The sequence below is a fragment of the Hymenobacter plasmatis genome (genome assembly GCF_020711255.1).
In the GTDB taxonomy this organism is placed as follows: Bacteria; Bacteroidota; Bacteroidia; order Cytophagales; family Hymenobacteraceae; genus Hymenobacter.
The window spans coordinates 1-180,238 of record NZ_JAJFAW010000009.1; the positions used below are offsets into that span (position 1 = coordinate 1).

A 180,238-nucleotide genomic window follows, 5' to 3' on the forward strand; every position below is an offset into this window, starting at 1 on the left:
TACCAATCGCCCAACCACTTCGAAACCCACCTTCAAACAACGTCCCATTTCTGTCCGGCTTAGCTAGACCACCTCAGGATGACCGCCTGTATTAAATAAAACAAGGGGCAAGTCAATGGTCGCGAACTATTAACCCCAAGCAGCAGTCCGACAGTTTCAGGCTTTGCCTTGTTTCGCCGTAACATAAATACCTGATACAACCCGCGCCCCCAGCGCGGGTTTCGTATTTTTAGCCCCACAATCACCTCACCAACTTCTCCCCTTCTGATGAGCAAGCATTTGCTGAATCTTCCCATTGCCTTGGCCACCGCAGTTACGCTGCTGGCGGCTTCTTCTGCCCAAGCTCAAATCACGACGCCGCAGGCCAGCCCCAAAAGCACCGTTACGCAGCGCGTGGGCCTCACCGACATTACCATTGTGTACTCACGCCCCAGCCTGAAAGGTCGGGCCGTGTTTGGCGACAAAACCCCGTTGGCTCCCCTGGGCCAGCGCTGGCGCACGGGCGCCAATGCCACCACTAGCATCAAGTTCTCGGACGATGTGACCATTGACGGCAAAAAAGTACCCGCCGGCGAGTACGGCATCTACACCATTCCTCGCGCCAATGAGTGGACGGTGGTGCTGAACAAAAGCCTAAAGCAGGGCGCCGACGTGGAAGGCTTTAAAGAAGACCAGGACGTGGCCCGCCTCACCGTGAAGCCCTACAAAGTGGCCAGCAAAGTGGAGACCTTCACTATCAACTTCACGGACATCACGCCCGGTACCGCCAACGTGGCCATGGAATGGGCCAACACCGGCGTCAAATTCAAAATCATGGCTGACGTAGACAGCAAGGTGATGGCGCAGATTGACGAGAAAATCACCAAAAACGCCAACCCCTCGGCCAACGACCTCGCGGCGGCCGCCGTGTATTACCTCGACAACAACAAGGACCTGAAGCAAGCCCTGGCCTGGATGGAGAAAGCCAACGCCACCGATGCCAAGTACTGGAACCTGAACACCGAAGCTAAAATCCGGCTCAAGATGAAGGATTACGCTGGTGCTACGAAGGCTGCGGAAGCCTCGAAGAAAGCTGCGTTGGCTGCCACGCCGCCAAACGGCGAGTACGTGAAATTGAACGAAGAGCTGATGGCAGAAGCCAAGAAGGCTGGTAAGTAAAATCGGGAAGTTATTCCCAGCCAAGTTTCCACTTCAAGGAAACCCACGTTTAAATACCTAAAAAGGCCGCAGCACAAGTGCTGCGGCCTTTTTTGTGGCGGGTTGGGCTAAGGTTGGGCCAACCCCGATGAACTTACCGCTGCGCGGGGTGCAGTTGGTTGTTCATGATGGTCGCCAGCATGGAGTCGGGAAGCACCAGGCTGGAGAAGAAGTTGACCTTGGCGGCCATGGTGGGCAGGCTGCGAGCGCCGCCTTCCATGAGTACATCGTACCCTTCTTCGGCTACTGCCCGGGCCGATACGGTGTGCCTGGCGGCGCGGGTGTTATCGGCGTGGGCCACGTGGAAGAAGTTGGTATCGGTGTTGGGCGGGCACAGCAGCGTCATGGTAACGGCCGTTTTTTGCTGCTTGAGCTCGTGCTGCACGGCTTCGGTAAAGCTGAGTACGAAGGCTTTGGTAGCGGCGTACACGGCCTGGCAGGGGCTGGGCGTGAAAGAAGATATGGCCCCGAGCTGGAGGATTCGGCCGGCGTTGCGGGCCAGCATGTCGCGCAGGTAGAGCTTGGTGAGGTGCACCAGCGCAGCCACGTTCACTTGAATCATGGAGAGTTCGGTGGCCATGTCGGTATCGGAGAAGTAGCCGGTTTCGCCAAAGCCGGCATCGTTGACCAGGGCGTCTATCTGCAGGCCGCGCGCCGTGGTTTCGGCGTACAGCTTGGTTGGTGAATCGGGTAGGCTCAGGTCGAAAGGCAGGAGCACAATATCAACGCCCTCGAACTCCTGGTGCAGCAGGCGGGCCGCTTCCTTGAGCTCGTCGAGATGGCGGGCCACTAGCACTACCCGAAAATCGTCGCGGGCGAAGCACCGGGCTAGTTCGAAGCCGATGCCACTTGATGCGCCGGTAATTAATGCGGTTTGGTCGTTCATGGCTTTAAGGGGTTAGGTGTAACATTTCATACCGAGAAGCAAGCAGTTAATCGTTTTGCTAGCCAAGGGAGTGGGTTCCCTTGGCTGCCCGAAGCGAAAAGTGCGGTCTTTTAAACAGCAGTTGCGCTTGTATAATTTACATAATTTTTGTTCATTATTCGCGCTAAACATTTCCAAGTAACAGCGTCATACTGCATTGCTCCTCATCCTCGCAAACCTATTCTAAAGACCCACACCCCCAGAATTGGCTGCAACGCACTTTTCCAACCCAGTACAATGCCCAGGAAAGCAAAGAGGCGGCCTTTCGGTCGCCTCTTTGCTTTTTCATACTGTTGACTTAAGCCTTTGCTGGTTGGCGTTACAGCACTTTTACTGTGAGCTTGGAAGCGTGCACGGGAGAATGGTATAGCCGGTGCGTGGCGGGCTGGAAGTCGCTTTCCTCAGCTTGGTAGATGTTGTCGACGTACTTCTGCGGGTTGCGGTCGACGAGCGGAAACCAGGTGCTTTGCACCTGCACCATGAGGCGGTGGCCTTTGCGGAAGGTGTGCATGAGGTCCTGCACGGTGAAGGGCACGGCCGTCACCTGGCCGGGCACAAAGGGCTCGGGCTTGGCGAAGCTGTTGCGGAAACGGCCGCGCATCACCTCGGAACGCACCATTTGCTGGTAGCCACCGAGGTGCACGTTGGGCAGGGTACGCGGGTCGTCGGGCGTGTTGCCGGGGTACACGTCGATGATTTTCACTACCCAGTCGGCGTCGGAGCCGGTGGTGGCCACTTGCAGCAGCGCCTGAATGGGGCCGGCCAGGGTCAGGTCCTCGGTGAGCACGTCGGTCTGGTAGGTGAGCACATCGGGGCGGCGGCTGGCAAAGCGCTGGTCGTCGGTCATGTACTCCTTGGTCATGCCGGTGGCGGTGGCTTCGGTGAAGGGCACGGGGTGGGCCGGGTCGCTGAGGAACTGGTCAAACTCGGTACCGGTGGTGGGCTGTTCGAAGCTGATTTTGCCGTTGGGCTGGAAATAGATGGTGCGGTCCTGAGCAGCTTTGGGTGGCCATGCATCGAAGGTGCGCCACTGGTTGGTGCCGCTTTCAAATACGTAGGCCTCGGCGAGTTTAGCGGGCTTGCCGTCTTTCAGATAAGATTTGAAGAACGGAGCCTCTACGTTTTGCTGGTACCAATAAGAGGGCGACGGGCCGTAGTTCACGTTGCCTAGCATCTCGCCGGTGCCGCGGGCCCAGCCGCCGTGTATCCAGGGGCCCATCACGAGGCGGTTGGCGGTGCCGGGGTTTTGTTTTTCGATGCTTTGGTAGGTGTTCAGGGCGCCAAACAAATCCTCGGCATCGTTGAGGCCGCCCACGGTGAGCACGGCGGTTTTGATGTTGTGCAGGTGGGGCCGCAGGTTGCGGGCCTCCCAGAAGGCGTCGTAGTTGGGGTGCTGCATCAGGTCGTTCCAGAAGCCCACCTGGCCCTTGTAATAGCGGGCATCGGCGTTTTTGAGCGGGCCCATGCGCAGAAAGAAGTCGTAGCCATCGGGGGTGCCGTGCTGGAAGGCCGGGTTCTTAACGGCCGTGGGCGCGGGCCGGGGCAGGCCGAAGCTGGCCAGAAAGTTGAAGGCGTGGGGCAGGAAAAACGCGCCATTGTGGTGGAAGTCATCCCAAAACCAGTCGGCGATGGGGGCCTGCGGCGAGGCGGCCTTTAGGGCCTTGTGGCGGCTGAGCAGGCCGGTGGAGGTGTAGAAGCCCGGGTACGAAATGCCCCACTGGCCCACGCGGCCGTTGTTCTTCGGGCCCTTCTTGAGCAGGTATTCGATGGTGTCGAAGGTATCGGTGCTCTCGTCGGTGTCGGTTTTGCCGGTGTGCTTCTCCTTCTGCGGGCGCATATCCAGAAACTGGCCCTCCGACATGTAGCGCCCGCGCACGTCCTGAAACGCGAAAATATAGCCCTCGTGCAGCATGGTGCTGCTGGGACTGATGTTGGTTTTGTAGCGCCCCGGCCCGTACGGCCCCACCGAGTAGGGCGTGCGGTTGAGCATGATGGGGTAGCGCACCTGGTCGGCGTCTTTGGGCGCGTACACCACGGTATAGAGCTTCACCCCATCGCGCACCGGAATCTGGTATTCCGTCTTGGTGTAATGCTCGTGGATGTACAGCGTATCGGCGGCGGCCCGGGCGGCGGCCTCGGCATCGGTGACGGCCACGGGCTGGGGCAAGGCTTGAGCTGCGGCTCGGGTAGCCAGCAACAAGCCCAGCAAGGCATATGCAGCAGAGCGGTAAATGGTTTTTTTCATAGAAAAGCAGCTGGCTGGCCCCCACGCGGCGGCCGGAGCGAAGGTAGTAGCCGCGCTGCTAATCTGTTAGGCCAATGGGCCGTCTTACAGTGGGCCAACCCCGGCGGCCGCTAGTGCTTCTTGCCCCTCCCCTGCAGTATCAGCAGGCGCTTCACGTTGTCGACCTCTATCTCATTGGGCTGGGTGGCCAGCACCCGCCGGATATCCTTGGCTGAGCGCCCGCCAAAAACCACCACCGACAAGCCCGCCGCGCGGGCCTGGGCTGTTTGGTCGGGCGTTACCCGGTCGGCATCCAGCACAATGGTGTGCACTTTTTCCGCCTTGGCCAGGCGAAGCCCGGTGCCGAAGTCGTCGGACGCTATTTCCAGGCCGATGCGCACCTTGGGCATGGCGGCGCGCACCAGCGGGATGGTACCGGCCTCCTGGGTTACCAGCAGCACCTGCTGCGGCGGCACATGGTAGCGGCTCAGGCTCCGGGCAATCTGGCGGATAAAGGCCGGCGTGCGGTCGTGCTGGTGGCCGGCGGGGAGGCAGAGGTCGTCTTCGTGCAGGTCGAGGTGCAGGCGCGGAAAGCTGGGGCGCCGGCTCAGGCGGGCCAGCAGCGTATCGAAGGTGACGGGCCGCTCGTGCTGGAACCAGTCGTAGGGCCAGCCGCCGCGGTAGCGCAGTTGCACCAGTTCGGCGGCCGGGTGCTGGCTCACGCAGCCCTGGCCGGTGCTGCTGTTTTCGAGTTTCTGGTCGTGGTAGAGCATCACCACGCTATCCTGGCTCAGCTGCAGGTCGATTTCGGAGCCGTCGGCCCCCAGCTGCAGGGCGTGGCGCACGCCGCGCCAGCTGCTCGGGGGTCGGAAGTTGAAGGGGCTGATGGGGGTAAAAAAGCCTGAGCCCGCGTGGCCCAGCACCACCAGCTTGGGGTTGGCAACTGGCTTAGTGGCCGTGCAGGCGGCCAGTAGCACGACAAAAAGCGCCCGGACGGCCCCGAAAAGAGCGGAATAGTTTCTCATCAAAAGGGAATGCTGGCACGCGCCAGTGGCCCTCTGAACGGCAAATAGCAGTCGAAGTTGGCAGGGCCAACTAATATGGGGCAGCTACACCGCCAGCTCGGCGGGGCGGGTGGCCTGGTCCAGGCGGCCAAACAGGAACGTGAGTGCCACCACCAGCCACAGGCTGGCCCACACGTCGCTGAGGTAGTGCGCGCCCAGCACCAGCCGCCCCAGCCCAATGAGCCCGGGCAGCACCAGCAGCGGCACCCGCCAGCGCGGAAAAGCCACGGCCAACGGCAGAAACAAGCTGAAATAAACGGCCGTGTGGTACGACGGAAACGAGTCGTTGTGCGGCCCAACTGCCCACAGGCCCGTGCCTGGGTAGCCGCCCGCAAACTGTACTTCGGGCCGCAGGCGGTGCACGGCCCCTTTCAGCACATTGGCCAGCACCATGCTGAACTCGTGGGTGAGCAGCAGGATGAGAAACAGCGTCGCGCCGCGCCGCTTCAGCGCATACCGCCCGATGGCGAAGGCCAGCCCCAGCGCCAGAAAAATAATGGGAATGCCCACCACGTGCACCATCAGCGCATTGTGCACGGCATCGGCCGCAGCCGTAATTGAGCTAAAAAACGGCGCGGCCCAGCTCAACTGCTGCTGCACAAACAGCGCCAGCGGCTGGTCGAGAAACAGGATAAGCAACGCACAAAACGGCAGCGTAAGGGTCGAGAAAGCAAGGAATTGGCGCAGCGTCATGCTAAATAAGTAGCGTGGACTCGGCGAGTCCGCGCGTGGCGGAACGTTCTTCTACCCGCACGGACTCGCCGAGTCCAGGCTACGGCTTATCCAATGGCCTGGTTCAGGGCGACAATAGCTGCCTTGTATTCGTCCCGGCCCACTATGAATTGAATATTTACTTTGCGCAGGGCAAAGCCCGCGCTGCGGATATTGATTCCCGCGTCGGCTAGGGCGCCGGCGGCGCGGGCCAGCAGGCCGGGCTCGTCGATGTTGGAGCCAATGAGGCAAACCAGGGCCGCGTCTTCGATGGTTACCTTCTCGTACTTGGCGTTTAGCTCGTCGAGCAGCGCCGCCTGCAGGTCTTTCTGCCAGATAAGCAGCGTGATACTGTTGGCGCTGGTCGCCTTGAAAATGTAGCTGACGTTGAGGTCGAAGAACACCTGCATGAGGTGCAGGTCGAAGCCGGCCGTGCCCACCATCAGCGGGTCGTGAATGTCGATTATCACCACCTTATCGGTGCCGGTGATGACTTCGATGTGCTTGCGCGGGCTCACGTAGTCGCGCGTGATGAGCGTGCCGGGATGCTCGGGCTCGAAGGTGTTTTTGATGCGCAAATCGATGGCATTGATTTCGAGCGGCTTCGATGCTTTCGGGTGAATAGCTTCCATGCCCACGTCGGCGAGCTGGTCGGCCACGTCGTAGTTGGTGAAGCCCACCGGGTGGCAGCGCTCAATGCCGACCAGGTTGGGGTCGGCGGAGCAGAGGTGGTATTCTTTGTGAATGATGGCCTCCTGCGGCCGCACGGCCACGGCTATCTTGCTGAACGTCACCTCAGAATAACCGCGGTCGAACTCGCGCATGATGCCCTCGGTGCCCTTGGTGTAGCCGGTGGCAATGCATATGGTATTGGCGAAATCGATGCCCGCGAAGGTCTGTTTGATGCGCTCGTCGATGGTGAGCGGGTGCGCGTCGTCGAAGCCGCTGAGGTCGACGAGGGTGGCGTTGACGCCCCGGCTTTGCAGGATATTCACGGAGTTGAACGCCGAATGCGACTCGCCGATGGATGCCAGGATTTCGCGGGCGGCCTGCAGGATGTTGGTGCTGTTCACGTAGCCCGACGCCAGCACGTTGGTGAGGCTTTCGAGGTAGGTCTGGGCCTGGTCGATGCGCTGCTGAATGAAGGCGTCGGCCGCGGCCAGGTCGAGGCCCAGGGGCTCGTAGTGCGTGTTCAGGTCCTTGAGCTTGGTGGCCACGTCCTGCAGCGACTGCCGAAACTCCTGGTTCTGGGTGATGTGGTGGTACACGCCGGGAGCGCCGGTTTTCTTGTTCTCCAGCAGCCAGTTGGTGACGTTGGCATAGGCCGACACCACAAAAATGCGGTTGTACAACTCCGCCCCCTGGCGGCCGTGGAAGATGATGTTTTCTAAGACATCGGAGAAGGCGGTCATCGAGGTGCCGCCGATTTTTTCTACTGTGAGCACGGGATATTTCGCGAAAGGCGCAGGAGCCTGAGGATGATTATTAAGACACAAAAGAACGTCATGCTGAGCTTGCCGAAGCATCTCTACCGCAATACTAAATTGAATTAGTTGCGCGGTAGAGATGCTTCGGCAAGCTCAGCATGACGTTTTAAAGTAAGTCAGCCGTGACGGTAGCGCTACTACTGTGCCGGCTCCTTGCCGTAGGAAATCATGTTGGTGATAATGCGGTACGCACCGGGCACACCGGCGGGCAGTTCCCGAAACAGCGACAGGCCCGTGTAGATGTAGTGCCCCTTGCCGTAGTCCGTCACCAGGATGGCGCTTTCCTTGGGCGTTTCGCCGGGGTCGTGGCTGCTGATGACGGTCTGGTACTTGGGGTCCCACTGCGAGGGGTAGTACAGGCCCTGCTCCTGCACCCAGCCGTTGAAATCCTGGGTGGTGATTTTGTTGGGCGCGTTCAGCAACGGGTGCTTCGTCAGGGTCACGGGGGCGTCTTCTACCGTTACCCGGTCGCTGCTCATGGTCATGGGGTACGGGCCAATTTGGGGCAGCACGGTGCCGCGGTTCACGGTGTACTGCACCACTACGTTGCCGCCCTGCTCCATGTATTTAAGGATTTCGGGCTGCTGCGTTTTGAGGCGGTCCACGGTGTTATAGGCCCGGATGCCCACTACCAGGGCATCATATTTCTTCAGGTTGGCGGCGGTGAGTTCCTCGGGCTTGAGCAGGGTCACGTTGTAGCCGATTTGGCGCAGGGCGTCGGGCACTTCGTCGCCGGCGCCCATGAGGTAGGCCACGTTCTGGCCGCGGCGGCGCAGCTCCAGCTTCACCAGCGGGGCCACGGCTTCGGGGAAGAGGAACTGCGTGGGGATGTGCGGGTACTCAATCTTCTGCAAGCCGCGGGAGTAAGCTTGGCCAGCCACGGTGGCGGTGGCACGCAACTCGGCGCGGCCGGGCGCGGCACTGGCGCTGGGCTGCACCTGGAAATCAACGGTCAGCTCCTGGTCTTTGGCGGCCAGGGTGAAGGGGACGGTGGCGGGCTCGCACTTCCAGCCGGCGGGCAGGGCCAGGGCCAGAGTGCCGCTTACCCCAGCGCGCCCGGCCCGCAGCGTGACGGGCACGGTCTTGGGCTGGTTGTCGGCGAAGACGTAGGAATGCGCGGGCGGCAGGTTCACCAGCACGGGCGGCACCACGGCCAGCGGCTGGTACAGTTCGCCGAGCACGGGGTCGGTGTGCTTGTACTGGACGGGGACGACAATAAAAGTCCTCACTCCATTGATAGTGTAAAAGAAAGTAGCCGAAGCAACAGGAGTGTTTTCAGGAGTACCTACCACCTGTATGGCTGGCAGCGATTTTGGAATCGAATACATTCCAATTGAGCCCGGCTCACGAAGCCAATAAGGTTGCGAAATCAAGCTGTTATTACGCCCCCCAACTACCAGTTTTCCGGTTACCCGCTTGTTTAATTTCAGTTCAGAAGCCTGTTGGGAGTCTTCTTCCGGCCCATCCCCTGACATCACCATTGGGTCACCCGGGAAGAAGATTTTGCCAATCGTAACCTTCTGCAGCTTTATGGGCAACCCCGAACGGTTTACGGCCTCGTAATCTACCGAAACCTCTCCTCCGCTTACTACAGTTGGTTCGCTGGCAATAGCTTCTACGTACAGCCCGGAGCAGGCTTGTATTAATGCAGAAATAGCCGTTATCTTTTCACTTTGCCAGAATTGGTCTTTGGAATTCACGGTTATGTGCCGAAGGTTATCACGCACCTTCTCTAACCCCGCCACGCTCGCGCTCGGGTTGCTCGCATCATACTTCCGAATTACCTCCTGAATCAGCTTGCCCACGGCCGCGCCGCCGGGCACCCGGCTCCAGGTCTGGTCCACGCCTTCGAACAGGTCTTTGGTGGCCTTGTCGCCTTTCACGGGCTGGAAATACTCCAGGGCCTCGCCCCGCTGCGCGGCCGAGCCGAAGCCCTGGCTGCGGTGGTTGGAGCGCGAACGGGCCGCGATTTCGCCGTAGCTCTGGCCCAGCAGCGGGTTGTAGCCGCCGGCATCGAGCTTGAGGTAGCCGCTCATGTCTTCGCCGGGCTTCACGAAGAAGCTGCCGGTGTTCCAGAGCAGGCGCTTGGGCTGCCAGGCTTGCACGTACTTAAGCTGTTCGGGGAAGCGCTTGGGGTCGCCGGCGGCGTCGAAGGCTTCGGCGGCGAGGATGGCGCTGGCGGCGTGGTGGCCGTGGCCGGCGCGGGCATCGGGCGGGAAGCGGGTGATGAGCACATCGGGCCGGCGCTGGCGGATAACCCACACCATGTCGGAGAGTACCTGCTCCTTGTCCCAGATGCGGAAGGTTTCGTCCGAGGTTTTGGAGAAGCCGAAGTCGTTGGCGCGGGTGAAGAACTGCCGGCCGCCGTCGAGGCGCCGGGCCGCGAGCAGCTCCTGCGTGCGAATCACGCCGAGGCCTTCGCGCAGCTCGGGGCCGATGAGGTTCTGGCCGCCGTCGCCGCGGGTGCAGCTCAGGTAGCTGGTTTCGAGCAGGCGCTCGTTGGCCATGTAGGCGATGAGGCGCGTGTTTTCATCGTCGGGATGGGCGGCGATGTACATCACCGAGCCCAGCACGTTGAGCTTTTTCAGGCCCAGCAGGATATCCGAGGAGGAGTAGGTTTTGGGCGTTTGGGCCAGGGCCGCCAGGGGCAGCAACAGCGCCGCAAGCAGCGGGCGAAGGTGACGGAACATGTGCAGAGAAACCAGAATGAGGCCGTGAAGTTAAGGGCAAGCCCTCCCCTACGGCTAATTGGCTGGCCCGGCTGTAGCTGAGTCAGCTCAACTTGCTGAGACTAGCGGTACGTAGCCAAGTATCTTACCAATCGGCTGTCATGCAGAGCGCAGCGAAGCATCTTATCAAGTCAGAACCAATCGTTGAGGCGTGAGAAGATGCTTCGCTGCGCTCTGCATGACAGCCGATTTAGTAGTTAGCTCAACTTTCATAAGCCTGGCAATAATGGCAACTCGACGGTATCGTTGCGCTAGGCAATCCAGCCACAATAGCAAAGACCCAAGTAAATAAACGCGCGGTGGCCGTGCAGGCGCAACAATGCCCGTACCGGGCACGTCTTTAGGGCCGCTAGTGTTTCTCAGCCCTGAAACCGGTTCCTTTGCTACTCTGTCGTCTCACGCGGCTTTTTCTTACTCTATGACACTATCCCTTTCCCGCGTATCAATGCCAGTGCTGCTGGCGGTTACGCTGCTATCGTCTTGTGCCCGCCGGCCCCAGGCCAGCTCTCCCGTGGCGTCTACTGCCGTTAGTGCACCCGCCGCGGCACCGGAGGTGCTCACCGCCCCCGAAACCAAGCCCGCCCCCGCGCCTACCCCAGCTCCCATTGGCGACCTGAGCAGTGCGCAGTGGTATTTGAAAGACCCCACGCTGGATAAAGTACCCGGTGTAGGCGCCACCCGGGTGTATAATGAGATACTGAAAACGCTGACGCCCCAGCCCGTGGTAGTGGCCGTGATTGACTCGGGCATCGACACGGCCCACGTCGACCTGAAGACCGTGCTGTGGACCAACCCCAAGGAAATTCCCAACAACGGCATCGACGATGACAAGAACGGCTACGTCGACGACGTGCACGGCTGGAACTTCCTGGGCGGCCCCGACGGCCGCAACGTCAACGCCGAAACCCTGGAGATGACCCGCATAGTGGCCGCCGGCCGGAAGCGCTTCAAGGGCAAGACGGCCGCCACCGTGAAGCCCACCGAGCGGACCGACTTTGCCTTGTATACCAAAGCTGAGAAAGCCTACTCCGCCCGCCTCAAAGAAGAAACTGAGCGCAGCGAGCAGGTAGAAAGCATGACCGGCCCGCTCACCATGATGGTCGACAACCTGAAGCAGGCCCTGGGCGTGACCACCCTCGACACCACGGCGCTACGCACCATCAAGACCGACGACCCCAACCTCCGCCGCGCCACGGCCGGCATGCTCGAGATGATGCGCCAGACCGGTGCCGCCGATACCGATGCCTTGCTCAAGGAACTGAGCGAAGGCGCCAAGCAGGAGCGCAGTATGCTGGATAACTCGCTCAACCTGAAGTTCAACCCCCGCGCCGACATCGTGAAGGACAACCCCAACGATGTGACCGAGCGCTACTACGGCAACAACGACCTCCACGGCCCCGACCCCATGCACGGGACCCACGTGTCGGGCATCATCGCGGCCGTTCGCGACAACCAGTTGGGCGTACAGGGCATTGCGCCCAACCCCGTGCGCATCATGGTGGTGCGGGCCGTGCCCGACGGCGACGAGCGCGACAAGGACGTGGCCAATGCCATCCGCTACGCCGTGGACAACGGCGCCCAGATTATCAACATGAGCTTCGGCAAGGAATTCTCGCCCCAGCGCCAGGCCGTGGAAGCCGCCTTTAAGTACGCCGCCAGCAAAAACGTGCTGCTGGTGCACGCCGCCGGCAACGAGAACGCCAACCTCGACGTGACGAGCAACTACCCGGCCTCGTTCTACATCAACAAAACCACGGTGCCCAACCTGCTCACCGTGGGCGCCTCCGGCCCGCGTGACAACGCCCAGTTGCCGGCCAATTTCTCGAACTACAGCAAGCGCGCCGTCGATGTGTTTGCCCCCGGCATGAGCATCTTCAGCACCTTGCCCGGCAGCAAGTTTGGCAACGAAAGCGGCACCAGCATGGCCTCGCCCGTCACGGCCGGCGTGGCCGCGGTACTCAAATCGTATTTCCCCAAGCTCACCGCTGCCGATTTGAAGCGCATCATCATGCAATCGGCCCGCGTGCACCACACCAAAGTGCAGGTGCCCGGCACCGATAAAATGGTCGACTTCTCCACGCTTTCCGTCACGGGCGGGGTGGTGGATTTGTACGAGGCCGTCCGGTTGGCGCAGAAGGCGTCGCTGTAGCCTCGCCTACGGAACCTCACCCCCGGCCCCTCTCCAAAAGAGAGGGGTGCCAGACGCAAACCAATCAACAGAAAGCCCCAGCTCAATATTGAGCTGGGGCTTTTGTTTTAAACTTGAGCTAATACTTGCGCCGTGGCTCCTCTCTCTTTTGGAGAGGGGCCGGGGGTGAGGTTCTCGCCATGAGGCTATAACACAACTCCTACCCCACCACAACCCCTTTTTCTTCCTTCCGGAAGTGGTTGAGCACAAGCTTATCCGTTAAGCCCGGCAGCCACTTGTTGAGGAAGACAGTGAGCTTACCTTGGCTGGTGAGCACGAGGGAGCGGCGGCGTTGCTGCACGGCTTTTAGGATTTCATCGGCCACGGCTTCGCTGCTCATCATGGCGCCTTCGTCGCGCGGCGATTCGCCCTGGGCAGAGCCGTCGGCCGCTAGTGCCACCTGCCGGATGTTGGACGCCGTGAAGCCCGGCGCGGCCGTGAGCACGTTCACGCCCTGGTCGAGCAGTTCGGTGCGCAAGGCTTCGAGGAAGCCGTTCATAGCAAACTTGGAAGCCGAGTAGCCCGTGCGGCCCGGCAGGCCCCGGTAGCCCGCTATGCTACTGATGCCCACAATGGTACCTTTGCTGGCCAGCAGGCTGGGCAGGGCAAACTTGGTGGTGAAGACGGTGCCGAAGAAGTTGGTTTGCATCAGCCGCTTGATGACCTCCAGGTCGGCGTCCTGGAAGCGGGCGCGCATGGAAATGCCCGCGTTATTAATCAGCACGTCGAGGCCGCCGAATTGAGCTACGGTTTCACGCACGGCTCGTTCGGCGGCGGCTTCGTCGCCCACGTCGGCGCGCACGGCCAGGTGGGCAATGCCGGCCGCGGTCAGGACCTGGGCGGTATCGGCGAGCTTGGCTTCGTCGCGGCCCGTAAACGCCACCTGGTAGCCGGCGCGACCAAAGGCCAGGGCACAAGCCCGGCCGATGCCCGAAGTACCACCCGTGATAAGAACTGTAGGAGAAGGCATAGCAGTGGAAATAATGGCACCGCAGCGCCACTGAAAAGCTTGAGACCAGTTATTGAGGGCACAAACTTACGGCCGGGCTCATCGACTTCTGCGCGCCCTTTCTCGCCGGGCCGGCAGGCACAAGGCGGGCTCTCGTGGGCTCAACCGTGCGGGCCGGAACCACGGGTTGAGCTGAACGCTCTGGTAACTGGCCGATTGCTACGCGAAAGTGGGCTATTTTGGCGGTGTCGTGCCTTTTCCTGCTTACATTTATCCACTGAATTCTATGGTTTTCACTTAGCATACCCTATGACTCCACTCTTACGTTCTTGGTCCCGCATTGCCCCGGCAATTGTGGCCGTTTTGTTGGCGCTGGGCACGTCTCAGGTTCTGGCTCAAAGCACCACCTGTCCCATTGCGGCCACCTGCACGCCGGGCCGGGCCAGCAGCCCCCAAGCAGCCACCTTCAACATGGGCGTCCTCAACGTAACGCTGGGGAACAACCTGATTAACAATACCACCGCTGGGCAACTTGATGGCTACAAGGACTACAGCTGCACGCAGAATGCGGCCCTGGTAGTGGGCCAGAGCTACGCCATCAGCGTGCGGACGGGCGCCAACGCGGCCGAAAACGTGCGGGTTTGGATTGACTACAACAACGACGGGGCCTTCACCGGCAACAACGAGCTGGTATTCAGCTCCAACACTGGCACGCTGCACACGGGCACCATCACGCCGCCCGCCGTGGCCACCTTGGGCACCCGCCTACGGATGCGCGTAGCAGCCGACTACGCCAACGGCACCATCCCCACCCCCTGCTCCACCCCCGAATACTCGCAGGATGAAGACTATAGCGTGACCCTGACCGGGAACGTGAGCGCGCCGGTAGCCAGCTTCAGCGCCAGCAGCACCATCACGTGCTCGGGCTGCGTGCAGTTCACCGATGCCAGCCAGAACCTGCCCACTTCTTGGTTGTGGACCTTCGGCGATGGCACCACCAGCACCGCCCAAAACCCCAGCCACTGCTACGCCGCGGCCGGCACCTACGCCGTGACGCTGCAGGCCACCAATTCGGCGGGCGCCAACACCAGCGCGGCCACCAGCATCGAGTACAACACCCAGATACCGCTCCCGGCCAGCTGCTCGCCCCAAACCATTAATTACTTCGCCAAATACGGCATCACCCGCTTCCAGCTCGGCACCATCGACAATGCCTCGGCCGATGGCAGCGCCGGCTACCAAGATTTCACCTGCCCCAAGCGTACGGAGCTCACGGTCAACTTTAATAACCCGATGACCATCACCACGGGCGGCGTGAATGCGCACGACATCCGGGTATACCTCGACTCCAACAATGACGGCATCCTGACTACCGCCGAGCAAGTATTTCAGAGCCTGAACACGCCCACTCCCGGCGTGACGGCCCGGCTCAACCTGCCCGCCAGCACCACCCTCAACCAGCCGCTACGCCTGCGCGTGGTGGCCGACGCCGTGGGCAACAACCCAGGGCCCTGCACCAGCCCCGTAAGCGGCCAGGTGGAAGACTATACGGTGATAGCCCGGGCCAACACCCTGCCACCCATCATCGACTTCACGAGCAACTACGTGCCTGGGGGCTGCGTGAACCCCATTCAGTTCACGGATGCCAGCCAGAACGTGCCCACGTCCTGGCTCTGGGATTTCGGTGATGGCAGCACCAGCACCGCCCAAAACCCCTCGCACCAGTACGCCGCCACCGGCTCCTACAACGTTTCCCTCACGGCCACCAACGGCTTCGGCACGGCCAGCATTACGCGGCCCGGCGCTGTATCAGTGTCGGTGCCCTGCTTAAACTATTGCGCCTCCAATGGCACGGGCGGTATCGGGCCCATCGGTATGGTGGCCAGCCCTTTCTGGATTTCGTCGGTAAGCGTGCCCAACGCGCAGCCGGCTTTTAATAATATTACGGGCAATGCCAGCGGTGGCTACGCCAACTACACGGCCCAGCCCATCATTGTGAACTCCGGCAGCCAGGTCAACATCACCGTAGTAATGAACACGGCGGTGGTGCACCGCACGGCAGTGTGGGTAGACTTTAATACCAATGGCGTTTTTGATTCTTTTGAACTGGTGGTAAGTGGCGTAACAGTGAGCGGCCCGAATTCGAACACGTTCTCAGCCAGTTTCGCCGCTCCTACCCGCACCACGGCCCTCAACGCCCGCATGCGGATACTGGCCGTGGCCAACACCAACGCCCCTTCACCGTGCTCAGTGAACCTGCTGAACGCGGAAGTGGAAGACTACCAGCTGCGTGTAATGCCCCTGGCCACCCGCGACGCCCTGGCCCTGCCCTCCCTCAACCTCTATCCCAACCCCACCATCGACGGCCAGATGCGCCTGCGCCTAACCGACGCCAGCGCGGCCGGCACCTACGCCGCCGAGGTGCAGAACCTGCTGGGTGCCACCGTGCTTACCACGGCCCTGCGCCTGAGCGCAACCGCCGACGCGGCCCTGAACCTGAGCAGCCTGGCCCCGGGTGTGTACGTGCTGCGCCTGCGCGATGCTCACGGCCAAACCGCCCTGCGCCGCGTGGTGCGTCAGTAAGCTGCCGCGCAGCAGTCAGCCGCCTCCCTGCCCCTTAACCAAACCGGGGCCCGCCAGCGGGCGCGGGCCCTGGTTCTTCCCTTTTGCTTCCCTTTACTTTTTTATATGTCCACAACCTTACTACAGCGTTTTCTTGGGTCGATACTACTGCTGATGCTGCTTGTGCTGGGGGCGCGCCCGGCACAAGCGTCGCACTTGCTGGGCGGTGAGATGAACTACCGCTACCTCGACGCCAACGGCCCGGCGGGGGCTCCCTTTCGCTACGAAATAACGGTGACGCTGTACAGCAACGGCCTATACCCCACCGACCCAAGCGTGGCCCAGTACCCCAACAACGTCACGATTGAGCTATATAACCAGACCAACGGCGCGCGCATTACCGCCGTTTCGGCTCCCCGGCAGGGCGTTTTCAACCCGCAGCCCATCCGGCCATCGGTGCCGCAGGGCTGCACGGTGGTGGGCCCCAACCAGCCGTTTTACCTGTTGAAATACGTGCAGACGGTGAACCTGCCGGTGTCGTTCGATGGGTACTACGCCGTGTTCTCGCTGGCGGCCCGCAACTATACCCTCAGCAACCTCAACGCGCCGGCCAGCAACGGCCAGCCGCTGACGCTGTACGTAAGCATGGCCCCGCCGCTGATCCCCAACCGCTCGCCGGTATTTTCCGACACAGCCGTGGCCATTGTGTGCCAGAACGATACCACCATCACGCTGAACAATGCCTTCGATGCCGACGGCGACCGCCTGGTGTACTCCTTCGGCAGCCCCTACGGTCAGCGCACCACTACAGCCACTTTTCCGCCCCTGCCCCAGGCCGTGCCCTACTTCTCCGGCTACAGCGCCACCAACCCGTTTGGCCAGGGGGCCGGCAACTTTGCCACCATCAACGCCAGCACCGGCGTGGCGAAATACGGCGCCAAAACCAATGGCCTGTATGTAATTGCGGTCGACGTATCGGAATACCGCACCATCAACGGCCGGGAGGTGCTCATTGGCACCACGCGGCGCGACCTGCAGCTGGTGGTGTCTACCTGCCCGCCCACACCGCCGCCCGTGCTGCCGCCCACGCTCACCACCCCGCGCAACTACACCATCGAGGAAGGCCAGTCCCTAAGCATCCCGATTACGGCCACTCAGGCCAGCAACCACCCGCTGGTGCTCACCGTGAACAGCGCCCTGCTCGACGGCAACGGCCCCTTCAACACCACCTTCAATGGCAGCACCGGCACGGTGCAGCCCGGCAACCTGACCGGCACGGCCACGGCCTCGGGCACGGGCTCGGTGAGTGGCACGTTTGTCTTCAACTCGGCTTGCGGAACTGCGCGGGCCACGGCCTACGACCTGGGCGTGACCGTGAAAGACAACGGCTGTGGCGGCCGCCTGGCTTCCGATATTTTCCGCATCACCGTGACCCGCGCCGCCGGCCCCAATGCCATCAACGGCCCCACCACCGTGTGCGACCCGGCCACGGTGCGCACCTACACGGCCAGCGGCCCCGTACCGGCTTCCTACAAATGGCGCGCGGTGGGCGGCACCATCACCGGGGGCCAGGGCACTAGTGCCGTGCAAGTGGTGTGGGGCAATGCCAACACCACGGGCACCCTCGTGCTCAAGGGCCTTTCGGCCCAGGGCTGCCCCACCGACTCGGTGGTGAAAACGGTGGACATCCGGCCCCTGGCTCCGCTTACCGTTACGGCCAGCGCGGCCAGCATTTGCTTGGGCAGCTCCACTACCCTCACCGTAAACGGCCCTGCCGGCCTCACCTACGCCTGGTCAGGCGGCGGCCAAACCTCCACCAGCACCAGCCTGACGGTGGCGCCCACCGCTACCACCACCTATACCGTGGTGGGCACCGATGGCACCTGCACCATCTCGGCCACCTCTACCGTGACGGTGACGCCCCCGCCCACCGCCCTTACCGGCGCCGACCGCAGCGTCTGCTCCGGCACCACCACTGTACTGGGCGCCCCAGCCCAGCCCGGCTACACCTACAGCTGGAGCCCGGCCACCGGCCTGAGCAGTGCCACCGTGGCGCAGCCCACCGTCACACTCACGAATACTACCGGCGCCCCCATTATCCAGACCTATGTGCTCACCGTGGTCTCGGGCGCCAGCTGTTCCAGCGTGGGTTCCGTGCGGGTAACGGTTAACCCAGAAGCCATTGCCAACGCGGGCCCTGCCCGGGCCGCGTGCGCGGGCCAGCCCACCACGCTGGGCGCGCCGGCCCAAGCCGGCTATACCTACAGCTGGAGCCCGGCCACCGGCCTGAGCAGCAGCACGGTGGCCCAACCCGTACTGAGAGGCGTGAACACTACCGCGCTGCCCCTCACCGTCACCTACACCCTGACGGCTACTTCGGCCGAAGGCTGCGTGAAAACCGATGCCGTGACCGTGACCGTAAACCCACGGCCGGCTGCCGAAGGCATTGTCGGCCCGGTGTCGGTGTGCCCCACCGTTACGGGCATTGCCTACTCCGTGCCCACTCCGGCCGCCACGGCTTATACCTGGCTGGTTAGCGGCGGCACCATAGCCAGCGGCCAGGGCACGCCGGCCGTTACCGTCGACTGGGGCGGGGCAAGCAGCGGCGCCTACCTCAAGGTATTCCGCCTGAATGCCCAGGGCTGCTCTTCCGACACCACCACACTGCCCGTCATCATCAACCCGCGCCTGCAAACGGTGCGTCCCACCGGCCCCGGCGACATCTTGGCAGCCGCGCCCCTGCCGCGCGCCGTGTGCCAGGCCGATGGTCCTTTCACCTACAGCAGCGGGGTATTTGCCAATGGCTCTAGCTACTCCTGGCAGATAATCGGCGGCACGCAGGTGAGCACCGCGCAAAACACGGTAACCGTGAACTGGGCGCCCGTCTCGGTGCCCACCATCGGCAAAATCGTAGCCACGGAAACCAGCAACCCCGCTGGCGGCATCTGCCGTGGCGTTTCGGATACGCTGAAGGTGCTTATTAATCCCTCGCCGCGCACGCTGGCTATTGTGAGCCCGGTACGGGTGTGCCAGAACAGCGGCCCCGTCACGTTCTCAGTGCCCGGCGGTTTCACCGGCTCCACTTATGTGTTTCAGCTCAGCGGCGTTGCCCTGGCAGGCACCGGCAGCTCCCGCGTGCTGAACACCTTGCCCGCGCCTGGCACCTACTCCCTTACGGTGCAGGAAACCACAGCCAGCGGCTGTGTTGGCCCACTGCTCACCACCCCGTTCACGGTGAATCCCCTTCCGGTAGCGCCCACTATTTCGGGCTCGGCTTTCGTGTGCAATACGGCCACGCCGCAGCAATACACCATTGCCAATCCCACTACTGGCGCCTCGTTCCAGTGGACAGTGGTGGGCGGCACCATCACGGCCGGCGGCAACAGCAGCCAGGTTACGGTATTCTTCAATGCCACCGGCCCGTACAGTGTAAGTGCCGTGGAAACCAGCGCCAGCCCGGCCTCCTGCGCCGGCCCCGCCGCCACCCGCACCATCACGTTCGATAACCCAGGCCTGACGCTGACTGCCGCCTCGGTGGACGCCACCAGCAACAACCGCGTTATCCTGACTTTCACCTCCCCTAACAGCACCAATACCCCCAACCCGGTGCGCATTCTGCGGCGGGTGGCGGGCTCGGGCACCTTTGCCCAGGTGGGCACGGTGGCGTCATCGGCCATCACCTACACCGATAACACCGCGCTGGACGCCTCGGCCAATTCGTATGAGTACCAGTTGAGCCTCACCAATGGCTGCGGCACGCCCGTGCTCAGCACCGTGGCGCAAACCATCCGCCTGGTGGCGAGTAACTCGGCCACTCCCGGCACGGGTGGCCGCAACCAGGGCAGCACCGCCCTCACCTGGAACGCCTACGTGGGCTTCCCGGTAACGGAATACCGCATCTACCGCCGCGCCGATGCTGGCGCCCCGGTGCTCCTCACCACGGTACCGGGCAGCACGCTGCAGGCCACGGTGCCCAATGCGGATGCCGGCTCCGTGACCGGGGCGGGCTTTACCCAGAACTTCCGAGTGGTGGCCGTGAGCCCGGGCTCTATTCTCTCCAACTCGAATGAGGCCAGCGTAAACTTTGCCAATGCCCTCCAGACTTACAACATCATCACCCCCAACCGCGACGGCCAGAACGACGTGCTAGTGATTGACAACATTCAGCTTTACCCCGGCAATACGTTCACCGTTTTCAACCGCTGGGGCCGCGAAGTGTACAGCACCACCAACTACCAGAACAACTGGGGCGGCGACGCCAACACGGCGGCCGGCACCTACTTCTACCTGCTGAAACTGCCCAACGGCAGCAGCCTCAAAAACTGGTTTGAAGTGGTAAAATAGACCACGGGTTGCCCGGCTTTTGCAGTCGATTCGCTTTCAAAAGAAAAAGGCTTGCCACTTGGTAGGCCTTTTTCTTTTTCCCAAACACGCCGGTTGCCACCTACTACAAAATCCGGACAATCCGCTTAAATCCGGGCCCATCCGTGGTCTACCTTTGCGGCTACTTATGAGCAGAGCTAAAAATATCCCCGCGGAACTACTTCGCAACGTCAAAATTCAGGACATGGTGGCCGAGGGCAAGTGCCTCGTCCGCGTCGAGAACCTGGTCATCTTCGTGTCGCAGGTCGCCCCCGGCGACGTGGTGGACCTCAAAGTGACCAAGGCCAAGAAGAGCTTCCTCGAGGCCGTTCCGGTTAAGTTTCACGAGTATTCGGAGCTGCGCACCACGCCGTTTTGCCAGCACTTCGGCGTGTGCGGCGGCTGCAAGTGGCAGCACCTCACCTACGACTCGCAGCTGCACTACAAGCAGCAGCAGGTGGTCGACCAGCTCACCCGCATCGGCAAAGTTGAGCTGCCCGAGATTCCCTTCATCCTCTCCTCGCCGCAGCGCACTTACTACCGCAACAAGCTCGAATACACCTTCAGCGACAACGGCTGGCTCACCACCGAGCAGATAAATGACGACTCGCGCACCTACAACCGCGAGGTACTGGGCTTCCACACCCCCACCCGCTTCGACAAGATTATCGACGTGGAGCACTGCTGGCTGCAGCCCGAGCCGAGCAACGAAATCCGACTGTTTGTACGCGACTACGCCCACCAGCACGGCCTGGCTTTCAACAACCTCGTGCGCCAGACCGGCCTGCTGCGCAACCTCATCATCCGCATTGCCCAAAGCACCGGCGAGCTGATGGTGATTCTGCAGTGCTACCACGCCGACGAGGCCATTGTGCCGCTGCTCGACGCCTTGTATGCCAAGTTCCCCGGCATCACCTCCCTCAACTACGTGCTCAACAGCAAGGGCAACGAAACCTTCCACGACCTGGAAGTGGTGACCTATAAGGGCAAGCCCTACATCGAGGAAGAAATGGAAGGCCTGCGCTTCCGCATCGGCCCCAAGTCGTTCTACCAAACGAACTCCGAAGGCGCCCACCAGCTCTACAAAGTAGCCCGCGACTTCGCTGAGCTGAAAGGCGATGAGCTGGTGTACGACCTCTACACGGGCGCCGGCACCATCGCCAGCTTCGTGGCCCACCAGGCCCGCAAAGTCATCGGCGTGGAGTACGTGGAGCAGGCCGTGGCCGACGCTCACGTGAACGCCGAAATCAACAATATCACCAACACGGAGTTCTACGCCGGTGACATGAAGGACATCCTCACCGCCGAGTTCACCGCCCGCCACGGCCGCCCCGACGTCCTCATCACCGACCCGCCCCGCGCCGGCATGCATCCCGACGTAGTAGCCCGCCTACTGGAGCTGCGCGCCCCCCGAATCGTGTACATCAGCTGCAACCCCGCCACCCAGGCCCGCGACTTGGAGCTGCTCGACGCCGCTTACAAAGTCACTCGCGTGCAGCCCGTGGATATGTTCCCGCACACGCATCACGTAGAGAATGTGGTGGCGCTGGAGTTGAAGTAAGCCGTCTGGTCTTTTGTCATCCTGAGCGCAGCGAAGGACCTTATCGCGCTAGGGAGAGCCGTTCGTATGCCTTATTACGTGTACATCACCACCAATCCAAGCAAGTCGGTCCTTTATATAGGTGTTACCAACAATCTTGCAGAGCGCATGGCAGAGCATTTTGCGAATCGGGGCACTGCACAGACCTTCGCAGGCCGCTACTTCTGCTATAACTTGGTGCATTTTGAAGAATACAACGACATCAACGCCGCTATATCGCGTGAGAAAGAATTAAAAGGCTGGACACGGGCTAAGAAGGATACATTGATTGCTATTGATAATCCGCAATTGCTTTTTTTACAAACTTGAAAGCTGCAGCGGCGCAAACCTGATAAGGTCCTTCGCTGCGCTCAGGATGACACGATAAACAACGAGTTCAACCACCTTTATGGACTACTTCAACGACCCCGAACTCAACGGCAAATACCTTGGCACCATCACCAAGGACTTCGTCGTGGTGTCCGACACCCTGCTCGAAGCCTCTTCCCAGATTCGCAAGGGCGACTTCAGCAAATACCCCATTTTCGTGTTTGCCAAGCAGGAAGTGCCCCTCGGTGGCCTCCTCGTGAATGCCGACGAACTGAACCTGGAGTGGCACGTTTTTGCCAGCTACCTCGAGTTGTTCGTGCAACAAGGCATCATTGATGTGGGTGGCGTCGAAGCCTTCCAAGCCACCTACAAAGACCCCGACGAATTCTGCTGCCTCTTCGTGCTCGATGAGGAGTTCACGAACTTCGTTTTCGTGCCGTATCCGGAAGATTAATATTTCCGGGTTGCCAAAAACGAAATTGGGCCACGACTAATGCAATCGTGGCCCAATTTCGTTTTTGGCAGTTGGCTGATTCTAATTCCGGCGCTGCACCGGCAAGTCTTCCAACTGGGCGTAGCTCAATTTCCAGGTCTTATCAGGGCCTTTTTTCCAGAGGAAAATGTAATTGCCTTCGCCAAAGCCATGGGGCTGGTTGGGGCCGGCCGGCAGCACGTCTACCGAGAACGTGCCGGCTTCGTAGGCGGTATTAACATCGGTGGATGAGCTCACCACGCTGGTCTTCAAATCGCTGATGGTGGGCAGGGTTTCGCTTACCCATTTCTGGGAGACTTCCCCTTTGCCTTTCCAGCGGGCATTGCCCTGCACGAAGCTCACGTCGTCGGCCAGGAAACCGGTAATCTTGCCCGAGTCCTTGTTATTCCAAGCGCTGATAAATTCTTGGTTCAGGCTTTGGATGTTTACCGCTTCGTCCGTTTTGGTGCAAGAGGTAAGCGTTGCCGCCAGGAGCAAACTACACAGGATGGCTTTCATAAAGTGAAAGAGGAATTGGTGAAGAAAAAGCAAATGTAACAGCCACAATGACCCCTCACTACAACGGGCTATAATGGCTAAACCCCAGGCATGTACGCCCGGGGTTTAGAAATCAAATAAGTTGGGCTATTACCAGCTCTTACGACGGTACTCCGAGGTCGAATAAGGGTTCGACGGGTTGCCGTAAGCATCGTTGGGCAAGTAGTTAACACTCGTAGCAGTAGGCTGTGCGTTGAGCTGCATGGCGGGCGTCATGCTCACGGTCGAAGCCGTCAGGCTGTTAACCGGTACAGCGGTGGTCTGCGTGCGGGAAGCCACCAGCGTTTCGCGGCGGGACTCCGAGCGACGCAAGGAGTTGCGGTATTCCTGTTCGCGAATGGCCGCAGCGCGGTTGACAGCGGCGATGCGGGCCCGCTCTTTCCGCTTGTTGTCGATGTGCTTGCCCACACCGTAGCCGATGGCACCGCCGGCCACGCCGCCTACCACCCCACCTACAGCACGGTTGCGCTTGTTGATAATGGCACCAGCAGCGGCACCACCCAGGCCACCAATAACGGCGCCTTTGGCTTGCGGGCTCCACTGAGCCTGGGCCGAACGGGAGCCAAATACGGTGCTAAGCAGCACAATCAGAGCGAAGAAATAGGGAAGCTTGTTCATGACCAGAGATTTTAAATGGAAGGGGAAATGCTCACGTTTGAGAGGAGGAAGACAATTAGCGTGCCACTCGAGCTTTCCCAATGGCGGTTTTAACGGCCGAAAGACCGTCAAGTTGGCGATTGCACGATGAATTGGGCTAAAAACTCGTCCAACCCTGTGCCTGGAGCGGCACAGCCTGTCCGGCTTTGGTTACGAGGTTGGCGCCGTCTTCTTTCGCGGTAAGGTGCCCGATAATGGTGATATCGGGGTGGTTTTTGAGTTTTTCGTGGTCGGTTACGGGCACCGTGAACAGCAGCTCGTAGTCCTCGCCTCCGTTCAGGGCGCAGGTAATGGGGTCGAGGTTGAACTCGGCTGCGGCTTCCAGCGTGGGGTTGGCGATGGGCAGGAACTCGGTGAAGATGCGGGCGCCCGTGCCGCTGGCCTCACACAGGTGCAGCACCTCCGAGGCCAGCCCGTCGGAAATATCAATCATGCTGGTGGGCCGCACGCCTAGCTCGCGCAGCTCGTGAATGATGTCGAGCCGCGCTTCGGGCCGCAGCTGGCGCTGCACCACGTACTCGTAGTTGGCCAGCTCGGGCTGCGTTTCCGGGTCGGCCAGGAAGGCTTGCTTTTCGCGCTCCAGCACCTGCAGGCCCAGAAAGGCCGCGCCCAGGTCGCCGCTCACGCACAGCAAATCGGTGGGCTTGCCGCCGCTGCGGCGCACCACATCGCCGACGGGGGCTTCGCCCAGGGCCGTCACGGCCAGCGTGAGGCCGCCCCGGCTGGCGGTGGTGTCGCCGCCCACCAGGTCCACGTTGTAGGCCTCGCAGGCCAGGCGCATGCCGGCGTACAGCTCCTCAATGGCTTCCACGGTGAAGCGCGGACCCGCCGACACGCCCACCACCAGCTGCGTGGGGAGGGCATTCATGGCGGCTACGTCGGATACGTTCACCGCAATGGCCTTATAGCCCAGGTGCCGCAACGGGCAAAACGCCAAATCAAAATGAATGCCCTCCACCAACAGGTCGGTGGTCATCACCAGCTCGGTGCCCGGGGTGGGCGCAATGATGGCCGCATCGTCGCCGATGCCCAGCACCGTGCCGGGCTGGCTCGTGCTAATGCCTTGCTGTAAGCGGCGGATGAGGGCAAATTCGCCAATGGCGGTGAGGGGCGTCAGTTCGGACATAACTTCGAAATCAGGAAAACAAAGCCGCCGGGCAGCGCCCGGCGGGGCCACAAAAGTACACCCACAAAAAAAGGAGGGAATTGCTTCCCTCCTTTTCCTATTGAAACCGATGCGTGCTTATTGCACCACCAGCTCCTTATAGATTTTGGTCTGGCCGTCGGTGCTCACAACCTGCACGAAGTACAGGCCGGCTTTCAGGCGCGAAATGTCGAGGATAAGTTTCTCCTGGCCCTGGCCTTTGGCCTGGGCGCTGATGCGCTGGCCCAGGTTGTTCATCACCGTTACGCTGGCCACCTTGGCGTCCTTGATTTCGACCGTGGCGGTGCCATGGGCCGGGTTGGGGTACACGCTGATGTTGGCGTCGAACTTAGCCAGCGTGCCGGTAATGGTGGCTTGGTAAGCCCCAAAAGGACCGGTGTAGTCGATGTGCTGGCCGAGCTGCTTATACGACTGGCCGCCGGGGTTGCTGCTGGGCGTAGTAGCCGGCGCAATGATGGGGCCGTTGAAAGCGGTGGAGTACATCATCCACTCATCGGCGATGTTGTAGCCGCCGGCCTGGCGCACAGGCGGGCAGGAACCCACCGTATTCTGAAACTGCGGGTTGTAGCGCACGCCGCCCGAAACAGTAGGACGACGAACCAACGACTGGTTGGCCGACGACACGTAAATAGCGTTGGCGCCAGTGCCGTCGAGCGGATTGGTGCCGCTCCAGTTGCCGCTGCTGGTGGTGCTGCACGATTGCAGTAGGGGGTCTTCCCCGATTACGCCAATCAGGTCAACAATGACGCCCGGGCCCACGCCGGCGGTGCCGCTGGGGTAGCGCACCAGGGCCATGGCATCGTTGCCGTTGAAGTACACCGTGCCGCCGCCGGTGATTACCGTGGGGCCGCTCACGGGCGAGTGGCCTACGCTGAACTGGTTGGCCGCATTGCGGATATCGGGCAGGGTGGCTTCGCCGCTGGCAATCACGAACGTGGTGTGGGCGTTCATGCTGTTTGCGCCCACAGGCTGCTGCGACGCATCACTGCGCAACAGGCGCTCCTCTTCGGCCACGGAGGTGCCCCCATTGGAGTACCGGCGTATAGAATAAGGATTGAGGCTCACCACGTTATTGGTCGGGTTGAAGATTTCGATGGCGCGCTCGCTGCCCGTCGAAGTGGTAGCGCCGCCGTAGTTCACGCCCGTCTGGTGGGCGCCTTCGTCGTATTCGGAAAAGAATAGCTCGGTACCCTGTTGTGCGTGAGCAGCACCGCAAAACAGCAATGCGGCCGAAAGCAGATAGTAATGTTTTTTCATAAAAAGTTGTGGTGAAAAGGTCTCAGCATCGGCAAAGATACACGCGTTAAGGATGATTGCCGAGCTTAAATCCTGCTTACCAGCAACAGATTATTTAAGCTCAATATAATGACATTCAGTCCTCCAGGGCAGTGTAAAAGAGCGCGATAAACGCAACTTTCGTTTGCTAACGAGCGTTAGCAAGTATACCTTTGTAATTGCAGATGTCGACTACCGCTCCCACTCGTTCGCGCAAAGCCCAGATAGACCGCACTGCCACGGCCCTGTTCCGGGCGCGCGGCTTTGCGGCCACCAGCATGCGCGAGCTGGCCACGGAGCTGGGCCTGGAGGCGGGCAGCTTGTATTCGCACATCAAGTCGAAGGAGGAAATCCTTCACCGCGTGTGCTTTGGGCTGGCCGATGAATTCTTCGCTGGCTTCGCCGCAGCTACTCTCGATTCGGCGGCGCCCATTGCGACGCAGCTGCGGCTGGCCATCGAAGCCCACGTGCGGGTGCTTACCCGCGACAGCGCAGCCTCGGCGGTGTTTTTGCACGAGTGGCGCCACCTGAGCGAGCCCGCGCGCACCGAATTCCTGGCCTTGCGCGACCGGTACGAAGCCGCTTTCCGTGGGCTGATTCAGCAGGGCATTGCCGCCGGCGAGCTGCATGCCCCCGATGCGGCTTTTGCGGCGCTTACCCTGCTGGCCAGCCTCAACTGGCTCCCGGCCTGGTACCGGCCCGACGGGAAATTGTCGCCCGATGAAATAGCCCACCGCCTGGCCGAGCAGTTGCTCAATGGAATGAGGAATTATGAATGAAGAGTGAGGAATTACTCTCGATTTCACCCTTCATTTTCTTCTCTTTCCTGTTCTCATAATTCTTCCTTCCTCATTCTTAATTATTCATTAAAAATGTACGGTTCCGCCAGCACCCACGACCAGCCAACTACCGCCACCACCGGCCTGGAAAACGAAGACCCCATCCTGCTGGCCGAGTTTGAGGCCCGCATTGCGCGGGGCGAGAAAATTGAGCCAAGCGACTGGATGCCGGCCCTCTACCGCAAGCAGCTCACCCGCATGATTGAGCAGCACGCGCACTCCGAAATCATCGGCTCGCTGCCCGAAGGCACCTGGATTACGCGGGCGCCCGGCTTCCGCCGCAAAATGGCCCAGATGGCCAAGGTGCAGGACGAAGTGGGCCACGCGCAGCTGCTGTATTCGGCCGCCGAAACACTGGGCAAAACGCGCGAGCAAATGCTCATAGACCTGATTAACGGCAAGAGCAAGTACTCCAACGTGTTCAACTACCCCACGCCGACCTGGGCTGACTCCAACGTTATTTCCTGGCTGATTGATGCCGGCGCCATCGTAAACCAACTCGCCAACGCCAAGGGCAGCTACGGCCCCTACTGCCGCGCCCTCGACCGGATTTGCGCCGAAGAAGCCTTCCACCTGAAGTACGGGCACGACGCTGTGGTGCACCTGGCCACCGGCACACCCATTCAGCGCAAGATGATACAGGAGGCCCTCAACCGCTGGTGGCCCGCCATCATGACCTTCTTCGGGCCCTCGGATAAGATGAGCGTGCACACCGAAATCCTGATGCGCTGGAAGGTGAAAATGGCCTCTAACGACGAATGCCGTAACCAATTCCTGGACATGTACGTGCCCAAAATCTGGGAAATTGGGCTGACTCTGCCCGACCCCAACCTGCGCAAAAACGAGGAAACCGGCCAGTGGGAATTCACCGAGCCCGACTGGGAAGACTTCAAGCGCGTGATTAACGGTGACGGCCCCTGCAACGCCGAGCGCATTGCCGTGCGCCGCGCCGCCGAGGAAAACGGCGCCTGGGTGCGCCGCGCCCTGCTCACGCCCAAAATGCAGTACGTGCGGCCGCTGGCTTAATTATCAATCGGCTGTCATGCTGAGCCCGCGAAGCATCTTATCTCGTTCGAACAATTCGTTCATCGGTGATAAGATGCTTCGCGGGCTCAGCATGACAGATGGCATGACACCCCAAATACAATGATACACTCCCTCGACCCGCGCATGAACCGGCTGGGGCTGCCCGATGCGCCAGCCACGGCCGCTGCAAAAGAGGCCCTCGACCAGTTTGGCACCTATGAGGTGTTTCACCAGAAGAAGGAAGGCACGCCGTATGTATACGTGGGGCCAGTGCACGCGCCCTCTGCCGACGTGGCCTTTCTGTTTGCGAAGGAGCAGTACAGCCGGCGTTTTGCCTGCACTGGCCTGTGGGTAGTTCCCACCTCGGCCATCACCGTGACGGCTTATGTCGGCGACCAAGAATCAGCGTATGACACGCTGCCGCTGCTGCCCACCAGCCAGGCGCCCACCCCTCCCCCCATCGACGACACCGCCGAAGAGGAAGCTGCCTACGCCGCCGGCGAGGAAGACTACGACGTGTTCCACCTCAAGAAGCGCGGCAAGGCCCACCAGCACGTGGGCAAGGTGCGCGCCAGTTCCCCAGCCGACGCACTGCAAGTAGCGAAGGCGGTATTTGGAGAGCAGCGCCCCGTGGTGAACGTCTGGGTGGCGCGCTCCGCCGACTTCCTGCGTTCCGATGATGAGGACCGCGACATCTGGGCCACCACTCCGGAAAAAAAGTACCGCGACGCCATTTCGTACAAGGTGCAGGACCGCATCGAAAAGTTTAAGCAAGAAGGGCTTGGGCAGACGGAAGCATAAGCAACTCGCAAAAACTGCTTGTTGCCCCATCCAACTTCCTTCTCCTCCCCGATTTATTAGTTAATCTCTATGCCGCTGACTTCCCAAGACCCAAGAATCGACCTGATGTATCGCCTTGCCGACGACCAGCTTATTCTGGGCCATCGCAACTCGGAATGGAATGGTCTGGGCCCCATTCTGGAGGAAGACATTGCTTTTTCGAGCATGGCCCAGGACAAGCTCGGCCACAGCCTGCAGATGTATTCCATGCTGCACGCGCTGGGCGAAGCCGAGCCCGACACGGTGGCTTTCACACGCAACGCGCCGCAATTTCACTGCTGCCAGCTGGTGGAGTTGCCCATTGGCGAGTACGATTTCAGCCTCACCCGCCATTTTCTGTTCGACCACGCCGAGTTGCTGCGGTTTGAGGCGCTGGCCAGCAGCAGCTACGAGCCGCTGGCCCAGGTGGCCCGCAAGCTGCGCGGCGAGCTCAAGTACCACGCCCTGCACGCCAACACGTGGATGAAACGCCTGGGCACCGCCACGGAAGAGGCCATTGAGCGCATGCAACACTCGCTGAATTTTACGCTGCCCTATGCCCTGGGCATTTTTGAAAAGACGGATGCCGAGCCGGAAATTATTAGCTCCGGCCTGTTTGTTGGGGAGGATGAGCTGAAAAGCCGCTGGCTGGAAAGCATCACCAAAGTACTGGCCCAAACGGCGCTCGAAATGCCCGAAGTAACTACCCTGACGCCCGTGTTTGGTGGGCGCCACGGTCAGCACACCGAGTTCCTGCAGCCGCTGCTGGATGAAATGGCCGAGGTGTTTCGGCTGGACCCCACTGCCGATTGGTAAACCCTGATTTCATGCCAGTTACCATTCCCGATAAGGCCCAAATTCTCGACTGGCTGCAAGCCGTGAAAGACCCGGAAATTCCGACGATTTCACTGATTGACCTGGGCGTGGTGCGGGGCGTAGAAGTAGACGAAGCCACGGGCAAGGTATCGGTGCACCTCACGCCCACGTTTGCGGGCTGCCCGGCCATGGACTACATGAAGCGCGACGTGGAGCGCATGCTGCTGGCGCACGGCGTGCCCGCGGTGGAAGTCGACATCAGCATGCGCGAGGCCTGGACTTCGGACATGCTCACGGAGGCCGGCCGGCAGGCCCTGCGCCAGCACAAGCTGTCGCCTCCGCCGGTGCTCGGCAACCAGGTGCTGGACCTGGATTTTCTGGAGTATGCGGAGTGCCCCAACTGCCACGGCAACAATACCGAGCTGCGTACGCCGTTTGGGGCTACGCTGTGCCGCGCCGTGCATTACTGCCACGACTGCCGCCAGCTGTTTGAGCAATTTAAGCCGGTGTAGATTTGCCCAGCCGGCTGTTTATCCCATTCTGTTTTTGCAATGCCTACTCCCCTAGTTTCTCCTGTGAAATCAGCAATTTTTTGCATCCTGATACTCACGGGCTGCGCGGCTTCGTGCAAGCGGGCCAGCTCCGAAGCCGTGGTGCTCAACCCCGCCTCAGCCGCTGCCGTGAAGTCGCAGTTTGACGTGCTGCGCGACTCCGTGAATGTGAAGTGGAACACCATGACGGCCAGCGACGACCAGCGCATTGGCGTCACGCGCATGCTGCTGCACGAGCTAAAAGGCCGCCCTGGGATGGACGCCGCCAAATTGAAAGGCCTAGAGAGTGCCAACGCCAAACTCAAAACCCGCCGCTACAGCCAGCAAACCATGGCCAGTTCGGACCTGATTGACCAGTACGACACCGCTCAGGATTCCCTAATGCGGGCCCTGATGCCCGTGGCCGCGCCCAACGGCACCGCCCCCACCGAGGCCGCCCGCAACTACGTGGAAGGCCTGCAGCAGCTCGACGCCGGCGTGATTGGCTACCGGGTGAAGTACGACCAGGCCGCCCGCCAATACAACGACTACCTCAAGCTCCATCAGGCCGAGTTGCAGTCGCTGGGCGGCAAATACGCGGAGCTGAAGCCGCTGCCGCTGTTCGAGCTGCAGCACTAAGTAGCTGTTTGCGTTAATTATCAGGATACAAGACGGGTGTAGAGACGCGACACTTCGCGTCTCCTCGCGAGCGCGCCGTTTGGGTATCGTTCAACGAAGAGACGCGAAGTGTCGCGTCTCTACACCCGTTCTGCTAACTGTAGGTTTTACTCCAATAGCTTCTAGACCATTGTGCGCTAGCGAGCCCGCGTTTAGGTATTTTGGATGAGCGATTTTAAAAATTGAGCTGAATAATAACGAGATGCAACTATTACGTATCTTTCATTATCAACTACTCAATAATCAATCACATAACCTCAAGCACCATGCCCACTGCTACTCTTTACCGTCGGCTGCTGCCCGCACTGCTGCTGGCCGGCCTTGCCCTCAGTTCCTGCGAGCACCGCAAAGACTGCGACCCCAAGCCCAAGGGCAAGTGCGGCACCACCGCGCCCTCCACTACGCCCCCAACCGGAAATTCGTAATTGAGCTGGATTTCAGCAGTCTCGTTTTACCAATTAGCCCGACAACAAGAAGGCCAGCAAATTTGCCGGCCTTCTTGTTGTCGGGCTAAAAATATTGCTTACAGCGCTGCCATTTCCTCGCGCACGAAGTCGGCCAGGGTGCGCAGGTAATCGGTGCTGAAATCGAAGCGAATGCCGGCGGCCGCGTAAATCTGGCCGATGGGGGCGGTGTAGCCCAGGGCCAGGGCACGCTTGTATGCGGCCAGGCCTTCGGCCGGGTTCTGGCGGTAGTTGCGCCAAACGGCAATGGCCCCCAGCTGCGCCATGGCGTACTCTATGTAGTAGAACGGCACTTCGTAGAGGTGCAGCTGCTTCTGCCAGAGGTAGGGCTTGAAGTCTTCCAGGCCCGTCCAATCCACGGTGCGCTGGTTGAACTCGTCGAACACTTCCACCCAGCGGTTGTGGCGCTCGGTCTCGGTGTGCTCGGGGTTTTCATAAATCCAGTGCTGGAATTTGTCGATGGTGGCCACCCAGGGGAAGGTTTCGAGCACGCTTTCGAGGTGGGTTTTCTTGGCCCGGCGCAGGTCCTCGGCATCGGGGAAAAACACGTGCCACTGGTCCATGCTCATCAGCTCCATACTCATCGAGGCCAGCTCGGCTACTTCAGACGGCGGGTGCTTGTCGGCGCCCAGCGGCAGGCCGCGGGTGAGGAAGGAGTGCACGGCATGGCCGCCTTCGTGCAGCATGGTCACCACGTCGCGCAAGGAGCTGGTGGCGTTCATGAATATGAAGGGAACACCGGTTTCGTCCAGCGGGTAGTTGTAACCGCCAGGGGCCTTGCCCTTGCGGCTTTCCAGGTCGAGGTGGCCCATGTGGCGCATGGTGCGCAGGCAGTCGCCGAGGTAAGAATCAAGGTTTTGGAAGACTGTGATGGTTTTTTCCAGCAGCTCCTCGCCGGTGCCGAAGGGGCGCAGCGGCGGCTGGCCGCTGGGGTCCACGTCGAGGTCCCAAGGCCGGAGCGCCGGCAGGTTCAGGTCCTGCCGCCGCTCGAGGTCAAAGTCGTCGATGAGCGGCACCACCGTCTCGCGGATGGCCCGGTGGAAATCAAAACAGTCCTGCGGCGTGTAGTCGAACCGGCCGAGGGCGGCAAACATATAGTCCCGGAAGTTGGCAAAACCCGCGTTCAGGGCTACCTGGTGGCGAAGGGCCACCAGCTCGGTAAAGAGCTTGTCGAGGGGCTCGGCATCCTGCACGCGGCGGGCCTGAATGGCGCGCCAGGCGGTTTCGCGCACGGCGCGGTCGGGGCTTTTCAAGCGGTCGGCGGCCTGGGGCAACGTGAGTTCTTCGCCATCCAGCGTCACGTTCATGGCGCCCACCGTGGCCGCGTACTGCTGCTGCTTGGTGCTGATTTCGGTTTTGAGCGGAATGTTCTCGACCCGGTAAATTTCCGACGCCCGGCGCACCGAGCGCAGAAACACGCCGTAGCGGCGCTCGTCGAGCCCGGCCAGGTGCGGCGAGGCCAGCATCTTCTCGTTCAGGGCGTGGTCAAAGGGCGCCACTTGCGGCTCCACTTCGTTCACAAAATACTGGAATGCTTCGGCCCGGGTGGCGTCCTGCGTGTCGCAGGTCATGCGGATGTAGCGCCAAGCCAGGTCTTCGCTGAGCACCGATTCCAGCTCCGAGCGGTCGAGCAGCCAGCGCTCCAGCTCCGCCGGAGTGTGTATCGGCCGGTCCTGCAGCTCCTGGAAAAATGGCTCAATTGCGGCCCAGTCGGTTACCAGGAAATCCTCGGGCAAGTATTGGCGCGGCGGCCGGCTCGTGTCAGTAGCCGACGCGGCGGTAGGTTCAGCAAGTAGCATCATGGTACAATGGAAGTAGAATGAACCCGGGCGGTGAGTGCCGAGGCCATAGCCTTTAACTTACGAAACAATTAACGCACCGGACGAGAATTTCCCCGTTTCTGTTGGGGCGCGGGCTTAAAAACAGCCCGCCCGGGCGAGCTTATCAACCCCTGTGAATTAACCGATTTCTATCACAACGTCGTCCGTCATGGGGTGGCCCACGCAGGTCAGCACGTAGCCCTGCTTCATCTCCGAATCGGACAGGCCTTCGCGCTCATCCAAATGCACCTTGCCGCTCAGGCACTTGCCACGGCAGGCCGTGCACAGGCCAGCCTGGCAGGAATACGGCAGGTCGATGTCCTGGTCGAGGGCGGTTTCGAGGATGGTTTTGCCAGCGGGTACCTCGATAACGTACTCGCTGCCTTCGTACTGAATCGTGACGGAGCGAGTGCTCTTGGTGTCGTCGCCGGGGTTGTCGGACACGTCGCCGTGGCCGTTGGGCTGGCCGGCCGCGGCTTCGGCGGTATCGGCACTGGCCACAAAGCTTTCGCGGCGAATGCGGGCCTCGGGCACGTTGAGCAGGTCGAGGGCGGCGCGGGCTTCGGCCATCAGGCCTTCGGGGCCACACATAAAGTATTCGGCCTGCTCGGCCGGAAACTGGTGGCGCTGCTCCAGGATGCGCAGTATCATGGTGCGGTTGAGCCGGCCGGTGTGGCGGTGGGCGCCGCCGGGCTTCAGGGGCTGGCTGTACACGTGCTCCACTTGCACGCGGCCGTTGGTGCTGGCTTCCAGGTCATCGAGCTGCTTCTGAAAAATCACCGATTCTTCGTTGCGGTTGCCGTAGATGAGCAGCACGTGGCTGTTGGGCTCGGCGTTCACCACCGCCTTCAGAATAGACATGAGCGGCGTGATGCCCGAGCCCGCCCCGATGAGCACCAGCGAGCGGGCCGCTTTGGGGCTGGGGCTGAGGGTGAAGTTGCCCAGCGGCTCCATCACTTCGATTTGCTGGCCCACCTCCACAGTATCAAGCAAATAGTTGCTGACCAAGCCGCCCGGTACGCGCTTCACCGTGACCGACAGGCGCGGCGCCTCGTGCGGCGTGCTGCTCAGGGAGTAGGCGCGGCGCTCTTTTTTACCACCGGCACCGCAGGGTACAATCAGCGTCAGAAATTGGCCCGGCCGGCTGGCAATGGGCTGGCGGTCGGGCCGCTCCAAGTGAATGGTGATAGAATCGGCGGTTTCCTGGGTCAGCGCAACTACAGTCAGGGTTTGGTAACTCATGCGGGGGAAGAGATGGGGTATTGAGGAGTCTACGTATGTACGCAGCCTGCAGACTCCCGAACTTTGGAAATGACAAAAAACAAGCGCAGGCCACGACAATGGCAGCCCAACTTCGGCCGCAAAGGTAACTTGCCACGCGGCTGCCGTTTAACAGTCATCTCCCGGAAACTGTTGATGGGCTTCCGCAACGTTTCCACTCACTCTGCTCATTGCCCTTGTCCCTCGCCTCCCTCCTGCTGCGCCATCAGGCCAGCTTCGGTCCCGTACTGCCCGTCGACCTCAGCGGTCCGGCCGTTACCCACCTCGATTTCACGGATAACAACCCGCTTTTAGCCCAAGCCGACCTACGCGACACGGCCGCCTTCGAACAGTTGGTAAACACCATGCTGGCCCAAGCTGGCGCCACCATCGGCATCGGCGGCTACCTCGAAAACCGCGTCATTTATCGGCGCAGCCAGCACTTTGGCCCCGGCCAAGCCGACGAAGCCCGCTCCCTGCACCTGGGCGTCGATGTATGGATTCCAGCGGGCACGCCCTTGCTGGCGCCCTTGCCGGCCCAAGTCCACAGCCTGGCCGACAACGCCGGCTTCGGCGATTACGGCATCACCGTTATCCTCCAGCACAAACTGGAAGGCACTACTTTCTATACCCTCTACGGCCACCTCAGCCGCCTGGAATGGACGGCGCTGCGCGTGGGCCAGCGCCTTGAGCAAGGCCAGGCCTTCGCCTCCGTTGGCCCCTATCCCGAAAATGGGGACTGGCCCCCGCACCTCCACTTCCAGATTATTGCCGACCTGCAGGGCCGCGTAGGCGACTTTCCGGGCGTGGCCCGGCCCTCGGAGCGGGAGGCGTGGGCCACGCTGTGCCCCGACCCGAATCTGGTGCTGCGGAGTAATGTGTTGGCTCAGTAATATTGAGCTAAAGCATATTATCAAGCCGGTCATGCAGAGCACAGCGAAGCGTCTTTACCGCTTCGTTGAATCGTCTGTCATGCAGAGCGCAGCGAAGCATCTTCTCCCGGCTCAACGATTGGTTCCACGGGGATAAGATGCTTCGCTGCGCTCTGCATGACAGACGAGCATGTTAAAGTCCTTAGTCGAACTTAATAGCCACTACCGGCTTAATCCGCGAAATCAAATAAGTCGGAATCAACACGGCCAGCAGCGAGGCGACGAAGGTGGCCAGGTTCATCAGCAGCAGCATGCGCGGGTCCCAGGAGATGGGCACCCGGTCCATGTAGTAATTCTCGGGGTCGAGGGGAATGACGTGGAAGTAGTACTGCAGGGCGCAGAAGCCGATGGCAATAATATTGCCGATGAGCATGCCGCGCACCGTGAGCGACAGCCCGCGGTAGAAGAACATCCGGCGTATCTGGTTATCGGTCGCGCCCAGGGCCTTGAGGACGCCAATCATGTTGGTGCGCTCCAGAATCATGATAAAAATGGTGGCCACCATGTTGAACGTAGCCACGAAAATTATCAGAATCAGGAAGATAATCACGTTGCGGTTGAGCAGCTGCAGCCAGTCGAAAAGCTGGGCGTACTGGTCCGTTATTTTATCGATTTTAAGGTCGTAAGGCAGCCGCTCGTAGAATTTATCAGCGGTCTTGTCCAAGGTTTTAAAGTCCTTCAACACCACTTCCATGCCGCCCACCAGCGAATCGGGCCAAGCGGGAGAATTGAGCTCCCGAATCTGGCGGATGTCGCCAATCACATACACCTCATCAAACTCGTCGAGGCCGGTAGAATAAATGCCACTGACCCGGAATTGCCGAATTCGGGGCGGGTTCTGAATGAAATAAAACAAGGCCTTGTCGCCGACCGCCAGACGCAGCTTATCGGCTACTTTGCGCGAAATCAGCACGTCGTCGCTGGCCGCCGAATCGGGAAAGCTGAGAAACTTGCCCGCCATCAGGTTGGCGCGCATCGGCGACTTTCCGTCGCTTTCCGAAATGCCTTTCAGCACCACGCCCAGCACCTCTTCCTTGGTTTTGATGATGGCCGTCTTCACGGCGAAGGCCTGCGTGGCCTTCACCTCCGGAAACTCATGCAGCTCGGCCACCAGCCGCGGCCCGGCAATGGGCGCCACTTCCAGGGAGTTGTTGGTGTCGTAGCGCGTGATTTGCAGGTGCGCCCCAAACGAGAAAATCTTGTTCTGAATCTCGTTGCGAAACCCCTGCAGGATGGCAAACGACACCACCATCACCGCCAAGCCCATGGCAATGCTGATGATGGCTATTTTTGTGACCGATGACGTGAACGAACCGGAATCGGCTCCTCCGTCAATCTTGTGCGAAATGTAGCGGGCGACGTTCATTATTCGACTGTAAAGCTACGTTTTGAACGCGTACCGGCCACGCTACTGTCCTGCTAGCCCGGCGCGGCGCCAAGCTGCGCCGTATTTTTAGCCCTTCCCACCCCATATATGCTCAGTATTTCAGTTAAAATCACCCTGTCGTTACTGCTGGCGCTGCCGGCTTGTGGCACCACGCGGCCCGCTGCTACAGCAGCCGTTTCTCCAGAAGCGCCTGCTGCTCAGCCGGCAGGCACTCCCGGGAGCACGCCGCCCGCTGCCTCTCGCATCGTAGTGGGAGCTGAGCGCCTGGAGAAATACCTGCCCCAGCTAAAAAACAAGCGAGTTGGGCTGGTTATCAACCAGACTTCGCGGGTGGGCAATGCGTTTTTGGTGGATACGCTGCGGGCGCGGGGCATCAACGTGACGGCCATTTTCGCCCCTGAGCACGGCTTCCGTGGCGAGGAAGCCGACGGGGCCACTATCAAGGATGGGCGCGATTCCCGCAGCGGCGTGCCCGTGCGCTCGGTGTATGGCAAAACCAAGAAGCCCACCCCCGAGATGCTGGCCGATGTGGATGTGCTGGTATTTGATATTCAGGACGTGGGCGCCCGGTTTTACACCTTCATCAGCACGCTGCATTATGTGATGGAGGCCGCGGCCGAGCAAAACAAGCCGGTGCTGGTGCTCGACCGGCCCAACCCCAACGGCGACCTGGTGGATGGCCCCATTCTGGAACCAGCGCACAAATCCTTCGTCGGCCTCGACCCGTTGCCCATTGCTCACGGCCTGACAGTGGGCGAGCTGGCCACCATGATAAACGGCGAAAAATGGCTGGCCGGCGGCAAGCGCTGCCGCCTCACGGTAGTGCCCGTAGCCACTGGCTACACGCATGCCACGGTTTACCACTTGCCCGTGCGCCCCTCCCCCAACCTGCCTACTTACCAATCGATACGGCTTTACCCCAGCATTTGCCTGTTTGAGGGCACCAACGTGAGCGTGGGCCGGGGCACCAGCACGCCGTTTGAAGTCATCGGCAGCCCGTCGCAGCCGGCTACGCGGCCGTTCTCATTCACCCCCAAGCCCAACGCCGGCTCTCCCACGCCGCCTCTTAACGGCCAGCTGTGCTACGGCCTGAATCTGGTGGATGCGCCCGCGCGGGAGTCGTCGGGCCTGGTACTTAAATACCTGCTCGACTTCTATCAGCAGAGCACCGACAAGGCAAATTTCTTCGGCAAGTACTTCGAACAGCTTACGGGCACGCCGGCGCTGCGCCAGCAAATAATTGCCGGCAAAAGCGAATCGGAAATCCGCAGTTCCTGGCAGCCGGGCCTAGACAAATTCAAAACCCTGCGCCGCAAGTACCTGCTGTATCCGGAGCGGTAGCATAGCTCCGCTTGTCGTGCTATTTAACCGTTGTCATGCAGAGCGCAGCGAAGCATCTTATCGCCGTAGAACGAATCGTGCTGACCTGACAAGATGCTTCGCTGCGCTCTGCATGACAGATGGCGCGGAGGAGCTAATTAGGCTTCGCGCTGCATGCTGCCCCTTTATTTATAAGCCAAAATCCCCCTGACTTCCCCTTCATGCTGAACATCGTCTTCATGGGTACGCCCGATTTTGCAGTGCCCACCCTGGAAAGCTTACTGGCTTGGCCGGGTGGCCGCGTGGTCGCCGTGGTGACTGCGCCCGACCGGCCCGCAGGGCGGGGGCGCCAGCTGCAAGCTTCGGCCGTGAAGGTGGCGGCCGAGGCCCACGGCTTGCCCGTGCTGCAGCCCACCAACCTAAAGTCGCTGGAGTTTCAGGCAGAGCTGAAAGCCTACGGGGCAGATTTGCAGGTGGTGGTGGCTTTCCGTATGCTGCCCGAAGCGGTGTGGAGTATGCCACGCCTGGGCTCTATCAATATCCACGCGTCGCTACTGCCGCAGTACCGGGGTGCGGCGCCCATTAACTGGGCCCTGATGCACGGCGACACCGAAACGGGGGTCACCTCCTTCTTCCTGCGCCATGAGATTGATACCGGCGACCTCATTTTGCAGGACCGGGTAGCTATTGCGGCCGAGGACGATTTCGGCAGCTTATACAACAAGCTGAAAGTTGCCGGTGCGGCTCTGGCGCGGCGTTCCGTAGAGGCCATTGCCGCTGGCACGGCGCCCAGCACGCCCCAGGAGCAACGCGACGATTTACGAGCCGCTCCCAAAATTCAAAAGGAAACCGGCCGGCTTGATTTCACCCGGCCCGCCGCCGAACTGGTCAATTGGGTGCGGGGCCTCTCGCCCGTTCCTACCGCCTTCGCCACCCTGCCCGACGACCGCACCATCAAGATTTTCCAGGCCCAGGCCGTAGCCCCCGACCCGGTGGCTCAACCGCTGGCCGCGCCCGGCACCTGGGCCTCGGATGGCCGGCACTACCTGCGCGTAGCCGCCGCCGATGCCTGGCTCGACCTGCTGGATGTGCAACTCGAAGGCAAAAAAAGGCTGCCCGTAAAAGAGCTACTGCTCGGCTTTAAGCTGCCCTAGAAACTTAGGCCGGGACTTCTGCGCCGGTCACTTGTTTCGTAAAGCAACTGGCAGCGGAGCCTTTTGTCGCCGTCTATTTTAGCTCAATTTTCAAGTATTCGTATGGTTTCTTTCGTTGTGGCCGTGGCCGAAAATGGCGCAATCGGGCTGAAAGGCGAGCTGCCCTGGGGCCGCCTACCGGCCGACCTGCAGCACTTCAAGCGCCTCACCCTGGGCCACCCCGTGGTGATGGGCCGCCGCACCTACGACAGCCTGGGCCGCGCGCTCCCCAAGCGCCCCAACATTGTGGTGACGCGTCAGCCCAACTGGACCGCGCCCGGCTGCGAAACCGCTCCCTCGGTAAGCACCGCCCTGGACCGGGCCCGCGAGCTAGACGAGGAAGTGTGCGTTATCGGCGGCGGCGAAATCTACCGCGAAGCCCTGCCCTACGCCGACGTCATTTACCTCACCGAAGTGCACCACCCCTTCGAAGGCGATGCCTTCTTCCCCGCCCTCGACCCCGCCGAGTGGCGTGAAGAAAGCCGTGAGCGCCACGAAGCCGACGAGCAGCACGCCTACCCCTTCAGCTTCGTAACGCTGCGCCGCCGCTAAGCCGCGGTTAAAAAGCTAGTTGGGTTATTTATCGCGGTGCCAGCACGCTGTAGAGACGCGACACTTCGCGTCTCGGCGTCCGCGCCAGTAGGCCATTCAATCTTTATCGTTCAACGCCGAGACGCGAAGTGTCGCGTCTCTACAGCGTGCCCGAGGCTGCTGCCAGTTCCAACTGCTTTTTAAGGCAGCAGCAGGATTTTGCCCGTGCTCTTGCGGCTTTCGAGCAGGCGGTGCGCCTCCGCTCCTTCGGCCAGCGGGAAGGCAGCACCGATGCTGGCCGTGAGCTGGCCATTGCGCAATAAATCGAACAGCACGTTGGCCCGGGCAGTGCGCTCCTCGCGGGAAGTGAGGTAGTTCCACAGGTCGCCACCGGTCAGTGTCTTGGAGGTATCCATAAGGTAGCGCGGGTCTACCGGAGCAGGGTCGCCGCCGGCCATGCCGAAGAACACCACCGTGCCGCCCACGCGGGTGGCGGCCAAGCTCTGGGGCAAGGTGCTGCCCACTGATTCGTACACCACATCGGCCCCCGGCCGCTCGGGCCGGTACTCCAGCACCAGCCGTTCCCAGGGCTCCGTGTACAGAAACACGGCCTCGGCCCCGGCGCGCAGGGCTTCCTGCCGCTTGGCTTCGCTCGAGGTCAGGCCGATGACGCGCCCGCCTTTGGCCCGGATTAGCTGCGTGAGCAGCAGCCCCACCCCACCAGCCACGGCGTGCACCACGGCCAGGTCGTTGGGCTGGAGGCGGTAGCTGTCGGCGGTCAGGTATTGGGCGGTGAGGCCCTGCAGCAGCACGGCCGCGGCCTGCTCAAAGCTCACGTCATCGGGCAGGGGAATGAGGTGCTCCTGGGGCACTCGCACAAACTCGGCGTTGGCGTGCGGTACGTCGGCAAAGGCGGCGCGCTGGCCTACGTGGGCGCCGGTCACGCCGGGCCCCACGGCTACTACTTCGCCGGCGGCCTCATAGCCCAGCAGGTAGGGCGGCTGGCCCACCAAGTGGTAGTTGCCGCGGCGCCGGTATACGTCGGCGTAGTTCAGGCCAATGGCGCGGGTGCGCAGCAGGACCGTGCCAGGCAGCACTTCGGGCAGCGGCAAGGTGCCGTATTGCAGCACTTCCGGGCCTCCGAATTCGGAGAAATAGAGGGCGTGCATGGTATCGGGAGCGGCATTAATAGGCATAGTAAAGCTGGAAAAGAAGGTGTACCGCCCTAGGGTATCGTGCAAAATAAACGCGGCCATCGTTGCCGATGGCCGCGTTTGCGAAAACGGGTTCTGAGCCCAGGGCGCTAGCGCATCAGCACCAGCTTGCCCCAATCGTTCTTGAAGGCCTGGTCGCCGGCGGTTTCGCGGCGGCCAAACTGCCCGGCCGGGTCGTCCAGCGACACGCGGTAGAGGTAGGTGCCGTTGGCCAACCGGTCGCCGTAGGTGTCGGTGCCATCCCAGGCAAAGTCGGTGATGTTGTTGCCGATGTGCAGGGGGCCCAATTCTTCTTTGTAAATCTCGCGCACCACCCGGCCCGTCAGGGTCATTATTTGAATCTTCATGTTGCGCGGCAGCTCATTGCCGGTCACGGTAAACACGAAGCGGGCCTTGCTGATAACCGGGTTGGGATACGGGTAAACGTTGGTGATTTTCGACGCCTTCACCACCTCAAACTTAACCTGAAAATCCTGCGAGCCGGCGTTGGCATTGCGGGGGTCGCGGCCCTGCACGCGCAGCGTGTACATGCCGTCATCGAGCGGCTTGCCGGCGCCGGGGCGGTACTCCAGCTTGGCCACACTGCCTTGGGTGGCATCCACGCTGAAGTTAATTTCCGGGCCATTCAGGTCCACCACCACGGGGGTACTGGAGCCGGGCTTGAGCAGCGTGACGGTAAACACGGTGCGGTCGGTGAACGGGTTCAGCTTGTCTTCGTCGTTGAGCTGAATATTGATGACCGGGGTCGAAGAAACCAGCTCGCCGTTGAGGATGTGGCGGCCGTCAAACGCCACGTCCAGGGTGGGCGGCACGTTGTTGTCGTCCACCGTGAAGGGGTCCAGTATCAGCTCGTTGTTGGTATACAGCTGCTCGGGCTGAGTGCGCGGGTTCACAAATACCTCGATAACGAAGGTGCCATACTGTTTTTTCACGTCCAGGCTCACGGGAATGGTAGCAGTGGCGCCGGCCGCCAGCACACCCGGGAAGGTTATGTCGAAGGTTTTCACTACGGCTCCGGTGGTGGTGTTGCGCAGATTTACCTGAGCCTTGAGTGGAGCCAGGAAATCTACATCAGACACGTTCTGGAACTTGGCATTGAAGGTGATGATGCCCGTGTCGACAGCTTGTTTGGCCAGGGTGGCGGGGGCGTAGCTTATGGCCGGCTCCAGGTCGCGGCGCACGATGCCTTCAGGCAGGCCCCGGTAGGTTACCAGCCACTGGCGCAGCTGCGGCGGGATGCGCGTCACAGAGTCGCCGAGGGCCAGCTCAAGCCGCAGATACGGATACTGAGCGGCCGAAACCGCCAGCGGCTGGGCCGACGACGTGACATTGGGCAACACCACCGTTTCGCGGCCGAGCGGGTCAATGGCCACCACGCTCAGGGTGTGGTAGCCACTGGGCGTGGCGTTGCGAATGGTGGAGTACAGATTCAGCCAGTCTTTGGCCGGCCCAATGCGGGGCGACACGATACGGCCAGCGGTGGCAGGCTGCTGCAGCAAACCGCGCAGCTCAATAAGTTGATTGTAGGTCGGCGTGGCCAGGCTGCGGTCCGGCCCCACTTCACTGATGAGGCGGCCCGACGTAGCAGTAAGCTTCTGGCCCACCAAGGCCAGCGGCTCGCCATCGGCCAGCTGGGTAATCAGCCGCGAGCCCAGCAGAGTTTGCAGGGTAGATTTCAGCGAAGCCGGCAGCAGCGAATAGCGCAGGCGGTTAGCCGATACCAGGGCTACGTACGAGCCGGCCGGCACTGCCGCCAGGAAGCTGGCCAGCTGCTGCTGGCGCGTGGCGCTGTAGTTCAGGTTGTCCAGCGTATCAAGCGGCGTGGTACCGGTGGGGTCGCTGGCGGAGAAATAGTAGAAGTAATTGGGCGCCTGCCCGCAGCGCTGGTACGTGCTGGGCATTGTCACGGAGCGCAAGCTGCCCGCCTCGTACACCGCCAGCAGCAGGTTGGGCGAGTTTACGCCGCATCCTGCTACCGACGGCATGGCTGCCCCCGCCGTTTGCAGGTAGATGCCGGTGGCATTCTGCGAAGTGTTTTGGGCCGTAAACGTGGGTGCACTGCGGGGCACGCCCCCGCCCCGGGTGCGCATCAGGATGGGTATCTGGTTGGGAACAAAAGTCCAGGCGCCCGAGGGAACGGTCACGTCGACCCCGGTGCGGGTGGTGCGCTGAAACTGGCCGTAGTGGCTCTGCGACCAGCCGCCTGGGCTGCTGGGAATAACGCGGAACGAGGAAGTAACCCAACTGCCGTCTTCGCCAGGGGCCGGTGTATGAAAGCGGGCGCGCCAGTACCACACCACGCTGTCGCGTGGGGCCACCGAGGGAAGGGTGGGCTGCCATTCGGCCACCACGCCCGCCGTGATGAGGGGGGCGCGCTGCACAAGGCCGCTGTTGAAAGTAGGCACAGTATCCAGCTCAAAATCGTAGCCGCGCTGCGGGCCGTTGCGGTCGTTGGTCTGCACCACCAGCTTGGGCAGATTGGTGGTCACAATCGCAAATTCATAGGGCTTAAGCACCGTGAGGCCCCCTTGCAGGAAGGTAAAGTTAATCTGCGCCGAGTTGTTGGTTTCGCTGATTTCGGCTACCCGGTTGTTGGGGTCCAACTCCACCAGGAAGGTGCTGTTACCCGCGTAGGCCGGCGTGTTGGGCAGCGTGAGGGCATACGTGGTATCGCGAACCCAGGCTTGCCGAAGCGAAAACGAGTAAACCAGCGGCGAGGATTGGCCGGCTATTCTCCGGGTCACCTTAATCTCAACCGGGTCGTAAGTAATCTTACCGGGATTCGACACCCCTACATTCAAGATAAAGTCGGTGGAGGAGCCCTTGACGGGCCCCTGCCCCAGCGAAGGTGTGATGGACAGCGTGGCGGCACTGGTAATAAAGTCGGGCCGCTCGGGCGCAAATAGCGCCAGTGCCGGGTCGCCTTGCCAGCCGGTGGCCAGCAACTGCTCTATGCCGATTTCATCGCTAAAATACGGGGTATTCTGCAGGCGTCGCACCGCCTCGTTGTGTACCGCCGTAATGGGCTTGCCGTACCACTGCGGGTTGTTGAAGAGCAGCGTGTACATGGTATCCACGGCAATTTCGAGCCGGTCGGGGTAGCTGAATCCGTACTCGCCCAACGAGCCCAACGCTCCCTTTCGGTCCGCAAACAGCCAGTCTTCTATGATAGTGGGCGCCGCGGTAAAGGTGTGGTTGGCGGCACAGCCATTCATGAAGAAGAAGGGGTACTTGCCTGGGTTATTATAAGAAGGGTCTGCCGGCGTGCCGAAATTCAGCGCGAAGGTGTTGTTGGAGCCGTGGCCGAAATAGGTCATCAGGGAGATGCCGGCGTTCAGTTCGTTAGAAATATTAACGCTTACCGGCAGGGCCGATTGCCGGGAGATGGTGGTCACCTTCCCCCCGAAATAGGGGCGTTCAACACGCATCTTATTCCGGTCCATGATGCCCGTGAAATAGACGGCCTCGCTCGCGTCTTTCCCGCCTATCAGGTGTAGCACGTTTTTGCGCCAGGGCTCCGGACCCAGGGCTTCGTGGGTACGCAGCTTACCCAGGTAGTTCATTATCTGCTGGGGCGTGGTAACGGTAAGGCGGCCGGTGCGCAGCTTGGGCACAAAATCGTTCGCCTGGAAGTTGGCCGTAATCAGGTTATCAGACACCGCCCGCGAGCTGGTGGGCACCAGGTCCAAGCCCCGCTCGCCGGTGCCGCGGGCCGTGGTGCGGGTATACGTTTCAAAGCGGTTGCTGCCGCCAATCAGCGGCTCCGACGGCACAATGCCTTTGCCCAACAGCAACAGGTAGCGGTTGGCATTGGAGGGGGCGCCGGCAGCCAGCCAGAGGCCAAAGTGGCGCATGGCCAGCCACGACCGTTCGCCATAGTGAAACTGGTCGTAGAGCTGTGCGGTGGTTATCAGCAGGGTGTCGTAGCCCCCTCCGGCCGTGGAGGCGCGGTATTTGGCGTACTCTTTGGCCGCGTTGGCCACGCTGGTGCCGCCGTCGGTAGCCGGGCCGTAGAGCTGGCGGTGCGATACAATGGCGAAGTTGACCGTGGCCTGGTTGATAACCCGAAACCGCACCTTGGTAGCGGCTGGGGGCACAAACGGGCGCTGCGCATCGGCCAGCAGCAGCCGGCGCGACTGGGCCTGCGTGGCACTCGGAAACACAAACCGACGGCCCAGCGGCCCAAGGGTCTGGGCGGCGGTGGGCGCAATGCGCTGCACGTTCCAGGGGTCCTGAATGTCGTAGCCCACCACCGAGGCGGGAATGCTGTCGACCTCAAACGTGGCCGGGCCGCCCAGTAGCGAGTCGTTGGCGAATGCCAGCTGGCGGCGGGGCCCCAGCCAGCGGTTGGCCTGGGGCGCCACCACCCGAATGAAGGCGCGGCGATAGTTATCGGCCGAGGTGCCCGTACCCGCAGTGCTGCCCGAAAGCCGGACGGTGACCAGGCCATTCGGCCCAATTTCGGCGCGTTGGAGCGCGTACTTGCCGCCGGCGTGGGCATAGCTGTTAAACACCAAGCGGGCCAATGACCGGTAGGTATTCGTGGCGGTGTTGAGCACCAGCACTTCCACGTTGTGCGGCGCGTTGGTGGCGCCCACTAGCCGCAGCTCCAGGCTGGGCGCGGGGGCGGGGCCCGTGGCGGGCACGGCCCGCAGAACGGTGTCGGTGGCAGTGGTGGCCACCCCGTTGAGCTGGCTCGAGAAATAGCCTTCGCCGGACTCCACCCACGGCAGGAACGTCACGTCGCGCGGAGCGTCGCCGAAGGCTTCGGTTTCCAACTTCAGGCTGCTGGCCAGGCGCCAGGCGTGCGGGGTGCCGCCGGCGGTCACCGGCTCGGCCATGCGCTTGGCGGCGGGGGCGTTGGGCCCGGGGTAGGTCAGAAAGTAAGCGGCGGTATCGGTATAAAAGCTATAGAGCTTGTGGGGCTGGTCGGAGGCGTTCTTGTACAGGTCGCGGTCGAGCTGGCCGTCATTGCGCTGGCCGTAAAACTCCAGGTAAGTATTGGCATCGAACACATTGCGCGTTCCGCCCTGGTACACGGCCACTTCGCGGCCCCGGCGCCAGAGCTGCAGGCGGCTGGGGTCGATGTCGCTCAGGCCGGCCTGGGTCAGGTACTGGTAGCTCAGGCGGTGAATGCCGTCCTGCGTTACGCGCACCTTGTAGTACTGCTGGCTGGGCACTATCCATTCGTTGCCGTAGGGCCCCGACTGCGCCAGCGCCGCCGGGCCGCTCAGGGCCAACACCAGTAACCAAATCAACCACCCAAACCCCTTCTTTTTAGTAGTAGGTATGTTTTCCATTCTTAACTATATAGTCTTTTTTAGAGCGCACATCAACCAGCTTCGCACCAATGGGCGAGCAGGCCAGGTCGGGTAATTATTATTTGAGGCCGTAGCCCAACGACACGATAAGCGAGTTGGTTTGGGAGGCGCTGCCAAGCTTTTCGACCGCCAGGCGCGACAACGCCAAGTCGATGCGCAAGCCGCTTACGGCTACCCCCGCGCCGAGGCTGTACTGGCCCTTCCAGCTGCTGCCATAGGTGCCGCCGGCATTGGCGGTGAAATCCTGAATCTTCTGGTAGTTGCCGGCCCCGCCGCGCAAAAACACCAGGTCTTTGTAGCCCAATTCCATACCGATGCGGGGGTCCACGCTCACGGCACGGGTCGAGATGGGCGTGTTGCGCTGGCCGTCGGTGGTGGCTTCCAGGTCGACGGCTACCAGGGCCGAGAACTCCTTGGGCAGCACAAAGCGGCGGCCCGCCCCGAGCACAAAGCGCGGCAGCGTGATTTCAGCGCTGTTCTTGGGGGTGGGGTCATTGCCGTTGGCAATAGTGCTGCTCACGCCCTTCTGGTATTCGTCGGCGTTGATGTTCCACTGGGTGAAGGTGGTGGTGATGTCGCGGGCCATCAGGCCCAGGTTCCAGCCCTTGTAGTTGTACTGCAGGCCGGCGTCGATGCCAAAGCCGTAGCCGTGGGCGAACTTGCCGATGTTGCGGTAGATGATTTTGCCGTTGGCCCCCAGGCTCAGGCCTTCCACGTTGCCCAGCTTGCGGGAATACGAGAGCAGCAAGGCGTAGTCGGCCACCGAGAAGAACTCAATCTTGCTGTAATCGACGTAGCCGTACTCGTTGATGAGGTTGCGGGTGTCGGCAATGTTGTCGACGCCGAGGCGCATCACGCTCGCGCCGATGGCGCTTTTGTCGTCGAGCGGCATGGAAAACGCGGCGTAGTCGTTTTTCACCACGCCCGAAAACAGCTCGGAGTGCATCAGTACGCCGTCGTACTTGTGGGTTTGGTTGACCAGGCCGGCGGGGTTCCAGTAGCCGGCGGTGGCATTATCGGCCAGGCTCACCTGCACTTTGCCCATGCCCAGGGCCCGGGCCCCCACCCCAATGTTCAGAAATTCATTGCTGTACTTGGGCGTTTTGGTGGATTGCGCGGCGGCCGGGACTGCCAGCGCGGCCGTAGCGCCCATAAAAAGCAGCCTACGGGCGGTAGAGGAAAGTTGGAGCATAAGCAAGACGGCGGGTTAGAGTAGCGCCGACGGAACGCAAGTTACTTCATTATAGTGCGGCACTAAAGTGCCTGCACCCGCAAATACCGGGCCCGGCCCCAAACCGGCGGTGCCGGCCAGCGTTCGGGTAGCGGCAGCCGGGCTTAGCGCGGGCCGTAGCCCGGACCAGGTTGGGCCAATAGCCTTCTGTTGCCGGGCCTCTTCTCGGATGAAATCGACCGACCAAAGCGTGGCTCAATAAAATTTCAGAGGGCAATAAGAGATATTCAGCTTTTTCTATCTGAAAATTTTCTTGCTGATTATCAATTATTAACGAAATTTATTCGCGATTATGCAGGAATTATTCATCCAGTACCTTGCTTTACAAAGTACCTACCATACATTTGTACTGTTTCTCACCCACTAGCTAATCGCAACGCCCATGAAACTCGAGAACACCCAGGTTCAGATGCGCAAGGGAATCCTTGAATTCTGCATCCTGGAAATTATCGCCCGCGGCGAAGCCTACGCCTCCGACATGCTGGAGGAGTTGACTTCGGCCCGCATGATAGTGGTGGAGGGTACGCTCTACCCGCTGCTTACCCGCCTCAAAAATGCTTCGCTGCTGGACTATGTCTGGAAGGAAAGCACCAGCGGCCCACCCCGCAAATACTACACCCTCACGGACACCGGCCGCCAGTTTCTGGCTGAGCTGCGCGATACCTGGGAGGAAATGGCCACCTCGGTGGGCATCATCCGGCACAGCGCTCCGCCGAAGCCCGTTGCTTGATTATCGCCTTCTTTTTCCTTCTTCACTCACCAAGATTTAAACGGCTTTTTTTCAGCCTTTTACCATGAAAAAGAACATCAGTATTAACCTGCAAGGGATTATCTTTCACATCGAGGAAGATGGCTACGAGGTGCTTAGCCGCTACCTAGCCGAGGTGAAAGCGCACTTCGCCAACTACCGAGGCCACGAAGACATTGTGGCCGACATCGAAGGGCGGATTGCAGAGATTTTTTCGGCGCGCCTCTCTCCTACCCAACAGGTTATCGGCCTGGAAGACGTGGAGGCCATGACCGCCAAAATGGGCCGAGTGAGCGACTTTGCTCCCGACGCCGACGAGGACGACGAAGCCACTGAAACAACCACCAGCAGCCCCCTAGGCGCAGGCGGCTACACCACCGGCAGCACGTATGGCCAGACCGGCGCCTACGGCACCGCCACCGCCGCACCGGCTTCTACCGAGCCCAAGCGCTTGTACCGCGACATGGCCCACCGCAAAATCGCGGGGGTGTGCGCAGGCATCGCCCAGTATTTCCTCATCAACCCCCTGTGGGTGCGCTTGGGCTTCCTGGCCTTGCTGCTCTTCCGCCCGGTGGTGAGCACCATTAGCTTCGGCACCGTGCACATGAGCCACAACGACGGCTTGTCGGGCTTTGCCTTCCTGACCTACATCGTGCTGTGGATTGCGCTGCCCAAGCGCTACGATGCTCCCACGCCGACTGACACCATGGTGAACAGCGGCCCGCTGGCCGGCCGCCGGTTGTTTCGCGACACCAGCACGGCAAAAATTGCCGGCGTGGCCAGTGGCCTGGCCGCCTACTTCAACATTGACGTGACCCTGGTGCGGGTGATTCTCCTGGCCGGCCTGTTTGCGGGCGGCTTCACCTTCCTGCTCTATATCATCATGTGGATTGTCTTGCCCGAAGCCAAAACGGTTTCGGACAAGATGCGCATGCGCGGCGACGCCGTGACCCTGGAAGGCTACGACAGCAGCCTGCGCAATAACGCCCTGGCCGCCGATGGCCCCGTCACCACCAACCGCCCCGTGGGGGCTTTTGTGGAAGATGCGGCCCGCAGCCTGCGCCCGTTGGTTGACTTTATTGGCTCGGCCATTCGCATTGTTGCCGGCGTGCTCCTCACCATTGGCGGCTTCTCGCTGCTGCTCGCGCTGGCCATCATGCTGGGCGCCGGCATTGGGCTGATTCCAAACTCCGAGAACATTGTGGCCGGGGACGTACCCGCCCACGTGCTGCTGAACGGCGTGCCCACCTGGGGCCTGCTGGCCGGATTCTTTGCTGCCGCCATTCCCGCCCTGGCGCTGCTGCTCGCCGGCCTGAACCTGCTGCTGCGCCGCTCCCTGATGTCCCGTACCGTGAGCTTGTCGCTGCTTGGGCTGTGGCTGCTCAGCGTGGTGGGCGTCACGATGGCCATTGCCCAGCAAAGCCGCCAGTTTCAGTACGATGCCGAAGTAGAGCAGCTGGAGCGCTACCCCGCCATCAGCACCCCAGTGGTGATGCTGGACGCCCGCAACGTGGACCGCGAGTGGGAACAGCACGTGGACGTACGCCTCGCCGCCGCCGATAGCGGCCGCGCCGTGGAAGTTCTCCGCACGCTGAGCGCCAAAGGCCCCAACGAAGAAACGGCCCGCCGCAACGCCCTCTCGTCCATCGACTACACGGTGCGCGCAAGCGGCGACTCCTCGCTGGTATTTGACGACCATTTTTCCTTCCTGCCCGGGGCCAAGTACCGCAAGCAGGAGCTGGCCCTCACCATCCGCCTGCCCCGCGACCGCACGTTCCGCATCAGCTCCCGTTTTGCCCACAACATGCTCAACGACGAGAACTTTGTGAACGACCGCCGGCCCAACGACCCCGAAAACTACCAGTACCGCCTGCGCGGCAACCGCCTGGAGTGCATTGGCTGCACCGAAAAGGACTTGGGCCGCATGGATAACGAGGAAGATTCCAACGTCAACATCAACATTGACTCCGATGATGATGACGACAATGACAACGACGGCGACTCCGACGCCAACAACAGCGGCACCACACTCAACTACGGCGGTGCGCCCTCCTTCGACACCGACCTGAACAGCTACGGCAGCGGCCGCCGCACGTTCTCAGAAGCCGGCTTCACGCGAGTGGATGTGGCCGGCGGCTACCGGGTGGTGGTGCGCCACAGCAATGGCTTCAAAGTAGAAGCCGGCGGCGACGAAGGCGTGCTCAACGACATGCGGGTGGAGCGCGACGGCAACACCATAAAAATCAAGCCCCGCACCAGCGTTTCCTTTTTTGGCCGCAACTGGAACCGGCGCGAACAAAAGGTGCTCATCCGCATCGACATGCCCAACGTGGAAGACCTGGAGCTAAACGGTGGTGTGGAAGCTGACCTCGGCGGCTTCGACCGGCAAGACCGCCTGCATGTGCAGCAAGCTGGCGCCAGCCACCTGCGCCTCAACGGCAACTACGGCACCCTGAAAATTGAGCAGGCCGGGGCCTGCCGCACCACCGCCACCGGCCGGGCCGATGTGCTCGACCTCGACGCCGCCGGCGCCTGCGAATTGGCCGGCGCCAACCTGCAAACCCGCACCGCCACCGTGGACCTGGCCGGCGTGTGCAAAGCCCGCCTCAACGTGAGCGAAAGCCTGCGCGGCGACGCCGTGGGTGCCAGCGAAATTGCCTACAGCGGCAAGCCCAACAGCGTGAAAGTAGACGCCACCGGCCCCTCCAGCATCAAGCGACTGTAGAGCGTGGCAACCCCCTGACCGGCCAGCTGCTACCAGTGGGCTGGCTGGCCCAATCCGGGAGGCGCATCACTAATTTTCAGGTATTTAACCAGCCTTCACGCAACTTTCGCCGTATGATTACCTCTATATCCTGAATAAAGAAGTTAGGCTTGGTTTGGTGAGTGAATCACGCCTCCTTCCGGAGCCAGTCCCATGGTCGCCCCCTGCTGCAACAGGAAGGCCAGGGCTGGCTCCATTTCGTTTTTAATGGTGCCTTCGAGAATGGCTTCCATCACGGCTTCCTTCAGCTCGCCCACTTGCCGCGAAGGCTTCAGGCCAAAGGTTTCCATGATGATTTCGCCGGTGATAACCGGGCGGAAACTGCGCAGGTGGTCCTTCTCTTCTACCTCCTTCAGCTTCTCCTCCACCTGCCCGAAATTGCGCAGGTACCGCTCCTTGCGCGTGTGGTCCTTGCTGGTGATGTCGGCCCGGCAGAGCAGCATCAGCCGGTCGATGTCCTCGCCGGCTTCGAACAGCAGGCGGCGCACGGCCGAGTCAGTCACGGTTTCCTTCACCAGCGCAATGGGGCGCAGGTGCAGCCGCACCAGCTTTTGCACCATGCGCATCTCCTCGCCCTGGGGCAGCTTGAGTTCGGCGAAGATGCCGGGCACCCAGCGGGCGCCTTTGTCCTCGTGGCCGTGGAAGGTCCAGCCCACGCGCTGGTCGTAGCGCTTGGTGGCGGGCTTGGCGATGTCGTGCAGCACGGCGGCCCAGCGCAGCCACAGGTCGCCGCCGGCCGCGGCCACGTTATCCAGCACCTGCAGGGTGTGGTAAAAATTGTCTTTGTGGGCATGGGTGCCCACTTTTTCCACGCCGTGCAGCAGCGCCATCTTCGGGAAGATGAGCTGCAGCAGCCCCGTCTGGAACAGCAGCTTGAAGCCGTAGCTCGGCGTGGGCGACTCGATTATCTTGTTCAGCTCCACCGTAATCCGCTCCTGCGACACAATCTTTATCCGGTCCTTATTCCGGATAATGGCGTCGAACGTATCCGGCTCAATATCAAAATTGAGCTGGCTGGCGAAGCGAATGGCACGCATCATGCGCAGCGGGTCGTCGGAAAACGTCACGTCGGGCCCCAACGGCGTGCGGATGGTTTTGCTGGCCAGGTCCTTCATGCCCTCGTAGCGGTCCACCAGCGCACCAAAGTCCTCGGGGTTTAAACTCAGGCCCAGGGCATTGATGGTAAAGTCGCGGCGGGCAAGGTCTTCTTCCAGCGTGCCGGCTTCCACCTCCGGCTTGCGGCTTTCGGAACGGTAGCTTTCCTTGCGAGCCCCCACAAATTCGATTTCGCCGGCCTCTTTGGTGGGCAGCATGGCCGTGCCGAAGTTCTTGAACACAGTAACCCGGCCGCGGCCCGGCAGCTTGGCACCCACGGCCTGGGCCAGCGCAATGCCGTCGCCCACCGTCACCACGTCAATGTCCTTGCTCTCACGGCCCAACGCCAAATCCCGCACGTAGCCACCTATCACGTAGGCCGGCTGCTTGAGCTCGGCCGCTGCTTCGGCAATGGTGCGAAATATGGGCAATTCGGGCAGTTGGGGCGTCTTCATGGCCGCAAAGTTCGGTGCTGTGCGTTTTACAGCAAGCCCAAGCCGGTAACCTCCTGTCATTGCGAGGCCGTAGGCCGTCGCAATCCATCCTCCGGATGTGCAAAGCTCTGAGATGTGACGCCCTATGGAACTTCACGTGACCCCTACGGGGCGGCTCCCTCTCCCAAAAAGAGGGGGAGACACAGCGCTGGGTTTAGCTCAATTTCAAATAGAAAAGCCCCGACTCTGAGCAGAACCGGGGCTTTTCACATTATTGGGCTAGTCGCTGAGACCAGGACGGATTGCCGCGCTGCGCTCGCAATGACAGAAGCAGCTGTTCTACTCCCGCACCACTTCCATCTTGCCGCCCTCCCCTAGCCGCACCACCCGCGAAGGTGCTACGCGGGTTTCATCATCCTGCCGCCAGTTCACCACGTGGTCGGCCCCGCGCAGGATTTTGGCGTCGATTTCGGAGTACACGGCCGGGGCCGGCTCTCCCGCTTTATTGGCCGACGTGGACACCAGCCCGTGCCCCAGCCGCCGCACCACCTTATGGCAAAATTCGTCTTTCGTGATGCGCAGGCCCACCGTGCCATCTGGTCCTACCAGCTCGGGCGCCACTGCGCGGCTGGCTGGCAGGATGTAGGTAGTGGGCCGGGTATCGGCAGCCAGCAGCTGTTCCAGCCCTTCCGGCACCTGAGCGGCGTAGCGCTGCAACATGGCCATATCGGCCACCAGCACGATACTGGGCTTTCCCTCGGGCCGGCCCTTCAGCTTGTAGAGCTGCTTCACAGCCGGGGGCGACTCGGCGTCGCAGCCTAGGCCCCACACGGTATCGGTGGGGTAGAGAATGACTTGCTGGAGCAGCAGGGCATCGACGGCCGCATCTACTTCTTGCTGGAAATATTTCATGGGTGAATGGTTTGGCATAGTTCGACCAATACGCCGGCGGCGCTCTTCGGGTGCACAAAGCAAACAAGCTTATTGTCAGCGCCGCGCTTGGGCTCCTCATTCAGGAGCACGAAGCCCTCCTCTTTCAGGCGCGCCATCTCGGCCCTGATGTCGTCTACCTCGAAGGCTACGTGGTGAATGCCCTCCGGTTTCTTCGCCAGAAACTTCGTGATGGCGCTATCCGGCGAGGTGCCGGCCAGCAGCTCAATTTTGGAGCCGCCCACCTTAAAGAAAACCGTGTCCACTGACTCGCTGGCCACGTGCTCCATCTTATAAGGCCCCACGCCGAGCAGCGTGGTGTAGAGGTCGGTGGCTGCCTCCAGGTTGGTTACGGCCAGGCCGAGGTGTTCGAGGTTGGTAATCATAGAAGAAAGTGGAAACGGAAATGCTGGGGCAAAAGCCGCTGGCCAGTGAAAAAACGCGGTTTTACCGAGCTTTTTGCTCCACGGGCAAAAGTCCGCGCAATTCCTTATTTAGATTGTATCTACTTTTGTAGGGCCAAAGAAAACTGATTGCCTTGTAACCATGTTCTACAAGGGTCCAGTTATTCGCTGGCTTAACACACTGCTTTACCGCTGCGCGCAATGCTTAAGCTCCCTATTTACCTCGATAACAACGCCACCACGCCCCTCGACCCACGGGTACTGGAGGCCATGATGCCTTACCTGACCGAAGTATTCGGCAACGCGGCTTCGCGCAACCACCCCTTCGGTTGGGCTGCTGAAGAAGCTGTTGACTACTCGCGCGAGCAGATTGCCAAGCTCATCAACTGCGACCCCAAGGAGATTATCTTCACGTCGGGCGCTACTGAGTCGGACAACCTGGGTATCAAGGGCGTGTTTGAGATGTATAGCCAGAAAGGCAACCACATTATCACGGCCACTACCGAGCACAAAGCCGTACTCGACACCTGCAAGCACATCGAGAAGCTGGGCGGCCGCGTGACCTACCTGCCCGTTAACGAGCAGGGACTCATCAGCCTCGAAGAGCTCGAAGCCGCCATGACGCCGGAGACCATCCTGGTCACCATCATGTACGGCAACAACGAGACGGGCACCATTCAGCCCATCCGCGAAATTGCCAAGATTGCCCACAAGCACGGCGCCCTGTTCATGACGGACGGCACTCAGGCAGTAGGCAAGATTCCGGTCGACGTGATGGCCGATGGCATCGACATCATGGCCTTCACGGCCCACAAAATGTACGGCCCAAAGGGTGTGGGCGCACTTTACGTGCGTCGTAAGAACCCCCGGGTGAAAGTGACCGCCCAGATGGACGGCGGCGGGCACGAGCGCGGCATGCGTTCGGGCACGCTCAACGTACCCGGCATCGTGGGCTTGGGCAAGGCTTGTGAGCTGGCCATGCACGAAATGGCAGCCGACACCGCTCGCCTGAGCGCCATGCGCGACCGCCTCGAAAAGGAACTGACCACGCTGGAAGAAAGCTACGTGAACGGCTCAATTGAGCACCGCCTCCCCCACGTTACCAATATCAGCTTCAAGTACGTGGAAGGCGAAGGCCTGATGATGGGCGTGAAAGACCTGGCTGTATCTTCGGGTTCGGCCTGTACTTCAGCTTCCCTGGAGCCCAGCTACGTGCTCAAGGCCCTGGGCCTGAGCGACGACCTAGCGCACTCCTCGCTGCGCTTCGGCCTAAGCCGCTTCACTACCGACGAGCAAATCGATTACGCCATTGGCCACGTAAAAGAAGCCGTGACCAAGCTCCGCGAGATGTCGCCCCTGTGGGAGATGTTCAAGGAAGGTGTCGACTTGAGCAAAATCGAGTGGGCTGAACACTAGAATAGTTATGAGTTAAAAGTTATGAGTCATGAGGTTTCTATATTGCCCTCATGGCTCAGCTTTTCAACTCCTAACTCATAACTTTTAACTTATAATTTCAAAAAAGCCATGGCTTACTCCGATAAAGTAATTGACCACTACAGCAACCCCCGCAACGTGGGCACGCTGGACAAAAGCAAAAAGAACGTAGGCACCGGCCTCGTGGGTGCTCCTGAGTGCGGCGACGTAATGCGCCTGCAGATTGAGGTAGACGAAGCCACCAACACCATCACCGACGCCAAGTTTAAGACCTTCGGTTGCGGCTCGGCTATTGCTTCGTCGTCGCTCGCTACGGAGTGGCTGAAAGGCAAATCCATCGACGAGGCCCTGGCCATCGACAACATGGAGATAGTGGAAGAACTGGCGCTGCCGCCTGTAAAAATTCACTGCTCGGTACTGGCTGAAGATGCCATTAAGTCGGCTATCTCGGACTACCGCGTGAAAAACGGCCTGCCCGCGCTGGAGCTCGCCCACCACTAGTCTTTAGTGAGGAATGAAGAATGAGGAGGGAGGAATTGGTCGTTGGGCCAATTCCTCCCTCCTCATTCTTCATTCCTCATTCTTTTTTACATGACCGACGAATTCGAAGTTGCCCGCCTGCAGCGTGAAATAGAACAGCACCTGGGCATGGAGCCCGGCAACTTGCGGTTTGAGTTCCGGGAAGTAGACGGGCAAACGCGCCTCGACCTGATTACCGTGAACCCCCGGCACCACCAAAGCTTTCTGTTTCGCTACGAAACCGGGCGCGACGCGGTGGAATGCCTTCAAAAGATGCAGGACTACGTGCGCAGCTTTCGCGATAATGAAAGCTCCTACACGCTGCAGTGGCGAGCCCGCGGCGACAAAGAGTTGCACACTTCCTACTTCCGGGCCCACAATGCCTACGAAGCGCTGGACAAGCTGTATTTCGGCCGCGACCTGAACACCATCACCGTATTCAGCGTGGTTCTGAACCCGAGTTCCTGAGCGCCGGAACCACTTCTTTGACGGGCCGGTGAACAAAGAAATGCAGCGGCTTGTTTATAATGTGTCTAAATTGCGCCTCCTTTCGACTTACCAGTGAGTCGAACCATGCGCTACTGCTACTACGATGATTACCGTATCCGATAAAGCTAAAGAAAAAGTGACGCGCTTGATTCAAGACGCGAACCTGGACGAAACATACCGCCTGCGCGCCTCTGTGGCCGGCGGTGGCTGCTCGGGCCTAAGCTACAAGCTGGACTTCGACAACGAAGTGCGGCCCATGGACCAGGAGTTTGAAGACAAAGGTGTGCGCGTGGTAGTGGACATGAAGAGCTTCCTCTACCTGGCAGGCACCGAGTTAGACTTCTCCGACGGCCTTAACGGCAAAGGCTTCCAGTTCAACAACCCCAACGCTTCGCGCGAGTGCGGCTGCGGCGAGAGCTTCTCGGTTTAATAGCTCAACTTTCAGGATTTTGAATACCGTATCTGGCCCTGGCCACTACGGCACCCGATAAAATAAAAAGGCCACCCAATTGGGTGGCCTTTTTGCATTAACAATTCCCCTTTATGTCGAACATTACTCTTTTTCGAATTTTTGCACGATGCGGCCGTTGGGAGTTTTAAGCTCCAGCAAATACAGGCCGGGAATCAGTGTATCAATTCCCACGCTCGACAGGCCGGCTTCCGATGTACCAGTCAGGATGGTTTGGCCCAATTGGTTGAGCACGCGGTAAGGTGTAGCTGCTTCGGCCATAAAGCTAATCGTGCTGCGGGCCGGATTGGGGTACGGAAGAGCTTTTGTAGTAACTGTGCCAGCGGTGGCCACTGTTACCACCGGCGAGTAGCTCGTCTTGCTATCGGTATCGACTTGGCGCAGGCGGTAATAGAGCGTACCGGCTGGCGCTGCTCGGTCGAGGAAGGCATAAGGAGTTGACTGAGTGCTGTTGCCTTGAGCCGATTGATTGGCCACGGTGATAAACTCCCGGCCATCGAAGCTGAGTTGCACTTCGAAGTAAGCGCTGTTCTTTTCGCTTGCCGTGGCCCATTTCAAGGCTACTGATTTGTCGGCTTGGCGCTGGGCCGTGAAGCTGGTGAGGACCACGGGCAGCGGGTTGAGGGCCGCCCCGAATGTGGTATTTTCGTTTGTGGCACCCAAGGCAAACGTAGCGACATTGGCCAGGGAACTGATGTTTGCCGAGGTAATGGTGCCGGGCACCCACGCGGCGCCGGCCCCATTACTAGTACCGGTGCTGGCCGAATGGCCAAAGCTCTGCCAGTCAAGGCCGGTAGTGCTCGCGGCCACCACCAGGCCGGCATCGGCAGGGTCATTCACGCCATCATCGGCCCCGAAGCTGAGAGTGACCGTTCCACTTGCGTTACCCAGGGTAGTATTAGAGGAGTTGAGGGAATATGAGCGGATATGCGACACCCGTTTGAGGGGTGCTCCGCCCAGCAGGTTGGTCGGTGCCAAGTTTTGGGCTGGGTTGCCTTGCAACTGCTCGGCCGTATAGGTGGTGGCAGCAGTTTGGCTGGTGATATTCAGCGTTAAAGAGCGTAGGGTAGCGCCCTTACCCACGGGAAAAGTGACGGTTGAGGCACCCGGACCAGTCACTCGCGCGAGCGGGCCATCGATAAAGCTATTGTCGTTGGCGGTACTTATAGTAGCGTTGGCACCCAATGTCAGCAGGTTCGTTGCCGTCGTGGTAATCTTGCCGCTGGTGAGCGTGAGAGCGTTATTCAGCGTGACGGGACGGCGAAGCGAGACGCCCATTGGGTTGGCTACCGTCACCTTTACATTGTCTCCAAACGTGACAGCTCTGGCCCCGGCCGTGCCACCGATTACCTGCGCCGAACTGCCGTTAAACTGCAGGGTGGTTGGGCTGGCTGGGGTGAAGGCAAGCGTACTGCCGCTGTTAACCAGCAGGCTGCCTTTTAAGTTGACTCCACCGGTTGCATTGATAGCAATGGCCCCTTTCGTAATAATCAGGTCGCCGCCAAATGTGACCGGGAAGCTTGCTGTGCCGGTGTTGGTAAAGGTGATGCTGTATTCAAAAGTGCCATAGGTGCGGCCGCTGAATGGCACCTGCGTGTACCCGGTGGGAGCAAACAAGTAATAGCTAGCCGGCTCGAATACCGTGACGCTGTTGGGCTGATTTAACCCAAAAGGCGCCGAGCCGGCATATTGCTCATAGCGGGACCCATTGCGAAATACCACGGAGTTGAGCAACGCGGTGGCCGCACCAAATGCAGAACCAGAAAAGTTCTGCCCACCGGTGAATACACTGCCGCTTACAAATTCGATGCTGGTAGTGCCACTGCCCAGCAGGCGATGAGTAGCATTAGCGCTAAAGGTGCCTTCAAAAACTAGTTTACCCGCAACTGTAGCCGTGGCGCCAGCTTTCAACTGCATAATGACGCCTGCCGCCGCAGGGCTAGGGTTAGTTACAGTCACCGTGGAGCCAGCAGTAATAATAAAATCAGCTCCAGCGGCCAGGTTATCAATATTTAGCGTGCGGTCGCTGATATTGCTGAGAGTAGCATTCACGTTGCCGGCAAATTGCAATTGCCCAATAGTTTCACCCGTGGGAAAGTCCAGGTTAACCGTTACGGTGGGTGTCACGCTTCCGTCAAACTTCAGGATATCGGTTGCCAGCGGCGATACACGAATAGGCTGCCAGTTTTCGGGCGTGGCCCAGTTGTTATTAGTCCCGGCACCAGTCCAGATATAAGTGGCGGGAAGTGGAGCAAAGGCCAGCCCATTTGCTTCGTGCACCGAAGGAATAGATGCTGACCAAGCGAATAGTGGAAATAAGAAACCGAAGAAGAGCGCAGTGCGACGGAGGCGAATGGTAGATAAAACGGTTGAGGTATTCTGCATAGAAAGCGTTTTAGGGTTTAGATTTCAATATCAGGTGGCACTCAATCAGCTGGTGAATGGCTAATTTTCGATAGCCCAAATAATTATCTCTCTATTAAAAGTTCCGAGGTATAGCATATACACATAAGTCTTTGGTTACTTCTCGGCCCGTATCAGCAATGCAGCAGGAACCCATGTTCTTAGCAAGCTCAGCTGTAAGATGAAGCTTGTAAATCTGAAAGGCAGCGCATTGACTACTTGAGTATTCAGGGCAAAAAAGAAAAGCCCACGCTAAGCGTGGGCTTTTCTTTTTTAGCATCATTTTTTTGCTAGCGAGATAGCAACAGCGGCTTGCAGGGGCTCAGTTGAGCAGGATGCTGAATTGAGCTGACCTTGCGGGCCTCCGGAAAATTAGTGCCTGCCATTCCGCATCGGCAGCGGGGCTGGTTGCTGCTACCAGCGGGCGAACCCTGCTGGGTGGATGGCCACAACCAGTTAGCTTAAACCGGGTAAGAATGACAGGACTTAAATCGATATGGCGTTAGATAGAAGCCGTTGAGCTACCACGCAGCCGCTTTACTAAAGGCCGCATTGATGGCCACTGGCAGCTTCAGCCGGCGCAGAGCGGGGGCTGCCGCGGCGCGGACGGGGCTGAGCGTCCGGATGATATCCTCGGTAAGGGCACACTGGCGGTGATGCGAGTACCGCCAACGCTCGAGTTGAGCTAGCTCTACGCGGGCGCGGCTGGTAGCTGGCTCGTCGCTGCACCGGCGCACGGCGCGGGCGCAGGCAGCCACGTCGCCGCGCAGGTAGAGCAGGCCGGTTTTGCCGTGCTGGACCAGCTCCACGGTGCCGCCGGTGGCGGTGGCTACTACTGGCACGCCGGCGGCCATGGCTTCGAGGGTGACCATGCCGTAGGTTTCGTTTTCGGAGGCCAGCACGAACACTTCAATGGCTTGATAGAACACGCTGGGGTTGGCGCGGAAGCCCCGGAAATGCACCCGGTCTTGCAGCCCCAACCGGACCACCTGCTGCTTGAGCTGCTCGAAGTAGGCTTCGCCCTCATTGCGCGTGGATTCTCCCATGATGAGCAGGCTCGCGTCGTGGTTGAGCTGGGTGCGCAAATGGTGCAGCACCTCAATCACAAAGTCTTGCCCCTTGCCGGCGTCGAAGCGGCCTAGAATGCCCAGCAGTCGACCGTGCTCGGGCAGGTCCAGTTCTTTGCGGGCCTGGGCGGTGGTGCGGGCGGGCGGGGCAAACTGCTCGAGCGGCAGCCCGAGTGGCACAATGTGCAAGCGCTTGGTATCGAAACGGGTGAGGCGGGCTACTTCCTGCGCCAGGCCCGGCAAAGGCGTCAGCCAGGCATCAACCAGGCGAAAGCGCAGGGTGTGCACCAGGCTGCGCTTGGGCCGCCCCAACTGCATGTGCTGCTGGTATATCACGCGCAGCCGGCCGCCCATCAGGGTCTTGACCATGGTGGCGAGCGCCAGGTCCTTGTTCTGCGTCACGACCAGCACTTCGATGTGCAGGCGCTCGAACTGCTCCTTTAGGGCCCAGGCCGTGAGCGGCAGCGCCAGGCCGCGGCGCACCGCCAAGGTTTCCATCGGCACAAACCATTCTTCGGCCAGCTTGGCCAAGGGCGTAGCGGGCGGCGCGAAAAAGGTGATGCGCCAGCCGCGCTCCTGCATCCAACCCGCAAATTTTAAGCTATTCAGTTCCAGCCCACCCAGACTGCCGGAGAGGCAGAGCACGGCCAGCTGCGGCGTGGCTTCGGGCTCGGAATGCTGGCCGAGTAAGCTTTCGAATTCCGTTTGGTATTTCATAGGAAAGGCAGGAGAGAACGAGTAGAACGCGGGTGCCGGGCAGGTAGAACCCGGTAGAATTGGGCAAGGCAGTGCCCCATTGTGGCCCAAACGGGCCGCACCAAAGCGTGGCAGGCACGCGGTAACAGTAGCTCAGGAAATCAGCTCCAGCGGCTTAGGAACTGCAGAAACGCGTCTTTGTATTGGTCTCCCACCGGAATGGTGACCGCTCCAATCTGGACGGTGAGGCGCCGCACGGCCTCTATTTTGTCCAGGGCGACGATGAACGAGCGGTGGATGCGCATGAAGCGCCGGGCGGGCAGTTTCTCTTCCATGGCCTTGAGGCTCATTAGGGAGAGCAGGGCGCGTGGGGTGCTTTTGAGGTGCACTTTGACGTAGTCCTTTAGGCCTTCCACGTAGAGAATGTCGCTCAGGGCCACCCGCACTAGCTGGTATTCGGCTTTGAGAAAGAGGTATTCTTCTTCCTCAGGGTCGGCCGTAGGGGCGCCGGTGGCGTGCTGGGCCGTGAGCTCGGCGTAGGCGCGGGCTTTGCCAGCGGCCCGCAGAAATTCCTCGTAGTTGAATGGCTTCACGAGGTAGTCGAGGGCGTCGACGCGGTAGCCGTCGAGGGCGTACTGGCTGTAGGCGGTGGTGAAGATGACGCGCGGGCCAGTAGGGCCCAGCACGCGGGCCAGCTCCAGGCCGTTGAGCTCCTGCATTTGGATGTCGAGAAACGCCAGCTCCACCACGCCGGGGTTTTCGTGCAGGTACTTCAGGGCTTCTACTGCGCTGCCAAACCGCCCAACCAAGTGCAAAAAAGGCGTTTTTTCGATAAACGACGCGACCAGGCCCAGGGCCAGCGGTTCGTCGTCGACGGCGATGCATTTGAGGGGCGGCAGGCTGCTCATGCGACGTGTAAGGTTAAGTGAACCCGAAACTCGTTGGTGGGCGTGTGGTCGTCAACCAGCAGGTTGAACTGGCCGGGATATAATAAATCGAGGCGGCGGCGGGTGTTGGCCAGCCCAATTCCGTTGCTGCCCGACAAGTCGGTGGAGGGCAGCGTGAGGCGGGTGTTGCGCACTTCCAGCTCCACTACGTCGGGCGCGGGCTGGCGCAGGGCAATGTAAATGGAGCTGGATTGCGTAGCGGCCACGCCGTGCTTGAAGGCGTTCTCGAGGAATGGCAGCAGCAGCATGGGCGCCACGGGCACGTCGCGCACGGGCTCGGGGCGCTCGAAGGTGACGGTCACCCGGTCGTCGAGCCGTAGCTGCATCAGCGTGATGTAGTCCTGCACAAAAGCAATTTCCTGGCTCAACAAGGTGAAGCCGCCGGCGGTGTCGTAGAGCACGTAGCGCATCATGCGCGAGAGCCGGTGAATGGCCGTGCGGGCCTGTTCGCCATCTAGCAGCGTGAGGGCGTAGATGTTGTTGAGGGTATTGAAGAAGAAGTGCGGGTTGATTTGCGCCTTCAGCACCGACAGCTCGGAGCTAACCCGCTGCTGCTCCAGCATCTGGCGGATTTGAGCATCTTTCTGCCACTTCTGCACCACCGTAGTGCTGGTGCTGATGCCCAGCACAAACATGGTGGTGAGCAGGCCCATGGTGTCGATGCGGGGGCCGTTGCGGCCCAGCCGGGGCCGGCCCGCGGCGGCCCGAAACGCCTTGTCCATCAGCTCGGGCAGGTTTAGGGCCGACTCCAGAAACTTGCTAAAAAACAGCACCGCAACCGTGGTGCCCACCAGCGTCAGCACAAATAATTCGGTGCGCCCCTGAAACAGAAACCTGGGCACGCTCACCTTGGCGGTGAAGTAGAACGTAGCAATCCAGACGCAAAACATCAACCCCTGCTTCAGCCAGAACTGCGGAGGCATGGTGAGCCGGCCCGTAAGGGGCTGAAACAACAAAAACGTGAGCCCGAACAGCCCCCACACCAGCACGTGAATCAGCGGGGTGAGGAAACGTCGGGGAGTGAGAACGGCCATAGGAAAGGAAAGAATCGAAGCAAACATACCAAAGGCCCGAATCCAACGCCCGGCCAAACCGACCGCAAGCGGTATTGTATCGACCGCGGGCAAGGTTTTACCGTTCAGCTCAACCCGCCACTCCCCTCCTTACCAAGGAGGGGACGTTGCCGCGCCAGCGGCAACTGGGGTGGTTATGGGCGTTGAACATAAACTGAACACTGGGAAATAGCTTGGGACGGAAACCGCAGGCGCCTCGTTCGGGCATCGTTCAACGATTCAACCACCCCCGTCCGAACCTTCGGCTCGAACATCCCCTCCTTGCTAAGGAGGGGAGTCCTACCGAGAAACCCCGAACTTGCGGCCATGATTCGCCCGCTCCTGCTGCTTGTGCTACTTTTTGCCGCTCCCACCGCCCCGGCCCAGTCCCTCCCCGACTACGCGAAGTACCCTACCTACAATGGCCCCGACCTGGGCCTGACCTGGCGAGCCGGCCAGGCCACCCTCCGCGTGTGGGCCCCCACCGCCGAGGCCCTGCACCTGCGCCTCTACGCCGCGGGCACGGGCGGCGCGCCCCTCGCCGAGCATCTCATGCGCAAGGCCGAAGGCGGCACCTGGACCTGCACCCTGCCCGCCGGCACCATTGGCTTCTACTCGGTGCAGGCCACCATTAAGGGAAAGGCCATGGCCGAAGTGGCCGACCCCTACGCCCACGCTGTGGGCCTGAACGGGCAGCGCGGCGCCGTGCTCAATCCCGCCACCGCGCAGCCTCCGGGTTGGGCCGACGACCTGCGCCCGGCCCTGAAGCAGCCCACCGACATTGTGATTGGCGAAGTGCACGTGCGCGATTTGAGCATGCACCCGCAGTCGGGCATCCGGGAGAAGGGGAAGTTTCTGGGCGTGGCCCAACTCGGCACCCGCGGCCCGAATGGCGTAACCACCGGCCTCGACCACCTCGTGGAGCTGGGCCTGACCCACGTGCACCTGCTGCCCACCAACGACTTTGCCTCCATCGACGAAGCCGCGCCCGCCAGCGCCAACCGCTACAACTGGGGCTACGACCCGCTGAACTACACCGTGCCCGAAGGCACCTACGCCACCGATGCCGCCGACCCGGCCGTGCGCATCCGCGAGCTGAAGCAGCTGGTGGGGAACCTCCACAGCCAGGGCTTGCGCGTGGTGCTCGATGTGGTATACAACCACACGTCCAACGCCGCCCGCAGCGCCTTCGAGCAGCTGGTACCCGGCTACTACTACCGCCACAACCCCGACGGCACCCTGAGCAACGCCACCGCCTGCGGTAACGAAGTGGCTTCGGAACGGCCCATGGTGCGCAAGCTCATCGTGGAATCGGTAGCGTACTGGGCCCGCGAATACCACGCCGACGGCTTCCGCTTCGATCTGATGGGCGTGCTCGATATTGAAACCATGCGCGCCGTGCGCGTGGCCCTCGACCTGCAGGACCACAGCATTTTCGTGTACGGCGAGGGCTGGACCGCCGGCCCCTCGCCCCTGCCCGAAGCCCGCCGCGCCGTGAAAGCCAACATGCCAAAGCTGCCCCGCATCGCAGCCTTCGGCGACGAGCTGCGCGACGGCGTGAAAGGCCACTACGCCCGCCAATCGGAGCCGGGCTTTGCCAGCGGCCAGCCTGGGCTGGAGGAAAGCGTGAAGTTCGGCATCGTGGCCGCCACCCAGCACCCCCAGCTCAATTATGCCAAGGTGAACTACTCGAAAGCGCCTTGGGCCACCTCCCCGGCCCAGGCCATCAACTACGTGGCCTGCCACGACGACCGGGTACTCTGGGACAAGCTCACCGTATCGAACCCCGGCGCTTCTGAAGCCGAGCTCATTAAGATGGATTTACTGAGCAACACCATTGTATTCACCTCACAGGGCGTGCCGTTTTTGCCGGTGGGCGATGAGTTCTTACGCACCAAAGGCGGCTCACACAATTCTTATAATCAGCCAGATAGCGTCAACCAGCTCGACTGGGGCCGCAAGGCCAAGTACCAGGCGGTGTTTGAGTTCTACCGCCGCCTCATTGCCTTGCGCAGCGCCCACCCGGCCTTCCGCCTGCCCACCACAGAGCTCATTCAGGAGCACCTGGAATTTCTGCCCAACCTGCCCGCTGGCACCATTGCCTACCGCCTGAAAGACCACGCTGGCGGCGATAAATGGCAGAATATTGTGGTGCTGTTTAATGGCAACCGCACGGCAGTGAACATGCCCATTCCGGATGGAAAATACACGGTGGTGCTGCGCGGCGACCAGCTCAATGAAAAGGGCTTGGGCAAAGTGGAGCAAGCCGGCGCCGCCCTGCAGTTGCCCGCCAGCTCGGCAATGATTCTGGTGCAATAAAGCTGCGACGCGAAGGAGCCGACAGCAGCGTGAGTAGCCGGTGAGCTGGAAAATTCTCCGGCACTCCGCGTCGTTCCAGATTGTTTGTGAGTGGAGCTTTCCAACGGTTTGCAGCTTGACCTTGATAACGATACCAGCACTGGACGAGGCCGGGGAAATGCGAATCGGCTGACCTGGTCGCGGATTCACAGCCTGGATGCGGGAAAAGACGGAAAAGCACATCAAATAACTCACGCCCTGCGTTATACCCAAAGCCTTATTATCAGCCTTCGCCATGAAACATGTTGTCACCCTTACGCTCAGCCCGGCCATCGACAAGAGCACCTCGGTGCCCCAGCTGGTGCCCGAGCAAAAGCTGCGCTGCGAGCAGCCCAAAGTAGAGCCCGGCGGCGGCGGCATCAACGTGGCCCGGGCCCTAAAGCGGCTTGGGCTTGATTCCCAGGCCGTGTTTGTGGCCGGTGGCCCTCCCGGCGAAGTCCTGAAGCAGCTGGTGGCGCGCGAAGGCATCGAGCAGCACCCCGTACCCACCGAGGCCTGGACCCGCGAAAACTTCACCGTGGTGGATGCGTCGAACAACCAGCAGTACCGCTTCGGCATGCCCGGCACCGAGCTCATTGCTTCGGAGCAGGCGCAGGTGCTGGCCACCCTGGCCGGCCTTAGCCCGGTGCCTGATGTGCTGGTGGCCAGCGGCAGCCTGCCGCCCGGCGTAGCCCCCGAATTTATGGGCGAAATTGCCCGGTGGGCCAGCAGCGTCGGGGCCAAGCTTATCGTCGACACGTCGGGCGAAGCCCTGCGGTGCGCGGTGCACGAAGGCGTGTTCCTGCTCAAGCCCAACCTGGGCGAGCTGGCCATGCTAGCCGGCACCGATGCGCTCGACAGTGAGTCGGCCGCGGCGGCGGCCCGGTCCATCGTGGAAGCCGGCAAGTGCGAAATCGTCGTGGTTTCGCTGGGCGCGGCGGGGGCCTGCTTCGTCACCCGCGAGGTAGAAGAGCACATTGCGGCCCCGGCCGTAAGGAAACGCAGCACTGTGGGTGCCGGCGACAGCATGGTGGCAGGCATGGTCTACGCGCTGTGCCAGGGCCGCCCGGTGCGCGAGGCCGTGCGCATGGGCGTGGCCTGCGGCTCGGCCGCAACTATGAACTCCGGCACGGAGCTGTTTCACGCCAGGGATGCCGCGCGCCTCTACGAGTGGCTGCTCCAGACCATGCCGCGGCTCGTGCCCGTGCATTGAGCTAAAACCAATAGTTAACCAAATGAAAAAGAGCCTCATGCAGTGCGCTGCATGAGGCTCTTAGTGAAGCGACTTGAATGAATTGGGCTGGAATTAAACGAGGCAAGCTGTCGGTTTCTTTTCCGCTTTGCCTGGCGCAGCTCAACCTTTCCCTAATCCATAAAATCCATGTTGGGCATGCCGATGGGAGCCCCGGGCGGCATGTTCACGGCTGGCGGAGTCGTGAATTTACTCGGGTCGGCCTTGAAGCGGTCAATCTGCGACAAGCCAAACAACAGGTTGGCTTTTTGTGTCGGCTGGGCCCGTTTGGCTTGCGTTTGCATCCATTTCTGCAAGCCGTCCACTTCCAGCAGCGCCTGGCCGCGCACACTGGCCGCAGCGCGATTATCGGCGGCTAGCTGCAGCAGGTATTTCAGGGTGAGGTTATTCACCACGGTTTGCAGGGCCCCGGCATAGCCGGTTTCGGGCCGGGCGCGCCAGGTATGCGCCAGCAGCTGCTCCACTACCGGTCCGAAGCCGGGCTGCTTGCTGTCGCGGGCCTGGTACTCTATTAAGCGGGCGGCGCGCTCCGGATTCAGGATGGATGCAATGGTGGGGCCGGCTGCCGCCTCGGCCGCGGCCAGTGGGTCAAACGTGGGCCCGGTAAAGCCGGAGAAGGTTTCCAGCGACCCCGGATACCCCGAGGGGCGGGGCGGAATCTTGGCAATCAATGCCTCCGGCAATTGCAGGGCGGCCGGGGTGATGGTGGCGAGCAGCGCATCCAAGGCCTGCTGCTGTGCGGCGGGCTCCACCATCTTGGTGGGTGCCTGGCCGTCGTTTTTGAGGGCGTGGGTGAAATACTGCCCGCCGATGGATTTGGCCACGGCTTCAATCTGGTAGCGCTGGAGCAGATAGATGGGCACCAGCACTTCCTCCAGGGTAGCCATGGGCGCGTTTGCCCGAATGGCTTTCTCCGAGAAGCCATCGAGCACGTGCCGCCGCACGGCCATCAGCTTGGTGAGCTGGGCCACGGGGTCGGCGCCTTCGTCCCACTGGTTGGCGGCCGGGTGCACGTAGCCGCCAATGTCGGGGATGAAGCGGAAGCCCTGCTGCAGGGTTTCCTTCATGATATTGTCGAGGGCCGTGTTTTCGTCGGTGCCCTTGGCAAATTCGGAGTAGCCCCACAGGATGGCGCGCTTGTCCCAGGAACCGATGCCGGTGGCGTAGGCATCCGACACATCGATGCGGCCATCGGGGTGCAGGCTGAACCGCGGAAACGGGTAGTCCATCACCGACGCCCGCTCCTTGGTGCTGGCCGTGAAGTTGTGATACAAGCCCAGGGTGTGGCCAATTTCGTGGGCCGACAGCTGCCGAATGCGCGCCAGGGCCAGCTGCTCCATTTGGTCGGTCACGGGTTTACCGTCTTCGTAGGGCTGCAGCAGGCCTTCGGCAATGAGGTAGTCCTGGCGGTGCCGGTCGGCACCGAGCGACACCACCCCTTTCAGGATTTCGCCCGTGCGCGGGTCGACGTAGGAGGCACCGTACGAGAAGGCCCGGGGGCTGCCCGAGCGGTTTATCCAGTTCACCACGTTGTACCGGATGTCCATGGGGTCGGCCCCTTCCGGCAGCTCTTTCACCTGAAAGGCATTGGTGTAGCCGGCAGCCTCAAACGCCTGGTTCCACCACGAGCCGCCTTCAATCAGCGCCTTTTTGATAGCCGCCGGCGCGCCCCGGTCCACGTAGTACACAATGGGCTTCACGGCCTCGCTGGTGGCGGCTGTGGGGTCTTTCTTCTCCAGCCGGTGGCGAACGGTAAAGCGCTGCGCGAGGGGCTGATTGATAGGCGCGGAAAAATCGACGAAGCTGAACTGATTGAAACCCGAACGGGGGTCGAATTTGCGGGCCCGAAACTTGTTGTCGGGCAGCTCAATAAACGCCTGGTGCATCTGCACCGTCACCGCGCTGGGGTCCGGCGCCAAGGACTCGTCGTAGCCCCCACCGCTGGCCCCACCGGCGAAGGTTATCATGGCCTCGAACTCAGTGTTCTTGGGAAAGTTCCGGGTGTTTTCCAGGTACACGGCCGAGCGGGATTCGTCGAACCGGTAGCTCACCGACGGCTTGGCTCCGCCCGGGCTCATCAGGCCCGCGCCGGGGCCTTGGAACCCGCTGCTGCTCAGGCGCTCGCCAATTTTCTGGCTGTCGCGCACCAGAAACGGGGTCAGGTCCAGCAGCACTTTGCTGCCCTCCGTGGCCACCGGCACAAAGCCCCAAATCACCGACTTGGCAAAGGCATTGTCGACGGCCCGCTGCTCATCGGTGTTGCCCGACGAGGCCCGGTAATCGAGGTTTGGCTCAATCAGCAGCACCTTGCCGCCCACCCGCACAAACTTGGCAATGGCCGAGGAGCTTTGCCCCCGCTCAATGCCATTGCCCACTCCGCTGGACAACGACCCGAAATACAAAAACTCCTCATTCAAGCGGCTTACTTCCAGCAGCACCTTGCCCGTCTTCGGGTCATAGTAAAAGGGGAAGTAGCCATCGAACTTCTGGAGGCCTTTGGTCATCGAGGCCAGCGAGGAGGCCGGTTGGGCCGCCGCTCCGGCCTTGGCAGCAGGCTTGGCCGCCTGGCCATAGCAGTCTGCACGCGAGGCCAGTACGCCGACCAATAAAAGGGTATAAATCTTCATATTACTTGGGCTATGCTGAGAATTGAGCAAAGCAAGGTTACGCCGCTTTCCCGGATAAAAGCAACGAACTGTCGAGCATATTATATAGTGCCGCTTGAAAGGTCAGAAAGCGCTTCTCGCCATTTCACCACGAGGCGGGACCGGGAGGCAGCTTTTCGGAAGCTGCGCTATGAATCAAGTGGCGCAGCAGAAATGCTTTAGACCGCTATTTCAGCAGCCGCTGGTTCCATAATTGGTCGGAGCCCCGTCATTAAAACTACCGACTTCCCACGCTGCCCTTGCCCGGAGCAGGCGCCGCACTGCGGGGGCTTTCGGGCGGGCCGAGGTAGCTGGCGGGCAGCTCGCCGCGGTGCACCACCAGCTTTTCGAGCACCACGCCGGGGTCGACGCGCCAGAACTTGAGCACGTGCGGGCCTGCTGCCGCGAGGTTGTGCTGCGAGGTTTTGATGATGATGTTATCGGCCACGGCCTGCTCCCAGGGGCGGTTGCCATTATCGGGTTTCAGACCAGTGTGCAAATTGATGATTTGCGGGGCTTCATCGTCGATGGAAACGGCATAGCGCAGGCCTTGGGTATTGGTGAAATCCAGGGTTGGCGCGAAGTAGGCGCGCACGGTGATGGGCCCGGCCTGCTTCAAGGTTACCTGGTATTCGAGGTGGGGCGAGGCGCCACTAGGTGTGGTTTGCGGCGCGGCCGTGACGGGGAAAGTGGTTACCCCACCCAGCGTTCGGCCCAAGTCCGGTAGGTGCTGCCAGGTTACGGGGCCAGCACCTACGGCTTTGGTGTAATGCTCCGCTTCGATGGATACGTAGCCATCATTCTCCACAAAGCCAGTGCCGGGACTAGCCGAAACGGACGGCTTGGCGGTGGTGGCTGGAGCTACCGGCGCTGCGGAAGCTGCGGCCGTGGCGGGCCCGGCCAGCGTTTGCACCTCGGGCATTTTGTCTACCGGGGGCTGCTGCCAGTTGGTGTAGCCAATGTGGGTCTGGTCCATCATGTGGTTCCACTTACCACCGGCCACGGCATGGTAGCGGCGCGTGATTTCGGCATCTTTCGCAAACAGCGCTTTGACTTTTTCGGCCAGCTCGTTGGTGTTGGGCTGGCTTTTTTGGGCGGCCTGGCGGTTCAGGGCTACGGTGTAATAGAGCTCGTTGAGATTGGCACAGGCCTGCACCGGGTGCAGCACCAGCTCATAGTAAGCATCGCGGCTGCCGGCTGGTATTTTCTGGTTGACGGCCTCGGCGCGGGCCAGCAGCTGGTTGTAGTCGCTCACCACGGTGACCCACTCGCCGGTAGCTAGGTTATAGGTTTCGGGCGTAAGCAGCTCGGGCTTGCGGCGGGCATTGTACTTGGCGTATTTGGCCAGGATGTCGCCTATTTCGGTGGCCTGCGTGGGGCCAAACTGTTGGGCGGCCCAGCGCTGGGTGTAGGCCGCCACGCCGGTGGCGGGAATGCGGTCGGGGTTCCAGGCATAGTCGAGGAAGAAGCTGATGGGCAGTTCCATGGGCTTGAGGTCGCCCACGTTCACAATCCAAATTTGGTCGGCGCCATAGGCTTTGGCCAGGTGCATTTGCTCCCAAATGCGGGGCAGCGGGTTAGTGTTTACCCACTTGTAATTGCGCGGGCCGCCCACGTAGTCGAAGTGGTAGTAGATGCCGTAGCCGCCCTGGCGGGGCTTCTCGCCCGGCTTGGGCAGCTTGCGGATGTTGCCCCAGTTGTCGTCGCAGAGCAGCAGGGTCACGTCGTCGGGCACGCGCATGCCCTTGTCGTAGTAGTCCTGCACTTCCTTGTAGAGGGCCCAGAGCTGGGGCGTTTGGGCGGCGGGCTTGTGGGTTTCTTGAGCCAGAATTTTGCGCTGGTCGGCCACTATTTTTTCGAGCAGGGCAATGTTGCTGCCCTCGCTCATGGGCTCGTCGCCGTCGCCGCGCATGCCCACGGTCACGATGCTTTCGTGGGTGCCCATATTTTTGATGCCCTGGCGCCAGAATTCGCGCAGGGTGCTGTCGTTGGTTTGGTAATTCCAGGCGCCTTTGCCGTAGCGCTTCCACTCCTGCTGGGCGCGCAGCATGGGCTCGTGGTGCGAGGTGCCCATCACGATGCCGTATTCATCGGCAAGCACGGGGCTTTGCTTGTCGTCGTCGTTGAAGGCGTTGCCCCACATGGCGGGCCACAGGTAGTTGCCCTTGAGCCGCAAAATCAGCTCAAACACGTGGACGTACATCTTGGAGTTGATGCCGCCGAACTTCTCCTTGGCCCAACCCGAAAGCGCGGGCGCTTCGTCGTTGAGGAAAATGCCGCGGTACTTCACCGCCGGCTCGCCCAGCGTGTACCGGGCCGGGCTCACGTACAGCGCGTTTTGCGGCTTCACGGGCACATCGGCCCACCAGTACCAGGGCGATACCCCAATTTGCTGCGACAAATCATAAATCCCGAAAATGGTGCCGCGCTTGTCACTACCGGCAATCACCAACGCGCGCTCCACGCCGGGCATGGGGTTCTCCACCACTTGCCGTACGAAGGTTTCCCAGCGCCCGGCCACCGCCTTCACATCGAGCTTTTTTTGCTGCACGAGTTGGTCGATGAGCGGGCTTTTGCCGATGGTGCCAATGAGCACTACCTCCGCTCCCGTCGGCTTGGCCGTACCAAAGCGCGGCTCAATTTTCGTCACACGCTGCACGTCGGCCTGTAAGTCCTTTGCGGCGCGCAGCACGCCCGGCCAGTCACTGGCGCTGGCATAGATGGCGGCGGCTTTGCCGCCCGCCGCCAGCGTGAAAGCGCCTTTGCCTTTCGTAGCTGATACGGTTGAAGCACCCAAGGGCAGCGTCTGGGCCAGCGCATTGCTGGCGGCAAACAGCACAGCCAACAGCAGCAATAAAAGGCGAAATTTGAGGGATAGTGTCTTCATAGTTTCACCAACGATTAATGCAGTTAACAAAGGCTGTCATGCTGAGCCTGTCGAAGCATCTCGCGTGCATCGTTGAGCTATCTTGATTACTACTGCACGCGAGATGCTTCGACAGGCTCAGCATGACGGTCTATTAAGATTCACGGAGTACTGGCTTCCAGCGCCTTTTGCTTGCTAAAACTTCACCACCTCATAGAAAGCCTTCTTGGGCTTCTGATTCTGGTCGAAGAGCAGCGGGTAGTTTTTGCGGCCGGCCACGGGGTAGGTATCCAGCCAGGTGTATTTGTCGGAGATGTTCCAGAAGGTGACGCCGGTGATGACGTTCTTGTAGTCGCGGAACACCTTGAAAAACATCTTGTACTGGTCCGCCTGCTTCTGCTCCAGCTCGGGCGTGTAAGCGTCCGACTCGCCGGGGCGCTTTTCGCGGCGGTTCTTTTCCCAGGGATAAATCGACACGTCGAGCTCGGTTATCTGGATTTTCAACCCCAGGGACTTATACCGGTCCAGGGCCGTGCGCAGCTCCTTTTCGGTGGGCTCCTGCAGCGACCAGTGCCCCTGCAGGCCCACGCCATCAATCGGTATTTTGGCGTCCTTCAGCTTCTTGAGCAGCTTGTAGATTCGCTCGCGCTTCTCGGGCCGCTCGGTGTTGTAGTCGTTGTAGAATAGCTGGGCCTTGGGGTCGGCCGCGTGGGCGTATTCGAAGGCTTTGGGAATGAAGTCCTCGCCGCAGATTTTGTACCACTCCGAGTTGCGCAGAAACTGCGTGCTGTCGTCGGCAATGGCTTCGTTCACCACGTCCCAGGCGTAGATTTTGCCCTTGTAGCGCTTTACCACGGTATCGATGTGGCTCTTGAGCCGCTTGAGCAGCACTTCTTTGCTCACGGTCGTGCCGTCGGCGTTCTTGAACAGCCACTTCGGCGTCTGCTCGTGCCAGAGCAGGTTGTGGCCCCGTACGCGCAGCTTGTTGGTCTGGGCAAACTGCACGATTTCGTCGGCATCCTTCCAGAAGTAGCGGTTTTCCTCCGGGTGAATCGGACCCATTTTCATGGCATTCTCCGGCGTGATGCTGTTGAACTGCTGCTTAATCAGCTCGCCTTCCGCCCCTTTCAGGCCCTGGGGCGAAACGGCCACCCCGATGGGGAAATAGTCTTTGTAATAGTCCTTGAGGCCTTTCATAGCGGGAGCCTGCGTGGGCACCGACTGCGCATGGGCCAGTGAGGCCACATCGTAGCGGCTGTTCAGCGCCCCCAGACCGCCCATTATCAGGCTACCGAGAATCAAGCGACGCAGCGGGGTAGCAAGAAGTGTGTTTTTCATAAAGGTTTCGCAAAAAAGGAACGTCATGCTGAGCGCAGCCGAAGCATCTCGCTCGCATCGTCCTCACGGATGGATTACTACCACACGCGAGATGCTTCGGCTGCGCTCAGCATGACTTACTGATGAGTGTTTACCGCAGCTCCAGCATCACTACCGACTTGGGCGGCAGTTCCACGGCCAGCTTATCACCGCGCTTTTTGGCGCCTGCGAAGCTGGCCAGCTTCACCGCATTGGGCTTGTCAAAGGTGTTGTAATCGTTGATTTTGGCAGAGGTCAGAATGCGGCCGGTCACATTTTTCCAGTTCACACCCGCCAGCGCCGTTTCCAATTTGAGCGTCTTATGAGGGTCAAGGTTCACGAGTGAAATATGTACGGCGCCTTTAGCATCTTTAGAGGCTGAAGCATTCAAGGCCGGGATTTTCTGGTCCCCCATTACATAATCGGGACTAGTAAACTGCAGTGGTAGATACTGCGCGTCCTGGTGCACCTGGTACAGGTCAAACACGTGGTAGGTGGGCGTGAGCAGCATCTTCTCCTTGTCGGTGAGAATGACAGCCTGTAGCACATTCACAGCCTGGGCTAGGTTGGCGCCACGCACCCGGTCGCAGTGGTTGTTGAAAATGTTGAGCGTGGTGCCGGCTACCAGCGCGTCGCGCAGGGAATTTTGCTGGTACAGGAAACCAGGGTTGGTGCCGGGCTCCACGTCGGTCCACACGCCCCACTCGTCTACCAGCAGCGCTACCTTTTTGTCCTTGTCGTACTTGTCCATGATGACGGCGTGCTTGGTCACGACGGCCTCCATTTTCAGGCAGTTTTTCAGGGTGTTGAAGTATTGGGCTTCGTCGAAATTGGTGGCCGAGCCCTTGCTGCCGGTCCAGCTGCCGGTGGGCAACGTGTACTGGTGCAGGGTGAGGCCCCACATCTGGTTGAGCGGGATGTTTTTCATGCACGTCTCCGTCCAGTTGGCGTCGTCGCCGTTGGCGCCACTCACGATTTTCTTGAGCGGCGGCGAGGCCGGGTAGTTGTGAGCGAAGGTGGCGTAGCGCTTATACACGTCGGTGTAGTACTGGGCTGTCATGTTGCCGCCGCAGCCCCAGCTCTCGTTGCCGATGCCCCACCAGCTCACTTTGTAAGGTTCGGGGTGGCCGTTTTTGCGGCGCTCCAGTACCAGTGGGGTGTCGTCGTTGGAGTTGAGGTACTCCATCCAGCCGGCCATTTCCTGCACCGTGCCGCTGCCCACGTTGGCGGCCAGGTAAGGCTCGGTGCCGAGCAGGCTGCACAGTTCCAGAAATTCGTGGGTGCCGAAGCTGTTATCCTCCAGGTTATTGCCCCACCACATGTTCAGCATTTTGGGGCGCTGGGCCGTGGGGCCTATGCCATCGTGCCAGTGGTAGGTATCGGCAAAGCAGCCGCCGGGCCAGCGCAGGTTGGGCACCTTGATTTTCTTGAGGGCCTCGACCACGTCCATCCGGATGCGGCCTTGCTTGGGCACGTTCAGCTTTTCGTCGACCCAAAAACCACCGTAAATGCAGCGGCCTAAATGCTCGGCAAAGTGCCCGTAGATGTGCTTGCTGATTTGCAGCTTGGGGTCTCCGGCCTGCACGGCCATTTGAATGGTTTGGCCCGCCGCTCCAGTAGAAGCAGCGAGGCCCAGGGTGGTGGCAAAAGCGGCCAGGCGCTTGGAGAAGGTCATAAAAAGAAGAAATGCACCAAATGTCAATGAATGGCCCAAAAGAAGCCTCAAACGAACCAGCCGGCAAAGCGGCGTTCCGGCCTGCAAACCCCTGGGGCCTGCGTGAAGCCCAGACCCGCTCACCAACGGGCCTGTGCTTCGTGCCGGAACGCCGAAGCCGCCTACTGGCCGGCGAGCTATTGCAGGCCCGCTACAGTCGGCACCAACTTCCCCAGCTAGTCGCGTTGCTGTTCCCACCACGCGGCGGCTGGCCGGTTCAGTTTTTGCAGATGAACGTCATGCTGAGCGCAGCCGAAGCATCTCTACCGCGAGAGTAATTAATTACTGCTGCACGCGAGATGCTTCGGCTTCGCTCAGCATGACAGTCTTTTTCTAAAACTTAGATGTATTGGTTGATAATGGCTTCCAGCCACTCCTGCTTGCCGCTTTTCGGCGTGGGTTCGCCGCTCTTCATGGCGATGGTGCGCAGGTCTTCCAGGCTCAATTCGCCGCGCTCATACGCTGCGCCTTCACCCGAATCGAACGAGGCGTATCGCTCCTTGCGGAACTTGCGGTAGGGCGACTTTTCGAGGATGTCGTTGGCCACGACCAGGGCGCGGGCGAAGGTGTCCATGCCCGAGATATGGGCGATGAAGATGTCCTCCAGGTCGGTGGAGTTGCGGCGGGTTTTGGCGTCGAAGTTGATGCCACCGGGCTTGATGCCGCCGTGCTCCAGAATGATGAGCATGGACTCGGTCAGCTCGTTGAGGTTGTTGGGAAACTGGTCGGTGTCCCAGCCATTCTGGTAGTCGCCGCGGTTGGCATCCATGCTGCCCAGCATGTTGGCGTCGGCCGCTACCTGCAGCTCGTGCTGGAAGGTGTGGCCGGCCAGCGTGGCGTGGTTCACTTCCAGGTTCAGCATGAAGTCGTTTTCCAGGCCGTGCTCCTTCAAAAAGCCGATGACGGTGGCCGCGTCGAAGTCGTACTGGTGCTTGGTGGGCTCGGCCGGCTTGGGCTCGATGAAGAATTTGCCCTTGAAGCCTTGCTTACGGGCGTAGTCGCGGGCCATGGTCAGGAAGCGGCCCATGTGGGCCTGCTCGCGCTTCATGTCCGTGTTGAGCAGGGTCATGTAGCCTTCGCGGCCGCCCCAGAACACGTAGTTCTCGCCGTTCAGGGCAATGGTCGCGTCGATGGCATTCTTGACCTGCGTGGCCGCATGGGCCACCACCTGGAAGTCGGGGTTGGTGCTGGCGCCGTTCATGTAGCGCGGGTTCGAAAACACGTTGGCCGTGCCCCAGAGCAGCTTCACGCCCGAGGCGGTCTGATGCTCCTTGGCGTAGTCCACGATGGTTTGCAGGTTGCGCTCGTACTCGTCGAGCGAGTCCCCTTCCTCCACCAAGTCAATGTCGTGGAAGCAGTAGTAGGGCGTGCCGAGCTTGGTGAAAAACTCAAACGCGGCGTCCATCTTGTCCTTGGCGCGGCCGATGATTTCGTGGTGCGTATCCCAGGCAAACTGCTTGGTGCCAGGCCCGAACGGGTCTCCGCCGGTGCCGGTGAAGGTGTGCCAGTACGACACGGCGAAGCGCAGATGCTCCTTCATGGTCTTGCCGGCTACCATGCGGTTTTCGTCGTACCACTTAAAGGCCAGTGGATTGTCCGACTCGCGCCCTTCGAAGCGGATGGTGTCGATGCCCGTAAAAAATTCGGTTTTAGAAAGCGTGCTGCTTGACATGGGAAGGAGTGGTTGGGTTAGGAATAAGTTGAGATAAAGCGTTTTGCCAGCGGCCGTAAGCGGCTTGGTATTGTTCGCGCAGCCGGTCGGTGGGCTCCACGGTCAGAATGCGTTCGAGGCCGGTAAAGGCTTCGGTGGGGCTGGCGTACACGCCGGCGCCGACGCCCGCGCCGCGCGCCGCACCCTGGGCCGCGTCGGTGTTGTAGAGCTCCAGCTCCACGTTGCCGCTATTCACGAAGGCTTCGCGGAACACCGGGCTCAGGAACATGTTGGCGTTGCCGGCGCGCACTTTACGCACCTGCACCCCCGAGGCCCGCATGATGTCCATGCCGTAGTTCAAGGCGAACACAATGCCCTCCTGGGCGGCGCGCAGCACGTGCGGCTGGTGGTGAATGTTGAAGTTGAGCCCGCGCAGTTCGGCGTCGGCCGGGCGATTTTCGAGGATGCGCTCCACGCCGTTGCCGAAGGGCAGAAACACGAGGCCCTCCGCTCCTATCGGCGCCTGGGCGGCCAGCTGGTTCATCTGGTCGTAGGGCAGCTCGCCCACGATTTTGCGCAGCCAGCTGTTGAGGATGCCCGTGCCGTTCAGGCACATGAGCACGCCGTTGCGGGGCTGCTCGGGCGTGCTGTTTACGTGCACGAAGGAATTCACGCGGGAGCGCGGGTCGGGCGTATTGGTCTCGTTGATGCCGTAGACCACGCCGCTCGTGCCGCCCGTGGCCGCCACCTCGCCGGGGTGCAGCACATTCAGCGAAAAGGCGTTGTTGGGCTGGTCGCCGGCCCGGTAGCTGATGGGCGTACCGGCCGTGAGGCCCAGCTCCTGCGCCGCCTCATGGCTCAGGTGTCCCTGCACCGAAAAGGTGTCCACCACCTCGGGCAGCAAGTCGGCGCTGATGCCGTAGTAGTCGAGCAAATCCTGGGCGATGGCCTGCTTCTTGAAGTTCCAGAACACGCCCTCCGACAAGCCCGACACCGTGGTTTGCAGCTCGCCCGTCAGTTTGAAGGCGATGTAGTCGCCGGGCAGCTGAATCTTGTGAATCTGGGCGTAAATCTCGGGCTCGTTTTCCCGCACCCACTTCAATTTGGAAGCGGTAAAATTACCCGGCGAGTTTAGGAAGTTGGTCAGGCAATACTCCTCCCCCAACGCCTCAAAAGCCTTATCACCGTATTCCACGGCCCGGCTATCGCACCAGATAATGGCGGGGCGCAGCACCTTGCCGTCCTTGTCAATCAGGACCAGCCCGTGCATCTGGTAGGTGATGCCGATGCCGGCCACCAGGTCCGTATCGAAGCCGTAGTCGGCCTTGAGTTGGGCGGTGGCATTCACACACTCCTGCCACCAGCGCTCGGGGCGCTGCTCAGCCCAGTTGGGCTGGGGCACGGTGATTTCCATCTCCTTTTTGGGCGATATGGCCGCGGCCACGCACTTGCCGGTGTGAATGTCGAGCAGGGAAGCTTTGATGGAAGAGCTACCGATGTCGTAGCCGAGGAGGTATTTCATAGTTAATACAGATTGATAGAAGTCGTCATGTTAAATAAGGCAGTCATGCTGAGCGCAGTCGAAGCATCTAGCGGGCTTCGTTGCAATGGCATTGATTAGTTGCGCGAGCGAGATGCTTCGACTGCGCTCAGCATGACGGGCTTTTTAAGCGTTTTTTAATGACGTACTAGAATTTTACTTAACGGTAAGGACGGCCGAGGCGGCCGGGCTGGCCCCCAGCGCCACGCTGCGGGCGCTGGGCAGCGAGCCGCCTACCCACACCGTGACCGGGCCGCTGGCCGCCACTGACTGCCCTTTGTCGTTCACCAAAGCCAGCATGTCGGGCGTGAGCGTGAACTTGACGGTGGTACTGGCACCCGGCGCCAGCTTCACGCGACGGAAGTTTTTCAGCGAATACAGCGGCGTCTGGGCGCCCTTCTTGGCGGCGTGCGTCACGTAGAGCTGCACCACTTCTTCGCCTTCCGTTTTGCCAGTGTTGGTGACGGTGGCCGTCACGTCGACGGGCTTGTTTTTAGCCACACTCTTGCTGGCTAGCTTCACCGAGGGGTACGTGAATTTGGCGTAGCTCAGGCCGTAGCCGAAGGGGTACATCGGCTCGGCGGCCAGGTAGCGGTAGGTGCGGCCGGCCATGTGGTAGTCCTCGTAGGCGGGCAGCTGGTCCAGCGATTTCGGGAAGGTGATGGGCAGCTTGCCCGAGGGCGAAACCTTGCCAAACACCACGTCGGCCACGGCGTTGCCGCCTTCCTCGCCCGGGTACCAGGCCAGCACTACGGCATCGCAGAGCTCGTGCACTTCGGCCAGGTTCATGGGGCTGCCGCCGGTGATGATGGCGATGAGGGGCTGCTTGTTGTTTTCGCGCAGCTTTTTCAGGAAGTCAATCTGGTTCTTGGGCAGGTTGTAGTCGAGCCGGTCGCCGAAGGTGGGCGAGGCGATGGACTCGCCCTCCTCCCCTTCCAGCAGGCCGGTGATGCCCAGCACCACGAAGGTGGCGTCGACGGTGCGGGCCGTGGCGCTCACCCAGTCGATGGTGTTGGCGTTGGGCCGGTCGAGCATGGCACCCTGGCGGTACTGCATCTGGCTGCCGGGCTGCACGCCGCCCACGAGGCCCTCCAGGATGGTTTTCATCTCCGGGTTCACGCCGTAGTAGTTGCCCAGCAGCGCGTCGAGGTTGGCGGCGTTGGGGCCGCACACGAAGTACTTGGGCAGGTCGTTGCGCAGGGGCAGCACGCCGTTGTTTTTCAGTAGCACGATGGACTTCTGGGCCGCCTCGCGGGCCAGGGCCCGGTGCGAAGCGCTGTTGATGATTTCGGGGCCGAGCTTGTCGTAGGGGCTGCTGCCCTGCGGGTCGAGCAAGCCCAGCTTGAACTTGGTGCGCAGCAGAATGGCCAGCGAGCTGTCCATCTTGGCCTCCGTGGTGAGGCCTTTTTTCACGGCCTCGGGCAAGGACGGGTATACGCTGCCGCAGTTCAGGTTCACGCCGCGGTCCAGGGCCAGGGCGGCGGCTTCGGCGGGGGTTTTCACCACTTTGTGGCCCTGGTAGAAGTCCACCAGCGCCCAGCAGTCGCTCACGATGTGGCCCTTAAAGCCCCACTGCTTGCGCAGCACGTCCTGCAGCAGGTAGGTGTTGGCGCAGCAGGGCTCGCCGTTGGTGGCGTTGTAGGCGCACATCACGGCTTCCACTTTGGCATCCACCAGCTTATGAAAGGCCGGCAGGTAGGTTTCCTGCAAGTCCTGGGGCGTGGCCACGGCGTTGAACTCGTGGCGCAGGCGCTCGGGGCCGCTGTGCACGGCGAAGTGCTTGGCGCAGGCAGCAGTCTTGAGGTGCTGGGGGTCGTCGCCCTGCAGGCCCTGTACGAAGGCCACCCCCATGCGGCCGGTCAGCGTGGGGTCTTCGCCGTAGGTCTCCTGCCCCCGGCCCCAGCGCGGGTCACGGAAGATATTGATGTTGGGCGTCCAGAACGTAAGGCCGCTGTACTGCTGGCGGTAGCCCTTGGCCACGGCCGCGTTGTAGGAGGCGCGGGCTTCATCGGAAATGGCGGTGGCCACGCGCTTGGCCAGGTCGTCGTCGAAGGTGGCGCCCAGCCCAATGGCCTGCGGAAACACCGTGGCCGCGCCGGCCCGGCCCACGCCGTGCAGGGCCTCGTTCCACCAGTTGTAGGCCGGGATGCCCAGCCGCTCGATGGCCTTGCTGTTGTACATCATCTGGTCGGCCTTCTCCTCCAGCGTCAGCTTCGAAATCAGGTCCTTGATACGGGCATTAATAGGCTGCTTGGGGTCGAGAAACACCGCCGAGGTAGCCGTGGCCTGCGCGTGGGCAACTCCCTGCAGCCCCAGCAAAAGGGCGGCACTCAACAGGCTTTGGCGGCGCAGGCGGGCGAAGGAGCGTAACATGGGAAGAGGGCGGCTAGGGTTGCTGGAGTTGAGCTGAATTTAGAGGCGGCCGGTGGGCATCGACAGTTGGGGCTCAGTGGTAAAAGGCGAAGCCGGCAGGCCTTCCTTGTTGTAGAGATTGGCGCCTTCGGGGTTATCGGCCCAGGCGTAGCGCACCACGGTCGGGTTCGGCACCTGGTCGTTCCACACCACCACTTTCTTGCCTTCAATCCGAGCCTGGGCCCACACGAATTTCTTGTCCGGTCCGGCTACGGCGAAGCCCTTCAACGGCCCGCCGCCTTTCGCCACCAAGCCGCCGCCTACGCTGGCGAAGCTGAGCGTGACCTTGTTGCCCGCCACTTGCATGGTCTGGTACAGCGGGCCGGAGGCAACCACCTTGGCATCACCGTAGGCTACTTTTTGGGCAGCCAGGGCCAGGCGGTGGCCGGGCGTTTGCTTGTCGAGCGGGTGGATGTCGTTCCATTCGCCCGCGTCTATAAGCACGGCCATGCCGGTATGAGGTACGGCCAGCAGGCGGCGCTGGGCATCGCGCAGGGCCGCCCAGTCGCTTTCGCTGGGCTCCGGCTTGACGGCCATGAAGTTGGGCAGCTGCGCGTAGAGGAACGGCAGGTTGGGCTGCTGAAAGTGCTTGCGCCAATCGGTTATCAGGCCGGTTATCAGGGCCTGGTAGTCCTGCGAGTGGCCTGTGTTGCTTTCGCCCTGGTACCACAGCACGCCCTTGATGGCGTAGGGCAACACCGGCGCAATCATGCCATTAAACAGGCCCCCGGGCTGGTACTGAAACGTGGTAGTGCCCGGCGTGGGCGGCATAGTAGCGCCCAGCTTGTACTGCCATGGCCCGCGCAGGTCGAGGGTCTGGCCCGCGGCCGTAAGCTGGTACTTCTTGCCGGGCGTGAAGCCGCCGCGCCCGGTATTGTTGATGAGGCGCACCACCACCACGTTTTTACCGGCCTTGAGCACACCGGCCTTCACGTCGTATTTGCGCGGCGGGTACTGGTAGCCGGTGGTGCCCACCAGCTGGCCGTTGAGGTACGTGGAGTCGGCATCGACCAGTGTGCCCAGCTCCAGGCGGGCCGGCTGGCCCACCATGCTGGCGGGCACCTCTACTTCTTTGCGAAACCACACCACGCCATTCACCGGCCCCAGGGGGCTGTCCTTGTCCCAGTAGCCGGGCACGTTCATGGTGGCCCAGGTGCTGGCGTCGTAGTCGGGAGCCGACCACTTCTGCTGGCCCCGCGCTTCGCCTTGGTCAGCCTGGTGCAGGCTTTGGTACCAGCTGGCTACCGCGGCGCCCTCGCGCTGCCGGATGCCAGCCACCAAGGCACTGTCTTTGTACTTGGCTGCTTGCTGCTCGTAGGTGGGGAACTGTCGCAACGCATCAGCACTCAGCCAAGATTCGGCCGGCGAGCCGCCCACAGCGTCTTTGATGATGCCAACCGGCACGTTATACTTGGCGTTGATTTCCTTGGCGAAGAAGTAGGCTACGCCCGAAAACTGGAGCACCGTTTGGGGGTTGGCTTCCGTCCATTTGCCGCCCGTGAGGTCGGTGCGCGGCTTGTCGAAAGCATAGGTCAGGGGCACGTCAAACTGCCGGATGCGTGGGTTGGTAGCTTGGGCAATCACGTCGGGGTACTTGTCGCGCAGGCGGCTCATGGGGGTTTCCATGTTCGACTGGCCCGAGCACAGCCACACGTCGCCCACCAAAATATCCTTAATACTGAGAGCATTGCTGGCCGTCAGGCTCATTTCATAGGGTCCGCCAGCTTTCATCGCCGGCAGTGTCACGCGCCACTGGCCATTGGGGCCGGTAGTAGCGCGGTAGGTTTTGCCCAAAAAAGCTACGGACACCGATTCGCCGGGCTTTGCCCAGCCCCAGATGCGCACCGGCGCCTCGCGCTGCAGTACCATTCCGTTGCTCACCAGGCGCGGCAGGCGCACTTGGGCAGCGGCCGTGGCCGGCACCAGCAGGGCGCAGCCCACCAAGGCCAGCCCAAGGCTGAGTTGGCTAAGCTGCGAGGTCCTTCGCCGGAGCACACGGATGGACAATAGTTGAATCATGGGCCTGCTAGATTAGTAAGTGTAGAGTTTGACCCGCTGGATGCTGTATTCGTCGCCGGCCACGCGCACGTGGCGGCCCTGGTGGTCCTGGTCGCCGTTCATGCGGCGGCCGGGCACCCACTTCTCGTCTTCAAAATGGCCTTCGTCCACACTCACGTAGCCGGCGCGTTTGCCTTTGGCGGTGGGCTCCCAGGTGAGGACCAAGCCGGTGCCCACCACGTAAAACTCGTCGGGCGCCACCGCAATGACGAGGCCGCCGCCCGGCGACCACTCGGCCTTTTTCGCGCCCAAGGACCAGCCCAACGTGTACTCGTGCTTGGCCGTGAAGCGGTAGTTGCCGAGCGTGGCGGTACGGGCGGCCGAGTCCTTTTGCAGCAGGAAGCCGCGCACCTGGCCCGCGGGCTGGTGCTTGCCCAGCAAGAAGCTAACTTGCTGCAGCAGCTCATAGGCCTTGCCGATGGGCGCAGCCTTGAGCGTGTCGCTGCCTTCGATGGCGAAGGGCGAAAACGAGAGGCAGTTGTAGTTGCCGAAAGCGAAAAACGCCTTGGCATCCACGCCCTCTTCAAACCGGTGTTCGGGGATAAACAGCGGGTTGCCGCCGCGGGTGTACAAGTTGCACCAGTGTTCAAAATTGGGGTTGTAGAAGTCGGGCGCCAGGATGTCGATGGCCGGCGCGCCGGCTAGCCAGATGTCCATGACGTGCGGCAGCGGGCCGGCGCTGGGGTACTTGCCGGGTGCCACGTTGGGCCGGTTCAGGGCCGCGTTCACGTACATGGGCAAGGGGTAAGCGTCTTTGCCGGCCACGGCCAGCGCATTGGTGAAGGTGGCGTAGTACCAGGCCATAAACATCTCGTCGGTGGCCAGGCTTTTGCCGAACACCTCTTCCCAGTTGCCTTTGGTCTTGGCGCCCTGGCGCTGCCAGATGGCCGCAAACTCGGGCTTCAGGTTTTTGCGCTCGCGCTGCAGGTAGGTGAGCAGCGGGGCGGGCACGGGTTGCTTGAAAGCAGCATTGGCGCGGTCGTCGTAGCTGCGGGCGGTGGGCAGCATGCCGATTTCGTTTTCGACCTGCACCGTGATTACGGTGTGCTGCTTGTCGTCGGTAGCTTTCAGGTGCTGCATGAGCTGCACAAAAGCCTTTCGGTCGGCCTCCAGGTTGGTGGGGCTGAACGGGGTCATGATTTCCTGCGGCACGCCCTTGTCGTCTTCCACGCGGGGGAAGCGTTTCAGGTCGGTTTTCACCCAGGCCGGGGCGTAGCACGACATGCTGTTTTTCCAGGCGCCGAACCAGAGCAATACCAGCTTCATCTGGTGCTTGCGGGCGTCGCGCAGCAGGTCGTCCACCAGCGTGAAGTCGAACTTGCCTTCGGTGGGCTCCATCAGCTCCCAGTACACCGGCGCAATCACCGTATTCAGGTGCATGGCCTTGAGCTTGGGCCACACGGGCTGCATGTACGCCGTGCTGGAGGCGGTGGAGTTACCCAGTTCGCCGCCCAGCACGAAGTAGGGCTTGCCATCTACCAGAAGTTGGGTGCTTTGGCCGGTTTTCACCAGGCGCGGCATGCCGCTGGCCGTTCCTTGGGCTTGCGCTGAGAAAGCCGCTGCTGCGAGCAGGAAAAACAGGATAATTCTGTGTAACAAAAGGTTCGGTTGGATATGGTGGAAATGGTGGCAGGAAGAAGGGCGACAGAATAAAAAGAACGTCATGCTGAGCGCAGCCGAAGCATCTCTACCTCGTGAGTAATCAATGCTCTAGCTCAACGAAGCAGGAGAGATGCTTCGGCTGCGCTCAGCATGACGTTCTTTGGGTTTTTTCCGGATTATCTATCAACTACTAGTACCCAGGGTTCTGCGTGATTTTGCCGCTGGTGCGGTCGATTTCCGTTTGTGGAATGGGGCGCAGCACGTGGTAGGGCTGGATGTTGATGGCCGCGTTGGAACCGTAGATGCCGGTGGAGAGGCGCGTCAGCGGCGGGTTGTAGGCTTTCACGCGGTCCAGGAGCTTCCCGGTGCGCTTGAGGTCGTACCAGCGCGTGAATTCACCGGCCAGCTCGCGGGCCCTCTCGTCCAGGATGAAGTCGATGTTTACCTGGCTGGCCGTAATGTCCATCTGCGTGGTTTTGCCGGCAGCAGCGGCGCGCTCCCGCACCACGTTGATGTATTTGGCAGCCTGTGCGGCATCGCCCAGGTAGAAGTAGGCCTCGGCCGCAATCAGGTAGGTTTCGGCCAGACGGTACACGATGTTGGGCCGGGTCGAGAAGCCGTTTACCGACGTGCGGTTGCGCGAGTCAAACTTGTTGAGCGTGGGGAAGTACTCGGTGGTGTACTGGCTGGGCTGAATCACGCGGTAGGCCACCGGCTGGCGGTTGGCAATGCGGGCCAGCTCGCCCGCCGACAGCTCGCGGCCGGGGTACCAGACAGCCGTGTCGCCGATTACGGCTTTGGCGCTGCCGCTGTTGTTGCCCGGCGCGTTCACCCGGTACACCGTCGTAAACCACTTGTTGTAGCGCGTGTCGGTGGTGCGCAGCGACTTGCCCGATTCCTGCGGCGCGCCGCTGGCATTGCGCAGGATGTAGGTGTCTTCCAGGTAGTGCGTCACCGAGTGGCGGGCAAAGGGCCGGCCGTTATTGATGTCACGCACCATGTTGGGCAGCAGGTCATAGCGGCTGCGGAAGTTGAAGCCCGCCACGTTCTCGCCGCCAAAGGTGAAGCCGTCGACGCGGGAGAAGGTGGCGTCGCCGTTGAACTGCGCGTTCATGATAACCTCTTTGCCGTTTTCGTTGCCTTCTTCAAATACCTTGGCGGGGTCGGCTTCCAGGCCCAGGCCGTAGCGGCTCTGGTTGTCGATGAGCTCCTTGGCATACTTGGCGGCGTTGGCGTAGTCGCTGGCGTCCTTGGCCGTGGAGGTGGCGCGGGTTAGGTATACCTTGGCCAGCAGGTGCAGGGCCGTGGCCCGCGTCACGCGGCCGGGCTGGGCGGGCTTGTCGGCAATGGTGTTCATGGCGTCGGTCAGGTCGGCGATGATGGCCTTGTACACGTCGGCCACGGGAGCCCGGGTAATGTCCTTGGTGGGCAAATCCACGAAACTTTGCATCAGGGGCACGTCGCCGAAGTGCTGCACCAGCACAAAGTAATATTGGGCCCGCAGCAGCTTGGTCTCGGCAATCAGCTGCTTAATGCGGTCGGCGCTCAGGCCTTGCACGGTGGGGGCGTACTTCAGCACGCCGTTGGCAGTGTTGATGTACTGGTAGCTCAGGCTCCAGATAAAGGAAGTTGAGCTGGCGTTGACCGGGGTCAGGTCCGAGGTGTTGTAATCGTTGAGGCCACTGCTCGAGGTAATGCCGTTGGTCCACAGGTCGGTACCGGCTTCGGTGGTGAAGAAGCCGGAGTCGTTGCCGTAGAGCTGGCGCAGGCCCGAGTACACACCCGTTACGCCGGCCTCCACGCCCTGCGGCGTGGCCAGGAAGCCCGGCGTGAGGATGGAGCGCGGGTTTTCGTCCAGAATGTCCTTGCTGCAGCTGCCGGCACCCAGAAGCACGGCAGTTCCTAACGTGACTAATACTATCTTTTTCATATTTGCGTAGCGCGATGCGCTGGAAAGTTGAGGTTGATTGGGAGAGAGACTGAGTGGCCGAGTAACTGAGTGAATGTGGGTTCTTTTAGCCTTGGGCTGAACTTGCTCCACTCAATCACTCAGCTACTCAGTCGCTAAGTCACTCAGTGAGATTAGAAGCCCACGTTGATGCCGGCGATGAAGGCCCGCGTGACGGGGTAGTTGACGCCCACGCCGGCCAGGCCGGCGCTGGAGCTGTTGGGGTTTCCGCCCGTGAACTCGATGCCGCCGGGGTTGCCGGCGTTGAAGCGGCTGGAGTACGACAAGGCATCGGGGTCGATGGCTTTGTTATCCTTGAAATACTGCGCCTTGGACCAGATGAGGGGGTTTTGCACCTGCAAATAAATGCGGGCCGAGCTCATGAAGGCTTTGGTAGCCCAGGCCGCGGGGATGGTGTAGCCCAGGTCGATGCTGCGCACTTTAATGAACGTGCCGCTGAGGTAGGCCAAGGTCTGGCCGTAGGTGGGCCACTCGGTGGCGCGGGCGCTCTGGTCGGGCTGCGGGTAGTCGTTGGTGGGGTTGCTGGCCGTCCAGTAGTTGAGGTTTACCTGATTGCGGCGGCCAGTGTTGGTGGCGAAGTAGGCCGGGCCGAACAGCGTGGGGTCTACCACGGTAGCGCCGACACGGGTCAGGGCCACCACGTTCAGGTCGAAGCCTTTGAAGCGGAAGCGGTTGGTGAGGCCAGCTTCAAACTTGGGCTGGCGCGAACCGATAATCTGGCGGTCGTTGGCGTTGATGACGCCGTTGTTGTCCACGTCTTCCACCTTGATTTGGCCGGGCTTCGAGCCGTACTTCTTGGCCAGGTCGGCCTCCGAGGTCTGCCAGATGCCGAGTTTCTTGTAGTCGTAGATAACGTAGAGCGGCTGGCCGATAAAGCGCTGGTTGCCCACGTCGCTTAGCTCGTTGCCGTTGGCATCTTTGCCCCGGGCCAGCGAAATCACTTTCTCGCGGTTCACGGTGAAGTTCCAGTCGGTGCTCCACTCAAAGCCACCCTCCTGTTTGGAGCGCACGTTAGCCGTGCTGAGCGAAACTTCCAAGCCGCGGTTCTGGGTCTCGCCGGCGTTGCGCACAAACGAGCTGTAGCCGCTGGAGGTGGGCAGGGCATCGGGCAGCAGCAGGTCCTTGGTGCGCTGCTGGTACACTTCGACACTACCCGATACGCGGTTTTCCAGGAAGCCGAAGTCGATGCCAAAGTTGGTGGTGGCGGTGTATTCCCAGCCCAGGCTGGGGTTGGGGATGCTGGACGGCACCACGCCCACGGCGCCGGTGGGGCCGAAGTTGTAGTAGCCCGCGCCGATGCCCGACTGCAGCGAGCCAATGGTCTGGTAAGGGTTGACGGCGGTGCTGCCCACGCGGCCGTAGCTGGCCCGCAGCTTCAGGGTGTTCACCCAGGAGTAGTCTTTCAGGAAATCCTCGTTGGCAATGTTCCAGGCCACGGCGGCCGAGGGGAAGGATTTGTACTTGTTGCCGGGCGCCAGGCGCGACGAGCCGTCGGTGCGCAGCGTCAGCGTGGCCGAGTACTTATTGGCAAAGGCGTAGTTGACGCGGCCCATGAAGGAAACGATGTCCCACTGCTGCTGCCCGCTGAAGGCGTTGGTGGGCGAACCGGCGCCGAGGTTGTTGTCGAGCTGGTAGTTGGTGGGCAGGTTGCGCACGCCGGTGCCGAAGTTGTCGGTGCGGAACTCCTGGGCGCTGTACAAGCCCGTGAAGTTCAGGTCGTGCTGGCCAAAGGTGCGATTATACGTCAGGATGTTTTCAGCCAGCAGGTTGAAGGCCAGGCTGGTCGAGCGGCCGGCCGTGGCCGGGCCACCGCCGTTCTGCGGCGTCTGCGAAGCGAAGAAGTTGCCGTTGTTTTCCGAGCGCACGTCCAGGCCCAGGTTGAGCCGGTAGTCCAGGCCTTTCAGGATGTTCACCTGCCCGTAGATGCTGTTGAAGGTGCGCACCCGGCGGTTCTGGTCTTTGTGGGCGTCGGTGGTGTACAGCGTCAGCGGGTTCGACATCCCGGTGTCGGTGTTGGGGTAGAGAATCGGGATGCCGTTGGCGTCGTAGGGCGAGGCCAGCGGGCTGGTTGTGATGATGCTGTACAGGATGTTGATGTTGGGGTCGTCGGACTGGTTGAAGGTATTGAGCGAGTTTAGCCCAACTTTCACCCGTTCGCCGATTTTCTGGTCGAGGGTGCCACGTAGCGAATAGCGCTTGAAGCGCTGCACCGGCACAATGCCGGTTTCGTCGTAGTAGCCCAACGAGGCCGAGTACTGCGTCTGTTCGGTGCCCCCGCTCAATCCCAGCACATGGTTCTGAATGTGGCCGTTCTGGTACATCAGGTCCTGGTAATCAGTCGATTTTCCGGCGGCGTAGTTGGCCCGCTCGTCGGCCGTGAGGAACGACGTGGCCGTGTTGGGGTCGTAGCCCGGGTTCTGGGCGCGGTAGGCTTCGAGGCGGTAGTTGTAGTACTGCTGCCCGTTTTGTACGTCGTAGAGGCCGTAGGCTTTTTTCAGGCCATAGTAGCCGCTGTAGGTGGCTTTGGGTGCGCCGGCTTTGCCGCGCCGGGTGGTGATAAGGATAACGCCGTTGGCGCCGCGGGCACCGTAGATGGCGGTCGAGGAAGCGTCTTTCAGCACTTCCACCGACGTCAGGTCGTCGGGGTTCAGGTCGTTGAGGCTGCCATCAAATGGCACGCCGTCCACCACCAGCAGCGGGTCGTTGCTGCCCGAAAACGAGCGGTTGCCCCGGATGCGAATCACCGGCGCCTGGCCCGGCGTGGTGCTGGAGCTGGCGATGGTTACGCCGGCGGCGCGGCCTTGCAGGGCCTGGCCCACGTTGGCCACCGGCACGTCGCGCAGCTGCTCCTCGCTCACCGACGAGATGGCGCCCGTCACCTGGCTTTTCTTCTGCACGCCGTAGCCCACCACCTGCACTTCGTTCAGGGCCTGGGCCTCGGCAGTGAGGCGCACATCCGTGGGGCCGGAGGCGCCAATGGGTACCTCTTTGCGCTCAAAGCCAATTGAGCTGATAACGAGCGTGTTTTGGCCTTCCGGCACGGTCAGGGTATACACCCCTTCCGCGTTGGTGGTGGCCCCGTTGGTGGTACCCTTCACCAGCACCGTTACGCCGGGCAGGGCCTCGCCTTTGTCCGACATAATCTTGCCCGTCACCGTGCGCCCGACCTGGGCCCACGCACTGGTGGGCATCAGCCCCCCCGCCAGCAGGAAGCCGGCCCCCATGAGTTGCGCACAGAGCCGGACCTGGCACAGTGCGGATTTCAATAAATGTACTCGCATGATATTCAGTGGGTTTTTTGTGGTTTGGTGAGAGTGTTGTTTTAAAAAGCAGGGACTAAAAGCCAATGGAATTGCCGCCGTCGACGGGCAGCGACACGCCGGTGATGTAGCGCGCGGCCGGCGAGGCCAGGAACACGGCCGCGTGGCCGATGTCGGCGGGCTGGCCGAAGACGCCCATGGGCGTGCGCCGCATGGCCCGGTCGCGGCGGTCGGGGTCCGAGTTCATGGCCTTGCGGCTCATCTCGGTCTCGATAAAGCCCGGCGCAATGGCGTTCACGCGCACGCCCTGGGCCGAGAACTCGGAGGCCAGCACCTTCACCATGCCCTCCACCGCCGATTTGGAGGCCGCGTAAGCCACCACGCGGTCGATGCCGTAGTAGGCGGCCATCGACGAAATCATGAGAATAACGCCCTTTTTGCGGGCCACCATGCCCCGGGCGCACTCCCTAGTGAGGGCAAACACGGAGTGCAGGTTGGTGTGCAGAATCCGGTCGAACTCCTCATCGGTGACTTCCAGCGCGGGCTTCTTCATGTTGATGCCAGCGTTGTTTACCAGGATATCCAGGGGGCCGTAGCTGGCTTCAATCTGAGCCACCAGACCTTCGATGGACGAGAGGTCGTTGATGTCGTTGACGATGTATTGGGCCGACCGGCCCAGGCCTTCCACGGCGTCGCGCAGCACTTCTTCGCGCCGGCCCGTGATGACCACCGTGGCGCCGGCCGCGGCCATGCAGCGCGCGATTTCGAGCCCAATGCCCGTACCGCCGCCGGTGATGAGCGCCAGCTTGCCATCCAGCGAAAACACGTTTTCCGGCTGGGCCACGGCTACCCCGGCAGGTTCGGGCTGGCCGTTGGGAGCGAGATTAATAGAAATCGGCATAGTGTTGATTTCGATGATATTGGCAGGAAAAGAATTACTTGAGCTGATAGAGGTCCACCAGGCTTTTGACTTCGGCCAGCGTGCGGGTGGGCGGGGTGAACGGCGCCGGAATGGGCTGCTTCGAGTAGGTCTGGAAGTAGAGCACGCAGGCATCGCGCCACCACAGGGCCTCCTGCCGCTGGATTTGCAGGCGGGCCGTCACGTCGGCGTGCACGGCGGGGTCCACGGCGGGCTTCACGCTGGCCCAGCGCTGCTGCATCCACGTCACGGAGTCGGCCCCGGTGTAGTAGCGGGTCACCAGCTCGTTCCAGAGGGTGCGGCCCGTGGGCAGTGGCTGCTTCCAGCCCACGTGGTGGAACCAGAGCAGGTAGTTGAGCGGGCAGGTTTTGGGGTCGCCCCACTGTTTCTGCACGCCCGGCGAGTACAGCGCCAGAGCGTTGGAGCCGGTAGCGGTGCGGTTGAAGCCCAGCCCCACGGAGTCGGCTTTGTGGTAGTACACGGCCGTCCAGTCGGGGCGGCCGGCCTTGGCCAGCCAGGGCTGGGGGCCGTAGTGAATGCTCTCGCCCATGATGTGGTGCAGGCCCAGCGGCGTGGTGTAGCGCACGTAGATGTCGCGCGACTTGCCCATCATATCCACGATGGTGGCCACGGCCTTGGGCTCGCGGGTGAGGGTCATCTTGGCCCACTCGGTGGCAATGGCGGCCGAGGTCAGGTTGTAGTCCCAGGCCAGGCGGCCGAAGGCGTACCAGTTGGCCTGGCCCATGGGGTGGCCGGTCCAGTTGCGGTCGGCGCCGATGTTGGCCACGCCCGCAATGCCGCTGATGCGGTGCTGGTCAAGGCTGCCGTCCACCACCTTCGCCACCGTGGAGCCGGGCCCCTTGGTTTGGGTGTCCGAATCGAGGCACTCCTTGAACAGCGGCGCCAGATACACGAGGTGCGTGGCAAAGCCCAGGTATTCCTGCGTAATCTGCACTTCGAGCACCAGTGGCGTCTTGGGCATGGCCCCAAACAGCGGGTGGAACGGCTCGCGGGCCTGGAAGTCAATCGGCCCGTTTTTCACCTGCACCAGCACCTTGGGCAAGAACTTGCCATCGAGCGGCTTAAACTCCTCGTAGGCTTCCTTAAATCGGTCGCCGTTGCTGTTGGCCTTGTACACAAAGGCGCGCCACATCACGATGCCGTCGTGCGTGCCCAGGGCGTCGGCCAGCATGTTGGCGCCGTCGGCGTGGTTGCGGCCGTAGTCCTGGGGGCCGGGCTCTCCCTCGGAGTTGGCTTTCACCAGAAAGCCGCCGAAGTCGGGAATTACCTTATAAATCTCCTCGGTCTTGGCGGCCCACCACTGCTTCACTTGCGGGTCGAGCGGGTCGGAGGTTTTCAGGCCGCCTATCACCTTGGGCGCGGCCCAAAACACCGACAAATATACCCGGATGCCGTAGGGCCGAAACACGCCGGCCAGGGCCTTCACTTTCTGCAGGTACTCGGGCGTGAGGTAGCGCGCGCTGGCGTTCACGTTGTTAATGGCCACGCCGTTGATGCCAATCGAGGCGTTGGCGCGGGCGTAGTCGGTGTAGCGGGGGTCGAGCCGCTCGGGCAGCTCGTACCATTTCCAGATAGACGAGCCGGCATAGCCCCGCTCCACCGTGCCGTTGGGGTTGTCCCAGTGGTTGAGCAGGCGGTATTGAATGCGCGGGCTGCTGGCTTGGGCCAGGTTGGATACCGGCTGTCCGGTCTGTAGCTCCCGCAGCAGAGCAAACACACCGTAGAGCACGCCGGCCCCGCTCCTACCCGTCACCACCAGGTTGCGGCCCTGGGCTAAAATGCGGTAGCCGTCCTGGCTGTGCCCGGTTACGGAAACGTTTGCGGTCGGGCTTACCAGTAAAAGAATCCCGCGTTTGGTACTGCCCGCCTCCGCCTTTGCCACCACCGGCACCGGCTGGCCCAACAGCCCTTGCAGGCCGCGCTGTAGTTCCTTCGCGGCCGTATTTAGCACGACGGAGCTGCCATCAGCGGCTATGTATTGGGCTGCTTGCCGGTAGGCGTTGCGTTGGGCCACATCCGTAATCGGGTCATACTTGAGCCACAGCCGATAGCCGTCGTCGGCCACGCTGCGGTGCGCGGCGGCCACGAATACCAACAGAAGCAATAGGGACCGGAGCAACATGTGGGTGGGATTTGGGGAGAGGGTTAGGAGTATTGCTTGGCTTCGGCACCCACGGCGGGTGGCGCGGCCTCGGCTTCCAGACTGCGGCGGATGCCGTATTCCAGGCCGCGCAGCTCGGCCAGCCCGCGCAGGCGGCCGATGGCCGAGTAGCCGGGATAGGTCTTCTTCTTGAGGTCGTCGAGCATCTGGTGGCCGTGGTCGGGGCGCATGGGGATGGCGCGGCCGCCGTGCTCGGCGCGGCGCAGCTCCTCCAGCACCAGCTCGCGCACCACGGCGTACATGTCCACGTCGCCCGCCAGGTGGTCGGCTTCGTGGAAGTTGCGCGGGTTGGCTTCGCGCTTGGTGGTGCGCAGGTGGATGAAATGGATGCGGGGCCCAAAACGGCGCGCAATGGCCGCGGGGTCGTTGTCGGGCCGCACGCCCAAGGAGCCGGTGCAAAACGTGAGGCCATTAGCCGGCACGTCGCAGGCCGCCATCAGCTGGGCGATGTCGGCCTCGGTGCTCATCACGCGCGGCAGGCCCAGCAGCGGAAAGGGCGGGTCGTCGGGGTGAATGCAGAGGCCGATGCCAAGCTCCTGAGCCACCGGCGCTACTTCTTGGATGAAGTAGTGCAGGTTTTCGCGCAAGGCCTGCGCATCGATAGCAGCGTACTCATCGAGCAAGCTCTGAAAGCCGGCCAACTCAAACGCTTCTTCGGAACCGGGCAGGCCCAGCAGTACAGTGTTGGTGAGGCGGGCAATGGCCTCGGGGCGCATGGCGGCGAACTGCTGGCGGGCGGCCTGGGCTACGGCGGGTTCGTAATCGTTTGCGGCGCCGGGCCGCTTAAGAATAAAGAGGTCGAATACGGCGAAATCCTGCCACACAAACCGCAGGGCGCGCGAGCCGTCGGGCATTTCGTAGCTCAAGTCGGTGCGCGACCAGTCCAGCACCGGCATGAAGTTGTAGCACACCGTGCGGATGCCGCAGGCTGCCAGGTTGCGCAGCGACTCCTGGTAGTTGGCTATATACAGTTCGCGCGAGGGGCGGCCTTTCTTAATGTCTTCGTGCACCGGCAGGCTCTCCACCACTTCCCAATGCAGGGGCGCGTAGGTGGCATTGTCGGCTTCAATGAGTTGCTGGCGGGCCTGAATTTCTTCCACAGACCATACCGCGCCCACGGGCAGTTGGTGCAGCGCGGTTACCACGCCCGCGCACCCAGCCTGCCGAATATCAAAAAGCGAAACCGGGTCGTGCGGACCGAACCAACGCATGGTGTGTAGCATAAGACTCTTCTTCAGAATACAATTTACCTATACACTAATCCCGCGGGTCACACTCGAGCCTCAAAAAGCTACCGGAAACCTGTTTGCTGGACTACTTACCGAAAGTACATCATGATTGCCTATAGTCAATACCCGGAAAACGGCTTAAACAACTTGTTTTCGCAGAAAAACTATCGGTAACGATTCCGGAATCGTTACCGATAGCTATCTTAGCTGCGCGGTAGCAAAAAAATTTTTTTGTGTCTTACCTTTGAATAACTAGACAAAGCAGGGGCAGCCGGCAGTATCTAAACCCGTCCTTTTCCACAAAAAGTACAAATCAAGATGATAACCTGCGTCAAATGCAAGCAGAGTAGCTCCGTCCTGAAAGCCGGCTTTGTGCGGGGCCGCCAGCGCTTTTTGTGCAAGGCCTGCGACTACCACTTCACGGAGGAGAAACCGGCCGGCCAGCTCACCGAGCGCCGCCGCAGCCAAACCACTATCGGCGACGTGGCCAAGGCCGTTGGCGTGGCCTCCTCCACGGTTTCGCGGGCGCTGAACGGGCATACTGATATCAGCCCAACCACCCGCCAGGCCATCCTCGACGCGGCCCGGCAGATGGACTACCACCCCAACTTGCTGGCGCAAAGCCTGAAAAGTCGCGAAACCCACACCCTCGGCGTCATCATTCCGGACATCGAGCGACCATTTTTTGCTACGGTAGTTAGCGGCATTCAGGACGTAGCGTCCGAGGCCGGCTACCGGGTAATGATTTGCCAATCAAAGGAATCGTACCAAACGGAGGTGAGCAATGTGCAGGCCCTGGTGGCGAGCCGCGTAGATGGCCTGCTCATCTGCCACTCCCGCGAGACCAAGAACTTCGACCACGTCAAGCCCATCGCCTGCCGGGGCGTGCCCGTGGTGCATTTCGACCGCGTGAGCGACGAAGTCGACAGCGCCAAAGTGATTCTCGACGACTGGAACGGCGCCTTCAACGTCACCGAGCACCTCATCCAGCAGGGCGCGCGCCGCATCGCCATTCTGGCCGGGCCCGAGTCGTTGCTCATCAGCCGCAACCGCCTGGCGGGCTACCAGCATGCCCTAAAGCGCTACAACCTCGACCTGCGTAGCGAGTACGAGGTTCACATTGAATTCCAGACCGAAGAAGCCGTGGCCGCGCTCGACAACTGGTTGGCCCTGCCCGAGCCGCCCGATGCCATTTTCGCCATCAACTACACCAACGCCTTCGACCTGTTGGTGGCCCTGAAAAAGCGCCACCTGCGCGTCCCCGACGACATTGCCGTGGTGGGCTTCGGCGACGAGTTCATGGCCTCCATGATTGAGCCGGGCCTCACCACCGTCAACCTCCACCCGTACCGCATCGGCCAGCAGGCCGCCCGGCTTTTCCTGGAGCAGGTGCGCGAGAAGGAGGATTTCCAGCCCCGCACCTTCGTCATTTCCGGCGATTTGGTCATCCGCGGCTCCTCATTGAAAGGCAAGGGCGACTCGTTTAGTCTGAGTATTTAATCCAGGCTTTGCTGACTTGAATGGACGTCATGCTGAGCTTGTCGAAGCATCTCGCGTGGGATAGTAATTCATTCGTTTGTCATGCTGACGAAGGAAGCATCTTCTCACGTTCGAACGAGTCGTTCAGCGGGGATAAGATGCTTCGTCAGCATGACAAACGGCGCGGGCGAGATGCTTCGACAAGCTCAGCATGACGCTCCTCTTCGCCGTTTCGTTAGGTTAGGCCATTGCTGATTTGAAAAAATAGCCTTTCCATTTTGGAAAAATATCTCCCCGTTGAGCTAAATGCTTAGCGGGGATTTTTTATTTAATCAGCTCAATATCAATCAATCATCAGCAATACCAAAAATCCCTTTCCGAAACGGCACTGGTATTGGCATATGGTGGAAGTCACCAAACGCAAGCAGCCATGGCCATTCTTGATAACCTTACCAAAGCCGCCAAGGGCTTTTTCATCGAAGAAGATGAAACGGCTCCGGCCCAAGCCTCGGCGCCCCGGACGCTTCCAGCCCAACCTGCTGCCGGAACCCCGTCCGCTGGCCCGGCGCCGCTCGTCACCCAAGCCGAGCAGCGCCACCTCGACCACATCGCCAGCTTGCTGGTAGGCGACGGCAAAGACTTCGGCGCCTACACCAAGATGGTGAGCAGCATGGCCAGCAGTGGCCTCACCGGCCCCTTGCTCTACCAAACGGCCTTCAACGCCTTCTCCGCCCTCACCGGCGTGAACCAGGCTACGCTGCTGGCCTCGGCCGAACAGCTGACTACCAAGCTGGCCGACGACCGCGCCCGGGTGCTGCAGCGCCACCGCGAAAAGATGGGCGAAGCCACCTCGAAAGCCGCCCCCGGCCCCCTGGCCCTGCTGCAACAGCGCGAAGCTCAGCTGCAAGCCGATGTAGCGTCCCTCACCCAGCAGCTCACCGAAAAGAGCCAGCAGCTGCGCGATATCCAGCAGCAGGCGCAGGCAGAAAAGCAGAAAACGCAGGCCGCCCTGGCCTCCTACGAGCTGGCCAACGCCGCCGCGGCTGCCGAGCTGCAGGCCCATCGCCAGGCCGCGCAAAATTTCCTCAACCCCACAGCCACCCCTTCAAATACCTAATGCCATGAACACGCTACTCACAACTTCCTCTGACACCGATACCGGCCTGCCCAAGTGGCAAAAGCCGGAGAAGATGGCCGGCCGCGTCGTGCTCCTCGGGCTGGTGGGCGCAGCCGTGTACTACTGGGGCGTGATTCTGCCCTTCTTGGTCGATATGGTCTTCAACAGCGTGAAGCTGGGAATTGGGTTGGGCGTGCTGTTCGTGCTGTTTTTGCTGGTCACGAACAAGCGCATTCACGCCGGGCTGTGGTACGCCGGGCAGCGGGTGCTCCGCACCATGGCGGGGATTTTCGTCAACACCGACCCCATCGGCATCATGCAGGACTACATCAAGAACACCGAGCAGGAAGCCCGGAAGATGGACGCCGAAGTAACCAACATTGAAGGTGCCCACGAGCTGGTGAAGCGCAAGCTGGCCACTAACACCAACCAGATGAAGGAGTACCTGGCCCTGGCCAATTCCGCCACCCGCCAGGGCGAAAAGGACATGGCCGAGAGCTACGCCAGCCGAGCCGCCCAGCTGGAAGACTACAACCGCCGCCTGCAGCCCATGGCCACTACCACGGCCAACGTCTCAGTGGTGATGCGCCAGATTCTGAAAGCCGCCCTGCGCCAAATCGATGGCAGCAAGTTCAAGGTCAACCTCTTGAAAGACGAATACGAGCTAGTGAAACGCACCAGCTCCGGCATGCGCGCCGCCATGAACATCCTGCGCGGCGACCCCGACAAGAAGTACTTCTTCGACCTGGCCACCGACCGCGTGGCCCAGGACATGGCCCAGCAGCTCGGCCAAATTAAGCAGGCCATGCGCTACTCGCAGGAGTTCGTGAAGGAGATGGACATCCAGAACGGCGTGATGAGCGAGAAGGGCCAGCGCTTGCTCACCAAGTACCAAAACGGCGATTTCAACGCCGTGCTCAACGAAAAGCCGCAAGCTCAACAATCCTTCGCCACCACCAAAAAAGCCTCCGATGATGCCTATTCTAGCCTGCTTGATTAGCTTTTTGCTGGCCTGCTGCCTGGTGAGTTTGCTGGGTGCGCCGAAGCTGGTGGCGCAACACCACACCGAAGCCCGCCACTCTGTTTCTCTAGGTCGTCATGCTGAGCGCAGCCGAAGCATCTCTACCTCGGAAGTAATCAATGGCCTTGTAACGAAGCGGTAGAGATGCTTCGACTGCGCTCAGCATGACAGTTCTGGGCCGTGTCGGAAGTTTCAATCCAGAGGCACCAGCCGCTATTCAACCCCACCAAACCCTCAAAAATCAATGCGCCCAAAAGGGCGCCCCACCCCTCTTTTGCCTTTACTAAAATGACAACACGTGGTAAAATCGTAATCGGCCTGCTCCTGGTAGCGGCCCTTTACTTCGGCATCAACAAGCTGGTATCCAGCGGTGCCGTGTTCAAGAAAGCCGAAACGCAGTCGGTGCTGCTCAACTCGATTGAGCTGCCGGCTGCCACCGGTGGCAGCCGCGCCACCATCGTGGTGCCGTTGGCCCCCATGCCCGGCACCGCTCCCGCCGAAAAGGGCACTCCTGTCGTGTGGGAGGTGATGGCCTGGAACAGCCAGATGGCCGGCATGCTGGCCAACGGCGGCCCCCGCACCACCATGGGCTCGGCCCTGGCCGCCAATGGCATTGACCTGCAGATTGTGCGCCAGGACGACGTGAGCAAAATGCAGGCAGACCTGGTGAAAAACGCCCTCGACTTGCAAAACAACCCCGCCACGCCTGGCCTGATTGTGAGCATCATGGGCGACGGCCTGCCCGCTTTCTCGGCCGTGCAAGCTGAGCTGAAAAAGACCGGCACGCAGCTGCAAATCATTCCCTATTCGGTGGGCAAGAGCTTTGGCGAAGACAAGCTGATGGGCCCGAAAGAATGGCTCGACAACCCAAAATCGGCGCTGGGCAAAACCATAGCCTGCTACCTGCGCGACGGCGACCAGAACATCGCCCTGAAATGGTGCGCCGACAACGGCCTGAAAGTGAACCCCGACGAAACCACCTACGACCCCGAAGCCGTGAACTTCATGGCCGCCAGCGACTTCCTGGTAGCCGCCGAAAAGTACATCCTCGGCAAGCCCGAAAGCCGCACCAAAGTGGTGAGCGGCAAAAACACCGGCGTGAAAGTAGACGTGGTAGCCGACGGCGTAGCCACCTGGACTCCCGGCGACGTGAACATTGCCAAGCAGCGCGGCGGCCTCGTCAACATTGTGTCGACCAAAGACTACTCCAACCAGATGCCTAACATCATGGTCACCACCAAGCGCTGGTACGATGCCCACCCCAAGGAAGTAATTGGGCTGATGACCGGCTTTGCCGTGGCCGGCGACCAGGTGAAAGCTCACCCCGAAGCCTTGGCCCGCGCCGCCGACATTTCGGCCACCGTGTACGGCGACCAGGACAAGCCGGGCGCCTACTGGCTGAAGTACTACAAAGGCGTGAGCGAAGCCGACCGCAACGGCGAAGTGGTGGAGCTGGGCGGCAGCAAGGCCTTCAATTTCAGCGACAACCTGAGCTTGTTTGGCTTGGATGAGGGCGGCACCAACGTTTACGCCGCCGTGTACAAAACCTTCGGCGACGTGCAAAGCAAGCTCTACCCCAAAGAGCTGCCCAGCTACGTGCCCCTGACCGAAATGCTGGACCTGACGCCCCTCAAGACGCTGCAGGCCCAATACAAAGGCAAAACCGTGGCCCCGGCCGAAACCCAGCAGTTTGCCGCCGATGACGAAATCCGCCAAAGCGTGAGCAAGCGCGCCTGGAACATCGCCTTCAACTCGGGCCAGAGCACCTTCACCCCCGCTGCCGAGCGCGACCTGAACCAGCTCTTCAACGACCTCGTGGTGGCCGGCCGCCTGAAAGTGGCCGTGCACGGCCACACCGACAACACCGGCGACCCGCAGAAGAACCAGCAGCTTAGCGAAGACCGCGCCATGGCCGTGCAGCACTGGCTGGAAACCAAAAGCCGCAGCGCCTTCCCCGAAGGCCGCGTGCAGGTGTACGCCCACGGCGCCACCGAGCCAGTGGCCAGCAACTCGACGGTGGAAGGCAAGGCCAAGAACCGCCGCGTGGAGATTGTGCTGGGTAATTAACCCAAAAGCAGCGGTCAAACTCCCCTCCTTAGTAAGGAGGGGATGTTTCCGCGAAGCGGAAACGGGGGTGGTTGTGGGCGTTGAACGAAGCGGAAGCTCACCTCCATCCACTACCTACTCATACGCCACAACCACCCCAGTTGAGCCTGTGGCTCAACGTCCCCTCCTTGGTAAGGAGGGGAGCTTAACCACGATTCTACTACTGCCATGAAAACCCTATTTGCCCCCAACGCCCAGCCACGCCGCCTTGTGTTTACCAGTATGGTGGTAGCTCAAGTAGCGCTGCTGCTGCTGCTGTGGCTGTTCTACCCCATGCAGCTGTTCCCCAGCCTGGGCGAAGTGGTCCACTCGCTGGGCGACCTCATCACCACGCAGGGCCTTATTCAGGAGCTGTGGGCTAGCATGACCACGGCCCTGCAAGCCCTGGCCGTGGCCACGGTGCTGGCGCTGGGCATCTCCTACCTCACGGCACTGCCCTTCTTCCGGCCCATTGCCTACGCGGCCTCCAAGATGCGCTACCTCACCCTCACCGGCCTCACCTTCTTCATGGCCCTGATGGTGAGTTCCGGCCACCAAGTGAAGCTCTCGGTGCTCATTTTCGGCGCCACAGTGTACCTGGTCACGGGCATGACGAGCGTGATTCTGACCACCACGCAGGAGGAAATGGACCACGCCCGCACCCTGGGAATGGGCGAGTGGCGCAGCTTCTGGGAAGTGGTGGTGCTGGGCAAGCTCGATGAGATGCTGGAAGTGGTGCGCCAGAACTTCGCCATCATCTGGACCATGATTACGCTGGTCGAGACGCTCTACCAGAGCGAGGGCGGCATCGGGCTGCTGCTGTACAAGCAAAACCGCTACCTGCACCTGGATGGCGTGCTGGCCATTCAGCTGGTGATTCTGGCTACGGGCGCGGCCCAGGACTATGTGTTTGTGCTGCTGAGAAGGGTGTTTTTCCCTTACTCGAGGCTGGGAAGTAGCGCGGACTTTTAGTCCGCGAGTGCGCAACGCTCCCGCCTCAATTAACCCAACTAAACTTACTCGCGGACTAAAAGTCCACGCTACTGTTTCGCAATGAAAGTGTATGGCCACTTTTCCCAATCATCCACTAGGCCAGCTTTAACCGGGTTCTCCACCACATAGTTAATAATCCGCTCCAGCTCACCTGGCCGCACCACATGGTCGTAGCTCTCGGCCTGCCAAAAAGTGCCACTCAATCCCAATAATCGATTGGCCTGCCGGCTGGAATAGCCTTTCAGCAATTGCAGCGTTTTCGCCAGCGGTGGCGCTTCCACCGGCAGCTCCACTACCAGATGGACATGGTTGGGCATGATGCAATAGCACCGCAGGTTATATCCTTTCCCATCCGGGTAATGCAATGATTGGGCTACGATGGCGGCAACTTCTGGCTGCCGCAGCCAAGTGGGGCCATGGTCAGTACCATCCAGCAACGCATCAAAGCGCCCGAAATACTTTTTCTGCTCGGCATACTGCGCGGCCGGGTCGAGGCCACAGCCTTGCTGCAGTAACCTGGCTTCGTCTTGCAAGCGCTCCAACACTTCCTGCGGCAAACTACCCGATAGCCGGAAAGTAATGAAAATGAGTTCGCCCGGCGGCAGCCAGTGCGGCAGGTTACGCTCATAATAAATCAGGTCAGACACCACGCAATGTAGCGCGGACTTTTAGTCCGCGACCCATCACAACCACGGGACTTTATTCTTCAAACCTTTTCACTCGCGGACTAAAAGTCCGCGCTACACCCATGACTGCGCACACCTACTCCTACAAAGACCCCATCCTCACCCTGAATGGCGTCTCCATCTCCTTCAACGGAGAAAAAGTCCTGCGCGACATCAACGCCCAGGTCCTCGACGTGACGCGCCCCGGCATGAACCAGGGCCAGGTGGTGGGCTTCTACGGCCGCTCGGGCATCGGCAAGTCGGTGCTGTGCCGCATCATGGCCGGCCTGATAGCGCCCACCGCCGGCACTGTGGAAGTGGGCCAGGCCCAACAGCCCGTGACGCCCGGCATGGTAGGCTTCGTGCAGCAGCGCTACCCGCTGTTCGACCACCGCACGCTGTTCGACAACCTGCTGGTGGCCGCCGAGCGCAAGCACGCCCCTGCCGAAGCCCGCCAGCACGTCGAAACCTACCTGGAGCGGTTCTGCCTCGCGCCACACCGCAAAAAGTACCCAGCCCACCTCTCCGGCGGGCAGCGCCAGCGGGCGGCCATCGCCCAGCAGCTGCTCTGCTCCGACCACCTCATCCTGCTCGATGAGCCCTTCTCCGGCCTCGACGTGGCCATGATTGACGAGGTAAAACGCATCATCGTCGAAGTGACAACCATGGACGAGCTGAACACCGTCATCATCGTTTCGCACGACATCGTGACCACCACCGCCCTGGCCGACCGCCTCTGGCTCCTCGGCTACGAGCACGACGCGGCCGGGACTCTCGTGCCGGGCGCCACCATCAGCCCCGAGCACCAATACAACCTAGCCGAAATGGGTCTCGCCTGGCATGAAAACGTGGAAGCCGAACCCGAATTCGCCCAGTTCGTGGAGCACATCAAGAATGAGATTCGAGTTAGTGCTTGATGATTTTATAGAACACGTTTTGTTTGTAAAGTCACCAATTCTCCTTTTGAAATCCTGCCAATTAACGTGCGTGAAAAATCACTCTCAAAGGTGGCTTCTTGCAGCTTTTCATAATGGTCAAAGTATGATGATGGGCTACCAGTTTCCAGAAGTAAAAGCCACACTTCATCACAGCCACTCAAGTAACCGCTAACGTTTTTGTTTTTGCGGTTTATGATTTCCTGAATCTTCTCAACTGGGGCTTCAGGCACCCAAAAAGTTGTAATTGGCGACCAGCAGGGTTGAGTTAAAGTATCAAGGTAGAATACACTGATGTGCTGAATGTGGGAGTGGATGAAAGTGTCTATCCGAACGTCAAATTGAGCTAGGTATTGAGGCATTTCTTTCACTTCCAATACGCAAGTTCCAACAGCGTCGGCAACAAGTGCCGCAACCGACTTTCGGTCTATATTTCTCCAGTTGACTGCTTCGACAAAATCTACTGTGACTTGAAGTGGCAACCGGAATTGTTCCTCAAAAAGTCTTTGTGCTTCAGTCAGAATTGCATCTTGATTTGCTTCTCTTTCTCTAGCCTGTTCATTCAAAATGAGCGCCGTCATTTCAATTCCAATTTTTCTTCCATTTACCTGAATTAACGCATCGGGTAATGGTGGTGCAGGCTGCGACAAGGAGTAAGAGTTTCCCTCAAATAGCTGAGGGAGGAATCTTTCCAACAGATACAATTCACGGCTCTCTTTGGTGGACATAGCAGAAAGGTAAATGGGACATCGCAATGCTACTTCTTATCCAAGCCGATACTTTTGATGCTGCAGGGCCGAGCGCTCTAATTACACATTAAGAATTCAGCCTTTTCACGTTCTACCATGCCCACCGGTACTCTGCTCATCATCGACGACGAAGCGCGCTTGCGCCAGCTGCTGGCCCAGGTACTGGAGCTGGAAGGCTACACCGTGCTGCAAGCGCCCGACGCCCACCGCGGCCTGGAGCTGCTGCAGCAACACGCCGACGACGTGCTCCTGGTGATATCCGACGTGAAGCTGCCCGACGGCCACGGCGTGGACCTGCTGCCCCGCTACAAAGCCGCCGCCCCCGATGCCGAAGTGGTGCTGCTCACCGCCTTCGGTACCATCCCCGATGGTGTTAAGGCCATGAAGCTCGGCGCATTCGACTACCTCACCAAGGGCGATTTTGAGCAGCAGCTGGTGGTGGTGGTGGACCGCGCCGCCGAAAAAGCTCGCCTCCGCAAGCGCGTGGCCGAGCTGGAGCGCCGCGTAGGCGAGCAGTACCGCTTCGAGTCCATGATAGGCGACTCCGTGGAGCTGAAGCGGGTGCAGAAACTGGCCCAACAAGTAGCGCCCACCGACAGCACCGTGCTGCTGGAAGGCCCCACCGGCAGCGGCAAGGAGCTTTTTGCCCAGGCCATCCACCAGGCCAGCGGGCGCAAGGGCAAGGCCTTCGTGGCCGTCAACTGCAGCGCCTTCCCCAAGGATTTGCTCGAATCGGAGCTGTTTGGCTACAAGAAAGGCGCCTTCACCGGCGCCCTCACCGACAAGAAAGGCCTGCTGGAGGAAGCCAATGGCGGCACCTTGTTCCTGGACGAAATCGGCGAGCTAGAGCTGAATGTGCAGGCCAAGTTCCTGCGGGTGCTCGAGATGCAGCAGTTCACCAAGCTCGGCGACACAAAGCCCACCAAGGTGAACGTGCGCCTGGTGGCCGCTACCAACCGCAACCTCAAGCAGGAAGCTGACGAAGGCCGGTTTCGCCCCGATTTGTACTACCGCCTCTCGGTGTTCATCATCCACGTGCCGCCCCTCAAAGACCGGCCCGCCGATGTGCCGCCCCTGGCCCACCACTTCCTGCAGTACTTCGCAGCCAAGCTCAGCAAGCGCCTCCCCGGCCTCGAGCCCGAGTGCTTGGCCCTGCTGCAACGCTACCCCTGGCCCGGCAATGTGCGCGAGCTCAAGAACGTGCTCGAGCGCGCCGCCATCCTGGCCCCCGCCGGCGAGCCCCTAGCCGCCGACTTCCTGCCCGATGAATTTCACGCCCAGGGCCGCCCACCCCGCCCCGGCGCCGATGCCACCGACGAAAGCCTCCGCGCGATGGAAGCCCGCCACATCGGCAAGCTCATGACCGAGCTGGAAGGCAACAAGCCCGACGTAGCCAAGCGCCTGGGAATTGGGCTAACCACGCTCTACCGCAAGCTGCAGGAGTACGGCCTGGAGGCGTAGTCAACTTCCCTGAACGTCATGCTGAGCGCAGCCGAAGCATCTCGCGTGCTGTCACTAAATCAATCGTTAGCTGCGCTGACCTTCAGTTCAACGATGCGAGCGAGATGCTTCGGCTGCGCTCAGCATGACGGCCTTTTTAAGCCCTGACAACGGACAACCAGCAACTGCCAACTCAACATGTCCCTCAAACTTAAAATCCGCCTCAGCATCTTCCTGCTGCTGCTGTTGCTGCTGGGGCTGGGCGGGTACGCCTTCTTCACCATCAGCTACCTGGAGCACGGCGCCCACGGCATCGAGCAGGCCGATTTCAACGCGGCGCGGCTGGCGGTGCTGGCCTTTCTGGCGGCCGGCACGGTGGTGGGCATCACCATGATGGTGCGCCTGCCGCGCATGGTGGTGCGCCCCCTGCACCGCCTCGCCGTGGACATGGAGCGGGTGGCCGGCCCCGGTCCCGCCACCCGCGTGGCCGTGGGCCGGCACGACGAAGTAGGCAGCGTGGCCGCCGCCGTCAACCGCGTGTTGAGCCAGGCCCAGGACCAGCGCCGCGCCACCCTGGCCGAGCTCTTCACCGAGCGCAACCGCATGGACAGCCTGGTACGCAGCCTGGACGAAGGCCTGCTTCTGCTCGACGAGCAAAACACCATTGTGCTGGCCAACCCCGTAGCCTGCGACCTACTGGGCCTCGCCCCCACCGACCTGCTCGGAAAATCGGCCGACGCCGTGGCGGCCAGAAATGGCTTGCTGCGCGAGATGCTGGTGCCCCTGGCCGAAGCCAACCTGGCCGGCGACGCCGTGCCCGACCCCGTGTTCACCTTCCCGCACAAAGGCGAGGCGCCGCACTACCAGCTCAGCATCAGCCCAATTTCGGCCTTCGACCGTACCAATGCCAAGACTGGCGGGCACATCTTCTGCCTGCGCAACGTGTCCGATTTCAAGAAGCTCGATGAAGTAAAGTCGGGCTTCCTGGCCACCATTTCGCACGAGCTCAAAACGCCCCTGGCCAGCATCAAGCTGAGTCTCATGCTGCTGCAGCACGAGCGCACCGACGCTGCCGAGCGCCAGCGCTTGGCCACCGGTATCGGCGAAGAAACCCAGCGCCTGCTCAACATGGTGGGCCAGCTCATCGACGTGGCCCGCCTCGACGCCGGCGCCGGCATCAAGCTCAACGCCCAGCCCATGAAGCTGGCCGAGGTCATCTGCTTCGCCACCCAAACCGTGCGCCCGCAGCTCAACGACAAGCAGCTGCAGCTCGAAGTGCACATATCCGACACCCTGCCCGACGTGCACGGCGACGTGGAAAAAACCACCTGGGTGCTCATCAACCTGCTTTCCAACGCCATCCGCTACTCGCCGGTGGCCGCCCCGCTCACCATCCTGGTAGTGCAGTGGGGCGAAATGGTGCGCGTGAGCGTGGAAGACCACGGTCCGGGCATCCCCGCCGCCTACCACAAGCGCATCTTCGAACGGTTTGCGGGCGTGCCGGGCCAAACCGCCCAGAAGGCCGGCAGCTCGGGCCTGGGACTCAGCATCTCGCGGGAGTTTATCGGTGCGCAGGGCGGCCAGCTTTGGGTAGAAAGCCAGCCGGAAATGGGCAGCCGCTTTCTGTTCACACTGCCCATAGCGGGGTAGGAAAGCAGTTTTGAAACAACCCGTCCGCGCCGCTTGTCATGCTGACGAACGAAGCATCTCTACCTCGGGACTAAACCAATCGACTGTCATGTCGCCTGTCATCCAGAGCGCAGCGAAGCATCTTATCAGGTTAGCTCAAGTCGTTCCGCGGTGATAAGATGCTTCGCTGCGCTCTGCTTGACAAGAGGCGTGGGTAGGTTACTGCGCTCCCCATAACAGGCTGTTTAATTTCAGAAAGCCATACTTTCCGGTTGTTTACAAGCTTTGCGCGTAAACACGACTACCGCCGATGCTTTCACCCAGCAAATCAGCGCATTCCCCTAGATATTTCCATTACTCAATACCATGTCGAAATTCACCGTTGAGCGTTTATCCTTTACCTCCCTTACCGAGCTGCCCAACTCCTGGCAGAACGCGGATTACAAAGAGCTTCTGAAGAAGATGAACTATGATAATCCAGATGAAATAAAGGAAGCCGAATTAAAAGACATGTGCCTCATGTCCTTCACCGATATGGAGCCGCGCGAAGCCGCCGAAATCGTGTTGGGCTATTTATTCCCTGAGGAATTAAACGCCGGCCAAATTGAGAACCTGGGCCACCAGATGCTCACCGAAAAACTCTGGGAAGAGAACCCCGAGCTGCCGCTGCACAAAGGCTTCTATAAAGCCACCGAATTGCTGCATACGGCTTACAACGGCACTTTTCCGCGCGCCCAGGCCGTGCAGTTTCAAGTAAAATGCACCGCTGAAAACCCCGAAGACCTTGCCATTCTCACCGATTCGCCGGCGGCCCCGCTCATGCGACTCCTGGCACCGGGGCTGTCCGATAAAGCCTTAATTAATCGACTGTTCTCAACGCAATTGGAAGGGCCGAAATTTGAAGAAGCCGAGTCCATGCTCTGGGAATTAAAGACGGTAAAGACCGAAGCTAATTCGGTGACATTTGACGTGGTGAGCTCCGCCTACTGGCTCGACGATTTCAAATACGCCGATACCTACGAAGCCACCACGCACGCCGATGCCGTGAGTGAAGTAGAGGAATAAAGACTTGCTGGTATTGGGGGCGCAAGCCTTCCTAAAACAAAACGGCCCCGTGGTGTTTAGCACCGCGGGGCCGTTCTGTTTGCGCTCAACTTCCAAGGAACTGCAAACCAAATTCCTATAAAATGTTAGATATGTTCATTACGCTCATACCTTAGCCCAAGAATGGCAAATGCCCTACTATTTGAAATAACCCTTACCTAACCGCTTCTTGCTGATGCTTGCTTACGCGTTTTCCGCTCCTACTCGGAGGGGATGGTTAACACCTGTTTTGGCAGGTGGGCTGCTGGCCACCATTGGGCTGCCGGCTGCGGCCCTGGCGGCCCCGGTGCCCGTGCCCTACTTCTCGGAACCAGCCATCTCGCCCAACCGCACCGAGCTGGCCTTTGTGTCGGGCGGCGACATCTGGACCAGTCCCGTGGCCGGCGGCGAGGCCCGCTTGCTGGTGGCCCACCCCGCCACCGAAAGCCGCCCGCTGTACTCCCCCGATGGCCGCTCCCTGGCCTTCGTCTCGACCCGCACCGGCAACGGCGACGTGTACGTGCTGGCCCTGGAAACCGGCGAGCTGCGCCGCATCACCTTCGACGATGCCTTGGACCAGCTCGACAGCTGGTCGGCCGATGGGAAATGGCTGTACTTCTCGTCTACCAGCCGCGACATCGCGGGCATGAACGACATCTACCGGGTGCCGGCCACCGGGGGCACGCCCACCGCCGTCAGCGCCGACCGCTACGCCAACGAATTCTTTGCCGCGCCCAGCCCCGACGGCAAAACCCTGGCCTTTAGCGCCCGGGGCATTGCCAACAACCAGTGGTGGCGCCACGGCCACAGCCACCTCGACGAATCGGAAATCACCCTGCGCCGAGTGGGGGCCAACGGCGTGCCTACTTACACGGCCCTCACAGCCGGGGGCAGCAAGGCCCTGTGGCCCATGTGGGGGCAGGGCGGCCAGCGCCTATTCTACGTGTCGGACCAAAATGGCCAGGAAAACATCTGGGTGCTGGGGGTAAACGGGGATAAATCGGCACCCAAGGCCGTGACCTCCTTCACGGACGGGCGCGTGCTCTGGCCCAGCATTTCCTACGACGGCAAGCTGATTGCCTTCGAGCGCAACTTCAAGCTCTGGACCCTGGACACCGACAACGGGCAGGTGCGCGAAATAGCGGTGCAGCGGCGCGGCGCCCCCGCCGGCCCGGCCATGGAGCGGCTGCGCTTCACCGACCGCCTGCAGGAACTGGCGCTGTCGCCCGATGGCACCAAAATGGCCTTTGTGGTGCACGGCGAAGTGTTCGCGGCATCGGCGGCCGATGGCGGCGAGGCCACCCGCATTTCGCAAACGCCCACGGCCGAGTCCGACATTGCGTGGTCGCCGGACAGCCGCCGCCTGGTGTACGTTTCGGAACGCGACGGGCCTTCACACGTCTACAGCTACGCCTTTGCCACCGGCCAGGAAACCCGCCTAACCAACAGCCCGCTCAACGACGCCGCCCCTACGTTTTCGCCTGATGGCAAACAGCTGGCCTTTGAACGCGATGCCGCCGAGCTGCGCGTGCTGGACGTAGCCCAACAGCAGGAAAAAGTACTGGCCAAGGGCGTTTTTGGCCGGGCGCCCATCCGGGCGCGGCGCAGCTTCGTGTGGTCGCCCGATGGGCGCTGGGTGGCCTTCACGCCCCGCGGCGCCCGCGGCTTCACCAACGTGAACGTGGTGCCCGCAGCCAGTGGGCCAGCGCGGGCGGTGAGCTTCGTGGCCAACACCACCACCAATTCCGTTTCGTGGAGTCCCGATGGTAAGTTTCTGCTTTTTGATACCGGCCAGCGCACCGAAGACGCCCAATTGGCCCGCATCGACCTGCTGCCCCGCACGCCGCGCTTCCGCGAAGACCAGTTCCGCGACTTGTTTAAGGAGCAGCCGGCGCCCAGCCCCACCACGCTGGATAAGAATACGGCCCCGCCTGTGAAGCCCGCCACCACGGCCCGACCCGCGGTGCTGCCCGGCGGCCCCACCGATTCGCTGGGCACCCGGGCAGCGCAAAACGGCAAATCTGCCCCGGCCGGCACCGCACCTGCTAAAGCCGGCAAGCCGCCCGTCAATATCGTGTTTGAAGACATTCGCCGCCGCCTGAGTTTGCTGCCGGTGGGTGTGAACGTGGGTCCGCACAGCATCAGCCCCGATGGGAAATGGCTACTGCTGACTGCCTATTCAGCCAACCAATCGAACCTGTACGTGTACCCGCTCGACGAATTGAGCAAGGAGCCGGCCGTGGTGCGGCAGCTCACGTCTACCGTGGGCGCCAAGCGCGACGCGCAGTTCTCGCGCGACAGCAAGGAAATCTACTACCTCGACCAGGGCGTCATTAAGGTGGTGCCGGTGGAAGCGGGCAAGGGTGCGGCGCGTAGCGTGGCCGTATCGGCTGAGATGGACGTAGATTTTGAGAAAGAAAAGGTGGCCGTGTTTGAGCAGTCGTGGAGCCTGCTGCGCGACTTTTTCAACGACCCCACTTATAATGGCGTGAACTGGGCGGCCCAGCACGATATCTACGCCCCGCTTATTGCCGGCGCCCGCACCGTGGACGAAGCCCGCCGCCTCATCAACCTGATGATTGGCGAGCTCAACGCCTCGCACTCCGGCCTGAACCCGGCCCTGGCCGCCGGTACGGTGGTGCCCGCGGCCACCGGCCGCCTGGGCCTGCGCTTCGACGCCCCCGAATACGAGCAAAACGGGCGCCTGCGCGTGAGCACCGTGCTGCCGCTGAGCGCTGCCGCCCTGGCCGGCATTCGCCCCGGCGATGTAATCCGGGCAGTGGACGGCCAGGCTCTTACCCCGGCCACCAACCTCGACGAGCTGCTGCAATACAAGGTGGGCCGCCGCGTGACGCTGCGCATTGCCAGCGCGGTCCCGGCCAGCCCAACGGCAACGGCCGCGACCGGCAAACGGAAATCCAAAACCAAACCGGTGGCCTCTGCTCCCGCTGTAGCTGAGCGCGACGTGGTGGTGCGCCCCCTGAGCCGCGACACCGAGAAAGGCCTCGATTACCAGCAGTGGGTGGAAGAACGGCGGGCTTACGTGGCCAAAGCCAGCGGCGGCCGCTTGGGCTACGTGCACATGTTCGACATGTCGGCCGGGGCACTGTCCCAACTGCACCTCGACCTCGACGCCGAAAACATGGGCCGCGAAGGCGTGGTGGTGGACGTGCGCAACAACAACGGCGGTTTCGTGAACGTGTACGCCATTGATGTGCTGGCCCGCCGCAGCTACCTCACCTTTGCCAACCGCAGCCAGCCCACTTTCCAGCCCATCCGCTCCTACCTGGGCCAGCGCTCCCTGGAGCTGCCCACAGTACTCGTGACCAACCAGCACTCCCTTTCCGATGCTGAGGATTTCAGCGAGGGCTACCGGGCCGAAAAGCTGGGCAAAATAGTGGGCGAGCCCACCGGGGGTTGGATAATCTTCACCGCCAACGTCTCGCTCCTCGATGGCTCGAGCCTGCGCCTGCCGTTCGTCACCATTCGGTCGGCCCGCGATGGCAAGGTAATGGAAATGAATCCCCGCCCGGTAGACGTAGCCGTGACCCGGCCCATCGGCGAGAGCTATACTGGCCGCGACGTGCAGCTGGATACCGCCGTGCAGGAGCTCCTCGGCCAACTCAAGACCCAAACCACTGGCGCTAGCGGTGGGAAGTAGCCCGACTGGCTCCGGCAGTATGCACCAAGGCCAAGCGGCTTCGGCCGGCTCATGCTAGCAGGTACCGCAACTGTAGTTGGAGCCCCCGTCAGTTCGCCGACTCTAAATTGCCCATTTCCAAAGCCCTGAGTAGCCCAACTCAGGGCTTTTGCGTAGGGGAACTTCGCCAACGGCTGAGATTATTGTAGGGGCGTTGGCGTTAGTACGGCTACCTTCATTTGTTTTGGTGTTGCTGGTGCGTACTGGTATCTTGCCCTGCAACTTCTTTCTATGAAATCATTCCCCGTCCGTCGGCTCCTGGCTTCGCTGCTGCTGCTTGGCGTGCTGGGGACGGGGGTAGCAGTTTGGCTGCTGGGTAGCGAGTACGGGCGCAAGCGCATAGCCCAGGCCGTGCGGCGCGGGCTCACGCACAATTCGGAGCTATTGCTGGCCCCTTTCGAAGTGGAGCTGTCGCCGTGGCGCGACTTCCCGCACCTGACGGCGTCCATCCACCACATCGCCCTGATTGACACCTCTTTTAATCAGCGGGTGCCGGTGCTGCGCATCGCGCGGGCCGACCTGCGCCTGGAGCTGGCCAGCCTGCTGCGCGGCCGAACCCGAGTAACGCGGCTGGTGGTTACCGACGTGGACTTTCGGGAGCGAGTCGATTCATTGGGCCGGTCGTGGGGCCTGCGCGGCAAGCGCCGCAAAGGCACCGGCGCCCCGCCCACCCTCAACCTACAGCTGGACGAGCTGCTCGTCAACAACTTCCGCTTTAGCTCGCATAATGGGTATTCGCGCAGTGCGTTTGGGGCCCGGGTGCAGCAGGCGCGGCTCACGGCGCGGCTGCAGCGCGGGGTGCTGCGCGTGGCCGGTACCCTGGATGGGCAGTTGAGCTACCTACGCACCCGCGCCGGCACCCTCTTCGAGCGGGAGCCGGTGCACGCCCGGGTACACTACAAGTACACGTTTCAAAACCGCCAGGGCCTGCTCTGGAACACCCGCGCCACCCTTCACGGCGACACCATCCGCGTGAGCGGCACCCACACCGTGGACCCGCGGCAGCCGGTGGGCACCATGCTCAAGCTGCATTTTGTGGGCAACCAACCCCTCACCGAAACGCTGCGCGCCGCCCTGCCCCCGCGCCTGGAGCCCTACCTGGCCGGTGCCACTAGCCCCAGCAAAGCCCACATTCACTACAGCATCAGGGGCCTGAGCGGGCCCACCGTGAGCCCGCGCAACATACTGACGTTTAGCCTGCGCGGGGCCAGCCTGCAGTGGCCCGAGGCCAACCGCCACATCAGCCGCTGGGACCTGCAGGGCACCTACGACAACGGCCCGGCGCACAGCATCAAATCGACCCGGCTCACGCTGCGGCGCTGCCACATCTACTCCGCCGCCGGCCGGCTCGACGTGGCCCTGACCCTGAATGATTTCAGCCGTCCCTACCTGAATGCCAACCTGCGGGGCAGTACCCAACTGCCCGAGCTGGCTGAGCTGGTAGCCCCCGGGCGGTGGCGCGCCCGCCAGGGCATTGCCGACCTCGACGTGCAGGTGCGTGGCCTGTTGCACTCCCCCGGCGGCTCCGCCCGCCCCAAAGAGCTGCCCAAAGGCCTCTCGCTGCGGGGCACCATGGCGCTGCGCAATGCCACCCTGGGCCTGCCGGGGCGCGAGGCCGACATATCGAAACTCAACGTGCTGGTGGGCTTGCAAGACAGCCTCTGGCGCCTCTCCAATGCCACGGGGGTGCTGAATGGCATGCGGTTTCAGGCCACGGCCCGCACCATCTACCTATACGACTACCTCATTGGCGAGCACGCCACCGCAAGCATCAGCGGCAATTTTGCGGTGGATGAGCTGCGCATCGACCGGCTGCGGGCCCTGATGCGGCCCGTGCCCCGCACCGCCGAGGCGGCGCCGGCGCCCGGCCGCCGGCACCGGCAGCGCCGGACACCCCGCGACAAGGCCCAGCTCGCCGCCACGCTGGGCAGCGAGCTGATTCCGCCGGGCCTGCTGCTGGATGTGGGCCTGCGCTGCCAGCGCCTACTGCTGGCCAGCGACACCCTCAACGACCTGGCCGTGACCGTGCGGCACGACGGCCAGCGGGTGCAGCTGCGCAACCTGGCAGGCCAGGTGTGGGGCGGCGCTGTGCGCGGCAACGTGGAATGGCCCACCGACCCCCAAAACGAGGTGGCACCCGTGCAGTACCAGCTGGGCGTGCGTTTTGGCACCATAAACTACCGCCAGTTTATGGCCCACCTCACCCGCCCCCTACCCGATACGCCCAGGCCTGCCAAGGGCAAAGGCGCCGCCATGCCGGCCCTGCGCGACTTGCTGCTGACCGCCAATGGCCGGCTGAACGTCGACATCGACCACGTGCAGCTGCCCGCCGGCGAAATCCTAAGCCAGGTTCAGTTGCGCCTGCAGAAAACCGGCCCCCTCCTCCAGGTGCCCTTCCTGCGCTTCACGACGCCAGCGGGCGGCCAAGGCGAAGCCACCGGCACCGCTCAGGTAGCGAACATGCGCCTGCAGGCGGCCGATGCCGAAATAAAGCTGCGCTACGCCACTCTCGACGTGCAGCGCCTACTGGCCTGGATTGCCAGCATGACCACGCCGGCCGACACCGTGCCCACGGCCCGCAGCATTGCCCGCGCCACGCGCCGGGCCCTGCGGCTGCAGTCGCCCAATAACCACTCCATGGTATCGAGCGGCGTGCTGAGCGCGGTCTTGCGCGTGGAAGCCGATGAGGTGCGCTACGCCGCCATCACGGGCACCCGTTTCCGGCTGGTGTCGCACTTGCTGGAGGGCGAGGCCCGCCTCGACGATTGTTCGCTCGACGCGCTGCAGGGCCACATCAGCCTGCGCGGCCTCATGCTGAGCACCGGTGACCGCGAGCACCACCCCGCCCAGGCGCAGCTGCGGCTGGAAGACGTGCAGCTGCCCGCCCTGTTCAGCACCGCTACGGCCATGGGCCTCAACGTGCTGGGCGGCGACAACATCCGCGGGAGCCTGCGCGGCCTGGTAGACCTGCGCACCGACCTTGGCAGCACCTTCCTGCCCAGTCTGCCCCAAACGGTGGGCTACCTGAAAGCCGATTTCCGGGACCTGGAGCTGCTGAATGTGGAAGCTCTGATGGAGGCGCTCAAGTTCATGAAGGCCGAGCGCACCAGCCACCTGTATTTTGAGCCGGTGAGCAGCGAGTTTATCCTGGCCAATGGGCAGCTGCTCATCCCCAGCCTGCGCCTGAACAGCAACCTGAGCAGCCTGCAGGTAAGCGGCCGCTACGGTCTCGACGGCCGCAGCAACCTCTTCATTGGCCTCAAGCCCTTGCAGGCCCTGTTTGGCAACAACGACAAGCGCATCGAGCGCATCCAGGAAGGCGAGCCCAAGCGCAACGCCGACCGCAAGCTCACCTACATCAACCTGCGGCGCACCGAACCCAAGGAGAAGTACAAGGTGCGCCTGTTTCAGAAGGAAGAGCAGCGCCGCGAGGAAGCCAACCTCCGCCAGCAGTACCGCGACTTCCTGCTCACCCAGCGCCTGGACACCACCGTGCGCCTGCTGCGCTGATTTCGGAATGTGAAGTTTAGTGGCCGACCGTCATGGTTGACTGTCATGGTCGACCGTCATGCAGGGCGTTGCAAATCGTCTGTCATGCAGAGCGCAGCGAAGCATCTTATCACGTTCGAACGAGTCGTCCAGACGTGATAAGATGCTTCCTTCGTCAGCATGACAGACGATTAAAGACGGGCGATTGGGATTACTCTCGTAGTAGAGATGCTTCGCTGCGCTCTGCAGGACCAGCTATCAGCATTGCATTGCTCCTAAAAATTCTGCCATACATCCTGCCGTTCTTTGCTGGCTGCCTTCCCGTACCTCTTCTGCTTATTCCGTTCCCTGCATGCTTCGCACCGTACTCACCACCACTTTACTGGCCGCAGGCTTAGCTGCTTCAGCTCAGGCCCAGGCCCCTACCCGCGCCCAGGATTCCGCCTTCGTGCGGCAGAACTACACCAAGCTCGACCGCCAGATTGTTATGCGCGACGGCGTGAAGCTCTACACGGTGATTTATGTACCCAAGGATGCATCGGCCAGCACACCCTATCCGTTTTTGATGACGCGCACGCCCTACTCGGCCGGGCCGTACGGGGAGCAGAAGTACCGCTTGCGCGGCCCCGGTCCCAGCCGGGAATTATCGCAGGAAAAGTACATTTTCGTGTACCAGGACGTGCGCGGGCGCTACCTGAGCGAGGGCCAGTTTGAGGAGATGACGCCGGCGCTGAAAGGTATAAAAACAGCGGTGGTACTAGGCCCCGCCACCCCGCACGACGAAAGCACCGACACCTTCGACACCATCGAATGGCTGCTGAAGAATGTGCCTGGCAACAACGGCCGCGTGGGCATGGTGGGCATTTCCTACCCCGGCTTCTACGCCTCGGCGGCCCTGCCCAACGCCCACCCGGCTCTGAAAGCAGTGTCGCCGCAGGCCCCGGTTACGGATGAATTTATGGGCGACGACGCCCGCCACAAGGGGGCGTTTTTCCTGCTCGACAACTTCGACTTTACCAACTCCTTCGATGTGCCGCGGCCTAAGCCGGTGGCCAAATACGAGGAGCTGTTCAAGTTTGAGCCCAAGGACGCGTACAAGTTTTACCTCAACCTCGGGCCCCTCAAAAACGCCAACAGTAGCAAGTACTTTAACAACCGCGCCCGCATCTGGAACGAGTACCTGCAGCACGAAAACTACGACGCCTACTGGCAGGCCCGCAACATCCGCACCGCCCTCACCGGCGTGAAGCCCGCCGTGCTGGTCGTGGGCGGCTGGTTTGATGCCGAGGACCTGTTCGGCGCCCTCAACACCTACAAGGCCATCGAAAAGCAAAACCCCGGCGCCACCAACCGCCTCGTAATGGGCCCCTGGACCCACGGCGCCTGGGCCCGGCCCGACTGGAGCACCTTCGGCCCGCTGAGCTTCGGCAGCAACGTTTCCCAAACCTTCCGCGAAACGCTGGAAACGCCGTTTTTCAACTTCTACCTCAAGGATAAAGGCAGCTTCAATCCGGCCGAGGCCACGGTGTTCAACACCGGCACCAACGAGTGGAAAACGTACGCTGCCTGGCCCCCCGCCCCCACCCAGGCGCGCACGCTGTACTTTCAGGAAGCCGGCCGCCTCGGGTTTACGGCGCCTCCTGCGGCCTCTAAACCAGCTCAATATGTCAGCGACCCGGCCAACCCCGTGCCTTACACCGACGGCGTGCACGCCGAGCGCAACAACGAGTACATGATTGAAGACCAGCGTTTCGCCGCCAAGCGCCCCGACGTGCTCACCTTCCAAACCGAGCCGCTCACCGAAGACCTCACCCTGGCCGGCCCGCTTACCGCCGACCTGTTTGTGAGCACCTCCGGCACCGATGCCGACTTCATTGTGAAGGTCATCGACGTGCTGCCCGCCGATGCCACCGGTTTTGCGCCCGGCAAAAAGCCCACGGCCGGCTACCAGCGCCTGGTGCGCGCCGAAGTGATGCGCGGCCGCTACCGCAACAGCTTCACCCAGCCCGAAGCCTTCCGGCCCAACCAGCCCACCGAAGTGAAATACGAGCTTCCCGACGTGCTCCACACCTTCCAGAAAGGCCACCGCCTCATGGTGCAAGTACAGAGCACCTGGTTCCCGCTCGTCGACCGCAACCCGCAGAAATTTGTGCCCATCGCCAAGGCCGAGGCCAAGGACTTCCAGAAGGCCACTATCCGGCTCTACCACGATGCCAAGCAGGCTTCGGCGGTGCGGGTGCAGGTGGTGGCGCCCTAGCTCCACGCCCCCGGAGCGGGTTGGGCTAAAACATGCCGCGGACTTCCGCCGTTATGGGCTCTCCCTTTTCCAGCTCAATGCCCAGCTCCAAACCCAGCGTCCTCATTACCGGCGCCACCGGCCAGATTGGCGGCGACACGCTCCGCCGTCTCCTCACCGACGATACCATTACGCTGGTAGCAGCCGTGCGCTCTCCGGCCCAGGCCGCGGCCTTCGAGGCGCAGGGCGTTCGAAGCGTGCTGCTCGATTTTGACCGCGAGGAAACCCTGGCCCCCGCTTTGGCCGGCATCGACCGCGCCCTGCTCGTGACCGGCTACACCGTAGACATGCTGCGCCAGAGCAAGGCTTTTCTCGACCAGGCCCACCTGGCGGGCGTGCGCCACGTGGTGCACCTGGGCGCCTGCGGCCCCGACGACACCACCGTGGCCCACTGGGCCTGGCACCAGCTGGTGGAGCGCTACATCGAGTGGCGCGGCTTCTCCTTCACCCACCTGCGCCCCGAAACCTTCATGCAAAATCTGCTGAGCTACGGCGGCACCCAGGTGGTGCAGGCGGGCCTCATCCGGCAGTTTGTGGGCGATGCCCGCCTGAGCTGGGTCGATGCCGAAGACGTGGCCCTGGCCGCCGCGCAGGCCCTGCTGCACCCCGAGCGCCACGCCGGCCACACCTACCGCCTGGGCTACGACGCCAAATCCTACCACGAAATTGCGTCCCTCATGGCCGAGGTGCTAGGCAAGCCCTTCCGCTACGAGCCTGTGGCGCCGGAGGTATTTCTGGAAAACATGCGGGCCGCCGGCGCCGAAATGGCCTACATGCACTGCGTGTACGACCACTACAAGCGCTACGCCGCCCACACCCTACCGGGCGCCGACGACGTGTTCGACAACTTCCCCAGCATTGCGGGCCAGGAACCGGTGCGGTGGCGGCAGTTCATCGAAAAGCACCGCGCTGCCTTCGACTATTAAAATCAGTTTCGGAGTCTGTGTACAGAAGCGCGGACTAAAAGTCCGCGCTACCGCTATACACTCACTCAGAAACCGCTCTAGCGCTGGTCGCCCGAACCAGACCATGCTAGACCAGGGCATGCATAAACTCGTCGGTAAAATCCGGCGCAAAATGCAGCACATTGGGCAGGTGGGCAAACTCAGCTTCCTCGTGCGTAGTGGTGAGCACCACGGCTTGCATGCCGGCGTTGTGGGCAGCTTCGGCGCCTTTGGGCACGTCTTCGAACACGATGCAGCCAGCCGGCTCAACTCCCAGCTGGGCGGCGGCCTTGAGGAAAGTTTCGGGGTTGGGCTTGCTCAATACCACGTCATCGGCGCTGACGATGGTCTGGAAGTAGTGCCGGATGTTCAGGTTATCGAGCACGAAGTCGATGTTGAACGGGATAGCCGCCGAGCCGATGGCCATGGGAATGCCCCGCTGGTGGGCGCTTTCCAGAAACTCCGGCAGGCCCGGCAGCAACTGCAGGTGCGGCAGAAACTCCTGCTGGTAGCGCCGCTCCTTTTCGAGTGAAAGACGGTCCATTTCGGCCGCGCTAAACCGGTCGGGGCCGAACATGCGCACCAGCACTTCCTGGTTTTTGCCGTACATCTGCGGCTTCACCTCGTCCCAGGTAAACTGGCCGCCCAGGTCGTTATTAAACAGGTATTGCCAGGCGCGGGTGTGGTATTCCATGTCGTGAATCATGGTACCGTTGAGGTCAAAAATAAAGGCCTTCATAGGAGCGTAGGGTAAAGTGAAGCCAAGGCAATCCGGGCTCTGGCGCCTCGCAAAGCTCGGGCTTTTCCGTGGCCGCGGGCTCCGATTAGGCGCAAGGCCAGCTCAATTTCTACTCCGCCCCTTAGCTTTCGCTATGAAACCGAGAATCGAGCAACTGGCCGAAAAGAAATTAATCGGCAAGCGCATTACCATGTCTTTGGCGCAGAATAAAACGCGCGAGCTGTGGCAAAGCGTTATGCCCCGGCGCCGGGAGATTCTAAATCCACTGGGCCCCGAGTTCTACTCTATGCAGCTTTATGGCTCGGGTTATTTCCAGGATTTTAGCCCAACTACCGAATTCGAGAAATGGGCCACGGTGGCGGTAACGGACTTTGACAGCGTGCCGCAAGGCATGGAAACCTTCACGCTACCCGGCGGCCTCTACGCCGTGTTCCTACACCGCGCCGACGACAGCACCGCCGACCAAACGTTTCGGCACATCTTCGAAAACTGGCTGCCCGCCTCGGGCTATCTATTAGATGACCGGCCCCATTTTGAGCTGCTGGGAGAAAAGTATAAGAACAACGGCCCCGGCTCAGAAGAGGAAATCTGGATACCAATTAAGGCCAGGACTTAGCCTTTAGCAGGGAAATAGGCTGAAATCGCCTGTCATGTCGCGCCTCTTGTCATGCAGAGCGCAGCGAAGCATCTTATCACCGCTGCAGAACTTGCTCAGGCGTGATAGGATGCTTCGCTGCGCTCTGCATGACAGACGATTGGATTGCGACTGGGGTAAAGATGCTTCGTACGCTCTGCATGACAGACGGCGCTAGGCATGACGTACCGTTTTAGCCCAACCAGGCATTACAAATACACCCGAAACGTGGTGCCCTCCCCTACTTCGCTCTCTACCTCCACATGGCCACCGTTGCTCTGCACGATGCGGTTGACGAGGTAGAGGCCTACTCCTGTGCCCTCGGTGTGGTCGTGGAAGCGGCGGAAGAGGTGGAACAGCTCGCCGCGATGCCGCTGCACGTCGAAGCCCAGGCCGTTGTCTTCCACCATCAGCACGGGCCGGTCCTCTTGCACCCACATGGAGAGGTGTATGCGGCAGCGCCGGGCAGGGTTGGCGTATTTCAGCGAGTTGCTCAGCAGGTTGAGCACGATGGTGCGCAGGTTGGCGCGGGCGTAGGACAGCGTGGGCCGGGCCGAGAAGTCGGTGGTGATGCGGGCCCGGGCCGCTTGCACCTGGGGCTGCAGGGTTTGCAGCACCTCCTGGGTCAGCTCGTCCATGAGCACGGTTTCGGCGGCTAGCTCCGGGAGGCGCTGCACCTGCCCCACCACGGCCAGGTCGTTGATGGTAGTGCCCAGCTGGCGCAGGGCATCTTCTACCATGGGTTCGAGCAGGTCCTTTTCCTCGGGGTCTTGGAACACGGTGGACCGCCGCAGTTCCTCAAACAGACCCGCCAGGTTGTTGACGGGCTGCTTGAGGTCGTGGCTGGCGGCGTACACGAAGTTGTCCAGGTCCTGGTTGGTGCGCGTGAGCTGCAGGTTGGCCTGGGCCAGCTCTTGGTTGCGGGTGCTCACGGCCAGGTGGGCGGCCGTCATTTCCTCATTGGCCTGGGCCAGCAGCTGCCGCGCGGTCACTTGCTCGCTCACGTCGGTGGCCACCGCGGCCACGCCCGTAATCTGGCCGTTGCTGTCGCGCAGGGGCTGGTACACAAAGTTCACGTACAGGGTTTCGAGCTGGCCGTGGCGCATTAGCTCCACTGCCTGCCCTTGGGCCACATACGCCTCGCCCGTGGACATCACGCCTTCCAGCAGCTGCTCAAAGCCCTGGCCGCGCACCTCGGGCATGCCGTCCAGCAGGGCCTTGCCCAGCACTTCTTCGCGCGTATGGCCCCACAGCGCGCACATGCCCGGGTTGGCCAGCTCCACCACCAGCGCGGGCCCGCGGAGCACTGCAATGGCCACGGGAGCCTGCTCAAACAGCGTTTGCAGCTGGGCATCGCGCTGCTGCATTTCTTCCTGTAGCACGGCGGTTTGCTGGCGGGCTTTCACCTGCTCGGTCACATCGAAGGCAAAGATGGACACCCCCACCGCTGCGCCGCCGTCGTGGTACGCCTGGTAGGTGAAGGTGAAGTAGGCCTCGGGCAGCAGGTTGCCGGCGGTATCGCGCATCTGCAGGGGCAGCTCGGCCCCAAAAAACGCCTCGCCGGTGGTATACACCTGGTCGAGCAGGGCCAGGAAGCCAAACTCCACCGTCTCGGGCAGGGCCTCGGCCAGTGGCTGGCCCAGCAGCTGCCGGCCCGGAAACAGGGCCTGGTAGCCGGGGTTCACGTAATCGAACCGGTGCTCGGGCCCGCGCAGAATGGCCACGCTGGCCGGCGTTTGCTCAAACACCTGGTAGAGGGTTTCGCGCTGATGCACCAGCTGTTCCGACGCTTCGAGGGCGGCGGCCTGCAGGGCATCGGCGCGCTGGCGGGCCTGCACCTGCTCCGTTACCTCATAGGCAAACACGAGCACCCCGTCGATGCGCCCGGCTTCGTCGTAGCGGGCCTGCTGAATGTAGTTGAAGTACCGGTCTTCCAACACCTCGTCTTCGGGCCGGGCAATGGGAATGAGAATGCCGTTTTCTTCGTTGGTGATGCCCGTTTCGAAAACGCGCTGAAAGGTGAGGTGCGCCTCGTGGCCCTCAATTTCGGGCAGGGCCTCGGCCAGCGGCTGGCCCAGCAGCTGCCGGCCCGGAAACAGGGCCTGGTAGCCAGGGTTCACCAGCTCAAATACCAGGTCGGGGCCGTCGAGAATGCAGATGGCGGCCGGCGCCTGCATGAAGAACCGCTCCAGGCGCGCGCGCTGGCGCTCGGCTTCGGTCTGAGCGCGTTGCAGGCGGGCGGTGCGGTCGGCCACTCGAACCTCCAGCTCCTGGTTTAGCTCGTTGAGCCGGAGCTGAGCCCGAAACAGGTCATCGTTGCTGGAGCGGATTTCCTCGTTGGCCGCCAGCAGCTCTTCGTTGGCGGCGGCCAGCTCCTCGTTTAGCTGGGCGCTTTGCCGCTCGTTGGCGGCCAGCTGCTGCCGGGCCTGTACCTGCGCCGTCACCTCAAAGGCAAACACAATAATGCCGTCGATGGCGCCGCTGGTGTCGTACCGGGCCTGGTAGCTGAAATTGTAATAACGCTTTTCCAGCCTCGCCCCGCCCACATTGGCATGGTCGAGCTGGATGAGCATTTCGTTGGCCCGGAAGGTTTCGCCGGTTCGGTACACTTCGTCGAGCAGGCCGAAAATGGGCTGCCCCGCCAGTTCGGGCATGGCCTCGCGAATGGTCCTGCCCAGCAGCGGCCGGCCGCCCACCAACTGCTGATAGAGTGGGTTGGCCAGCTCAAACACGTGCTCGGGGCCCGCGAAGATGCAAATCATGGCCGGCGCCTGCATGAAGGTCTCGTGCAGGGCGGCGCGCTCGCGCTCGGCTTCGGCCAGCGCGGCGCGTTCGCGGGCCTGGCTTTCGCGCAGGGCCACTTCCACGGCCGTGCGGGCATGGTGAGCCGTGTCACTGAAGCTTACTAGCAGCCCCCGCCCCACCCGCCGGGCCGACAGCCGGAAGTAGTTGTCGAGGCCATCGCCCTGATAGTTGATGTCCATCCGCGCGGGCTCACCCGATTCGAAGGCCTCGCGGTGAAAGGCAAATACGCCGGTCTCAATGGTGTGCGGGAAGTGCTCCAGGTAGGTGCCGGCCGGCTGGGCCGGCTGCTGCACCATGCGCTGGGCAGTGGGGTTAAAGTAATCGATGGTGAAATCAACGATTTCGCCGCTGGCCGCCCGCACGGGCGAGTAGAGCGCCACGCCCTGCAGCGAGGTGTCCAGCAAGCCCAGCAGCAAGTCATCGAGCGGAAATGCGTCGCGGAGTTCGGCGAGGATAGACGCGGAGGCAGCGGCAGAATCAGGCATGTGGCGAAGGTAAACACAACCGGAATGTTGAGCTGATTCATACGCAGAACTGGCGGCTTCGATGGCGGGAACCTGCTGAAAGCAAGTCTGCTTCAATTTTACCCCAGGCCCCCTTCCGGCGCTGCGTCCAGAGAGCGGCCCGCCCGGAACGCACACGCCCCCGCTGCGGGCCGCAACGGGGGCGTGGGTATCCAGGTTGAGCTAAAACCGACGGCTTACTTCAGCTCGTCGCCAATTACGGCGACGGCTTCGGCCAGAGCCGCGTCTTTGCGCAGGGGCTTGAGGAAGCGGGCCGCCCGCTTGGTAGCCGCCGAGTCGGAGCCGGCTACGCTGGCATCGGCGGTCAGTTGGGCTACTTCCAGGGAAGGCAGGGCATTTTGCGCGGCCGTCTGCTGCTTGTTGGCGTCGCGCACCTGCTGCTGGGCGGCGCGGTAGGCGGCCAGGTTCAGCGAGAGGTTGGTTTGCTTGCGGCGAACGGTGGCGCGCTGGGTGGCATCGGTAATCAGGCGGAAGCCGGGGCTGGCCGCTACCCGGGCGGCACTGGCGGCGCGCAGCTTGTCGATGGCCGGCACCGTGTTGCTGGGCTGGAACGCAGCGGGCGAAATTTCATCCCACAGCAACGGGTACTCCGACTCCTGCTCACCTTTGGCAAACGAGGTGAGGGCATCGGGCAGGGTAATGTCCGGCACCACGCCTTTGAACTGCGTAGAGCCACCGTTCACGCGGTAAAACTTCTGGATGGTGAGCTTGAGCGAGCCCAGGGGCTTCAGGGCCTTGGCCTCGGGCGACACCGCGTTGTCGAGGTCAATAATCTGCTGCACAGTACCCTTGCCATAGGTGGTGCTGCCCACGATGATGGCGCGGCGGTAGTCCTGCATGGCGGCGGCCAGAATCTCCGACGCCGAGGCACTGTACTTGTTCACCATCACCACCAGCGGGCCGGCGTACTGCACCTGGGGGTCTTTGTCGTCGAGGGCGGTGGGGCGGCCGCGGCCGGCTTTTACCTGCACCATGGGGCCGCTGGGCACGAAAAGGCCACCCATTTCCACGGCGTCCTGCAGCGAGCCGCCGCCGTTGTAGCGCAGGTCGAGAATCACGCCCGCCACGTTTTCCTTGCTCAGCTTGGCCAGCTCGGTTTTCACGTCGGCGGCGCTGCTGCGGCCCCCTTTGCCGCCAAAGTCGGCGTAGAAGCCCGGCAGGTGAATGTAGCCGTAGTTTTTGCCGCCCTGCTTGATAATGGCCGACTGCGCGTAGGTTTCCTCAATCACCACCACGTCGCGGATGATGGGGATGACCACAACGGCGCCGTCGGGCTTGCGCACCGTCAGGCGTACTTCGGTGCCCTTGGGGCCGCGAATCAGCTTCACGGCTTTCTCAAAGCGCATGCCTTCCACGCTCACGGGCTCGGCCGCGCCCTGGGCCACGCGCAGGATAATGTCGCCCACCTTCAGCTCGCCCTGCCGGAACGAGGCCGACCCGGCCACAATGTCGGTTACCTTGAGGTGGCCTTCGTCTTCCTGCAGCTGCGCGCCGGTGCCCTCCAACCGGCCCGACATCGCAATGTCGAAGTTGTCGCGGGCAATGGGCGCAAAGTATTCGGTGTGGGGGTCGTAGGTGTTGGCAATGACGTTGGCAAACTCGGCCAGGTGGTCGTTGTCGTCGTTTTGCAGCTGGTCGGCGAAGTATTCGTCATAGTACTTCAGCACGCGCTTGCGGGCGGCGGCCTCCAGTTCGGCCGGCGTGCGCGGGCGCTCCGACGTTGCGGCAGGTGAGGTGCCCGGCGTGGCGGCCGCCAGCGGCTTGTCTTTCTTGCGGGCTTCCTCGTCCATCAGCTCCGAGAGCTGGGCCAGGGTCTGGTACTTCAGCAGCTTGCGCCACTGCTCGCGCTGCACCGCCGCGGTGGGCGCGAAAGCCGCTTTTTCGGGGCTGGTTTCCAGGCTTTCCTGCACCGTGAAGTCGAAGGGCTTGGCCAGAATCTGGCGGTACAAGGCCTGAATTTCCAGGGTGCGCTTGCTCAGCAGCTTGCTGGTCACGTCCAGAAACTCGTGGGTGCCGCCCTTCAGCTCGTCGTCAATCTTGGTTTGGTACTGCCGCAGTTGGGCTACTTCGGGCGCCAGCAGCAGCTGCTTGTTCACGTCTACCCGCTTGAGGTAAAGGTCGAACACGCGCTGCGAGAACTGGTCGTCGAGCTTTTCGGGCTGGTAGTGGAGCACGCCCAGGCCCTGCAGCATGGTGCCCAGCACCACCTGGTCGCGCGGCGGCGTGCCCTGGTAAACGGAGTAAGAGGCCAGCCCAACCAAGGCCAGCGTCGACAACAATCCTACTTTCAAACGGGAAGCTTGCATGCGAAGAAGAATTTCAGAGCGAGAAAAACAGAGCACCAGCCCGGGGCCGCGCTACATGAATGAGCTGATTTGGGGGCAAAAGGTGACAGCGACTGTGCTACAATCGCACCAAGTATCCCCTTAAAGTCAAAAACCTACCAATAAGGTTGCGAAAAGTACCTATTCACAATCTTAAATCCACCACGTCTCATCGAGAAGCAGTGCAATTCCGGCTTGGCAGGATGGCACTGCGCTAGAAGCATATTTAAATAAACAATAAATGAAAGGCAGAAATTCCTAAAGGAGGGTTGCGTTGAGGTGGAAGGAACTCATCCCGTGGAATCTCACCCCTACCGAGCACGGCCCGACGCCTCTCCTTGGGAGAGGAATGCCGGACGATTGTAGCGCGGACTTTGTAGTCCGCGTCCCCGGCGGAACCCGAACGACAGCCCAACAGCGCGGGGACGCGGACTACAAAGTCCGCGCTACATTCCTGCCGCCTTGGCTCCCCTCTCCTAAAAGCTCAACGTCAGTTGGCGGCCGGCGGCGTGCTGACCGTTGCTCAGGTTGGAGAGCGACACCCCGAGCAGCCGCACGCCTTTGGGCAGCGGAAACAACGACTCGACCAGCTCCTTGCATAGCCGTTCGAGCGCTGCCTGGCTGGGGATGGGGCCCACCGTGCTGCGGCTGCGGGTTATTTGCTGGAAGTCGGCGTACTTCACCTTCAGCGTGATGGTGCGGCCCAGGATGCCGGTGCGCTGGCAATACTCCCACACTTCTTCTACCGAAGGCCGCAGCCCATCCATCAAGTCGGGGAAAAGGGTCAGGTCCTGGTCAAAGGTGGTTTCGGAGCCCACCGACTTGCGCAGGCGGTCGGCCACCACGGGGCGGTGGTCCTGGGCGCGGGCAATGGCAAAGTAGTAGTGCCCGGCCTTGCCAAACTGCTGCTGCAAAAACTCGGCGGTCTGCTCCCGCAAATCGGCCCCGTTGAAAATGCCCAGCTGGTTCATCTTAGCCGCCGTGACCGGCCCCACGCCGTGGAACTGCCCCACAGCCAGGCCCTCCACAAACGCCAGCCCCTGCTCGGGCCGCACCACAAACTGGCCGTTGGGCTTGCGGTAGTCGGAAGCCAGCTTGGCCAGAAACTTATTGTAGGAGATGCCCGCCGAGGCCGTGAGCTGGGTTTCGGCCAGGATTTTGGCCCGGATTTCTCGCGCAATCTGGGTGGCCGAGGCCAGCTCCTTGAGGTTGTGCGTAACGTCGAGGTAGGCCTCGTCGAGCGACACCGGCTCAATAAGCGGCGTGTACTCGGCGAAAATGGCCCGAATCTGCCGCGACACTTCCTTGTACACGTCGAAGCGCGGCGAGACAAACACCAGCTCCGGGCATTTGCGGAGCGCCGTGGTCGACGGCATGGCCGACCGCACGCCGTATTCGCGGGCCTCGTAGCTGGCCGCTGCTACCACGCCCCGCTCCCGGGCGCCGCCCACCGCCACCGGCCGCCCGCGCAAGTCGGGGTTATCTCGCTGCTCCACAGAAGCATAAAATGCATCCATGTCCAAATGGATGATTTTGCGAATGAAATTCTCACTCACTATTTTTAATGTTTATTCTATCAAAGATAAATCGGCGGGTGCGGAGCGAGGAATCTGCGTTTGCAGCGAATCAGGGCAGGTTGGGCTTCCTTCTCCACTGCAATCGATTGCGGTGATATATCTCATATACAGAATGTTAAGGAAAAAATAATATTGGCCATTTCCTTTACATCGGCGAAAAGTTTGGCTACCTTTACATAAATACCTTGTGGGGTGGCGGAACTGGCAGACGCGCTAGCCTATCTCGCTAGTAAAATTAGAGGTTCGAGTCCTCTCTCTACAGCAACAGTCCCGGTCGCATTCGCGCCGGGACTTTTTGCTTTTCAGCCCAATTGGGTTTCCGCTCAATACCTTTCAGCAGCCCAAGCTTGCCGTGGGCGTTTCTGCTGAACTCCATGCCCCTTTCTTCCCGCTGCTGGCAGCTGCTGGCCTTTGCCCTACTGGCCCTCGATGGCCGCGCCCAACAAGCCGCGCATCCCCGACCCAAAGCTGCCAAAGCAGCCGGCGCGGCGCTGTGGCTCACCACCCCCGACAAGGCATCGCTGTTTCGATTGCAGCCGGGCCGGCTGGCCTTCGGCGCGGCAGCCAACCCTAACCCAACCATTGAAGTCGATGAAAACCAAGCGTTCCAGACCATCGACGGGTTTGGGTATTGCCTCACCGGCGGCAGCGCGATGCTGCTGCACCGGATGGACGCCGGGGCCCGCGCTAAGCTGCTGCGCGAGCTGTTTGGTACTGACGGCCCCAACATTGGCGTGAGCTACCTGCGCCTGAGCATCGGCGCTTCCGACCTCGACGACCGGGTATTCAGCTACGACGACCTGCCCGATGGCCAGACCGACCCCAGCCTGGGCCGGTTCAGCCTCGCCCCCGACCGCGAGCACCTGATTCCGGTGCTGAAAGAAATCCTGGCCATCAACCCCCAGCTCAAGCTTCTGGCCTCGCCGTGGTCGCCGCCGACGTGGATGAAAACCAACGGCAACTCCAAAGGCGGCAGCCTTAAGCCGGAGTTTTACGATGCCTACGCGCAGTATTTCGTGAAATACATCCAGGGCATGAAGGCCGCTGGCATTCGCATTGATGCCATTACCATTCAAAACGAGCCCCTGCACCCCGGCAACAACCCCAGCCTGCTGATGCTGGCCGAGCAGCAGGCCGAGTTCATCAAGCACAGCCTGGGGCCGGCTTTCCGCACCGCGAAGCTGGATACGAAAATCATTGCCTACGACCACAATGCCGACCGGCCCGATTACCCCATCACGGTGCTAAATGACAAGGAGGCTCGGCAGTACGTCGATGGCTCGGCTTTCCACTTGTACGCTGGGCCCATTGAGGCGTTGAGCCAGGTGCACGAGGCCCACCCCGACAAGAACGTCTACTTCACCGAGCAGTGGATTGGGGCGCCCGGCAAGTTCGCTGGGGACCTGGGCTGGCACACCAAAACGCTCATCATTGGGGCCACGCGCAACTGGGCCCGCACCGTGCTGGAGTGGAACCTGGCCGCCGACCCGCAGCAAAACCCGCACACGCCCGGCGGCTGCACCGAATGCCTGGGCGCCCTGACCCTGGCCGGCAACGCCGTGACGCGCAACCCGGCCTATTACATCATCGCCCACGCCAGCAAGTTTGTGCGGCCAGGCAGCGTGCGCATTGCCTCCAACATGCTCGACGGGCTGCCCAACGTGGCCTTCCGGACGCCAAATGGCCTCCGCGTTGTCATCGTGCACAACGCCGGGCCCACCGCCCAAGCCTTCAACATTCGCTACCAGGGAAAGCTGCTACTTTCTGAGCTGGCGCCCGGCGCCGTGGGCACCTACGTGTGGTAGTATGGCGTGTATATAGCGCTTTGCCTACCTTGCTGCCTATGCCACAAAAACTCCTTCCCCTCCTGGTTATATCGGCGCTGAGCATTGGCAGCGCCACGGCCCAAAAATCCAGCAAGCCCACCCCTGGCGCGCCTTATTCAGCGGCTGGCAAAACGGCCAAGGTCTACACCACGGCGGCCAATACCACCCAGCGCCTCGCGGCCGGCGACGCCCTTGCCTTTCAGCCCGCCGGGCAGCCGCTGGAAACCCAGGTGTGCGTGTTCGTGGACCCCGGCCACACCTTCCAGACCATGCTCGGCATTGGCGGGGCGCTCACCGATGCCTCGGCCGAAACCTTCGCCAAGCTGCCCAAGCCCCAGCAGCAGGAGTTTCTGCAGGCCTACTACAGCCCCACGGCCGGCATCGGCTACACGCTGGCCCGCACCAGCATCCACAGCTCCGACTTTTCGAGCGGGAGCTACACCTACGTAGCCGACAAAGACGCGGCGCTGAAAACCTTCAGCGTGAAGCACGACGAGCAGTTTCGCATCCCCTTCATCAAGCAGGCCATGGCCGCGGCCGGCGGCAAGCTCACCCTTTACGTGAGCCCCTGGAGCCCGCCGGGCTGGATGAAAACCAACGGCGAGATGCTGCACGGCGGCAAGCTGCTGCCCCAGTACCGCCAGGCCTGGGCCGACTACTACGTGAAGTTCATCAAGACTTACGAGCAATTGGGAATTCCCATTTGGGGCCTCACAGTGCAGAACGAGCCCATGGCCACCCAGCGCTGGGAGTCCTGCATTTTCACCGGCGAGGACGAGCGGGATTTTATTAAAGGCTACCTCGGCCCCACCCTGGCCAAGGCCGGGCTGGGCAACAAAAAGCTCATTGCCTGGGACCACAACCGCGACCTGCTCTACCAGCGGTCCAGCACCGTGCTCGACGACCCGCAGGCCGCCAAGTACGTGTGGGGCATCGGCTACCACTGGTACGAAACCTGGACCGGCAGCGGCATGCTCTTCGACAACGCGAAGCGCGTGCACGAAACCTACCCCGACAAAAACCTGATTTTCACCGAAGGCTGTCTCGAAAAGTTCGAGCTGGCCAAAGTCGACCGCTGGGACCTGGGCGAGAAGTACGGCCAGTCGATGATTGGCGACTTCAACGCCGGCACCGTGGGCTGGACCGACTGGAACGTGCTCCTCGACGAAACCGGCGGCCCAAACCACGTGGGCAACTTCTGCTACGCGCCCCTCATCGCCGACACCAAAGCCGGCAAGCTCATCTACACCAACGCCTACTACTACATCGGCCACTTCTCGAAGTTCATCCGCCCCGGCGCCAAACGCATCGTCAGTTCCTCCAACCGCGACGCGCTGCAAACCACCGCCTTCCGCAACCCCGACGGCAGCGTGGCCGTGGTCGTGATGAACCAGACCGACAAGCCCCTGGATTTCCAGCTGTGGCTGGCGGGCCAGGGCGCCAAAACCACATCGGCGGCGCACTCCATTATGACGCTGGTGGTTAACTAAAGGCCTACTGTCGCCTCTCGCCGGCTGTGCCCTTAATCGTCTGTCATGCAGAGCGCAGCGAAGCATCTTATCAGGTTAGAACCAACTGTTCAACGGCGATAAGATGCTTCGCTGCGCTCTGCATGACAGACGATAGACAGACGATTGTTTTATAACAGCGTTTATACCCTTGCTATGACGTTTACGCAATCATTCAGAGTCGCACTCCTCGTCTGCGGAGCCTTTCTCGCCCCCATCGTCGCGCAGGCGCAGCAGCCCACCACCGCCGAGGCCAAAAAAGCAGCCGACGAAGCCTACACCCGGCAGCGGGAATACCTGCTGCACAACGACTGGCCCAACCTGCAGCGCTACGCCGCGGCCAACCAACGGCTGCCCGCGCCGCAGCCCGGCGCACCCCGCGTGGTGCTGCTGGGCAATTCCATCACCGAAGGCTGGCCCAAGGCAGACACGGCCTTTTTTGCCGGCAAGCCCTATGGCTACATTGGGCGCGGCATCAGCGGGCAGACATCAGGGCAGACCGTACTGCGCTTCCGGCAAGACGTTATTGACCTGCACCCGGCCGTAGTTGTACTGCTCATCGGCACCAACGACGTAGCCGAAAACAATGGCCCCTACAACCCGCAAACCACCCTCGGCAATATCATGACGATGGTGGAGCTGGCCCAGGCCCACCGCATCCGGGTGGTGCTGAGCTCGATTACACCCGCGGCCGACTTCTGGTGGCGCAAAGGCCTAAACCCCGCCCCCAAAATCGTGGCCCTCAACCAGCAACTCAAAGCCTACGCCGCCAAGAGTGGCTGCGTGTACCTGGACTACCACTCGGCCCTGGCCGATGAGCAACAGGGCCTGAGAAAGACCTACGGCGAAGACGGCGTGCACCCCAACTTGGCCGGCTACCGCGTAATGGAGCCGCTGCTGAACCAGGCCGTGGCCGCGGCTTTAAAAAAGAAGTAGCCCCCGAATTGAGCTGAAAGTTGAGCTAAAAAAGCCTGGGCTGCTAAGCGGCCCGGGCTTTTTTGCGCGGTGCGGGCTTCTTGCGCTTGGCCTTTTTCTTGCGCGGCGGCAGCCGTTCCCGCTCGGCCTTGCGCTCGGCCCGCATGAGCAGGCGCTCGGGCAGGCGGGCAATGAGCCGGTCGCGCACGTACTGGGCCAGGCAGGACAGCGGCACCGTGTTGGTGGTGCGCAGGTAGTGGCCCACTTCGCGGCTCCGCAGCGTGCTCACGCCGGCCAGGCCCCGGGCCATCAGGAACTGCTTTACTTCTTCCAGCAGCAGCAGGCCCGCGATGGGCGCGCGCTCCACGGTGGCGTTGTAGCCGGCGGCGCGGTGGGCGCGCAGGCCGTCGGCCGAGGCTACCAGCACGCCCACCCAGTCGGGCAGCAGGGGCAGCAGCTTGAGCAGGTGCTTTTCGGTGACGACGAAGGTCACGAAATCGTAGACCTCGCCGTAGCAGCGCAGCTGGTTGGCCACGCGCTGTAGGGTGTCGCCGTCGCCCTTTACCTCGTAGCCGTGCATGAAGGCGGGCGTGATGTGCACGACATCGGCGCGGGTCGTGCCCGTGGGCAGTTCGTCTACGTACACGCCGCCCGTGAGCAGCGGGTAGAGCAAGGCGCGGATTTCCGGGTCGTTCATGGCAGCCCCAAAATTAGCTCAACATTGGACCGCGTGGAACGCTCCATCACCAAAACGGGTGATTTCAACTGTATCCAGCTAAAAACCGGCTGTTAATCGGCCGGCCTCGAAAATACCCAAGCAGATTTCAGGGTAAAACTCGTCGCAATAGTGAGCTAATCAAGCTTAATAATTCAAGCTTTTTTAGGAATTATTTGCCCTGTTCCTTTTCATATAATTCCGTTGATAACAAAGGTGGTTTTGAAATACAAGGTTAAGGTTAACCCATTTGTTATCAGATATATCTACACCACTTCCCTTGTAAATAATAACGATTTTTTTGATAATATTCCGTATCTTTTTTATTAAAAACTCCTTGTAGAGTTTAGCCAGGATTCCAATTCAAGTGAGCGGCAAAAAAGGTTAATGGGCACACAATAGCTTGGCATTTATTAACCGATTATTAATAGAATTCCAGCGGTCGAAGGCCTTGATTTCTATCGTCACATCCAGGAAGTGTATCAGTGTCTAGCCATCGTTTATGCACAATGGCGCTTGCTCCAACAAGCTTCATAATCAGCTATCTATATTCCATTTACGATTATGAAAAACAACTTAGTCGAATCCGTAAATTCCTATTTCACCATTCCCGCCATTGGGCATCTTAGTGCTGTGTTAGGGGAACCCGATGCAAGCGTGGGAAAGGCAATTTTCAAATCGGTGCCAATTGTGCTCAAGGGTCTCCAAAACCGGTTAGAACATGGGTACCCACCCGAAACACTACTCGAATTAGTACAGACGACGGACTTCACCAAGTCCTTGAAGCAGACGCTGAGCCTGAAGGCTTCCGAATGGCACGAGCCCAACTCCAACCTGCCTTATTCGCTGCTAGGCGATGCGTACAGCAGTACGGTCAACCAGATTGCGGAGGGAGCCGGATTACGGCCCGCTACCTACGGCACGCTTATGCAAGTTGTGGCCATGGCTGTGCTGGGAGCGTTAGGGAAAGTCGTTGTCAAGAATAACTTTTCGGCTACCGAGCTCTCGGACTGGCTGCGGTCGCAAAAAAATGTCATTGATTTGGCGCTGCTCAAGACTGCCATTGACACGGCGCAGCCGCACCCCCGCCCAATCGCCGAAACCGAACGCAACCTGTCGCGGCAGCTCGAAGCCAATATGCAGGCCCTGTCCGCGCCTCCCCCCTGGCCCAAGTCACCACCTTATGAGGCGGTTTCTGCACACTCGCCCGGCTGGCTCGGGCCGCCGCTTTCGGGCCCGGCCTTCGCTGCGACTGGCGCGACTGGTGCTACCGGGCTGCGCTGGCAATGGGGCGCATTGCTGCTACTGGCCGTCTGCTTAGGGTTCATTTTCGGGAGCGGCTATTTTTCGCGGCCCCTTTCCGGCAATGGTAGCAAGAACGAGGGCATGGAATCGGCTTCGCTGGTTTCCGGCAATCAGGCTTCGGCCACCGGCAATAAACCCATCGCCGCTAGTAATAACAGCGGTGCAGCGCCGGGCCGCTACGATAAGGACCGCGACACCTACATCTACGACATCGGCCGCCCCATTAAGCTGACGCTGGCCAATGGGACGACCCTGAAGGTGGGCGCTAATTCTACCGAAAACCGCCTCTATACATTTTTAGCGTCGCCGGTGGAGGTAGATTCGGTAAACCGGACCAAGGGCTGGATTAACTTCGACCGCATCAATTTCGAGCCCGGCAAGGCCACGCTGACCCCCGAGTCGGCACCGCAATTGGATAACATTGCCCGTATCATCAAATCGTTTCCGAATGCAGTAGTCAAAATCGGCGGCTACACCGACAGCACCGGTAGTGCCGATTTGAACTACCAGCTCAGCGACGACCGCGCCCGTGCCGCCATGCTGGCCCTGGCCCGGCGGGGCGTGAGCCCCGACCGCCTGCAGGCCAAGGGCTACGGCCCCAAGTACTTTGTGATGCCCAACAATACGCCCATCGGCCGCGCCCTCAACCGGCGGGTCAGTATTCGGGTCGTGAAGAAGTAGGCTCAATACCGGCCTGCTTGCGGCCCTGCAGCTTAAGTGGCGGGCCGCGCCGCGATTAGTGCGTAGCTTTTTTTAAGTATGACGCCTACCGACAACCCGTATTTAGGGGGATAAAACGCGGAAAATCCCAACTGAACTTTGTAATAGTTCCACGGTGGGACTTTCCAGCCCAAGGAGCGGGCCAGGAAAATGCCAATGTTTCCCCGCTAAAATGACACCAAACATCAGTTTTGCAATGCCCCAAGGGGCCCTCGGCGACATCGCATTCACTACGTACCTCTACTACCGCGAAGCCCGCAAGGTAGAGGCCACCCACGCCGACTTCGCGGCCTGGCTGGCAACCCTCCCGGCCTCCCGCCGGACCCACGCCGAATCCCGCGGCCTGGCATCGGCCCGCGCCATTCCCGACTTCAAGCGCTTTTTATTGGAAAAGCGCGGCCACTCCCTGGTCGACTTTTTAGCCGCCCGGCTCTCGCCTTCGGTCCTGGAGTTCTGGCAGGCCCTGCCCGACGAGGACGAATAGCCCCAGCCAGCTTTTGCCTGGCTCCTGCATAAGGACTCCCCATACCCCCCTTCCTAGTCACCGCCTTCCTTTCCACGCGGTCAGTTACACTATCTATAAGAAAGTCTGGGTGCGAGTGTCTACCCCGCTCAGCTCAGCACTTGTATTAATGTAAGTGATTTATATAAAGATATTTAAACTCAGCCCAAGCGGCAGCGTATACCTTAGCCGGGTGCGCTGAAGCTTGGGCTGAAGTTTTTTATCTTCACGGTCATCAGCCACTTTTCCGCCTCACTCCTCGCGCCCAAGTCAGCTGGGAGCGGATTATAGCTCAACCAGGACCCGGCTTAACGCCAACCAACCTGTTGATTCCGCCAGAAGGACATAATTAAGCTGGTCAAACTAGATTTATTCCTGAAAAATCATCGTATATTGACTAGTATCCTACCCTTTCTACCAATTGCGCAATGGCAAACAGCAAGTCGGCTCCTACCTGAACCGCTGCTGGCACACTCTCACTTTTAAAGCTGCTACTGCCATGATTCGCGTCTTTTTAGTTGATGACCACCCCATTGTTCGGGATGGCATCCGGTCGTTGCTGGAGCACGAACCTGCCCTGGAGGTAGTAGGCACGGCCGGCAATGGCCAGGAACTGCTCGACCAGCTCCCCAACATCCCCACCGACCTGGTGCTTATCGACATCAACATGCCCGTGATGGACGGCTACGCCACCACCCTGCGCCTGCGCGAGGAATACCCCGAGGTGCGCATCCTCGCGCTGTCCATGCTGGTGGAGGAGCTCTACATTGGGCGCATGCTCGATGCGGGGGCCAGCGGCTACCTGCTCAAGAGCACCGGCAAGGAAGAGATAATCCACGCCATTCGGATGGTGATGGATGGCAAGCAGTTTCTGTGTTCGGAAGTGGGGCTGGCCATGCTGCACAAGGTGCTGGACTGGAACGCCAGCGGCCCCCCGCCGGCTGCCGCCCAGAAATCCCAGCTGCTGTCGAAACGCGAAATGGAGGTGCTCCAGCTGATTGCCGAAGGCCTGACCAACGCCGAGATTGCCGACCAGCTCTTCACCAGCAAGCGCACCGTGGAAACCCACCGCCAAAACATTCTGGAAAAGACGCAAGCGAAGAATACGGCCGCGCTTGTGAAAATAGCGCTGGCCGATGGGTTGATTAAGTAAGTAGGAGCCGCCGCTGTTGTTCGTGTCCCAATGCCAAAACTACCCGACCCCACGCTGGCTACCCAGGCCCAACAGCGCCTGCGCAACTGGGCCACACAACCCCGCGTGGAGGAACTGAGCGCCAAGCTAAAGGACGCCGGAACATCGCCCGAAGTGCAGCGCCTGGTGCAGGAGCTGCAAGTGCACCAGATTGAGCTGGAAATGCAGAACGAGGAGCTGCTGGCCGCCCAGGCCGCCGCCGAAACCGCGCGGCTGGCCGCCGAGGCGTCGCGGGCGCAATACGCCGAGCTCTACGACTTTGCGCCCGCCGCGCTTTTTTCGCTGCGCCCCGATGGCCGCATTGCGCAGCTCAACGACCGTGCCTGCCGCCTGCTGGGCACCACGGTCTCGCGCCTCACCGACCGCCGCTTCCTGCTGTTTGTGAGCCCAAAAAGCCGCGACGACTTCCGGGCTTTCTTTGATAACATTCTAAAAAACCGGCAGCGCCACACGGTGGAGCTGCACCTGCAAACCTCGGCCGGAGCCGACTTTGTGGCGCACCTGGAAGGCACGGCCGGCACGTCGGCCACGGGCATACCCATTGCGCAGCTGGCCGTGGTAGACGTGACGGCCCTGAGCCAGGCCGTGGAGCGGCGGCAGCGCAGCGACGAACAGCTGCAGCTGGCCCTGGCCGCCTCCGGCACCGGGGTCTGGGTTTGGACGCTGGCCACCAACCTGCTGGAGTGGGACGCGCGCGCCCAGCGCTGCTTTGGCCGGCCCCACGACCCGGCACCCACCTCGTTTTCGGTGCTGCAAAGCGCCGTGCACCCCGACGATGTGGTGGCCGTGCAGCGGGCCCTGCAGGCCACCGTGCAGCACGGCCACCCGCTCGACATGCAGCTGCGCGTGAACTGGCCCGACGCCACCGTCCACTACCTATCGGCGCACGGCAAGGTGCAGTACGACGCCCAGGGCAAGCCCGAAAGCCTCGTGGGGCTGGTGCGCGACGAGACCGGCCGGCGCGCCGTGGAAGAAGAGCTGGACTACCGCAACCGCCAAGTGCAGCAGCTGCTCGACAACCTGCCCATGTTGTTTGCCCGCCTCTCGCCCACGGGCGAGTACCTGGAGGTGGCCGGCGCCGGCCTGCGGCGCATCGGGGTCGAAAGCAAGGACCTGGTGGGTCAGTCCGTCTTCAAGACGTCTCCCACGCTCTCCGAACCCATACGGCGCCTGCTGGCGGGCGAGCCGGTCAACTTCGTGGGCAACATCGAGACCAAGAGCCAGCACCTGTATTTCCAGAACTACGGCTTTTTTGACCAGCAGCGCAGCCAGGCCGTCCTCTTCGCCATCGACGTAACGGAGTCGGAGCAAATGAAGAAGCAGCTCCTTGAGGAGCAGCAATTCACCAAAAGCCTGCTCAACCACTCCCTCGACGGGGTGGCGGCCTTCGACCCCGCCGGCCGCCTCACGGCCTGGAACCGCGCCATGGAAGCCCTCACCGGCCGGGCCGAAGCCGACGCCATCGGCCAGGACGTATTTGCCTGCCTGCCGTTTGACCGCAGCTCGGCGCCGGGCCGCATCGTCGACCACTTGCTGCACGGGGCGCACCGCCCGCACTTCCACCAGCCCTTCAAGCAGACCGCGCCCGACCGGGACTTTGAGCTGACGGCCATCTCGCTGAACCCCGACGGGGGCGGCCTGCTCATGCTGCACGACGTGACGGAGCGCAACCGCCTGCACGAGGCGGCGGCCAATTTCCGGGCCCAGCAGCAGCGCGAAACCTTCCGAATGGTGCTGCTGGCGCAGGAAATCGAGCGCAAGCGCATTTCCGAAGCCCTGCACAACGGCGTGGGCCAGCTGCTCTACGCCACCAAGCTGCACCTGGAAGAAAGCGCCGATGCGCCGGCCGCTACCGGGGCCGCCCTGGCCCTGCTGGAAGAGGCCATTAAAGCCACGCGCAGCGTGTCGTTTGAGCTCACCCCGAGCATTCTGGAGGACTTTGGGCTGGCCGTGGCGCTGCAAAAGCTGTGCAAGAACATTCCGCCCGACAAGCTGCGCCTGCACCTCTACCTTTCCGGCCTCGAGCAGCCCCTGCCGCTGGTGCTCACCGTGGCCATCTACCGCATGGTGCAGGAGCTGCTGAGCAACGTGATGAAGCACGCCCGCGCCGAAGAAGCCACCCTGCACGTGGTGCATGAGAACCACCACGTCAACATCAGCATGGAGGACAACGGGGCCGGTTTCGACGTGGCCACCACCGTGGGCATGGTCAAGGGCATTGGGCTCACCAGCCTCTACAACCGCGCCGCGCTGCTGGGCGGGCAGTTTGAGCTGGTATCGCGCCGGGGGCGCGGCACCATTGCCACCATCACCCTGCCGGTGGTGGAAGAAATGCCCGAGCCCACGGTTTCGGAAGCAATAAGCGAGGACCCCGGTGCCGCCGAATAGGCATTAAACCGAATAATCAGATTAATAGGCCCGTCCCTATGGCTGGTTAAGGGCGTGAAATCCTCACAATTAGTTAATTCCCTCTTCTCGGACGGGACATGGCGGTGTGGTTACTTCGCCTTTCTTCAGTACCTTGGCCACGAGCCTGGTTTCCCGCTGCGTCCGCTGTGCAAGCGGTGGAGCTGATGCGCAAGCGGTGAAACGAGGCGGTGCGTTTGTGGTCCGGTTGCGTCATTGTTTCCTCCTGCATGTCCCGAAAAAAGGTCCTCTTTCTCATTGGTTCGCCCAACCAAACCACGCAGATGCACCAGATTGCGCAGCTGCTCGAAGACGAATTTGAACCTTACTTCAGCCAGCTCTACTACGACGGCTGGCAGCGCGGCTTTTACCGGTTTCTGCTCAAAACCGGGGGGCTCAACAAAACCATTGTGACGGGCGCCATCAAGGCCAAGGCCGATAAATACCTGGCCCAGCACGGCCTCGCCAACGACTTCGAAGCCCGCCAATACGGCAACACCTACGACCTTCTGGTGTGCTGCTCCGACGTGATAGTACCCTGGCCGCTGGTGCGCCGCACCAAAACCATCTTCGTGCAGGAAGGCATGACCGACCCGCTCAACTGGTGGGCCCGCCTCATCCGCAAGCTCAACTGGATGCCGATTCTGGCCATCGGCACGGCCCTCAACGGCCTGGCCAACTGCTGCGACATCTACTGTGTGGCCTCGGAGGGCTACAAAGAGCATTTCGCGTATGTGGGCGTCGACCGCGACAAGCTGGTGGTAACCGGCATTCCCAACTTTGACGACGCCGAAAAGCTGCGCCACAACGACTTCCCGCACCACGGCTACGTGCTGGTGGCCACCTCCGACCTGCGCGAAACCTTCACCCCCGACAACCGCCGCAAGTTCATTGCCAACTGCACGCGCATTGCCGCGGGCCGGCCGATGATTTTCAAGCTCCACCCCAACGAGCAAGCCGACCGCGCCGTGGCCGAAATCAAGCGGTATGCCCCACCCGGCACCCTGGTGTACACCGAAGGCAACACCGACCACATGATTGCCAACTGCGCCGAGCTCATCACACAGTATTCGACGGTGGTGTACGTGGGGCTGGCCCTGGGCAAACCCGTGCACTCTTACTTCGACGTGGAAGACCTCAAGCGCAAGCAGCCGTGGCAAAACGGCGGCACCTCGGCCCGGCGCATTGCGGCTATCTGCCGGGGCTTCAGCCGATTCGAGGGCAGCGCCCCGGCTTTCCTGCGCCAGTACCAGCCCGAAGAATTCACTTCTTCCGCCGCCGCAGCCGCAGCCGACGGCTCGCTGGTTGTCCATTAATAACGACTAATAACGACGCGACTATAAAACCGTCCTGCTTTTTCAACTTTAGAACTTCCTTGTACCAGCTGTTTACCGCTTAATACCAATTAACCGGCTAGCTACTTCTCTACCATGTCTTTGCCGAAAATCCTAACTGTAGTGCAATCCCGCATGGGCTCCTCGCGCCTGCCCGGCAAGGTGCTGCTGCCGCTAGCCGGCCAGCCGCTGCTGGTGCGCATGGTAGAGCGGGTGCAGCGCGCCCAACTGGCTGGCACCGTGGTAGTGGCCACCACTACCGAAGCCGCCGATGACGCCGTGGCCGAATGCTGCGCCACGCACGGCCTGAGCTGTTTCCGCGGCGACGCCCTCGATTTGCTCGACCGCCACTACCAGGCAGCCCGCCACTACGGCGCCGACGTGGTACTGAAAATTCCCTCCGACTGCCCGCTCATCGACCCGGCTATTATTGATGAGGTGGTGGGGTTTTACCTGCATTTCTCCGACCGCTACGACTTTGTGAGCAACCTGCACCCTGCCACCTTTCCCGATGGCAACGACGTGGAAGTAATGCCCTTTGCCGCGCTGGAGACAGCCTGGCGGGAAGCCCGCCGGCCGCTGGAGCGCGAGCACACCACGCCCTTTTTCTGGGAAAACCCCGACCGCTTCCGGGTGGGCAACGTGGCCTGGGACACCGGCCAGGATTTCTCGATGACGCACCGGTGGACCATCGACTACCCGGAAGACTACGCCTTCATCAGCGCCGTTTACGACGCCTTGTACCCGGCCAATCCCGCCTTTGGGCTGGATGACATCCTAAATCTCCTTGCCAAGCGGCCCGAAATAGCTCAGCTCAACGCCCACCTGGCGGGCGTGAACTGGTACCGCAACCACCTCGACGAGCTTAAAACCGTGGATTCTTCGCAAACCAGAACCTTGTAGGGGCGGGGCTTGCCCCGCCCGGACGCCTATACCGATAGTAGTTACCGAAACATTATTTGTTCAACGACGGGCGGGGCCAGCCCCGCACCCTACTTTATGACCGACCAAAAACGCCAAGAACTCGAAGCCCTGGCCCTGCGCGTGCGCGAGCACATCGTGCGCCTAAGCACCGACGGCGGCTGTTTCACCGGCGCCTCCCTCTCCTGCGCCGACCTGCTGGTATATCTCTACGCCGACTGCCTGAACGTGCATTCCGACAATCTGCAGGACCCCACGCGCGATTACCTTTTCCTATCGAAAGGCCACGACGTACCGGCGCTCTACGGCACGTTCGTGGAGCTGGGCTTTTTGGATAAGGAACGCCTGGCCCGTCACCTCAGCACCGACGACCACATTTACTGGCACCCCAACCGCAACGTGCCGGGCGTGGAATTCCACTCGGGCTCGCTGGGCCACTTGCCCAGCGTGGCCCTGGGCGTGGCGCTCGACTGCCGGATGCACGGCCAGGACAACAAGGTCATCGTCATCACCGGCGACGGTGAGCTGAACGAGGGCTCGGTGTGGGAAGCGCTGCTCGTGGCCAGCGCCCACCAGGTCAACAACCTCACACTGGTGGTCGACCGCAACCAGTTTCAGGCTAATGTGGCCACCGAAGACCTGATACCGCTGGAGCCCCTGGCGCCCAAGTTCGAAGCGTTCGGCTGCGCCGTGCGCCGCATCGATGGCCACAATTTCAACCAGCTAGAGGAAGCTTTTTCGGCCCTGCCCTTTTCGGGCACGAAACCCAGCGTCATCATCTGCGACACGGTGCGCGGCCGCGGCCTGCCCAGCATCGAAGCCCGCGCCGACCGCTGGTTCTGCAACTTCTCGGCGGAGGAAGTGGAGGAACTGCTGCAGGAGTTGCACGGCGAAACGCCCGTAGCCCTGCGCTCCGAAACGCTGACGGTACGATAATAAATAACCTAAAAGGCCGTCATGCTGAGCGCAGCCGAAGCATCTCTACCGCTCCACTAACTATGATTACTTGCGCAGTAGAGATGCTTCGGCTGCGCTCAGCATGACGGACAAGGAATTGCCAAGGACAGACTTATGACCTACGAAGAACTAATCAAGCAAACAGCTCTGGCCGATGACCGCCTGGTGGTGATGACGGCCGAAAACCGGGCCCTCATCCGCAACCTGCCGGCGGTGCTGGGCCCGCGCTTCATCGATACCGGCATCACGGAGCAAACGCTGATTGGCGCGGCGGCTGGGCTGGCCCTGCGCGGCCGTATTCCGGTGGTGCACGCGCTGGCTACCTTCCTCACGCTGCGGGCGTTCGAATTCGTGCGCACCGACGTGGGCATTGCCGGGCTACCGGTGAAGCTGAGTGGCTTCGTGCCCGGCTTCCTATCCGATGGCAACGGACCCACCCACCAGGCTATCGAAGACGTGAGCTTGATGCGCGGCATCCCCGGCATGACCGTTTTTGCGCCCGCCGACGAAGCCGACATGCTCGCCATGCTGCCCGCCATCTGGGCCTCGCCGGCGCCGGCGTACGTGCGCATCAACACCCGGCCCGCCACCTATGAGCACGCCCCTTTCGAGATGGGCAAAGCCGAAATCGTGGCCGAAGGCACCGACATAACCATCCTCACCTACGGCATGCTGTTCGAGCAAACGCTGGTGGCCCGCGAGCTGCTGCAGGCCCAGGGCAAGTCGGTAGGCCTCATCAACCTCCGCAGTCTTAAACCAGTGGACGAAGCGGCCCTGCTGGAAGTAGCTCGCCGCGGCTCCCTCATCGTCACGGTGGAAGACCATTTCATTACGGGCGGCCTCTATTCCATTCTGGCCGAAGTCCTGCTGCGCAACCAGCTCACAGCGCGGGTGCTGCCACTTGCCCTGGAGGAACGGTGGTACCGGCCGGGCCGCCTGAGCGCTGTATTGGAGCACGAGGGCTTTACAGGCCAGCACATTGCCCAGCGCATCGCTACGGCACTGGGAGAAAATGGCTCAACTATTTCTGCCGGCCCGGCCGTGCTGGAAAATCAGTTTGCCGAATAATCCGCCTTGGCACAATCAATAGAACGTCATGCTGAGCGTAGCCGAAGCATCTCGCGTGCTGTCACTAAACAAATCGTTCAACGATGCGAGCGAGATGCTTCGACAAGCTCAGCATGACGCTCTAGTTTAACAGTTAAATATCCTTTCCCATGCCAAACACCGTTTCTTTCAACGAGAATTATCCCGAAATCACGAAGTCGGATGAGCTGTATGCCCGCGCTCAGAAAATCATGACGCCCGTGACTCAGACGCTGGCCAAAGGGCCCGGGCAGTACACCAAGGGCGTTTCGCCAAAGTACGTGAAGCGCGGGGCCGGCTCGCACATCTGGGACGTCGACGGCAACGAATTCATCGACTACCAGATGGGAATTGGGCCGATTTCGCTTGGCTACGCTTACCCGCGAGTGGACGATGCCATTCGGGCCCAGCTGCAGGATGGTATCACCTTCTCGATGATGCACGAGCTGGAAGTTGAGCTGGCCGAGTTGATTCACGAAATCATCCCCAATGCCGAGAGCATCCGCATCAGCAAGACTGGCGCCGACGTGTGCTCGGCGGCCGTGCGCGTGGCCCGCGCCTTCACCGGCCGCAACAAGGTGCTGTGCTGCGGCTACCACGGCTGGCACGATTGGTACATCGGCACCACCAGCCGCGACAAGGGCATTCCGCAGGAAGTAAAGGATTTGACGGCCGCTTTCGAGTACAACAACCTGGATTCGGTGAAAGCGCTGCTGGACGAGGACGTGGCCTGCGTTATTCTGGAGCCCTTCATTTTTGATGCACCCAAGGACAACTTCCTGCACGAGCTGGCCGCCCTCTGCAAGGCCAACGGCACGCTGCTGATTTTTGATGAGATGTGGACCGGCTTCCGCATTGCGGTGGGCGGCGCGCAGGAGTTCTTCGGCATCACGCCCGACCTCGCGGTGTATTCCAAGGCCTTCGCCAACGGCATGCCCATTGCCCTGCTCACCGGCCGCCGCGACGTAATGGAGCTGTTTGAGCAGGACGTGTTCTTCTTCACCACCTTCGGCGGCGAGGCCCTGAGCATGGCCGCTGCCATGGCCACCATCGCCGAGATGCGTGAAAAGAAAGTGCCCGCCCGCCTCGCCGAGCAAGGCAAAAAGCTCAAGGACGGCTACAACCAGATTGCCGCTGAACTCGGCCTGAGTCAGTATACCAAGTGCTACGGCTACGACTGCCGCACCATCGTCACCTTCGATGCCTCAGCCGGCAACCCCATGGAAATAAAGGCCTTCATGCAGCAGGAGCTGTTCAAGCGCGGCATCCTGTGGGGCGGCTTTCACAACATGTGCTTTTCGCACTCCGATGCCGACGTGGCCCACACCCTGGCCGCCTACCGCGATGTGCTGCCACTATTGAAAACCGCCATCGAGGCCGGTGACGTGGCCTCGCGCCTGCTGGGCGAGCCGGTGGAAGCCGTGTTCCGCAAGGTTACTAATGCCGCGCCGGTGAAGGCGAAGTAGCTCAAGCTTCAGAGCGTCATGCCGAGCGCCGTTTGTCATGCAGAGCGGAGCATCTCGCTCGCGCCGTCTGTCATGCTGACGAAGGAAGCATCTTCTCCCCGTTGCACGAGTCGTGCTGACCTGATAAGATGCTTCGCTGCGCTCTGCATGACACACGACTGAGTTGCTACCACAAGCGATAAACTCCGCTCTGCATGACGACAAACTCTCATCGATAGCCTTTTAGGGCCCTTATGGTTAACCTCTTTTCTCTACTCGACAAAACCGCTATTGTCACCGGCGCTTGTGGGCTCATCGGCCGCCAGCACTGCGCCGCCTTAGCGTTGGCTGGTGCCAACGTGGTAGTGGCTGACCTCGACCTTGCGGCCTGTGCGTCCGTGGCTGCGGAACTGCCGGGCGGCCACCACATGCCGCTGGCCGTGAACGTGGTCAGCCCGGAATCCCTGGCAGCGGCGCGCGACCAGATTTTAGCCCAATTTGGGCATATCGACGTGCTGGTGAACAATGCGGCTATCAACGACATGTTTGAAAACCCTACGCTGGCCGCCGACTTGTCTAAGTTCGAGAACTTCCCCTTGAGCACGTGGCAGCAGTCCCTGGAAGTAAACGTGACGGGCGTTTTCCTGGCGGCGCAGGTGTTCGGCACGCCCATGGCGGTGCAGGGCCACGGCAGCATCATCAATGTGGCGAGTACTTACGGCCTGGTGGGGCCCGACCAGAGCATTTACGTGAATGCGCAGGGCGAGCAGACCTTCTTTAAGTCGCCCTCCTACCCGGCCACCAAGGGGGCCGTCATCAGCTTCACGCGCTACCTGGCGGCGTATTGGGGCAAGCGCGGCGTGCGGGTCAACACGCTGTCGCCGGGCGGGGTAGAAAATAATCAGGATACTTTTTTCATTCAGCAGTACAGCGCCAAGACGCCCCTGGGCCGCATGGCCACCGCCACGGATTATCAAGGGGCTGTGGTATTTCTGGCTTCGGATGCTTCCGCTTACATGACCGGCGCCAATCTGGTGGTGGACGGCGGCTGGACGGCCATCTGATTTTTCCGGGCCGGACGGCCTCCTTTATTCCATAACTATTTCATAAACTTACATCTAGAGGTATCCTCACCGAATCTATAATCTTTATTGTTCACCTATTCATCTGCAACTATGGAAACAGCCCACCTCAATGCCAAGGCCCGCCGCGTGAAGCTGGTACTCACCGATTCCGACGGCGTGCTCACCGACAACGGCGTGTATTATTCGGCCCAGGGAGAAGAGATGAAACAGTTCTCCATCCGCGACGGCATGGGCGTCGAACGCCTGCGCAACTGCGGCATTGCCACGGGCATTGTTACGGGCGAAACGTCGCCCTCGGTGGTGAAGCGGGCGCTCAAGCTGCACATCACCGAGCTGCACCTCGGCGTGAAGGACAAGGCCGCCAAGCTGCAGGAAATTCTGACGCGCCTGCAGCTGCAGCCCGACGAAGTGGCCTTCATCGGCGACGACACCAACGACGTGGAAATCATGAAGCTGGTGGGGCTGGCGGCCTGCCCGGCCGATGCCACGCGCTTTGCCCGCCACGTAGCCGACTACCACTGCACCACTTCCGGCGGCCACGGCTGCTTTCGGGAGCTGGCCGAGTTCATCATCGCCAGCCAAAGCCCCGAATCCAGCGGCCGCCAGCGGGTATTTCTTGAGCGGCAATTGCTGCGCAGCCTGCCCTAGCCGCCCCGGCGGCTAGCTCCACTTTCCACACCTTTTCGAACGCGCTAACTCCCATCGCATGAATGCTGTCGCCATCGGTAAAAACCGGTTCATCGGGGCCGGTCATCCCGCCTACATCATCGCCGAAATCGGCATCAACCACAACGGGTCCTTGGACCTGGCCAAGCAGCTCATCGCCGAAGCGGTGCGCGCCGGGTGCGATGCGGTGAAGTTTCAGAAGCGCACGCCCGAGTTGTGCGTGCCCAAGGACCAGTGGGAAAAGGAGCGCGACACGCCGTGGGGCCGCATGACGTACATCGATTACAAGCGCCGCACTGAGTTTGGGCAGACCGAATACACCGCCATCGACGACTATTGCCGCGCCCTGGGCATCGACTGGTTTGCCTCGTGCTGGGACGAGCCGTCGGTTGATTTTATGGAGCAGTTTCGGCCCGTGCTCTACAAAATGGCCTCGGCCTCCCTCACCGACCGGCCCTTGCTCAACCGCGTGCGCGCCACCGGCCGCCCCCTGATGCTGAGCACCGGCATGTCGACCCTCAACGAAATTACGCAGGCCGTGGGCTGGGTGGGGCTCGATAACCTGATGATAGCGCACTCCACTTCCTCCTACCCCTGCCCGCCCCAGGAGCTCAACCTGCGCATGATTCCGGCGCTGCAGGCCCTGTTTCCCACCACGCCCATCGGCTATTCCGGCCACGAAACCGGGCTGGCCACCACCGTGGCGGCCGTGGCCCTGGGCGCCAGCTTTGTGGAGCGCCACTTCACCCTCGACCGCGCCATGTGGGGCTCCGACCACGCCGCCTCGGTGGAGCCGGGCGGCATGGCCAAGCTCGTGCGCGACATCCGCGACGCGGAGGTGGCCTTCGGCGACGGCATCAAGTGCGTGTACGACAGCGAGCAGGAGCCGCGCCGCCGCCTGCGCCGCGAGCAAAGCCCAGTAGGCACCTAGTAGCCCGCCGCGCAAAAGATTGCGGCCTTGGGCAAACAAAAGCCGGCTGGCCGCGTCTGCTACGGAGGATGTTTCCGCGATTAGCACGCCGAGGATATGAAACAGGTCGAAATCATCACCACGGCCATGCTGCTGGGCTGGGTCGCCGTAGTCATTTTGCTGGAACGGCGCTTTCCGTACCGCCAGGGGCTGCCCTTTTTCCGGGAAGGCTTCTGGACCGACCTTGTGCTCTACACCTTCGTGCAGAGCTACTTGTTGAAGATTATCATTTTTGATTACATCATTCTTCCCCTCGACCAGAATTTTGCCTTGTCCCGGCTGCACCTCGTCACGGCCTGGCCGGTGTGGGTGCAGGTGCTGTTTTTTCTGGTCACCCACGACTTTTACATCTACTGGTTTCACCGCTGGCAGCACCACAGCCCCGTGCTCTGGCGTACCCACGAAGCCCACCACTCCGGCAAGCAGGTAGACTGGCTGGCGGGCTCCCGCTCCCACGCCGTCGAGATTATCATCAACCAGACCATCGAGTTTGCGCCCATTGTGCTGCTCGGCGCCCACCCCGCAGTGGTGCCCATCAAGGCGCTGATTGATGCCGTGTGGGGCATCTACATTCACGCCAACATCGACGTAAAATCGGGCCGCCTGCAATATTTCTTCAACGGACCCGAAATGCACCTCTGGCACCACGCCGACCACCAGGAGGTATTTCACGCGAACTTCTCCACCAAGTTCGCCGTTTGGGACTGGCTCTTTGGCACCGCCTACTTCCCCGGCCACAAACCCCGGAAATGGGGCCTGTATTATGAGTACCCAAAAGACTACTTCCTGCAGCACGTCTTCTCCGTGAAGCGCTTCGACGAGCGCCAGCTCGGGCGGCGGTTTCCTCTGCTGCGGCGCTACAACCTGCTGCGCCCGCTATTATGGAGGCGCCTGCGGGGCTTGGTCAAACGGCGCTCGGCGGCCCGTCCCCCATCGGTTTTGGCCGATAGTGGCGCGGCTTGAATTCCCTTATAAAACGACCCTTTCCTCCTTTATTTCTCTCGACAATGCCCTGGTTTTACTTATTCGTGGCTTCGCTTTTAGAGGTCTGCTGGACCTACAGCCTGAAAGCCCTGAATGTGCAGAAAATCCGGGATGTGGACTGGCTGCATTCTCTGTCCCAGCCCGCCCACCTCACGCCCGTGATACCGTTGGTGGCCTACGTGGCCTTTGGGCTCGGCAACGTCATGTTTCTGTCGATGGCCATGCGCCATATTCCCACCGCCACGGCCTACGCCGCCTGGATGGCTCTGGCGGTGGTTGGGCTAAAGCTTATCGATGTATTCGTGCTCAAGCAGCCTTTCTCCCTCCTCGGCGTGTTCTATACCAGCCTCATTATCATTGGCGTAATTGGGCTGCGACGCTTGGGGTAGCCCATTGTTCAGGGTGAGTCCAAAGCAGCCCGTTTTGGGTAGTAGGTAATCTTCCTACTGGAGAGCTATCCTTGATTGGTATTATTTAAAATGCCCTGTCTAATTGCCAGGGCTTTTTCTATGTTGACCCTATCTAAGCCGCTACCGCTTGCGGGTGGGGCTTGGCGCGCAAGCGCTGGTGCAGCGGGCGCTCGACTAGCCTGTAAAGCGCGATGCTAACCAGGGTATAAGCCACGAGGCAAATAAGGCTGCTCCCCGAAACATATTTCCGGAACAGATAATCGAACGTGCCCAGGTGGATTAAGTACAACACGTAGGAAGCCTTGCCCAGTAGCTGAAACAGCCGGGTTTCCAGGAGCCGCCGCAGCAGCGTTTGCTCGCTGATAAGGCCCCAAAACAGGCTGCACACAAGCACGGGCAGCCCCACATTATTGGCAAACAGCAGCCGATAAGACCAGTCCGGCTCTTCCGTAATGGGGTAGTAATGCCCCGGAAAGAAATGGTACAGCAGGGCCTGCACCAGCATGTACAGCAGGATGCCGCCCGCCCCGAGCACCGTGTAGGCGATGCCCCGGCCCGTTGGGCGGGGCTGCCGGGCAACCCATAATGCCAAGGCCATGCCCAATACGAACTCGACGCTGTGGCCGAAAAACGTCATGTTGAGCATGAACTTCGCATCCTTCATCAAGCCATAATAGGGCAGAAAATGCGAGCAGAAGGCCACCAGCAGGAAGCCCAATGCGAGCAAGGCCACCGGATAAACCACCACTCGGCGGAAGTTGCGCCGCAGGCCCAGCAGCAGGAACGGGGCCATTAGGTAAAAGGTCTCCTCCACGGTGAGCGACCAGGCCGTGGGCAGCCCCAGCACCGCGTACTGGTTGAAGTAGCCCCGCAGCAGGGTAAGGTTCAGGAGCACAGCGCACAGTTTTTCCGGGAGGGTAAACGCGGCGCTCCACTCCCACCACCCGTGCGTGGGCCGCAGCACCATAACCGCAAAGGCCAGGGCCGTGAGCAAAAAATAGATGGGATAGATGCGCGCAAACCGGTTTTGCAGGTAGCGCGTTGCCCAGGCCCGGGTTGGCTCAACCCGGTCGGCGTAGCGGGTGGTGATGAGAAAGCCGCTGAGCACGAAGAAAATGACCACCCCAATGCCCCACTGCCGGATGTACTCCACGGCCAGCATCTTGAAGTACGGCAGTTGAGCCGGCGTTTCGAGGGCCGACATGTGCACCATGACGACCATATAAGCCGCCACCGCCCGGACACCGGTCAGGGCCGGGTAATACGTTTTCAATAGACCTACTTTCAGATGAGCACCGCAAAGGTACCCGGGCAAGGTACAGCCGTAGCGTGGCTCCGGGCGTGCCGAAGCCTGCGCCAAACAAGCCACTCAGTCGCCCATGCAGATTTAAGCAAGTTGAGCTGGCTGCCCACGAATGGGCTACCCCTCCCCTAGCACGCCAGCCGGCTGGGGCCACTACGGGCGCCGGCTACTGAAAATGGTAGGTGAGCACCGGCGGGAAGGCGTGGGTGGCCACGGTTTCGGCAATGCTGGTGCGCAGCAGGGTGCTCAGGCCGGAATGGGCGTGGGTGGGCAGAAGGACCAAATCGGCCTGCACCTGCTGCGCATACGCCTCGATGCCGCTGCTCAGGCGCTCGGCTTTGACGACGGCCGTCTTGTAGTGCGTGAGGTGGTGCCGGGTGGCAAAGGCCTGCAGCTGGTGCTGGTCCACGGCATCGTGGTCTTGGGCCGCCACGTGCAGCAGGTGCAGCGTGGCATCGGGGAAGGCGGCCCGGACGCGCTGCAGGCCGGCGACGGCCCGGCTGGCTTCGGGAGAAAAGTCGGACGGAAACACCATGGTGCGCACGTTGAACTCCGGTTGCTGGTGCTTGACCGTGAGCACCGGGCACGACGCCAAGCGTATCATGCGCTCGGTGTTGGAGCCCACAAAGAAGTGTTCCATGGCCCCGTGGCCCTGGGCACCCATCACCACCAGGTCGATGCCGTGCTTTTCGATGGCAGCCAAGATACCGTCGCCGATGCGCGCTATTTCCACCGTATCATGAACCGGCACGCCGGGGGCCAGGCGGGCTGCCTCCTCCTTGAAGGCGCTCATGCGGTGCTTGGTCATCTGCATGAGCCGGATGATGAACTCCTCATCGGCGACGGCACTGTAGTTGGGCAGGTCTACGCCGTTCACGGGCCCGCCGTAGGTGCTGAAATTGGCCGTTGCCATTTCGGGCGTTTCCAGCACGTGCAGCAGCGTCACGCGGCCGCCGGTTTGCTTGGCCAGATGCAAGGCCACCTCAAAGGCATTGTGCGACTCCGTCGAAAAATCAGTGGGAACGAGGATGTTTTTCATGGGTGGAAAGAATAGAAATGGACGAAGCACGGCCGTAGTGCCAGCCGCTAAGTTTCTTACGGCCAACCGACTACCAATAGCCTGCCTGCCACTCCATTTTCTTTTCCCATCCTATTCCGGGCGTTGCCACGCTTGCTGCCGCGGGCTCGTTTCGCCACGCAGCCCGCGCGTTTGCCGGTTGCCACCCGGCCTGCAGCGGGCTAAAGCATGAGCGGCAGGCCCTGATAAAACCCGACCAGTTTCGAGCGCAAAATCAGCTCGTACTTGGCTTTAAACAGGTCGGTTTGGGCATTCAAGAAAACCGCCTTTGTTTGGTTGAGCTCAAACACGGAGATGGTGCCGTACTGGTACTTGAGGTTATCGGCTTCGAAGCTTTTGCGCGCAAATTCTTCGGCTTTTACCGCGGCTTCCCAGCTTTGGTGGGCGGCTTCGGCATCGGTAATAGCTTGCTGAATCACGCGCGTAAGCCGGTTGCGCTCAATATCGGCGTCCAGCAGCCCCTGCTCGTAGCGCAGCCGGCTTTCCCGGATTACCATGTTGTTGCGAAAGCTATTGAACAAGGGCAAGGACAGCACAATGCCCGTGCCGTAGTACATGTTGTTGTTGAGCTGGCTCCCAAAATCAAAATGCTGGTTGGTGTTGCTGTAGTTGGAGCCCAGGGCGCCCGTGAGCTGCACCGAGGGAAGCTTGTCCGCGCGGGCCACGTCTATCTGGTTGTAGAGCCGGTAGGCATTGTGCCGTTTGGCGGCCAACGCCGGCTGCGCTTCCACGGCCAGCTCCAGGTTTTCCCGAAAAGTGGTATGCATATCAAAGCCCGCCAGCCCCCCGCTGTTTGTCAGCGGGGCAATTTGCAGGTTCTCGGTGGGTTTCGCGTTCAGGATTTGCCGCAGGTCGAGGTAGGCCAGGGTCAGTTCGTTTTGGCTGCTGACCAGCCCAACCTGCTCGGTGGCCTGCTGGGCCATCATTTTAAACAGCGCACTCGCCGCCACCCGGCCCGCATTGAGCTTGAGCTTGGTCAGGCTCACGAGTTGGGCACTGGCCTGCACTTGCTGCTGCTGGCTCTTGATGAGCTCCAGCAGGTAGTTGATGCGGATGTACACCAGCGCCACCTCCACCATGATGTCGTTTTTCACGGCCTGTACCTGGCTGGAATTCTGCTCCACCTGCTGCTTGGCCGCCTTGATGGCGTTGACGGTTTTGAGCCCTTCGAAAAGATAAACCGAAGAGTTTACCGTTCCGCTCACGGAATTGAACTGGCGGTTGATGAAGCCATTCGTCAGCGGGTCCACGCTGCGGCCCACCGAGTTGTTGTTGCGCACCACGCCGTTGAGCGTGGGCAGGCGGTCGGCTTTTTGCAGCTTGAGCTGGGCTGTGGCCACTTCCAGGTCGAGCAGCGCGCGCTTGAGCTGGAGGTTCTGCTGAAACGCGCGCTCCACGCAGGCTCCGTACGAAAGCCGCTCCTGCCCCCGGGCGGGCCTCCCCACGCCCAGCAGCAGCCCCAGCCCGAATACCGCAGCCCAACAACTATGTTGTTTCATTGGTCGCATCGATTTTATCGAACAGCTTTTTCATGGCATACCGCAGCAAGGTGTACTTGCCCGTAATGATTTCGCCCTTAAGCTTGTATCCGGCTTTGAGCGGAAAGCGGGGCTTGCCCGTGAGCTGCACGATGGTAAAAAACTGGTCGTTGACATTCGCCGACGAGATAAAGGACACGCGGCCCTTTATGGGGCCGAACTTGTAGTGGTAGTAGGCGTTTATCTTCAGGTTGGCTGGCTGGCCCAGGCGCACGTAGGCCAGCTCGCGCTCCGGCAGAATCACCTTGGCGTAGAACTGGCCCTGCTTTGGGGCAATGACGGCCAGGGGCTGGTTGCGCTCCAGCAGCTCGGTGGCCTGGCGGTCGTTGTAGAGGTTGAGGATGGTGCCGGCCACGGGGGCCCGCACAATGAGCTGGTTGGCGGCATCGCCGAGCACCACGGCCGAGTTGCGCGTGCTGCCCAGCTGGGAGCGCAAGTCCAGCAGCTCGCGCTGCTTGGCTTGCTCGTCCTGCTTCAGCGTGTTCAGGTCGATGTCCAGGCTGGCAATCTGCTGGTGTAGGGTCTGGAGCAGCGTGGTTTGCCGGGCGCGCTTTTCCTCGTAGGCGGCGCGGGTTTCGATGGCCTCCTTGCGCTTGAGCAGGCTGCGGCTCTTCGATTCGGCGGCCTCCAGGCGGGACAGCGCCTGCCGGGCATGCAGAATGGAATCGGTGCGGTACTGCTCCCGGCTGATGGCGCTTTGCTCCTCGGCGTAGCGGCGGGCGGCGGCCAGCGTGCGCAGCTCGCGCTGGTTTTGCAGGCGGTCGGCGGCGTACATCTGCTCATACAGCGTGCGCTGCCGCTCCATGGCGGCCCGGCGCTCGCGGGTGTAGGCCAGCATGCGCTCGGCCACCGCAATTTTGTTTTGGGTTAGCCCCACTTCCTGCCGGGTGGTGGCGTAGTCGTACTGCACGCGCTTGTTTTCCAACACAAACAGGGTGTCGCCCTGCCGCACGGCGTCGCCTTCGCGGGCCAGCACCTTCAGCACGCGCACATCGGTGGGCGTGCGGATGACCGTTTGCGGGTTGCGGGAGTAGATTTCGCCTTCCCGGAAATCGATGGTTTCGTTGATGTGCAGGAAGCACAGCAGCCCAATGCCCAGGACCAAAAAGCCCACCAGCAGGCCGCAAAACACCTGAATGAGCCAGATGGCCGTGCTATGCCGGTACGATGAGGGTTCCATGCTCAAGAGAATAATGCTTGGTGAAACAGAGGTAGTCGATGGCCTCGTGCGAAATCACAATCAGGATTTTGTTGGTGAATTCGTTGAGCAGGCCTTCAATCTGAATCCGCGAGGCGGCGTCGATTCCGGACAGGACTTCGTCGAGAATGAGCACGTCGGCCGTAGAGAACAGCGCCCGCATCAGCAGTATCTTCTTGCGCTGGCCCGTGGAGAGGTTGCGGCCGTTTTCATTGATGAGAAACGCCAGCCCGTCTTCTTTCGAGGCAATGAATTCATACAAGCCAATCTTCTTGGCCATCTGCATGATGCGCGCCGGCGAGACCTTGCGCCCAAAGGCGATGTTGAACTCAATGGTGTCGTTGAACAAGATGTCTTCGTTGGTCACGAGCACCAGCTTTTCCTTCACTTTTTCGGGGTCGAAGAAGCGACGGTCGGTGTCGTTTATCAGCATGCGGCCCGCGGCGGGCTCGTACAGGCCCGTCAGGACTTTGCTCAGGGTGGTTTTGCCGGAGCCGTTCTGGCCTTCGATGCGGATTTTGTCGCCCCGCTCGGCATCCAGCGATAGGTTGCGCAGCACCAGCTGCTGGGGATTGTAGCCAAAGCCCAGCTCGTGCAGCGAGAGGCTCTCGATAGCAAAATCCTCGATGCCGCCACTGGGTACGGCCGCGGGCGCCGCTTCCTCAAAGTCGAGGTAGCGCTTGAGCACCACCTCGTTTTCCTGCAGCACCAGGTTCTCGGATAGGATGCCGCGCAGCGAGGAAAACACCCGCTCCGACAAGGCAATGAAGGTGACGATTTGGCCCAACGAAATGGCATTGCCCACGATGGCCTTTTTGGTGAGCGCCACAATGATGAGCAGCGACGCCAGCATGCTGATGACCGACACCACCGCGCCATTCAGCAGGTCGACGTACCGGTTCTTGAGCTGCACGTTGAGCAGCTGCGTCACCACCTGCAGCAGCTTGCGGGAGTAAGCTTCTTCGATGCGAAACGACTTCAGCACCTGGATGCCGTCGAGCTTCTCAATCATCTTGGTGAAGAACTCGGACTTGCGCAGGAAGCGCAGCCGCTCGTTGCGCTTGAGCGTGGGCGTGACCAGCCGAAACCAGCCGTAGAATGCCACCATCACCCCGCAGATAATCAGCGTGAGCCGGGCATCGATGTAGAAGAGGATGGCCAGCGAGTACAACGACACAAACACGTCGACCAGAATCCTGGTGAAAAAGCGCAGGAAGAAGCCCTTGAGCTTGAAGGCATCGCTGAGGCGTTCGGTCAGGTCGCCGCGCTTGAACGACTGGATAAACGGCAGGGAATATTGGTTGAGCTTTTCGTCGAACCGGGTCAGAAAGTACTTGTCCAGGATGTTGCCCATGTGGATGCCCACAAACGACACGTTGAGGCTGGTGGCCAGGTCAAAGAGCTTGAACACCCCCAGCCCAATGGCAAACACCACCAGCGTATTGAGCTGGTAGGAAGGCAACACGTAGTCAATCAGCACCTGGTTGACGAACACGGCCAACTGGGTGGTCATGGCCGAAAACAGGGCCGCAAAAATGTAGATATACCAGATGCGGCGGTTCGTGCCCAGCTCCTGCAGCAGGGTCAGGTAAGGGCTTGGTTCGGGCACAGAGGCCTCAGGGCGGGCGGCTTGGGGCGTGCCGGCCTCGGCCTGTGGCTTGGCCGGCGGTGGGGCTACGGTGAGCACCAGCGGGGCCCGCAGCATCATGCGGGTGTCGTCGTTTTTCAGCGCCCGAAAATGCTTGGGCAAGGCCCCAATCTCCTGGTTAAAGAGCAGGTCGTGCAGGAACTTCTGCTCGGCCTCGCGGTCCTTCAGCCCAAAGTTGGTTTTGATATAGGAGAAGTACGTGAGCTTGTTGAACAGCGTACCGGCGTCGTTGGTAGTCAGGGCCTGCTCCAGCTTCACGTCGTACTGCGCCAGCTCCTGGTTGCAGAGCAGCATGAGCTTTTGCTCCATTTGCACCAGGTCCCAGTAGCTCTTGCTGAAGTACGCCATGTTCTTCAGTTCGGGCAGCGTGGCGTAGTACTCGTTGGCTTTGGCGGGGTCCAGCACCCGCAGCTTGTCGCCCTTCACCTTGTCTACCACCACATAATGCAGCCCGTTGGGGTGCACGATGGGCATGATAAAGGGCATCAGGTCTTCCCAGGCCCCGGGCGTGGCTTGCAGGTAATGAAAGTCGAGGACTCGCAGCCGGGTCGTGAACTCGTGCTGCTGCAGGAAGGTCTGCAAGTCGGTGAGGCTGGAGCCTTGCTCATCCAAAAAGATGTGCTGCTGAATATATTTTCGACTCACGTCCTGGTCGAAAATATTGAAGATGGTCTTCACCGCGCTTACCCCGCAGTCGTTGTTTTTGAGCTGGCAGTCTACCATAAGATTCGGAAAAAGAATGGCTTGCAAACAGCCGTGGGCGCCGGCCAGTCAGGCGGCGCTTTCGCTAAGAGGCGGGTGTGTATTCCGCCTGATTCTCGACCAGCAAGGCTTGCTGCCAGGCGGCCAGCAGTTCGCGGGCGTCGGCGTAGCGCGCCAGCGGGTCCTTCTGGAGGGCGTGCAGCAGCACCTGCTCGTGGGGCACTCCCGGGCTCAGGTGTAGGCCAAAATCATAAGTAGTAATCGAGGCAGCCCGTTCGCGCCAGGTGTTGCCCACAAAAGGGAGCTGCCCGTGGTAGAGCTTAAAAAGCACCAAGGCAATCTGGTACACCTCGGCCCGAAAATCGGCGGGCTGCTTGCTAAACTCGTAGCTGTGCTCCCGGATGCGCTCGGGCGCCAAATAGGTTGGCACTCCCCCACCGTCGGTGTTTTGCGCGGCGGCTGAAAGCCCCACGCGGTACGAAAAGCCGAAATCTATCATCGCCACCCGGTCGCCGCTCACCATGAAGTTGCTGGCGTGAATGTCGCCGTGCACCACGCCGTTGGCGTGCAGATGGGCCAGCGCCGACAGTATCTGCGTGGCCAAGTACGCTTTGCTGTCCGCGCGCAACGTGCCGTTGCGCAGGCATTCCGACAGCGAGCCGCCCGGCAGGTACTCCATCACCGCGTACGGGTGCGGCTGGGTATGATACGCCAGCAGCACCCCCAGGCAGGGATGCGGCGAAAGCGCGCGCATGATGTCAAACTCCTGCTCAAACTGCCGCAAGGCACTGCTCAGGCGCGGATTCGCCCCGGTGGCCTCTGGCGCGGGGGCAAAGATTTTCAGCACCACCATCCGGCCGGAGTCGCCCTCCGTGGCCCGGTAGAGCTGCACCAGGTGGTTGTGCTGGGACAATAAATCGGTGATAAGGTAGGGCCCCAGGCGGGCACCGGCCTCATAATAAGGGGTGATGGGCGCGATGTCGGGTTCGCCTTCCTGGCGCACCACCTCCAGCCGGTGCAGGTCTTGCAGAAACTGGTCTACCAAGGGCTTAACCACGGCCTCGCTGGCGTCGCGAATTAGCCGCTGGAGCCCAATGGTTAGCTCCTGAGCCGTTTTAGGTTCGTTGAGCAGCCCAAGAAAAGTGGCAATCGTGCGATTGGCTTTGAACTCGTCCCTGACGGTTGCAATATAGAAGTCCTCCGCGCGCTCGTGCACGCGTACCCCTTGCGAAAGGTAGTATCGTATGGCGTGCATAAGGGCACCCCGGATGAGCGGGAAAAGAATGATGGAAAATATGGCGCGGCCCCTACTGAAACGGCCGTCATGCATTGCTGGGCAGCCCCAGCATACCAAGTCCTCCCATCCAGCCAAGTGTTCGGGCAAGAGGCGCTTCGTGCCTGCTAGTGTGGGGTGGTGTTGGCCGAGCAGCAGGCACATGCCCGTGCTCCGTAGCGGCGCGCAAAAGCGGCCCAGCCGATGCTAAATAAAAGCTGGGGAAACAACAGACTCCTGTTTCCCCAGCTTTTATTTAAGCATTCACGCAACACTGAATTTTATTTAAGCATTCACGCAACACTGAAATATGTGCCCTTATTCAGCTAGTGCGTGCGCTGGTTCAGTGTGCGTAGGATTACCGGCAAGGTCTGGGAGGACACGGGGGGGGAGTATAACACGGGGGGGGGGTATAACAGTTGTTATTTGACCCGCTTCGGCTCGGGTAGCTGTAGCTTCTAGTGCTCCGGGAGCCACAATAGCTACCACCACCAGCAACGATTAACTCGACCTTTTGCACTTGCAGGTCGGCCACAAGATTTTCTAACGTAAGCATAACGATAAAGATTAAGTGTGAGAATGATTTATTTAGGCAGCTGCTTACCCAAAGATACGCAGACAAAACACCATAGTTTATAATTTTTTACTGGAAAATAAATATTATTTTCAACCTCAACCGGCGAAATAACTCCAGGAACTTAATATTAATTTTTTTATAAAGTATTGGTTTATAATTTTCTAGAAACCCAAATGATTTGCTAACGGGAAAATGGCTTCAAATAACAGACCTCATCCGTATTTTGAACATTATTAATACGGCTCAGTTTCGATTTTTAGAGTCCAGTTTGGATATTCTCATCAATTCTCCGAGCGTGGTGGTTATTCGTTTCGGATTTTCGAGCTGGCCCCACACTCGATTTTGAATTCCTGACTGGTGATGTTTTTACAAGGGACTCTAGAGTTACTCAGCCCCATATGATGCTCTAGATGCCCAGTTGCAGCTAACAGAGGCATAAACCCGGCCCGGCCGGAGCCATAGCAAGAAAAAAGCCCCTAGCGATATTGCTAGAGGCTTGTTCGGGGGCTGAACTGGAATAACACCTTTGCCCTTGATGTTCTTTAAAATCGTCCTAAATGGATTAGTGGCTTATTTGGTTACGGACAGCAGTTGCACCGGCCCTAGCAAACCAGCTGGTATAAGCTTTGCATCAGCCTGGTAAAAAGCCATGGATGTGTAGGTTATCTTGGTCGTAGCGCCGGGCTGCGCATCCCCAATCAAGCGGTTTACCCACAAGTTGGTCACCTTGATTTCCACCTTATTCTCTCCGGGCTTCAGCGCTTGGGTGACATCGGCCCGGAAGGGCTTTTTCCAGATTACACCCCCCGATTTACCATTCACCACTGCCTCGACCAAGTTCTTCACCTCGCCCAGGTCCAGCCACAGCTGGCCTTTGGGGGCAAACCAGGCCGCTGGCGCGGTAATGGTCTTGGTATAGGTAGCCGTGCCGGAGAAGTACTTGATGCCTGCGTCGCCGTTTTCAGTTAAGGAAGTCAACTTATCGAAGGTAGCACTGGCCGGAGCGCCCCTATTGGGCTGAAACGCCACCTGCCAGGCGCCGTCCACCGCCGTCAATTGCTTCTCGGCGGAGCCATTGCCCTGGGCCACCCGCTAGGCATGAGCGGCACCCGCAAGCCGCAATTGAGCTGCAGCGGCAGCAGAAGCGCTATGCCCTGGTGACCATATGCATTGGCGTTGGGAAAGACTACGCCGTGATTATTGAGCGCACGTAGGCCGAAACCAGAATTGCGGATTGCGGCGGAGGTACTACAGTGGAGGTTTTAACTTGCGTCCTTATTTATTCTATCCCAGTGACGATGAAATTACCCATCGCCCTGAGCCGCAAGCAGATTATTGCGCAGAAGGCCTTGCATCTGTTTGCCGAAAGAGGCTATGAGCGGGTTTCTACTGTATTGCTAGCCAAGGAAGCGCCCGTATCGGAGGCCCTTATTTTCAAGCGCTTCGGCACTAAAGAGCAGCTTTTGGTGTCCATTATCACCACGGGCTACCAGCGTATAGTCGAACACATCCGCGGCCGCCTTGCCGAGCAGGACCCACTGGTGTTTTTGCACAAGATGATAGACTTGCCGCTTGAGCTGGTGCAGGAAGAGCCGGATTTCTGGAAGTTGCAGGCCCGGCTTAGCGAGGTGGAATTTGCCCGCAGGCAGCACGCGCATTTTTTGCAGCCTTTGCCGGGCTTGCTCCAACGGGCATTCGAAGGCCTGGGCTATGCGCAGCCCAAGCTGGAAGCTCAGTTGCTGCTGCTGCTGGTGGAAACTTTCTGGCTGCTGCAGGCCACGGGTTTTGGGCAGGCTACGCCTAAATTTCTGGAATTTATCAAGTCCAAGTACCAATACCAGCACCGGCCGTAAGCCCGCAGGGGAATTGCGGGCGGGTATCTTCGGCGCTCCGGCGCCATTTGCCATTGACCACATGATTAAGATTAGCCAGCAGGAAGCCCTCGACTACCACACCCAACAGCCTGCGGGCAAGCTGGAAGTGGTGCCCACCAAAGCCATGCGCACCCAGCGCGACCTCGCGCTGGCGTACTCGCCCGGCGTGGCCGAGCCCTGCCTGAAAATCGCCGCTCGCAAGGACGACGTGTACAAATACACCGCCAAAGGCAACCTGGTGGCCGTGATTTCGAACGGCACGGCCGTGCTGGGCCTAGGCAACCTGGGCCCCGAGGCCAGCAAGCCCGTGATGGAAGGCAAAGCCGTGCTGTTCAAGAAATTCGCCGGCATCGACTGCTTCGATATTGAGTTGGATGTAACCGACCCCGACGAATTCATTCGGGTGGTGAAGGCAATGCAGCCCACGTTTGGCGGCATCAATCTCGAGGATATCAAGGCGCCAGAGTGCTTCCGGATTGAGCGTGAGCTGCGCAAGCAGCTCAACATTCCCATCATGCACGACGACCAGCACGGCACGGCTATCATCTCCTCGGCAGCGCTGCTCAACGCGCTTGAGCTAGTGGGCAAACGCATCGAAGACGTGCGCGTGGTGGTGAACGGCGCGGGCGCCGCGGCCGTCTCCTGCCTGCGCCTGTACGTGGCCCTGGGCCTGCGCCGCGAAAACATTGTGGTGCTGGACACCACCGGAGTGATTACGACGCAGCGGCCTACGCTCAGCCCCGAAAAACGCGAGCTGGCCACCGACCAACCGCTGACAACGCTGGCTGAGGCGCTAGCCGGGGCCGATGTGTTCATTGGCCTGTCGGCGGCCAACATGCTGCCCCCTGCCCTGCTGCTCACCATGGCTGCCGACCCCATCGTGTTTGCCTTAGCCAACCCCGACCCTGAAATTGCCTATCACCTGGCGCTGGCCACTCGCCCGGATATTGTGATAGCCACCGGCCGCTCCGACCACCCCAACCAAGTGAACAACGTGCTGGGCTTCCCCTACATTTTCCGGGGTGCGCTCGACGTGCGCGCTACCGAAATCAACGAAGAAATGAAGCTGGCGGCGGTGCACGCCCTGGCCGCGTTGGCCAAGGAGCCCGTGCCGGCCGCCGTGCACGAGGCCTATTCCGACGACTCGCTCGCCTACGGGCGTCGCTACCTCATCCCTACGCCGCTCGACCCGCGCCTACTGTTTACAGTTGCACCGGCCGTGGCCCGCGCCGCCATGGCCAGCGGCGTGGCTCAACAGCCCATTACCGATTGGGCTGCCTACGCCGAGGAGCTGCAAGCCCGGCTGGCCGGGCCTTTGGCAGCGGTTGTACAACCCTTAGAAACGACCAGCGCGGCGCCCATTTTGTAACCGCAGGCGCTGAAAAAAGGGTAGCCCGCTTGTTACAAAATGTGCTTTTGGGCGCACCAAAGCTTTTCCACGCTGTTACTGCAAAAGCAGAAAAAATACCCCCCCTTTCTATCTGTAATAGATGAGGTTTCTTGTGGGCCCAACTGGAATAACACCTTTTTCCTCTTACGTACTACAAAATACCCTTAGATTAGATTTAAAGACAGTTTATTAGTACGTTGTCCTTAAAACTTCTTTCTCGCTCCCTAGAATCTGGTACTCCAGCGGTATTAATCCGTAAACTTGCCTTCGCAACCAAGTACTTCTTGTGAAAGCTCAACTAGTAACCCGAAAACCAAAGAGGTAACGGTTTACGCCGAGTACCGGCATTTAGGCAAGTGCAAGCGCGTGCGCACGGGCTTCAAGATTTCGGAGAGGTACTGGGACAACGAAAAGAAAATTATTCGGGCCAACGGCACACCCGACGTGGGCAGGGATAACAAACACCTGAACTTTGTTTTAACCGGCCTGAACGAGTGGGTTAACCAGCTTTATATCAAAAACGGCCAGTTATACCCAACCATCGACCAGTTCAACGCTGGCTACTACCAAGATGCCGCGAAGCTGCAACAAGCAGGTGAAGCTTCGAAATCCCAGGCGACCTTGGTTGATGCCTTGAGGTGCTTTATCGACGAACACCCGGACTGGGCCCCAGCCACGCGGAAGGGGTTCGGCACCCTGATTAATAATATTACTAGTTACCAGCTCGCCCAAAAAACCACTTGGCTCCTCCCCACTTTGACCAACGAAGACATAACCAAATGGCAGCACTGGCTCTTGAAAACCTACGACTACAAAAACGCCACCTTGGGGAAGCGGGTACGCCTGCTTCGGCAACTGTTACGCGAAAAGGAAGCGCCGAACGTGAAATTGGGCAAAGTCAAACCACTTTATACCCAGAGGCTGGCGCCCCCCGTGGTTCTACATCAACATGAAATCGAAGCTTTACGAAACCTCGACTTGCACTTCAGCCGCAAACTCGCGCGCGTCCGGGACTTGATGATTGCGCAAATCTTTTCCGGCCTGCGCTTCTCCGACCTTGTTAGGCTGCACAAGGACAACATCCAGAAAGGACACATCGTCATGCGCATGCAAAAAACAGACATGCTGGTGCGCGTTCCCATCTTCCAACCTTTGCAGAAAGTGCTCAACAAATACATCGACCTCGAAACCGGAGCCTTGCTATTGCCCAACCTGAGCAATCAAAAGTTTAACGAATACATCAAGGAGCTCTGTCAGCTGATTCCAGCTCTACGGAAACCGGTAGTCATCGAGGCCAAGAAGCGTGATAAGACCATCACTACCGAAACACCAAAGTGGGAACTGATTTCGAGCCATAGCAGCCGGCAAAGCTTTTGCACCATGTGCTTAGAACTGGGGTATTACATCAAGGACACCATGCAGTGGAGCGGACACCGAACGCTGGCTGCCTTCTCTCGCTACACCGGCCTCACCGATTTATACGAGGACGCAGGGGCTGATTTTAGCGCGCGATATGCCGCCAAGCTTTCGTCTTAGAACCGTTAAGGGTTTAATAACTGATGCCTTGTACTCAATTTTGTTATTCGGCTACGTAACTTTTTGGGCGCTGTACAGCATCGACAACTACCAGGTGGAGGTGGTGATTACCCTGGCCCGGGTGATGGGCGGCACGGCCCGGGCCACGGCGCTGCACACCTCAGGCCCGCTGGCCATCGTGGTGGCGGGCCTGATTGTGGGCGACAAAGGCCGGGAGCTGAGCATGTCGGACCTGACCCGGGAGTACCTGGACAAGTTTTGGGAAGTGCTGGACGAGATACTCAACGCGGTGCTGTTTGTGCTCATTGGCCTGGAAATGCTGGTGCTCGACATCAGCCGCACCACCCTGCTGAAATGCCTCGTGGCCATCGTGGTCGTGCTGCTGGCCCGATGGGCCGCTGTTGGTCTGCCGCTCATGCTGCTTCGTCGTTTTTCTCCGTTCGACCGGCAAACCCTGCGGGTGCTCACCTGGGGCGGCCTGCGGGGCGGCATTTCGCAGGCCTTGGCGCTGGGCCTGCCCCCGGCGCTGCACCCGGAGGTGTTCGTGCCGATGACGTTGCCGTGGTGCTGTTTTCAGCCGCCGTTCAGGGCCTTACGTTAAAGCGACTGTTGAGCTGGTTAAACCGGGGATCATATCCCCGTCGTCACCACTCCTATTTACTTACCGATTCTTTGTGCTTCCCACCCGACTTTATTTTTCTAACGCCGTGGGCTCGGTGCTGTTCGTGCCCGAATCCTTTGTTTACCTGCACTTCACGGGCGAACCCATGAGCAGCCCCGAGTTGCGGGCCCTCTACGTGCACGCTGCCAATCTACTGGCCCGCTACCGCCTGAGCGGCATTCTGGCCGATCACCGCGCCATGCCCGCCGCCTTCGAAACGCCCGACCGGGAGTGGCTGCTGACCGAGTGGCTGCCCCATACCGTGCCCCCGCCGCCGCCGGTGGTGCGCTACGCCGTGCTGCCGAGCCCCAGCGCCACCCGCCGCCTGCACACCGAAGCCGTACTGCAGGAACTGGCGCAGTACCTGATAGTGCAAGTGTTTGAAGACCTGGACAGCGCTGCCAACTGGCTGAAAGCGGGCAACGACCCCACCCAAGCGGCTGCCGCTGCGGCAGCGACGGCCACCCCATAACCCCGGTTTACCCATGGATTTACCCTTGCTGCGCTGGCTGCGCGCCCGGTTCGACCTGGCGCACGACATGGCTGAACCGACCGAAATTGTGGCCGATGTAGAGGCCGGCATCGCTTTTAAGGGGACGAACTTGTGGGTGTTGTTCTTCGCTATTTTAATAGCCTCGGTGGGGCTGAACGTGAATTCGACGGCCGTTATTATCGGGGCCATGCTCATTTCGCCGCTCATGGGGCCGATTGTGGGCGTGGGCTTTGGGGCGGCTGTTTCCAATGTGGACCTGGTGCGGCGGGGCCTGAAAAACCTGGCTATCGCGGCCGGGCTCAGCGTAGTGGTTTCGGCCTTGTATTTCCGCCTCACCCCCCTCACCGAGGCCGGTTCCGAGCTGTTGGCCCGGACCACCCCCACCTCCTGGGACGTCGCTATTGCCTTGTTTGGCGGGGCGGCCGGGGCCATCGGCTTCACCCGGCGCGAGGTGAGCAACGTGGTGCCCGGCGTGTCCATCGCCACGGCCCTGATGCCGCCCCTGTGCACGGCCGGCTACGGCCTGGCCACGGCGCATTGGGCGTTTATGGCCGGGGCGCTGTACCTGTTTTTTATTAATGCGGCCTTCATCAGCCTGGCCATGTTTCTGGTAGCCCGGATTCTGCCACTGCCGCACCACGAGTTTGCGAACCCCCGGCAGGCCCGGCGGGCCCAGCTGCTGTTCTGGACGGTGGCCATCCTCACGGCCGTGCCCAGTGTGTGGCTAGCCGCCGGCATTGTGCGCCGCACCACCTTCGAACACAATGCCCAGCGCTTCGTGGACGAGGAACTGAACCTGCCCGGGGCCTACGTCGTGACCCGGCGCATCGAGTACGACACGCGCACCATCAACGTGCTCCTGACGGGCCGCGTGCTCACGCCCGCCCAGTTGCGCACCATGCAGGCCCGACTGGCCGAGTACCACCTGCGCCGCACCCGGCTTACCGTGCGGCAAGGCCTGGCCCAGCTTGATTCGGCCGATGCCCACGCCCTGCGCAGCAGCCTGTTAGAAGACCTGCGCAGCCGCAACGAGCAAACCCTGGCGGGCTACGACACCCGCCTGGCCCAACTGCAGCAGCTGCTGGGCCAGCGCGACTCGGCCGCGGCCGGCCCGCGCCTGCCCACTGCCACCGCCCTGCTGCGCGAGGTGCAGGTAGAGCATCCCGCCGTGCGCCAGCTCGGCCTGAGCCGCCTGGCCACGCCTGCGGCCGACTCGCTCCGGGCCGACACCACGCTGGTGGTATCGGTGCGCAGCCGCGGGCCCTTGCCCGCCGCTGAGCAGGGCCGCCTGCGCCAGTGGCTGCAGCTGCGGGTGGGGGGGCGGCAGCCCGTGCAATTGCTGGTAGAAGCGGCTATTCCGGTAAAGTAGCCTGCCTGGTCTTGGGAGGACTATTGCTGTGCTTCCAGACGGGCAATGGCGGCTTATTACCCGCCTGCTCCGCCCGAAAGGCCGGGGCCACGTGGTCCGTGGGCAAATAATCTACCGGAATCACGGTCTGGGTGCCATCCCGTGCAGCACGGCAATGAAGCGACAGGATATCGGTCCCGGCTGCGTTGCGCGGGTCATGCTGGTAAAGGCCAATGGCCAGCTTCCCGGATTCACCCAACCCCCACGTAAAAGTCCCGACCTTGCCGAAAAGCATGGCGTAGTTCTGCCCGCCGGGCCCCGGCGGCCATTCACCCGAAATTTCCCTGAATGCCTGATTCCCTATCCCGTTACACCCGCTTGCTCGCCTGGCTCGACCGGCACGTTATCCAACCGCTGTACACGGACCGGGTGCGGCGGTTGATTCTGCAGAGCTTCCCGTTCTGGGTGGCCTCCATTCTCACCGGCGTGGTGGCCGTGGGCTACGAAAAGGTATTTGGCTGGGCCGAGCAGGTGAGTTTTAGCTGGCTGACGCGGGCGCCGTGGTTAGCGTTTGCCCTCACGCCACTGGCCTTTGGGGCATCGTGGCTTCTGGTGCGGCAGGGGGCCCCGGCGGCCCGGGGCAGCGGCATTCCGCAGGTGATGGCCGGCATCCAGCTTTCGAGCCCCAGCCAGCACCACCGCACGGCTTACCTGCTGAGCTTGCGCGTGGCCCTGGTGAAGGTGCTCAGCAGCGTCGTGCTCCTGCTGGGCGGCGGCGTCATTGGCCGCGAAGGACCTACTATCCAGGTGTCGGCGGCCATATTCCGGGCCATCAACAAATTGCAGCCCGCCGGATGGCCGCATCTCTCGCGGCAGATTGCCCTGGTTACGGGCGGCGCGGCGGGCCTGGCGGCCGCCTTCAACACGCCGCTGGGCGGCATCGTGTTCGTGGTGGAGGAGTTGACCCAGATGCACATGGCCCGGTTTCGCATGGCCGTGTTCACGGCCGTTATCATTGCCGGCCTCACGGCCCAGACCTTTCTGGGGCCTTACCTCTACTTGGGTTTCCCTAAAATTATTCCCGTCGTCGGCTGGGGACAACTGCTGGTGGTCGTGGTGGCCCTGGTGTGCGGCCTGGCCGGGGCGGTATTTGCCAAAACGCTCCTGTGGCTGGGGCGCTACCGGCAGCGGTTTACGACGCTGGCCGCGCAGGCGGGCTGGGTGCTGGGCTGCGGCCTGCTGCTGGGCGGGCTGGCCTACTGGGTTGGGATTGAAGGCGTGGGTACGGGGAAGCCGATTATCAACCGCCTGCTGTTCCAGAACAACGGGGCTACGCCTTGGTACCTGTTTCCGGTGCGCTTCGCGGGGATGGCCCTGAGCTACAGCAGCGGCGGGGCGGGCGGTGTGTTTGCCACCTCGCTCAGTGCCGGGGCCATTCTGGGCGATGGCATCTGCCAGGTGTTCGACGTGGCCGTAGCCGACCGCAACCTGCTCATTCTGGTAAGCATGGTCAGCTTCCTGACCGGGGTGGTGCGTTCGCCTTTCACGGCCGCCATCCTGGTGCTGGAAATGACAGACCGGCACTCGGCCATTTTCCAGCTGCTCATCAGCGGCCTGCTGGCCCAGGGGGTAGCCTCGCTCATCGACCCGCACTCGCTTTATGAGCATTTAAAGGCGGGCTTTATCCGAGAGGCGACGAGTGTCGAGCATCCAGTGGCCCCAAAAACATCGGCTGCCGAGCCCACGGCTTCCTGATAGCGTCAGCAGCGCTGCCGCGCTTGCAGGGATAATTTGTTTCGGGGAGGAATCGGTCGACTTTTTCCAGTATAAGAAAAATTAGGTTCCGCTCAATTTTATACCCTCGGCATGGCTGCTCGCTCTACTGCTGCTAGTCGGGGGGGTGTACGTTGTGGCAGGTGAACCAGCCCCTGTGCGAACCGTGCCTGCCGGGCACGAACTGTCCGCCGTGCAGAAGCCAAGCGCAGTGCTTCGTCGCTGCGGTCACAGCCGGCCTGCTATTGCTCTCGGGGATATGGTTGCTAGGTTTAATGCAGCGCAGGCAGACCAACTAACCTTCCTATGGCGATTGAGTTAAATCCCGCTGTTTTCTCTGCCCGCAAATGTGCCGGAGATGCCCACCTCTGTCCTACCGGCTACGGTGACCAGGTGACGAATTTTGCCGGAGACCACTAACTCCTTACGCTCATGTCTCCAACTCATGCATCCGTCGGGCGGCCGCGGCCCCGCAAGGAATTGCCGCTTCCATCCCCGGTAGTGGCTCCCGTTGGCCAGGCCCCCCTGGGGCTACCGCTGTTCCTGGACGAGCGGCACCGGCAAGTGCGGGCATTTGCCCACTTGGTTGACCAGCAGTTCCGAACGCTGAAAACGGTGAGTGGCTACGCCGCGCAGCTGTCCTTGAGCCCCAACCACCTCAATGCCCTCTGCCGCCGGCTGCTGCACCAGACCGCCAGCGACGTGCTGCACGCCCGCATCGTGGCCGAAGCGCAACGGCTGCTGACCCAGTCGGTTTCCTCCGTGGCTGCTATCGCCGCGGCCCTGGGCTTTGCCGATGCGTCGTACTTCTGCCGCTACTTTAAAAAGTACGTGCGCCAGACGCCGTTGGCCTTCCGCGAAGCCCTGTCGCCGGCGCACGATTAGCACCGCGAACCTGCCTGCATCGTATTGCGCCCGCCGCTGGCCCGTAACGCCGGGCGGAAATTGCGTAAGTTCGGGCAGAATCATTCCGCGGCCGCCTTTGCCCGGGGCCTGCGTATGAAAACCCCGAACCTGCCCGTACTGGCCCTTGAGCACTTTTCCGAGCCCCACCGGCCCGGCCCGGGCTACTACATCGAGCGGCTGGAAGACCACCTGGCCCGCTTTCCGGTCGTGAGCCTGCCCCACGCCCACAGCTTCTACCTGCTGCTCTACGTCACCCAGGGGCAGGGCACGCACACCATCGACTTGGTCACCTACGAGCTGCAGCCCGGCGGGCTCTACTTCCTGGTGCCCGGCCAGGCCCACAGCTGGGTGTTGTCGCCCGATGCGCAGGGCTACATCCTCTTTTTCAGTGCGGCCTTTTACCAGCGCCAGTACCCGGCCGGCCGCCTGGCGGCCTACCCGTTTTTTGACCCAGCTTACGCCCCCGTACTCTTCCTGCCGCCCACAGAAAACACGCTGCGCGGACTGTTTGCCTGCATATTCGAGGAAAATGCCACGCCCGCGGCCAATCGCAACGAAGTGGTGGGAGCCTATATATACCTGCTGCTGGAGCTGGCCGGCCGCTTTTACGGGCCGGAGCAGCAGCGGCACGCCCCGTCGCACGGCCTGCAGCAGGTGCGCGCCTTCAGTCAGCTGCTCGACGCACATTTCCGCACCGAGAAAACCGTACGGTTTTACGCCGACCGGCTGGCAGTGACGGCCAACCACCTCAACGCCCTGTGCCGGCAGTTCCTCAACCAGACGGCCAGCGAGCTGATTCATGAGCGGGTCATCACCGAGGCCCAGCGGCGGCTGGCCCACTCCGCCGACCCGGTGAGTCAGGTCGCCGACTACCTGGGTTTTGACGACGCCTCGTACTTCACGCGCTACTTCAAAAAATACGTGGGCCTGACACCGGAAGCCTTTCGGCAGCAGCAGCGGGTACGTTAAGGGGGGCCATCCGTTGATTTGTCCGGTAGGTGCCCGCATATGGGCTGACACCTGCCCTGCAGGGGAGCGTAATTTTGTGTCGTTCAACAAGCTCCTGCAAATCATGGCACCGATTGCCTCGAATACCTCCGCCCTGCTCGCCCTGCGCTGCCCCCGTTGCCACGAAGGCAAAATCTTTACGTCGCGGGCGTTCAGCTTCCAGTTTGCCGACATGCCCGCGGTCTGCCCCGTGTGCGGGCAGCCCACCGAGCCCGAGCCCGGCTTCTACTACGGGGCCATGTTTGTGAGCTACGCTTTCTCGGTGGCCATTTTTGCCGTCACGGCCGCGGCGCTGTACTTCCTCTTCGGCGACCCCGAGATTTGGGTGTACGTGGTGGTCGTGGGGCTGACCGCCATGCTCTTTACGCCACTCTCGGTGCGCTACTCACGTATGCTGATGCTCTACTTATTCGGTGGGGTGCACTATACGCCCGACTGGGTGCGCTACGAGCCGCGGGCCCGGCGCACGGCCCCGACTTCGATACGAACAGAGCCCGGGCTGAGGTCTTCCTAAGGGCTGTGCGCCCCATCCCGAAGGCCCGCCTCCCGGTCCAAGGGGCGTAAATGGCCGGTACTGGTTTTCGCCTAATCGGCAGGTAAAAAGCGCGCCTACGGCCATAGCCAGCGCGGCCGCGCACCCTTCCGACTCGCGGCCAACGCCAACGGCGGCCCTCCCGGTCCAAGGCGCCCACACCGCTCGGCCTTCACCCGCCCCGTATGGAAGCACGGGCAGCCCGCTAGATGTTTACAGGGCCTGATCCACAGCTTTCCTTTCCCGCTTCCCAATACCCTCCCCCACCCCTCCCCAGTTCTGAGCTCCACGCCCTGCTGGCGGTTTCCTTCACCGGCCTGGCCTTGTGGCGCCCCCGCTACGGCCCCGACGGGGCCGCTGTCACGGACTTTGCCTGTGAGTATCTGAACCCCGCCGGGCAGCAGATGCTCGGCCCTCTCGAACGGCCTGAACAAACCTTCCTGACGCTCTACTCCAACGCCCGCGAAAACGGCTTGTTTGCCTGCTGCCGCGTGTTTGCCACCGGGAAGCCCGACCGTTTCGACGTCCATGCCCTGGCCGATGGCCGGGGCAACTACTGGCACCTCGCCGCCCGATCCTGCAGCGAGTCATAGGGTAAACGCGGGGTTCCTCTCCCGTTTCCTGGGAGGCGGAAGGGTTCAAATAAACGGTCAGGTGATTTGGCGTTTTACGGAAGCTGAAGGAGCAGCAAGGGAACTGGTAATGCCGCCGGTATTTGCACCGTGCAATTAGGTGGTATAACTATTCCTTGGTCTATATTTGTTTGCCATATGTCACCCGACCTGCTTTTACTTCCGGAGCTTAGCTTTTACCGGGCTACCTATGAATGCGACCCGCCCTTGGTGCGAGGGGCGGGCCAGCGCCCGTTGAGTGCAGAAGAAGTCACCGAAAGCTGCGAATTGCTGCTGGCCATGGCCCAACGCCACCAGTGCACGTGCTGGCTGCTGGACGGGCGGCACCACCAGCGAGAGCAGCCCCAGGAACTGCACGATTGGTTGCGGGAAGAGTACTTGCCTCGGGTGCGCGCGGTACTCGGCCGGCCGTTTTTCATAGCATTCCTGGTTCCTCCCTTCGTTTGGGCAGGCCTGCTGGCCAAGGGCTACTCCGATCCGCAGGACTGGCACACCCACGCGGTACACCTGGCCTGGTTCACGCACGAAGCGCCCGCGTTGGAATGGTTGGCCCAGCAGCGCGACCACCAAGCGGCTAGTAGCCTGCCCGCCGTCGTTTCGGCTCCAGAGAATAACGTCCAGAAATAGGAGGAATTTTGCACGCGGAGACAAGAGCTTATCCACTGGCTACAACTCTTTGGGCAGGGCCTGAGGGGCTGTGAGCGCTGGCCTTCCCCACCACCGGGGTGAACGCCGACGACCAGCAGCACTTGTACTTTACGGCCGGTCCTCAGGGGGAAACCCACGGCCTGTTCGGCTAGCTCAAGTAGCCGCGCCCACCTACCGGGGGCCTAGCCCGGCTTCGGGCGCCTCCGCTAGAGAGGAAGGGAACGGCACGCAGAAGTGGAGCTGAATGGGAAAAGGAAGGCTTGGCGCAATGCCGGTCCTATGCCCCGCCCTCCGGGGCCACGCCTACCCAGAAAGGCCGCCGGCGCGCCCGCCCGGAACCAACACCGGGGCCCCACCGGCAGCCCGTGGCAATGCCAACTTTTACGGCCCGTTCCAGTACTAAATAAGCCCCTGCCCCTCGCCCCTGCCCCCGTGAAATCCGTCGCTGCCGCCGTCCAGTTTGCGTACCTGCGGTTGCACGGGGCGTGGGAAAGCGCGCACATGGCCCGCGCGCTGAGCGGGGCGCTGGTGGCGGTGTTTGGCAGCACCGTGGCCCTGGCCCTGGTGAATGCCTCGGGGTGGTTCGCCCTACCGGGGTGGTGGGGCCGCGTGCACGTGCTGCACGCGGTGGAAATCACCTTTACCCTGCTCTTGTTTTTTGAGATGATCAGCCTAGTGTTTGTCATCCCGGCCTCCATTGCCAATTCCCTGGGCAAGCAGATCGGCATCTTGAGCCTGGTGCTGGTGCGTTCCTCCTTCAAAGAATTTGCGCACTACCACTTTGCGTGGCCCGTGTACCGCCAGCTGGGCTCGGTGTATAAAATGATGGCCGACGGGGTGGGGGCGCTGCTGGTGTTTCTGCTGCTGGGCGTGTACTACGCCCAGCAACGCCACCGCCCCGTCGCGCCCGAAGCGCACCGCCACGCCTTCGTGCGGCTCAAGCAAGGCATTGCCCTGCTGGTGCTCGGGGCTCTGCTGGCCCTGGCCGCGCACGACGGGGCCCAGGCTTGGCGCACGGGCCACTTGGTGCCCTCGGTGGGGCGGTTTTACCTGGTCCTGATTTTTGCCGACCTCCTGTTGCTGCTCGTCGCCTTCCGCTACACGCGCGCCTATGCTGAGCTCTTCCGGTATTCGGCCTTCGTGCTGGTCACGGTCTTCCTGCGGTTCTCCTTGGTGGCCCCGCCGTACTACAACGCAGGACTGGGCGTCTTTTCGGCCCTGTTTGCCATCGCCGTGGCGTATTGTCACCGCCGGTTCACCGCATCCCCCCGCCCCTGGGCGGCCAGCAACAGCCCGCTCCCCCGCCCGGCGGTCCCGGGTAGCGACCGGCCCCAATCCGGTGCCTCCCCTTGAGCCACGAACCCGCCCGGTGAAGGACCGGCGGATACGCCGGAAGGGAGCGCGACCGGGCACCGTGCCGGCGCTACTCACGAGGGGAGCGACCAATAACACGGCCCGCCAAGTGGGTTGATGGGCGAGTGTACGCCAAGCGGAACGAAGTTCAGAAAAACGGTCGAAAGGCAACCAGGAGGCAAGGTGACCAGCTTCCCCATTCAGCCAACCCCGAAAACGCCCTGAAATAGGGAAGCATGACCGGCTCCTCGCATTGGGATAGCACAGGGCTCGGGTGGGATAAAAAATGCTTCGGCCCGGAAAGTTTTGGTAGGAGCCGTGGGGATGGCCTGATTACTTCGCAGTGAATTAACACTTCGCAAGACCCCATGGCACTGCCGCAGTACCGTTCTGTAAACCCCGCCCCGGCGGCTAGCACGTCGACCGCGCAGCTTGGCTGGGACGAACGCGTAGCGGCTCCCGTGGTGCCCGGGTCGGCGCGGGTACAAGCCGTCGACGTGGTGCGGGGAGTGGCCATGGTCCTCATGGCCCTGGACCACATCCGCGAATTCTGGTCGCCCATGACGATGCGGGCGGAGGACGTGGCGCACGCCTCCGCCGCGCTGTTTTTCACGCGCTGGGTCACGCACTTCTGCGCCCCCACGTTCGTGTTGCTTTCGGGCGTGAGCATCTGGCTGTCGGCACGAAAACAGGTTTCCCGGGCCCGCACGAGTGGCTTTTTGCTAACGCGTGGGCTGTGGTTGGTAGCGGTAGAGGTAGTCCTCATCAGCCTGGTGCTGCAGTGGCAGTACAACCTCATCCTGCTGGAGGTCCTCTGGGCCATTGGCGGAAGCATGGTGCTGCTGGCCGCCCTGGTCTGGCTGCCGCGCAGCGCGCTGGCGGTGCTGGCCGTGGTCATCATCGCCGGGCACGACGCCCTGCCGGTTATTCAGCCCGTGACGGCGGGCAATGCGGGCTGGGCGCTGCTGCACAACCCGCCCTTTGTGTTGCCAGTAACTGGGCTGCCGCCGCTGCTGGTGGCATATTCCGTGGGGCCGTGGCTGGGCGTGCTGCTGGCCGGCTACGTGCTGGGGCCCTGGTTTACCCTGCCGCTGCCGCAGCGCAACCGGCGCCTGCGCTGGGCGGGCCTGTTGGCGCTGGGGCTGTTTTTGACCTTGCGGGCCACCAACTGGTACGGCGACCCCGCGCCCTGGGGTGCGCAGCCGCGTGGCCTGGGCTACACCATCCTCTCCTTTCTGAACGTGACGAAGTACCCGCCCTCCCTGCTGTTTTTGTGCCTGACCCTGGGCGGGGCGCTGCTGCTGCTGAGCGTGACGGAGTCGCCGACGAGCCGGCCGGCCCGGTGGGCGCGCACCTTCGGGCAGGTGCCCTTATTTTACTTTGTCGCCCACCTGCTGCTCGTCAGCGGCGCGGCCTGGGTCTGGACCCGGCTGGCCTTTGGGCACCCGGTGAACTTCTCTTTTGCCTCGGTCAAGGAATGGCCCGCCGCCTACCAGCCGAGCCTGTTGCGGGCCTATGCGGTGTGGGTGCTGGTGGTGCTGACGCTGTACTGGCCCTGCCGCTGGTACGCCGGTTACAAGCGGCGCCATTCGCACTGGTGGCTGTCGTACCTGTAAGCACCGAGCCGCAGCATGCTGTACGGCGGGCCGCGTTTCTGGAGCACATAGGTCAAGCAATTGGGTAGAGGCGTACATTCAGGGTGATGAACATTTTGCAAACCGTATTTCAGGCCGCTGGCATTCCCCTTCGCCGCGGGGTGTTTTGGGCCCTGGCGGCCGCGTTCTGGAGCAGCTTTACCCTGCTGGGCTACCTGCAAACTTCGGCCTACTGGTCGCTGCAGGGCGGCCACGGCCTCACGCGCACGGAGACGCTGGACATGGCATTGCGCAGCGGGCTCTGGTGGCTCAGCACGCCCCTGATCCTGTACCTGGCGCACCGCGCGCCCCTCACCACGCCGCGGCGGGCGGGCAGGCTGGCCCGCCACCTGCTGCTGCACCTGGGGGCGCTGTTTCTGCTCAACCTGCTCATCTCCGGGCTGGTGTACGGCCTGCTATACCAGGTGCTGGGGCTGCGCACAGGCCGCGCCTGGGCCCCCGACGGCGTGTGGGCCAGCATGCTGCTGCGGCTGAGCAATTCGCTGGCCCTGTACCTGCTGCTGGTGCTGGTGTACAGCGTGGTGGCCTACGCCTACCGCAACCAGGCCCTGCACCACCAGAACACCCGCTACGAGCTGGCCAACGAGCAGCTCAAGGCCCAGCTGGCGGGCGCCCAGCTGCAGGCCCTGAAGATGCAGCTCAACCCCCACTTTCTCTTCAACACCCACCACGCCATCGTGGGGCTGATTCTCGAGCAGGAAAACGACCGGGCCATGGCCATGGTCACCTCGCTCAGCGACCTGCTGCGGGCCGTGCTGGCCAACGGCGAGGCGCAGCTGATTCCCCTGCGGGAGGAGCTGCAGTTTGTGACCAAGTACCTGCACATCCAGCAGATTCGCTTCCAGGACCGCCTGCGCATTGAGCTGGCCATCGACGCCGACGTGCGCGGGGGCCTGTTTCCGCAGTTCCTGCTGCAGCCGCTGGTGGAAAATGCCATGGTGCACGGCATCGAGCAGCTGGCCGGCGACGCCCTGCTGCGCATCGAGGCCCGCCGCGAGGGGGACCAGCTGCTGGTGGAAGTGCACGACAACGGCCCGGGTGCCACCCGGCCGGCCCGCCCCCGGCGCAATGGCGCGGCCGAAGGCATTGGCCTGAGCAACACCCGGGCCCGGCTCGAAAAGCTCTACCACGGCGGCGCCCACCTCGAGTTCGGCCAGCCCCCCACGGGCGGCACCGTGGTGAGGCTGCGCGTGCCGTTTGCCGAAGCCCCCGCGCCGGTCCAGGACCTTACTTACGCTGCCCCCGCCTCCGTATGAGCTACCGCGCCCTGATTGTGGACGACGAACAGATTTCGCGCCGCATCATCCACACCTTTCTCCGGGACGAGCCCGCCGTGGAAGTGGTGGGCGAAGCCGCCAACGGGACCGAGGCGGTGCTGCAAATCCTGCAGCTGCGGCCCGACCTGGTGTTTCTGGATGTACAGATGCCGGAGCTCGACGGCTTCGAGGTGTTGCGCGAAGTCTGGCCCCACCACCAGCCGTTCGTGGTGTTCACCACCGCCTACGACGCCTACGCCCTGCGCGCCTTCGAAGTCAGCGCGACGGATTACCTGCTCAAGCCCTTCGACCGGCTGCGCTTTCAGCAGGCCGTGGAACGGGTGAAGCAGGCCCTGGCCCCGCGCCGCGCCGCCGCGCCCCGCCCCGCGCTGCCACCCCTGCTGGCCGCCGTGGGCCCGCCGCCCGGTTTTCTGCAGCGCCTGCTCGTGAAAGAGCAGCGCCGGCTCTTCTTCGTGAAAACGGCCGACATCCTGTATTTCGAGGCCGACCGCAACTACCTCCGCGTGCACACGGCCACCGGCACCCACCTCATCTACCAGAGCCTCACGCAGCTTGAGCCGCAGCTGGCCCCGCTGGATTTTACCCGCATCAGCCGCTCCTGCATCGTGGGCCTGAACCACATCGCCGAGCTCGAAACCTACTTCAACGGCGAGTACCTGGTGAAACTGCACAACGGCGAAACGCTCAAGTGGACCCGCAGCTACCGCGACAACCTGTCCGCCTTTCACGGGGCACCAGGCTAGCCGCTTCCCTCTCCTTTCCTCTCCTTAGCTCTGACTTTGAAAGCGCCTTATCTGCCGTTGTTCTTGTTATGTGCCCTGGGCCTGGCCGCCGGCCCGGCGGCGCGGGCCCAGGAGCGCCCCGTCCCGCTGGCCATCGGGCAAACCTTTACGCTCGCCTCGGCAGCGCTCGGCGAAACCCGCCGCATCAACGTGTACCTGCCGCCCGCCTACGCCGACTCGGCGGCCAGTGCCCGCCTGCCGGTCCTGTACATGCCCGACGGCGGCCTGGGCGAAGACTTTGTGCACGTGGCCGGGCTGGTGCAGGTGTTGACCGGCAACGGCACCATGCGCCCCTTTATCCTGGTGGGCATCGAAAACACCGAGCGCCGGCGCGACCTCACCGGCCCGACCACGGACCCGGAAGACCGCAAAATTGCCCCGCGGGTCGGCGGGTCCGCGGCCTACCGCACGTTTATTCGCACGGAGTTGATGCCCCTCATCCGGCAACGCTACCGCACCACGGCCGAGACGGCCATCGTCGGGGAGTCGCTGGCCGGCTTGTTTGTGGTGGAAACGTGGCTGCTGGAACCGGCCCTGTTTGATACCTACGTGGCGTTTGACCCCAGCGTGTGGTGGAACCGGGGCCAGCTGGTGGGCCAGGCCGATAAGATGCTGCGCGCCTATTCCGGCCCGGCCAAAACGTTGTACGTGGCCTCGAGCCGCGACAGCGAAAAAATACCCGAGTCGCAGCACCTGGCGTCGGTGCTACGAGGCGCTCCGAAGGGCCAGCTCACCTGGTATTATCAGCCGCTGCCGGCCGAGACGCACGCCACCATTTACCACCCCGCGGCGCTGCAGGCCTTTCGCCTTGTCTTCCCGCCCAAGCCACGGCCCACCGGAAACTAATCGGGACCCGGGCGCGCTCAGTGGGGCCCGCCGGGGTCCGCTACCCGGGGCAGGCTCCCACACAACCCACCTCAAGTTTACCACCCCATACTACCCCACCCGCAACCAACATGAGAAAGATTCGAATCATAGAGCACATCTCCCTGGACGGCGTGATTCAGCACGAGAACGGCGACGGCTTCGGGCACGGCAACTGGACGATGCCGTATCGCACGCCGGCCGGGTTGGCGGCCGTGGTTGAGGCATATGGCAGTAGATTCGATTTGCTGCTGGGCCGCCGCACCTACGATGCCTGGGCTGGCTTCTGGCCCCAGGCCGGGGATAGTCCGATGGCCAGCGGGCTGAATGCGGCCACCAAATACGTGGCGACCCACCGGCCGGAAAGCCTCGCCTGGGGCCCGGTCCAGGACTTGGGCACCGACATCCTGGCGGGAATTCGCCGCGTCCAAGCCACGGACGGCCCGGACCTGATTGTCTGCGGCAGTTCCACGCTGACGACTCTATTGCTCGACCAGGGATTGGTCGATGAGGTGGTGCTGTTGGTCTACCCGGTCTTGCTGGGCTGGGGCAAACGCTTGTTTTCGGAAAGTGCCGCCCCGCGCGAACTCGCGTTCGTCAGTTCGCAGGCGACGTCCACGGGCGTGCTCCTCAACACCTACCGGCACGTGGGAGCCCTGCGACGCTAAGGCGGTTGCTCGCCTTGGCCACCCCGCTTACGGCGTAAAATGGTTCGGCAGACGACTGCCTTAACCGCTTCTATACCTCTCAAATCAAACGTATTACCCTTACTTCTGCGGCCTGATGGATTTAAAATTTGAACTCGTGCCAGTACCGGTCATCGACATCGACCGCGCCAAAACATTTTATGCCGAACAGGTCGGCTTTGTGCTCGACCACGACGTGCAGCCCAGCCCCACGGTGCGGGTGGTGCAGCTGACCCCACCGGGCTCGGCCTGCTCGATTGTGTTGAGCCGGGGGCTGAACGGCTTGGCCATGGCGGCCGGCTCGTTACGCGGCTTGCACTTGGTGGTCGCCGATTTGGGCCAGGCCCGCGCCGAGCTGGCCGGCCGCGGAGTGCCCATGGGCGGAATTCAAGACCTGGGCGGTGGCATGCTATACGCGGGCTTCCAAGACCCCGATGGCAATACGTGGACGTTGCAGCAAATGCCAGGCCGGTAGTATCACTTCCAAACGGGAACGGTACCCGGTATTCCTACAACTAATCTGAGCATGAAATGAAGACCATCTTTGACAAGCCAACCCAAAAAGAATTAATAGACCGAATGCACGGTCTGCACGAGGACAGCAGTGCGCAGTGGGGCCGCATGAATGCGTATCAGATGCTGAAGCATTGTGCTTTAGCGCACGAAATGATTCTGCAGAACCAAACCCATCCTCGCGCCTTAATGGGGCGTTTGCTAGGAAGAATCCTGCTGAAAAACGAGGTGAAAGACGACCGGCCCATGCGGCGAGGGAATCCGACTATTCCTGCACTCCAGGTGAACGAAACGACCGGCGACTTTGCAGCGGAAAAAAGCAGATGGGTTGGCTTGGTACATGACTACGCCCAGTATTCTTTCCCCGACCACAGCTTTGTGCATCCTTTTTTTGGGAAAATGACCAGGGAACAAATTGGGTACCATGCCTATAAACACACGGACCATCACCTCCGGCAATTTGGTTGTTAGCTGGCCTCAACCCGCACCATGGCCGCACCATGCGTGAGAACGGCCGCAACGAATAACCGGGCCATGCGCGACACCTTAACCCGAAGCCAAGTCAGAGAGTTGACCTTCAAAAAACAGTCCGGCTAGCCAAAGGAGCATTTTTTCGGCCCAGCGGCTTTGCTCGTTGGCGGGGTACATCAGACGGGCAACAACAGGGTCGTCCGGAGTTCTCCCTACTCAATGGCTCGCTACCTATGCGTTCATTGACTTCTTGAGATTTCTAATTCAAACCAAGGTAAAAACCCTAAAAATGAGAAAATTGGTTTTGTTCGCACACATGTCGCTGGATGGTTTTGCAGGTGATATTCAATGCGGCCTCGATTTTTTGTCGTACAATGAGGAATTGCAACGATTCGCCGACGAACTGGTAAAAACGGTCGGTGCTGCTGTTTACGGCAAGCAGACGTATCAGTTAATGGCCGGGTACTGGCCCACCGTGTTGGCCGATCCAACCGCCAGCAAACAGGAACGTGAACACGCGCGCTGGGTGCAGGCAATTCCGAAATTCGTCTTTTCCACCACCTTGCCCCGGGCGGACTGGCATAATACGACGCTGGTCAACGGCAATGTTGTGGAAGCGGTGAACCACCTGAAACGGCAACCCGGCAAAGACCTGGTGATATTCGGAAGCCCCGGCCTGGCCAAAAGTCTGATGCAGCTCGGGCTGGTCGATGAATATAAATTAACGCTGCACCCCATCTTACTAGGGGAAGGCATCCGGCTGTTTGATGGCCCAATACAGCAGAGCAATTTGAAATTGCTGGAATCGAGAACGCTCGGTTCGGGGGTCGTAACGTTGCATTACGGGGCGCGATAAGGAGCTAAAAAAGCACCTCCGCCTGCGGGGTTGCGCCGATTTTCCCTTGCCCGCGGGCATTTCCGCCAGACAAGAGCGCCTGCTGCGCGACCCGACGAGTTGGGAGGAAGGGCTCGCCCAACGGCCCGCACGAGTATTTTTGTTCGTCCCCTTGTACTACCCCTACTGCTGCAAGGAAAGCATGATATTCGACCATAGCTGGTGGCGCATCCCAAATATTGCATAAGGTAAATCGCTAAGGCCCATGGCGATAAGATTTGACGTTCATTCAAACGGTCGTGGCTGTTGCTGAACTATCGATTTCATTACTAGCCCCCTTTGGATTGCCGGTTCAGTGAGCAGAGAGTCCGCCCCGGGCTTTTTAACGGTGACTGACCGGTTGCTTAGCTGCCGGCGCGCCCGGCGGGGCGTTCTGCAACCGCCACGGTCAGAATAGCAAAACGAGCCGTTATCGTGCACTCAGAATCAATGCCGGCATCGCTTGGCTCGTGGCCAAGGCCTGCACCCGGTTCGCGTCATGCCCCCACAGGCTTCCTGCTCCGCCGGGGCGTAAAAGCGTACAACCCGGATGGCCTGTTGGTCGATGAGGTAAAAGACGTACTCGCCCCCGTCCTCAACGGGGCAGCCCATCGGGCCATCGGGCCGGTTGCCGCCGCCTCCCACGGCCCAGAACCATGCGGGGTGCAGCTGCTGCCAGGTACGCCGCAGCGCCGACGGGTCCCGTCACGGGGCACGAGGTAGCGGTTCGTATCGGGCCGCGTCGCGCGAAAACGGGCGCCTTCATGGCTAAAGTGGCCGGTGAGCTGGCCGGGGTAGTAGTGGCCCAGCCCGTCTCGCTAGGGGCTGGTGTAGGTGAACGCGTCCACGCCGCCCCGGTGCTTGGCCACGATGAGACATTTCGGCGCGTTATTCCACGAGGATCCGCGGTGGTAGACGACGATGCTGTCGTTATGCTGCTGAAAGAAGACGTGCAAGGGCGTTGGGGCGAAGGCCTTCTTCATAAAAAAATATTACTTATCGCAAGTATTATTCAATATATATCCGTCGAATAAGGCTAGGAGGCGTACACGTTCCTAAAAAATGCTTCCTCCCCCCCCGGCCACCGAGGCCCAGCCCCGGCGCGCAATCGACTGGGCCCTGGCCTTGACCGCCAACACCGCCCTCTCCCCCCAGCGCTACGAGCGTCAACTGCTCGAGCACTACCGCCTGGGCGAGCTCACCCTTGACGAAGTCATCGGCCTGCTCGAGGCCAGCCAGTACCACGTGCTCTACCGCAGCCACGCCACCGCGCCCTTCAGCGAGGGGCAGCTCCAGGACCTGCTGGCCACGGCCCGCACGTTCAACGCGGCCCATCGGCTCACCGGCCTGTTGCTCTACGACCAGGGCCGCTTTGTGCAGGTGCTCGAAGGCCCCGAAGCGGCGGTGCGCGCCCTCTACGCCCGCATTCAGCGCGACCCGCGCCACCAACACGTCGTCACCGTCAGCGAAGGCCCCGGTCCCCCCGGGCGGCGCTTTGGCGACTGGGGTATGGCCTTCGGGCGCGAGGCCGGCCCGGCCGTGGCGCGGGCCTTCGATACCGTGCTGGCCCACGACCCCGCCCCCGGCACGGCCCCCGACCCGGCCCTGTTGCTGGCGCTGCTCCAAGCCTTCGGGGTCACGCCAGAACCCCGGTCCCCCGAGGAGCGCGGGTTGCCCCTCGGCGACGCCGGTCTGCCCGCGCCCGGTATTGATCGGCGCGCGAAATGGACCAGCTAGCCCAAGGAGCCTATTATTTACCCTCAGCTGTGAGCCCTACCTTGTGGCCTCTGCCACATCGCGCCTATATCACGTTCCCATCCCTGGCAAGAACCATGGGCTGGGTTGCCGGAAAGGGCGCAGGCGGCCTTTCAGCTCCAACTGGCGCGCCAGCTAGTGCCGGGGCACTCCTTGTTTGGGCACCAGTGCACGCTGCTGGGCAAACATGCGGGCACCGGTGACGTGCTGGTGGCCCTCGAAGTTGGTCGGCTGGTCGTCGTGCCCCTGACCTGGGGCGGGCCCGGGGACGCACGGTATCCCCACTCCGCCTTTTTTCCCGACTGGGCTGACTTTGCTGCCAACCGCATGGCTCCGGACACGCTGGATTACCTCTGAGCCTCCGCGTTCAGGAAAAGGGTCGTGGCTGTTGCAGAACTGCCCAAGTGCACGCATCGCCGAGCAACAGAACGGGGCATTCGGGGCTTGTTCGAGCAAT

Annotated in this window: 132 protein-coding genes, 1 tRNA gene and 2 pseudogenes; 82 read left to right on the plus strand and 53 right to left on the minus strand. The window is 61.3% G+C overall.

Annotated elements, in window-relative coordinates:
* The first annotated feature begins 267 nt into the window (after positions 1 to 267).
* Positions 268 to 1,158 (plus strand): DUF2911 domain-containing protein, encoded by an 891-nt coding sequence (locus tag LJ738_RS08310; protein ID WP_227785870.1) that lies wholly within the window; start codon positions 268 to 270, stop codon positions 1,156 to 1,158.
* Positions 1,159 to 1,291: 133 nt separating this feature from the next.
* Here the strand turns inward: LJ738_RS08310 and LJ738_RS08315 are convergent, their stop codons facing one another.
* The 6 genes from LJ738_RS08315 to LJ738_RS08340 form a co-directional block, all read right to left on the minus strand.
* Positions 1,292 to 2,083, minus strand: a complete 792-nt coding sequence (locus tag LJ738_RS08315; RefSeq protein ID WP_227785871.1) for an SDR family NAD(P)-dependent oxidoreductase — start codon at positions 2,081 to 2,083, stop codon at positions 1,292 to 1,294.
* A 358-nt stretch (positions 2,084 to 2,441) separates the two neighbouring features.
* Entirely contained in the window at positions 2,442 to 4,367 is a 1,926-nt protein-coding gene (locus LJ738_RS08320) for a CocE/NonD family hydrolase (protein ID WP_227785872.1), read from the minus strand.
* A 110-nt stretch (positions 4,368 to 4,477) separates the two neighbouring features.
* A complete protein-coding gene (locus LJ738_RS08325) occupies positions 4,478 to 5,371 on the minus strand; it encodes a glycerophosphodiester phosphodiesterase (RefSeq protein WP_227785873.1) in 894 nt (297 codons plus the stop codon).
* Between the two features lie 84 nt (positions 5,372 to 5,455).
* Entirely contained in the window at positions 5,456 to 6,103 is a 648-nt protein-coding gene (locus LJ738_RS08330) for a phosphatase PAP2 family protein (protein ID WP_227785874.1), read from the minus strand.
* 86 nt (positions 6,104 to 6,189) lie between these two features.
* Positions 6,190 to 7,566: an aspartate kinase gene (locus tag LJ738_RS08335; RefSeq protein ID WP_227785875.1), complete on the minus strand. Its 1,377-nt coding sequence runs from the start codon at positions 7,564 to 7,566 to the stop codon at positions 6,190 to 6,192.
* 179 nt (positions 7,567 to 7,745) lie between these two features.
* The gene (locus LJ738_RS08340) at positions 7,746 to 10,298 is read right to left on the minus strand and encodes a PIG-L family deacetylase (RefSeq protein WP_227785876.1); all 2,553 of its coding nucleotides are present in this window, start codon (positions 10,296 to 10,298) and stop codon (positions 7,746 to 7,748) included.
* A 457-nt stretch (positions 10,299 to 10,755) separates the two neighbouring features.
* Here LJ738_RS08340 and LJ738_RS08345 point away from each other — a divergent pair, with 457 nt between their 5' ends.
* On the plus strand, positions 10,756 to 12,486 hold the full coding sequence (locus LJ738_RS08345) for a S8 family peptidase (RefSeq protein ID WP_227785877.1): 1,731 nt from the start codon (positions 10,756 to 10,758) through the stop codon (positions 12,484 to 12,486).
* A 199-nt stretch (positions 12,487 to 12,685) separates the two neighbouring features.
* Here LJ738_RS08345 and LJ738_RS08350 read toward each other — a convergent pair whose 3' ends face one another.
* A complete protein-coding gene (locus LJ738_RS08350) occupies positions 12,686 to 13,495 on the minus strand; it encodes an SDR family oxidoreductase (protein ID WP_227785878.1) in 810 nt (269 codons plus the stop codon).
* A 288-nt stretch (positions 13,496 to 13,783) separates the two neighbouring features.
* Here LJ738_RS08350 and LJ738_RS08355 point away from each other — a divergent pair, with 288 nt between their 5' ends.
* From LJ738_RS08355 to LJ738_RS08375, 5 genes are all read left to right on the plus strand, one after another.
* Positions 13,784 to 16,057 (plus strand): GEVED domain-containing protein, encoded by a 2,274-nt coding sequence (locus LJ738_RS08355; RefSeq protein ID WP_227785879.1) that lies wholly within the window; start codon positions 13,784 to 13,786, stop codon positions 16,055 to 16,057.
* A gap of 105 nt (positions 16,058 to 16,162) precedes the next feature.
* Positions 16,163 to 20,380 carry a T9SS type B sorting domain-containing protein gene (locus tag LJ738_RS08360; RefSeq protein ID WP_227785880.1) on the plus strand — a complete coding sequence of 1,406 codons (4,218 nt, stop codon included), beginning with the start codon at positions 16,163 to 16,165 and terminating at the stop codon, positions 20,378 to 20,380.
* Positions 20,381 to 20,546: 166 nt separating this feature from the next.
* Positions 20,547 to 21,959 (plus strand): 23S rRNA (uracil(1939)-C(5))-methyltransferase RlmD, encoded by a 1,413-nt coding sequence (gene rlmD, locus LJ738_RS08365; protein ID WP_068196303.1) that lies wholly within the window; start codon positions 20,547 to 20,549, stop codon positions 21,957 to 21,959.
* A gap of 78 nt (positions 21,960 to 22,037) precedes the next feature.
* The gene (locus tag LJ738_RS08370; protein WP_317206791.1) at positions 22,038 to 22,307 is read left to right on the plus strand and encodes a GIY-YIG nuclease family protein; all 270 of its coding nucleotides are present in this window, start codon (positions 22,038 to 22,040) and stop codon (positions 22,305 to 22,307) included.
* A 79-nt stretch (positions 22,308 to 22,386) separates the two neighbouring features.
* Positions 22,387 to 22,761, plus strand: coding sequence for a hypothetical protein (locus LJ738_RS08375; RefSeq protein ID WP_227785882.1), 375 nt, complete (start codon positions 22,387 to 22,389; stop codon positions 22,759 to 22,761).
* Positions 22,762 to 22,842: 81 nt separating this feature from the next.
* On the opposite strand, the gene LJ738_RS08380 is transcribed toward LJ738_RS08375, so the two are convergent.
* From LJ738_RS08380 to LJ738_RS08395, 4 genes are all read right to left on the minus strand, one after another.
* Positions 22,843 to 23,298, minus strand: a complete 456-nt coding sequence (locus tag LJ738_RS08380; protein WP_068196315.1) for a YybH family protein — start codon at positions 23,296 to 23,298, stop codon at positions 22,843 to 22,845.
* Between the two features lie 129 nt (positions 23,299 to 23,427).
* Positions 23,428 to 23,955 carry a YMGG-like glycine zipper-containing protein gene (locus LJ738_RS08385; RefSeq protein ID WP_227785883.1) on the minus strand — a complete coding sequence of 176 codons (528 nt, stop codon included), beginning with the start codon at positions 23,953 to 23,955 and terminating at the stop codon, positions 23,428 to 23,430.
* Positions 23,956 to 24,091: 136 nt separating this feature from the next.
* Positions 24,092 to 25,120 carry a thiamine-phosphate kinase gene (thiL, locus tag LJ738_RS08390; RefSeq protein WP_227785884.1) on the minus strand — a complete coding sequence of 343 codons (1,029 nt, stop codon included), beginning with the start codon at positions 25,118 to 25,120 and terminating at the stop codon, positions 24,092 to 24,094.
* A 117-nt stretch (positions 25,121 to 25,237) separates the two neighbouring features.
* Positions 25,238 to 26,416, minus strand: coding sequence for a T9SS type A sorting domain-containing protein (locus tag LJ738_RS08395; RefSeq protein ID WP_227785885.1), 1,179 nt, complete (start codon positions 26,414 to 26,416; stop codon positions 25,238 to 25,240).
* Between the two features lie 203 nt (positions 26,417 to 26,619).
* Here LJ738_RS08395 and LJ738_RS08400 point away from each other — a divergent pair, with 203 nt between their 5' ends.
* The 7 genes from LJ738_RS08400 (at position 26,620) to LJ738_RS08430 (ending at position 31,567) form a co-directional block, all read left to right on the plus strand.
* Complete coding sequence (locus LJ738_RS08400) at positions 26,620 to 27,213, plus strand: TetR/AcrR family transcriptional regulator (protein WP_227785886.1); 594 nt, start codon at positions 26,620 to 26,622, stop codon at positions 27,211 to 27,213.
* A 93-nt stretch (positions 27,214 to 27,306) separates the two neighbouring features.
* Positions 27,307 to 28,299 carry a 1,2-phenylacetyl-CoA epoxidase subunit PaaA gene (paaA, locus tag LJ738_RS08405; RefSeq protein ID WP_227785887.1) on the plus strand — a complete coding sequence of 331 codons (993 nt, stop codon included), beginning with the start codon at positions 27,307 to 27,309 and terminating at the stop codon, positions 28,297 to 28,299.
* 120 nt (positions 28,300 to 28,419) lie between these two features.
* Positions 28,420 to 29,100 (plus strand): phenylacetic acid degradation b, encoded by a 681-nt coding sequence (locus LJ738_RS08410; protein ID WP_227785888.1) that lies wholly within the window; start codon positions 28,420 to 28,422, stop codon positions 29,098 to 29,100.
* A 69-nt stretch (positions 29,101 to 29,169) separates the two neighbouring features.
* Positions 29,170 to 29,934 (plus strand): 1,2-phenylacetyl-CoA epoxidase subunit PaaC, encoded by a 765-nt coding sequence (gene paaC, locus LJ738_RS08415; protein WP_227785889.1) that lies wholly within the window; start codon positions 29,170 to 29,172, stop codon positions 29,932 to 29,934.
* 11 nt (positions 29,935 to 29,945) lie between these two features.
* The gene (gene paaD, locus LJ738_RS08420) at positions 29,946 to 30,446 is read left to right on the plus strand and encodes a 1,2-phenylacetyl-CoA epoxidase subunit PaaD (RefSeq protein ID WP_227785890.1); all 501 of its coding nucleotides are present in this window, start codon (positions 29,946 to 29,948) and stop codon (positions 30,444 to 30,446) included.
* Between the two features lie 63 nt (positions 30,447 to 30,509).
* Complete coding sequence (locus LJ738_RS08425) at positions 30,510 to 31,103, plus strand: hypothetical protein (protein ID WP_227785891.1); 594 nt, start codon at positions 30,510 to 30,512, stop codon at positions 31,101 to 31,103.
* A 305-nt stretch (positions 31,104 to 31,408) separates the two neighbouring features.
* Positions 31,409 to 31,567, plus strand: coding sequence for a hypothetical protein (locus LJ738_RS08430; RefSeq protein ID WP_227785892.1), 159 nt, complete (start codon positions 31,409 to 31,411; stop codon positions 31,565 to 31,567).
* A gap of 98 nt (positions 31,568 to 31,665) precedes the next feature.
* Here LJ738_RS08430 and LJ738_RS08435 read toward each other — a convergent pair whose 3' ends face one another.
* Together LJ738_RS08435 and LJ738_RS08440 are read right to left on the minus strand one after the other, a co-directional pair.
* Positions 31,666 to 33,408, minus strand: a complete 1,743-nt coding sequence (locus LJ738_RS08435; protein ID WP_227785893.1) for a M3 family oligoendopeptidase — start codon at positions 33,406 to 33,408, stop codon at positions 31,666 to 31,668.
* 156 nt (positions 33,409 to 33,564) lie between these two features.
* A complete protein-coding gene (locus LJ738_RS08440; protein WP_227785894.1) occupies positions 33,565 to 34,668 on the minus strand; it encodes a ferredoxin--NADP reductase in 1,104 nt (367 codons plus the stop codon).
* 215 nt (positions 34,669 to 34,883) lie between these two features.
* Between LJ738_RS08440 and LJ738_RS08445 the strand changes: the two genes are divergently transcribed.
* Positions 34,884 to 35,579 carry a peptidoglycan DD-metalloendopeptidase family protein gene (locus LJ738_RS08445; RefSeq protein ID WP_227785895.1) on the plus strand — a complete coding sequence of 232 codons (696 nt, stop codon included), beginning with the start codon at positions 34,884 to 34,886 and terminating at the stop codon, positions 35,577 to 35,579.
* 181 nt (positions 35,580 to 35,760) lie between these two features.
* Here the strand turns inward: LJ738_RS08445 and LJ738_RS08450 are convergent, their stop codons facing one another.
* Positions 35,761 to 36,984: an ABC transporter permease gene (locus tag LJ738_RS08450; protein ID WP_227785896.1), complete on the minus strand. Its 1,224-nt coding sequence runs from the start codon at positions 36,982 to 36,984 to the stop codon at positions 35,761 to 35,763.
* A gap of 108 nt (positions 36,985 to 37,092) precedes the next feature.
* Here LJ738_RS08450 and LJ738_RS08455 point away from each other — a divergent pair, with 108 nt between their 5' ends.
* The 3 genes from LJ738_RS08455 (at position 37,093) to LJ738_RS08465 (ending at position 40,070) form a co-directional block, all read left to right on the plus strand.
* A complete protein-coding gene (locus LJ738_RS08455) occupies positions 37,093 to 38,346 on the plus strand; it encodes an exo-beta-N-acetylmuramidase NamZ family protein (protein ID WP_227785897.1) in 1,254 nt (417 codons plus the stop codon).
* Positions 38,347 to 38,546: 200 nt separating this feature from the next.
* Positions 38,547 to 39,479 carry a methionyl-tRNA formyltransferase gene (fmt, locus tag LJ738_RS08460; RefSeq protein ID WP_227785898.1) on the plus strand — a complete coding sequence of 311 codons (933 nt, stop codon included), beginning with the start codon at positions 38,547 to 38,549 and terminating at the stop codon, positions 39,477 to 39,479.
* Positions 39,480 to 39,581: 102 nt separating this feature from the next.
* Positions 39,582 to 40,070, plus strand: a complete 489-nt coding sequence (locus LJ738_RS08465) for a dihydrofolate reductase (RefSeq protein WP_227785899.1) — start codon at positions 39,582 to 39,584, stop codon at positions 40,068 to 40,070.
* A 179-nt stretch (positions 40,071 to 40,249) separates the two neighbouring features.
* Here the strand turns inward: LJ738_RS08465 and LJ738_RS08470 are convergent, their stop codons facing one another.
* The 3 genes from LJ738_RS08470 to LJ738_RS08480 form a co-directional block, all read right to left on the minus strand.
* Positions 40,250 to 41,245, minus strand: a complete 996-nt coding sequence (locus LJ738_RS08470; protein WP_227785900.1) for a quinone oxidoreductase family protein — start codon at positions 41,243 to 41,245, stop codon at positions 40,250 to 40,252.
* Positions 41,246 to 41,352: 107 nt separating this feature from the next.
* Complete coding sequence (gene porU2, locus LJ738_RS08475) at positions 41,353 to 46,563, minus strand: putative type IX secretion system sortase PorU2 (protein ID WP_227785901.1); 5,211 nt, start codon at positions 46,561 to 46,563, stop codon at positions 41,353 to 41,355.
* A gap of 79 nt (positions 46,564 to 46,642) precedes the next feature.
* Positions 46,643 to 47,776: a putative type IX sorting system protein PorV2 gene (locus tag LJ738_RS08480; RefSeq protein WP_227785902.1), complete on the minus strand. Its 1,134-nt coding sequence runs from the start codon at positions 47,774 to 47,776 to the stop codon at positions 46,643 to 46,645.
* Positions 47,777 to 48,197: 421 nt separating this feature from the next.
* Here LJ738_RS08480 and LJ738_RS08485 point away from each other — a divergent pair, with 421 nt between their 5' ends.
* Together LJ738_RS08485 and LJ738_RS08490 are read left to right on the plus strand one after the other, a co-directional pair.
* Positions 48,198 to 48,545, plus strand: a complete 348-nt coding sequence (locus tag LJ738_RS08485; RefSeq protein ID WP_227785903.1) for a PadR family transcriptional regulator — start codon at positions 48,198 to 48,200, stop codon at positions 48,543 to 48,545.
* Positions 48,546 to 48,609: 64 nt separating this feature from the next.
* The gene (locus LJ738_RS08490; protein ID WP_227785904.1) at positions 48,610 to 51,288 is read left to right on the plus strand and encodes a PspC domain-containing protein; all 2,679 of its coding nucleotides are present in this window, start codon (positions 48,610 to 48,612) and stop codon (positions 51,286 to 51,288) included.
* Between the two features lie 143 nt (positions 51,289 to 51,431).
* On the opposite strand, the gene LJ738_RS08495 is transcribed toward LJ738_RS08490, so the two are convergent.
* The 3 genes from LJ738_RS08495 to mce all read right to left on the minus strand — a co-directional run bounded on the left by LJ738_RS08495 (position 51,432) and on the right by mce (position 54,172).
* A complete protein-coding gene (locus tag LJ738_RS08495; protein WP_227785905.1) occupies positions 51,432 to 52,877 on the minus strand; it encodes a CCA tRNA nucleotidyltransferase in 1,446 nt (481 codons plus the stop codon).
* A gap of 318 nt (positions 52,878 to 53,195) precedes the next feature.
* Positions 53,196 to 53,768 carry an L-threonylcarbamoyladenylate synthase gene (locus LJ738_RS08500; protein WP_227785906.1) on the minus strand — a complete coding sequence of 191 codons (573 nt, stop codon included), beginning with the start codon at positions 53,766 to 53,768 and terminating at the stop codon, positions 53,196 to 53,198.
* Positions 53,765 to 54,172, minus strand: a complete 408-nt coding sequence (gene mce / locus LJ738_RS08505; protein WP_227785907.1) for a methylmalonyl-CoA epimerase — start codon at positions 54,170 to 54,172, stop codon at positions 53,765 to 53,767. The genes LJ738_RS08500 and mce overlap by 4 nt, the downstream gene beginning before the upstream one ends.
* A gap of 219 nt (positions 54,173 to 54,391) precedes the next feature.
* On the opposite strand from mce, the gene LJ738_RS08510 reads away from it, so the two are divergent.
* The 4 genes from LJ738_RS08510 (at position 54,392) to LJ738_RS08525 (ending at position 57,062) form a co-directional block, all read left to right on the plus strand.
* Complete coding sequence (locus LJ738_RS08510; protein ID WP_227785908.1) at positions 54,392 to 55,606, plus strand: IscS subfamily cysteine desulfurase; 1,215 nt, start codon at positions 54,392 to 54,394, stop codon at positions 55,604 to 55,606.
* A 108-nt stretch (positions 55,607 to 55,714) separates the two neighbouring features.
* Positions 55,715 to 56,125: a Fe-S cluster assembly scaffold IscU gene (gene iscU, locus LJ738_RS08515; protein ID WP_046244756.1), complete on the plus strand. Its 411-nt coding sequence runs from the start codon at positions 55,715 to 55,717 to the stop codon at positions 56,123 to 56,125.
* Between the two features lie 90 nt (positions 56,126 to 56,215).
* Positions 56,216 to 56,611 carry a hypothetical protein gene (locus tag LJ738_RS08520; protein WP_227785909.1) on the plus strand — a complete coding sequence of 132 codons (396 nt, stop codon included), beginning with the start codon at positions 56,216 to 56,218 and terminating at the stop codon, positions 56,609 to 56,611.
* A gap of 124 nt (positions 56,612 to 56,735) precedes the next feature.
* The gene (locus LJ738_RS08525) at positions 56,736 to 57,062 is read left to right on the plus strand and encodes a HesB/IscA family protein (protein WP_227785910.1); all 327 of its coding nucleotides are present in this window, start codon (positions 56,736 to 56,738) and stop codon (positions 57,060 to 57,062) included.
* A 123-nt stretch (positions 57,063 to 57,185) separates the two neighbouring features.
* Here LJ738_RS08525 and LJ738_RS21480 read toward each other — a convergent pair whose 3' ends face one another.
* The 4 genes from LJ738_RS21480 to LJ738_RS08545 all read right to left on the minus strand — a co-directional run bounded on the left by LJ738_RS21480 (position 57,186) and on the right by LJ738_RS08545 (position 63,248).
* Positions 57,186 to 59,381 (minus strand): T9SS type A sorting domain-containing protein, encoded by a 2,196-nt coding sequence (locus tag LJ738_RS21480; RefSeq protein ID WP_227785911.1) that lies wholly within the window; start codon positions 59,379 to 59,381, stop codon positions 57,186 to 57,188.
* A 644-nt stretch (positions 59,382 to 60,025) separates the two neighbouring features.
* Positions 60,026 to 61,288: a glycosyltransferase family 4 protein gene (locus tag LJ738_RS08535; RefSeq protein WP_227785912.1), complete on the minus strand. Its 1,263-nt coding sequence runs from the start codon at positions 61,286 to 61,288 to the stop codon at positions 60,026 to 60,028.
* Positions 61,289 to 61,428: 140 nt separating this feature from the next.
* A complete protein-coding gene (locus LJ738_RS08540; protein ID WP_227785913.1) occupies positions 61,429 to 62,175 on the minus strand; it encodes a LytR/AlgR family response regulator transcription factor in 747 nt (248 codons plus the stop codon).
* Positions 62,172 to 63,248 (minus strand): sensor histidine kinase, encoded by a 1,077-nt coding sequence (locus tag LJ738_RS08545; RefSeq protein WP_227785914.1) that lies wholly within the window; start codon positions 63,246 to 63,248, stop codon positions 62,172 to 62,174. Before LJ738_RS08545 ends, LJ738_RS08540 begins: the two co-directional genes overlap by 4 nt.
* A 345-nt stretch (positions 63,249 to 63,593) precedes the next feature.
* Between LJ738_RS08545 and pulA the strand changes: the two genes are divergently transcribed.
* The gene (gene pulA / locus LJ738_RS08550) at positions 63,594 to 65,585 is read left to right on the plus strand and encodes a type I pullulanase (RefSeq protein WP_227785915.1); all 1,992 of its coding nucleotides are present in this window, start codon (positions 63,594 to 63,596) and stop codon (positions 65,583 to 65,585) included.
* A 274-nt stretch (positions 65,586 to 65,859) separates the two neighbouring features.
* Positions 65,860 to 66,816, plus strand: a complete 957-nt coding sequence (locus tag LJ738_RS08555) for a 1-phosphofructokinase family hexose kinase (RefSeq protein ID WP_227785916.1) — start codon at positions 65,860 to 65,862, stop codon at positions 66,814 to 66,816.
* Between the two features lie 152 nt (positions 66,817 to 66,968).
* Here LJ738_RS08555 and LJ738_RS08560 read toward each other — a convergent pair whose 3' ends face one another.
* The 14 genes from LJ738_RS08560 to uxuA form a co-directional block, all read right to left on the minus strand.
* Positions 66,969 to 69,482 carry a zinc-dependent metalloprotease gene (locus tag LJ738_RS08560; protein WP_227785917.1) on the minus strand — a complete coding sequence of 838 codons (2,514 nt, stop codon included), beginning with the start codon at positions 69,480 to 69,482 and terminating at the stop codon, positions 66,969 to 66,971.
* A gap of 256 nt (positions 69,483 to 69,738) precedes the next feature.
* Entirely contained in the window at positions 69,739 to 72,387 is a 2,649-nt protein-coding gene (locus LJ738_RS08565) for a glycosyl hydrolase 115 family protein (RefSeq protein ID WP_227785918.1), read from the minus strand.
* A gap of 174 nt (positions 72,388 to 72,561) precedes the next feature.
* The gene (locus LJ738_RS08570) at positions 72,562 to 73,563 is read right to left on the minus strand and encodes an endo-1,4-beta-xylanase (protein ID WP_227785998.1); all 1,002 of its coding nucleotides are present in this window, start codon (positions 73,561 to 73,563) and stop codon (positions 72,562 to 72,564) included.
* A 271-nt stretch (positions 73,564 to 73,834) separates the two neighbouring features.
* Positions 73,835 to 75,397 carry an alpha-N-arabinofuranosidase gene (locus LJ738_RS08575; RefSeq protein WP_227785919.1) on the minus strand — a complete coding sequence of 521 codons (1,563 nt, stop codon included), beginning with the start codon at positions 75,395 to 75,397 and terminating at the stop codon, positions 73,835 to 73,837.
* A gap of 379 nt (positions 75,398 to 75,776) precedes the next feature.
* On the minus strand, positions 75,777 to 77,108 hold the full coding sequence (gene xylA / locus LJ738_RS08580) for a xylose isomerase (protein WP_227785920.1): 1,332 nt from the start codon (positions 77,106 to 77,108) through the stop codon (positions 75,777 to 75,779).
* Positions 77,086 to 78,609: a xylulokinase gene (locus LJ738_RS08585; RefSeq protein ID WP_227785921.1), complete on the minus strand. Its 1,524-nt coding sequence runs from the start codon at positions 78,607 to 78,609 to the stop codon at positions 77,086 to 77,088. Before LJ738_RS08585 ends, xylA begins: the two co-directional genes overlap by 23 nt.
* 174 nt (positions 78,610 to 78,783) lie before the next feature.
* Positions 78,784 to 81,000: a glycoside hydrolase family 3 N-terminal domain-containing protein gene (locus LJ738_RS08590; RefSeq protein WP_227785922.1), complete on the minus strand. Its 2,217-nt coding sequence runs from the start codon at positions 80,998 to 81,000 to the stop codon at positions 78,784 to 78,786.
* Between the two features lie 39 nt (positions 81,001 to 81,039).
* Positions 81,040 to 83,058: a sialate O-acetylesterase gene (locus tag LJ738_RS08595; protein ID WP_227785923.1), complete on the minus strand. Its 2,019-nt coding sequence runs from the start codon at positions 83,056 to 83,058 to the stop codon at positions 81,040 to 81,042.
* Between the two features lie 12 nt (positions 83,059 to 83,070).
* Complete coding sequence (locus LJ738_RS08600; RefSeq protein ID WP_227785924.1) at positions 83,071 to 84,696, minus strand: GH35 family beta-galactosidase; 1,626 nt, start codon at positions 84,694 to 84,696, stop codon at positions 83,071 to 83,073.
* A gap of 193 nt (positions 84,697 to 84,889) precedes the next feature.
* Positions 84,890 to 86,629, minus strand: a complete 1,740-nt coding sequence (locus LJ738_RS08605) for a RagB/SusD family nutrient uptake outer membrane protein (RefSeq protein WP_227785925.1) — start codon at positions 86,627 to 86,629, stop codon at positions 84,890 to 84,892.
* Positions 86,630 to 86,781: 152 nt separating this feature from the next.
* On the minus strand, positions 86,782 to 89,934 hold the full coding sequence (locus LJ738_RS08610; protein ID WP_227785926.1) for a SusC/RagA family TonB-linked outer membrane protein: 3,153 nt from the start codon (positions 89,932 to 89,934) through the stop codon (positions 86,782 to 86,784).
* A 70-nt stretch (positions 89,935 to 90,004) separates the two neighbouring features.
* Positions 90,005 to 90,829 carry an SDR family NAD(P)-dependent oxidoreductase gene (locus tag LJ738_RS08615; protein WP_227785927.1) on the minus strand — a complete coding sequence of 275 codons (825 nt, stop codon included), beginning with the start codon at positions 90,827 to 90,829 and terminating at the stop codon, positions 90,005 to 90,007.
* 34 nt (positions 90,830 to 90,863) lie between these two features.
* Positions 90,864 to 92,990 (minus strand): alpha-glucuronidase family glycosyl hydrolase, encoded by a 2,127-nt coding sequence (locus tag LJ738_RS08620; RefSeq protein WP_227785928.1) that lies wholly within the window; start codon positions 92,988 to 92,990, stop codon positions 90,864 to 90,866.
* A gap of 23 nt (positions 92,991 to 93,013) precedes the next feature.
* Positions 93,014 to 94,240 (minus strand): mannonate dehydratase, encoded by a 1,227-nt coding sequence (uxuA, locus tag LJ738_RS08625; protein ID WP_262907627.1) that lies wholly within the window; start codon positions 94,238 to 94,240, stop codon positions 93,014 to 93,016.
* 336 nt (positions 94,241 to 94,576) lie between these two features.
* Here uxuA and LJ738_RS08630 point away from each other — a divergent pair, with 336 nt between their 5' ends.
* The 5 genes from LJ738_RS08630 (at position 94,577) to LJ738_RS08650 (ending at position 100,932) form a co-directional block, all read left to right on the plus strand.
* The gene (locus tag LJ738_RS08630) at positions 94,577 to 95,758 is read left to right on the plus strand and encodes a LacI family DNA-binding transcriptional regulator (protein WP_227785930.1); all 1,182 of its coding nucleotides are present in this window, start codon (positions 94,577 to 94,579) and stop codon (positions 95,756 to 95,758) included.
* A 409-nt stretch (positions 95,759 to 96,167) separates the two neighbouring features.
* Positions 96,168 to 96,854 carry a hypothetical protein gene (locus tag LJ738_RS08635; protein WP_227785931.1) on the plus strand — a complete coding sequence of 229 codons (687 nt, stop codon included), beginning with the start codon at positions 96,168 to 96,170 and terminating at the stop codon, positions 96,852 to 96,854.
* Positions 96,855 to 96,858: 4 nt separating this feature from the next.
* Positions 96,859 to 97,854 (plus strand): PspA/IM30 family protein, encoded by a 996-nt coding sequence (locus tag LJ738_RS08640; protein ID WP_227785932.1) that lies wholly within the window; start codon positions 96,859 to 96,861, stop codon positions 97,852 to 97,854.
* Positions 97,855 to 98,163: 309 nt separating this feature from the next.
* Positions 98,164 to 99,942 (plus strand): OmpA family protein, encoded by a 1,779-nt coding sequence (locus LJ738_RS08645; RefSeq protein WP_227785933.1) that lies wholly within the window; start codon positions 98,164 to 98,166, stop codon positions 99,940 to 99,942.
* Positions 99,943 to 100,149: 207 nt separating this feature from the next.
* A complete protein-coding gene (locus tag LJ738_RS08650; protein WP_227785934.1) occupies positions 100,150 to 100,932 on the plus strand; it encodes an ABC transporter permease in 783 nt (260 codons plus the stop codon).
* A 68-nt stretch (positions 100,933 to 101,000) separates the two neighbouring features.
* Here the strand turns inward: LJ738_RS08650 and LJ738_RS08655 are convergent, their stop codons facing one another.
* Positions 101,001 to 101,600 (minus strand): transposase, encoded by a 600-nt coding sequence (locus LJ738_RS08655; RefSeq protein ID WP_227785935.1) that lies wholly within the window; start codon positions 101,598 to 101,600, stop codon positions 101,001 to 101,003.
* A gap of 101 nt (positions 101,601 to 101,701) precedes the next feature.
* Between LJ738_RS08655 and LJ738_RS08660 the strand changes: the two genes are divergently transcribed.
* Positions 101,702 to 102,535 (plus strand): ATP-binding cassette domain-containing protein, encoded by an 834-nt coding sequence (locus LJ738_RS08660; RefSeq protein ID WP_227785936.1) that lies wholly within the window; start codon positions 101,702 to 101,704, stop codon positions 102,533 to 102,535.
* A 5-nt stretch (positions 102,536 to 102,540) separates the two neighbouring features.
* On the opposite strand, the gene LJ738_RS08665 is transcribed toward LJ738_RS08660, so the two are convergent.
* Positions 102,541 to 103,281 (minus strand): hypothetical protein, encoded by a 741-nt coding sequence (locus LJ738_RS08665; RefSeq protein ID WP_227785937.1) that lies wholly within the window; start codon positions 103,279 to 103,281, stop codon positions 102,541 to 102,543.
* A gap of 117 nt (positions 103,282 to 103,398) precedes the next feature.
* Between LJ738_RS08665 and LJ738_RS08670 the strand changes: the two genes are divergently transcribed.
* The 7 genes from LJ738_RS08670 to LJ738_RS08700 all read left to right on the plus strand — a co-directional run bounded on the left by LJ738_RS08670 (position 103,399) and on the right by LJ738_RS08700 (position 117,865).
* Entirely contained in the window at positions 103,399 to 104,763 is a 1,365-nt protein-coding gene (locus tag LJ738_RS08670) for a sigma-54-dependent transcriptional regulator (protein WP_227785938.1), read from the plus strand.
* A gap of 177 nt (positions 104,764 to 104,940) precedes the next feature.
* Entirely contained in the window at positions 104,941 to 106,392 is a 1,452-nt protein-coding gene (locus tag LJ738_RS08675) for an ATP-binding protein (protein WP_227785939.1), read from the plus strand.
* Between the two features lie 345 nt (positions 106,393 to 106,737).
* A complete protein-coding gene (locus tag LJ738_RS08680; RefSeq protein WP_227785940.1) occupies positions 106,738 to 107,436 on the plus strand; it encodes a hypothetical protein in 699 nt (232 codons plus the stop codon).
* Positions 107,437 to 107,704: 268 nt separating this feature from the next.
* The gene (locus tag LJ738_RS08685; protein ID WP_227785941.1) at positions 107,705 to 111,115 is read left to right on the plus strand and encodes a S41 family peptidase; all 3,411 of its coding nucleotides are present in this window, start codon (positions 107,705 to 107,707) and stop codon (positions 111,113 to 111,115) included.
* 270 nt (positions 111,116 to 111,385) lie between these two features.
* A complete protein-coding gene (locus LJ738_RS08690; RefSeq protein ID WP_227785942.1) occupies positions 111,386 to 114,664 on the plus strand; it encodes an AsmA-like C-terminal region-containing protein in 3,279 nt (1,092 codons plus the stop codon).
* Positions 114,665 to 114,995: 331 nt separating this feature from the next.
* Positions 114,996 to 116,900 (plus strand): CocE/NonD family hydrolase, encoded by a 1,905-nt coding sequence (locus LJ738_RS08695; protein WP_227785943.1) that lies wholly within the window; start codon positions 114,996 to 114,998, stop codon positions 116,898 to 116,900.
* Positions 116,901 to 116,977: 77 nt separating this feature from the next.
* Positions 116,978 to 117,865 (plus strand): SDR family oxidoreductase, encoded by an 888-nt coding sequence (locus LJ738_RS08700; RefSeq protein ID WP_227785944.1) that lies wholly within the window; start codon positions 116,978 to 116,980, stop codon positions 117,863 to 117,865.
* Between the two features lie 106 nt (positions 117,866 to 117,971).
* On the opposite strand, the gene LJ738_RS08705 is transcribed toward LJ738_RS08700, so the two are convergent.
* Positions 117,972 to 118,622, minus strand: coding sequence for an HAD family hydrolase (locus LJ738_RS08705; protein ID WP_227785945.1), 651 nt, complete (start codon positions 118,620 to 118,622; stop codon positions 117,972 to 117,974).
* 133 nt (positions 118,623 to 118,755) lie between these two features.
* On the opposite strand from LJ738_RS08705, the gene LJ738_RS08710 reads away from it, so the two are divergent.
* Positions 118,756 to 119,238, plus strand: a complete 483-nt coding sequence (locus tag LJ738_RS08710; RefSeq protein ID WP_227785946.1) for a GyrI-like domain-containing protein — start codon at positions 118,756 to 118,758, stop codon at positions 119,236 to 119,238.
* Between the two features lie 227 nt (positions 119,239 to 119,465).
* Here LJ738_RS08710 and LJ738_RS08715 read toward each other — a convergent pair whose 3' ends face one another.
* The 3 genes from LJ738_RS08715 to dinB all read right to left on the minus strand — a co-directional run bounded on the left by LJ738_RS08715 (position 119,466) and on the right by dinB (position 126,465).
* Positions 119,466 to 122,546 (minus strand): PAS domain-containing protein, encoded by a 3,081-nt coding sequence (locus LJ738_RS08715; RefSeq protein ID WP_227785947.1) that lies wholly within the window; start codon positions 122,544 to 122,546, stop codon positions 119,466 to 119,468.
* Between the two features lie 215 nt (positions 122,547 to 122,761).
* Positions 122,762 to 124,891 carry a carboxy terminal-processing peptidase gene (locus tag LJ738_RS08720; protein ID WP_227785948.1) on the minus strand — a complete coding sequence of 710 codons (2,130 nt, stop codon included), beginning with the start codon at positions 124,889 to 124,891 and terminating at the stop codon, positions 122,762 to 122,764.
* A 494-nt stretch (positions 124,892 to 125,385) separates the two neighbouring features.
* The gene (gene dinB / locus LJ738_RS08725; RefSeq protein ID WP_227785949.1) at positions 125,386 to 126,465 is read right to left on the minus strand and encodes a DNA polymerase IV; all 1,080 of its coding nucleotides are present in this window, start codon (positions 126,463 to 126,465) and stop codon (positions 125,386 to 125,388) included.
* Between the two features lie 207 nt (positions 126,466 to 126,672).
* Between dinB and LJ738_RS08730 the strand changes: the two genes are divergently transcribed.
* The 4 genes from LJ738_RS08730 to LJ738_RS08745 all read left to right on the plus strand — a co-directional run bounded on the left by LJ738_RS08730 (position 126,673) and on the right by LJ738_RS08745 (position 130,756).
* Positions 126,673 to 126,748, plus strand: a tRNA-Asp gene (locus tag LJ738_RS08730).
* 112 nt (positions 126,749 to 126,860) lie between these two features.
* Complete coding sequence (locus LJ738_RS08735) at positions 126,861 to 128,291, plus strand: glycoside hydrolase family 30 protein (protein WP_227785950.1); 1,431 nt, start codon at positions 126,861 to 126,863, stop codon at positions 128,289 to 128,291.
* Positions 128,292 to 128,329: 38 nt separating this feature from the next.
* Positions 128,330 to 129,802, plus strand: a complete 1,473-nt coding sequence (locus LJ738_RS08740; protein WP_227785951.1) for a glycoside hydrolase family 30 protein — start codon at positions 128,330 to 128,332, stop codon at positions 129,800 to 129,802.
* A 174-nt stretch (positions 129,803 to 129,976) separates the two neighbouring features.
* Positions 129,977 to 130,756 (plus strand): GDSL-type esterase/lipase family protein, encoded by a 780-nt coding sequence (locus LJ738_RS08745; RefSeq protein ID WP_227785952.1) that lies wholly within the window; start codon positions 129,977 to 129,979, stop codon positions 130,754 to 130,756.
* A 43-nt stretch (positions 130,757 to 130,799) separates the two neighbouring features.
* Here LJ738_RS08745 and LJ738_RS08750 read toward each other — a convergent pair whose 3' ends face one another.
* Positions 130,800 to 131,432, minus strand: a complete 633-nt coding sequence (locus LJ738_RS08750; RefSeq protein WP_227785953.1) for a sce7726 family protein — start codon at positions 131,430 to 131,432, stop codon at positions 130,800 to 130,802.
* 582 nt (positions 131,433 to 132,014) lie between these two features.
* Between LJ738_RS08750 and LJ738_RS08755 the strand changes: the two genes are divergently transcribed.
* The 14 genes from LJ738_RS08755 to LJ738_RS08820 all read left to right on the plus strand — a co-directional run bounded on the left by LJ738_RS08755 (position 132,015) and on the right by LJ738_RS08820 (position 147,412).
* Positions 132,015 to 133,436 carry an OmpA family protein gene (locus LJ738_RS08755; protein ID WP_227785954.1) on the plus strand — a complete coding sequence of 474 codons (1,422 nt, stop codon included), beginning with the start codon at positions 132,015 to 132,017 and terminating at the stop codon, positions 133,434 to 133,436.
* Between the two features lie 211 nt (positions 133,437 to 133,647).
* On the plus strand, positions 133,648 to 133,959 hold the full coding sequence (locus LJ738_RS08760) for a hypothetical protein (RefSeq protein ID WP_227785955.1): 312 nt from the start codon (positions 133,648 to 133,650) through the stop codon (positions 133,957 to 133,959).
* 517 nt (positions 133,960 to 134,476) lie between these two features.
* Positions 134,477 to 135,130, plus strand: a complete 654-nt coding sequence (locus LJ738_RS08765) for a response regulator (protein ID WP_227785956.1) — start codon at positions 134,477 to 134,479, stop codon at positions 135,128 to 135,130.
* Positions 135,131 to 135,160: 30 nt separating this feature from the next.
* The gene (locus LJ738_RS08770; protein WP_227785957.1) at positions 135,161 to 137,557 is read left to right on the plus strand and encodes a PAS domain-containing sensor histidine kinase; all 2,397 of its coding nucleotides are present in this window, start codon (positions 135,161 to 135,163) and stop codon (positions 137,555 to 137,557) included.
* Between the two features lie 248 nt (positions 137,558 to 137,805).
* Positions 137,806 to 138,891, plus strand: coding sequence for a hypothetical protein (locus LJ738_RS08775; RefSeq protein WP_227785958.1), 1,086 nt, complete (start codon positions 137,806 to 137,808; stop codon positions 138,889 to 138,891).
* Between the two features lie 114 nt (positions 138,892 to 139,005).
* Entirely contained in the window at positions 139,006 to 139,812 is an 807-nt protein-coding gene (locus tag LJ738_RS08780) for a cytidylyltransferase domain-containing protein (RefSeq protein WP_227785959.1), read from the plus strand.
* A gap of 96 nt (positions 139,813 to 139,908) precedes the next feature.
* Positions 139,909 to 140,766 carry a transketolase gene (locus LJ738_RS08785; RefSeq protein WP_227785960.1) on the plus strand — a complete coding sequence of 286 codons (858 nt, stop codon included), beginning with the start codon at positions 139,909 to 139,911 and terminating at the stop codon, positions 140,764 to 140,766.
* 135 nt (positions 140,767 to 140,901) lie between these two features.
* A complete protein-coding gene (locus LJ738_RS08790) occupies positions 140,902 to 141,855 on the plus strand; it encodes a transketolase family protein (RefSeq protein WP_227785961.1) in 954 nt (317 codons plus the stop codon).
* 149 nt (positions 141,856 to 142,004) lie between these two features.
* Positions 142,005 to 143,339, plus strand: coding sequence for an aminotransferase class III-fold pyridoxal phosphate-dependent enzyme (locus LJ738_RS08795; RefSeq protein ID WP_227785962.1), 1,335 nt, complete (start codon positions 142,005 to 142,007; stop codon positions 143,337 to 143,339).
* Between the two features lie 233 nt (positions 143,340 to 143,572).
* Positions 143,573 to 144,382 carry an SDR family oxidoreductase gene (locus tag LJ738_RS08800; RefSeq protein WP_227785963.1) on the plus strand — a complete coding sequence of 270 codons (810 nt, stop codon included), beginning with the start codon at positions 143,573 to 143,575 and terminating at the stop codon, positions 144,380 to 144,382.
* Between the two features lie 111 nt (positions 144,383 to 144,493).
* Positions 144,494 to 145,051, plus strand: a complete 558-nt coding sequence (locus tag LJ738_RS08805; RefSeq protein WP_227785964.1) for a KdsC family phosphatase — start codon at positions 144,494 to 144,496, stop codon at positions 145,049 to 145,051.
* A gap of 58 nt (positions 145,052 to 145,109) precedes the next feature.
* On the plus strand, positions 145,110 to 146,000 hold the full coding sequence (locus LJ738_RS08810; protein ID WP_227785965.1) for an N-acetylneuraminate synthase family protein: 891 nt from the start codon (positions 145,110 to 145,112) through the stop codon (positions 145,998 to 146,000).
* Positions 146,001 to 146,096: 96 nt separating this feature from the next.
* Positions 146,097 to 147,002 carry a sterol desaturase family protein gene (locus LJ738_RS08815; RefSeq protein WP_227785966.1) on the plus strand — a complete coding sequence of 302 codons (906 nt, stop codon included), beginning with the start codon at positions 146,097 to 146,099 and terminating at the stop codon, positions 147,000 to 147,002.
* 65 nt (positions 147,003 to 147,067) lie between these two features.
* Complete coding sequence (locus LJ738_RS08820) at positions 147,068 to 147,412, plus strand: DMT family transporter (RefSeq protein WP_368045545.1); 345 nt, start codon at positions 147,068 to 147,070, stop codon at positions 147,410 to 147,412.
* Between the two features lie 133 nt (positions 147,413 to 147,545).
* Here the strand turns inward: LJ738_RS08820 and LJ738_RS08825 are convergent, their stop codons facing one another.
* From LJ738_RS08825 to LJ738_RS08855, 7 genes are all read right to left on the minus strand, one after another.
* Positions 147,546 to 148,706, minus strand: coding sequence for an acyltransferase family protein (locus LJ738_RS08825; RefSeq protein ID WP_227785968.1), 1,161 nt, complete (start codon positions 148,704 to 148,706; stop codon positions 147,546 to 147,548).
* A 196-nt stretch (positions 148,707 to 148,902) separates the two neighbouring features.
* Positions 148,903 to 149,775: a universal stress protein gene (locus LJ738_RS08830; protein ID WP_227785969.1), complete on the minus strand. Its 873-nt coding sequence runs from the start codon at positions 149,773 to 149,775 to the stop codon at positions 148,903 to 148,905.
* A 200-nt stretch (positions 149,776 to 149,975) separates the two neighbouring features.
* On the minus strand, positions 149,976 to 151,313 hold the full coding sequence (locus tag LJ738_RS08835) for a TolC family protein (RefSeq protein ID WP_227785970.1): 1,338 nt from the start codon (positions 151,311 to 151,313) through the stop codon (positions 149,976 to 149,978).
* On the minus strand, positions 151,300 to 152,532 hold the full coding sequence (locus LJ738_RS08840; RefSeq protein ID WP_227785971.1) for a putative HlyD family type I secretion protein: 1,233 nt from the start codon (positions 152,530 to 152,532) through the stop codon (positions 151,300 to 151,302). Before LJ738_RS08840 ends, LJ738_RS08835 begins: the two co-directional genes overlap by 14 nt.
* Entirely contained in the window at positions 152,507 to 154,921 is a 2,415-nt protein-coding gene (locus LJ738_RS08845) for an ABC transporter transmembrane domain-containing protein (RefSeq protein ID WP_227785972.1), read from the minus strand. The genes LJ738_RS08840 and LJ738_RS08845 overlap by 26 nt, the downstream gene beginning before the upstream one ends.
* A 64-nt stretch (positions 154,922 to 154,985) precedes the next feature.
* Positions 154,986 to 156,155 (minus strand): serine/threonine-protein kinase, encoded by a 1,170-nt coding sequence (locus LJ738_RS08850; RefSeq protein WP_227785973.1) that lies wholly within the window; start codon positions 156,153 to 156,155, stop codon positions 154,986 to 154,988.
* A 1,165-nt stretch (positions 156,156 to 157,320) separates the two neighbouring features.
* On the minus strand, positions 157,321 to 157,839 hold the full coding sequence (locus LJ738_RS08855) for a glycosylhydrolase-like jelly roll fold domain-containing protein (RefSeq protein WP_227785974.1): 519 nt from the start codon (positions 157,837 to 157,839) through the stop codon (positions 157,321 to 157,323).
* Here LJ738_RS08855 and LJ738_RS08860 point away from each other — a divergent pair.
* The 22 genes and pseudogenes from LJ738_RS08860 to LJ738_RS08965 all read left to right on the plus strand — a co-directional run.
* A pseudogene (locus tag LJ738_RS08860) lies at positions 157,816 to 157,964 on the plus strand (3-oxoadipyl-CoA thiolase); the annotation flags it as partial. The gene LJ738_RS08855 and the pseudogene LJ738_RS08860 overlap by 24 nt on opposite strands.
* 84 nt (positions 157,965 to 158,048) lie before the next feature.
* On the plus strand, positions 158,049 to 158,603 hold the full coding sequence (locus tag LJ738_RS08865) for a TetR/AcrR family transcriptional regulator (protein ID WP_227785975.1): 555 nt from the start codon (positions 158,049 to 158,051) through the stop codon (positions 158,601 to 158,603).
* A 61-nt stretch (positions 158,604 to 158,664) separates the two neighbouring features.
* A pseudogene (locus LJ738_RS08870) lies at positions 158,665 to 159,930 on the plus strand (malic enzyme-like NAD(P)-binding protein); the annotation flags it as partial.
* 345 nt (positions 159,931 to 160,275) lie between these two features.
* Positions 160,276 to 161,550: a site-specific integrase gene (locus tag LJ738_RS08875; RefSeq protein ID WP_227785976.1), complete on the plus strand. Its 1,275-nt coding sequence runs from the start codon at positions 160,276 to 160,278 to the stop codon at positions 161,548 to 161,550.
* Between the two features lie 28 nt (positions 161,551 to 161,578).
* Positions 161,579 to 162,151 (plus strand): cation:proton antiporter domain-containing protein, encoded by a 573-nt coding sequence (locus LJ738_RS08880; protein ID WP_227785977.1) that lies wholly within the window; start codon positions 161,579 to 161,581, stop codon positions 162,149 to 162,151.
* A gap of 73 nt (positions 162,152 to 162,224) precedes the next feature.
* Positions 162,225 to 162,683, plus strand: coding sequence for a hypothetical protein (locus LJ738_RS08885; protein ID WP_227785978.1), 459 nt, complete (start codon positions 162,225 to 162,227; stop codon positions 162,681 to 162,683).
* A gap of 13 nt (positions 162,684 to 162,696) precedes the next feature.
* The gene (locus LJ738_RS08890) at positions 162,697 to 164,073 is read left to right on the plus strand and encodes a DUF389 domain-containing protein (protein WP_227785979.1); all 1,377 of its coding nucleotides are present in this window, start codon (positions 162,697 to 162,699) and stop codon (positions 164,071 to 164,073) included.
* 327 nt (positions 164,074 to 164,400) lie between these two features.
* Positions 164,401 to 165,807: a chloride channel protein gene (locus LJ738_RS08895; protein WP_227785980.1), complete on the plus strand. Its 1,407-nt coding sequence runs from the start codon at positions 164,401 to 164,403 to the stop codon at positions 165,805 to 165,807.
* Between the two features lie 450 nt (positions 165,808 to 166,257).
* Positions 166,258 to 166,710: a helix-turn-helix domain-containing protein gene (locus LJ738_RS08900; RefSeq protein ID WP_227785981.1), complete on the plus strand. Its 453-nt coding sequence runs from the start codon at positions 166,258 to 166,260 to the stop codon at positions 166,708 to 166,710.
* A 114-nt stretch (positions 166,711 to 166,824) separates the two neighbouring features.
* The gene (locus tag LJ738_RS08905; RefSeq protein WP_227785982.1) at positions 166,825 to 167,700 is read left to right on the plus strand and encodes an AraC family transcriptional regulator; all 876 of its coding nucleotides are present in this window, start codon (positions 166,825 to 166,827) and stop codon (positions 167,698 to 167,700) included.
* Between the two features lie 103 nt (positions 167,701 to 167,803).
* Complete coding sequence (locus LJ738_RS08910) at positions 167,804 to 168,253, plus strand: DUF983 domain-containing protein (RefSeq protein WP_227785983.1); 450 nt, start codon at positions 167,804 to 167,806, stop codon at positions 168,251 to 168,253.
* 341 nt (positions 168,254 to 168,594) lie between these two features.
* Positions 168,595 to 168,864 carry a hypothetical protein gene (locus tag LJ738_RS08915; RefSeq protein ID WP_227785984.1) on the plus strand — a complete coding sequence of 90 codons (270 nt, stop codon included), beginning with the start codon at positions 168,595 to 168,597 and terminating at the stop codon, positions 168,862 to 168,864.
* A gap of 177 nt (positions 168,865 to 169,041) precedes the next feature.
* Positions 169,042 to 169,530, plus strand: coding sequence for a hypothetical protein (locus LJ738_RS08920; protein ID WP_227785985.1), 489 nt, complete (start codon positions 169,042 to 169,044; stop codon positions 169,528 to 169,530).
* Positions 169,531 to 169,983: 453 nt separating this feature from the next.
* Positions 169,984 to 170,904 (plus strand): hypothetical protein, encoded by a 921-nt coding sequence (locus LJ738_RS08925; RefSeq protein ID WP_227785986.1) that lies wholly within the window; start codon positions 169,984 to 169,986, stop codon positions 170,902 to 170,904.
* Positions 170,905 to 171,272: 368 nt separating this feature from the next.
* Entirely contained in the window at positions 171,273 to 172,520 is a 1,248-nt protein-coding gene (locus LJ738_RS08930; RefSeq protein WP_227785987.1) for an acetyltransferase domain-containing protein, read from the plus strand.
* Positions 172,521 to 172,606: 86 nt separating this feature from the next.
* Positions 172,607 to 173,815, plus strand: coding sequence for a sensor histidine kinase (locus LJ738_RS08935; RefSeq protein ID WP_227785988.1), 1,209 nt, complete (start codon positions 172,607 to 172,609; stop codon positions 173,813 to 173,815).
* Entirely contained in the window at positions 173,812 to 174,579 is a 768-nt protein-coding gene (locus tag LJ738_RS08940) for a LytR/AlgR family response regulator transcription factor (protein ID WP_227785989.1), read from the plus strand. The genes LJ738_RS08935 and LJ738_RS08940 overlap by 4 nt, the downstream gene beginning before the upstream one ends.
* A gap of 36 nt (positions 174,580 to 174,615) precedes the next feature.
* Entirely contained in the window at positions 174,616 to 175,464 is an 849-nt protein-coding gene (locus LJ738_RS08945) for an alpha/beta hydrolase (protein WP_227785990.1), read from the plus strand.
* Between the two features lie 110 nt (positions 175,465 to 175,574).
* Positions 175,575 to 176,150, plus strand: a complete 576-nt coding sequence (locus tag LJ738_RS08950) for a dihydrofolate reductase family protein (RefSeq protein ID WP_227785991.1) — start codon at positions 175,575 to 175,577, stop codon at positions 176,148 to 176,150.
* Between the two features lie 115 nt (positions 176,151 to 176,265).
* On the plus strand, positions 176,266 to 176,643 hold the full coding sequence (locus LJ738_RS08955; RefSeq protein WP_227785992.1) for a VOC family protein: 378 nt from the start codon (positions 176,266 to 176,268) through the stop codon (positions 176,641 to 176,643).
* A 56-nt stretch (positions 176,644 to 176,699) separates the two neighbouring features.
* Positions 176,700 to 177,152 (plus strand): DUF1569 domain-containing protein, encoded by a 453-nt coding sequence (locus tag LJ738_RS08960; protein WP_227785993.1) that lies wholly within the window; start codon positions 176,700 to 176,702, stop codon positions 177,150 to 177,152.
* 289 nt (positions 177,153 to 177,441) lie between these two features.
* A complete protein-coding gene (locus tag LJ738_RS08965; protein WP_227785994.1) occupies positions 177,442 to 178,008 on the plus strand; it encodes a dihydrofolate reductase family protein in 567 nt (188 codons plus the stop codon).
* Between the two features lie 836 nt (positions 178,009 to 178,844).
* Here LJ738_RS08965 and LJ738_RS08970 read toward each other — a convergent pair.
* Positions 178,845 to 179,009: a hypothetical protein gene (locus LJ738_RS08970; protein ID WP_227785995.1), complete on the minus strand. Its 165-nt coding sequence runs from the start codon at positions 179,007 to 179,009 to the stop codon at positions 178,845 to 178,847.
* A gap of 79 nt (positions 179,010 to 179,088) precedes the next feature.
* On the opposite strand from LJ738_RS08970, the gene LJ738_RS08975 reads away from it, so the two are divergent.
* Together LJ738_RS08975 and LJ738_RS08980 are read left to right on the plus strand one after the other, a co-directional pair.
* Entirely contained in the window at positions 179,089 to 179,763 is a 675-nt protein-coding gene (locus LJ738_RS08975) for a BLUF domain-containing protein (RefSeq protein WP_227785996.1), read from the plus strand.
* Positions 179,764 to 179,919: 156 nt separating this feature from the next.
* A complete protein-coding gene (locus tag LJ738_RS08980; protein ID WP_227785997.1) occupies positions 179,920 to 180,138 on the plus strand; it encodes a hypothetical protein in 219 nt (72 codons plus the stop codon).
* The last annotated feature ends 100 nt before the right edge of the window (positions 180,139 to 180,238 follow it).

Bases quoted from the DNA above. Each gene is read 5' to 3' on its own strand.
- LJ738_RS08975 (WP_227785996.1), top strand. From the start codon at position 179,089: ATGCTTCCTCCCCCCCCGGCCACCGAGGCCCAGCCCCGGCGCGCAATC.
- paaC (WP_227785889.1), top strand. From the start codon at position 29,170: ATGCCGCTGACTTCCCAAGACCCAAGAATCGACCTGATGTATCGCCTT.
- LJ738_RS08325 (WP_227785873.1), bottom strand. From the start codon at position 5,371: ATGAGAAACTATTCCGCTCTTTTCGGGGCCGTCCGGGCGCTTTTTGTC.
- LJ738_RS08565 (WP_227785918.1), bottom strand. From the start codon at position 72,387: ATGAAGACACTATCCCTCAAATTTCGCCTTTTATTGCTGCTGTTGGCT.
- LJ738_RS08630 (WP_227785930.1), top strand. From the start codon at position 94,577: ATGATAACCTGCGTCAAATGCAAGCAGAGTAGCTCCGTCCTGAAAGCC.
- LJ738_RS08575 (WP_227785919.1), bottom strand. From the start codon at position 75,397: ATGACCTTCTCCAAGCGCCTGGCCGCTTTTGCCACCACCCTGGGCCTC.
- LJ738_RS08830 (WP_227785969.1), bottom strand. From the start codon at position 149,775: ATGAAAAACATCCTCGTTCCCACTGATTTTTCGACGGAGTCGCACAAT.
- LJ738_RS08930 (WP_227785987.1), top strand. From the start codon at position 171,273: ATGGCACTGCCGCAGTACCGTTCTGTAAACCCCGCCCCGGCGGCTAGC.
- LJ738_RS08750 (WP_227785953.1), bottom strand. From the start codon at position 131,432: ATGAACGACCCGGAAATCCGCGCCTTGCTCTACCCGCTGCTCACGGGC.
- LJ738_RS08815 (WP_227785966.1), top strand. From the start codon at position 146,097: ATGAAACAGGTCGAAATCATCACCACGGCCATGCTGCTGGGCTGGGTC.
- LJ738_RS08960 (WP_227785993.1), top strand. From the start codon at position 176,700: ATGAAGACCATCTTTGACAAGCCAACCCAAAAAGAATTAATAGACCGA.
- LJ738_RS08490 (WP_227785904.1), top strand. From the start codon at position 48,610: ATGAAAAAGAACATCAGTATTAACCTGCAAGGGATTATCTTTCACATC.
- LJ738_RS08315 (WP_227785871.1), bottom strand. From the start codon at position 2,083: ATGAACGACCAAACCGCATTAATTACCGGCGCATCAAGTGGCATCGGC.
- LJ738_RS08720 (WP_227785948.1), bottom strand. From the start codon at position 124,891: ATGCAAGCTTCCCGTTTGAAAGTAGGATTGTTGTCGACGCTGGCCTTG.
- LJ738_RS08635 (WP_227785931.1), top strand. From the start codon at position 96,168: ATGGCCATTCTTGATAACCTTACCAAAGCCGCCAAGGGCTTTTTCATC.
- LJ738_RS08800 (WP_227785963.1), top strand. From the start codon at position 143,573: ATGGTTAACCTCTTTTCTCTACTCGACAAAACCGCTATTGTCACCGGC.
- LJ738_RS08440 (WP_227785894.1), bottom strand. From the start codon at position 34,668: ATGAGTTACCAAACCCTGACTGTAGTTGCGCTGACCCAGGAAACCGCC.
- LJ738_RS08400 (WP_227785886.1), top strand. From the start codon at position 26,620: ATGTCGACTACCGCTCCCACTCGTTCGCGCAAAGCCCAGATAGACCGC.
- LJ738_RS08660 (WP_227785936.1), top strand. From the start codon at position 101,702: ATGACTGCGCACACCTACTCCTACAAAGACCCCATCCTCACCCTGAAT.
- LJ738_RS08525 (WP_227785910.1), top strand. From the start codon at position 56,736: ATGATTACCGTATCCGATAAAGCTAAAGAAAAAGTGACGCGCTTGATT.
- LJ738_RS08385 (WP_227785883.1), bottom strand. From the start codon at position 23,955: ATGAACAAGCTTCCCTATTTCTTCGCTCTGATTGTGCTGCTTAGCACC.
- LJ738_RS08310 (WP_227785870.1), top strand. From the start codon at position 268: ATGAGCAAGCATTTGCTGAATCTTCCCATTGCCTTGGCCACCGCAGTT.
- LJ738_RS08920 (WP_227785985.1), top strand. From the start codon at position 169,042: ATGTCACCCGACCTGCTTTTACTTCCGGAGCTTAGCTTTTACCGGGCT.
- LJ738_RS08320 (WP_227785872.1), bottom strand. From the start codon at position 4,367: ATGAAAAAAACCATTTACCGCTCTGCTGCATATGCCTTGCTGGGCTTG.
- LJ738_RS08835 (WP_227785970.1), bottom strand. From the start codon at position 151,313: ATGAAACAACATAGTTGTTGGGCTGCGGTATTCGGGCTGGGGCTGCTG.
- fmt (WP_227785898.1), top strand. From the start codon at position 38,547: ATGCTGAACATCGTCTTCATGGGTACGCCCGATTTTGCAGTGCCCACC.
- thiL (WP_227785884.1), bottom strand. From the start codon at position 25,120: ATGTCCGAACTGACGCCCCTCACCGCCATTGGCGAATTTGCCCTCATC.
- LJ738_RS08780 (WP_227785959.1), top strand. From the start codon at position 139,006: ATGTCTTTGCCGAAAATCCTAACTGTAGTGCAATCCCGCATGGGCTCC.
- LJ738_RS08535 (WP_227785912.1), bottom strand. From the start codon at position 61,288: ATGAAATACCAAACGGAATTCGAAAGCTTACTCGGCCAGCATTCCGAG.
- LJ738_RS08950 (WP_227785991.1), top strand. From the start codon at position 175,575: ATGAGAAAGATTCGAATCATAGAGCACATCTCCCTGGACGGCGTGATT.
- LJ738_RS08665 (WP_227785937.1), bottom strand. From the start codon at position 103,281: ATGTCCACCAAAGAGAGCCGTGAATTGTATCTGTTGGAAAGATTCCTC.
- LJ738_RS08970 (WP_227785995.1), bottom strand. From the start codon at position 179,009: ATGAAGAAGGCCTTCGCCCCAACGCCCTTGCACGTCTTCTTTCAGCAG.
- LJ738_RS08510 (WP_227785908.1), top strand. From the start codon at position 54,392: ATGCTTAAGCTCCCTATTTACCTCGATAACAACGCCACCACGCCCCTC.
- mce (WP_227785907.1), bottom strand. From the start codon at position 54,172: ATGATTACCAACCTCGAACACCTCGGCCTGGCCGTAACCAACCTGGAG.
- LJ738_RS08695 (WP_227785943.1), top strand. From the start codon at position 114,996: ATGCTTCGCACCGTACTCACCACCACTTTACTGGCCGCAGGCTTAGCT.
- porU2 (WP_227785901.1), bottom strand. From the start codon at position 46,563: ATGGAAAACATACCTACTACTAAAAAGAAGGGGTTTGGGTGGTTGATT.
- LJ738_RS08850 (WP_227785973.1), bottom strand. From the start codon at position 156,155: ATGCACGCCATACGATACTACCTTTCGCAAGGGGTACGCGTGCACGAG.
- LJ738_RS08480 (WP_227785902.1), bottom strand. From the start codon at position 47,776: ATGCTCCAACTTTCCTCTACCGCCCGTAGGCTGCTTTTTATGGGCGCT.
- LJ738_RS08570 (WP_227785998.1), bottom strand. From the start codon at position 73,563: ATGAAAGGCCTCAAGGACTATTACAAAGACTATTTCCCCATCGGGGTG.
- LJ738_RS08555 (WP_227785916.1), top strand. From the start codon at position 65,860: ATGAAACATGTTGTCACCCTTACGCTCAGCCCGGCCATCGACAAGAGC.
- LJ738_RS08605 (WP_227785925.1), bottom strand. From the start codon at position 86,629: ATGAAAAAGATAGTATTAGTCACGTTAGGAACTGCCGTGCTTCTGGGT.
- LJ738_RS08560 (WP_227785917.1), bottom strand. From the start codon at position 69,482: ATGAAGATTTATACCCTTTTATTGGTCGGCGTACTGGCCTCGCGTGCA.
- LJ738_RS08350 (WP_227785878.1), bottom strand. From the start codon at position 13,495: ATGCCTTCTCCTACAGTTCTTATCACGGGTGGTACTTCGGGCATCGGC.
- uxuA (WP_262907627.1), bottom strand. From the start codon at position 94,240: ATGCGTTGGTTCGGTCCGCACGACCCGGTTTCGCTTTTTGATATTCGG.
- LJ738_RS08650 (WP_227785934.1), top strand. From the start codon at position 100,150: ATGAAAACCCTATTTGCCCCCAACGCCCAGCCACGCCGCCTTGTGTTT.
- LJ738_RS08790 (WP_227785961.1), top strand. From the start codon at position 140,902: ATGACCTACGAAGAACTAATCAAGCAAACAGCTCTGGCCGATGACCGC.
- LJ738_RS08520 (WP_227785909.1), top strand. From the start codon at position 56,216: ATGACCGACGAATTCGAAGTTGCCCGCCTGCAGCGTGAAATAGAACAG.
- LJ738_RS08430 (WP_227785892.1), top strand. From the start codon at position 31,409: ATGCCCACTGCTACTCTTTACCGTCGGCTGCTGCCCGCACTGCTGCTG.
- LJ738_RS08765 (WP_227785956.1), top strand. From the start codon at position 134,477: ATGATTCGCGTCTTTTTAGTTGATGACCACCCCATTGTTCGGGATGGC.
- LJ738_RS08590 (WP_227785922.1), bottom strand. From the start codon at position 81,000: ATGTTACGCTCCTTCGCCCGCCTGCGCCGCCAAAGCCTGTTGAGTGCC.
- LJ738_RS08900 (WP_227785981.1), top strand. From the start codon at position 166,258: ATGTCTCCAACTCATGCATCCGTCGGGCGGCCGCGGCCCCGCAAGGAA.
- LJ738_RS08640 (WP_227785932.1), top strand. From the start codon at position 96,859: ATGAACACGCTACTCACAACTTCCTCTGACACCGATACCGGCCTGCCC.
- LJ738_RS08715 (WP_227785947.1), bottom strand. From the start codon at position 122,546: ATGCCTGATTCTGCCGCTGCCTCCGCGTCTATCCTCGCCGAACTCCGC.
- LJ738_RS08755 (WP_227785954.1), top strand. From the start codon at position 132,015: ATGAAAAACAACTTAGTCGAATCCGTAAATTCCTATTTCACCATTCCC.
- pulA (WP_227785915.1), top strand. From the start codon at position 63,594: ATGATTCGCCCGCTCCTGCTGCTTGTGCTACTTTTTGCCGCTCCCACC.
- rlmD (WP_068196303.1), top strand. From the start codon at position 20,547: ATGAGCAGAGCTAAAAATATCCCCGCGGAACTACTTCGCAACGTCAAA.
- LJ738_RS08620 (WP_227785928.1), bottom strand. From the start codon at position 92,990: ATGTTGCTCCGGTCCCTATTGCTTCTGTTGGTATTCGTGGCCGCCGCG.
- iscU (WP_046244756.1), top strand. From the start codon at position 55,715: ATGGCTTACTCCGATAAAGTAATTGACCACTACAGCAACCCCCGCAAC.
- LJ738_RS08455 (WP_227785897.1), top strand. From the start codon at position 37,093: ATGCTCAGTATTTCAGTTAAAATCACCCTGTCGTTACTGCTGGCGCTG.
- LJ738_RS08760 (WP_227785955.1), top strand. From the start codon at position 133,648: ATGACACCAAACATCAGTTTTGCAATGCCCCAAGGGGCCCTCGGCGAC.
- LJ738_RS08355 (WP_227785879.1), top strand. From the start codon at position 13,784: ATGACTCCACTCTTACGTTCTTGGTCCCGCATTGCCCCGGCAATTGTG.
- LJ738_RS08745 (WP_227785952.1), top strand. From the start codon at position 129,977: ATGACGTTTACGCAATCATTCAGAGTCGCACTCCTCGTCTGCGGAGCC.
- LJ738_RS08470 (WP_227785900.1), bottom strand. From the start codon at position 41,245: ATGCCTATTAATGCCGCTCCCGATACCATGCACGCCCTCTATTTCTCC.
- LJ738_RS08330 (WP_227785874.1), bottom strand. From the start codon at position 6,103: ATGACGCTGCGCCAATTCCTTGCTTTCTCGACCCTTACGCTGCCGTTT.
- LJ738_RS08770 (WP_227785957.1), top strand. From the start codon at position 135,161: ATGCCAAAACTACCCGACCCCACGCTGGCTACCCAGGCCCAACAGCGC.
- LJ738_RS08375 (WP_227785882.1), top strand. From the start codon at position 22,387: ATGGACTACTTCAACGACCCCGAACTCAACGGCAAATACCTTGGCACC.
- LJ738_RS08690 (WP_227785942.1), top strand. From the start codon at position 111,386: ATGAAATCATTCCCCGTCCGTCGGCTCCTGGCTTCGCTGCTGCTGCTT.
- paaA (WP_227785887.1), top strand. From the start codon at position 27,307: ATGTACGGTTCCGCCAGCACCCACGACCAGCCAACTACCGCCACCACC.
- LJ738_RS08840 (WP_227785971.1), bottom strand. From the start codon at position 152,532: ATGGAACCCTCATCGTACCGGCATAGCACGGCCATCTGGCTCATTCAG.
- LJ738_RS08675 (WP_227785939.1), top strand. From the start codon at position 104,941: ATGTCCCTCAAACTTAAAATCCGCCTCAGCATCTTCCTGCTGCTGCTG.
- LJ738_RS08805 (WP_227785964.1), top strand. From the start codon at position 144,494: ATGGAAACAGCCCACCTCAATGCCAAGGCCCGCCGCGTGAAGCTGGTA.
- LJ738_RS08940 (WP_227785989.1), top strand. From the start codon at position 173,812: ATGAGCTACCGCGCCCTGATTGTGGACGACGAACAGATTTCGCGCCGC.
- LJ738_RS08465 (WP_227785899.1), top strand. From the start codon at position 39,582: ATGGTTTCTTTCGTTGTGGCCGTGGCCGAAAATGGCGCAATCGGGCTG.
- LJ738_RS08585 (WP_227785921.1), bottom strand. From the start codon at position 78,609: ATGAAATACCTCCTCGGCTACGACATCGGTAGCTCTTCCATCAAAGCT.
- paaD (WP_227785890.1), top strand. From the start codon at position 29,946: ATGCCAGTTACCATTCCCGATAAGGCCCAAATTCTCGACTGGCTGCAA.
- LJ738_RS08740 (WP_227785951.1), top strand. From the start codon at position 128,330: ATGCCACAAAAACTCCTTCCCCTCCTGGTTATATCGGCGCTGAGCATT.
- LJ738_RS08795 (WP_227785962.1), top strand. From the start codon at position 142,005: ATGCCAAACACCGTTTCTTTCAACGAGAATTATCCCGAAATCACGAAG.
- xylA (WP_227785920.1), bottom strand. From the start codon at position 77,108: ATGTCAAGCAGCACGCTTTCTAAAACCGAATTTTTTACGGGCATCGAC.
- LJ738_RS08340 (WP_227785876.1), bottom strand. From the start codon at position 10,298: ATGTTCCGTCACCTTCGCCCGCTGCTTGCGGCGCTGTTGCTGCCCCTG.
- LJ738_RS08410 (WP_227785888.1), top strand. From the start codon at position 28,420: ATGATACACTCCCTCGACCCGCGCATGAACCGGCTGGGGCTGCCCGAT.
- LJ738_RS08360 (WP_227785880.1), top strand. From the start codon at position 16,163: ATGTCCACAACCTTACTACAGCGTTTTCTTGGGTCGATACTACTGCTG.
- LJ738_RS08670 (WP_227785938.1), top strand. From the start codon at position 103,399: ATGCCCACCGGTACTCTGCTCATCATCGACGACGAAGCGCGCTTGCGC.
- LJ738_RS08395 (WP_227785885.1), bottom strand. From the start codon at position 26,416: ATGAAAAAACATTACTATCTGCTTTCGGCCGCATTGCTGTTTTGCGGT.
- LJ738_RS08965 (WP_227785994.1), top strand. From the start codon at position 177,442: ATGAGAAAATTGGTTTTGTTCGCACACATGTCGCTGGATGGTTTTGCA.
- LJ738_RS08775 (WP_227785958.1), top strand. From the start codon at position 137,806: ATGTCCCGAAAAAAGGTCCTCTTTCTCATTGGTTCGCCCAACCAAACC.
- LJ738_RS08495 (WP_227785905.1), bottom strand. From the start codon at position 52,877: ATGAAGACGCCCCAACTGCCCGAATTGCCCATATTTCGCACCATTGCC.
- LJ738_RS08450 (WP_227785896.1), bottom strand. From the start codon at position 36,984: ATGAACGTCGCCCGCTACATTTCGCACAAGATTGACGGAGGAGCCGAT.
- LJ738_RS08910 (WP_227785983.1), top strand. From the start codon at position 167,804: ATGGCACCGATTGCCTCGAATACCTCCGCCCTGCTCGCCCTGCGCTGC.
- LJ738_RS08615 (WP_227785927.1), bottom strand. From the start codon at position 90,829: ATGCCGATTTCTATTAATCTCGCTCCCAACGGCCAGCCCGAACCTGCC.
- LJ738_RS08935 (WP_227785988.1), top strand. From the start codon at position 172,607: ATGAACATTTTGCAAACCGTATTTCAGGCCGCTGGCATTCCCCTTCGC.
- LJ738_RS08380 (WP_068196315.1), bottom strand. From the start codon at position 23,298: ATGAAAGCCATCCTGTGTAGTTTGCTCCTGGCGGCAACGCTTACCTCT.
- LJ738_RS08865 (WP_227785975.1), top strand. From the start codon at position 158,049: ATGAAATTACCCATCGCCCTGAGCCGCAAGCAGATTATTGCGCAGAAG.
- LJ738_RS08810 (WP_227785965.1), top strand. From the start codon at position 145,110: ATGAATGCTGTCGCCATCGGTAAAAACCGGTTCATCGGGGCCGGTCAT.
- LJ738_RS08785 (WP_227785960.1), top strand. From the start codon at position 139,909: ATGACCGACCAAAAACGCCAAGAACTCGAAGCCCTGGCCCTGCGCGTG.
- LJ738_RS08845 (WP_227785972.1), bottom strand. From the start codon at position 154,921: ATGGTAGACTGCCAGCTCAAAAACAACGACTGCGGGGTAAGCGCGGTG.
- LJ738_RS08710 (WP_227785946.1), top strand. From the start codon at position 118,756: ATGAAACCGAGAATCGAGCAACTGGCCGAAAAGAAATTAATCGGCAAG.
- LJ738_RS08895 (WP_227785980.1), top strand. From the start codon at position 164,401: ATGCCTGATTCCCTATCCCGTTACACCCGCTTGCTCGCCTGGCTCGAC.
- LJ738_RS08540 (WP_227785913.1), bottom strand. From the start codon at position 62,175: ATGAGCAGCCTGCCGCCCCTCAAATGCATCGCCGTCGACGACGAACCG.
- LJ738_RS08485 (WP_227785903.1), top strand. From the start codon at position 48,198: ATGAAACTCGAGAACACCCAGGTTCAGATGCGCAAGGGAATCCTTGAA.
- LJ738_RS08545 (WP_227785914.1), bottom strand. From the start codon at position 63,248: ATGGCCGTTCTCACTCCCCGACGTTTCCTCACCCCGCTGATTCACGTG.
- LJ738_RS08735 (WP_227785950.1), top strand. From the start codon at position 126,861: ATGCCCCTTTCTTCCCGCTGCTGGCAGCTGCTGGCCTTTGCCCTACTG.
- LJ738_RS08705 (WP_227785945.1), bottom strand. From the start codon at position 118,622: ATGAAGGCCTTTATTTTTGACCTCAACGGTACCATGATTCACGACATG.
- LJ738_RS08435 (WP_227785893.1), bottom strand. From the start codon at position 33,408: ATGATGCTACTTGCTGAACCTACCGCCGCGTCGGCTACTGACACGAGC.
- LJ738_RS08500 (WP_227785906.1), bottom strand. From the start codon at position 53,768: ATGAAATATTTCCAGCAAGAAGTAGATGCGGCCGTCGATGCCCTGCTG.
- LJ738_RS08890 (WP_227785979.1), top strand. From the start codon at position 162,697: ATGGATTTACCCTTGCTGCGCTGGCTGCGCGCCCGGTTCGACCTGGCG.
- LJ738_RS08680 (WP_227785940.1), top strand. From the start codon at position 106,738: ATGTCGAAATTCACCGTTGAGCGTTTATCCTTTACCTCCCTTACCGAG.
- LJ738_RS08955 (WP_227785992.1), top strand. From the start codon at position 176,266: ATGGATTTAAAATTTGAACTCGTGCCAGTACCGGTCATCGACATCGAC.
- LJ738_RS08645 (WP_227785933.1), top strand. From the start codon at position 98,164: ATGACAACACGTGGTAAAATCGTAATCGGCCTGCTCCTGGTAGCGGCC.
- LJ738_RS08595 (WP_227785923.1), bottom strand. From the start codon at position 83,058: ATGATTCAACTATTGTCCATCCGTGTGCTCCGGCGAAGGACCTCGCAG.
- LJ738_RS08345 (WP_227785877.1), top strand. From the start codon at position 10,756: ATGACACTATCCCTTTCCCGCGTATCAATGCCAGTGCTGCTGGCGGTT.
- LJ738_RS08700 (WP_227785944.1), top strand. From the start codon at position 116,978: ATGCCCAGCTCCAAACCCAGCGTCCTCATTACCGGCGCCACCGGCCAG.
- LJ738_RS08905 (WP_227785982.1), top strand. From the start codon at position 166,825: ATGAAAACCCCGAACCTGCCCGTACTGGCCCTTGAGCACTTTTCCGAG.